Origin of the sequence: Paraburkholderia hiiakae (assembly GCF_904848665.1) — a bacterium.
Lineage (GTDB): Bacteria > Pseudomonadota > Gammaproteobacteria > Burkholderiales > Burkholderiaceae > Paraburkholderia > Paraburkholderia hiiakae.
In genome coordinates this window covers 57,672-288,357 of record NZ_CAJHCQ010000006.1, presented here as the reverse complement: position 1 = coordinate 288,357, position 230,686 = coordinate 57,672, and the positions used below count along the sequence as shown (strand labels likewise).

Annotated in this window: 204 protein-coding genes and 3 pseudogenes (2 of these 207 only partly in view); 93 read left to right on the top strand and 114 right to left on the bottom strand. The window is 62.3% G+C overall.

What is annotated here, in order from left to right; all coding sequences use genetic code 11:
• The 7 genes from JMY28_RS14385 to JMY28_RS14355 all read right to left on the bottom strand — a co-directional run.
• Positions 1-732 carry the start of a xanthine dehydrogenase family protein molybdopterin-binding subunit gene (locus tag JMY28_RS14385; RefSeq protein ID WP_201696682.1) on the bottom strand. The gene continues 1,506 nt to the left of window position 1, outside the view, so 732 of the gene's 2,238 nt are visible here — the first part of the coding sequence; its start codon is at positions 730-732; its stop codon lies off the left edge, out of view.
• A 1-nt stretch (position 733) separates the two neighbouring features.
• Positions 734-1,189, bottom strand: coding sequence for a (2Fe-2S)-binding protein (locus JMY28_RS14380; RefSeq protein ID WP_201696597.1), 456 nt, complete (start codon positions 1,187-1,189; stop codon positions 734-736).
• Positions 1,190-1,360: 171 nt separating this feature from the next.
• Entirely contained in the window at positions 1,361-2,323 is a 963-nt protein-coding gene (locus JMY28_RS14375) for an HlyD family efflux transporter periplasmic adaptor subunit (RefSeq protein WP_201696596.1), read from the bottom strand.
• A gap of 45 nt (positions 2,324-2,368) precedes the next feature.
• On the bottom strand, positions 2,369-2,572 hold the full coding sequence (locus tag JMY28_RS14370; RefSeq protein ID WP_201696595.1) for a DUF1656 domain-containing protein: 204 nt from the start codon (positions 2,570-2,572) through the stop codon (positions 2,369-2,371).
• On the bottom strand, positions 2,556-4,058 hold the full coding sequence (locus JMY28_RS14365; RefSeq protein WP_201696594.1) for an efflux transporter outer membrane subunit: 1,503 nt from the start codon (positions 4,056-4,058) through the stop codon (positions 2,556-2,558). Before JMY28_RS14365 ends, JMY28_RS14370 begins: the two co-directional genes overlap by 17 nt.
• A 3-nt stretch (positions 4,059-4,061) precedes the next feature.
• On the bottom strand, positions 4,062-6,398 hold the full coding sequence (locus JMY28_RS14360; RefSeq protein ID WP_201696593.1) for an FUSC family protein: 2,337 nt from the start codon (positions 6,396-6,398) through the stop codon (positions 4,062-4,064).
• Between the two features lie 204 nt (positions 6,399-6,602).
• Positions 6,603-7,058, bottom strand: a complete 456-nt coding sequence (locus tag JMY28_RS14355; protein WP_201696592.1) for a DUF3331 domain-containing protein — start codon at positions 7,056-7,058, stop codon at positions 6,603-6,605.
• Positions 7,059-7,588: 530 nt separating this feature from the next.
• On the opposite strand from JMY28_RS14355, the gene JMY28_RS14350 reads away from it, so the two are divergent.
• From JMY28_RS14350 to JMY28_RS14335, 4 genes are all read left to right on the top strand, one after another.
• The gene (locus JMY28_RS14350) at positions 7,589-7,960 is read left to right on the top strand and encodes a response regulator transcription factor (RefSeq protein ID WP_201696591.1); all 372 of its coding nucleotides are present in this window, start codon (positions 7,589-7,591) and stop codon (positions 7,958-7,960) included.
• Between the two features lie 296 nt (positions 7,961-8,256).
• On the top strand, positions 8,257-9,651 hold the full coding sequence (locus JMY28_RS14345) for a cytochrome ubiquinol oxidase subunit I (RefSeq protein ID WP_201696590.1): 1,395 nt from the start codon (positions 8,257-8,259) through the stop codon (positions 9,649-9,651).
• A 43-nt stretch (positions 9,652-9,694) separates the two neighbouring features.
• Positions 9,695-10,693: a cytochrome d ubiquinol oxidase subunit II gene (cydB, locus tag JMY28_RS14340; RefSeq protein WP_201696589.1), complete on the top strand. Its 999-nt coding sequence runs from the start codon at positions 9,695-9,697 to the stop codon at positions 10,691-10,693.
• A gap of 14 nt (positions 10,694-10,707) precedes the next feature.
• Positions 10,708-10,848, top strand: a complete 141-nt coding sequence (locus JMY28_RS14335; RefSeq protein WP_201696588.1) for a hypothetical protein — start codon at positions 10,708-10,710, stop codon at positions 10,846-10,848.
• Between the two features lie 26 nt (positions 10,849-10,874).
• Here JMY28_RS14335 and JMY28_RS14330 read toward each other — a convergent pair whose 3' ends face one another.
• Genes JMY28_RS14330 through fdnG form a run of 3 tightly spaced genes read right to left on the bottom strand, consistent with a single transcriptional unit; the run spans position 10,875 to position 15,513 of the window.
• Positions 10,875-11,525, bottom strand: coding sequence for a formate dehydrogenase subunit gamma (locus JMY28_RS14330; RefSeq protein ID WP_201696587.1), 651 nt, complete (start codon positions 11,523-11,525; stop codon positions 10,875-10,877).
• Complete coding sequence (gene fdxH, locus JMY28_RS14325; RefSeq protein WP_201696586.1) at positions 11,512-12,435, bottom strand: formate dehydrogenase subunit beta; 924 nt, start codon at positions 12,433-12,435, stop codon at positions 11,512-11,514. The genes JMY28_RS14330 and fdxH overlap by 14 nt, the downstream gene beginning before the upstream one ends.
• 9 nt (positions 12,436-12,444) lie before the next feature.
• Positions 12,445-15,513, bottom strand: a complete 3,069-nt coding sequence (gene fdnG, locus JMY28_RS14320) for a formate dehydrogenase-N subunit alpha (protein ID WP_201696585.1) — start codon at positions 15,511-15,513, stop codon at positions 12,445-12,447.
• A gap of 318 nt (positions 15,514-15,831) precedes the next feature.
• Between fdnG and JMY28_RS14315 the strand changes: the two genes are divergently transcribed.
• Positions 15,832-16,764, top strand: a complete 933-nt coding sequence (locus JMY28_RS14315) for a helix-turn-helix domain-containing protein (RefSeq protein ID WP_201696584.1) — start codon at positions 15,832-15,834, stop codon at positions 16,762-16,764.
• 45 nt (positions 16,765-16,809) lie between these two features.
• Here the strand turns inward: JMY28_RS14315 and JMY28_RS14310 are convergent, their stop codons facing one another.
• From JMY28_RS14310 to JMY28_RS14290, 5 genes are all read right to left on the bottom strand, one after another.
• Positions 16,810-19,695: an ATP-binding protein gene (locus tag JMY28_RS14310; RefSeq protein ID WP_201696583.1), complete on the bottom strand. Its 2,886-nt coding sequence runs from the start codon at positions 19,693-19,695 to the stop codon at positions 16,810-16,812.
• A gap of 100 nt (positions 19,696-19,795) precedes the next feature.
• Positions 19,796-21,526 (bottom strand): FAD-dependent oxidoreductase, encoded by a 1,731-nt coding sequence (locus JMY28_RS14305; protein WP_236596864.1) that lies wholly within the window; start codon positions 21,524-21,526, stop codon positions 19,796-19,798.
• A gap of 24 nt (positions 21,527-21,550) precedes the next feature.
• Positions 21,551-21,970 carry a GlcG/HbpS family heme-binding protein gene (locus JMY28_RS14300; protein ID WP_201696582.1) on the bottom strand — a complete coding sequence of 140 codons (420 nt, stop codon included), beginning with the start codon at positions 21,968-21,970 and terminating at the stop codon, positions 21,551-21,553.
• Between the two features lie 134 nt (positions 21,971-22,104).
• Positions 22,105-23,568: a mechanosensitive ion channel family protein gene (locus tag JMY28_RS14295; RefSeq protein WP_201696581.1), complete on the bottom strand. Its 1,464-nt coding sequence runs from the start codon at positions 23,566-23,568 to the stop codon at positions 22,105-22,107.
• 14 nt (positions 23,569-23,582) lie between these two features.
• Positions 23,583-24,488, bottom strand: a complete 906-nt coding sequence (locus JMY28_RS14290) for a LysR family transcriptional regulator (protein WP_201696680.1) — start codon at positions 24,486-24,488, stop codon at positions 23,583-23,585.
• Between the two features lie 417 nt (positions 24,489-24,905).
• On the opposite strand from JMY28_RS14290, the pseudogene JMY28_RS14285 reads away from it, so the two are divergent.
• Positions 24,906-25,105 (top strand): annotated as a pseudogene (locus tag JMY28_RS14285) (oxidoreductase); the annotation flags it as partial.
• A gap of 49 nt (positions 25,106-25,154) precedes the next feature.
• On the opposite strand, the gene JMY28_RS14280 reads toward JMY28_RS14285, so the two are convergent.
• Together JMY28_RS14280 and JMY28_RS14275 are read right to left on the bottom strand one after the other, a co-directional pair.
• Entirely contained in the window at positions 25,155-25,454 is a 300-nt protein-coding gene (locus tag JMY28_RS14280; protein ID WP_201696580.1) for a putative quinol monooxygenase, read from the bottom strand.
• Between the two features lie 40 nt (positions 25,455-25,494).
• Positions 25,495-26,277 (bottom strand): enoyl-CoA hydratase/isomerase family protein, encoded by a 783-nt coding sequence (locus JMY28_RS14275; RefSeq protein ID WP_201696579.1) that lies wholly within the window; start codon positions 26,275-26,277, stop codon positions 25,495-25,497.
• A gap of 373 nt (positions 26,278-26,650) precedes the next feature.
• On the opposite strand from JMY28_RS14275, the gene JMY28_RS39335 reads away from it, so the two are divergent.
• Positions 26,651-27,001, top strand: coding sequence for a BON domain-containing protein (locus tag JMY28_RS39335; protein ID WP_201696578.1), 351 nt, complete (start codon positions 26,651-26,653; stop codon positions 26,999-27,001).
• A 376-nt stretch (positions 27,002-27,377) separates the two neighbouring features.
• On the opposite strand, the gene JMY28_RS14265 is transcribed toward JMY28_RS39335, so the two are convergent.
• From JMY28_RS14265 to JMY28_RS14250, 4 genes are all read right to left on the bottom strand, one after another.
• On the bottom strand, positions 27,378-28,130 hold the full coding sequence (locus JMY28_RS14265; protein ID WP_236596862.1) for a response regulator transcription factor: 753 nt from the start codon (positions 28,128-28,130) through the stop codon (positions 27,378-27,380).
• 78 nt (positions 28,131-28,208) lie between these two features.
• Positions 28,209-28,628: an SRPBCC family protein gene (locus JMY28_RS14260; protein WP_201696577.1), complete on the bottom strand. Its 420-nt coding sequence runs from the start codon at positions 28,626-28,628 to the stop codon at positions 28,209-28,211.
• 8 nt (positions 28,629-28,636) lie between these two features.
• Positions 28,637-29,653: an aldo/keto reductase gene (locus JMY28_RS14255; RefSeq protein ID WP_201696576.1), complete on the bottom strand. Its 1,017-nt coding sequence runs from the start codon at positions 29,651-29,653 to the stop codon at positions 28,637-28,639.
• Positions 29,654-29,845: 192 nt separating this feature from the next.
• A complete protein-coding gene (locus JMY28_RS14250) occupies positions 29,846-30,526 on the bottom strand; it encodes a response regulator transcription factor (protein WP_201696679.1) in 681 nt (226 codons plus the stop codon).
• Positions 30,527-30,732: 206 nt separating this feature from the next.
• Here JMY28_RS14250 and JMY28_RS14245 point away from each other — a divergent pair, with 206 nt between their 5' ends.
• Positions 30,733-31,125, top strand: a complete 393-nt coding sequence (locus JMY28_RS14245; protein WP_201696575.1) for a response regulator transcription factor — start codon at positions 30,733-30,735, stop codon at positions 31,123-31,125.
• 23 nt (positions 31,126-31,148) lie between these two features.
• On the opposite strand, the gene JMY28_RS14240 is transcribed toward JMY28_RS14245, so the two are convergent.
• The gene (locus JMY28_RS14240; protein ID WP_201696574.1) at positions 31,149-32,372 is read right to left on the bottom strand and encodes an MFS transporter; all 1,224 of its coding nucleotides are present in this window, start codon (positions 32,370-32,372) and stop codon (positions 31,149-31,151) included.
• Positions 32,373-32,504: 132 nt separating this feature from the next.
• On the opposite strand from JMY28_RS14240, the gene JMY28_RS14235 reads away from it, so the two are divergent.
• Positions 32,505-33,158: a hypothetical protein gene (locus JMY28_RS14235; protein ID WP_201696573.1), complete on the top strand. Its 654-nt coding sequence runs from the start codon at positions 32,505-32,507 to the stop codon at positions 33,156-33,158.
• A 48-nt stretch (positions 33,159-33,206) separates the two neighbouring features.
• On the opposite strand, the gene JMY28_RS14230 is transcribed toward JMY28_RS14235, so the two are convergent.
• Complete coding sequence (locus tag JMY28_RS14230; RefSeq protein ID WP_201696572.1) at positions 33,207-34,001, bottom strand: SDR family NAD(P)-dependent oxidoreductase; 795 nt, start codon at positions 33,999-34,001, stop codon at positions 33,207-33,209.
• Positions 34,002-34,228: 227 nt separating this feature from the next.
• On the opposite strand from JMY28_RS14230, the gene JMY28_RS14225 reads away from it, so the two are divergent.
• Positions 34,229-34,423, top strand: coding sequence for a hypothetical protein (locus tag JMY28_RS14225; RefSeq protein WP_201696571.1), 195 nt, complete (start codon positions 34,229-34,231; stop codon positions 34,421-34,423).
• Positions 34,424-34,497: 74 nt separating this feature from the next.
• Positions 34,498-34,761 (top strand): hypothetical protein, encoded by a 264-nt coding sequence (locus JMY28_RS14220; RefSeq protein WP_201696570.1) that lies wholly within the window; start codon positions 34,498-34,500, stop codon positions 34,759-34,761.
• Here the strand turns inward: JMY28_RS14220 and JMY28_RS38925 are convergent.
• The 10 genes and pseudogenes from JMY28_RS38925 to JMY28_RS14175 form a co-directional block, all read right to left on the bottom strand.
• Positions 34,758-35,588: an ATP-binding protein gene (locus tag JMY28_RS38925; RefSeq protein ID WP_236596861.1), complete on the bottom strand. Its 831-nt coding sequence runs from the start codon at positions 35,586-35,588 to the stop codon at positions 34,758-34,760. The genes JMY28_RS14220 and JMY28_RS38925 overlap by 4 nt on opposite strands.
• A gap of 435 nt (positions 35,589-36,023) precedes the next feature.
• Positions 36,024-36,149: pseudogene (locus JMY28_RS39540) on the bottom strand (winged helix-turn-helix domain-containing protein); the annotation flags it as partial.
• A 494-nt stretch (positions 36,150-36,643) separates the two neighbouring features.
• Positions 36,644-36,970, bottom strand: coding sequence for a Rieske (2Fe-2S) protein (locus JMY28_RS14210; RefSeq protein ID WP_201696568.1), 327 nt, complete (start codon positions 36,968-36,970; stop codon positions 36,644-36,646).
• Positions 36,967-38,994, bottom strand: coding sequence for an AraC family transcriptional regulator N-terminal domain-containing protein (locus JMY28_RS14205; protein WP_201696567.1), 2,028 nt, complete (start codon positions 38,992-38,994; stop codon positions 36,967-36,969). The genes JMY28_RS14210 and JMY28_RS14205 overlap by 4 nt, the downstream gene beginning before the upstream one ends.
• A 75-nt stretch (positions 38,995-39,069) precedes the next feature.
• Entirely contained in the window at positions 39,070-39,357 is a 288-nt protein-coding gene (locus JMY28_RS14200) for an MmoB/DmpM family protein (protein ID WP_201696566.1), read from the bottom strand.
• A gap of 12 nt (positions 39,358-39,369) precedes the next feature.
• Positions 39,370-39,642 carry a toluene-4-monooxygenase system B family protein gene (locus tag JMY28_RS14195; protein ID WP_201696565.1) on the bottom strand — a complete coding sequence of 91 codons (273 nt, stop codon included), beginning with the start codon at positions 39,640-39,642 and terminating at the stop codon, positions 39,370-39,372.
• A 1-nt stretch (position 39,643) separates the two neighbouring features.
• A complete protein-coding gene (locus JMY28_RS14190; protein ID WP_201696564.1) occupies positions 39,644-41,149 on the bottom strand; it encodes a ferritin family protein in 1,506 nt (501 codons plus the stop codon).
• Between the two features lie 47 nt (positions 41,150-41,196).
• Positions 41,197-41,679, bottom strand: coding sequence for a nuclear transport factor 2 family protein (locus JMY28_RS14185; RefSeq protein ID WP_201696563.1), 483 nt, complete (start codon positions 41,677-41,679; stop codon positions 41,197-41,199).
• Between the two features lie 43 nt (positions 41,680-41,722).
• The gene (locus JMY28_RS14180) at positions 41,723-42,157 is read right to left on the bottom strand and encodes an ester cyclase (protein ID WP_201696562.1); all 435 of its coding nucleotides are present in this window, start codon (positions 42,155-42,157) and stop codon (positions 41,723-41,725) included.
• Entirely contained in the window at positions 42,154-43,188 is a 1,035-nt protein-coding gene (locus JMY28_RS14175) for a DJ-1/PfpI family protein (RefSeq protein ID WP_201696561.1), read from the bottom strand. The genes JMY28_RS14180 and JMY28_RS14175 overlap by 4 nt, the downstream gene beginning before the upstream one ends.
• Positions 43,189-43,407: 219 nt before the next feature.
• On the opposite strand from JMY28_RS14175, the gene JMY28_RS14170 reads away from it, so the two are divergent.
• The 5 genes from JMY28_RS14170 (at position 43,408) to JMY28_RS14150 (ending at position 55,547) form a co-directional block, all read left to right on the top strand.
• Positions 43,408-46,329: an ATP-binding protein gene (locus tag JMY28_RS14170; protein WP_201696560.1), complete on the top strand. Its 2,922-nt coding sequence runs from the start codon at positions 43,408-43,410 to the stop codon at positions 46,327-46,329.
• 209 nt (positions 46,330-46,538) lie between these two features.
• A complete protein-coding gene (locus tag JMY28_RS14165; RefSeq protein ID WP_236596859.1) occupies positions 46,539-52,130 on the top strand; it encodes a trifunctional serine/threonine-protein kinase/ATP-binding protein/sensor histidine kinase in 5,592 nt (1,863 codons plus the stop codon).
• Between the two features lie 82 nt (positions 52,131-52,212).
• Complete coding sequence (locus JMY28_RS14160) at positions 52,213-53,007, top strand: glutamate racemase (RefSeq protein ID WP_201696559.1); 795 nt, start codon at positions 52,213-52,215, stop codon at positions 53,005-53,007.
• Positions 53,008-53,133: 126 nt separating this feature from the next.
• On the top strand, positions 53,134-54,573 hold the full coding sequence (locus JMY28_RS14155) for an FAD-dependent oxidoreductase (protein WP_201696558.1): 1,440 nt from the start codon (positions 53,134-53,136) through the stop codon (positions 54,571-54,573).
• 38 nt (positions 54,574-54,611) lie between these two features.
• Positions 54,612-55,547 (top strand): LysR family transcriptional regulator, encoded by a 936-nt coding sequence (locus JMY28_RS14150; protein ID WP_201696557.1) that lies wholly within the window; start codon positions 54,612-54,614, stop codon positions 55,545-55,547.
• Between the two features lie 68 nt (positions 55,548-55,615).
• On the opposite strand, the gene JMY28_RS14145 is transcribed toward JMY28_RS14150, so the two are convergent.
• The 6 genes from JMY28_RS14145 to tcuA are packed head-to-tail and all read right to left on the bottom strand — an operon-like array spanning position 55,616 to position 61,057.
• Positions 55,616-56,551: an electron transfer flavoprotein subunit alpha/FixB family protein gene (locus tag JMY28_RS14145; protein WP_201696556.1), complete on the bottom strand. Its 936-nt coding sequence runs from the start codon at positions 56,549-56,551 to the stop codon at positions 55,616-55,618.
• Positions 56,552-56,565: 14 nt separating this feature from the next.
• Positions 56,566-57,315, bottom strand: coding sequence for an electron transfer flavoprotein subunit beta/FixA family protein (locus JMY28_RS14140; RefSeq protein WP_201696555.1), 750 nt, complete (start codon positions 57,313-57,315; stop codon positions 56,566-56,568).
• Between the two features lie 30 nt (positions 57,316-57,345).
• Complete coding sequence (locus tag JMY28_RS14135; RefSeq protein WP_201696554.1) at positions 57,346-58,158, bottom strand: aspartate/glutamate racemase family protein; 813 nt, start codon at positions 58,156-58,158, stop codon at positions 57,346-57,348.
• Between the two features lie 40 nt (positions 58,159-58,198).
• Entirely contained in the window at positions 58,199-58,780 is a 582-nt protein-coding gene (locus tag JMY28_RS14130; RefSeq protein WP_201696553.1) for an isochorismatase family cysteine hydrolase, read from the bottom strand.
• A 16-nt stretch (positions 58,781-58,796) separates the two neighbouring features.
• Positions 58,797-59,540 carry an SDR family NAD(P)-dependent oxidoreductase gene (locus JMY28_RS14125; protein ID WP_201696552.1) on the bottom strand — a complete coding sequence of 248 codons (744 nt, stop codon included), beginning with the start codon at positions 59,538-59,540 and terminating at the stop codon, positions 58,797-58,799.
• Between the two features lie 32 nt (positions 59,541-59,572).
• Positions 59,573-61,057: an FAD-dependent tricarballylate dehydrogenase TcuA gene (gene tcuA / locus JMY28_RS14120; protein ID WP_201696551.1), complete on the bottom strand. Its 1,485-nt coding sequence runs from the start codon at positions 61,055-61,057 to the stop codon at positions 59,573-59,575.
• Between the two features lie 225 nt (positions 61,058-61,282).
• Here tcuA and JMY28_RS14115 point away from each other — a divergent pair, with 225 nt between their 5' ends.
• Positions 61,283-62,617 (top strand): MFS transporter, encoded by a 1,335-nt coding sequence (locus JMY28_RS14115; protein WP_201696550.1) that lies wholly within the window; start codon positions 61,283-61,285, stop codon positions 62,615-62,617.
• Here the strand turns inward: JMY28_RS14115 and JMY28_RS14110 are convergent.
• A complete protein-coding gene (locus tag JMY28_RS14110) occupies positions 62,614-63,603 on the bottom strand; it encodes an aldo/keto reductase (protein WP_201696549.1) in 990 nt (329 codons plus the stop codon). The two genes, JMY28_RS14115 and JMY28_RS14110, sit on opposite strands and share 4 nt — an antisense overlap.
• Before the next feature lie 288 nt (positions 63,604-63,891).
• On the opposite strand from JMY28_RS14110, the gene JMY28_RS14105 reads away from it, so the two are divergent.
• The 6 genes from JMY28_RS14105 to JMY28_RS14080 all read left to right on the top strand — a co-directional run bounded on the left by JMY28_RS14105 (position 63,892) and on the right by JMY28_RS14080 (position 70,495).
• Positions 63,892-64,755 (top strand): LysR family transcriptional regulator, encoded by an 864-nt coding sequence (locus JMY28_RS14105; protein ID WP_236596858.1) that lies wholly within the window; start codon positions 63,892-63,894, stop codon positions 64,753-64,755.
• A 283-nt stretch (positions 64,756-65,038) separates the two neighbouring features.
• The gene (locus tag JMY28_RS14100) at positions 65,039-66,358 is read left to right on the top strand and encodes an MFS transporter (protein WP_236596857.1); all 1,320 of its coding nucleotides are present in this window, start codon (positions 65,039-65,041) and stop codon (positions 66,356-66,358) included.
• A 33-nt stretch (positions 66,359-66,391) separates the two neighbouring features.
• A complete protein-coding gene (locus JMY28_RS14095) occupies positions 66,392-67,144 on the top strand; it encodes a maleate cis-trans isomerase family protein (RefSeq protein WP_201696547.1) in 753 nt (250 codons plus the stop codon).
• Between the two features lie 81 nt (positions 67,145-67,225).
• Positions 67,226-68,176 (top strand): D-2-hydroxyacid dehydrogenase family protein, encoded by a 951-nt coding sequence (locus tag JMY28_RS14090; RefSeq protein ID WP_201696546.1) that lies wholly within the window; start codon positions 67,226-67,228, stop codon positions 68,174-68,176.
• A gap of 876 nt (positions 68,177-69,052) precedes the next feature.
• Positions 69,053-69,463: a hypothetical protein gene (locus tag JMY28_RS38915; protein WP_236596856.1), complete on the top strand. Its 411-nt coding sequence runs from the start codon at positions 69,053-69,055 to the stop codon at positions 69,461-69,463.
• A gap of 81 nt (positions 69,464-69,544) precedes the next feature.
• Entirely contained in the window at positions 69,545-70,495 is a 951-nt protein-coding gene (locus JMY28_RS14080; RefSeq protein ID WP_201696676.1) for a D-2-hydroxyacid dehydrogenase family protein, read from the top strand.
• 229 nt (positions 70,496-70,724) lie between these two features.
• On the opposite strand, the gene JMY28_RS14075 is transcribed toward JMY28_RS14080, so the two are convergent.
• Positions 70,725-71,768 (bottom strand): LacI family DNA-binding transcriptional regulator, encoded by a 1,044-nt coding sequence (locus JMY28_RS14075; RefSeq protein WP_201696545.1) that lies wholly within the window; start codon positions 71,766-71,768, stop codon positions 70,725-70,727.
• Between the two features lie 218 nt (positions 71,769-71,986).
• On the opposite strand from JMY28_RS14075, the gene JMY28_RS14070 reads away from it, so the two are divergent.
• From JMY28_RS14070 to JMY28_RS14050, 5 genes are all read left to right on the top strand, one after another.
• Entirely contained in the window at positions 71,987-73,138 is a 1,152-nt protein-coding gene (locus tag JMY28_RS14070) for an ABC transporter ATP-binding protein (protein WP_201696544.1), read from the top strand.
• A 20-nt stretch (positions 73,139-73,158) separates the two neighbouring features.
• Positions 73,159-74,394: an ABC transporter substrate-binding protein gene (locus JMY28_RS14065; RefSeq protein WP_201696543.1), complete on the top strand. Its 1,236-nt coding sequence runs from the start codon at positions 73,159-73,161 to the stop codon at positions 74,392-74,394.
• A gap of 16 nt (positions 74,395-74,410) precedes the next feature.
• Positions 74,411-75,358, top strand: coding sequence for a carbohydrate ABC transporter permease (locus JMY28_RS14060; RefSeq protein ID WP_201696542.1), 948 nt, complete (start codon positions 74,411-74,413; stop codon positions 75,356-75,358).
• A gap of 14 nt (positions 75,359-75,372) precedes the next feature.
• Positions 75,373-76,224 carry a carbohydrate ABC transporter permease gene (locus tag JMY28_RS14055; RefSeq protein ID WP_201696541.1) on the top strand — a complete coding sequence of 284 codons (852 nt, stop codon included), beginning with the start codon at positions 75,373-75,375 and terminating at the stop codon, positions 76,222-76,224.
• Positions 76,225-76,308: 84 nt separating this feature from the next.
• Positions 76,309-78,318, top strand: a complete 2,010-nt coding sequence (locus tag JMY28_RS14050) for a beta-galactosidase (protein WP_201696540.1) — start codon at positions 76,309-76,311, stop codon at positions 78,316-78,318.
• A gap of 86 nt (positions 78,319-78,404) precedes the next feature.
• Here the strand turns inward: JMY28_RS14050 and JMY28_RS14045 are convergent, their stop codons facing one another.
• The 3 genes from JMY28_RS14045 to JMY28_RS14035 form a co-directional block, all read right to left on the bottom strand.
• Positions 78,405-79,817 carry an MmgE/PrpD family protein gene (locus tag JMY28_RS14045; protein WP_201696539.1) on the bottom strand — a complete coding sequence of 471 codons (1,413 nt, stop codon included), beginning with the start codon at positions 79,815-79,817 and terminating at the stop codon, positions 78,405-78,407.
• Positions 79,818-80,009: 192 nt separating this feature from the next.
• Positions 80,010-80,624: a hypothetical protein gene (locus tag JMY28_RS14040; RefSeq protein ID WP_201696538.1), complete on the bottom strand. Its 615-nt coding sequence runs from the start codon at positions 80,622-80,624 to the stop codon at positions 80,010-80,012.
• Positions 80,625-80,718: 94 nt separating this feature from the next.
• Positions 80,719-81,024: a putative quinol monooxygenase gene (locus JMY28_RS14035; protein WP_201696537.1), complete on the bottom strand. Its 306-nt coding sequence runs from the start codon at positions 81,022-81,024 to the stop codon at positions 80,719-80,721.
• Positions 81,025-81,133: 109 nt separating this feature from the next.
• On the opposite strand from JMY28_RS14035, the gene JMY28_RS14030 reads away from it, so the two are divergent.
• From JMY28_RS14030 to JMY28_RS14015, 4 genes are all read left to right on the top strand, one after another.
• Positions 81,134-82,093 (top strand): GlxA family transcriptional regulator, encoded by a 960-nt coding sequence (locus tag JMY28_RS14030; protein WP_201696536.1) that lies wholly within the window; start codon positions 81,134-81,136, stop codon positions 82,091-82,093.
• A gap of 34 nt (positions 82,094-82,127) precedes the next feature.
• Positions 82,128-82,937 (top strand): helix-turn-helix transcriptional regulator, encoded by an 810-nt coding sequence (locus tag JMY28_RS14025; RefSeq protein ID WP_201696535.1) that lies wholly within the window; start codon positions 82,128-82,130, stop codon positions 82,935-82,937.
• A gap of 109 nt (positions 82,938-83,046) precedes the next feature.
• Positions 83,047-84,084, top strand: coding sequence for a threonine aldolase family protein (locus JMY28_RS14020; protein WP_201696534.1), 1,038 nt, complete (start codon positions 83,047-83,049; stop codon positions 84,082-84,084).
• 180 nt (positions 84,085-84,264) lie between these two features.
• Positions 84,265-85,305, top strand: a complete 1,041-nt coding sequence (locus JMY28_RS14015; protein ID WP_201696533.1) for an AraC family transcriptional regulator — start codon at positions 84,265-84,267, stop codon at positions 85,303-85,305.
• A 37-nt stretch (positions 85,306-85,342) separates the two neighbouring features.
• Here the strand turns inward: JMY28_RS14015 and JMY28_RS14010 are convergent, their stop codons facing one another.
• From JMY28_RS14010 to JMY28_RS13975, 8 genes are all read right to left on the bottom strand, one after another.
• Positions 85,343-86,467: a porin gene (locus tag JMY28_RS14010; protein WP_201696532.1), complete on the bottom strand. Its 1,125-nt coding sequence runs from the start codon at positions 86,465-86,467 to the stop codon at positions 85,343-85,345.
• 157 nt (positions 86,468-86,624) lie between these two features.
• Positions 86,625-87,959, bottom strand: a complete 1,335-nt coding sequence (locus JMY28_RS14005; RefSeq protein ID WP_201696531.1) for an MFS transporter — start codon at positions 87,957-87,959, stop codon at positions 86,625-86,627.
• 109 nt (positions 87,960-88,068) lie between these two features.
• A complete protein-coding gene (locus tag JMY28_RS14000) occupies positions 88,069-88,821 on the bottom strand; it encodes a carboxymuconolactone decarboxylase family protein (protein ID WP_201696530.1) in 753 nt (250 codons plus the stop codon).
• A 27-nt stretch (positions 88,822-88,848) separates the two neighbouring features.
• Positions 88,849-89,670 carry an SDR family NAD(P)-dependent oxidoreductase gene (locus JMY28_RS13995; RefSeq protein WP_201696529.1) on the bottom strand — a complete coding sequence of 274 codons (822 nt, stop codon included), beginning with the start codon at positions 89,668-89,670 and terminating at the stop codon, positions 88,849-88,851.
• Positions 89,671-89,712: 42 nt separating this feature from the next.
• Positions 89,713-90,768, bottom strand: coding sequence for a BKACE family enzyme (locus JMY28_RS13990; RefSeq protein WP_201696528.1), 1,056 nt, complete (start codon positions 90,766-90,768; stop codon positions 89,713-89,715).
• Between the two features lie 333 nt (positions 90,769-91,101).
• On the bottom strand, positions 91,102-92,865 hold the full coding sequence (locus JMY28_RS13985) for a SulP family inorganic anion transporter (protein WP_201696527.1): 1,764 nt from the start codon (positions 92,863-92,865) through the stop codon (positions 91,102-91,104).
• A gap of 181 nt (positions 92,866-93,046) precedes the next feature.
• A complete protein-coding gene (locus JMY28_RS13980) occupies positions 93,047-94,042 on the bottom strand; it encodes a 2-hydroxyacid dehydrogenase (RefSeq protein WP_201696526.1) in 996 nt (331 codons plus the stop codon).
• Positions 94,043-94,095: 53 nt separating this feature from the next.
• Entirely contained in the window at positions 94,096-95,688 is a 1,593-nt protein-coding gene (locus JMY28_RS13975) for an aspartate:alanine exchanger family transporter (RefSeq protein ID WP_201696525.1), read from the bottom strand.
• Between the two features lie 692 nt (positions 95,689-96,380).
• Here JMY28_RS13975 and JMY28_RS13970 point away from each other — a divergent pair.
• Complete coding sequence (locus tag JMY28_RS13970; RefSeq protein WP_201696524.1) at positions 96,381-97,025, top strand: hypothetical protein; 645 nt, start codon at positions 96,381-96,383, stop codon at positions 97,023-97,025.
• Positions 97,026-97,145: 120 nt separating this feature from the next.
• Here the strand turns inward: JMY28_RS13970 and JMY28_RS13965 are convergent, their stop codons facing one another.
• From JMY28_RS13965 to JMY28_RS13945, 5 genes are all read right to left on the bottom strand, one after another.
• On the bottom strand, positions 97,146-98,237 hold the full coding sequence (locus tag JMY28_RS13965; RefSeq protein ID WP_201696523.1) for an enolase C-terminal domain-like protein: 1,092 nt from the start codon (positions 98,235-98,237) through the stop codon (positions 97,146-97,148).
• Positions 98,238-98,298: 61 nt separating this feature from the next.
• The gene (locus JMY28_RS13960; protein WP_201696522.1) at positions 98,299-99,111 is read right to left on the bottom strand and encodes an HpcH/HpaI aldolase family protein; all 813 of its coding nucleotides are present in this window, start codon (positions 99,109-99,111) and stop codon (positions 98,299-98,301) included.
• A gap of 50 nt (positions 99,112-99,161) precedes the next feature.
• Positions 99,162-100,151: a 2-hydroxyacid dehydrogenase gene (locus tag JMY28_RS13955; protein ID WP_201696521.1), complete on the bottom strand. Its 990-nt coding sequence runs from the start codon at positions 100,149-100,151 to the stop codon at positions 99,162-99,164.
• A gap of 327 nt (positions 100,152-100,478) precedes the next feature.
• Complete coding sequence (locus JMY28_RS13950; protein ID WP_201696520.1) at positions 100,479-101,366, bottom strand: alpha/beta fold hydrolase; 888 nt, start codon at positions 101,364-101,366, stop codon at positions 100,479-100,481.
• 219 nt (positions 101,367-101,585) lie between these two features.
• Positions 101,586-102,341, bottom strand: coding sequence for a class II aldolase/adducin family protein (locus JMY28_RS13945; protein WP_201696519.1), 756 nt, complete (start codon positions 102,339-102,341; stop codon positions 101,586-101,588).
• Between the two features lie 161 nt (positions 102,342-102,502).
• Between JMY28_RS13945 and JMY28_RS13940 the strand changes: the two genes are divergently transcribed.
• Entirely contained in the window at positions 102,503-103,192 is a 690-nt protein-coding gene (locus tag JMY28_RS13940) for a Crp/Fnr family transcriptional regulator (protein WP_201696518.1), read from the top strand.
• Between the two features lie 38 nt (positions 103,193-103,230).
• On the opposite strand, the gene JMY28_RS13935 is transcribed toward JMY28_RS13940, so the two are convergent.
• The 3 genes from JMY28_RS13935 to JMY28_RS13925 all read right to left on the bottom strand — a co-directional run bounded on the left by JMY28_RS13935 (position 103,231) and on the right by JMY28_RS13925 (position 106,964).
• Positions 103,231-104,538: an MFS transporter gene (locus JMY28_RS13935; protein WP_201696517.1), complete on the bottom strand. Its 1,308-nt coding sequence runs from the start codon at positions 104,536-104,538 to the stop codon at positions 103,231-103,233.
• A gap of 336 nt (positions 104,539-104,874) precedes the next feature.
• Positions 104,875-106,254: an ATP-binding protein gene (locus tag JMY28_RS13930; RefSeq protein ID WP_201696516.1), complete on the bottom strand. Its 1,380-nt coding sequence runs from the start codon at positions 106,252-106,254 to the stop codon at positions 104,875-104,877.
• Positions 106,251-106,964, bottom strand: a complete 714-nt coding sequence (locus JMY28_RS13925) for a response regulator (RefSeq protein ID WP_328809401.1) — start codon at positions 106,962-106,964, stop codon at positions 106,251-106,253. Before JMY28_RS13925 ends, JMY28_RS13930 begins: the two co-directional genes overlap by 4 nt.
• 333 nt (positions 106,965-107,297) lie before the next feature.
• Here JMY28_RS13925 and JMY28_RS13920 point away from each other — a divergent pair, with 333 nt between their 5' ends.
• The 4 genes from JMY28_RS13920 (at position 107,298) to JMY28_RS13905 (ending at position 110,614) form a co-directional block, all read left to right on the top strand.
• Positions 107,298-108,140, top strand: coding sequence for a MipA/OmpV family protein (locus tag JMY28_RS13920; protein WP_201696514.1), 843 nt, complete (start codon positions 107,298-107,300; stop codon positions 108,138-108,140).
• A 137-nt stretch (positions 108,141-108,277) separates the two neighbouring features.
• Positions 108,278-109,378, top strand: a complete 1,101-nt coding sequence (locus tag JMY28_RS13915) for a DMT family transporter (RefSeq protein WP_201696513.1) — start codon at positions 108,278-108,280, stop codon at positions 109,376-109,378.
• 113 nt (positions 109,379-109,491) lie between these two features.
• On the top strand, positions 109,492-109,884 hold the full coding sequence (locus JMY28_RS13910) for an SRPBCC family protein (protein WP_201696512.1): 393 nt from the start codon (positions 109,492-109,494) through the stop codon (positions 109,882-109,884).
• Between the two features lie 205 nt (positions 109,885-110,089).
• A complete protein-coding gene (locus JMY28_RS13905; protein ID WP_201696511.1) occupies positions 110,090-110,614 on the top strand; it encodes a hypothetical protein in 525 nt (174 codons plus the stop codon).
• Between the two features lie 147 nt (positions 110,615-110,761).
• Here the strand turns inward: JMY28_RS13905 and JMY28_RS39535 are convergent, their stop codons facing one another.
• Entirely contained in the window at positions 110,762-110,926 is a 165-nt protein-coding gene (locus JMY28_RS39535) for a hypothetical protein (protein ID WP_407945502.1), read from the bottom strand.
• Between the two features lie 384 nt (positions 110,927-111,310).
• On the opposite strand from JMY28_RS39535, the gene JMY28_RS13895 reads away from it, so the two are divergent.
• The 4 genes from JMY28_RS13895 (at position 111,311) to JMY28_RS13880 (ending at position 113,642) form a co-directional block, all read left to right on the top strand.
• A complete protein-coding gene (locus JMY28_RS13895) occupies positions 111,311-111,943 on the top strand; it encodes a TetR/AcrR family transcriptional regulator (protein WP_201696510.1) in 633 nt (210 codons plus the stop codon).
• A 61-nt stretch (positions 111,944-112,004) separates the two neighbouring features.
• Entirely contained in the window at positions 112,005-112,742 is a 738-nt protein-coding gene (locus tag JMY28_RS13890) for a Pr6Pr family membrane protein (protein WP_201696509.1), read from the top strand.
• A 23-nt stretch (positions 112,743-112,765) separates the two neighbouring features.
• Positions 112,766-113,275, top strand: a complete 510-nt coding sequence (locus JMY28_RS13885; RefSeq protein ID WP_201696508.1) for a DUF1697 domain-containing protein — start codon at positions 112,766-112,768, stop codon at positions 113,273-113,275.
• A 61-nt stretch (positions 113,276-113,336) separates the two neighbouring features.
• The gene (locus JMY28_RS13880; RefSeq protein WP_201696507.1) at positions 113,337-113,642 is read left to right on the top strand and encodes an NIPSNAP family protein; all 306 of its coding nucleotides are present in this window, start codon (positions 113,337-113,339) and stop codon (positions 113,640-113,642) included.
• A gap of 24 nt (positions 113,643-113,666) precedes the next feature.
• Here the strand turns inward: JMY28_RS13880 and JMY28_RS13875 are convergent, their stop codons facing one another.
• The 4 genes from JMY28_RS13875 to JMY28_RS13860 are packed head-to-tail and all read right to left on the bottom strand — an operon-like array spanning position 113,667 to position 118,789.
• Entirely contained in the window at positions 113,667-114,959 is a 1,293-nt protein-coding gene (locus JMY28_RS13875) for an MFS transporter (protein WP_201696506.1), read from the bottom strand.
• A gap of 17 nt (positions 114,960-114,976) precedes the next feature.
• Complete coding sequence (locus JMY28_RS13870; protein ID WP_201696674.1) at positions 114,977-115,528, bottom strand: GAF domain-containing protein; 552 nt, start codon at positions 115,526-115,528, stop codon at positions 114,977-114,979.
• Between the two features lie 30 nt (positions 115,529-115,558).
• Positions 115,559-116,971, bottom strand: a complete 1,413-nt coding sequence (locus JMY28_RS13865) for an MFS transporter (protein WP_201696505.1) — start codon at positions 116,969-116,971, stop codon at positions 115,559-115,561.
• Between the two features lie 33 nt (positions 116,972-117,004).
• Entirely contained in the window at positions 117,005-118,789 is a 1,785-nt protein-coding gene (locus JMY28_RS13860; protein WP_201696504.1) for a gamma-glutamyltransferase family protein, read from the bottom strand.
• Between the two features lie 226 nt (positions 118,790-119,015).
• Between JMY28_RS13860 and JMY28_RS13855 the strand changes: the two genes are divergently transcribed.
• Positions 119,016-119,666, top strand: a complete 651-nt coding sequence (locus JMY28_RS13855) for a FadR/GntR family transcriptional regulator (protein ID WP_201696503.1) — start codon at positions 119,016-119,018, stop codon at positions 119,664-119,666.
• A gap of 27 nt (positions 119,667-119,693) precedes the next feature.
• Here the strand turns inward: JMY28_RS13855 and JMY28_RS13850 are convergent, their stop codons facing one another.
• On the bottom strand, positions 119,694-120,218 hold the full coding sequence (locus JMY28_RS13850; RefSeq protein ID WP_201696502.1) for a GlcG/HbpS family heme-binding protein: 525 nt from the start codon (positions 120,216-120,218) through the stop codon (positions 119,694-119,696).
• 96 nt (positions 120,219-120,314) lie between these two features.
• Positions 120,315-121,511 carry an NnrS family protein gene (locus tag JMY28_RS13845; protein WP_236596854.1) on the bottom strand — a complete coding sequence of 399 codons (1,197 nt, stop codon included), beginning with the start codon at positions 121,509-121,511 and terminating at the stop codon, positions 120,315-120,317.
• Between the two features lie 754 nt (positions 121,512-122,265).
• On the opposite strand from JMY28_RS13845, the gene JMY28_RS13840 reads away from it, so the two are divergent.
• The 6 genes from JMY28_RS13840 to JMY28_RS13815 all read left to right on the top strand — a co-directional run bounded on the left by JMY28_RS13840 (position 122,266) and on the right by JMY28_RS13815 (position 126,969).
• Entirely contained in the window at positions 122,266-123,399 is a 1,134-nt protein-coding gene (locus JMY28_RS13840) for a branched-chain amino acid ABC transporter substrate-binding protein (RefSeq protein WP_201696500.1), read from the top strand.
• 208 nt (positions 123,400-123,607) lie between these two features.
• Positions 123,608-124,501, top strand: a complete 894-nt coding sequence (locus JMY28_RS13835; protein WP_201696499.1) for a hypothetical protein — start codon at positions 123,608-123,610, stop codon at positions 124,499-124,501.
• A 388-nt stretch (positions 124,502-124,889) separates the two neighbouring features.
• Positions 124,890-125,075: a hypothetical protein gene (locus JMY28_RS13830; protein WP_201696498.1), complete on the top strand. Its 186-nt coding sequence runs from the start codon at positions 124,890-124,892 to the stop codon at positions 125,073-125,075.
• A gap of 59 nt (positions 125,076-125,134) precedes the next feature.
• A complete protein-coding gene (locus JMY28_RS13825; RefSeq protein WP_201696497.1) occupies positions 125,135-125,317 on the top strand; it encodes a DUF6726 family protein in 183 nt (60 codons plus the stop codon).
• Between the two features lie 14 nt (positions 125,318-125,331).
• Entirely contained in the window at positions 125,332-126,153 is an 822-nt protein-coding gene (locus tag JMY28_RS13820; RefSeq protein WP_236596853.1) for a hypothetical protein, read from the top strand.
• Between the two features lie 165 nt (positions 126,154-126,318).
• Entirely contained in the window at positions 126,319-126,969 is a 651-nt protein-coding gene (locus JMY28_RS13815) for a flagellar basal body L-ring protein FlgH (protein ID WP_201696496.1), read from the top strand.
• A gap of 81 nt (positions 126,970-127,050) precedes the next feature.
• On the opposite strand, the gene JMY28_RS13810 is transcribed toward JMY28_RS13815, so the two are convergent.
• Both JMY28_RS13810 and JMY28_RS13805 read right to left on the bottom strand, forming a co-directional pair.
• Positions 127,051-127,866, bottom strand: coding sequence for a response regulator (locus tag JMY28_RS13810; protein WP_201696495.1), 816 nt, complete (start codon positions 127,864-127,866; stop codon positions 127,051-127,053).
• Positions 127,867-127,951: 85 nt separating this feature from the next.
• Complete coding sequence (locus JMY28_RS13805; RefSeq protein ID WP_407945501.1) at positions 127,952-128,536, bottom strand: hypothetical protein; 585 nt, start codon at positions 128,534-128,536, stop codon at positions 127,952-127,954.
• A 455-nt stretch (positions 128,537-128,991) separates the two neighbouring features.
• Between JMY28_RS13805 and JMY28_RS13800 the strand changes: the two genes are divergently transcribed.
• The 3 genes from JMY28_RS13800 to JMY28_RS13790 all read left to right on the top strand — a co-directional run bounded on the left by JMY28_RS13800 (position 128,992) and on the right by JMY28_RS13790 (position 132,100).
• Positions 128,992-129,915, top strand: coding sequence for a lysozyme inhibitor LprI family protein (locus tag JMY28_RS13800; RefSeq protein ID WP_201696494.1), 924 nt, complete (start codon positions 128,992-128,994; stop codon positions 129,913-129,915).
• 78 nt (positions 129,916-129,993) lie between these two features.
• Positions 129,994-130,785, top strand: coding sequence for a response regulator (locus JMY28_RS13795; protein ID WP_201696493.1), 792 nt, complete (start codon positions 129,994-129,996; stop codon positions 130,783-130,785).
• Positions 130,786-130,789: 4 nt separating this feature from the next.
• Positions 130,790-132,100 (top strand): ATP-binding protein, encoded by a 1,311-nt coding sequence (locus JMY28_RS13790; protein WP_201696492.1) that lies wholly within the window; start codon positions 130,790-130,792, stop codon positions 132,098-132,100.
• A 50-nt stretch (positions 132,101-132,150) separates the two neighbouring features.
• On the opposite strand, the gene JMY28_RS13785 is transcribed toward JMY28_RS13790, so the two are convergent.
• Positions 132,151-133,083: a tyrosine-protein phosphatase gene (locus JMY28_RS13785; RefSeq protein ID WP_201696491.1), complete on the bottom strand. Its 933-nt coding sequence runs from the start codon at positions 133,081-133,083 to the stop codon at positions 132,151-132,153.
• A gap of 427 nt (positions 133,084-133,510) precedes the next feature.
• Here JMY28_RS13785 and flhC point away from each other — a divergent pair, with 427 nt between their 5' ends.
• The gene (gene flhC, locus JMY28_RS13780) at positions 133,511-134,221 is read left to right on the top strand and encodes a flagellar transcriptional regulator FlhC (protein WP_201696490.1); all 711 of its coding nucleotides are present in this window, start codon (positions 133,511-133,513) and stop codon (positions 134,219-134,221) included.
• Between the two features lie 18 nt (positions 134,222-134,239).
• Here the strand turns inward: flhC and JMY28_RS13775 are convergent, their stop codons facing one another.
• Positions 134,240-134,650 (bottom strand): hypothetical protein, encoded by a 411-nt coding sequence (locus JMY28_RS13775; protein ID WP_201696489.1) that lies wholly within the window; start codon positions 134,648-134,650, stop codon positions 134,240-134,242.
• Between the two features lie 153 nt (positions 134,651-134,803).
• On the opposite strand from JMY28_RS13775, the gene JMY28_RS13770 reads away from it, so the two are divergent.
• The 5 genes from JMY28_RS13770 to JMY28_RS13750 all read left to right on the top strand — a co-directional run bounded on the left by JMY28_RS13770 (position 134,804) and on the right by JMY28_RS13750 (position 139,543).
• The gene (locus tag JMY28_RS13770; RefSeq protein ID WP_201696488.1) at positions 134,804-135,277 is read left to right on the top strand and encodes a hypothetical protein; all 474 of its coding nucleotides are present in this window, start codon (positions 134,804-134,806) and stop codon (positions 135,275-135,277) included.
• A 119-nt stretch (positions 135,278-135,396) separates the two neighbouring features.
• Entirely contained in the window at positions 135,397-136,356 is a 960-nt protein-coding gene (locus JMY28_RS13765; protein ID WP_201696487.1) for an alpha/beta hydrolase, read from the top strand.
• Between the two features lie 172 nt (positions 136,357-136,528).
• A complete protein-coding gene (locus JMY28_RS13760) occupies positions 136,529-137,500 on the top strand; it encodes an FmdB family zinc ribbon protein (protein WP_201696486.1) in 972 nt (323 codons plus the stop codon).
• A 115-nt stretch (positions 137,501-137,615) separates the two neighbouring features.
• Positions 137,616-138,299, top strand: a complete 684-nt coding sequence (locus JMY28_RS13755; protein WP_201696485.1) for a TetR/AcrR family transcriptional regulator — start codon at positions 137,616-137,618, stop codon at positions 138,297-138,299.
• Complete coding sequence (locus tag JMY28_RS13750; RefSeq protein WP_201696484.1) at positions 138,296-139,543, top strand: glycosyltransferase; 1,248 nt, start codon at positions 138,296-138,298, stop codon at positions 139,541-139,543. Before JMY28_RS13755 ends, JMY28_RS13750 begins: the two co-directional genes overlap by 4 nt.
• Positions 139,544-139,545: 2 nt before the next feature.
• On the opposite strand, the gene ubiM is transcribed toward JMY28_RS13750, so the two are convergent.
• The 3 genes from ubiM to JMY28_RS13735 form a co-directional block, all read right to left on the bottom strand.
• Positions 139,546-140,742 (bottom strand): 5-demethoxyubiquinol-8 5-hydroxylase UbiM, encoded by a 1,197-nt coding sequence (ubiM, locus tag JMY28_RS13745; protein WP_201696483.1) that lies wholly within the window; start codon positions 140,740-140,742, stop codon positions 139,546-139,548.
• A 23-nt stretch (positions 140,743-140,765) separates the two neighbouring features.
• Positions 140,766-141,197, bottom strand: coding sequence for a hemerythrin domain-containing protein (locus JMY28_RS13740; RefSeq protein WP_201696482.1), 432 nt, complete (start codon positions 141,195-141,197; stop codon positions 140,766-140,768).
• A 275-nt stretch (positions 141,198-141,472) separates the two neighbouring features.
• Positions 141,473-141,682, bottom strand: a complete 210-nt coding sequence (locus JMY28_RS13735) for a hypothetical protein (RefSeq protein ID WP_201696481.1) — start codon at positions 141,680-141,682, stop codon at positions 141,473-141,475.
• Between the two features lie 199 nt (positions 141,683-141,881).
• On the opposite strand from JMY28_RS13735, the gene JMY28_RS13730 reads away from it, so the two are divergent.
• The 3 genes from JMY28_RS13730 (at position 141,882) to JMY28_RS13720 (ending at position 144,359) form a co-directional block, all read left to right on the top strand.
• On the top strand, positions 141,882-142,913 hold the full coding sequence (locus tag JMY28_RS13730) for a D-cysteine desulfhydrase family protein (RefSeq protein ID WP_201696480.1): 1,032 nt from the start codon (positions 141,882-141,884) through the stop codon (positions 142,911-142,913).
• 25 nt (positions 142,914-142,938) lie between these two features.
• Positions 142,939-143,325 (top strand): SgcJ/EcaC family oxidoreductase, encoded by a 387-nt coding sequence (locus JMY28_RS13725; protein ID WP_201696479.1) that lies wholly within the window; start codon positions 142,939-142,941, stop codon positions 143,323-143,325.
• 179 nt (positions 143,326-143,504) lie between these two features.
• Positions 143,505-144,359 carry an alpha/beta fold hydrolase gene (locus tag JMY28_RS13720; RefSeq protein ID WP_201696478.1) on the top strand — a complete coding sequence of 285 codons (855 nt, stop codon included), beginning with the start codon at positions 143,505-143,507 and terminating at the stop codon, positions 144,357-144,359.
• 4 nt (positions 144,360-144,363) lie between these two features.
• Here the strand turns inward: JMY28_RS13720 and JMY28_RS13715 are convergent, their stop codons facing one another.
• The 7 genes from JMY28_RS13715 to JMY28_RS13685 form a co-directional block, all read right to left on the bottom strand.
• On the bottom strand, positions 144,364-145,839 hold the full coding sequence (locus tag JMY28_RS13715; RefSeq protein ID WP_201696477.1) for a cytochrome P450: 1,476 nt from the start codon (positions 145,837-145,839) through the stop codon (positions 144,364-144,366).
• A gap of 21 nt (positions 145,840-145,860) precedes the next feature.
• Positions 145,861-146,571, bottom strand: a complete 711-nt coding sequence (locus JMY28_RS13710) for a YceH family protein (protein ID WP_201696476.1) — start codon at positions 146,569-146,571, stop codon at positions 145,861-145,863.
• Positions 146,572-146,675: 104 nt separating this feature from the next.
• Positions 146,676-149,468, bottom strand: a complete 2,793-nt coding sequence (locus tag JMY28_RS13705; RefSeq protein WP_201696475.1) for an Hsp70 family protein — start codon at positions 149,466-149,468, stop codon at positions 146,676-146,678.
• A 5-nt stretch (positions 149,469-149,473) separates the two neighbouring features.
• A complete protein-coding gene (locus JMY28_RS13700; RefSeq protein ID WP_201696474.1) occupies positions 149,474-151,318 on the bottom strand; it encodes an Hsp70 family protein in 1,845 nt (614 codons plus the stop codon).
• Positions 151,315-151,905 (bottom strand): DUF2760 domain-containing protein, encoded by a 591-nt coding sequence (locus JMY28_RS13695; RefSeq protein WP_201696473.1) that lies wholly within the window; start codon positions 151,903-151,905, stop codon positions 151,315-151,317. Before JMY28_RS13695 ends, JMY28_RS13700 begins: the two co-directional genes overlap by 4 nt.
• 414 nt (positions 151,906-152,319) lie before the next feature.
• On the bottom strand, positions 152,320-152,829 hold the full coding sequence (locus JMY28_RS13690) for a DUF1269 domain-containing protein (RefSeq protein WP_201696472.1): 510 nt from the start codon (positions 152,827-152,829) through the stop codon (positions 152,320-152,322).
• Positions 152,830-152,944: 115 nt separating this feature from the next.
• Positions 152,945-154,870 carry a potassium transporter Kup gene (locus JMY28_RS13685; RefSeq protein ID WP_201696471.1) on the bottom strand — a complete coding sequence of 642 codons (1,926 nt, stop codon included), beginning with the start codon at positions 154,868-154,870 and terminating at the stop codon, positions 152,945-152,947.
• A gap of 262 nt (positions 154,871-155,132) precedes the next feature.
• Here JMY28_RS13685 and JMY28_RS13680 point away from each other — a divergent pair, with 262 nt between their 5' ends.
• Positions 155,133-156,242, top strand: a complete 1,110-nt coding sequence (locus JMY28_RS13680; protein WP_201696470.1) for a purine-nucleoside phosphorylase — start codon at positions 155,133-155,135, stop codon at positions 156,240-156,242.
• Positions 156,243-156,618: 376 nt separating this feature from the next.
• Positions 156,619-157,923, top strand: coding sequence for a flavin-dependent monooxygenase QhpG (qhpG, locus tag JMY28_RS13675; RefSeq protein ID WP_201696469.1), 1,305 nt, complete (start codon positions 156,619-156,621; stop codon positions 157,921-157,923).
• Between the two features lie 48 nt (positions 157,924-157,971).
• Here qhpG and JMY28_RS38910 read toward each other — a convergent pair whose 3' ends face one another.
• A complete protein-coding gene (locus tag JMY28_RS38910; protein ID WP_236596851.1) occupies positions 157,972-158,193 on the bottom strand; it encodes a type 2 periplasmic-binding domain-containing protein in 222 nt (73 codons plus the stop codon).
• On the opposite strand from JMY28_RS38910, the gene JMY28_RS13670 reads away from it, so the two are divergent.
• The 3 genes from JMY28_RS13670 (at position 158,186) to JMY28_RS13660 (ending at position 161,116) form a co-directional block, all read left to right on the top strand.
• Positions 158,186-158,698: a UbiX family flavin prenyltransferase gene (locus JMY28_RS13670; RefSeq protein ID WP_328809399.1), complete on the top strand. Its 513-nt coding sequence runs from the start codon at positions 158,186-158,188 to the stop codon at positions 158,696-158,698. The genes JMY28_RS38910 and JMY28_RS13670 overlap by 8 nt on opposite strands.
• 82 nt (positions 158,699-158,780) lie before the next feature.
• A complete protein-coding gene (locus JMY28_RS13665; protein WP_201696467.1) occupies positions 158,781-159,950 on the top strand; it encodes a GGDEF domain-containing protein in 1,170 nt (389 codons plus the stop codon).
• Between the two features lie 134 nt (positions 159,951-160,084).
• Positions 160,085-161,116, top strand: a complete 1,032-nt coding sequence (locus tag JMY28_RS13660; RefSeq protein ID WP_201696466.1) for an SGNH/GDSL hydrolase family protein — start codon at positions 160,085-160,087, stop codon at positions 161,114-161,116.
• Positions 161,117-161,186: 70 nt separating this feature from the next.
• Here JMY28_RS13660 and JMY28_RS13655 read toward each other — a convergent pair whose 3' ends face one another.
• Positions 161,187-162,365: a citrate synthase family protein gene (locus JMY28_RS13655; RefSeq protein ID WP_201696465.1), complete on the bottom strand. Its 1,179-nt coding sequence runs from the start codon at positions 162,363-162,365 to the stop codon at positions 161,187-161,189.
• Between the two features lie 163 nt (positions 162,366-162,528).
• Between JMY28_RS13655 and JMY28_RS13650 the strand changes: the two genes are divergently transcribed.
• Together JMY28_RS13650 and JMY28_RS13645 are read left to right on the top strand one after the other, a co-directional pair.
• On the top strand, positions 162,529-163,884 hold the full coding sequence (locus tag JMY28_RS13650) for an MFS transporter (RefSeq protein WP_201696464.1): 1,356 nt from the start codon (positions 162,529-162,531) through the stop codon (positions 163,882-163,884).
• A gap of 57 nt (positions 163,885-163,941) precedes the next feature.
• On the top strand, positions 163,942-164,919 hold the full coding sequence (locus JMY28_RS13645; protein WP_201696463.1) for a 2-hydroxyacid dehydrogenase: 978 nt from the start codon (positions 163,942-163,944) through the stop codon (positions 164,917-164,919).
• Between the two features lie 27 nt (positions 164,920-164,946).
• On the opposite strand, the gene JMY28_RS13640 is transcribed toward JMY28_RS13645, so the two are convergent.
• The 4 genes from JMY28_RS13640 to araD all read right to left on the bottom strand — a co-directional run bounded on the left by JMY28_RS13640 (position 164,947) and on the right by araD (position 170,011).
• Entirely contained in the window at positions 164,947-166,017 is a 1,071-nt protein-coding gene (locus tag JMY28_RS13640; protein ID WP_201696462.1) for a LacI family DNA-binding transcriptional regulator, read from the bottom strand.
• 55 nt (positions 166,018-166,072) lie between these two features.
• Positions 166,073-167,356 (bottom strand): MFS transporter, encoded by a 1,284-nt coding sequence (locus JMY28_RS13635; protein ID WP_407945507.1) that lies wholly within the window; start codon positions 167,354-167,356, stop codon positions 166,073-166,075.
• Positions 167,357-167,473: 117 nt separating this feature from the next.
• Positions 167,474-168,223, bottom strand: coding sequence for a ribonuclease activity regulator RraA (locus JMY28_RS13630; RefSeq protein WP_201696460.1), 750 nt, complete (start codon positions 168,221-168,223; stop codon positions 167,474-167,476).
• 27 nt (positions 168,224-168,250) lie between these two features.
• A complete protein-coding gene (araD, locus tag JMY28_RS13625; protein WP_201696459.1) occupies positions 168,251-170,011 on the bottom strand; it encodes an L-arabinonate dehydratase in 1,761 nt (586 codons plus the stop codon).
• A 350-nt stretch (positions 170,012-170,361) separates the two neighbouring features.
• Between araD and JMY28_RS13620 the strand changes: the two are divergent.
• The 3 genes and pseudogenes from JMY28_RS13620 to JMY28_RS13610 all read left to right on the top strand — a co-directional run.
• Positions 170,362-172,599: pseudogene (locus JMY28_RS13620) on the top strand (type VI secretion system Vgr family protein); the annotation flags it as partial.
• Positions 172,600-173,884: 1,285 nt separating this feature from the next.
• Positions 173,885-175,282, top strand: coding sequence for a hypothetical protein (locus JMY28_RS13615; RefSeq protein WP_201696458.1), 1,398 nt, complete (start codon positions 173,885-173,887; stop codon positions 175,280-175,282).
• A gap of 141 nt (positions 175,283-175,423) precedes the next feature.
• The gene (locus JMY28_RS13610; RefSeq protein ID WP_201696457.1) at positions 175,424-176,086 is read left to right on the top strand and encodes a gamma-glutamylcyclotransferase; all 663 of its coding nucleotides are present in this window, start codon (positions 175,424-175,426) and stop codon (positions 176,084-176,086) included.
• Here the strand turns inward: JMY28_RS13610 and JMY28_RS13605 are convergent.
• On the bottom strand, positions 176,083-176,733 hold the full coding sequence (locus tag JMY28_RS13605; protein WP_201696456.1) for a LysE family translocator: 651 nt from the start codon (positions 176,731-176,733) through the stop codon (positions 176,083-176,085). The two genes, JMY28_RS13610 and JMY28_RS13605, sit on opposite strands and share 4 nt — an antisense overlap.
• 114 nt (positions 176,734-176,847) lie before the next feature.
• Here JMY28_RS13605 and JMY28_RS13600 point away from each other — a divergent pair, with 114 nt between their 5' ends.
• A complete protein-coding gene (locus JMY28_RS13600; RefSeq protein WP_201696671.1) occupies positions 176,848-177,306 on the top strand; it encodes an Lrp/AsnC family transcriptional regulator in 459 nt (152 codons plus the stop codon).
• Between the two features lie 18 nt (positions 177,307-177,324).
• Here the strand turns inward: JMY28_RS13600 and JMY28_RS13595 are convergent, their stop codons facing one another.
• On the bottom strand, positions 177,325-178,626 hold the full coding sequence (locus JMY28_RS13595; protein WP_201696455.1) for an aspartate aminotransferase family protein: 1,302 nt from the start codon (positions 178,624-178,626) through the stop codon (positions 177,325-177,327).
• A 77-nt stretch (positions 178,627-178,703) separates the two neighbouring features.
• On the opposite strand from JMY28_RS13595, the gene JMY28_RS13590 reads away from it, so the two are divergent.
• Both JMY28_RS13590 and JMY28_RS13585 read left to right on the top strand, forming a co-directional pair.
• Positions 178,704-179,612: a LysR family transcriptional regulator gene (locus JMY28_RS13590; RefSeq protein WP_201696454.1), complete on the top strand. Its 909-nt coding sequence runs from the start codon at positions 178,704-178,706 to the stop codon at positions 179,610-179,612.
• Positions 179,613-179,746: 134 nt separating this feature from the next.
• On the top strand, positions 179,747-180,121 hold the full coding sequence (locus JMY28_RS13585) for a hypothetical protein (protein ID WP_236596850.1): 375 nt from the start codon (positions 179,747-179,749) through the stop codon (positions 180,119-180,121).
• Between the two features lie 14 nt (positions 180,122-180,135).
• Here JMY28_RS13585 and JMY28_RS13580 read toward each other — a convergent pair whose 3' ends face one another.
• The 4 genes from JMY28_RS13580 to JMY28_RS13565 all read right to left on the bottom strand — a co-directional run bounded on the left by JMY28_RS13580 (position 180,136) and on the right by JMY28_RS13565 (position 184,032).
• Positions 180,136-180,480, bottom strand: a complete 345-nt coding sequence (locus JMY28_RS13580) for a hypothetical protein (RefSeq protein WP_201696453.1) — start codon at positions 180,478-180,480, stop codon at positions 180,136-180,138.
• 153 nt (positions 180,481-180,633) lie between these two features.
• Positions 180,634-181,536 (bottom strand): alpha/beta fold hydrolase, encoded by a 903-nt coding sequence (locus JMY28_RS13575; RefSeq protein ID WP_201696452.1) that lies wholly within the window; start codon positions 181,534-181,536, stop codon positions 180,634-180,636.
• A gap of 108 nt (positions 181,537-181,644) precedes the next feature.
• Positions 181,645-182,904, bottom strand: a complete 1,260-nt coding sequence (locus JMY28_RS13570; RefSeq protein WP_407945506.1) for an MFS transporter — start codon at positions 182,902-182,904, stop codon at positions 181,645-181,647.
• 93 nt (positions 182,905-182,997) lie between these two features.
• On the bottom strand, positions 182,998-184,032 hold the full coding sequence (locus JMY28_RS13565) for an ABC transporter substrate-binding protein (RefSeq protein ID WP_201696669.1): 1,035 nt from the start codon (positions 184,030-184,032) through the stop codon (positions 182,998-183,000).
• A 159-nt stretch (positions 184,033-184,191) separates the two neighbouring features.
• Between JMY28_RS13565 and JMY28_RS13560 the strand changes: the two genes are divergently transcribed.
• Both JMY28_RS13560 and JMY28_RS13555 read left to right on the top strand, forming a co-directional pair.
• Complete coding sequence (locus tag JMY28_RS13560) at positions 184,192-184,857, top strand: response regulator transcription factor (RefSeq protein WP_201696450.1); 666 nt, start codon at positions 184,192-184,194, stop codon at positions 184,855-184,857.
• Positions 184,844-186,262: a sensor histidine kinase gene (locus tag JMY28_RS13555; protein ID WP_201696449.1), complete on the top strand. Its 1,419-nt coding sequence runs from the start codon at positions 184,844-184,846 to the stop codon at positions 186,260-186,262. Before JMY28_RS13560 ends, JMY28_RS13555 begins: the two co-directional genes overlap by 14 nt.
• Here JMY28_RS13555 and JMY28_RS13550 read toward each other — a convergent pair.
• Positions 186,249-187,025 (bottom strand): TIM barrel protein, encoded by a 777-nt coding sequence (locus JMY28_RS13550; RefSeq protein ID WP_201696448.1) that lies wholly within the window; start codon positions 187,023-187,025, stop codon positions 186,249-186,251. The two genes, JMY28_RS13555 and JMY28_RS13550, sit on opposite strands and share 14 nt — an antisense overlap.
• 211 nt (positions 187,026-187,236) lie before the next feature.
• Here JMY28_RS13550 and JMY28_RS13545 point away from each other — a divergent pair, with 211 nt between their 5' ends.
• Positions 187,237-188,886, top strand: coding sequence for an extracellular solute-binding protein (locus JMY28_RS13545; protein ID WP_201696447.1), 1,650 nt, complete (start codon positions 187,237-187,239; stop codon positions 188,884-188,886).
• Here JMY28_RS13545 and JMY28_RS13540 read toward each other — a convergent pair.
• The 6 genes from JMY28_RS13540 to JMY28_RS13515 form a co-directional block, all read right to left on the bottom strand.
• Positions 188,875-190,065 (bottom strand): sugar transporter, encoded by a 1,191-nt coding sequence (locus tag JMY28_RS13540; protein ID WP_201696446.1) that lies wholly within the window; start codon positions 190,063-190,065, stop codon positions 188,875-188,877. The two genes, JMY28_RS13545 and JMY28_RS13540, sit on opposite strands and share 12 nt — an antisense overlap.
• A 115-nt stretch (positions 190,066-190,180) precedes the next feature.
• Positions 190,181-191,203 (bottom strand): Gfo/Idh/MocA family oxidoreductase, encoded by a 1,023-nt coding sequence (locus JMY28_RS13535; protein WP_201696445.1) that lies wholly within the window; start codon positions 191,201-191,203, stop codon positions 190,181-190,183.
• Positions 191,204-191,346: 143 nt separating this feature from the next.
• Positions 191,347-192,669 carry an MFS transporter gene (locus JMY28_RS13530; RefSeq protein ID WP_201696444.1) on the bottom strand — a complete coding sequence of 441 codons (1,323 nt, stop codon included), beginning with the start codon at positions 192,667-192,669 and terminating at the stop codon, positions 191,347-191,349.
• Positions 192,670-192,741: 72 nt separating this feature from the next.
• Positions 192,742-193,380 carry a 3-isopropylmalate dehydratase small subunit gene (gene leuD / locus JMY28_RS13525; protein ID WP_201696443.1) on the bottom strand — a complete coding sequence of 213 codons (639 nt, stop codon included), beginning with the start codon at positions 193,378-193,380 and terminating at the stop codon, positions 192,742-192,744.
• A complete protein-coding gene (leuC, locus tag JMY28_RS13520; protein ID WP_201696442.1) occupies positions 193,373-194,791 on the bottom strand; it encodes a 3-isopropylmalate dehydratase large subunit in 1,419 nt (472 codons plus the stop codon). The genes leuD and leuC overlap by 8 nt, the downstream gene beginning before the upstream one ends.
• Positions 194,792-194,826: 35 nt before the next feature.
• The gene (locus JMY28_RS13515) at positions 194,827-195,705 is read right to left on the bottom strand and encodes an alpha/beta fold hydrolase (RefSeq protein WP_201696441.1); all 879 of its coding nucleotides are present in this window, start codon (positions 195,703-195,705) and stop codon (positions 194,827-194,829) included.
• Positions 195,706-195,822: 117 nt separating this feature from the next.
• On the opposite strand from JMY28_RS13515, the gene JMY28_RS13510 reads away from it, so the two are divergent.
• Both JMY28_RS13510 and JMY28_RS13505 read left to right on the top strand, forming a co-directional pair.
• Positions 195,823-196,731 carry a LysR family transcriptional regulator gene (locus JMY28_RS13510; protein ID WP_201696440.1) on the top strand — a complete coding sequence of 303 codons (909 nt, stop codon included), beginning with the start codon at positions 195,823-195,825 and terminating at the stop codon, positions 196,729-196,731.
• Between the two features lie 260 nt (positions 196,732-196,991).
• Complete coding sequence (locus JMY28_RS13505; protein ID WP_201696439.1) at positions 196,992-197,816, top strand: alpha/beta fold hydrolase; 825 nt, start codon at positions 196,992-196,994, stop codon at positions 197,814-197,816.
• Positions 197,817-197,847: 31 nt separating this feature from the next.
• Here JMY28_RS13505 and JMY28_RS13500 read toward each other — a convergent pair whose 3' ends face one another.
• Both JMY28_RS13500 and JMY28_RS13495 read right to left on the bottom strand, forming a co-directional pair.
• On the bottom strand, positions 197,848-198,096 hold the full coding sequence (locus JMY28_RS13500; RefSeq protein WP_201696438.1) for a hypothetical protein: 249 nt from the start codon (positions 198,094-198,096) through the stop codon (positions 197,848-197,850).
• A gap of 60 nt (positions 198,097-198,156) precedes the next feature.
• On the bottom strand, positions 198,157-198,573 hold the full coding sequence (locus JMY28_RS13495; protein ID WP_201696437.1) for a MarR family winged helix-turn-helix transcriptional regulator: 417 nt from the start codon (positions 198,571-198,573) through the stop codon (positions 198,157-198,159).
• Positions 198,574-199,005: 432 nt separating this feature from the next.
• Here JMY28_RS13495 and JMY28_RS13490 point away from each other — a divergent pair, with 432 nt between their 5' ends.
• Positions 199,006-201,249, top strand: coding sequence for an NADP-dependent isocitrate dehydrogenase (locus JMY28_RS13490; protein WP_201696436.1), 2,244 nt, complete (start codon positions 199,006-199,008; stop codon positions 201,247-201,249).
• Positions 201,250-201,385: 136 nt separating this feature from the next.
• Here the strand turns inward: JMY28_RS13490 and ilvD are convergent, their stop codons facing one another.
• Positions 201,386-203,245: a dihydroxy-acid dehydratase gene (gene ilvD / locus JMY28_RS13485; protein WP_201696435.1), complete on the bottom strand. Its 1,860-nt coding sequence runs from the start codon at positions 203,243-203,245 to the stop codon at positions 201,386-201,388.
• A gap of 611 nt (positions 203,246-203,856) precedes the next feature.
• On the opposite strand from ilvD, the gene JMY28_RS13480 reads away from it, so the two are divergent.
• A complete protein-coding gene (locus JMY28_RS13480) occupies positions 203,857-205,245 on the top strand; it encodes an alkaline phosphatase family protein (RefSeq protein WP_201696434.1) in 1,389 nt (462 codons plus the stop codon).
• Positions 205,246-205,310: 65 nt separating this feature from the next.
• Here JMY28_RS13480 and cynR read toward each other — a convergent pair whose 3' ends face one another.
• Positions 205,311-206,207, bottom strand: a complete 897-nt coding sequence (gene cynR / locus JMY28_RS13475; RefSeq protein WP_236596849.1) for a transcriptional regulator CynR — start codon at positions 206,205-206,207, stop codon at positions 205,311-205,313.
• 182 nt (positions 206,208-206,389) lie between these two features.
• Here cynR and JMY28_RS13470 point away from each other — a divergent pair, with 182 nt between their 5' ends.
• The gene (locus JMY28_RS13470; protein ID WP_201696432.1) at positions 206,390-206,692 is read left to right on the top strand and encodes a hypothetical protein; all 303 of its coding nucleotides are present in this window, start codon (positions 206,390-206,392) and stop codon (positions 206,690-206,692) included.
• Here JMY28_RS13470 and JMY28_RS13465 read toward each other — a convergent pair.
• The 3 genes from JMY28_RS13465 to nirB form a co-directional block, all read right to left on the bottom strand.
• Positions 206,646-210,851, bottom strand: a complete 4,206-nt coding sequence (locus JMY28_RS13465; RefSeq protein ID WP_201696431.1) for a bifunctional nitrate reductase/sulfite reductase flavoprotein subunit alpha — start codon at positions 210,849-210,851, stop codon at positions 206,646-206,648. The two genes, JMY28_RS13470 and JMY28_RS13465, sit on opposite strands and share 47 nt — an antisense overlap.
• Before the next feature lie 72 nt (positions 210,852-210,923).
• A complete protein-coding gene (gene nirD / locus JMY28_RS13460; protein ID WP_201696430.1) occupies positions 210,924-211,271 on the bottom strand; it encodes a nitrite reductase small subunit NirD in 348 nt (115 codons plus the stop codon).
• Positions 211,272-211,300: 29 nt separating this feature from the next.
• Positions 211,301-213,877: a nitrite reductase large subunit NirB gene (gene nirB, locus JMY28_RS13455; RefSeq protein WP_201696668.1), complete on the bottom strand. Its 2,577-nt coding sequence runs from the start codon at positions 213,875-213,877 to the stop codon at positions 211,301-211,303.
• Between the two features lie 618 nt (positions 213,878-214,495).
• Between nirB and cobA the strand changes: the two genes are divergently transcribed.
• Complete coding sequence (cobA, locus tag JMY28_RS13450; RefSeq protein ID WP_201696429.1) at positions 214,496-215,293, top strand: uroporphyrinogen-III C-methyltransferase; 798 nt, start codon at positions 214,496-214,498, stop codon at positions 215,291-215,293.
• 151 nt (positions 215,294-215,444) lie between these two features.
• Here cobA and JMY28_RS13445 read toward each other — a convergent pair whose 3' ends face one another.
• Together JMY28_RS13445 and JMY28_RS38905 are read right to left on the bottom strand one after the other, a co-directional pair.
• Positions 215,445-216,839 carry an MFS transporter gene (locus JMY28_RS13445; protein ID WP_201696428.1) on the bottom strand — a complete coding sequence of 465 codons (1,395 nt, stop codon included), beginning with the start codon at positions 216,837-216,839 and terminating at the stop codon, positions 215,445-215,447.
• A gap of 23 nt (positions 216,840-216,862) precedes the next feature.
• Complete coding sequence (locus JMY28_RS38905) at positions 216,863-217,396, bottom strand: hypothetical protein (RefSeq protein WP_236596848.1); 534 nt, start codon at positions 217,394-217,396, stop codon at positions 216,863-216,865.
• Positions 217,397-217,752: 356 nt separating this feature from the next.
• On the opposite strand from JMY28_RS38905, the gene JMY28_RS13435 reads away from it, so the two are divergent.
• The 7 genes from JMY28_RS13435 (at position 217,753) to JMY28_RS13405 (ending at position 224,768) form a co-directional block, all read left to right on the top strand.
• Complete coding sequence (locus JMY28_RS13435; RefSeq protein WP_236596847.1) at positions 217,753-218,124, top strand: hypothetical protein; 372 nt, start codon at positions 217,753-217,755, stop codon at positions 218,122-218,124.
• 336 nt (positions 218,125-218,460) lie between these two features.
• Entirely contained in the window at positions 218,461-219,567 is a 1,107-nt protein-coding gene (locus tag JMY28_RS13430) for an AI-2E family transporter (protein ID WP_201696427.1), read from the top strand.
• 61 nt (positions 219,568-219,628) lie between these two features.
• Positions 219,629-221,158 (top strand): TolC family protein, encoded by a 1,530-nt coding sequence (locus JMY28_RS13425; protein ID WP_268960636.1) that lies wholly within the window; start codon positions 219,629-219,631, stop codon positions 221,156-221,158.
• Complete coding sequence (locus tag JMY28_RS13420; protein WP_201696425.1) at positions 221,155-222,276, top strand: HlyD family secretion protein; 1,122 nt, start codon at positions 221,155-221,157, stop codon at positions 222,274-222,276. The genes JMY28_RS13425 and JMY28_RS13420 overlap by 4 nt, the downstream gene beginning before the upstream one ends.
• A 9-nt stretch (positions 222,277-222,285) precedes the next feature.
• Positions 222,286-223,326 (top strand): DUF2955 domain-containing protein, encoded by a 1,041-nt coding sequence (locus JMY28_RS13415; RefSeq protein ID WP_201696424.1) that lies wholly within the window; start codon positions 222,286-222,288, stop codon positions 223,324-223,326.
• A complete protein-coding gene (locus JMY28_RS13410) occupies positions 223,323-223,703 on the top strand; it encodes a potassium channel family protein (RefSeq protein ID WP_236596846.1) in 381 nt (126 codons plus the stop codon). Before JMY28_RS13415 ends, JMY28_RS13410 begins: the two co-directional genes overlap by 4 nt.
• Before the next feature lie 132 nt (positions 223,704-223,835).
• Complete coding sequence (locus JMY28_RS13405) at positions 223,836-224,768, top strand: hypothetical protein (RefSeq protein ID WP_201696665.1); 933 nt, start codon at positions 223,836-223,838, stop codon at positions 224,766-224,768.
• A 31-nt stretch (positions 224,769-224,799) separates the two neighbouring features.
• On the opposite strand, the gene JMY28_RS13400 is transcribed toward JMY28_RS13405, so the two are convergent.
• On the bottom strand, positions 224,800-225,576 hold the full coding sequence (locus tag JMY28_RS13400; RefSeq protein WP_201696423.1) for an NAD(P)H-dependent oxidoreductase: 777 nt from the start codon (positions 225,574-225,576) through the stop codon (positions 224,800-224,802).
• Positions 225,577-225,660: 84 nt separating this feature from the next.
• Here JMY28_RS13400 and JMY28_RS13395 point away from each other — a divergent pair, with 84 nt between their 5' ends.
• From JMY28_RS13395 to JMY28_RS13385, 3 genes are all read left to right on the top strand, one after another.
• A complete protein-coding gene (locus JMY28_RS13395; RefSeq protein ID WP_201696422.1) occupies positions 225,661-226,557 on the top strand; it encodes a LysR family transcriptional regulator in 897 nt (298 codons plus the stop codon).
• Between the two features lie 167 nt (positions 226,558-226,724).
• Positions 226,725-226,901, top strand: coding sequence for a helix-turn-helix domain-containing protein (locus JMY28_RS13390; RefSeq protein WP_201696421.1), 177 nt, complete (start codon positions 226,725-226,727; stop codon positions 226,899-226,901).
• A 214-nt stretch (positions 226,902-227,115) separates the two neighbouring features.
• Positions 227,116-227,496 carry a cupin domain-containing protein gene (locus JMY28_RS13385; RefSeq protein ID WP_201696420.1) on the top strand — a complete coding sequence of 127 codons (381 nt, stop codon included), beginning with the start codon at positions 227,116-227,118 and terminating at the stop codon, positions 227,494-227,496.
• Positions 227,497-227,663: 167 nt separating this feature from the next.
• Here JMY28_RS13385 and JMY28_RS13380 read toward each other — a convergent pair whose 3' ends face one another.
• The 4 genes from JMY28_RS13380 to JMY28_RS13370 form a co-directional block, all read right to left on the bottom strand.
• On the bottom strand, positions 227,664-228,710 hold the full coding sequence (locus JMY28_RS13380) for a DUF1254 domain-containing protein (RefSeq protein ID WP_236596845.1): 1,047 nt from the start codon (positions 228,708-228,710) through the stop codon (positions 227,664-227,666).
• Positions 228,711-228,939: 229 nt separating this feature from the next.
• On the bottom strand, positions 228,940-229,071 hold the full coding sequence (locus JMY28_RS39330) for a hypothetical protein (protein WP_268960635.1): 132 nt from the start codon (positions 229,069-229,071) through the stop codon (positions 228,940-228,942).
• A 31-nt stretch (positions 229,072-229,102) separates the two neighbouring features.
• Positions 229,103-229,672: a hypothetical protein gene (locus JMY28_RS13375; RefSeq protein ID WP_201696418.1), complete on the bottom strand. Its 570-nt coding sequence runs from the start codon at positions 229,670-229,672 to the stop codon at positions 229,103-229,105.
• A 513-nt stretch (positions 229,673-230,185) separates the two neighbouring features.
• Positions 230,186-230,686, bottom strand: partial view of a YadA-like family protein gene (locus JMY28_RS13370; RefSeq protein ID WP_201696417.1) — the 3' portion only. Its footprint extends 2,316 nt past the window's final position; only the last 501 of its 2,817 coding nucleotides appear in the window; its start codon lies beyond the right edge, outside the window; the stop codon is at positions 230,186-230,188.

The window sequence follows — 230,686 nt, the reverse complement described above, 5'->3', positions numbered from 1 at the left end:
GAACATTGCGCTGCCGTCCACTTTCTCCGGCGAATCGAGCCGCTTCGCCATCGTGCCGATAATTTTGAAGTCCTTAGGATCCTTCAGAGCGACATCGCTCGGCACGGGCAGCCTGGCGGCCGCCTCCGTGAGCTGCCCGTATTCCAGCGTGCGCTGCGTGGCCGCGTGGACGACCTGCCCGTTCTGCGCACGACACGTCGCCGGATCGACCTGCCACTGCTGCGCGGCGGCGTTGATTAGCAGCGCCCGGGCTGCGGCCCCGGCGCGCCGCATCGGCTCCCAGGCATAGCGGATCGAGGTCGATCCGCCCGTGAGCTGACCGCCTAGCAACGGATCGAAGAACAGCTTTTCGTTGGGCGGCGCGTGGTCGATCGTGATGCTGTCGAGCGGCACTTCCAGCTCTTCGGCAATCAGCATAGGGATCGAAGTGTAGACGCCCTGTCCCATTTCGACCTTCGGGACAATGAGCGTCACCTTGCCGGATGTGTCGATCTGCACGAACGCGTTCGGCGCCAACACACCGTTCTGCGCTGTCTCCACGCCGTCGCCGCCGATCACGGTCTTGCGTACGTCGCCTTCGCTGCGCGCGGGCAGACTAAACCCGAGAATCAGCCCGCCACCCGCCAGCGCCGCCACGCTCGCGCTGAATTTCAGAAAGGACCGCCGTGTGAGGCCGGATGGATCGTCGTCTCGCGGCCTGCCGTTCTGCGCGTCAAGGAGTCCCTGCGACACGTCACGCCTCCTTGACCGCGAGTTTGATTGCCGCGCGAATCCGGTTATAGGTTCCGCATCGGCAGATGTTCCCCGCCATCGCCGCATCGATATCCGCGTCACTCGGGTTGGCGTTTTGCGCGAGCAGCGACGCTGCCTGCATCACCTGTCCTGACTGGCAATATCCGCACTGCACGACATCGATCTGACGCCATGCGGCCTGAATCCGTCTGCCCGCAGGTGTTTCGCCCACTGCCTCGATGGTCGTGATCTTCCGCTCGCCGACCGCCCCGACTGGAAACACACACGAGCGCACGGCAACGCCGTCGACATGAACGGTGCACGCGCCGCACTGCGCAATCCCACAGCCGAACTTCGTGCCCGTGAGTCCAACGAGGTCGCGCAACACCCAAAGCACTGGCATGTCCGGTGGCGCGTCCACCGAATGTTGTTGTCCGTTGACTTCGAGCGTAACCATCAGACCTCCTGCCTATTGACGCGTGACGACTTGCGTCCGATGCGACGGAATCCAGCATAGCCGCCCCGACCACGATCGTCTTTTTCAAAACCACGAAATTTGTCCGCTCGCCGCGAAGCCGGAAAGCCTCGCGCAAGAGCCGCCGACGATGTCAAAGCCGCGCGTCTTCCCTCATCCGGCAGGCGTTGTCTGGCTGAGCGTGACTGTGCACGTCATGCCCATCGCGAGATGAACGCCGCGCGGTACGTTATCCAGGCGAATGCGCACCGGCACTCTTTGGGCAAGGCGAATCCACGTGAAGACGGGGTCGACGTTTGCCAGCAGTTCGCTCTGCCCCGTTGGATTGTCGCGATCCACAATGCCGCTCGCGATGCTGTCCACGTGGCCCTCGATATTCACCTTCGCGCCAAGCAGCCGGACCACCGCGCGGTCACCCACACGCACGCCCTGGATCTTCGTTTCCTCGAAATAGCCATACACCCAGAACGAGTGGGAATCGATCATGGCCATGCGCGCGACACCCGCTGTAGCAAAATCGCCGGGGAACAGATTCAGATTCGTGATGTAGCCGTCCACCGGCGCTCGCACGCGACTTCGCTCCAGATCGAGCCGCGCGGTTTCGCGATGCACGAGCGCCGCCTTCAGACTTGCCTCGGCGGCTGCGTATGCGGCACGCGCCGCATCGAGCGTGGATTGCGACTGCTGCGACTGCCATGCGTAGTCCGAGCGTATCTCCTCCGATACGACATCGGCGGAAAGCTTCTCGCGCCGCGCCGCTTGATCTTTTCGCATCTTCAGCTCGTATTGGCTAGCATCGGAAAGGGACTGCGATTGAACCAGTTGCGCCTGCGCACGCGCGACGTCCGCATCTGCCTGCTGCAACGCATAGACGAAGCGGTCAGGGTCCAGCACATAAAGCACGTCGCCTTTGTGAACCCATTCGTTGTCCTTCACCCGAACCTCTTTCACGATTCCCGACACGTCCGTGGACAGATTGATGACGTTCGCCCGCACGCGCCCGTCGCGGGTCCAGGGCGAATACATGTATCGATCCCAGATCGCATGCATGAGCACGAGCGCAACCACGACCACGACTAGCGTCGTTGCGAATCGTATGAGATACGGCCTGTTCATCTATCGCCTCGTTGTCATGCGATTGCCCCAGGGTAACGCGGTTCGTCACGCTTTCTGGACGAGCAGCGACGCACCGCAAAACAGCACCACGAACAGTGCAACCCGGAATAGCCCCGGATGCCAGGCAAACTGGTAAACGCCGATCTTCGCCAGGAACATGTCCAGCGCCACGAACACCACGGCGCTCCCCAATAGAACGAGCAGGAGGATGGGCGCAAAGAATCCAAATATGTCAATTTCCACGGGCATCGCTCTCACCTGCCTTCTCGCCAACGGGCACCGCGTTGATCTGCGCGCCCCCGCCTAAATCCTTCATCAGCAATACCCATGAATCGACGCGTTGCGCGTGTATCAAGGCAACGTCGCGCTCTTGCTGAAGCATGACCTTTTGCGCGACCAGCACGTCGAGATACTCGGTGATGCCGCCTCGATAACCACTTATCGCGATGTCGTAAGCGCGCCTGGAAGATTGCCACGCGGAATCGGCCGTTTTTTGCTGAAAGTCGAGCGACTGTAACGATGTCACGTCCTGAGCGACGCTCTGCATCGCGGACAAGACCGTGTCGTTGTACTTGAAGACTGCATCGTCGTATTCGGCGGTGGCTACGCCAAAGTTGCCGCGCCGGCGGCCTGCGTCGAATATCGGCAATGACGCGGCAATGCCGACACTGTGTCCCACTGCATCGCTATTGATGAAATTGAAGAATCCTCCGAACGGCGTCAAGGAAGCGAGCGAGGCGCTGGCAACGAGATCGATATCCGGGTAAAAATCAGCGTGCGCCGCGGCGACTTTTTTCGCGGCTTCCTCGGCGCGCCATCGTTGGGCGACGACATCCGCGCGATGTCCGATAAGCTCCGCCGGCAGCGCCGAAGGCAATGCCGTGGCGACATTGTCCGGCAGCGACGGCGCCTTCAGTTGCTCGCCGAAACCCGGCCCCTCGCCCACGAGATACGCGATCTGCAATCGCGCGAGCGCGATCTCATTCTGGGTCCGGGCAATGTCGGTTCGACCGGCTTCATACTGCGTTTTTGCCTGACTCGCATCGAGCTCGCCACTAATACCGGCTGCGCGCCGCCTGAGCGCAATTTCCATGTTGCGCGACTCTTCCTCATTGATCGATCGAAAGACCGCGAGGAGCACCTCCTGAAGCGCGAAGCGCGCGTAGGTGCGAGCAACGGCGACTTCCAGTTCGACCTTGGCGAACTGCGCGTCTGCCACTGCGGCCTGCACATGACTCAGGGCGCCTTGCTCGATGGCGCGATTTTTTCCCCAAAAGTCGAGATCGTAGGTCAGCGAAACGGCCGCGGAATTGTTCCATACCGTCGTGCCGCCGGGCGGCGACGGCGTGGCATAGCGCGGGAAACGCGTACGCGCGAATTCCCCTGATCCCTCGACGTCGGGCAGTTCGTCCGCGTGTGCCACGCGCGCTTGCCATACGGCGGCAGTCACTCTCGACCTCACAATCGCAAGCGTCGGGCTTCCCTTCACGGCGCGCTTCATCAGCATGTCTAGCTGCGGGTCTTGCCACGCAAGCCACCAGTCGGTCGCGGGCCAGTTCGCGTCGCTCGCTGCGGCGCGCATCGCGCTGCTCACGTCCACGCCGGCGGGGTCGATGAACGAGGCCTCGGGTTTGATGCCTGCGCCGTCGATGCAGCCGGCGAGAACCATCAGCGCGAGCAACGACGCAACGGTCGGGCCGAGCGCACGAGGAGCGGACCCAGCGAATGCATTCATGGCTCAGTCCGTCTTGACGGCGTCGAGCCGGGGCAGTTGGTCGGTCAGTGCCGCCCACGTCGAGTAGAGCCGTGCGCGCATCTTCAATATCGCGCGGCATGTTTCCGATGCGGGGTCGCCGGGCGGTCCCGACAATACACTCAACGCCCGCCCTATCGCCACGAGCGCCGCTTCGACCGAATCGGCATTCGCGTGTTGCGCCAATCGCTCCATCGCACTGAGCCACTCACCTTGCGCTTCACTCCAGCCCTCCGGTAACGCCGTTGATTGTGTGAATTCGAGGCTGCGAACCTGCATTAACGTATTCACGACCCATAGCTGATCGAAGGCCCAACTCGTGGCGCTTTCCAACTGGTCCGGCGTGACGTGAGGCACCGTCGAAATATGCACGATCAGATCACGCATCGCGATGCCCACCTGCACCGTGTCATTCGAATCGACGCTTTCATGCGCTGCGCGCTGCACGATCGAGCGAATGCGCTCGGCGTACCGTCCCGCCATCCACTGTCCTTCGCGAGAGATCACGAGCGAAAACGCCGCCGCGGAGACACCGATGCCGATGAGCAAACCCAACCCCCGGTCGAGAAGAAACGATGGGTTGTACACGGCCGGGTTTGTCGGCGTGAGCACGTAGCAGAAGTAGATATTGAAGCCCGCCCCGAAGACCGCGACGCGTGGAAACGTATTGACGTAACTCCCCATGAACAGCAGCACGCCCAGACACAGCGCGAACAGCGTAACGCTGCCCAACACCGGCATCAGAAAGAAGTTCACCATAAAGCCCACGATCCACGCAATCAGGCATCCGACGAACACTTGCCAGCTCGCAGTGGCAGGCGTCGGACTCAATGAAAAGAATCCGCTGGTAATGCCTGCGGCCACGACCGCGCTGTAACCGTCATCCCAACCCGAGAGTACCCACGCGATCCCGACCACCCCCACCGCCGTCGCCGCACGTAATCCGGCTATCGCCGCCGTGACGGCGCTCGTATGAATGGGGACGCTGCGCAGAAATGCGACCGCTTCGGCGACGGGCTGCGTCAACCGGATCCTCGGCGGATCGAGCAGCATTTTGCAGGTGCCGCAGAACAGGCGCAGCGCAACGATTGCCGAGAACGCTTCAGCTGCGATCATCGCAACAGGCTGATAGTCGGATTCGCTTTCGTCCTGGTTACCGCTTGTCTGGCGATCCAGATAGAGAAGGAGCGACGCTTCCAGATCGCGCAGCCTGCCAATCATGCGCTCCATTCCATTGCCGGTTTCCAGACAAACCGCGCTCTCTTGCGCAGTCAAATTCGCTACGCGCCTGAATATTTCTTCCGCCGTCGCTCGCAGTTTTACGCTCGCGTTCGCCGTGATCCGTCTTGCGCGATAAAGGGAGAAGATGCGCGTAACGACGCCGAGAAAGGTCTGGTCCAGCTCCATTAGCCCGTCGTTGCGCAAGCGCATTTCTGGTTCTTCAAATACGGCCGCCGTACGCAGTCCCTCCATCGACACACTTTCGCGTATCAGTTTGAGGTAGGTTTGCGCAGTCTCATACGTGGCCTCACCGCGAGCCGCACCGCTCAGTGAAGTCAGCACCAGCGTCAACGCATTCGCGCGCCATTTCGTGAGCGCGGGCACGACCCGCTGTGGAAAGATCAGCGCACTAACCAGACTGCCGCTAGCCACGCCGATCAGCACCTCGCTAATCGTGTAGATAATGTTGTTCGTCACATCGTAGGGCGCCGACCATTCCGGCACGGTCGTAATACAGGCGGCGTACCCGGACAGGACGAAGCCGTACGATTGATAGTTCTTATAGTACGAGGACCCGGCGACAAAAAGTCCCACCCATAGTGAAAGCCCCGCGAGGAATAACTCCGGCTCCTGGGCGAACAGGCTGATCAGTATCAGCCCAGCCAGGCAACCGCAACAGATACCGAGGGTTCGGTAGAAGGCTCGCGCGATGACCATGCCGCTCTGTTGATGGAACATCACGATTACGGCCGACACCATCGACGTGCCAGGCGAGCGCAGTTCCAGCCGCATGCAGATGAGCATGCTCACGACCACCGCCAGCGCAGCCTTGAACGCGTGAAGAACACGCGGCAACTCGTCGCCGTACACGTCTGCGAATTCCTTGCGCAATCCCTGCCAGATCGTACTCATGTGCGCTAGACCTCGCCCATCCATCGCTCGCCATACGATCCCTCTACCCCTCTCCGCACGAACGTTGGGAATCGTTCTGGCATTTATATTAGCGCCATCGGATGACCGCCTCTTTCGTGAAATAACGAGGAATATCCTGGAGCAACGGTGGATTGTGATGACGGTTAGAAAAATGGCGCTATTCGACAACCGAAAATTGAATATTCACGCCGATTCAACTCGAGCAAGCAATTCTCTTTTCAGCGCGATGTCGTTTTTCAGGCCTGGCAGCCGAGGCGCGCCTCGCGCAGAGAAACGCCGCAACGTAGTCTGGCTTGCGCGGCGCGGGTAGCGGCGAAGCGCAAGCGCCGGCGACCCTCGGAGCCAGCCGTTCGTGCAACGAATCCGCTTGCGTCAGGGTCGCACGCAAGCGTCGGTGCGCGGCTCTTCCTGGCCTTCGCCCGGCTGAACGCTGCGCGGATAACAGGCTTCTACGGCCGAGGCAAGAATCATCGCGGCGACATTGCGCGGGGCCGGACGCGTTGGGCGCGGGCGGTAGATTTCGTCGCCGGGCGCGATCGACTTTCCGCTCATTGCGCAACGGCCGCTCACACGTGAATGCGCTGCCACCCAGAGCTGCTCCCGATAGCAGCACCTGGTCGGATCCCGCCAGTCGAGCGTCAACGAATGCGCGCTTGGGCGATCGATGACGCGCACGAACGGGCTCCAGTCTGCGACATCGGCTTCCGTGCGGTTTCTGCGCGTCGCTAGAGGGATGGGCTTCTCGTCAGCGGCCGCCGAAGCCTCGGGGATGGACAGCAAACCTATCGTGCGAACCCACGCATCGACCCTGTGTGTATCGGTCAACATCGACGCCTCCTTCTATCTGCAATCAATGGCTGCCTCAGGCGACTGACTTGCGCGCTCCGCTCGCGGAGCCCGTTTTGCGTGGAATCAAGGTATCCCCGATCGGCTCGACGGCACAGCCCTACAAAGGGTTGTTCCGTACGTATGAAATCTCCGCGATCCTATACCTTCGTTTAATGCGCATTCGCCGATACCGATCGAAGGATTCGCTTACTTGAAATTGGTTTCGGACTGGAAATCAAACCTATTCTCGCCACCATTGAATGAGCGCTTGTTCTTTTACGTTGCAGTGGGAGTACACTTTGTTGCGGCGCAAAGTTTTGCAGGGGCGAGGAACGCTGCTTGCGTTCAACGGTGCACCGTGTGTTTGAAACCGTCGAGTTAACAGAATGAAAGAAATCCTCGGGGCTTCGAGCACTTTTATACCTTGGTATGGTTACCCTCCCCCCTACGCCGGACTATCCTGCAATGAGAAAGTCTAACAACCTGAAGGGCTTCCGCAGCCTGTCTGCGCAGTCTGTCCGAGGAATCGCGTGACTCCAGTCGCTCTTGTCTCCGTAGTCGAGGACGACGAGTCGGTCCGGGAATCAATCGAGAGTCTCATTCGAGCCTTCGGATGGGAAGTCTTGACTTTCGACTCAGCCGACGCGTTCCTCCGTTCAGGCGCCGTCCACAGAACGCGGTGCCTCATCTCTGACGTCACCATGCCAGGTATGTCCGGCCTGGAAATGCACGCGCTACTGCTCTCGCAGGGGAGCGCGCCGCCGACGATCTTCATTACCGCATACCCCAACGCGCAGGACGGTTCCATCGCGCGCGCCAACGGCGCGCTCGCCTATCTCGAGAAGCCCGTCGACTCGAGCGTCATTCTTGAAAAGGTACGCCAGGCGATCGGTAAGGCGTGACTACCGCCGTCGTTCCGATCTTTCGTCTTTGGACTGCGTGGCGACTACATAAAAATAGCCGCATTGGGTTGCGATCTTCCTTCCATGGATAACGCGGCGTGTAGAGCGATTTTCCAGTTGCGGCTGCACTCGATGTCTTTTCCGATTTTTTCTCATCCCTATACGACGGTATAGGTCAGTGATACTGCGCCTCGCAATTCGCATACCGCAGTAGTGTTTCCAACGCTCGCCCCACGCGCTAGTGTGCTCGTGTTGGAGCGGCTGCGGTCCGCTCATCTCGTCAAAGGGTGGTCACGATGGATGCCAAAGCGCTCGATCTGTCACGGCTTCAGTTTGCCTTTACCGTCTCTGTCCACATCGTTTTTCCCGCGCTGAGCATTGGTCTCGCGAGTTTCCTCGCGGTCCTCGAAGCTTGCTATCTGAAGACCGGAAAGCTGCATTACAAGACATTGTCGATGTACTGGTCGAAGATCTTCGCGATCGGCTTTGGCATGGGCGTGGTTTCAGGCGTCGTCATGGCGTATCAATTCGGCACGAACTGGTCTGGATTCTCGCGTTTCGCAGGTCCGATTACCGGGCCGCTTCTGACCTACGAGGTGATGACCGCGTTCTTTCTCGAAGCCGGCTTCCTCGGGATCATGTTGTTCGGCTGGGAAAAGGTCGGCGCAAAACCGCACTTTGCCGCCACGCTGCTCGTCGCAATCGGCACGCTCATCTCCACGTTCTGGATTCTTGCGTCGAATAGCTGGATGCAAACGCCGCAGGGGTTCAGGATCGAGAATGGCCATGTCGTTCCCGTGGACTGGCTAGCCGTCATTTTCAATCCGTCGTTTCCGTATCGCCTCGCGCACATGACAATGGCGGCGTTTATCGTCGCCGCATGGGTCGTTGCCGCGACGGGCGGTTGGCATCTTCTGCACGGACGGCGCGATCCGCAAGTCAAAACCATGTATTCGATGGCGCTTTGGCTCCTCCTGTTCCTCGCCCCCATTCAAGCCTTTGTTGGCGACCAGCATGGGCTGAACACGCGGCGCTATCAGCCCGCGAAGATTGCCGCAATAGAAGGGCTCTGGGAGACGGAAAAGGGCGGCACGGCGCTGAATCTGATCGGCTTTCCCGATATGGATGCCGAAACAACACGCTACGCGATCCAGATCCCTCACCTCGGCAGCCTGATTCTCACTCATAGCTGGGACGGTGAAATTCGCGGACTGAAGGAATTCCCCAAAGAGGACCGGCCGTATTCGCCCCTGATCTTCTGGACATTTCGAATCATGGCGGGGCTTGGTGTATTGATGATTCTGACTGCATTGCTGGGCGCGCTCCTGCGGCGAGGCGGCAAACTCTTCGAGTTTCGTGCCTACCAGTGGCTAACCGTTCTCATGGGGCCGATGGGTATCGTCTCCCTCATCGCGGGCTGGATCACCACCGAAGCAGGTCGGCAGCCGTGGGTCGTGTACGGCGTGCTGCGAACCCGAGACGCCGTCTCGCCTTTGACTTCGCAAAGCGCGGGCGTGTCCCTCCTGGTTTTCTTCATGGTCTATCTGCTCGTCTTCGGCACGGGCATCTATTACATTCTTAAGCTCATTTACGATGGCCCGCCATCGGAAAGCGAAGCCACTGAGTCGGTAAAGCCCGTTCAGCGCCCCGAAGCCGGCGGCCGCCGCCCCCTCGCCGCGGCGACCGAATAGTGCTCTCCCAAGAGCCTCGCGTGCAATTCTTCAGGAGTCCGCCATGGATGTCACTGTCGTATGGGCAACCATCATCGCCATTGGTCTCTTCATGTATATCGTGCTCGACGGGTTCGATCTGGGCGTTGGGATGATTTTCCCATTTTTCCCATCGGACACCACGCGCGACATGTTGATGCACAGTATCGCTCCTGTCTGGGATGGCAATGAAACCTGGCTGGTACTCGGCGGGGCAGCGTTGTTCGCCGCATTCCCCATGGTGTACGCCGTCGCGCTATCGGGGCTTTACTTGCCTGTCGTCTTCATGCTCGTCTGTTTGATCTTTCGCGGTGTCTCGTTCGAGTTGCGAGGCAAAGCCAATCGCACCAAAAATCTTTGGAATCTCGCCTTTATTTGCGGCTCCGCGGGCGCTGCTTTCTTTCAGGGCGTGATTCTCGGCGCCTATCTTAAAGGCATTCCCGTAAAGGATGGTGTTTTCGCCGGAGATCCGTTCTTTTGGGTGACTCCGTTCGGTTTCTTCACCGGCATGGGCCTCATGGTCACCTATGCGCTTCAAGGCGCCACGTACCTCGTGATGAAGACCGAAGGCGAGCTGCAAGAGACGCTCTATACGATCGTCTGGCCCATGACACTCGCCCTGCTTGGATTCATCGTCGCCGTGAGCGTCTGGACACCGCTGAGTGATGCCGAAGTCGCTGCGCGATGGTTCAGTTCGGCGTTCCGCTACAGACTCTACCCGGTCCCGATCCTGGTCGCCGTAACGATCGTCGCGATGTACCGCGCAGTCAGGCGGCGCGCCGAAGTCGCGCCCTTCGTGCTTTGCAACATTCTGGTCCTGCTCGGCTACATTGGGCTGCTCATCAGCATCTGGCCGTATGCCATACCCACTTCCGTTACGTTGTGGGAAGCGGCATCGCCGAGATCAAGTCAACTCTTTGCGCTCGTTGGCGCAGTGATCATCATCCCCATCATTCTCGTGTACACCACTGCGGGCTATTGGGTCTTTCGCGGCAAGGTCCAGCAAGGTAGCCAGTATCATTGAGGGAGGCTGCAACCATGTCCGATTCCCCGCACGAAGAGCAGCCGACGCTAGGCAAACGTATGACCTGGTTCGCCATACTCTGGTTGCTCGGCTTCGTGGCCACCGTTCTGCTGGCCATGCCATTTCATTTTCTCGTGGTGGCGCTGCAGCGATGATGCCCGTCGATCGAATACGCTTTGAGTCACTCCAGATCCTGCGACTTGATGATTGAGCGAAACCAGCGCGGGTGGTGCTTTCTGGCCCACCCCGGCGTAACGTAGCCATGAAGCATCGCACCCAGCGTGCCGTCGATCCATATTCCCGCGTAGATGTGCACCATGATCGCCAGAATCAGAACGAAGGCCACCAGAGCGTGAACCAATGCTGCAAAGCGGATGACGTCGATGGGAAAGTATGCGGAGAAATAGCGGCGCCACAAAACGATACCGGACAGAAGAAGCGTGATCATGCATGGCAATAGCGTCCAGAACAGCATCTTCTGGCCGCCATTGTATCGTCCGGCCTCCGGAAGCCCCTCCTCCTGATTCTGGAGAATATTCGCGATGCGCAAGAGCCATTGAATGTCACTGAACTGGATCAGGTTGTGATGCCAGTAGCGTATGGCGAGGCCGGAGAAAGCGCAGAACATCACGAGGCCGATGAACGGATGCAGGATTCTCATCCACTGGCCGCCGCCAAACAGCGCTGAAATCCAGAACAGCGCTGGGTGAAAGAGCGCGAGGCCCGACAACGCGAGCAGCACAAAGCTGATCGCCGTGATCCAATGAATGGTGCGCGCGTTGGCGTTATAGCGCTCGATGCGCAGATCGCGCACGGGACTATCGTTGCTCATCTTTCGGCTCCTTGCTGGCTTCTATTTCGGCGCGCGCAGCTTCTTCATCGGACTCGTGGACTCTGTTTGGTCCGATCCGGATGTAGTGCAAGAACGTCGTCACAGCGGTAAGAAGCAGCACCGCCAGCGCCAGCGGCTTGGCAATGCCTTTCCAGACCATGACGAGCGGATTGATGCGCGGCCGGTCCGGAAGCCCGTGATAAAGAGAAGGCTGGTCCGCGTGATGCAGCACATACATGACGTGAGTCCCACCAACCGCAGCCGGATCGTAGAGTCCGGCGTTCTCGAACCCTCTTTGCTTCAGGTCCGAAATTCGGTCGGCCGCCTGCGCCTTCATGTCTTCTTTGGTCCCAAACATGATTGCGCCGGTCGGGCACGTCTTGGCGCACGCAGGTTCCTGCCCCACGGCCACACGATCCGAGCAGAGTGTGCATTTATACATGCGATGATCGGATTTGGAGAGCCTCGGTATATTGAAGGGACAGCCCGCTATGCAGTAACCGCAGCCAATACAATTTTCTTCGTGAAAATCGACGATGCCGTTCGTGTACTGCACGATAGCGCCCGGCGACGGGCAGGCCTTGAGGCAGCCGGGGTCGGCACAGTGCATGCACCCATCCTTGCGGATGAGCCATTCCAGATCGCCTTTAGGGTTCACATATTCCGTGAAGCGCATGACAGTCCACGAATGTTCCGATAGGTCGCGTGGATTGTCATAGACCCCGACGTTATCGCCAATTTCATCCCTCAGGTCGTTCCACTCCATGCATGCCGTCTGACATGCCTTGCATCCTATGCACTTCGAAACGTCGATGAGCTTCGCCACCGTGCCGGTCACGGGACTGCGGTCGCCGGGTGGCGGCACGGTCGTGGCGGATAGCCGCTTGATATCGAGTGACTGAAGAGACACGTTCGCACCTCACACTTTTTCGACCTTGACGAGGAAGGACTTGAATTCCGGCGTCTGCGTGTTGGCGTCGCCGACCGATGGCGTGAGCGTATTGGCTAGATAGCCGGGCTTCGCAAGGCCTTTGTAGCCCCAATGAAGGGGCACGCCCACCGTATGCACCGTTCTTCCGTCGACCCTGAGCGGCTGGATGCGTTTCGTAACCAGGGCGATTGCGATGATGTGCCCACGCCGTGAAGACACCCTCACGGTGTCTCCCGAAACGATCCGCAATTCATTGGCAAGCTCATCGCCGATTTCCACGAATTGCTCGGGCTGAATGATGGCATTCAGGCGGGCATGTTTCGTCCAGAAGTGGAAGTGTTCGGTTAGCCGATACGTCGTGGCTGTATAGGGAAATTCCGCCGCCGTGCCAAAATCCTTCCGGTCCCTCGCGAAAACGCGCGCGACAGGGTTGTTCGTGACCTCGGGATGATCCGGGTGAAGGGGATTGAAGCCGAGCGGCGTCTCGAAGGGTTCGTAGTGTTCCGGGAATGGCCCTTCGTTCATCCTTGCTCGCGCGAAGAAGCGCGCCACGCCTTCGGGGTTCATGATGAAGGGCCCCATTCCCAGCGACGGCGCCTCGTCTTTTTCGTAGTCGATCACATCCGCCCCGCTCCATTGCTTGCCATCCCATTTCACGATGGCGCGGCTGGGATCGAATGGCTGGCCATTCAGGTCGCACGATGCGCGGTTATAGAGAATGCGTCGATTGTCGGGCCATGCCCATGCCCAGCCGAGCGACTGCCCGATATTCGTGGGGTCGCTATTGTCGCGGCGGGCCATCATGTTTCCCGCTTCCGTCCATGCGCCGCAGAAGACCCAGCATCCGCTCGCCGTGCTTCCATCGTCGCGAAGCTGCGAGAAGCCCGCCAATTGCTGCCCGGCTCTCACTGCGAGCTTGCCGGGACTACGTGGATCTTCAAGATCGGAAAGCGCCGACCCGTTGTACTCTTTGGCCAGTTCCTCGGGTGTCGGGCTTGCGGGGTTCGCATAGGGCCAGTTGAGCTTGAGTATCGGCTCGGACCAGGCTCCGCCTTCACTGCGATACCGCTCGCGCAAACGCAGGAATAGGTTCGACATGATCTCGGCGTCGCCGAGTGCATCTCCCGGCGGCTCGGCACCTTTCCAATGCCACTGCAGGACGCGCGAAGAACTGACGACCGAGCCGTTCTCTTCGGCGAAGCATGTCGTCGGCAACCGGAAGACCTCCGTCTGGATCTTCGACGAATCGGCCTTGTGATAGTCGCCGAAATCCTTCCAGAACTCGGAAGTTTCCGTGGCGAGCGGGTCCATGATGACGAGCCACTTGAGCTTGCATAGTCCCTCGAAAACCTTGGCCTTGTTAGGGGCCGAGGCAATCATGTTGAAACCCTGGCAGACATAGCCCGTCATCTTCCCCTGGCTCATCGACTCGACGTTTTGAATCAGGTCGTAGGTCTTGTCGGGCTTCGGCAGATAGTCATATGCCCAGTTGTTTTCTTTCGTCGCTGTATCGCCCCACCAGGATTTCATCATGCTGACGAAAAAGGCCCGGTAGTTCTGGTAGTAGCTCAATTGATTGGGACGCAGCGGCTTGAGCGCGTGGTGCTGGATATAGGCCTCGTAGTCCTGCTCGTTCTCCCACGGCAGTTCCATATAACCGGGCAGCATCTCACTCAGCAGCCCGAGATCCGTCAATCCCTGAATATTGGAATGACCGCGCAATGCGTTAACGCCGCCGCCGGAAATGCCGATGTTGCCCAGCAGCAGTTGCACCATGGCGCCGGTCCGAATGATCTGCGATCCAATAGAGTGATGGGTCCATCCAAGCGCGTAGAGAACCGTGCCGGCGCGATTGGGCACAGCGGTGCTGGCGAGTATCTCGCATACGTGCAGGAACTTCTCCCGCGGCGTCCCGCATATCTTTTCCACCATCTCCGGCGTGTAACGGGAGAAGTGGTTCTTCATTAGCTGGTAGACACATCTGGGATGCGATAAGGTCTCGTCGGCCTTCACGTAGCCTGTTTCATCGAACTCGTATTCCCACGTGCTCCGGTCGTATGCTCGTTTCGCGGCGTCATAGCCGGAATAAAGCCCGTTTTCGAATGCGAAGTCCTCTCGCACGATGAAGCTGAAATCGGTGTAGTGCTTTACGTACTCGTGCTGAATCTGGTTGGTAGTCAGCAGATAGTTGATGACGCCGCCAAGAAACGCGATATCGGTTCCCGTCCTGATCGGCGCATAGTAATCCGCTACCGAAGCGGTCCGCGTATAGCGCGGATCGACCACGACAAGGCGTGCGCCTCGATGCGCCTTGGCCTCGACGACCCATTTGAACCCGCACGGGTGCGCCTCGGCTGCATTGCCGCCCATTACCAAAATCACATCGGCATTTCTGATATCCACCCAATGGTTCGTCATTGAACCGCGGCCAAACGTCGGGGCAAGACCTGCCACCGTCGGGCCGTGTCAGACACGCGCCTGATTGTCGAATGCAAGCATCCCGAGGCTGCGCACGACCTTGTGGGTAAGATAGCCCGCTTCATTGCTGGCAGCGGAAGCCGCAAGAAATCCAGTCGTGACCCAACGGTTGACGAGCTTGCCTTCGTCGCTTCGCTGAATGAAATTCGCGTCGCGATCCGCTTTAATGAGCTCCGCTATACGGTCGAATGCGTCGTTCCATGAGATGGGTACCCATTTGTCGGAGCCGGGGGCGCGGTATTCCGGGAACTTGAGCCGGGCGTCGCTATGGATGATGTCGAGCAGGCTCGCGCCCTTGGGGCATAGCGTGCCTCGATTCACCGGATGGTCCGGGTCGCCTTCAATATGGATGATGCTGGCTTTGGCGTTCTTCGCGTTGTCGCCGAGGGCATACATCAATATTCCGCAGCCCACCGAGCAATAGGTGCAGGTGTTTCTGACCTCGGTGGTTCGCATGAGCTTGTACTGGCGAACTTCCGCCAAGGCGGTGGCGGGCGAGAATCCCATGAGCGCGAGGCTCGAACTCGCCAATGTGGTTGCAGAAAGCTTGAGGAACTGGCGGCGGGTCAGGCTATCCATGGATGCTCCCCGAAAATCTTCTCTTAGCCGCGTAACGTCGTGGCACGGATCATTGTTGCCGATACCCGCGCGCACGTATTTCCGGAACGCACGCTTTATTTTCTTCGCTACGTTCCTATACCTTCGTTTAGTACCAGGGAGGTTCCACTGCAGCGGGCCATACCCCCGTAGACTACCGGCGCGGTCGTCAGCGCGATATCTTGAAGTCAGGCTCCTGCTGCGTACTGCGTGCGTGGAGCCTGTCTGCGAAGGCCGGGCACGCGAGTGTCCTCCAGCCTGCGCGACTTGCACGAACGATCGGACACTGGGGATAGATTCATGAACGCGCCACTTATCGTCGGTCAATATGTCAATTCAGCCCGTTCGGGCGAAGCCGTTTCGTGCGAACCGGAGCGCCCGTTCGACCGCCCCGAGGTTTTGCGCTGGACGAGCGGAACACCGAAGGCATGGGGCACCCGCATTGACAGCAGTTGCATTCTCGTCGCGCTTTGCCTGAATCAATCGCTCCTGACGCTCGCGATCAACGGAATCGCGTTTCACGATGGCGTCGTAGATCGCGGCGCGGCGCTCGTAATACCGGCCAGCTCCGAAGTCGACGCGCGTTTCGCCACGCCAAGCGACTTCCTCCATGTTCACGTGCCGGCGCACTGGCTCACGGAGTGGCTCGACAACGACGCGGCGTGCGATATCGATGCTGTTCTGTCCGAGCCCGAACATCTGCGGGACCCGGTTGTTTTCAAGCTGACCGGCACGCTCTTGCGCGCCATGCACGGCAAATCTTCCACGAGCTCGATTTACGCGGATAGCATTACGCTGTCGATCCTCGCGCGCCTGCTGGAAATCATGGTGGCGCGCGCCGCGGTCAAACCCGCGCGCGCGCCCTCGGTTTCCCCGCTCGAAGCATGGCGGGTGAAGATGGCGATCGATTTCATCGACCAGCGTATCGACCAGAGCATGACATCGGCCGAACTGGGCGCGGCGGTGGGTCTTTCGCCCATGCATTTCGCGGCGCGCTTTCGCGCGGCGACGGGCACGACGCCTCATACGTTCATCCTGCGCAGACGCATAGAGCACGCGCAGACGCTTCTCGCAACCACGAAGTCAACCGTTGCCGATATTGCATTCAGCGTCGGCTTTCGAACGCAAGCGCACTTCACCACGGTCTTTCGACGCCACGTCGACGATACGCCGCACCGCTGGCGCGGCAAGCACGGCACGACGGCGCGATTGGGCGCGCACAGTGTCGCATAATGCCCGGCACCGGCTTCAGCCAAAACCGCGCCACGAGGAATAGCGCTACACGTGCGTTTTGCGCAAGCAGTCGAGTTGCGCTTTCGCCGCTTTCAGGTCCGCGGTGTCGAAGCCCTCGGTGAACTGCTCATACACGGAAACGAGAAGTGCCTGCGCGTGGTCCGTTTTTCCAAGCCTGTGGCTCAGGCGAGCTATACTCGTCGCCGCGCGCAGCGCCCAGGAAAGCGCGCCTTGCTGGCCAGCAAGTTCGATTGCCTGCTGATAAAGTCGATCGGATGAACCCAGCAAATCCAGCGCGTCAGTCTCTTCGAGTATTTCGCCCTTGATACGCAACAGTTCCGGCAGGCACCACAACTCACCGTGCGCATACGCCCAATCCAGCGCGCCCTCGATCGCCGCGCGCGCCTCGGCGCTACGGCCAAACGCAAGCAGACCTCGCGCGTAGACGCCCGCGAACCTTGAATAGCGCAGCCCCACACGTTCGCGATGCAACTGCTCCAGCGCGGCACGGAGTATGGGAAGCCCCGCCGGAACTCCTTGTTCGATGAGCAGCTCACCATGCAGACAGCGTGTGATCGCATCGAAAATGACGAGACCGTGTTTTGCCAGATTCTCCTGCAGGATCTTGAGCGTGGCTTCGGCCATGGCAAGATCGCCGGTGTGAATCGCGAGCGGCACCGAGCCAAGCGCCAGCACATAGCCGAGTGTCAATGGGTGAGCGCTGGCTAGCGCGTTGCTTCTCGCTTCGTGTTCGGTTTGCAGCGCGCGCTCGGGAAAGCCCTGAAGCCATAACACATTGGACAAAATGGTGCGGGAACCGCTACGCCAGTCGACGTGAATTGGCGAGAGTTGCGGCCGCTGAAGCGGCGCGACCTGGCGACTCAACACACGCTCGAGATGCTCGCGGGTTTCGGCCTGCTTGCCCATGTGATGCCACGCGAACGCAGCAAGCCTGTCCCCATCGGAAAGCGCAACGGCGTTGCCCGATGACGCCGCGACTGCACGGAACTTGTGCAACAGTTCGTCGGCTGCGCGATATTTGCCCTCATAAACCACGGCGCAACAGGCCGCGAACAAGGCACGGAGCTGATACTCCTTATCGTCCAACGTTTGCGCGATGGCCAATGCCGTCGACCACGCGATGTCCACCTCGGGAATCATTCCGCAGGTGTACATGGTCGCTGAGGCGAGCGCTGTATGAAGCTTCATCCGATAAGGGTCGAGCGCGTGTGAGCCGGGATCGATCGTGAACAATGCCTGCTGAACACGAATACGGCATTCCTCCAGCGAGGAAAGACGCAGCCACACTGGAATGGTCGACACCGTGAGCGCGACGCCAAGCGCGCTGTCGCCGCGCGCGGAGAACGCCCAATCCAGCGCGGCGCGCACGTCGTCTATCACACGTAGATGTACGTCCGCCCAGCGCTCGTCGGGCGGCGCGTTCCATTGATCCTCGGCACGCGCGTACAGGTCGCGAAAGTGCTCCGCGTGGCGACACGCCACGATGTCCACTTCACCCGCTTCGGCGAGCTTGCGCCGCGCATAATCGCGCGTCGAATCGAGCAGCCGGTAATGCACGGTTTCGCCGCGAACATCCGCCGTGACCATCGATTTCGCCACGAGGCTCGCCATCGCGTCGATGACATTGCAGCCGGAAATGTCGTCTGCCTTCGCCACGGCGTCGACCGCGCGCAGCACGAAGCTGCCTGCGAACACGCTCACGCGGCGCAGTACGATGCGTTCGCATTCGGGCAGCAGTTGATGACTCCAGTCCAGCATCGCCGCGAGCGTACGGTGGCGCTCGGGGGCCGTGCGCCGTCCCTGTCCGAGTGCGCAAAAGCGGTCATTGAGCAGGTCCAGCAACTCGTGAACGCCGAATGCATCGAGGCGCGTTGCCGCCAGTTCGATGGCGAGCGCAATGCCGTCGAGCCGCCGGCAGATTTCGGCCACCACGGGTGCATCGTCATCGTTGAGTTTGAAGTCGCCGCGCCGTGCCGTCGCACGTTCCACGAACAACTGCACTGCCGGAAAGCGCAGGGCGTCGCTAGCTGTCAGTCCCGTCGTGTGAGCGGGGGTGGCGAGCGGCTCGAGGCGATACACGTGCTCGCCGGCCGCCGCCAGTGGCTCCCGGCTGGTCGCCAACACGAGTATCTGGGGCGAAGCGCAGACGATGCGCTCGGCAATCGCACTCGCGGCTTCGATGACGTGCTCGCAACTGTCGAGCACAACGAGTTGCGGGCGTTCGCGCAGCGAAAAATAGCTCGCCAGCGCCGACGCGACGTCGTTCGAATGGACCGCCAGCCCCAACGTGGCCGCGATGGCATTTGGGACGAGACGTGCGTCGGTGATCGTGGACAAATCAATGAACCAGATCTCGCGCTGCTCCTCTTCGAGCATTCGACGCGCCACGGCGAGCGCCACCGTCGTCTTGCCGATACCGCCCGGACCCGTAATCGTCACCAGCCGGGTATGGAACAGGGGTTCGCGCAGCGATGCAATGTCCGCAGCCCGCCCGAGCGGACGCACCAGCGCGAAAGGAACGTTGTGGCGACGCCCCGGCCACCTGCCGCCATGCATGTCGTCCGGCGCCGGCGCGACACGCTCCACTTGCGCGACGAAGCGATAGCCGCGGCCAACCACGGTGGCGAGATAGCGTTGATCCAGCGGACCTTCGCCCAGCACCTTTCGCAAAGCGGTGATCTGCACCTTGAGGTTGCTTTCTTCAACCACGATGTTCGGCCAGGCCCGCGCCATCAATTCCTGTTTGGTGACGAGTTCGCCCGATCGCTCGACGAGCGCGACCAGAATCTCCAGGGCACGGTTGCCCACGCGCACAGCTGTGCCGCCATTGAACAACATGCGCTGCGCGGGTATGAGCTGGAAAGGGCCGAACAGAAAGGCTTCGCCCACGGCGTCCGGTTGAGTGGCCACAACGCTTCACCTTGGATTGACCCTGGAGCAGTCAATATACCTAATGTGGCGTCGCGACGAGTTGGCCATCCAATTTGCCAGGATAAACACTACAATTTGATTACACTGCACGCCGTTCGGCTTCGAGTGCCTCCTTCAAGCGCAGCCGCCGCCCGGGGAGTACGGCATGAATTTGCGCCACCACGCCTGCCCCTTCGCCAACCGCGGCGGATACGCGCTTGGTCGATCCATAGCGAACGTCGCCGATTGCAAACACGCCGCTCACACTCGTCTCGAGCGTCTGGCAGCCTTCGTCGCGACCGCCGTGCGCAACGGCACCGGTCAGCACGAAGCCTTTGGCATCCGTTTCAATACGGCAGTCGTCAAGCCATTGAGTATTCGGCTCGGCGCCGGTAAAGAGGAAAAGATGCCGAACGCTGAACGAAAGATCACCAAGCGGGCCCTGGCAATTGACCTGGGCGAGGCCGCTCTCGTCATCGGTGAGCGACTTCACTTCGGTGTCGGTATAGAGCGTCACGTTGGCCAATTGACCAATCCGGTCGATCAAATACTGCGACATGTGCACATTGAGACTGTGTTCACGCGTGATCAAATGGACGTGTCGCGCGTAGGACGCGAGATACACGACGCCTTGCCCCGAAGAATTTCCGCCCCCAACGACCACGACGTCCAGGCCTTGACACAGCTTCGCCTCGACCGGCGACGACCCAAAGAATACGCCCCGCCCTGTCATGCGCTCGAGACCGTCGATATCCGGTCTCACGTAGACTGCTCCACAGGCAACGACTACCGTGTGCGAAACGACACGCTTGCCGGTATCGAGTTCCACGGCGAGCGGCAGGCAATCGCAACAAAGCGATTTCACGCTTGTCGGAATCGAAATATGAACGCCGAACTTCTGGACCTGCATGAAGGCGCGTCCGGTCAACGCCTCTCCGGAGATGCCAGCGGGAAAGCCCAGATAATTTTCGATCCGCGCGCTCGTGCCTGCCTGTCCGCCTGGCCCCCAACTGTCGAACATGGCCACCGACAGCCCCTCGGACGCCGCGTACACGGCGGCGGCGAGCCCTGCAGGCCCAGCCCCCACGATGAGAACATCGTAGATATGCGACGCGTCGAAGTCGGGCAGCCAGCCAAGACGCGCTGCCAGCTGGCTTTCGTTCGGTGCGCGAAGTATCGAGCCATCCGGGCATACGACAATGGGCAATTCGGCCTCGGTTGCGGAAAAGCGCTGAAGTAGCGATATGGTGTCGGGGTCCTCGCGTGCGTCGATCAGTGAATACGGGTACGAATTGCGTCTGAGCAGGTCCTGCAGTGCAATCACACGCGCATCGGCGGAGTCGCCGATCAGCACCGGGCCGCTGCCGCACTCGATCAACCCCACGCGCCTCAGAATGAACGCGCGCATGATCTTCTCGCCCAGCTCGGCCTCCATCACCAGCAGCCGGAGCAGCGCCGCGGATTGAATCACGATCGCAGCCGCATCTTCGACGACGATGCCGTCGCCAAGACAGGCATGGTCGAATAGTTGCGCGATTTCCCCCATGAACTGCCTTGCACGGTACTCGAAGGTCCTGTGCACGCGTCCCATCGCATCGCGACGGATTACGTTCACCTGCCCCTCCAGCAGAACGATGAGACCTGGCGCGGGATGACCCATGGAGAACATCAGTTCACCGGCCTTCCAGCGCATTTCCTTTCCGAATGCGCGCACTCTCGCGATTTCGCGCTCGCGCAGCAAAGGAAACATCTGCTCCTGCGGGCTCGAGAACACCGAGATCGGAGCGTCTACTTCACCGGGGCGCGTCGCTTTCAGATAGTCTTTTTCCACACATGCCTCCTCTCGCGCCAGCCCTTAGAAGTCGAGCGCGGCGAGCGCTGCCTCGGCAACGTCGATATCCTGCTCGACGGTCCCCGCACTGGCTCCCACCGCGCCGATGACATCGCCGTTGAACACAACGGGAATTCCGCCGCCGAAAATCACGACTTTCCCGGCGTTGGTTTCCTGAATGCCGAACAGAGGCTTGCCCGACTGGGCGAGTGTCGCCAGTTCGGCGGTCGCCTTGTTGAAGATTCGCGCGGTGGTAGCCTTGTCGATCGCCAGATCGATGCTGCCGATCAGCGCACCGTCTTGTCGAACGAAAGCAATCAGATGCCCGCCCGCATCCACTACCGCTACGTTGTACGGCACACCGAGACTCGTAGCCCTCGCCTGCGCCGCGCAGACCATCTTCTTCGCGTCTTCCAGCGTAAGGCTCTCCCAGATTCTTGGCATATCTCCCTCGCTTCTTCGGACCGTGTCATGCGACGCACTGCTAACCATAATCAAACCGGCTGTTTCCTGCCGGAGCCCATGCGCGTTTGAAAAACGTTCGAACGGACAATGCCGATTCGATTGAATGGCCCCGCTTAGAGAGTCAGGTCGTGAAGCTCGCGGACCCTGTCGATCAGCCATTGAAAGAACGATTCTTCCGACCTCACTGCGGATTTTGCCGTGCCCATCTTGTCCAGCGTATGCTGCCGACGGGACACCTCTGCGCACATCGAATGCACGATTTCGGGGTTGCTCTTGAATAAGGGTGTCAACGCATCCTTCTTTACGCTGTAGAGCACGCTATTCGTGAGCGCGGAGATCGTCACGCGCGCGGGTATTCCTGCAAGCAAGCCGTCTTCACCGCACGTTTCGCCCGGACCGAGCCGCGCGACTTCGATCTGTTCCTCCCCCTTGCTGGCGACTGTCGACAACACGCCCGAATCGACGATCATCAGCAAGTCGGAAACGGTGCCTGGTGTGATCAGGACCTCGCCGGCTTCATACGCATGGCAGGTGAGCGCTTGTGCAAGCCGCGCGAGATCATCGGGCGGCAACGCGCCGAAGAGTTGAACGCGGCGCAGCACGCCGATCCGGCGGTCGCGCAAGTCCACCGCCAGGTCGCGTGCGCGAGGCTCGCCAGGCGCACGGAGTTCGATTCCTGCCGCCGCGAGGTGGCGGTAGCACAAATCGTAGAGTTCGTTGGCCACGGCGGACTTCTTGCCCATATCGTCGACGAAGGCGATCACCTCATACGACATCGACTGCACGCACGCGCCCTTCACGAGCACGGATGGCGCGGGGTCGGCCAGCACCGCGCGCGTACCCTTGAGCGCGAGTCCGAGCGCATCGAGTACGACGCCCGGTCGCGCCTCGGGCGTGATTTCCAGCGTGATGGTCAGGCCGTGCAGCGCCGCGGGGCGGCTGCTATTGGTAATCTTCGCTTTCGCGGCCACGGCGTTGGGCACGATGATCACATCGCCCTGCCCGGTCAGCAGATGCGTGGCCCGCCAGTTCATCTCCAGCACCTTGCCTTCCACGCCGTCGATGGAGACCCAGTTGCCGACCTCGTAGGGCTCCGTCGTATTGATCACGATGCCCGCAAAGACATCGCTCAGTGTGCTCTGGATCGCGAGGCCGACTACGATCGCAAGCGCGCCGGAGGTGGCAACGAGTCCGCGTACCGGCAACTCCAGCACGAACGCCAGCGAGGCGACAACGGCGGCAAGAAACGTCACGGCGCTGAAGACATCTTCGAAGAGCCGTTGGCGACGCCACATCTTTGGCAGGAACAGGGTGTCGAGCACCAGGCTCAGCAGGCGCGCGCCGGTCAGCCACCAGATGATCTCGAGCACCGCACCCGCCACATGCAAGCCGCGCGAGGCATCGAATGGCGCTTCGGAGAAAGGGCTCAGCCCCGCATCGAACAGCAGTGCGCTAAACACCGCATAAATGCCCAGTCGCGTGAGCAAACGCGCCACTTCATTGGACGGAACCGCGCAGCGCCACACCACGACGTCGGTGGCTACCAGTGCAAAACCGAAGATCAGCGGATGGTCCACACGGAATCCAGATGTCAGTCGAGCGGAATAAGCGTGTTCTTCAAGCGTGACTGAATAAAGTCCAGAAAGCATTGAATGCGGATGGAAAGCGTCAAGCCCCGATAGAATACGGCGTGGACGGGCTGCAGTTCGCGGTTCAGCAATTCCGGCATCAGTTTCACGAGACGCCCGGCAGCAATGTCCCGAGCCGTCATGAAGTTGGCGAGGCAGGCGACGCCCTGGCCCGCAAGCGCCAGCAGGCGTATCGTCTCGCCGCTGGATGCGCTCAAGCTGGGGCGCACCTGTACGCGCCTGCCTTGAACGTCATGGACGGGCCACGCGTTCTGGCATTCAGACTCGGTGAATCCAAGTAGCGAATGGCCTGCGAGGTCCGCAACGCCAGTGGGCCTGCCATGATGCGCGATATATTCGGGACTGGCGACCACCTGCATTTGCATCGCACCCAATGGCCGGGCGCGCAGCGTCGAATCACTCAACGCGCCTGCCCGGATTGCGATATCGGTGCTCTGCGCAAGCAGATCGATATTGAGTTCGCTCGTATTGAGCTGCAGTTCGATGCCTGGATAAAGACCACGAAATTCCCCAATATGCGGGACGATCGCGTGCAGCATGAAAGCCGACGCAGCGTTGATGCGCAGCCTTCCTACCGGTGCCCGCAGCCGCCATGTGAGCCGCTCCTCGAGGTCTTCCATCCGATGCAGAATTTCTCTTGCATGGTCGAGATAGAACGCGCCCTCGTCGGTCAGATGCATACGGCGCGTCGTTCGATTGAGCAGCGTCGCGCCCACTTTCTCTTCCAGCTTCGATAACGAACGGCTGACCGCAGACGCGGCAAGGCCAAGACTTTGCGACGTCGCCGTTATCGAGCCCGATTCGACAACGCTGACGAAGACCGTAAGATCCTCAGAAGTGGCTTTCATTGGGAGACGTTGCTGAGCGTGCTGCAACTTGTCGAACCCCTTGCGCGGCAAGGACATCTGTTATTGCAGACAGACGTCCCGATAATCGACCGTGCGCCGATAAACATTTCGGCCAAGCCACGGGACGAAGGTAAATTCCATATACGCATCGCTGCAAACGATGATCCAGTTGTGTAAAGTCACCTGCTCGGACTGATGCATTTTCACTAACTCCAGAAAATCCGCCGCGCGAGTCACTTGAAGGAATCTCTCGCGACGATTTCAGGGTAGTCGTCCGCTTCGGGCAAGTCCACGCTACCATGGCATACGGAGTTGCCTCCTCTCAGTGCGGGCACTATACGTTCGTATGGGAAGGGTCGTGGAGCGCGGCGGCCGATATGAACCAAGGTCGCCCCCGCTCTGTCGAAAATCGGTTTCTCGCCGCTTTCCAGGCGTCGCGACAGTGAGTTTGGCGGTTCGCTCGAAAACCGAGTGAGATTTCCGATTGAAGTATTCGATGCGGTTCGCGAGGCGTAGCAGACAATAGGCCGGTCACGGTCCGCATTTCGAGTACCGATCGGGTCGAGGGTGGATGGAACATCGAAGCGACCATTGCGTCGGCGATGCCACGCCGCGGCCGCGCGCTTCAGAGACCTTTTTGAAAGCAGGTAAGCGCAGGCGACGTGTTCACCCGCCTGCTTCGAGGGCAGCCAACACCTTGACCTCGGGCGGGGCCACGAGCCAGCTCGCAACCTTGGCCCGATAGTCCTGATAGTGCGCGCTACCACGGTGGGCATCCATTGCTGCAGGACCGTCGTAGGTCTCGAACAAATGGAAGCTGGCTGGCCCTTCCGAAATCCGGTAAAGGTCATAGCGCAGGTTGCCAGGCTCCTGGCGCGACGCGCTCACCATCTTGAGCAGCTCGGCCTCTACATCGCTCACATGCTCAGGCTTGGGGACAATACTTGCAAAGACGCTGATATTCATTTGCTCCCCCAACGATGATTGCGCAAGGTAGCCAGGTCGGTCACTTCTCGCCGAGCGCTTCCAGGTGTCGCCGGTAGTCATCCGGATTGTGCAGCCTGCCGTTGACATGGCCTTCCATCTCTATGCCGATCGACAAGGACGTGTCCTCCATGTCGTTGAGCAGCCGCTTTGCCGCGCGCTGAGCCGCCGGCGAGAACGCGAGGAGCTCACCCACCATCTCGTCGGTCGCGCTTTCCAGATCGCTATCGGGCACGAACTCGGTCGCAATGCCCCAATCGTAGGCCTGGGGCCCGGGAATCTGCCGCGAACGCATCACAATGTCCTTGGTTCGGCCCGTTCCGACCATTTTCTGCAGCCGCGCCGAGCCGCCCGATCCGGGCAGCTGGCCATGCCGCCGCTCTGACAACGCATAGAGCGTCGTTTCCGTCGCCAGGCGGAAATCACACGCCAACGACAACTCGAAGCCCACTCCAAAACAGTAGCCGCGATTTGCCGCGATCACGGGCTTGCCACAGCGCGCGGGCGCAGACACGCTCCAGGCCAGCCGGGAAACGCGCTCCGCCGAGGATTCCACCAGCCCGCTGATATCGCCGCCCCCTGAAAAGTGTTCGCCCGCCGAGCGAATCACGATCACGCGAACTCGGCGGTCTTCGTCCAGCGCCTCGAACACGACGCGCAACTGCTCGCGTTGCTCCAGGGTCACGAGATTGAGCGGCGGGCGGTCCAGCACAATGTCGGCACGCGAACTCGATTCCTTGAATTCCACGCGAAAGCCGTCAAGTTTGCTGAGCAAGACTTGTGCTGGATGAACGATCTGGATCATTAATCTGCCTCTCCCGCCTGCGTGTCGAATAGTTTGAATACCCAGCCACGTCGCGACTGCAAGGTGAGTCTTCCAGGTCGAAGGATCGTAACCGCCTGGTGAACACCAAACGATCAACTAAACTCCGAGAGTCAAGTCCAATATGCCACTCGCGCACATGAACAGGAAGTTAAAAGTGGTAAAGCGTCGTAGTGCCCTGGTCAAACAAACCCGGTATTCGCGCCTGGACCCTATTTTCCAGCTATGGCCGATTAAAATCCGGTGCGATTCAGAAAGACATGGGGAACGAAATGGGCTGAAAATGCACTCGAGGGCGACGTGAATACGCCATTCACAGCAAGGGAAAAACCTCTTTCCTCCAAGGAGTACAGCGATGTTCTTACGCACACTTTTGCCCATCGTGGCATTGACGGTGACCTCCGCTTTCGCTATCGCCCCGTCATTTGCTCAAACCGACACGTCGGCGGCCACATCGGCAACCCCCAGTAAAAAGGAGATTCGGGCGCAGAATCGCAAGCTCGAATCCCAGGTGAGACACGCACTCACCAAGACCAAGGATCTCGACGCCGCGGGTATCACGGTCGTCGCCCGCGGTGGAAAGATCACGCTGGACGGAACCGTGCCAGACGAGGATCAGATCGCGCTTGCCGGCACCAGCGCCGCCGGTGTCGCGGGCGTGTCGAGTGTGACCAACAACGTGCGCATGCGCGAGGCCGGGCACTAAGGTCACGGGCATCACTCGCGCCGCGCGCGGCGTGAATTCGCCCGCAGGTTGAATGGGCGGCCGAAAGGTTCATATTGCCGTACGCGCCGCCCAATCTGCGTACAAAGGGGAATGGATCAGGCTCGAATCATGAAGATCACGTTCGCTGTTTCGGCATTGCTCGCGGCAATATCGGTCACTGTTACTGCGACATCCACGTGGGCAAGCGGTTACGGACCCGCACCGTTTTATCGGCCGGATCCCAACACGTGCGCACTGCGCTGCTGGCACGATCGGCATGCGGCAAGCGAGCGCACGCCCAGAAAGGACACGAACGCGACAGAATCAGTCCGATTCCCGCCAGGCGATGAGACGCTGCGCGCGCCGGTCGCCCCCGTCAATTAGCGTTGAGCAAATCGTGTACCGTACCGTCGACAATGCCGAGTATTTCGGCCTTCGAGAGAAATTCACTGAGGGTCTTGGTCCCAAGCCGCCGCATGCCTTCGCCGCGGTAGATCTTCACGGTGATCTCAGTAATGCCCAATTCGTCGGCAATTTCGCGATTCGACGCACCGCAGGCAACGAAATGCATGACTTGCCGCTGCCGCGGCGTCAATTCGAGCCAGCGGCTCCGGATGTCCTGCGCCGCGGCAACATCCGCCATGCGTCTTCGATCGAGGTCGACAGCCTCCGCGATCGCTTCGAGCAGGTCCTGGTCGCGAACCGGTTTGGTGAGGAAATTCACCGCCCCGGCCTTCATGGCCTTCACCGTCATCACGATATCGCCGTGACCAGTAATGAAAATGATGGGGTGCGCAATGCCTCGCTGCGAAAGCGCGCGCTGCACCATCAGTCCGCTCGCGCCGCGAAGACGCACGTCCAGCACGATGCACGCGGGGCTGCGAATGGTTCCGCCTTCGAACGCGTCGATCAACGCCTCGCCGCGCGAGAACGCGCTCGCCTTCATTCCCACCGACCTTAGCAACTGCTCCAATGACTCCCTGACATCGTCGTCGTCGTCGACGAGGAAGACGGTCGGCGCCTCACCGCTGAGGGTAACGGCATGCTTGTCGTTCACGGACGTGCCCCAAAGGATTCGACACAACCAATATACACCTGTGCTATCGCTGCCAGGCAATGCGACACGCACTGTTAATTCAGCGACGTCCGAATGATCTGGAATCGCGCATATCTATATGACGAAACGCATTTGGAAAACGTCTTAGCATCAGATCAGATTTGCCAGTTTCGCGTCGAGCGCACCAAGCCCGGTTTCATAGATTTTCTTGAAGAGGCTGGCCGCTTCCTGTGCAGTTACACCAACCGGCGTGAACTTTCCAGACCATTCGACACGGCACGCCGTTGCGCCCGTGTCCACTACGCTCAGCGTCGCGACATAATCGACTACGGGGAACGGCGCACTCAAGATTGCGTAGCTGTAGTTGCGCGCGCCTTCGTCGAACGACAGCAGCCGCTCGACGATCGCGTCGCCATTGGGATTCGCGAGGTGGCGCACGCGGCCGCCATCGGTCAATTCACTTTTCGGAATATAGGGCAACCAATCGGGTAAGGAACCGAATCCGCCGATCAAATCCCAGACCGTCGAGGCGGGCAGCGGGACATCGAGACTCGCGGAGGCTTCCGCCATGACGCCCCCTATTCGTTGTCTATGGGTAATGGGGCCAACGGCGACACCAGCGCCTCTTCGCGCATTGCCCGCCAGAACTCAGCCGGTATGGGCGCTTTCAATGCGGCGACGTCCTCCGCGATACGCTCGGGCTTGCTCGCGCCCGGAATGACCGCGGCCGTGGCCGGGTGCGCGAGAACGAACTGCAAGGCCGCGGCCTTGATCGGGATTTCATAGCGTTGCGCAAGCGCTCGAATGCGCGCTACCCGTGCGAGAATTTCCGGTGATGCCTTCTGATATTCGAAGTGCGCACCACCCGCCAGCACGCCCGAGCTGTACGGCCCGCCAACAACGATATCGACCCCTTTCGCAAGCGCCGCCGGCATCAAACGCTGCAGCGCGACTTCGTGATCGAGGAGCGAATAGCGGCCCGCGAGCAGCATGCCGTTGGGCTTCGCCTCTTCGAGACCCAGCGTCAGTTCGATCGGCTCGACGCGATTCACGCCGAGCCCCCAGCCCTTGATTACGCCCTCGTCGAGTAGCTTCGACAAGGCGCGAAATGCCCCGGTGCGGGCCAATTCGTACTCTTTGAGCCACGCGTCGCCGTGAAAGTCCTGGGCGATATCATGGACCCACACGAAATCGATGCGATCGACCTTAAGCCGCTTCATACTGTCTTCAAGCGATTTCAAGGTGCCGCTCTCGGAGTAGTCGTAGCGAATCTTGTTCGGCCGACCAAACTCGAACAGACCGCCTTTCTCGCCGAAGTCGCGATTGCCGGTTTCGACTTCATCGAGAATGAGCCGCCCAACCTTGGTGCTGAGAACATAGTCATCGCGTTTGTACTTCGACAGCACTTCACCAAGTCGAAGCTCCGCGAGTCCAGCGCCATAGAACGGCGCGGTGTCGAAATAGCGCACGCCCTGCTGCCACGCCGAGTCGACGGTCTGCAGCGCTTCGTCCTCGGGAATATTGCGAAACATGTTTCCAAGAGGAGCGGTGCCAAAACCCAATGTACCGTTCAGCAAACTGGTTCGAATACTCATGTGTTCTCCCGTATGCGTCAACGCCGCGAGGCAGTCTGGATCGTCGTTTTAACGATACCGCGGCGTTGATCGCGCGACCAGCCATACAAGCGGTCGCCGCGCGGCATGGAAAACACTGCTGCCTAATACTTTGGTTTAGGGTCGGCGGACGACAATCGCGTTTGCAAATGCGATTGACGAACAGATACCGTGCTATGAACGACGGCGCGCTGGCGTGCGAGGTTCAACGCCCACCATCTGCGCCTGGCGGACGAGATCGACAACCGAATGAATGCCCAGCTTGCGCATGACCTGCCCGCGATGCAGTTTGACGGTAATTTCGCTGACATGCATTTCCTCAGCGATTTGTTTGTTCAGCAGGCCAGCGAGCACGAATTCCAATACTTCGTGCTCCTTCGGTGTCAGCGCTTCGAAGCGCTGGCGCAGTTCGGCGAGCGCGGAGTCCGACGACAGGCGCGCCGCGTCGCGCACGAGTGCTTCCGCTACGGCGTCGAGCATGTCCTGCTCGCGAAACGGTTTCGTGAAAAAATCCACTGCGCCCGCTTTCATCGCTTTGACCGACATTTCGACGTCGGCGTACCCGGAAATAAAAAGAATGGGGATATGCGGCGCGATTTTCACGACCGAGCGCTGGAACGCAAGCCCATTTTCTCCCTGCAATCTCACGTCCAGAATCAGGCAGCTTGGAATGTCTTCGCGTACGAAGTTCACAAACGCGTGCGGGGAATCGAACAGTTCTACCCGATGTCCGACCGATCGAAGCAGGCCACCTAGCGCCGACCTCATCTCCTCGTCGTCGTCGATGACATAGACAACGGACGGCCCAGCCGTACCGCTGCTAACCGATGTAGTCGAACAGGCCATGATTGTCATCCGGCTTCCTTTAGGCGTCGCGAGCCGCTCCGTTCGTATGAAACCGATTAAGGTTGACGACTCCTGCCCGGATTTCATTGTAGCAGCGCCATCACCGTCAATCGCCCGCACAACGCTGCGGCATTATACGAACGTATGGTTATAGAAAGTATTTTGTTTGGCTAATCTAGGGAAGACCTTTTCAGTTTTCCCGTTAGGTGGTTCGTGTGACTTCTGTCGCCCTTGTTTCGATAGTCGAAGACGACGAATCCATGCGGATGGCAACGGCTAGCGTCATCCGGTCGATGGGCTGGAACGTCCTGACGTTCGAATCTGCTGCGGCGTTTCTGGGCTCGGGCGTCATTGGGCAAACGCATTGCCTCATCAGCGACGTCACCATGCCGGGCATGTCGGGCATAGAAATGCTTGCGCATCTCGTGTCGAACGGCTGTGCCCCGCCAACCATCTTCCTGACCGGCTTTCCCACTGCACACGATGAAGCGCTGGCGCGCGCCAATGGCGCACTGGCTTACCTGACCAAGCCCGCGGATTTCAATGTCATGCAGAGAAGCGTTCAACGTGCGCTCGATAAAACGGGAGCTTCAAACGCAGGTCAATGAGGCATTCGTACTGCGTTCGCCACTCACGTGCTCCGGGGAGCAAGAGAAAGCGTGACGACGAAAACCAGTAGCCCCGCGAGCGTCAGCGCAAATCCCGCCCAAACGGCAGAAAGCAGGCCCAGGCCCGCGCCGATCGTCATGCCTCCGGCCCAGGCGCCGAGCGCGTTGGCGACGTTCAGCGCCGCGAGGTTCATGGCCCCCATCAGGGTCGCGGCCTCGGGCGCGAGACGCGTCAACCGGACCTGGATGGTCGGAATGGCGCCCATCATCGTCGCGCCTACGCCAAAGAGCGACAGCATCAGCACCCACACGGAAGACCCGAACAGCCCAAGCAGCGCCAATACGGCCAGCGCGGAACCAAAGCCCAATATCAGGCCCAGTGCGTCGTGCGTGTCGGCAATGCGCCCACCCGCGGCATTGCCGACGGTCATGCCGATGCCAAAGAGCGCCAGAGCAAGCGGAATTGCCGACGCATTCAACGATGCAACCTCAGTGACGAACGGTCCAATAAACGTATAGACAGCAAAAATGCTGCCGACGCCAAGCCCCGCGACGGTCATCATGATCCAGACCGACGGCTTGCGCAGCGCGGCAAGCTCCTGCCGCAGCGGCCCGCCATCCAACGCTTCGTTCACCGGCAACCACGCCCATAGCGCGGCGAGCGCCAGCATGGCAAGCATGCCAACGGCAACGTACGTTTCGCGCCAGCCGAGCGTCTGGCCGAGGAACGTCGCAAGCGGCGAGCCGAAGATCGTCGCTATTGTCAGGCCGCCCATTACGAATGCAAACGCTTTGCCCGATGCGCCCGGCCCGACAATATATGAGGCAACAAACGCGCCTGCGCCAAAGTACGCGCCTTGCGGCAGCCCGCTGATGAACCGGCCAACGGCGAGCGTAGCGATATGGGTCGCCGCTGCCGAGAGCAGATTGCCGACAACGAACATCGCCATCAGGATCAGCAAGAGCGTGCGCCGGTTCAGCCGCGCCGCCACCAGCGTCATCACCGGTGCGCCGATGACCACGCCAACCGCATATGCCGTGACCGCGTGGGTTGCCCTGGGAATGCTGATACCGAGGTCGGACGCAAAGAGTTGCAGAATGCCCATGCTCGCGAACTCGGAGGTGCCGATACAGAAGCTTCCGAGCGACAGGGCAAATAGCGTACGGCCGCGCTTGCTTGCCTCCGACGCCTGTGTGCAGTGGATTTCAACGGCCTCGCACTCCGCCGCATACGCTTTCTCATGCATGGCAAATCTCCCACGGCCGTTCGCAGGCGTTCTGCCGCTTCCTTGCTCCGTTCGCGTCGCGGTACTCGGAGAAGCTTAGAGAAGGCGCGGGTAAAACGACAGTAAATTTCGGTTAAAAAAAGTTGCGCGTTGATGAGCCAGCCGCTCCGGTCTGCTCGCCGACCGTTTTACCGCGCAATTTCCCCGTTCATCGTGAAAGAACCCTTCCCGTGCCGCCTCCATACTGAACTCGCGCAGTCGCCGCGAAGTTGCCGTCAAGTTGCCGTCAGGAAAAAAGTCGATCGAGTTCTCCCGGAAGTGGTCGAGGTCATCATGAAAGCCGAAGAAAGTTATTTTGCGCAGGCCGAATTTCCGCGTACGCCTGCCGATATCGATGCGAGCGATAGCGCTGCGTCCGCACCTGTTTGCCTGGGTGCGATATCGAAAGTGTCGATTGTCATGGTCTGGCTATGGGCGCTCTTCGAAACCCACTGGGAACTTGCCGGGGAAACAGAGATCCTCGCGATCGTGGCGGTCCTCGTCGCCAAGCTGATCTTGACCGCCATCGTGATCGGCACATTGCGGCGCGTCCACTTCGCGCTCGCCGTGTTTTCGTTTTGCTGTGTCGTAAGCATCGTCGTCATCGCACTGGCGCTCCCACGCATGTACTCGCTCTCACCCTGGTTCTTTTGTCTGTCACTGGTTGAAACCGTCCTCAAGACCGCAGTGGTGGTTTCGCTGGCATTCGATTACTTCGGCTCGGACGCCACTGCAGAGGAAACGGAGCAGACCTGGCGGATGAGATAGAACGATCGGGACAAGAACCGCGTTGCGGGCATTGCCCGTCACGTTGCTTTAGCTTATCGAGTCGACGATTCCACCTTCCACTCTCAGTGCCGCGCCCGTCGTTGCCGATGCCTGCGGTGAGCAGACATAGACCACCATATTCGCCACTTCTTCAGTCGTCGTGGCCCGGCGGATGATCGACGAACCACGCGTCTTGACCACGAAATCGTTGAGCACTTGTTCCGATGTCTTGCCCTCGGCTTTTGCCGTCGCTGAGACCATCTCGAGCGCGCCCTCCGAGAGCGTGGGTCCGGGCAGCACCGAATTCACAGTCACGCCACTATTTGCCGCGAACTTCGCGACACCGCGCGAAATGCTCAATTGCGCCGTTTTCGTAAAGCCGTAGGCAAGCATGTCGGGAGGAATCGCCACGCCCGATTCAGAGGAAATGAACACGATTCTCCCCCACCGCCGCTTCATCATCCCCGCGAGATACGCGCGGGTCATTCGCACACCTGACATGACATTGACCTGAAAATAGCGCTCCCAATCCGCATCGGCCGTACTCAAGATATCACCGGGACCGAAAAAGCCCATGTTATTCACGAGAATGTCGGTTTCGGGCGCCTCTTTGACAACCGCTTCGACACCGGAAAGTGTGCCGAGGTCGCATGCAATACCGAGCACATCCGCATTCGGCACGCGGGATTTGATGCGCTCGATTGCGCTGTCGACCGCATCCTGTTTGCGTCCGTTCACGATCGTCCGTGCGCCGCATTCAGCCAGACCGCTCGCGATAGCGAGCCCGATCCCGGAACTGGATCCCGTAACCACCGCTGTCTTTCCCGTCAGTTCAATTTTCATCACGACCTCCACGAAATGGTGACGCCCGAGCAGCTCACAATGCATGCGAACCACGTGGTCGATATTAAGACACGTCATCCGTTTTGTCAGAGAGGGGGGAATCGGATTCGGGCAAAGTCGCAATTTTCCGCGTCTTTATGAAAGCCATCACGGGTAGGCGATGCGAATATGCCCGTGTGCAAACGCGTTTTACCGTTCTGTGATTCTTGCCATTCAAGGAGGCGATCATGAAACTCATGAAAGCGACCATTCTTTTTGCCGTATTGGTTCCTGCGCTCTCGCAGGCGCAAACCAGTACATCGACAAACGATGCGACGCAAAGCGGGACTTCAGGCGCACAGCAAAACCAGATGGGAAGAACACAAGGCAATAGCGAGTGCGTGGGTCCGCACAGCTTCTGCAATATCTTTGCAGGAAGCTAAGGGCTTCGTGCATTGACGCAAGACGGCTTCGTTCACACTGCAGGTACAACGGCATGGATTTACGCATTCTCACGATGGTCCTCGTCGAGCTGGGCCTGTTGCCCGCATGCGCGCTCGCGCAACAGACGCCAGGTCCGTGTACGCGAGCCGAAGTGCTGCAGCATCTTTATGATCTGGAAAGCGAGGGATTTTGGCCGACTCAAGCGTCGAACCTTCGCTTTCCGCTCAACATCGAGGCGGCCGAGGCGCGGCTGGCGGCACGGCAAGCCAGGCAGACCCAACAAGGCGATGATCCGCCTCCCCCTTCGGTCGCAGGCCAGTCTCATTGCTTTCGCTAACTATTCGCACGCCATTTGTTCGATGGATGCGCGCCGGCCGGTGCGTGGGACCGGGCGAGCAAGCCGGGAAGCTGTTCAGCGTAGCGCTGCGTGATCGCCTCGAGTTCGCCGTCCTCGGCGAGCTTCTGTAGCGCATAGGCGCGCGTGGTATGGAGCAAGCGATATTGCGTGACCGCGCCGCTCACGTCGGCTGCAAGCAGGGACTTTTCGACAAGTTGCGCAACGCCGCCGATCACATCGCCTAGATTGATCTCATTGTCTTGCGCCAAAGCGCTCGCCGCCTCGAGCGTAAATGGACTGCAGAACAAGGAAAGGCGCCGCAAGATCGTACGCTCGACTCTTGGCAAAGGTGCGTAGCTCCATTCAAGCGCGGCGCCCAGCGATCGATGGCGCGCGAGCGTTGTTCGCCGGCTTTGATTCAATAGCTGCCGCTTGTCTTCCAATAGCGAAGAGAGTCCACTCATCCCCAAGGCGTCGAACCGCGTCGCGATCAGTTCGATCGCTAAAGGGAGGCCATCCAGGCTCCGGCATATCTCCGCAACGATGGGGGCGTCGTCGTCGCTTAGCGCGAAGCCCAGAGGGCCCGCCGCGGCACGAGCGACGAACAGTTGGACCGCGGAAAACGAAAGCGCCTCGGCCGCCGTCAGTCCGGCGCTTTCCGGCGGGCTGCGCAACGGCGCAAGGCGATGCAGATATTCGCCGCTCGCGCGCAGCGATTGACGGCTGGTCGCCAGAATGGTGACATTCGGCGCGCCTCGCATCACCTGTTCCGCAAAGAGTGCCGCCTCGTCGATCACGTGTTCGCAGGTGTCGAGCACGATCAGCATCTCGCGCTCGCGCAAGTGCGCCACGATAGCGGACAACTTGTCTGAACCGCGAACCGCCAGTCCGAGCGCGGAGCCAACGGCAGCATGGAAAGCACGCGGATCCGCCACGGCACCGAGATCGACAAAAGCAACGCTGCGCGCATGGCCCGCGAGCGCGCCTTGCGCCGCGCACAGCGCCACGGTCGTCTTGCCGATGCCGCCCGCGCCGACTACGGTCACGAGGCGCTGCCACGACAATGCTTCGCGCAGCCGTTCGACTGCATCGGCGCGGCCAATCGTGTTGGCCGCCATCGCCTGAAAGCGACAGACGGGCTGCACAGCCACGCTTGCGCGCGCAGCCGGCCCTTTCTGCTCGCGGTATTCAACCGGTGCCACGAAGCTATAACCGCGGCCATTGATCGTGACCAGATACCGATGGCCACGCTGACCGTCACCAAGCACCCGGCGCAGCGCCGCGATATGGACCTTGAGGTTGCTCCCGTCGACGACGGCATCCGGCCACGCCCGCGCCATCAATTCATCCTTGCTGACCAGTTCTCCCGCGTTCTCGACAAGCACCATAAGAAGAATTAGCGCCCGGCTGCCTATGCGCACTGGCGCCCCATCTTCGAGCAGCAGTCGCTGCGCGGGAATCAGCCGGAACGGTCCGAAGCAAAAGGCACCGTCAACGCCCCTGATGTCCTTTGCGCCAGGCAAACGCGCTGAATCCTCTGCACGCGGTTTCATCGCAGGAATCCGCCTGACATTGCTCGACATCGCATATCGCCTCCTGATTCGCAAGCGCCCACGCCAGCAGACCGCCTCGACAACGTGTTGCCGACTGCTTCGGCTTGCTTTCATTGAAGGCACCACTGACTTGCTCGTACAGGACGCGAAGCTGCGTTTGCAGGAATGCACGCGAATCTCGCAGGATTCGCCGCCGTTGCGGCCGAACGCCCGCAACGGGGACCAACGGGGGAAATATCGCGTAGCGAAGTGCAGGATTCTGCAAAGGAGCGGCAAACGCGTGAGCGCCGGGAATCTGGCCCTGCATTTGCACTGCTGGACCTGGAAACTTACGTCTGATGCTGGGCGACCTTGATGCGCCCGTTCACGATCTGCACACGATGCTGGACCAATTGCTGCCCGGTTGGATTGATCCCGCGGCCGCTATGTGCGCAAAACTCCCAGCGGTGATTCGGGCACACGATCACGCCGTTGGCGAATTCGCCGTCGCTCAGGCGACCGCCCTTATGCGGGCACCGGTTCTCATACGCGTGAATCACGCCATCGATATTGATCATCAACAGCGGCCCGAGCACGGACTCCACCGCGATCATCTCGCCAATCCACAGGTCGTCCGAGTCCATGACGTCGAGCCAGGCCAGGTCCGCTGTCATCATGGCCTCGTCTCTGTCGTTTCCATGACATTGAGCGTGGGCTTTCCGCGAAACTGATTCGCGTACTGGCTGGGCGCCTCGCCAAAATAACTGGTGAATGCCTTCACGAAATGCGACGGACTGGCATAACCTGTGCGCGCGGCGGCCTCGGCCACGCCCCAACCTTCGCGGATCATCAGTACGCGCGCGCGCTCCAGTCTCAGTTGCTTGAGAAAGTGATACGGCGAGACGCCGATGATTTCCTTGAACGAGTGCGCGAGCGTGGAAGTGCTTGCGCCGACCTCCCGGGCGATTTCGTCGATGGTGATCGACCGCTTGAATTCCGACTGCATGTAGCGAATTGCCGCGAACACCTTGCGCGACGATTTCCCATATAGCGCGGCGGTAACGAGCCGTGGCGCCTGCTCCTGGCGCAACAGCCGGAACACGATCTCCCGCAGAAATAGCGGCCCGAGCAGGCGGCGCTCGCTGTCGTCGTCCAGCGTCTTTAGAAAGCGTATGACCGCGTCGCGCAAGTCGCCGTCGAATTTCGACACGTATGCTTCGGTTTCCTCTTCATCGGCAGCGCCTTGCGCCTCGAGACCCGGCAGGCTTTCGATCAGCACCTCGGCAACTGCCGCCGCCGGAATTTGCAGGATCATCGAAAGGAATGGGCAGGCGGGCGAGCCCTCGAGTATCTCCGCCTGCAAACGCGTCGCGCGGTTGATCAAAAAATAGTTCGAAGGGTCGAAGAAGTATCTACGCCCGTTGATGGTGACGCGTTTGCGCCCCTGCACGACGATGCAGAACGCCAGCGAACCCGTCTGGTCCCAGTGCGGCGCCACTGGACTTTCGAACCGGTAGAACGTGAGACCAGTCCAGTGGCACGGATTGGCGCCAGGCGCCACGGCATACTTCTCGAACAAGGTGACGAGCGGGTCGCTGAGCAGAGGCGCCACATACTGCGGCGAGGTCGTCGTTTGCCTCGGGCTTTTCGGCGCGTTCACGCTTTTATCGAGGTCCTCGGATATGCCCGCCGCTTCGAGCGAAGCGGCAATGGCATTGCGGGCCGCTTCGAGCGTCGCGAGTTCTTCCTGCCCCGGCGACGACACGCTGGTGAGCAACGTGGCGAGTCCGCCAGCCGCATCCTCGGCGCGGGCGCGCCACTTCTTGACCCATCGCACGAAGCTGCTGGCATTGTCCGGGTTGCGTTCAATCGCAAAGCGCGCCAGCGCGCAACTCCAGCGCGCCGCGCGCGCGGAGTCTCTGGCGAGGTTCGTGAGCAGCAGCCACGTCAGGTCGTCACGGTTCTTGCGCGCGACATTCGCCACCTGACCCAGCAGTATCTCATCGAGCGCGGGCCGCAACACGAGGTTCACGGCGGTCAGACACTCGGCCCAATCGTAGGCGATCAGCGCAGTCTCCAGCGCCTTTCGTGCGGGCTGCCATCCAAGGTCCGCCTCCCAGATCCGCCGCGCCTCGACGAGCACATGCGAGTCTGGGCGCGCTAGCTGCAACTGACGCGTGCGGTACGCGATCAGCGAGCCGCGCCGCAACAGGTCGGCCGCCGAGAACGCTGCGCAATTCGTGATGTACGACGAAGGCGCAATCGTACCCAGGTACGCCTGCGTCATCTGCAATCCGTGAATGGGGTAGCGCGTGGGAATCAGTAAATGCGCCAGCGTGTCGAGCCAGCGCGCCGTGATGTCGCGATCGTGCCCGGTGCGCTCGTACTGGTCGAGCACGCCTTTCATGACGCTTTCCTGTTCGTCTTGCGCGGTCACGTACTTGCGGTACGTCATTTCGTCCGGATCGCGAAACTCATTCCACTGCTCAACCTGCACCGGCGACTTGTCGCGATACGTCAAATACCACATGTTGGCCGGCGTGGTGGGATTGAGTTCGAACGCAGCCGTACGACGCTTGCGCAGCGTGTAATTGACCTCATGCGTGACGATTTCGTATTCGCTCGGCATACGGCGAATCTCGCCGAACACACTCCATGTGCGCAACGGCTTCGCTTTCGCGCGCGAGGCGGAATCGTCCATTATCAGCGTCCCTTCCTTGATGTTCGGTCGTCAGGTCGTTCAGCGGTTCGGCGTTCATGCGCCATGCCTGCGCCGTTAAACGGTGTACCGCCAGATCACCTCGTCCGACGTCGTCTCGATGCGGCCGGCAAATGACGCGAGCATCTGCTCCAACTCCCGCATCTGGTACGGCCTTCCCACCTGACGCTCGATCGACTCCCGGCTCACGCGCAGATACCCTTCCGCCTGCACCCTGATGTATGCGCCGCGGTCGATCAGCTCGATTTCGCGCTCCGGGTTGTCCTCCACGATCGCGCGCACCACGGCGTCCACGTCATCGACCATGCGCAGCACCGGTCCCACCAGGTTCGCCGTGGCTGCCATGGTTCGTTCCGCCTACTCCGCGTAGCGGACAGTCAGGCATTGCAGCGCCTCGATGCCGGCGCCCGTGACTGTCTCGTTCATCGGTAGCGCCACGCCGTTGAAATAGACGACCATGGGCGCGTCGCGTCGCGGCACCCGCACACCGACCGAATGCTCGGCGACCTTTTGCGCGACCTCGGCGATCGTGTCGGTATCCTGAACGAAAATGAGCTGGGTGACGATGTCGCCGATAAACAATGCATTGATCGGCAAGGTCGTCGGCGGCGCAGTACGAGTCGCGTTCATATCAGGCCTGGCGTGCGGTTTTATCGGCGCCGTACGAGCGCGCCCACGAATAATTCTTCGCGTCTTTGCCCATGACCTCGGGCGTCAGGCCCATGTAGTCGAGGACCCCGTTCAGCGTTTGTGGCTGCACTTCCCCACCAAGTAGCCGCTCGACGACAGTCTTCTGATGAATGGTGTCCTTGTCCTCCCACCAGATCTGCCGGCACGGCTTCGAACAGAAATGGTAGGTGTAGCCGTTGTGTTCGAGCGGGTAACTGCGCACCGGGTATCGCTCGTTATTCGGTGCGCCCGCCGTGCCGATTGGCAAATGGCAGCAATTGCATAACCAGGGAAGCGTCTTCGGCAGCGTTTTCTCTTCCTGCCCGCTATTAATGTTTGCGATGATCGTGTCCCAGCCCGGTCCGAACTCCTTTTCCCAGCGCGGGTATTTCTCGCACAGCCATGCCCGCTCGTCTTCGCTCACACCGCCCTGCGGCTTCCACCACACTGTGGGACGCCAAAACCAGATTCCCATCTGCAGCGAGTGGTGCCAATGGTCGAGCCCGTCGATGAATTCCTGCCAGAACCAGGGCCGTTTCAAGCCGTATTCCTGCAAGGTACGTTGATACTGGTTCACGACCCACTCTTCCATGAATTCTTTGTATGACAATTTCCTGTGTTCGAGCGGCGTGTAGTAATCCATGCAAATTCCGCTGATGACCGCGAATAGCCGCGCGCTGATCCAGAACGTCTTGTCGATCAGCCACTGCGCCCGCTTGGGGTCGTGACGCATCAGGATTTCAACGGTCGGATGTCCCTGTTGCGCGTGGCGGGCCTCGTCTGTTTGAACGGACGAAATCATGTTGGCGAAATTGATGTCGGCCGAGCTGAGTGCGTCCGCCGCGAGTCCGATGAATTGAACGTTCGTGAAGGCCGTCTCGAACGTAAAGGGCAATTGAATGGCAATATCCACCGCGCTCGGATTCACCATCATGCCGTCGAACGCGGCGCGGCCGGCCACGGCCACCCATTCGTCGGTGTGATAGGCCTTGAGCGCCCAATCGAATTGCTGGTCCCGGCTGACGAATTCGTGCGCGAACAGCAAGTCCAGTTGTGCGTGCCGGATTTCATCGAGTGCGCCGAACATCGCCATCTGTCGCCACGAAGGCGCCAGACCAAAGCGCGCCATACGCAATTCGGCAAGCACAGCAAGATATTCGATCAACGAGACCGCGCCGTAATGAAGCTTCGAGACCGATTTCCAGCCCTCGTCGAGTTGCTCGAAGATCGACGAACGGCGCAATGCCGACTTGACCGCATAGGCCGAGGCTTCCTTTTCGCGCTGCGTCGCGACGTACTCCGGATACGTGACCTTGTACGGCTCGTCCCACTGCTTCCAGGCGTCGATCGGCACCTTTCCGGTACCCGATAACCATTCAGGAAAAACCGCGTCCTGGTCGACATACGAGAGCGTCCACTCCACGTCGCGGTAAACGTCATACCAGTCTTCACGTCTGAGTGAAGTCATCGAAATCTCCCGTGCCCTTTGCTGCTGAAGCGCCTCGCCGGAAGGCATCAGTCACATTCGAGCCGTCCGAGTTGCCGGTACCAGTCGGCCGTATCCCAGTACGCGACGATGTCGTCGATCAGTCCTTCACGGTTGACGTGAAAGAGAAAGAGATGCACCAGATCGTAGTGCTTGCCGCTATTCGCAATCGTGCCGAACGCTTTGGTCTGGGTTCCCGAAATCGTCACTTCCACGGCGACATTGCCCTCATCGTCGTTGCCGATCCACTGCACGTTGTTGGTAAGGTCCGGAAAGGCGTCGATCAGCGAAGACCACCATGTTTTGCCGACACCGCGTACCTTGCCATCGCCGCGCACCACACGTTGCCTGCGCATGACCTCGGCCGGCACGTAGCGGAAGTTCGCGTTGTCCACGCACGCGTCGACCATCCCTTCCACGTCCTGGCGCCGATACGCGTCGAAGAATCGGAGCACGGCGCGGTTCGCCCGTTCTCCGGTTGTAATGGCGCGGTTTTCCGGGACTTCGAGCATCACGGTCTCCTTGCCTGTTTCGACGAAGCGTTACGAAGGCGCATCACGTCGTGATCGTTACACGGTCGAGACGGCGTACCGCCAGCCGCCGGTATAACTGGTTCTGACACCAGAAGAGCTTGACGTGCTCGATGCGGTCGCCGCGCGTATGCAGCAGCCATGCTTCGTCGAGGTCGATATGCTTCTCCTGATTGATCACACCGAGAAACTCGCCCGCCTGCGTGCCGTCGAAGGTCGTCTCGACGGCGACGACATCGTCGTGTGTGGCAAACACGCGCCGCGTGCTTAGCGTCAGGTCGGGGAACGCGGAAAACCAGTTCTCGAAGAATCGGCGGCCTTCTGCATGAACGGGGCCATCGAGCCCGAGTGGGACGATGTGAATGACGCTATGCGGGGAACAGGTCGTGAGCGCGCCATCCAGATCATGCCGGGCGAGGCATGTAATGAACGTCTGTGCCACTTCAAGCGCGGTGTTCATGCTGCGCTCCCTTGCAGGACACCCAGTTTGCGTAACACCGCGTCCGCACAGGCTTCATCGGACATCTGGTTCTGCGCGGTCAGCAGATGACGGTCAACGACGACATGCGACACCCACGGCGGCGCCTCGTCGTACACCACGCCCCGGTTTTTCAGTTCGCTTTCGAGAAACCACGGGGGTCGTTGCCGCCCCACAATCGCCTCGTCCTCCTCTTCATTGCTGAATGCCGCTACGCGATAGCCGTCGAATAACCAGCCGCCATCGGGACCGTTGCCGACCGAAAGCAAAGCGGAAGGCCCATGACAGAGCAATGCGATCAGACAGCGCCGCGAGTGCGCAAGACGCAGCACGCGCTCGACATCGCGGTTGTCGGCCAGATCGACGATCGCGGCGTGTCCGCCGGGAATGAACACCGCATCGAAAGAGAGAATCTCTTCGTCGGAGAGACTGCCAAGGTCATTGGGTGCGTTCAGCGCGCGATCGTTTTCCAGCGAATACGCGCAGGTCTGCGCAAGTTGTTCGCTATCGTGCCTGACCGAATCGGCCAGGACTTGCGCGCGTGCGGGCGGCACGATCGCACTGATTTTCGGCCTCGCGGCGAGCGCTTCGAGAAAACCGATATCGTGTTTCCAGCTCTCCTTGGCCGCCGCTTCGACGTTGGTGCGAGCGAGTCCGTGTTCGACATTCGCAAACGTCAATGCCTCGTACACGCGACGCGATGCGATCAGGTCTAGCTCCGTAAAGTGATGCAGCGTGAAGCGGATGCCTTCCGGATCGTCGGCGAACGAGCGGACGATTCCCGCGAGAAAGTCCCTGTCCGTATCGGGATAATGAAAGCGCGGCTCGAGGCTGAACGGGTCGGCAATTCCCGCACGGCCATCTACCGTGTAGATTCGCACGTCCACACCGGCAGCACGAAACCGCCGCAGCGGCGTGTAGACCTCGTCGGCCCAATAACCGGTGGGGAGCGTTCCGCCGCCTTCGAGCGGAAGTTCGCGTGCACTGGAAACGATCATCAGGATGCGCCGCATTTTTCCTCCTTAGCGACTGATTTATAGTCGTTAAGGAATCATCCCGCAACGAACTCGCTTGAAATGCCCATTCCTGCAACGCGCGAAGCACAATTCCAAAGGGCGACGTTGTTCGTAACGTATGAAAAAACCAATCCTGCAAGCGTGCACTCGGGTAATTGGCATGATTCAATGGCTGTCCCGCGGTACAGACACTGCGGTCATTTTCGGAGCTCAAGCATGCCTGGATCCCCGTGCGACGACATTCCGGCTGTCGCTGTGCCGCCAGTCGAAGCGCCGAGCGTGGCTTACGTATTCGGATCGTTTCGGCTGATTCCGTCGCAGAAGACGCTGTTCGATGGCGGCACGCGAGTGCCGATTGGCGGCCGGGCACTCGAGTTGCTGACCGCGCTCGTCGAGCGTCGTGGGCAACTCATCACCAAGAAGGAGCTCATGGCGCGTGTATGGCCGCGCAGCGTGGTGGAGGAAGGCAATCTCAAGGTCAATATGGCGGCATTGCGCAAAGTCCTGGGAGAAGGACCGCAGGACCAGCGCTTTGTCGCGACGGTGGTGGGCCGGGGCTATCAATTCGTCGCGCCCGTCGTGCGCGCAGCGCCCTCAGAAGCCGTGTCGGCGCCGCCGACACCGACCCGGACATCAAACAACATCCCCGCAGCGTTGGTTCGACCGATCGGGCGGCGCGCGACGATCCGCGATCTTTCGCAGCGGCTCTCACGCGAGCGAATGCTGACTGTCGCCGGCCCCGGAGGAATCGGCAAGACGACCGTCGCACTGGCAGTCGCATACGAATGGGCCGAGGCGGGAGAACAGGACGTCTGGCTCGTGAATCTGTCGCAGCTATCCGACGCGAGATTCGTGCCTCACGCCGTCGCCAGCGCAATCGGTCTGGTCGTACATTCGGACGACATACTGCGAGCGTTGGAAAATCACTTCCGGCTGCGCCATCGCCCACAACTCATCGTGCTTGACAGTTGCGAGCAGGTGATCGAGGCCGCGGCGATCATCGCAGAGCATATGATCGCGGCGGCACCGCAATTGCGTGTGCTTGCAACCAGCCGCGAGCCGCTGCAAGCTGTGGGCGAACACATCTTCCGGCTCGACCCGCTCGAAATCCCGCCCGAATCGGCATCGACGCGCATAACGGCGGACGCCGCGCTCCAATATTCGGCTGTCGAGCTATTCGTCGAGCGCGCGAGTGCCGCGCGCGGCGAATTCTCCCCATCCGATGAAGAAGCGAGCGTCATTGCGCAAATCTGCCGGCGGCTTGATGGCATCGCGTTGGCCATCGAGCTTGCGGCAACGCGTCTGGATGCGTTCGGCGTTGGTGAATTGCTCACCTTGCTCGACGACCGGTTCTCCGCGCTCGCGCATGGTCGGCGCACGGCGCCAGAGAGACAACGAACGCTCCTGGCCACGCTCGACTGGAGTCATCAGTTGCTACCCGACACCGAGCGCGTGGTGCTACGCCGGCTGGGAGTATTTTCAGGCGTGTTTTCGCTCGCATCCGCAGTTGCCATTGTCGGAGACGACAACATGGAAAACGCGAATGTGATCGATGCCATTGGAAGCCTGGTGGCGAAGTCGATGCTGTCGGCAAACGTCGGCAGCGATGCCGTGCGATATCGTCTGCTGGACACGACCCGCGATTACGCGAGACGCAAACTTGCGGATGCGGGTGAACTGGACATGATCAGCCGTCGCCACGCCGAGTATTTTCACGCGATGTACACGCGCGTGGAAGACTACTGGAACAGGCCACCCGATTCGCGATGGCTTGCCAACCACATCGTGACGATTGACGACGTACGAGCGGCACTGAAGTGGGCATTTTCCGTGCGCGGAGACACAGCGCTAGGCATTTCGCTTACCGTTACGGCGATTCCCGCGTGGATCCGGTTTTCCTCACTCGAGGAGTGCCGAAGTCGCATTGAGCAGGCGCTGCATCAGATCGATCCCCACTCCTGTGCGCTCGAAATTCCGCGCATGAAACTGCTTACGGCGCTTGCCGCCTCGGGACTCTATACGCGCGGCATGGTAACGGAAGTCGACGCTGCATGTACCGCCGCGCTGGCCATTGCGGAAAAGCTCGATGATAAGGAATACCAACTTCGCTCGTTATTCGTAGCGTGTTGCGGTTTAGTGTATTCCGGAAAACATCGCGCCGCGGACGAACTGCTGAAGAAGTTCCGCGACATTGCGGACTCGACACACAATGAAACGGCAATATCGGAGGGCAGCCGGCTCACCGCGTTTGCCTGGCATCACATGGGCAGGCAAGCCGAGGCTCACCGGTTACTCGAACGCGTGCTCGAATGGTACGACTCGCCGCGCCATCGCTCTCAACTCTCCGACAACCACGTAAAGGGCCGCGAGGGAACACGGTCCTTGATAGCCAGTATTCTGTGGGCACTGGGATTTCCCGAGCGCGCGCTCGGCGAGGCGCGCAAAGCGCTGAACGATGCGCAAGAAAGCGGCCACACGCTGACGGTTGGCTACGTGCTGGTGTTCGCCTTCATTCCACTTTCGCTCCATGCAGGCGATCTCGCTTCGGCTGAAGAAGCCATGACGACCTTGCAGGACAGTGTGGCCAAACACGGACTCGTTCTTTTCGAGGCCATGGCGCGAGGCCTTCACGGTGCGTTGCTGCTCGAACAGAAGAACCCGGCAGGCTTGCCGATTCTCGCCAGTGCATTAGCGCAACTCGAGCGCGAGCATATCGGCATGCGCTATTCCATGTTTGCCGGAATGTACGCCCGAGGCCTGCTTCAGTTTGGACGTCATGCACAAGCGCTGGCGACGGTCGAGGATGCACTCGAATGGTCAAAGGCGCACGACGAGCTCTGGTGCCTGGCGGAACTGGTGCGTATCAAGGGGGATATTCTCGCCACCTCCGACCCGTTCGATTCGCATGCAGTGTGCGAAACGCTCTATCTGCAAGCCGTCGAAATCGCACGGCAGCAAGGCACGCTGTTCCTGGAACTCCGTGCGGCGAAGAGCCTTGCGTCTCTCATGCGCAAGCAAGGAAAAATGGAGGCGTCGGAGTCCGTGCTTTCAGCGGTCTACGGCAAATTCAGCGAAGGGTTCGAGATTGTCGATATGAAAGAAGCGCAAGTGCTGCTTGAGAGCCGTAGCACGAAATAAGCCTCCCCACGCGGCCACGCTGCTGTCAGTGACGCACTGATTGCAGTCTGCAGATTTCGTAGGCGACCGAATGGCGTTGGTCACGATAAAGGGACGCACCGTCGGCCTGTGAGGGCGAGTGTTCGCGGTGCCATGCACGACCTGAAATTGGCTTAGGCAGTCGCTTGCGCGCAAAATCAGGCCCACAAGCGAGTACGCAGCGAGATGTCATGGACGATATCGATCTCAACGGATACGAGCTAAGGTGGCTGCGCGACGATGAAGACTTCTCGTTGTATCGCGCGAAGCCCCCCGGCTCCTCCGTCTCAGTGTTGATGCTCGTCGCGGCACGCCCAGCGGCCAGAAGCCTCTCGCGCCTCAAGCACGAATATGCATTGGCGCCAGTTCTTGATTCCCGCTGGGCAGCCCGACCGCTGGCGCTCGGCCGCCATAACGACCTGCCGGCGCTCGTCCTCGACGATGCTGGTTGCGAGCCCCTGGATCGCGCCATGGGCCGTCCACTGGAACTCACGCACTTTCTGCATCTTGCGGTCAACCTCGCGATCGCGGTCGGCCAGATTCACCAGCGTGGGCTCGTCCATAAAGATATCAAGCCGGCAAATGTGCTCGTCCACAGCGACAGCAGCGTGCGCCTGACCGGCTTCGGCATTGCATCCCAGCTGCCACAGGAGCGCCAGGCGCCCGCGCCGCCGGAAATTATCGCGGGTACGTTTGCTTACATGGCGCCAGAGCAAACGGGCCGGATGAACCGGTCGATCGACGCCCGAAGCGATCTTTATTCGCTTGGCGTAACGCTGTATGAAATGCTCACCGGAACGCTGCCTTTCGCGGCTTCGGATCCCATGGAATGGATCCATTGCCATATTGCCCGGAAGCCGCCGCCACCGGGCGGGCGCGTCGGCGGAATTCCAGCGCCGATCGAGCGTATCGTGCTGAAACTCCTCACCAAAAACGCCGAGGACCGCTACCAGACGGCGGCAGGCGTCGAAGCCGACCTTCAGAGATGTCTCGATGAATGGGAGAAGTACCACCGGATAGAACCATTTTCAACAGGTGAGCACGACGCGTCCGATCGACTGCTGATCCCCGAACGACTCTACGGACGCGAGGCACAGATCAAAGCGCTTATTGAGGCATTTGATCGAGTCATAGCTAGCGGCGCGACGGAAATGGTCCTCATTTCCGGGTATGCCGGCATTGGCAAGTCTTCGGTCGTCAACGAGTTGCACAAGGTGCTGGTCCCGCCGCGCGGTCTTTTCGCAACCGGCAAGGTCGATCAATACAAGCGTGATATTCCCTACTCGACGCTGGCTGCCGCCTTTCAATCTCTCGTTCACGAACTCCTGGGCAAAAGCGAAGAGGAGATTGACCGCTGGCGACGCCGGCTCATGGAAGCCGTGGGCTCCAATGGCGAGCTGATAGTAAACCTCATCCCGGAACTGTCTCTCATCATTGGCGAGCAACCACCCGTCCCCACTCTCCTGCCTCGGGAGGCGCAGAGTCGTTTTCAGTTCGTATTCCGCCGATTCCTCGGCGTATTCGCGCGGCCGGAACATCCCCTTGCCTTATTCGTCGACGATCTGCAATGGCTGGATGTAGCGACGCTCGATCTGATCGCGCATGTCGCGACGCATCCAGAAGTGCGGTACCTGCTGCTGGTTGGTGCGTATCGCGACAACGAGGTCGGTCCCGCGCATCCGCTCATGCGAACGCTCGAAATGATCCGCCGGGCAGGCGTCCACCCCGCGACAACGGTGCTTGCTCCTCTCACACCTCACAACATCGGAAGGCTGGTAGCCGATTCGCTTCGCTGTGACCTCGCGACTGCTCAGCCACTGGCGCATCTGGTCCATCAAAAGACGGACGGCAATCCATTCTTCGCGATTCAGTTTCTCAAGGCACTCACTGAGGAGCAACTGCTCGCGTTCGACCGCGGCGCGGCCAAATGGATCTGGGACCTGCCCCGCATCTGTAACAAGGGCATTACCGAAAACGTGGTCGATCTCGTGGCGGAAAAGCTGAGCCATCAGTCCGCCGCGACCCAGAATGCGTTAAAGCAACTTGCCTGCCTGGGGAACATTGCCGAAGTTTCCACACTCACTCAGATTCAAGGCGAATCTGAGGACAAGATCCACGCGCAATTGTGGGAAGCCGTGAAAGCGGGGCTCGTGTTCCGTACGGAGAGCGCCTATAAGTTCACCCACGACCGCGTGCACGAAGCAGCCTACGCGTTGCTCCCCGAGGGCGATCGCGCCGCCGAGCACCTCCGGATTGGCAGATTGATCGCATCGCAGACGCCACACGAATTGCTCGACGAAGGCATCTTTGACATCGTGAACCATCTCAATCGCGGCGTCGCGCTCATTACGACGCAGGACGAACGCGATCAGGTGGTCGAGTTGAACGTTACGGCGGGCAAGCGCGCCAAACATACAACCGCTTATTCCGCCGCTCGCGGCCACTTCGCACAAGCCACTGCGCTGCTATCGACCGATGCGTGGACGCAACGATACCGGGAGACGCTCGACCTCTATCTCGAACTCTCCGAGTGCGAATATCTGGTCGGAAGCTTTGCCGAGGCGGACGCTCTCTTCGAGATAATCCTGAGCCAGGCACGCAGCAAGCTCGATCGAGCCAAGGTCTACAGTTTGCGGATGAAGCTGTACCAGGTGGCGAGTAAATACTCCGAAGGGTTCGCCGTAGCACTCGGGGCGCTCCGGGAACTCGGCCTGCCCCTTCCCGAGACCGAAGCGGAGATTCAGATCGCAGTCGAGGCAGAGTTGCGCGCTGTCCCGAACAATCTGGCAGGACGCTCCACGGTCCAGTTGCTCGACGCACCGATGGCAGCGGATCCAGCGATGCAGGCGATCATCAACCTGCTCAGCGAGGCCATTCCTTGTGTGTATATGGGGCAACCGGCCTTTTATCCGCTCGTCACCCTGAAGGCCGTTAACCTTTCGTTGTTGCACGGAAATACGGACCAGTCGAGTTTTGCGTATGGCGTCTATTCCGTCATGCTGGTTTCGGTGCACGGCGACATCGCATCCGCATTTCAGTTTTCCGAAATGTCACTGCAGCTGAACGAAAAAATCGGCAATGCTCGCCTTCGAGGAACGTTGCTTCACCTGCACGGGGACCACATCAATTTCTGGCGGCATCACTTCGCGACGGGCCTGCCGATTCTTGAGCGAGCCTTTGAAGCTTGCCTTGAAGTGGGCGACTTCGTTTACGGCGGTTTCCTCGCATTCGAGACTATTTGGCATTTAATAGAAAAGGGAGATTCGCTCGGCGACGTGCTGGCACGATCAGTGAAATATGCAGCATTCGCCCGGCAGAGTCATAACGATGCGGTCTTCGAGACGATACGGCTCGAACAGCAATTTATCGCCGGCCTGCAGGGCCAGTCAACGAACCCGCTCGGCATGGGCGATAGTGCGTTCGATGAAGCGGCCAGCTTTGCCACGATCGTCAAGGCGACGTTCGGCTGCGGCGTAGCCTTCTATCACATCATGAAGCAAATACTCGCGTATTTGCGGGGCGATTATGCGGAAGCGCTGGACTGCGCCGCGCGAGTCGAGCCGATGCTTCCCGCTGCTACGATGAGCCTGCCGATCGAGGCGACCTATCACTTCTATCATGCGCTTACCCTAACGGCAGTCTATCCAACGGCATCGCCGGCTCAACAGCGCGCATACCGGCAGATACTTGAGGTAAAACTCAAGAAGTTCGAGCTTTGGAGCGGCAGTTGCCCCGAAAATTTTCGCAACCGGGAAGCGCTCGTTCTGGCGGAGGTCGCGCGCATCGAGGGCCGTAACGCCGACGCAGTGTCTCTCTATGAGGAGGCCATACGATCTAGTCGCGAGAACGGTTTCATCCAGAATCAGGCGCTCGCCAATGAGCTTGCCGCGCGCTCCTATGCGCAGCGCGGTTTCGCGACGATCGCGAACAACTATCTTCGCGAAGCCCGGTCTTGCTACGCGCGCTGGGGCGCTCACGGCAAAGTCCGTCAACTGGATGAGACCCACACGCAACTGTCTCAGGAAACGTCGCCTCGCTCTGAAAGCACCATCACGACTTCAATCGAACACCTGGAACTTGGTACGGTCACCAGAATGTCGCAAGCCGTATTCAGTGAAACCGGCCTGGACAAATTGATTCACACACTGATGGTTCTTGCGCTGGAGCACGCGGGCGCGGACCGGGGCGCACTGATCCTGCCTCGGGCCGACGAGCTATGGATCGAGGCCGAAGCGACAACAAAGCGTGAATCGGTTGAGATTCGAATGCCCCACACGCAGATAGTGCCCGCGGAACTCCCCGAGTCCATCCTGCGATACGTCATTCGAACCGAAGACAATCTTCTCCTGGACGACGCCAGGCATTCCAGTCCGTTCTCGGGCGATGAGTACCTCCGGCGTGAAGCGTGCCGATCGGTGCTCTGCCTGCCCTTGATCAAACAGGCAAAGCTGATTGGTGTCCTGTACCTCGAAAACACGCTGACACCGCACGTCTTCACGCCGGCACGAATCGCCGTACTCAGACTTTTGGCGTCACAAGCTGCAATTTCATTGGAGAACGCGCGGCTGTACGCGGAACTCCAGCGCAGCGAGCATCGCTACCGTCATCTTTTCAGCGAAGTACCCGTTGGGCTATGGCAAACTGGGGCGCAAGCGTTGATCGCCTTGCTGTCCGAGTTGCGCTTACACGGAGTGGAAAATCTGGCGGCCTACATCGATGACCATCCCGAATGGCTTGCGCGCGCGAGTGAGAGTCTTGTACTCGAAGATGTCAATCATCACGCAGTGCAAATGTTCGGTGCGCGCGACCGACACGAGTTGCTCGGTCCGCTGACATGGATCTGGCGAGAGAGCCCCGCCACATTCCGACGTGCACTGATCAGCCGGTATAACGGCGAAATTTTTTTCCAGGAAGTGACCAAACTGCCGACCCTGGACGGGCGGACAATCGATGTACTGCTTACCATTGCACGTCCCAGGCGAAACGAGGATCTGGGCATCGCAGTGATCAGTCTGGTCGATATGACTGAGCGTATTCGCGCACATGAAATGCTGCAGCGGGTGCAGGCGGACTTTGCTCACGCCGCCCGCATTTCGATGCTCGGCGAACTGACTGCGTCGATCGCTCACGAATTGAAGCAGCCGCTGGCCTCTATCTCCCTCAATGGCGAAGCGGCGCTACGCTGGCTGGATCGGCCGGTACCCGACATGCTGGAGGCCCGCGCAGCCACCACACGTAGCATCGCAGCAACCCGGCGCGCTGCGGACATTATTGGTCGAATTCGCGCGATGGCGGTTCGGCGCGGGCCCGAGCGCACGCTGGTGTCGCTCGATGAAATTATCGACGGGGCGCTGATATTTTTGCGCCACGAAATACAGTCGCAGCACGTCACGGTGACGCGCGAGGTTGCTGCCGGAACGCCGCAACTGCTCGCTGACCGCGTCCAGTTGCAGCAAGTGATCGTGAACCTCGCGGTCAATGCCATACAGGCAATGGAGCATTCGCAAAGCGAACGGCGTGAGATCACCATCCGGGTCTTTACGCAAGATGTCGGCACCGTGTCTTGCGCAGTCGAGGACAGTGGTCCGGGCATCGCTCCCGGATATCTGGGCAGCCTGTTCGAAAGCTTCTTTACGACCAAGAACACCGGGATGGGTATGGGCTTGCCCATATGCCGATCCATCATCGAGGCACATGGCGGCCACATATCGGCAAGCAATGCGTCCGCTCATGGGGGTGCCAGTTTCTCCTTTATACTCCCCGTGGCCTCAGCCATTGCCTGAGCGTGCCGCTTCCGAACCGGCCCTTTCTCGCCGGATATCGGACTTCAAAAATACGCGGTAACTCAATCGAACGACATAATCGATGCAATTCAATCTTCACAAACCTATTGGCGTCTTCGACGCGGGAATTGGCAGTTACGCGATCGTTGAGGTTATCCGGCGCTGTTTTCCGCAGCAGGATATCTTGTACTTGGCAGACCGCGCCAGCTTTCCTTACGGCGCCAAATCGCACAGCGAACTCGCGGATTGCGTCAGTGCCGCGATCGAGACATTGGCCCGGTTTGGCGCAGCCGCTGTGGTACTCGCCTCGAATGCACCGTCGGTGATGGTACTCGATGAAGTTGAGAAGACACAGTCCGTCCCGGTCCTAGGCATCTATCCGCCCGTTGCGCAGGCGCTCGGCGTGTCTCGCTCAGGCGTCGTTGCGGTACTGGGGGTGCAATCGCTTGTTCAAAGCCACGAGATTCAAGCCTATATTGCACGAGAAAGCGGCGGCCGACGTGTCGAGGTGGTCAACGGCTCGCCACTCGTCCAACGTGTCGAGGATGGCACTTTTCTGTCCGACCCGTCGGGCACGCAGCGCGAGGTGAATGATTTCATCGATCGCCTCCGCAGTGAACTGCCCGGGCTGGACACCTGCACGCTCTCATCGACTCACTTGCCCTGGCTGTTGCCTTTCTTTGAGCGCGCCGCGCCGGACATGGTCTTTCTTGATCCTGCCAATGCGCTGGTGCCTCGTCTGAGCCCGCATACCACGTCTGGGAGCGGCACCACGGTTTGCATCGCCACGCAGTCGGAACAATTTCCTCTTGCTGGGCTTCGGGATATGTTCGAACTGCTCGGCGTGGAAATCGTTCCGCATCTCGTAGAGCAGTAAAGACAAGCGCTCCGCATCCCACGCATTATTCGTCTTTATCGAAAGCGGCATTCGATGCAGGACGCTATTCCCGCTCCCGCGCGCCCAGTATTCTGCGTTCATGTCTTCACCAGCGAGAACGCGATCATGGACGAAAATTTTGACGTGGTGGTAGCAGGTTGTGGGGTGGCGGGGCTTTCGGCGGCCGTGAGCGCGGCGCAGCGCGGCTTGAACGTTTGCGTGCTCGAGCGCGCGACACGCATGCATCGTGGTGGCCAGAGCCGTTATACGGAGGCCTATCTCCGCATGAAATCGCTCGACGAAGTTTCCGACGACTTCGAAGATCACCTCGGGGAAAACGCGAGCCGCTACGCGGACCCTGACCTGATGGCCGAAATGGCGCTCGACCGTTCATCATGGTCGCAAACCACTGCGTCGCTGGCACTCGCGGACGCTGACGTACTCTCCACGTTCGCGGCTCTCGTGCCGCGATCCGTGCAGTGGCTTCGCGACATGGGCGTGCGCTTCGACTTCCTGCCCACGCAGTTCCTCACGCGTTCTCAACCGCGCTTGTTGCCGGTAGGCGGCGGCGAGGCAATGATCGAGACGCTGGCCGCGCAGGCAGAAGCCCTCGGCGTCACCTTCCATTACGAGTGCACGGCGCGCGACCTCATCATCGATACTCATGGATCAGTCGTTGGGCTCACGGCGTGGAAGCGTGGCGCTGGACGTCGTCGCTACGCCGGCGCCGTCGTACTCGCGAGTGGCGGCTTCGAGGGCAATCCCGAGATGCTTGCGCAGTATCTCGGCCCACGCTCGGTCTACTTGCGTCCGGTATGCAAGGGAGGCTACTTCAACAAAGGCGAAGGCATCGCGATGGCACTGCGCGCCGGCGCCGCGCCGAGCGGCGAGTTCGGCAGCTACCACGCTGAGCCGGTCGATCCGCGCTCGGGGGTTTCGGAACCGTCCATTTTCGTGTTTCCGTACGGCATTCTCGTCAACCGACGTGGCCAGCGGTTCACCGACGAGGCCCCCGGCACGGTCGATGCCTGGTATGAACGTGTCACACGCCGTATTTACGAGCAGGATGAGGGGATCGCCTATGTGATCCTCGATCAGCGCGTAAAGGACATTCCGAACTATCGCCTGGCAATCCGAACCGATCAGCCCGCCATTGAAGCACCGACGCTCGAGGCGCTGGCAATGCAGCTCGGTATACCGGGCGCTGCGCTTGCGGCTACGGTAACCGCCTATAACGCCGCTTGCCTCGAAGGCCACTACGATCCGCTCGTCGCCGACGGTCTCGCCACGCATGGCGTCGAACCCCGCAAATCGAACTGGGCGTTGCCGCTCGACCGTGCCCCGTTCTTCGCTTATCCGATTATCTCCGCGAACGTATTTACGTTCGGCGGCCTGAAAGTGGACGCTGCCGCCCGCGTATTGAATACGGACGGCGCGCCGATCTCGGGCCTCTATGCCGCGGGAGAGACGATTGGCATGTACTACGGCAACTACACGGGCGCGACCTCGGTGCTCAAGGGCCTGGTTTTTGGCAAGCTGGCCGGCGAAACGATCGCCTCGCGTTGACGGCGATTCGCCCTGTATCGATGAGCTAACGAGGTAGCATGGACAGACTTTGGGCCATGGAAGTGTTCGTGCGCGTGAGCGAACGCGGCAGTTTCTCGCGCGCCGCCGAATCGCTGGACCTTGCAAACGCAACCGTGACGTCCTGCGTGCGCAATCTCGAGAAGCATCTGGGCGTCACGCTTTTGCAGCGCAACACCCGGCATTTGCGTCTCACCAACGCCGGCGAGCGCTTCTACCTGCGCTGCAAGACGCTGCTGGAGGGCGTACTTGCCGCAGAGGAAGAAGCCGCGCAAGCGCACGCGCAAGTGCGCGGCTCGCTCACCGTGGAGGCGCCCATTGCCATCGGGCACGCGCTGCTGCTGCCGGCGCTGCCCTCATTTCTTGCGCGCTACCCTGCGCTCTCCGTCAACGTCAACCTGACTAATCAGCCGCATGCGCTGATCGCCCGAGGTATTGATCTGGCCATTCGCATCGACGCCGTCGAGGATACGGAACTGGTAGCACGACCACTTTATTCCGCGAGCTATGTTGTCTGCGGACGCCCCCATGTCGTCGATTCCGTTCGCGAGGCGTCTCCGGCCGATCTCGATCCCGCGCAATGCCTGGGACTGCTTCCTGAAGGCCGACCGACGCCCCAACCATGGCTGTTCTCACGCGAAGGTGACGAGATCATCGTATCGCCGGAAGGCAGATTGTCGCTCAACAGCTCCGATGCACTCGTGAACGCGGCGTGCGCGGGACTGGGTCTCGTCTGCGTGCTCGATGTTTTCGTGCGCCGGGAACTCTCGGACGACACCCTCGTCCGTGCGTTCGACGCCTGGAACCACGGCGGGCGCGTGTTTCATCTCGTGTCAGCAAAATCGAGCTTCGTCTCGCCGAAACTCAAGGTATTCAGCGACTTCATGCTGGAAGTGGTCGGACCGCAATGCCGTCCCGATCATCGCGAGCGCGTTGCGGTACAGCGCGGTCGCTGAGTGAAAGCGTAAAAAAGGCGCCTGACTGAAGGCGCCTTTTGGCATTGATGACGCGTGGCAGCCTGGTGTCAGGGTAGCGCGGCGGCGAGTTCCGGAACGGCTGTGAACAGGTCGCCCACGAGGCCGTAATCGGCCACGCTGAAAATCGGTGCTTCTTCGTCCTTGTTGATTGCGACGATCACCTTCGAGTCCTTCATGCCGGCCAGATGCTGGATCGCGCCCGAGATGCCGACAGCCACATACAGTTGCGGTGCGACAATCTTGCCGGTCTGGCCGACCTGGTAGTCGTTCGGCACGTAGCCAGCATCGACTGCTGCACGCGAGGCGCCGAGCGCTGCATTGAACTTGTCGGCTAGCGGCTCCAGAACCTTCGTGTAGTTCTCGCCGCTGCCCAGACCCCGACCACCCGAGACGATGATCTTCGCGCTCGTGAGTTCCGGGCGGTCGAGCTTCGTGACTTCACGGCTCACGAACTGCGTGAGGCCGCTATCGGCTGCTGCTTCAATCTTCTCCACTAGCGCACTGCCGCCTTCTGCTGCAACGGCATCGAATGCCGTCGTGCGGACCGTGATGACCTTGACGGGATCTTGAGACTGAACCGTCGCGATGACGTTGCCCGCATAGATCGGACGCTCGAACGTGTCCGGCGCATCCACAGCGGTGATGTCGCTGATCTGCGCAACATCGAGCTTCGCGGCGATGCGCGGCGTAACGTTCTTCCCCGCTGCCGTGGCCGGAGCGAGGATGTGCGAGTAGTTCTTCGCGATCGCAATTACCGTCGCTTCGACGTTCTCTGCAAGACCCTGCTCGAGTTGCGGCGCGTCGGCGAGCAGCACCTTTGCAACGCCGGCGATCTTCGCGGCTGCATCCGCTGCGGCCTGGGCGTTGTGGCCCGCGACCAGCACGTGCACGTCGCCGCCAATCTTTTGTGCTGCTGCGACGGTGTTCAGCGTCGCAGCCTTGATCGAGTGATTGTCGTGTTCAGCAATAACCAGATTCGTCATTTTCGTCTCGCTCCTTACAGCACCTTGGCTTCGGTCTTCAGCTTCTCGGCCAGCGTCTTCACGTCCGGCACCTTCACGCCGGCCGTTCGCTTCGGCGGCTCGAAAACCTTCAGCGTCTTCAGACGCGGCGCGACGTCAACGCCGAGGTCTTCCGGCTTGAGCGTCTCCAGCGGCTTCTTCTTCGCCTTCATGATGTTCGGCAGCGTGACGTAGCGCGGCTCGTTCAGGCGCAAGTCCGTCGTGACCACTGCGGGCAGCGGCAGCAACAGTGTTTGGCCGCCACCATCCACTTCGCGCGACACGGTAGCCTTGCCGTCCGCCACCACAACCTTTGAAGCAAACGTGGCCTGCGGCAATCCAGCCAGCGCGGCGAGCATCTGGCCGGTCTGGTTCGAGTCGTCGTCGATGGCCTGTTTGCCGAGAATGACCAAAGAAGGTTGCTCTTTATCGACGAGTGCCTTCAAAAGCTTCGCGACAGCCAAAGGCTGCAAGTCAACCGCGGACTCCACGAGCACCGCGCGATCCGCGCCGATCGCAAGCGCCGTGCGCAACGTTTCCTGTGCCTGCGAAACGCCACACGAAACTGCGATCACCTCAGTCGCCACGCCCGCCTCCTTTAACCGCACCGCTTCCTCCACAGCGATTTCATCGAACGGATTCATCGAAAACTTCACGTTAGCGACATCGACGCCCGTTCCATCGGATTTCACACCTACCTTTACGTTGGCGTCCACCACGCGCTTCACTGCAACCAGAATCTTCAATCCGCGTCTCCCTTTATTACACAGGCCATGTCAGCTCGACGGCAAACTATCGAGCCCGTAAAAAGCCAGCACTTCCCGCAGGCGCGCCTTTTCCGGCCGGCCCGAAAAATAGCCACGCCGACAGGCTCCAGATCCGCCTGCGCGACGCAGATCGACGAGCGCTTCCGCGTCCTTGACCCAGGCCGCGAGCGAATCGACGATCGGCACGCCATCGACTTCGCGCACGCCGTTGCGTGCGAGCAGCACGTTCAACGGCGCTTCGCCCGCAATGATGACTTCGGCCCCATGCTGGATGAGTCGGCGCGCGCTTGCCCGGAAGATTTCGATCAGCCGTGTCGGGTCGTCGAACGCTTCGAGCACATCGGCAAACCGGAAGCCGACGTAGCGTGCACCCGCAAACCGCTCTGCAAGCCCGTGCCGCCGCGCGTTCTCCGCCACCAGCTCAGCAAGCTCGCTGATGAATACCAGCACGCCAAAGCGGCGCCCGAGCTGGCAAGCGCGCAGCATCGCCGATTCGCCGTAGCCGACCACCGGGATGTCGAGCGCCGCGCGCGTCTCGCGCAACGCGGGCTCAGGCAGTGTGCTGATGGCGTACGCGTCGAAACCTTCGCTCTCTGCACGCACGCCCGCCGCCAGGAACTGCAATCCATGCAGATATTGCAGCGTTGCGTACTTGATATCGTCGCCGGGATAGTGGCTGCGATACGTGCCGGGTGCCATACCGTGCAAGACGATCTCGGTGTCGGGCCGCGCGATCACGCGAAAGTGTGCGTTGAGCGCGTCGTTGTAGGCGCCAAGGTCGGAAAGCACGGTGAAACTCTGATGCCAGATGCGAATACCCATGATGTCGTTTCCATACAGCGTAAATAATGAGCGCGCGGGTCTAGCCGAACGCAATGCTCTCCGAGGTTTCGACGCGACAAAAGCGCCGGATGCTTTCGATCGAGTTCTGATGCTCCTGCGCCGAATACGCGGCGCAGCAATCCTCGAGTACGACGATCTCGTAGTCACGGTCATGCGCATCGCGCACCGTCGCCTGTACGACGGCCTGTGTCGAAACCCCCGAACAGACGATCCGCGTGACGCCCTGCGCGCGTAACTGCGCTTCGAGCGTCGTCGAATAGAACGGACTCACGCGATGCTTGACGATCTGCAGATCGGCATCGCGCACGGGTAGCCCGGAATGAATGTCCGTGCCCCACGTCCCTAGCTGAAAGAGGCCCGCCTTGGGCGCCCCCGAAAACACGGGAGAGTTCGGCGGACACTCCTGATAGTGCGCGCTGAATCCCACGCGCACGAAACCAACGAGCGCGCTCGCCGCACGCGCTCGCTCGAGCGCGTGTGCCGTGCGGGTGATGATGTCGCGCTGGCGAACCTGCTCGCCGAGCGGGCTTGCCCCATTTGCGCCGTCCGCATGGACGAGATCGTTTTGCATATCGAGCACGAGATAGACCGTCTTGCTCACAGCGTGTTTCTCCTCGTTAATCACAGTACACTCCACCGTTAATGTCGAAAATCTCGCCCGTCACGAAACCATTGTCGGGCGCGCAAAGAAAGAGCACGGCACGCGCCACGTCGTCGGGCTGCCCCATCCGTCCTGCCGGAATCAAGGTGCGCAGCGCTTCAGGAAACGCTGTGGTCATCGCGGTGGCGATCGGGCCAGGCGCGACGGCGTTGACCGTCACGCCGTGCGCCGCAAGCTCTTTCGCAAGAAAGAGCGTGAGCATGTGGACACCCGCCTTCGATACGCCATACGCCACATTGGCCGCGCGCGTCTGCTCGCAGACATCGAGCCATGGCCGTGCGTTCCCCGCGTTCTTTCCCACCACGGAGCCGATGTTGACGATGCGGCCAAAGCCATTCGCCTTCATGGGTTCCATCGCGGCCTGGCAGGCGAGAAACACCGCTTTCAGATTGATGTCGAGAACCCGATCCCATTCGCGCTCGTCCAGCGTGGCGGCACTGCCGAACGACACCACGCCCGCGGCATTCACAAGGATGTCGAGCGTGCCATGGCGCTCGGCAATCGCCGCCACGAGCCGCCTGATTTCGCCGCTCGCGCTCACATCGAGAGCGACCTGCACCACGCCCTCGCGCGCTTCGCGCTGGCGATCCATCACCCGGTCGGCGCTTATCACGTGCGCGCCCGCCAGCGCGAGCCTTTCGACGACAGCCGCGCCGATCGACCCGCTGCCGCCCGTCACCAGCGCGACTTTGCCCTTCAACGCATGTTCCATCCGTGCCCCCTGAGCCTTGGCTAGTCGCTTTCGCCAGATACCGCTCGCGCGGCATGTGCACCCGCCGCACGACCGATCACCGAGCCTGCCGTAAGTCCAATACCGCCCGCATACTTCACGTAATAAAGCCCTCCCACCATCTCGCCTGCGGCGTAGAGCGCGGGCAGCGGTGCGTCGTTCTCGTCGAGCACCTGGCCGTGAACGTTGACCTTCACGCCGCCATACGTGAAGGTGATGCCGCAGGTCACGGCGTAGGCGACAAACGGCGCGGTATCGAGCGCGAGCGCCCAGTTCGATTTCGGCGGCTCGATGCCCTTCGTCGCGCGGGCATCCAGTACGGCAGGATTGAACGCGACGCTGTCGTCAATCGCGGCGTTGAACGTACGGACGGTCTCGAGAAACGCCGTCGTGTCGATACCGTCGAGTTTGGCGGCGAGCGCCTCGAGTGAATCGGCGGTGATGCGCGTGGTGTGCTTCACGCGATATTCGTCGGGCAAGAGATCGACTGTCTTCGCATCGAAAATCTGCCATGCGACACCGCCTGGTTGAGCAAGCGCGCGCGCGCCCATGCCCGAGTAGGTGTAGTTGCGAAAATCGCGGCCTTCGTCGACGAAACGCCGCCCTTCGGCGTTCACGACGATCCCGAGCGTGAAGTAATTTTTCTGCTGGTTGAGTAACGCGATATCGCCGAACGGCGGCGCATTGAGGTCGTAAAAGACAGCGTGACAACCGCTCCAGTTGCCATGGGCGACCGCTCCCGCGCGCAACGCCATGTCGATGCCGTCGCCGGTGTTGTAGCGCGAGCCTCGCACGCGTGCGAGGTCCCAGTTCGGGCCGAGGTATTGGGCGCGCCATGCAAGGTTGGCGTGAAAGCCGCCGGTGGCGAGCACGACGGCCGCCGCGCGCAGGCGTTGCTCGCCGTCCCTTGTGCGCACGTTGACGATCCAGCCATCTGCGTCGCGCGCAAGGTCTGTCGCGCGCGATTCGTACTGAACCTGCACCCCAGCGGCTTCGACACGCTCGAAGAGCGTCTGGACCAGTGCATAGCCGCCTCCCGACACCTCGACGGTCAGGCCGCCCCAGAACCTGTGCTTCCCGTCGATGCGAAAGGACTGACGTCCATAGATGGGCGCAAACCGCACGCCGTTTGCGCGCAGCCACTTCATCGTCGCCAGACTCTCGTCGACGACGTGCTCCAGCACGTTGCTGTCCGCCCGATAGCCGCTCATCGAAACCGCTTCATCGAAGAACTGCGTCGCGGGATAGGTACCGAAGTCCGTACTGTCCAGTTCGGCCGCCTGCAAGTCGGGCAGGATTTCGAGCAGATCGTTCACGCCTTCATAGGCCACGCGGAACGCGCCGCCGGTAAACGCCGAATTCCCGCCGCGCTGCGCATGGGGCGCCCTTTCCAGCAGCGTGACGCGCGCGCCGGCCTGACGCGCCGACAACGCCGCGCACAGCGCCGCATTGCCACCCCCTATCACCACCACGTCACATGCTTCCATGTTCACCTCCTCCAGTGTTGGTGAGGATGATTGCGCACGTTGGCGCTCGACGTACACGCATAGGCAGTGAAAGGCCTTTTAGAAAATCCTGGTGAGTTCGGGCGCGCTCTTTATTCGAAATTCTCGAATGCCGTATTCGATGTGTGCCCGTCGCGGGCATGTCGACTCGCACATACAGTGGCTGCGTGACATCGACATAGCGACATAGCAAATGGAGGGGACACCATGTACGACAAACAAAAGGCCAAGACCGCGGGCAAAGTGGCGATCGGCACGGCAACCGAGTGGTACGACTATTTCCTGTACGGAACGGCGTCTGCGCTGGTGTTCGAGAAGCTCTTCTTTCCGAACTTCTCGCAAATGGCCGGCTCGATGGCCGTGTTCGCCGTCTTCGGCGTCACGCTCATCGTGCGGCCGCTAGGTGCGGCGATATTCGGTCATTTCGGCGACCGGTTGGGGCGCAAGAGCATGCTCGCGGTATCCATCCTCGTGATGGGCATCGGCACATTCCTGATCGGCCTGCTGCCTACCTGGCGTTCGATTGGCGTCGCGGCGCCGATTACGCTCGTGTTTTTGCGCCTGCTGCAGGGCTTCGCGGTGGGGGGCGAATACGGCGGCGCGACAACGATGGCTGTGGAATATGCGCCCGAGAACCGGAGAGGGCTCTACGCCGCCATTCCGCAAATGGGCAACCCGCTAGGCATGCTGCTCGGCACGACATCGCTGTATCTGTTCGCGCAGTTGCCGCAAGCGCAGTTTCTCGCGTGGGGGTGGCGCCTGCCGTTCCTGCTGAGCGCTGTCATGGTCGCCATCGGCCTCTATATCCGGCTCAATATCGCAGAGACGCCTGCGTTCAAACGCGCCCACAGCGCGCAACACGTATCGCGCGCCCCTCTCGTGACGTTGTGGAGAAATTACCGCCGCACACTGCTGCTCGTCATTCTCGCGCCAGCGGCGCTGAACGTTGGCTTTTACATTTATTCGACGTGGTCGCTTTCGTATCTGACCCACGACGTCGGGGTTCCCATTCGCGTGCCGCTTGTCGCGGTCATGGCCGCAGCGGCGCTCAACGTGTTCGCCCAGCCATTGTTCGGGCTCCTATCGGACCGTTACGGCAGGAAACCGGTGTATGCAGCGGGAGCGTTGTGGCTCGGCGCCGTCGCGTATCCGTTCTTCTGGCTGCTGCAAACGGGCTCCCCGGCGCTCATCACACTCGCGATGATTCTTGCCATCACGATCGGTCACGGCGCGACCTATAGCGTACAGGCCAGCTTCTTTTCCGAGGCATTCGATACGACGGTACGTTACAGCGGCTTATCCGTCGCCTACCATCTTTCGGCAGCGCTCTTTTCGGGCCCGGCGACTTTTCTGGCCGCGGCGCTCGTCGCATGGACGCACAGCACGGTTGCCATCTCGGCGTCGATCGTCGTGTCGGCCCTCGTGTCGCTCATCGCGATCGCCGGGCTCAAGGAAACGAGGCACCAGCCGCTGCCCGATTCGCCTGAGCACGCCGAGCCGGCGGCCGTAGCGGGCACTGCGGAACCCGAGGCGCAGCGTTAGCCGTCAACGTGTTGCTGCAAATGGGCCGGATAACGCTCACCCACGATCTTGACGGCGGAAATCGCGGCATGGATGGTTGCGAGTTCGTCGTCGCTGAGCGAAATCGCCTGCGCACCGATGTTCTCGCCGAGCCGCGAGAGCTTGGTGGTGCCCGGAATCGGTACGATCCACGGCTGTTGCGCAAGCAGCCACGCGAGCGCAATCTGCGCTCGCGTCGCGCCTTTCGCGGCGGCAATCGTGCCGAGCAGTTCGACGAGCCCGGCATTGGCCTTGCGGTTCTCTTGCGAAAAGCGCGGAAGACCGTTGCGAAAATCGCCTGCGCCAAACTGCGTCTGGGCGTCGATCGCGCCGCCAAGGAAGCCACGGCCGAGCGGACTATATGGTACGAACCCAATACCCAGTTCTTCGAGCACCTGAAAAACCTTGGATTCGGGCTCACGCCACCACAGCGAATATTCGCTTTGCAACGCCGTCACGGGCTGTACCGCATGCGCGCGACGAATCGACTGCTCGCCGGCTTCCGAGAGGCCAAAGTGCTTGACCTTTCCTTCCGCGATCAGATCCCTTACGGTCCCGGCAACGTCCTCGATCGGCACATCGGGATCCACACGATGCTGATAAAACAGATCGATTCGATCGGTTGCGAGGCGCTTGAGCGATGCATGGGCCACCGCACGAATATTTTCCGGGCGGCTATCGAGCGCCCGGTTTGCTCCCCCGTCCTTGAAACCAAAGCCGAATTTGCTTGCGAGCACAACCTGATCGCGAAACGGCGCGACCGCTTCACCAACGAGACGCTCGTTGGTGAATGGACCGTAGATCTCCGCTGTGTCGAAAAACGTGATGCCCTTTTCGAACGCCTTGCGGATCAGTTGAATTCCCACCGCTTTATCCACGGGAGGATCGTAGATGGAACTCAGGCCCATGCAGCCCAGGCCAATTGCGGACACGTTCAGACCGCTTTTTCCCAGCTGGCGTGATTTCATACGATTTCCCTTTCGATGGAGTCGAGCCTACGAACACAATGAGCATTTCACTCGCGCCGAAGTATAGAAGCGCGGCGCCCCGTCGAAAAGCCGCACAATGCGAATGCGTCATGCAACGAATTCGGATAATGCCGGGCGCCGCCGATGCCGACCGGACTTCCGGGATACAGTGTCGATGCGAGCCTTTTAGGGCATCGCGGCGGCGAGGGTATGAGCAACCGGCCAGCGCGCGCGGGACACACGGTTGGTTGCAGGTAGGGTGTGGCATTGAAGCTGGATCCACTTTCCTTGAAATTGTTCGTGCGGGTCGTCGAGACAGGCACGATCGCGAGCGTGGCCACGCGCGAGCACATCGCGCCGGCGGCGGTGAGCCGACGTCTTAGCGAACTCGAGCACGCACTCGGCGCGCAACTGCTCGTGCGGACCAACAAAGGCATGACGCCAACCGCGGCTGGCGCCAATCTCGCCGTACTGGCGCGCGATCTGCTGGACAGTCTCGACGACATCGCCGTGCGCATGGCGGAATATTCAGACGGTCGTCGCGGACTCGTGCGTGTGCTCGTGAATATTTCCGCCGTATCGACATTCCTGCCGCCCATCATCCGATCCTTTACCGCGACACATCCCGGTGTGAATCTCCAGTTGCAGGAGCGTGAGAGCCTTGCCATCACCGAGGGTGTCGCGGCAAACGTGGCGGACATCGGCATCTTCACGAGTCTGCCGTACAGCGCTGATATCGAGGTCTATCCTTTCCGCACTGACCGGTTGAAGGTGCTGGTCCCGGACGATCATGCGCTGGCAGTCCACCCGTCCGTGACGTTCGCCGACACGCTGGATTACGAGCATGTCGTGCTGCGCAGCGGAACACATTTGCGATTGCAGATGCTAACGGCTGCGGGGCGACTGGGAAAATCACTGCGCTCGCGCGTCGAGGTGGCGTCCTATGACGCGCTCTGCCGGATGGTCGAATGCGGCGTCGGGATAGGGATCCTGCCTGCAGGCATTGCCGAAAACTATCGGCTCTCCGGTGCGCGCGCACTGGATCTGGATGAGCCTTGGGCGGACCGCGAACTGTCGATCTGCGTGCGCCGCCTCGATGCACTGTCACCCTCCGCACGTCTCTTCTTCGACCATCTGCGTGCGGACGTTTGAACGGTCCACATGCCTTCGCAATTTGCGGTGATGGGGTCGCAACCCTGTCGATGTGCGTGAGCCGTCCACCGCCGCCGCTCCTGCCTCCGTGCGCTTGAATCTGCCCGGGCCGCCATCGCATTTCGCGATGACGGGCTCGCAAATGGTCGATGTACATGCGCCAACGCGACTTCTACGCTACACGGACTGATTCCTTGTCCTTCGACGAGGAATCGCATCGACAACAGGCCCGGCCGCCGCGTGGAACACCCGCACATGGACTGGGCAGTCCCGGAGCGAGACAGTGACGATCAATGGTGCGGTAGAAGCAGTGCATAGCCCGGCGGAGGCCACAGCGGTGCCCACGTCGAGATTTCTCCGTTACTCGACGCTTGGCGGAGCGTGGGGTGCGTGGTTGTTCGACGCCGTCGACGCAGCGATTTTCAGCTTCGTCATCCTCTCTGTCTCACACACGTTCTCAGCATCGCTCTCAAGCGTGGTATCGACCGCAGCGTGGTTTTTGCTGGCGACGGGCATTGGCGGCTTCCTGCTCGGCAACCTCTCCGACCGGGTTGGACGAAAGACGACCCTGCTTATCTCGGTGCTGACCTACGCGACCGGCACGTTGCTGTGCGGCTTCGCCCGCGATGTGCCGGAACTCGGACTTTGCCGCTTCGTAGTAGGGATTGGCGTGGGCGGGCTGTGGTCGGCCGCCGTCGCGCTCGTCGGTGAAGTGTGGCCGGCGTCAGGTCGCGCACGTGCGATGGCGCTGATGCAGACGGGGTGGTCCGGTGGCAGTCTGCTGGCTGCCATTTTCGCGTGGACCCTGCTCGATCCGTCTGACCCGGGTTCGTGGAGGCGCCTCTTCATCGTCGCCGCGATTCCGGCGTATGCCGTCGCGCTCGTGATCTTCGCCTTCGTCAAGGAATCGCCGGTCTGGCTTGCGAATCGGCACTTCCTGCGCGCGAACGCCAACAGAAGTGGCCTGTTGCAGATCTTCCAGCCGGGACTGCTCAAGACGACGCTGCTTGCGCTTTCCGTTTCGATCCTTGGCATGTACGGCTACTGGATCATCATGACCTTTACGCCAGCCTACCTGCAAAGCGTACTGAACGTCCGCATAGACCAGGCGCCAGTATTCCTCGTATGGACTGGAGTCGGCGCGACGGCGGGCTATCTGCTGTTCGGCGTGCTCGCCGAACGGATCGGGCGACGCCGGGCCTTTGCGCTTTTCTTCGGCGGCATCGCCGTGGCCATTCCGCTTTTCGCCTGCGGCGCACGCGCCATCCCCTTGCACGACGGGAAACTCGCCTGGACCGCCGCCAACATCACGATGCTCGGAGGGCTGTCTGCCTTGCTCGGCTTCTTTACTGGGTACTTCAGCGGCTTTGGCGCCTGGTATGCCGAGCTTTTCCCGACCAGCCTGCGTTCGACTGCGGCGGGATTCTGTTTCAACTTCGGCCGCGTTGGCGCTATCGCAGGCATCAAGCTGGTTCCCGCGCTGGCGCCGGTGATCGGCTTTACGCAGACCTATTGTCTCGCCTCTCTAACCTATATCTGTGCCGCCATTCTCGTCTTCGCGCTCAAAGAGACGCGCGGCGCGGAACTGACGAGCGGCAACTGACCTGCCCCATTCTTTCATCCACTGGATTTCAACATGACGAATTACCGTATCGGCCAGATCGTGCCGAGTTCCAATACGACGATGGAAACGGAAATTCCTGCGATGCTCAACGCACGACAGGCACTGTTTCCCGACGACCGTTTCACTTTCCATTCGGCTCGGATGCGGATGATGCACGTGACGCCTGAGGAATTGAAGAAAATGGACGTACAGAGCGACCGCTGCGCGCAGGAACTCAGCGACGCTCGTTGCGACGTGCTGGCTTATGCCTGTCTCGTGGCGATCATGTGCCAGGGACCCGGATATCACAGGCTGTCGGAGAAGCGCCTCGGCCAGGTGACCGAGGACAACCACGCACGCACGCCGATCGTCAGTTCCGCCGGCGCCCTGTGCGAAGGCATCAAGGCCATGGGATTCCGCAAGGTCGCGATCCTCACGCCGTACATGAAGCCGCTCACCCAGCAGGTCGCGAACTACATCGAGAGCGAAGACATCGAAGTCACGGATTCGCTCAGCCTCGAAGTGTCCGATAATCTTGAAGTCGGCCGTCTCGATCCCATGAATCTGCTCGAACACGTCAAGCGCCTCGACGTGAGTGCAGCGGATGCCGTGGTCCTGTCGGCCTGTGTGCAGATGCCGTCCCTGCCCGCGATCCAGCCGGTCGAGGACATGCTGGGCAAGCCGGTCCTCTCCGCATCGGTCGCGACGGTCTATCGGATTCTCAAGACGCTCGGCCTTCGGGCTCAGGCGCCAAATGCAGGGCACTTGCTGTCCGGCCAGTTTTAATTTTGACAAAGCCGCCGCAGGGTTGCTTTCGATTGAAGCGGTCCTGCGGGCAGGCCTTCCCCGGCACTTCTGGAGGAACACATGTCCAGCCCGTCCCCTATCCGAATTGGCATTCTCGACGACTACCAGAACGTCGCGCTCGACGTGGCCGACTGGTCTCCACTGAAGGGCCGTGCGGAGATCACCGTTTTCAACGACCATGTGGCGGAAACCGCGCAGATCATTGCACGCCTGAAGCCCTTTGACGTGCTCTGCGTCATGCGCGAACGAACGCCACTGACGCGCGCGATCATCGAGCAACTTCCCAATCTCAAGCTGATTGCCTCGACGGGCCCGGCCAACGCATCGATCGACACCGACGCGGCCGCCGAGCGCGGCATAAAGATCGCCCACACCGGATACTCCTCAACACCGACCATCGAAATGGCCTGGGCTTTGATCCTGGCAATGGCCCGCAACATTCCGGTGGAGAACCAGTCGTTGCGCGAAGGCGGCTGGCAGCGCGCGCTTGGCACGCAACTGGCTGGCAAGACGCTCGGCCTTCTGGGGCTTGGCCACATCGGGTCGGCGGTTGGCGTGATCGGCCGTGCGTTCAGGATGAATGTCATCGCATGGAGCCAGAACCTGACGGTCGAGCGCGCGGAGTCCAAAGGTGTCCAGCGGGTGGACAAGGACACGCTGTTTGCAACGTCCGACATACTTTCGATCCACGTTCGGCTGAGCGACCGGACGCTAGGGCTGGTCGGCGCGGCAGAGCTTGCAAAGATGAAGTCGACGAGCCGCATCGTCAATACGTCGCGCGGGCCGATTATCGATACCGCAGCACTGATTGGCGCGCTGAAAAGCGGGCAGATCGCGGGAGCGGCAATCGACGTCTACGATACTGAGCCGCTCGATCCGACCCACCCGTTGCGCACATTGGACAACGTGCTTGCCACCCCTCATATCGGTTATGTGACGCGTGAGATGTACGAGACGTTCTATGGCGATTCGGTACGAAACATCACCGGTTGGCTCGACCAGAATCCGTAGCCAGCTCCACTGGGCGCAAAAGGCGCCTGCGATCGCAGGCGCCTAACGTCTGCATCGCCGTGGCAGTCCAGAGCATTCCGCCAGCTGAAGTAAGTAATGTACCTTTCAACGAGACTACGGACTTAACTGGTGACTGCTCATTCAAACTAGTTCCAGGATCAGGCACAAAAGAGGAAGAATCGGCACTTATCTTCTGCCCAAGTTAAAGATTAATGGTTCCCCGACCAGGAACTATAAAACTTTAAATCTGGAGTTAGCTGCTTCCCCATGTTACGTGAGGCCAGCAGCTTACCGCTCGAGTCCCAATTGTTCGCACCTCGCTATCACCCAACGCCTGACAAATTCACGACTTTCCGGGTTCAGTTCCTTCACTATCATCGAGATCTCGAGTCCGTCGTCTGAAGCACGATTAGTTGTGACACGGACCAAATCATCAAGTGCAATATAAAAGCATCTGCCAGCTAAATGAGTGGCAATGTCAAAGCACACGCGTCTGCCGGCAGACCGCGAGCAACGCCCGCGACTGCTGACCGCGCCAACCGCCTGGCGATACAGATTGCGACCCGCCAGATCGCCGGCTTGCATAAAAGCGAGAACCGCGCCCGTGCTGCCGCGAACGCTACCTGGGCGTCTCGCTCGAAGCAGTAAAGCGTCCAATCAAAATCCCGACGTACGCAAAACCCGAGCTTCAGTGGGACACGCGCATCTCCGCGCTCGCGAGCCGTTTCGACTCAAGTGCTTTTTTCGATTACGGCAACGAAAATCCTAAGAGACTCGATATCTGGTTTCATCGATTTTTTTCCTGAAACGTCGCGGTGTGACGCATTTCGCCTCAATCCAGTATGTTCATGTCCATCGCGGTTGACGATGTCTGCCTTGAAGAGCACGAACTCTTCGCTGACCTTGGCAAATGCCATGATGAACACGCGCAGCCAATGTGCAGGTGGATTGCGCGATCCTTTGAAGCTGGTCGACGATGTCCGCCGCCTGAATACGGATGGTGCGGAATGCCGTCGCTGCCAGCGATTCAACGCATTGAAGACACGCTTGGAATTCGAACGGTCTCAACGGCGGTTTGCACCGCCCGTGGGGTGCTTGTTCGCCTCAAGCTTGAACCTGTCGTCCCTCAAGCGGGTGCGCTGCTTTCGGGCGCGTGATTGGCGCCGATTTATCACCGTTTCGGCACTCGAGTCCGCAGTTGTGACGTTCATTCTTGAAGGCGAGCGTTTCCGGGAAGATGATTATCTTTCCACGAATGCAGGGCACTTGCTGTCCGGCCAGTTTTAATGTCTGACGAAACCGCCGCGGGGTTGCGTTCGATTGAAGCGGTCCTGCCGGCAGGCCTCCCCCGTTTTTCTGGAGGAACCCATGTCTAGCCCGTCCCCTATCCGAATTGGCATTCTCGACGACTACCAGAACGTCGCGCTCGACGCGGCCGACTGGTCCCCACTGAAGGGCCGTGCGCAGATCACCGTTTTCAACGACCACGTGGCGGAAGACGCGCAGATCATTGAACGCCTGAAGCCATTTGATGTGTTATGTGTGATGCGCGAAAGAACGCCACTGACGCGCGCGATCATCGAGCAACTTCCCAATCTCAAGCTGATTGCCTCGACGGGCCCGGTCAATGCGTCAATCGACACCGACGCGGCCGCTGAGCGCGGCATCAAGGTCGCGCACACCGGATACTCGTCCACACCGACCATCGAAATGGCCTGGGCTTTGATCCTGGCGATGGCCCGCAATATTCCGGGGGAAAACCGGTCGTTGCGCGAAGGGGGTTGGCAGCGCACCCTTGGAACGCAACTGGCTGGCAAGACGCTCGGCATTCTGGGGCTTGGCCACATCGGGTCGGCGGTCGGCGTGATTGGCCGTGCATTCAGGATGAACGTGATTGCATGGAGCCAGAACCTGACCGTTGAGCGCGCCGAGTCGAAAGGCGTACAGCGGGTGGACAAGGACACGCTGTTTGCAACGTCCGACATACTTTCGATCCACCTTCGGCTGAGCGATCGGACGCGAGATCTGGTCGGCGCGGCAGAGCTTGCGAAAATGAAGTCGACGAGCCGTATCGTCAATACGTCGCGCGGACCGATTGTCGATACCACGGCACTGATTGCCGCGCTCAAGAGCGGGCAGATCGCGGGCGCGGCAGTCGACGTCTACGATACCGAGCCGCTCGATCCGAACCACCCGTTGCGCACACTGGACAACGTGCTTGCCACCCCGCATATCGGTTATGTGACGCGTGAGTTGTACGAGACGTTCTATGGCGATTCGGTACGCAACATCGTAGATTGGCTCGACCAGAACCCATAGCCAGCTCCACTGGGCTCAAATCCACTGATCGTTATGCACTGTGCGCTCGCTAGGCCCGCCATTGCCCGTTGGCCAAGCTTTTCCCACTAGCGCTTGCGCGTTGCATTGCCCTTGCTTCGGCGCGAATCGAAAGCTATATGTTTCACTCTCGACGCCGAGTCCTTCCGGTTGGCGCGCGCCCGTCGTGGCACATTCGACAAAGGCTGGCGTGCGCGAGCACTCCGGCCGATCACACGTCCGAAGGCGCCGCCGTCGAGCCTCGAACAATGAGCCTGGGTGCCGAAGTGCGAATTACCGCCGTCTGAGAGGCTCGTCCATTCATGAGATCGACAAGCAGTCCAATCCCTTTTTCCGCCAACTCAGTGGTCGGGATAGCCACGGTCGTCAAACCGGGCCGCGATTGTCTCGCCGGTACGATGTCCGTGATACTGACGACCGAGAGGTCTCCTGGAACTGAGTACCCTAGATCTGATGCCGCATTCAACACGCCGAGAGCGGGAAGGTCGTTAGATACGAATATCGCCGTCAAATCCGGGCGGGAGGTTAGCAAGTCCGTCGCTGCCTGATAACCGTCATCAAACGAGTCCTCCGTGAATCGCTCGTCGGCCGCGAGCCGACGAATTCTGGCTTCCCGGATGACCTCCTGGTAGCCGGCAAAGCGGGCTCGATGGATGCCGTTCTTCGGGCTACCAATGATCGCCCCGATGCGCCGATGTCCCAAGTCGATCAGGTGTTCCACGGCAAGTCTCGCGGCGCCTTTGGAATCGAAGGTTACGCACGGAATTCCTGGCGGCTCATCAGGAAGCTCCCACACCGATATGACAACGGGGACGCCTCGCTTCTGTAGCGCTTTCAGTTCCTCGACTGGCAACTCTCCGTAGTTCGCGACCAGAACCCCGTCCGATAGCGAACCCGCGACCTGTTGCAGAAAGCTCGTGCCGCGATCTGGCTCGTGATCGGTGTTGCACACAAGCAGATGGCGTTCATGCTTGAGCGCCGCCAGGTTCGCTGCAAGCGTGAACTCCGGATAGAAGGGGTTCGTGATGCAGCTAAGCATCAACGCGAGCGTTGGAGCCTTTCGCTCGACGAGCGCCCGTGCTGTCAAATTCGGGCGATAGCCTTGTCTCTCGACGGCCTCGAGCACGCGCAGTCGCGTTTCCTCTCCTACTCGTCCCCGACCACGCAGCACATTCGAGACTGTCATGACCGAGACGCCGGCGTCTTCTGCCACGTCTCTGATCGTGACTGTCGGAGTGAATTGCTTACTGCTCATGGTGGGCCTTTCGAATCGGGAGGAAAAGGATGCGTGTCGCAACATTCAATCGATGCAGCGGGCAGTTGTCAACTCGCCCCCCGGTGGAAGACCTATTGCGCGCGCCAAAAAACCGGCGTAGAGTCCGTTCAAACGATCAATGCGGTTACCTCCAGACAGGCCTCACGGCCTTTTTTTGCAATCGGATGATGTAACGTTAAACCAAGCTGGACGGAGACATGGCGGCCATCACACTGAAAGGCGTGACGAAGGCGTATGGAGATCACGCGCCCGTACTACATGGAATCGACCTGGACATTGGGGAGAACGAGTTCTGTGTCTTCCTTGGCCCATCGGGATGCGGCAAGTCAACGCTGCTACGCATCATTGCGGGCCTTGAAGACGCCACCTCGGGCGATGTCGAGATTGGTGGTCGCCTCGTGAATGCCATACCCCCGGCCAAACGCGGGGTGGCGATGGTCTTCCAAAGCTACGCCCTGTTTCCCCATATGACGGTTGAGGAAAATATGGGGTTTGGATTAAAACTATCGGGCCTACCCGCCGACCAGGTGGCGGCCAAAGTTCGAACAGCGGCGAAGACGCTGCAACTCGACGCGCTGCTGAAGCGCAAGCCCGCAGCGCTGTCTGGAGGGCAACGCCAGCGCGTTGCCATCGGTCGGGCCATTGTGCGCGAGCCCGGCGTGTTCTTGTTCGATGAACCACTTTCGAACCTCGATGCCATGCTGCGTAGCCAGACGAGAGTCGAGATTGCAAAGCTTCATCGCAAATTCGCACAGTCCAGCACCGTTTATGTGACTCACGATCAGGTCGAGGCGATGACGCTTGGCGACAAGATCGTCTTGTTGCGCACAGGCGCCGATGCCGAACAGTTCGGGAGCATTGCGCAAGTCGGCTCGCCGCTCGACCTGTACCACCGCCCGAACAGCCGGTTCGTTGCCGAGTTCATTGGCAGCCCCAAGATGAATTTCCTCGGCGCAACGATCAAATCGTTGGGCCGCGACGGCGTCATCGTAAGGCTAGAGAAGACCAACGAGGACGTTCTGGTCAGAGTCGATGGATCGTCGCTGCAAACTGGACAGGCTGTTCAACTGGGAATACGCCCCGAGCACTTCGACGATGTCATCAGAGGCAACTTGATTGCACACAATGACGAAGACGCAGTACAGACGCTCCAACGCGAGGTCACCCTTGTCGAGCGACTCGGCGAACATAGCTATCTTCACCTCGACGATCTCGCCGGAGCGACAATCGTCGTAAAGCAGCCGGGCGACGTGGCATATCAACCCGGCACGCAAGTCACGATCCGGTTCAATTCCAACGCTTGTCATCTATTCACCGCCGACGGCAGCGCGCTACCGAAGCTTCACTAGAACAATCTACGGAGACATCTATGAAACGAACCATTGCGCTCTCAATTCTGAGTGCCGCTCTTTCAGTTGCGACGGTCGCTAGCGCCGGCACGCTCCAGTTGAACATTGCGTTCAAGGGAGCGGAGACACGCGCCGTCTGGGAAACCTTGATCAAAGAGTTTGAACAGGCCAACCCGGGCGTGACCACCAAAGTCGCCTTCGTCGAAGAAGAGACATACAAGGTCCAATTACCCGCCTGGCTTACGTCGGTCGCACCGGATGGAATCAACTGGCACGAGGGCGAGCGCATGGCGTACTACGCAAAGCGCGGCCTGCTCGAAGACCTTTCGGCGGACTGGAAGAAGAACGACTGGAACGCGCAGTTCGCCTCCTTGAAGACGGCTTCGTCCTATGACGGCAAGCAATACGCAATGCCGACGCAGTACTTTGCCTGGGGCCTCTACTATCGGAAGGACCTGTTCGAGAAAGCCGGCGTCAAAGGCGAGCCAAAAAACTGGCAAGAGTTTCTCGACGATTGCAAAAAGTTGAAAGCGGCCGGTATTGCACCGATTGCTGTCGGCGGTCGCGATTCGTGGACGCTTGCAGCGTGGTTCGACTATCTCGATCTGCGCATGAACGGCTACGACTTCCACATGAAACTGATGAACGGCGAGATTCCATACACGGACACGCGTGTGAAGAACGTGTATCTCGCGTGGAAGACACTCATCGACAACAAGTATTTCATCGACAATCCGCTTTCATACAGCCTGGATTCCGTGCAGCCGCTGTACATCCAGGGGCAAGCGGCGATGATGCTCATGGGCACTTTCCTGTCGCCTGGTTTGCCCCCGGCGACGAAGGTGCAAACAGGCTTCTTCAAATTCCCGATCGTAGACCCAAAGGTGACGCCTGCCGAAGATGGCTCTGCGGAATGTCTGAACATCCCCATGCGAGCGGCGAACAAGGCTGATGCGCGGAAGTTCCTTGCGTTCATGGGCCAGCCGGACAACGACGCCACCCTCGCAAAAGGCGTCGGTACACTGCCTGCCAACAACAAGGCAGCGATGCCCGACGATCCGATTGCCAGGATCGGCTTCCAGATCTTGTCGGAGACCAAAGGCGGCGTGGCCCAGTTTTACGACCGCGATATGACCAAGGAAATGGCCGACGAAGGCATGAAGGGCATGCAGCGCTTCATCAGCGATCCTTCGAAGCTCGACGACATCCTTGCCGACCTCGAAAAGACACGCAAGCGCGTCTACAGCAAGTCCTGATCACGCGAGAGTTCAGATGGCCACAGCCGAAACGAGAAAGTCGGTGAGTCACGGCTCGCCCGCAGATCAGCCCCGCCGCATCGGCCGCTCATCAGCGGCCCGGCTGTCGGCACCGCTTGCCAGTAAGCGTAAGCGAGCGGCTTTGCTGTTCTTGCTGCCAGCGTGCACGATGTTCTGCATCTACGTGATCTATCCGATCCTCAGCAGCGTCGTGCTCAGTCTGTACAACTGGGACGGAATGAGCGACAAAGTGTTCGTCGGACTCGCGAACTATAACGAGTTGCTTCATACGGATACGTTTTATGTCGCGCTGAAAAACAATGTCTTGTGGCTCGTGTTGTTCCTGCTGGCTCCGCCAATCGGGTTGGCGTTTGCGCTCTATCTCAACCAGAGTGTGACAGGCATGCGACTGATCAAGTCGCTGTTCTTTTCGCCATTCGTGCTATCCGGCGTCGTCGTCGGTCTCGTCTTTAGCTGGTTTTACGATCCCGCGTTTGGTCTGTTAAGGCTCATCGTCGGGCACGGCATCCCGGTATTGGGAGATGAGCACTACGCCACGTTCGGCGTGATTGCCGCCGCGCTCTGGCCGCAGATTCCGTTTTGCATGTTGCTCTACCTCACCAACCTCACAAGCATCAATCCAGAAATCATCGAGGCGGGACGGATGGAGGGGGCAACGGGCTGGGCATTGCTCTGGCACGTTGTGCTGCCTCAACTGCGGCCCGCGACCTTCCTCTCGGTCGTGTTGACCATCATTGGCGCACTCCGAAGCTTCGATTTGATCGCGGTGATGACAGGTGGAGGCCCGTTCGACAGTTCAACGGTGCTGGCCTATTTCATGTACGACCAGGCCATCAAGTACTTCAGATACGGCTATTCGGCGGCGATTGCGGTCGTGTTGTTTCTAATCATGCTGGTCTTCATTGTGTACCAGTTGCGCCGGCTCCTTCACACCGACCGATAACAGGGGAATCGCCCATGTATCCAACTCCCGTAAGCCGATGGAGCCCGATGGGACGCAAGGTCTACAAGACCTCACTACCCATCGCCCTGTTGATCTGGCTACTTCCCCTGATTGCCGTGTTTGTGACTTCGGTTCGTTCTACCGATGATCTGACTAACGGCAACTATTGGGGGTGGCCCGAAAGGTTCGCGCTGGTGGAGAACTATCGCACGGTACTGTTCAGTTCACCGATGCTCCACTACTTTCTGAACAGTTGTCTTATCACGGTGCCCTCAGTGATTGGATCTATCGCGCTGGCCGCCATGGCAGGATTTGCGCTGGCGACATATCCGTTCAAGGGCAACAACAGCATCCTGGGTATCTTTGTGGCGGGTAACTTTGTTCCGATCCAGGTGCTGATGATCCCCGTGCGACAACTGACACTTCAGCTTGGCCTGTTCAACACGCTCGAAGGACTCATCCTGTTCCACATCTCGTTCCAGACCGGCTTCTGCACCTTGTTCTTGCGGAACTTCATCAAAGCGCTTCCTTACGAGCTTGTTGAAGCGGCGCGGATCGAAGGTGCCAGCGAATGGCAGTTGTTTTATCGAATTATCCTGCCGCTGATCGCGCCGGCCCTGGCAGCGCTTGCCATTCTCGTGTTCACGTTTGTGTGGAATGACTATTTCTGGGCGCTCTGCCTGACACAGGGCGACGACGCCGCGCCGATCACGGTCGGTGTTGCTGCGCTCAAAGGACAGTGGACGACCGCGTGGAATCTCGTATCGGCGGGCTCGCTCCTCGCCGCTCTCCCGTCCGTCGTCATCTTCTTCGCGATGCAAAAGCACTTCATTGCCGGATTGACGTTCGGCGCCACGAAGGGCTGAGCAAATACCCATCGTTCGTCAAATGCGGGCTTCGGTCTCGCAGGGCGCAGTGTGCGCCTGACAATTGAAAAGAGGAATCTCTCCATGAAAGTCGGTGTCGACTACTATCCCGAGCATTGGGACGTTGCGCTCTGGGAACAAGACGCGCGGCAGATGCGGGAAGCCGGTATCACCATTGTTCGGCTGGCTGAGTTCGCATGGTCGCGACTTGAGCCGACCGAAGGCAAGTTCGAGTTTGAATGGCTTGACCAGGCGATTGGCGTTTTGGCACGACACGGAATCCATGTGGTGATTGGCACGCCGACTGCAACCCCTCCCGTGTGGCTCACCCACAACTACCCGGACGTTCTGCCCGTCGATAACAAAGGCAACGCGATATTCGCAGGCGTACGACTGCATCGTTGCTACAACAGTCCGTCGCTACGCAAGTTCGGCGAGCGCATCATCGAGCAGATCACGCGACATTATGCGACAAACCCGGCGGTTATCGGCTGGCAAACCGATAATGAACTTGCTGCGAACGATTGCCACTGCAAGAGCTGCACACGGTCTTTCCGTGGGTGGCTTCAGCAAAAATACGGGTCGCTGGAAACACTCAATCGCGAATGGGGCACTGTCGTATGGAGCGGCGAATACAGCGATTGGGACCAGGTGAAGACGCCCCTTGGCGGGTCGCCGCACCTCAACCCTTCCTTCTTGCTCGACTTTCGGCGATTCTCGTCAGATGCCGTCGCAGACTTCAATCGCTTCCAGGCTGCGTTGATCAGAAAGAACAGTCCCGGCAAGTTCGTGACCCATAATCTGTGGGGATATCCTGTCACGGGCGACTACTACGACATGTTCGACAGCATGGACTTCGCATCTGTCGACTACTACCCGGCAACCGACCTCCTCGATGACTCAAAGTCCAGGATGTACCACGGAGCGTTGACGCTCGACCTGACGCGTGGCGTAAAGCGCAAGAATTTCTGGGTGATGGAGCAGTTGAGCGGCACGCCGGGGTGTTGGTACCCGATGTCGCGCACGCCTTTCCCCGGAATGATTCGTGCCTACGCATGGCAAAGCGTTTCGCGCGGTGCGGACGCGATCGTGCAATTTCGTTGGCGCTCAGCGCGTATCGGCGCGGAGCAATTCTGGCACGGCCTGTTGGACCATCATGGACAGCCCGGTCGTCGCTTCGAAGAGTTCGTTCAATTTAGCCAGGAAGCGCAAAAGCTTACGCCGCTGCTCGAGGGCACAACGCTCAAGCACGACGTGGCCATGCTTTTCTCACACGAACAGCTCAACGCCTTCCAGATCCAGCCGCAGGCTGATGGATTCGACTATCTGGGCAACTTCAAGCGCCTTCATGCTGCTTTGCTGAAAATGGGTGTCGGCGCGGACGTCATCAACTGGCGAGATGATTTTCAAGGATACAAGCTCGTCGTTGCGCCGATGCTGTACTTGATTGACGAGACGATTGCTGCGACGCTCAAGCGGTACGTTGACAATGGCGGAACGCTCGTACTGACCACACGCTCCGGCGTCAAGAATTTGAACAACATCTGCCTGCCGGATCGGCTTCCGAATTTGCTAACAGACCTCGCCGGCGTGTACGTCAATGAATACGATCCCGTGGGCAAGGACATCCAGACGCTGAGTCTCGACAGCGGCGAGGAACTGTCCAGCGGTCAATGGTGTGACATTCTGACTCCTGTCACGGCGGAATCCATCGCGACGTACTCGAGCGAGTATTTTGCAGACGAGTCCGCAATCACGCGAAATGCGCACAGAAAGGGAGTGGTGTACTACATCGGCACAGTCCTCGATGAGACGGCAAGTCAGATACTGATGCGGCGCATCGCGAGCGATGCGGGTGTCGAGTGCGAGTTCGAGCTTCCCGACGGGGTGGAAGTCGCGGTAAGAAGCTCAGAGGAAAGGCGAATACTTTTTGTGCTGAATCTCTCAAAGGAGTCGAAAGAGATTTCGCTACCGCTTCGCGACTACGTGAGCGCACTTTCCGATCGCCGTCTGCCTGCTGGCACGATCAAACTTGGACCCGGCTCTGTGGAAATTCTTGTCGAAGAGAATGCCACTGCTGCGTCTGCTGCCTAGCGTGGTGCGAACATTGGCATTCACCCCCACTGAAGGTCGATGCGCGAACTATAGGGCCATTCGTCTCTCCTGAGCTCCTTGACTAACTATTGAATTCCCGGATGACGGACCGGGAACTGCGCTTCAGGACTCACTTCGGTGAGCAACTGCATCAATTCCGCGACCGAATGTTCGTCCAGGGTCGAAACCAGATCGATAAGCTGGCCCCGCAGCGCTTCGTCAGCATATTGCTCGCTCAACCAATGGAATTTTTCGACCGTACGCAGCCACGAGAATGGGTTGTCGAGCCCGCCTTCAAAACCCGCATGTTCCTTGCTGATCACGCGGCCATCGCAGCACGTAATTGTCACGCGCGTATTCAGAGCAAGCGGGTATTGCGCGCTAAAAGTCGCATCGGGCCGCACGGTCACCTTGCGCAACAGTGTCTGCGCATCCGCCGCGCACACACGTTCAGGCTCCAGCTGTGCCGGTCCGACCTGATCGTCGAGCAGCGCCGCCGCGATCAGATACTTCAGGTTGTAGTCGGCCTGCTCCTTCGTTTGCGGATGATCCTTGTCGCCGAAGCCACCGCCGCCAGCGATGTCATAGCCAGTCTGGAAGATGTCGCAAAGCACTTCGCTTACGTCCTCGCCGCGTATGCCATGCTCGCGCTTCAGGGCGAGCGTTGCTTCGAGCACCGGCTGCCCGTGTATCAGCGAGCAGTATTTCTTCATCACCGTCTGATGGACGACTTCGAGCCTCGGGTCCTCCCAGTTCACCTCGAGTGACTGATCGAACATCCGCTCGAGTCCGTTCGGTCCTTCGAAAAGACGCAGTGGTCCCGTGAAGCCGCGCTTCGCCAGCGACGCCGCATAGACGGCGCGCATACCCGTAATGCCGGGAGAGAAACCCTTCCATTGGGACACCGGCTCGGAGTGCACGCAGGAAAGCGAAATGTTGTCGACAGTTGCAATGGTGATGGCGTGGGCAATCTGCTCCTCGTTCAGGCCGAAGAGCTTGGCCGCGGCCGCCGCAGACGAAATGGCGAGCTGGATGGCGTGGTTGAAGCCCTTCGCCATGACAGGCACGATGGCCGTGATGCGGCAGCCGATTTCGTAGGCCACCGCGAGAGCGAGCATGAAGTCCTCGCCGCTTGCCTGCGCATGTTGCGCCGCCGCGAGTATCGCGCCGAAGTTGTCACTAGGGTGGCAGAGGCCGCCCGGCGACATATAGCTGTCCAGAAGATCGACATAGCGTACGAGACCGGAGTTATACAGCGCGGCCTGGTCCGGCGACGTCGAACCCCCGCCAATCAGCGAACACGAGCCGCTACCGCCGCCGTATTCGCTGAACTGCTCACGCAGCGCCTTAAAGGGCTTGCCGGGCAGCGCGGCAATTGCACAGCCGAGGCTGTCGAGAATGTTGCGTTTGAACACCTCGCGCGTGCGCGGCGTAAGGCGGCTGGCTTGCGCATCGTAGGCGAACCTGCCGATGCGCTCGGCGATAGTGGGTGTGCTCATGGGAGGGACTGCCTTTTGGGGGAAGCGAGGTCTCAATTTCGCACCTCCGCACCGCGCAATCAAGCGAAGAGATGGCAAGGGGTATCTGCAAACCAGATAGCGGGGCCCACCTAGCTACGGAATCGCGTGTGCACCCGCCGCTAATCGTGCGGATCGCCGCCATAAGCGGCCACCGTGGACCCGCACCGTGCGTCAGAATTGAGGCGCAAGCCCGTCCTTTTCGACGAACAGCACGTGCGCGTCATAGACGCCGCTCGCACCGGGTGTCACTACGACGAACACCTTCTTCCCTGCCGTTAGATCCGATCTGCTTGCCGGAACCGGTGTCACGACGGGCACGTTTTCCGGTACCGTCACTGTGCTGTTGCCGCCCTTGTATGACAGGTTCAATTGACGTCCGCTGCTGCCGGTGACAACCGACACCACGTTTGCATTCGTCATCGTGCTGCTGGGACCGAAGTCATAAGCGAAGTGCCCTTCAGCCGTACCGCGCGCCGCCGCTGGGAAAACGATCATCGAAGTGGCCGTCAACTTCCCATCGCTGCCCGTAATCGCCGGCGTCCCCACGTAAGTCCCGACTTTCGCGTCGGAAAGCCTGGCCGGCTTGAGGGCCGACACACCGACGTCCGGCTTGACATCGATCGATACGGTGTCGCCGCTCTTCCGGTGTACGGTCAGCGTTTCACCGCTGAAGGACACGATATCGCCGCGAATCCGCTCGGGTTTGACGTCAGGCGTTTGCGCAAAAGACACGCTCGCAAACGCAACGGCAGCGAACAAAACACCTGGTTTGAAATGAATCGACACGAGTGACTCCATCTACGTAATGACAATTGAATCGCGACGCCAAGATGGCCCAAGACAGGCGTCACGATTTGCGCACTGCCGAGGCGCGCACGACTCAGGGCACCTGATTCTTCATGGCCAGGACGTCGATCGGCTCGATCGACGGGGGGCTTGCCAGCATCTCGTCAGCGTGCGCCATCAGGGCGCCGGCCATACTGCCGTGCAGGTGTGCCTCGCGATCCTCTTCACTCGCAAAGGCATCGAAGACGCCGAACGTCGTGGGCGACAATTTGAGGGCGAACCAGATCGGCGTGGTCGTCTCCCGATTGGTCATTTCAAGGCCGGCGGCAAGGAAGTCAGCAACGGCTTGCTCCTTTCCCGGTTTGGCTTCAAGTCGAACAAAAAAAGCGTGCTTGATCACCTTTGTTCTCCAGTGTTCGCGTGAAGGGTTCATGCGGTGAGTGACACTGTACAAACAGAGTACGAAGGCGAATACTGTCTTAATCGACAGTTTTGGTATCGATCCTGCCATGCGAATTTTCGTCCTTGCACTTGACGGCGTGTTCGACACAGGCCTAACCACAGTGCTCGACAGCCTGACGATGGCCAACAGCCTCGGAGACGCGACGGGGATGGCCGCGACGGGCTTCGACATCACCTTGGTAGGGATGCGGTCTCAAGTGCGCACAGAGCTTGGCCTGCAGGTGCCCGTCCGCGATATGAGCAGCGCTCCTGCGCCGGATTGGGTCGTCTTGCCAGCGCTCAATCGCATGACGGGCGAGACGCTCGTGCCAGTGCTCGGCCGCGACGACGTGGTCGATGCACTAGCCGCTTTGCGTTCGTGGCGAAGCGGCGGCGCCCGCGTTGCAGCCGCGTGTACGGGTACGTTCGTGCTGGCCGAAAGCGGCTTGCTCGACGGTGGCGAAGCCACGACCACCTGGTGGCTCTCTCCGCTGTTCCGGCAGCGTTACCCGCACGTACACCTGGATGCGCATCGGCTTGTGGTTCCCAGCGGCGCGGCGCTAACGGCAGGGGCAGCCTTGAGCCACCTCGACCTCGCACTTTGGCTGATCCGTAACAACAGTCCCGAGCTGGCGGCGCTCGTGGCCAAATACCTCGTATTCGATACGCGGCTGTCTCAGTCTGCCTATGCGATCTCCGATCACCTCTCCCATTCTGACCCGCTCGTCGAGCGGTTCGACCGCTGGGTGCGTGAACACCTCGGCACCGCAATCTCGCTCGACGCAGCCGCCGATGCGTTGGCGACCAGTCCACGGACGTTGTCGCGTCGTCTGAATGCGGTGCTCGGTAAAACGCCTGTCGAGTACATTCAGGATCTCCGGATCGAGTGCGCCGTCCACCTGCTCAGAACGAGCAAGCTCACCGTCGACCGGATTGCCGAACAGGTCGGATACGCGGATGGTCACACTTTACGGACGTTGCTGCGGCGGCGCATAGGTAAAGGCGTCCGTGAATTGCGGGCGTCGTGAGTCGTCCGTGTCAGCGGCAAACCGGAGGCAAGTCATGCCCGAAGAGGTCCAGTACACTCACCCAAGCGACATTCCCGGATTGACGCTCAGCACGGCCCGGTTTGCTGAGTTTCGATTCGAGCCCCACTATCATCTCGACTGCCATATCGCACTGGTCGCCAGCGGCGTGCAGCGTCAATCGTCTCGCGGTGAATCGCTTTTGCTCACGCGGGGCGCCATTCAACTCATGCCGCAGGGGGAAGTCCATGACGGCATCGCCGGCGCGGATGAGTCATACACCCTGCAAACGTTTCGCCTCTCGCCCGCATTGCTCGATGGGCTCGGTGAGGAAATCACGGGGAAGCACTATTTTCCCTCGCAAGCCGCTGTGGTACTGCAAGATAGCCGCCTCGCAGACCAGTTACTCAACATACACGCAACCTTACGACAGCGACCGACCGACGGCATGCTGAACGAAACCTACGTTCTGGAATTGCTGGAATCGCTGTTCGCACGTATGAAACAACCCGCCCCGCAGACGATCACGGGAAATCTGTCCTCTCAGCAACTGCGCATCGTCAGGGACTTTGTGGAAGCCCGCATTTCCGACAAGATCGTACTGGAAGATCTATCCCTTCTTATTGGGCTCGACCGGTTTCGCTTCCTGAAGTTGTTCAAGAGGACGATCGGCATGACTCCCCACGCGTGGCTACTGCGCTTGCGGCTGGAGAAGGCGGTAGCGCTTATCAACGCGAACAGGAGCATGTCGATCACTGAAATTGCGCATGCGGTTGGGTTCTTCGATCAGAGTCATTTCACGCGCGCATTCCGCCAGGCCTACGGCGTGACGCCAGCCCGCTTCTGATGGCTGAGCGGCAATTTTTTACAAGGAGATTGGCAAGCCGATCGGTACCCTGCTGGTTTCAGGCCTCGCCCCCTTCCCCGGCGACCTTTATCCAGGGCAAAAGCACCGAATGACGACTTTCAGCTTTCTCGACGATTACAGCGAAGGCGCGCATCCCGACATCCTCAGCGCACTCACGGAATCGAACTACGTCCAACAAGCGCCTTACGGCGAAGATACCTACTCGATCGACGCTACGAATCGGATCAAGGCCCGTCTGGGAGCCCAATTCAACGGTGCGATTCATTACGTTGCAAGCGGGACGATGGCGAACATCGTTTCGATATCTAGCTGCCTGCGTCCCCATGAGGCCGTCATCGCGGTGAGCTCCGGGCATATCGTGATGCGCGAAGCCGGGGCGATTGAGGCAACGGGCCATAAGCTCATCACCGTTCCCGCCGTTGATGGAAAACTCACGCCAGAGAACATCGAAGTCGCGCTTTCCAGCAACGCTCATTTTCCGCACATGGCGAAGCCTCGGCTCATTTATATCTCTAACGCAACCGAAACAGGCACTGTCTATACCCTCGCGGAACTGAGGGAAATTTCAGCGCTCGCTAAACAACGCGGGTTAATCTTGTTTCTCGACGGCGCGCGTTTGGCCGCGGCATTGGCTTCAGGTAAGAACGATGCGACACTGGCCGATATCGCCGCCCTCGTCGATATTTTCTGGATCGGCGGCACCAAGGTGGGGGCGTTACTCGGTGAAGCCATTGTTGTTTGCAATCCGGCCTTGAAAGACAATTTTGCATTTCATGTGAAGCAGCGCGGCGGGATGTTGGCAAAAGGTCGGTTGCTGGGCATCCAGTTTCAGGCGCTATTCGGCGTCAAGCATCTATTCCTGGAAAATGCGAAACACGCCAATGCGATGGCGGCAAAGCTCGCCGCCGGAATCGTGGGGCGCGGCTATGTGCTAGACGCGGAAACGGCCACGAATCAGGTGTTTCCAATTCTCCCGGATTCCGTCATTTCCGCATTGAAGGCGTACTTCGCTTTTTACGTGTGGGCAAAGTCAGACAATGATCGTTCAGTGATTCGTCTCGTCACGTCCTGGGCCACAGATGAACGGCAAATCGATGCATTTTTGGCCCGGCTCGACCACGTTTGAACGCACGCAAATCATTGACTGTCCGCAACCAGCGCCGCAGGAATCCGATGTCCCTACTCTGACCGGGTGCCGTGAAGAAACTGCGGACTGCTCGCCTGAGTCGCAGGATAGAATAATCAGTACCCACTATCCCTTATCCTCGGAGCCTTGGTCACCGCCAGGCGACGAGAGACCGAATCAATGCGGACCCCGACAGCGGAAAAATCTATCCCGATCGGCGCGCTCAACTCGCTGCCGGCGGTCATGCGCGAGCACGGCACCGACCCGTGGCAACTGCTCGAATCGTTCGGTGTGAACCGGGAGGCGATGGCGTCGCCGCTCAATCCGCTGTCCACCGTGACACATGGCCGGATTCTCGAAGCGGCGGCGAAGAAGATCGGCTGCGAACATCTCGGCCTGTTGCTCGGGCAGAAGGCAGCGCTCGGCAACATCGGGCCACTGCGCTTTCTCGTGCTCAACGCACCCACGGTGCGCGAAGCCGTGGAAAACCTCATCGAGTTCTGCGGCGTGTGGTATCGCGGGCTGCATGTACGCATGATCGAAGAGGACGGCTATGCGTGTATCTCGCTGTCGGTCGACAGTGGCATTCCGGGCGCGAAGCATCTGCTCACTGCGTACCTTGCCGCGAACATCCGCATTCTCGAATTGATTCTCGGCCGCTCGTGGCATCCGACCCTGGTGAGAATTGCGTACCGTAAGCCGAAGTCGAGTGCGCTCTATGAACGCTATTTCCAGGCTCCGGTCTGGTTCGGTCAGTCGCAATACGAGGTGCTGTTCCCGCAGGGGCTGCTCGATCAGACGAGGAAGAGTCACGATCAGGAACTCGGTCGCTTCCTGCGTCAGCATATGACCGAGTTGCGCTCGCGGCAGGCCGACGATTTCAGTTCGCGCGTGCGTCACGTCATCGAAACGCTCTTGCCGGACGGCTGCACCTCGACGAAGGTCGCCGAATTCTTCGCCATCCATCGCTTCACGCTTTATCGCCGTCTCGATGAGCAGGGAACGAGCTACGAGGCCTTGATCGAGGACGTGAGGCGCAATCTCGCGGATCAGTTGCTCGCGCAAACCGACCTGCCGATCGCCGATGTCGCGATGCGGCTGGGCTACGATAGCCAGGGCAACTTCACGCGCGCATTCAAACGCTGGCACGGCGAGACGCCGAGCAGTTGGCGCAAGCGGCCACGCGCGGCAGTTACACAAACGCCGCGCGACGACCGGTGAATGTCCTCGCGCGGCGCAGTGGCGTCCTGTCGACCGATCAGAAGTTGTGACGCATGCCCATCATGACGGCCGTAGTGCCGTTGCCGGGCGCGACGGGCTGACCGTAGGTGATGGTCTGCGTCATGTCGCCGTGATTGTTGACCCAGCCCACCTGCGCATAGACCAACGTCTGCTTCGAAAGGCTGTATTCGGCACCGGCGGCCACTTCGAGCGAGTTGTTCGTCGAGTGGTTCTTGTCCGTGATGTAGTAAGCACCGCTCGTGATCCGGAAAGCGGGCGTGAACCGATAGCCGAGGCCCAGCGAATAGAGGTCGAGATCGACCATGTTGCGATGGGCGGGATTGGACCCATTGCTGTACGAGCCGGAAATCGAGAAGTCGTGGATCGTATAGAGCGCGCCAAAATACCAATAGCGGTTGTTGTTCAATCCCGTTGGCACGGAGTTGGCGCCCGGATTGGTGTCGTGCCCGTTGTAGTAGACGGCGGCGAGCCTGAGCCCGTAGCCCGAATACTTCAGCACCGCGGACTCGCGCGTGTTGCCCTGCAACTGCCCGGCAACGCCACCCGGCGCATATTCCAGCTCGGCCGTGACGCCGCGGAATGCGGGCGAACGATAGACGAGCGCATTGGAATCGTAGAGCGCGCCAATCGGGCCGTTCGTGCTGGTGCCAGGCCACCCCGCCGCCGTGTTCAGGCCGAGCCAAGCGCCGAGAATGCTGCCGAAATACTGCGACGCGCGAACATCCGTTTCCGCCATCGCGTAGATCATCGGCACGATCTGGCGGCCCGCCGTAATCGAGCCGAACGGTCCGCTCACGCCCACGCTCGCGATCTGGTTGAAGAAGCCCGGCACGCCCGCCGTGTCCGAGAGCCCCAGTTTGCCGGTGCCGGAATCGAATACGCCCTGAAGCTTGAAGTTGACCTTGTAGCCTCCGCCGATATCCTCGACGCCCTGCATGCCCCAGATGCTCGAATAAATGCCCGCGTCCTTGTAACGCCAGATCGCGCCTTGATTCTTCGCCGCTGGACTGAACGAGGCCGCCGACGTGCTCTGGTAAAGCAGTCCCCCATCGATCGCGCCATACAACGTGACCGACGACTGGGCATGTGCTGCGGCTGTGCACGTCGCTGCCGTCATCGCGATCATCAACTGCTTTTTCATGTTGTCTCCTTTGTTATGGTGATGCCACTGCGGTTGAACCGGTGATCCCTATCGTTCGGCATTTCGCGTCGGCTTTCTGCGGCGCAGCAGTGCCCCTGCACCCGACGAGGGCGCACGGAGTCATCGCTGAGGAGTTGGGGACGCGGTGTGCGAAGACCTACGTTCGGCGCTCGCGCAGTGCGCGGGCCGGGATGCCAGCCAGCACGACGACTGCGCCAACGGTCAACATCGCGCCGATGAGGTCGAATGCGAAGTAAAGGCTGCCCGTGGACACGCGGATTGCGCCCACGGCCATCGGGCTCAGTAGCGCCGCAAGCGAGCCCACGCTGCTCACGAGCGCGATCCCGGCCGCCGCCGCCCGGGTGCTGAAATACGCGGGCGGAATGGTCCAGAAGACGGGAACCGCCGCGAGGCACGCCCCGGCGCCAATCGCCATGCAGATCATCGACAGCACGAGATGCGCGCTCAGCAGATGCATGAGGAGAAAGCCGAGCGCCGCCGTGAACATCGTCGCCGCGAGGTGCCAGCGGCGTTCCAGCCAGCGATCGGAGCTGCGGCCGATCAGGTACATTGCGAGCGCGCCGATCACATAAGGCGCACTCGATACCAGCCCGATGCGATGCATGTCGTGCACGCCCGCCCCCTGTAGCAGCGACGGCATCCAGTACGCCACGGTGTTGGTGCCTGAGTAGATCGTGAAGAACACAATGCCCGGCAGCCACGCGCGAACATCGCGAATCACCGTGCGCAGCGAGGTGTCTTGCGGCGCACCGTGCGCTTCGTCGTTACGCAAATTGGCGATCACGATGGCCTTTTGGCGCTCGCTGAGCCACTTCACGTGAGCGGGCTGATCGTCGAGCCAGAACCAGGCGAACGCGCCCAGCAGGACGGCAGGGATGCCTTCGATGAGAAAGAGCGCCTGCCAGCCCTTGAACGTGTGCCAGCCGTCGAGCGCCGTCATGATGATGCCCGCGATCGGCCCGCTCACCATGCCCGCGACAAAGCCCGCCAGGAAGAAGATGGACGTGACCAGGCCTCGCTTCCAGGAGGGAAACCAGTAGGTCAGGTAGAGAATCACGCCCGGAAAGAATCCCGCCTCGGCCACGCCGAGCGCGAAGCGCGATACGTAAAGCTGCGTCGGTGTGGAAACGAGGCAGGTCAGCATCGTGACGAGGCCCCACAGGACCATGATGCGCGTGAGCGTGGCGCGCGCGCCGACACGCTGCATGTACAGGTTGCCCGGAATCTCGAACAGGATGTAGCCCACGAAGAAGGCCGTGGTGCCGATCGCGTAGGCGGCATCGCCGAGGCCGAGATCCTGCGCCATGCGCAGCTTTGCGAACGAGATGTTGATGCGGTCGATTGAGTTGACCGCATAAGCGAGGAATAGAAAGGGCAACAGGCGCCACGCGATCTTGCGATACGCCTGCCGCGCTTCTTGCGCCGAGGCCGACTCGTTCTCGGCTTCGGCCTCGATGGCCGCTTGACTCATGATTTCTCCAACGACAGCAATGGGGCGACGGCAATGCGCCGCGAGAATTGAGGTCCCGCACGCACGTTCTTGCCGACGTGTCGCGCGGAATGCACGGCCTCTTCAAAAATCAGCGCTTTGCGTGCGCGTGCTCGGAGCATTCGGCGTCGAGCAACGGCACGGCAAGCTCGCAGGCTTCGATGCCCTGCAGACTCACGATCTTCAGCACTTCGAGAATCTGCCTGCGCGTGGCACCCAGTTCCAGTGCGGCCTTGATGTGCCGCTGCGTACCGTGCGAATAGAGATGCGTGATCGCCGCGTCGCCCGCAATACAGAGAAACTCGATCCACAGCGGCGGAAGAATGTTGTCGCGCCAGAGCCCGAGGCCCATCGCCAGAAACTTCTCCAGATACTGCGGGTCCCAACGGTAGATCGTTTCCCAGAGCGGGTTGAACATGCCGCTCTCGCGTACCTGGTCGCACACTGGCGTGTAGGCGAGCGGCGCGGGCTCGTCGGGCAAACCCGCATGGGCCAGTTCTTCTTCGAGAATCGGCACGCCGAGCGCGCAGGCATGGATGCCCACCACGCTCGCGAGCTTGAACACCTCAAGGATTTGCGCGCGAGTCGCGCCAAGCTTCAATGCCGCACGCACATGCCTGCGCACACCGGGTGCATACAGATGCGTGGCCGTGACGTCGATGTTCAGCCGGATCAACGCAACGAGCTTCGGGTCCAGCACATCGTTCGTCTGCGTGTCCTCGCTCAATGCCATGAACGATTCGATCCATGCGGGGTCCCACTGCGCGAGTGGATCGAGCGCCGCATCGGCGAGGCTCGCCGCACGCATCGCATCGTAGTGAGGGGTGCCTTGTGACTTTTCCATAACGTGTCGAGAAGAGTGATGACGGGTTCAGATCACCGAGCCGCCATTGGGGCTGATGACCTGACCGACCAGATAGTGTTCGCCCGCGAGATACACGACGGTGGACGCGTACTCCTCGACTGTGCCGAAGCGGCCCAGCGGGCAGTTCTGCCACAGCCGGTTGCGGCCGTCCTCGCCTATCCTGTCGAGATACTCGTTGAAGGCCGGCGTGGCGACGCCGCCGGGCGCCATGGCGTTCACGAAAATGTTGGCGCCCGCGACTTCGAACGCCACCGAGCGCGTGAAGGCGATCACCGCGCCCTTTGTCGCGCAGTAGTGCGGACTATGGGCGCTGCGTGTCGACAAGCCGGCAATCGAAGCGATGTTGACGATCTTGCCTTCGCGTTGCGGCTCCATCAGCTTCAACGCCTCGCGTGTGCAATAGAACACGCCGTGCACGTTGACGCCCCAGTAGCGATGCCACTCCTCATCGCTGATCTCGCTCGTGAAGCCCAGCGACTGGCGCGGCATGGGCGTCTGCATATAGGCGTACAGTTTGTTGCGGCGCTCGGTGTCGATCGGTCGATTCGGCGTGAGCGCGGCATTGTTGACGAGAATGTTCAAGGTGCCGAAGCGCGCGACGATCTGCGCGAAGAGCTTGGTCACTTCCTCGCTCGACGACACATCGCATCGCACTGCCAGGCACTGCGCGCCGCGCGCTGTGACCGCCGCGCGGGCCGCGTCCAGTGCGTGCTCATCGATATCGCACACGACGACGTGGGCGCCTTCTGCCGCAAGGGCCACCGCACACGCGAGCCCGAGACCGGGGCCCACGCCCGTCACCAGGGCCACCTTGTTCCGTAATTTCATGCTCATACTTTCAACCCCATAACGATCAACACGCGAAGGCGCTCAGGCGTGGCCCGGCACGGTGAAGCCACGCTGCTCCGGCTTGCGGTTGGGCGCCATGCCGAGTGCCGCGATGGTTTCGTCGGCGCTGTCGTACCGCTCGCCGATGCGGTAGATGCGCTTCGCGTCCGCGCCGGTCGCGATGTCACGGCCCAGCTCGCGCGCAAGCCGCACGGTCTGCTGGATCTGCTGCACCGACGTCATGCGCTCGCCCTTGCGGCCCCACAGGTTGTCTTCGATGCCCACGCGAACGTGCAGCCCCATCGCGATGGCGATGGCATTCATCGGCAGCACGGCACGCATGGCACTCTCGATGGTGAGTACCGCGCCATCGGGCGTGCGGCGCGCGAATTCGATCAGGTCGGCCGGATGCAGCCCTGCCGCGCCGCCGCCGATCGCGACGTAGTTCAGGATCAGCGGACCGGTGTACAGGCCGCGACGAATCAGCCGTTCGACGCTTTCGAGCTGGTGTACGTGCCCAAGCATGAAATGCGGCTGGATGCCCGAGCGCTGAAGGCGGCGAAGATGCTCGATGAAAAACGACGGCTTCGCGTCGACCACCATTTCGGAGTACGCATTGAAATACTCCGGCTTTTCGAGGATCGTGCCGGCGACGTCGTCGGCGCTCAGCAACTCGCAGATGTTCATCTGGCTGGAGTTGATCGTGATGGTGACCTGGTCGGGTTTCGGATCGAGCTCCGCGAGCATGTGGCGCGTATCGTAGTCGAGCCACTGCGCTTGCTGTCCCTCACCTTCGGGTGCGAAAGAGATCGACCCGCCAACCTGCAACACCATATCGGGTACCGCGTCGCGCAGCAGACCCAGCATTTCGTTGAACTTCGACAGCCGCTTCGAGCCCTTGCCGTCTTCCTCGCGCACATGGACATGAAGCACGGTGGCACCAGCGTTGTAGCAGTCCACGGCCTTCTGGATCTGCGCGTCCATGCTGACGGGAATATCGTCCGAATCGCTCGGGAGCCATTGCGGGCCATACGGGGCCACCTGGATCACGAGTTTTTCCTGGTTTTCCGGGAAAAGGCTGTCGTCAAGAAAGTTCATTGGGTGTCTCCAACGTGAGTGATGGTTCTTCGCGCAGGGGCGAATCCGTTGGAAACACTTTAAGGACTATGGCTTTTCTGGATTTCTCATTTTGTCACCGACATTTATCATTTCGTCACTCATGGGGTCAGGCTTAACCCTTGACGAGCGGGCCGACACGTCCGCGCCAAGAGAAACACTGCCAAATGAAGCGCTATCGGGCGCGATGAAGACTACGGGCATGCGATCTCACGCGCACGCTCGCGCTCGAGGTCTGCCAAGGTAGTCACGTCGGATCATGCGCAATGGCTGCCTGGCTTCGGGTCGGACTTGATCCGCCGCACGTGAATCAAGTCATTTTTTCGCAACCGGGTCCGCCGCCGCGACCTTCAAGTCGAGTTCGTGCGTATACGTCCCGATCACGTCATCCACCGAAACTCCGCGGCCGATATCGCCGACCTGCTGCTCCAGTCCTTCCGCGCGCAGCATGTCGCGCACGCTGCCATGAGCGGCAACGATCCGCAAGATCGCTCCCGTCCCGGCGAGGTCCGTATGCAGGGTGGCCAGCATCCGCGCTCCCGCAATGTCAACCGCCGGAGCATTGGACAGATCAACTATCACCAGCTTGACCGGGCACGTTGCCGACCGGATTGTCTCCCGTACCGTCGCTCGCACATGGTCCGTGTTGAAGTACACCAGCGAAGCTTCGACTCGGAACATGAGTACACCCGGTATCGCCTCATTGTCGGGATGACGCTCGATGTCCGAATAGTGATGCGTTCCTGGAATGCGTCCGAGCACCGCCACGTGCGGATGCGCGGCGCGCCGGATCAGCAATAGCATCGACGCGAGGACCGCGAAGATCACCCCTTTGAGAATGCCCAGCAGCAGTACGGCAATGAAGGCGACCATCGACACCATGAATTCGTAACGGCTGACGTTCCAGACGTGGCGCAACTCGCGAACGTCAATCAGGCCCTTGACCGCCACCAGCACGATGGCCGCCAGTACGACGTTGGGCAGGTTGGTCAGCAGTCCTGTGAGAAACATCAGGCACAGGCCGATAGCAATTGACGCGAACACCAGCGCGAGCGGGGTCTTTGCGCCAGCCTTGTCATTGACGGAGGACTGTGACAAACCGCCCGCCACCGGGTACCCGTGAAAGACGCCCACGGCGAGATTCGCCGCGCCGAGCGCCAATAACTCCTGGCGAGGATCGATTTCATAGCCGTGCTTCTGCGCGATAGCGCGTGCCGCCGATACGCTTTCCACGTACGACAACAGCAGACAGGCGAACGCAAGTGGAACGATGCCATCGACGTCCCGGACCCTGAGCGAAGGCAAATGAAATTCGGGCAGACCGCGGGGCAAAGCGCCGACGACCGTGAATCCCATCACGCCCAGTGGTGTCGCCGACAGCAGCACGATGGAGAGTGCCACCACGAACAAGGCGACCGGGCGCCCCGGCAAGTATTTTTCGCCGAGCAGCAGCAGGGCCAGCGCGCCAAGCCCGAACGCAAGCACGACAAGATGGGTGCCAGGAAGTTGCCCAACCAGAATCGCGACACGTTCATAAAACTGCTCTCCGCCGCCTTTGACACCAAACAGCTTCGGCAATTGAGTCAGTGCGATCGTCAGCGCCGCTCCGGCCTTGAAACCAAGCAGTATCGTTTCGCTGATGAAGTTGACGAGCGAACTTAGCCGCAGGATCCATCCCAGCAGGCACATGGCTGCAATCAGTATCGCCGTCAATGCGGCAATGGACGCGAACCGCTCAGGATCGCCGCCGGCCATGTCCACGACCGTCACGCCGACGAGCATTGAGATTGCCGATGTGGGTCCAATCGCCAATTGGCGCGACGAACCGAACAGCGCGTAGAAAATTCCACCCACCAGATAGCCGTAAATGCCGTATTGAGCCGGTAATCCCGCGAGCGTCGCATAGGCTAGCGAAACTGGAATTCCATAGGCGGCAAGCGTCACCCCGGCCACGAGATCGGATGAAAGCCATCGCAGCCTGTAGTTCGTCAACCATTGAACCGGCACCAATATCGCGCGCCAACCTCTGGCGGGCGCCGCCGCGCCGGCGCTTACGGCAGGAACGCGCTCTTCGGACATCGCACCCTCCTTCCCGACGATTGGTCCGACATGGCCTGGCTGGGCTCCGCATGCGAGGTGCGAGAGCCTTCGCTCGTCGGACACATGCTCTCAGCCGCCCATTCAGTACATATGGCGGCGGCCGTGCGATTTCACGCAATGGCGCCCCAAGTGTTCCCGCACAGCCTTGCGCACGCCGCGCTCAGCCGACGCGGATTTCGTTCGTCAACGGCTGACCCGTCTCGAACTCCGTGATGCTGCGCAGCGTCGTTTCACAAATCGTCGACACGGCCTCACGCGTGAGGAACGCCTGATGCCCCGTTACGATGACGTTCGGAAAGGTCATCAGTCGCTGTAACACGTCGTCGTCGACGATCGTGCCGGATAGATCGCGGAAGAAAACATCCGCCTCCTGCTCGTAGACGTCGATCGCCAGTCCGCCCAGTTGCCCGCTCCTGAGTGCTTCGATCACCGCTTCCGTGTCGACCAGTCCGCCACGGCTCGTGTTGATCAGCAGCGCGCCCGGCTTTGCGCGGGCCAGCATGTCAACGCCGATGACATGGTAAGTCTGCGGCGTCAACGGACAATGCAGCGAGACGATGTCCGCATTCGCGCCAATTTCCCCCACATCTGCGTAACGAGCGCCCAGTGCCTCGAATTCCGGTGTCGGGAACGCGTCGTAGCCGATCACATTGCAGCCGAATCCCACCATGATGCGCGCGAACACACGGCCGATCTTGCCCGTGCCGATCACCGCGACGGTCTTGCCACTCAGATCGAAGCCCATCAAGCCGTCGAGCGTGAAATTGAAATCGCGCGTGCGGTTATAAGCGCGATGCACTTTGCGGTTTATCGCCATCAGCAACGCGACCGCGTGCTCGGCGACCGAATTGGGTGAGTAGTCGACCACGCGCACCACCTTGATGCCGAGATCTGCTGCAGCCTGCAGATCGACATTATTGAAGCCGGTGCAGCGCAACGCGACAAGTTGCGTGCCTCCATGCGCCAGCACTTCGAGCACCGAGGCGTCTGCCTTGTCGTTGACGAAGATACAGACTCCGCGATGACCGGTGGCAAGCCCGGCGGTGTCCGCATTGAGCGGGTCATCCAGATACCTGAGCCGATGAGCGTGATCCGCGTTGGCCGCATCGAGGAACTGACGATCGTAGGGCTTGGCGCTGAATACAGCAATTTCCATCAGTTGTCTCCCGGGCAAAGACTCGCGCGCGGACTCGCTGAATCCGTCGCTGGCTATCCGCCGCTCAATACTACGGCAATCTGCACGAACAGAATTTTCACGATTGTCATCGAGGGAAAGATCATCGCGTAGCCGACGTCCGGGCGGTCCGTCGGCGCAACGCGATTGGCGAACGCGAGAATCGCCGGGTTCCCGGTGGCTCCGCAGATCACCCCCACCGCCATGTCGAACGGCAACCGGAAAATCCAGAGGCAGCACACTGCTGTGATGATCACTAGCGCGAGCAGAATCACTGCCCCGTAGAGCAGAAAGGAGGCTCCGGTCGTGCCGACCGTCGCGAAGAATTTCGGCCCGGACGCAATGCCCACCTGTGCGAGAAAGATTGTCAGCCCGAAATTGCGCAATACCAGATTCGCAGTGAGCGGCATCGTCCATACGAGCGGCCCGAAGCGCCGCTGCCGGCCGAGGCAAAGCGCAACAAGCAGCAATGCGGCCAGCCCGAGCGTCATGCGGCCGACACCGGGAATCGGCAACGGAATCACGCCGGCAATCAGACCGAGCGCCGCACCGATGCCGATCGAGATGAAACTCAGTTCGGCGGTGCCCTTGATCGAGTCGCCGAAGTACGCACGCATCGTCTTCAGGTGGCCACGATTGACCAGCAAGCCGACCCGGTCGCCGAATTCGAGGATCAGTTCCTGGCGCGGCATCATGTCTGCGTCGCCCCGGCGCACGTGCGCGACCGAGCACACCACCCCGTCGGGAAAATGGAGGTCGCGCAGCGCACGCCCGACCACCAGCCGGCTCGACGCGAACACGCGCAGATAGTCCAGATCCTCGCGATGGCTCGTCATCCGCCCCGGCTGCAACTCCCCGCACAACGATATCGCTTCGCGCAACAACGCCGGATTCGTCGCGGTCGCGAGCAGCACATCGTCCGGCTGCAGAACGAGATCGTCAGCGGGTTGCTGGTTGTGGTGGGCTCGGCGCACTGCCGCAATGGCGACACCGTCCGGCAGACGCTTGACGAGGTCGGACAGTGTCAGGCCGATGAACACCGGATTCCTGAGCGCGATCTCAGCGGTCTCCATCAGCTTGGGAGGCGGCCGCTCGATATTTGGCTTCAGCAGTGCGCTTAGTGCGTACAGAAAGAGGATCGGCCCGGCAACGCCGAACGGATACGAGACGCTATAGCCTACCGTGGCCCCATCGCTTTTCATCGCGGCCATTGCCGCTTGCAGGCTCGCCGTGCTGGTACCGGAGCCGGCGAACATGCCCAGCGATTGATCGAGCCCCACCCCGAACAGCGGAACCAGAGCGATCGATACGAAGCCCGCGCCGATCACACCCAATGCGGCAGCGGCGTTCGCCTTGAGTCCGTCGGCGCTGGTCAAGCCCTTGAAAAACTGCTCGCCGTACTGGATGCCGATTCCATAAAGAAACAACAACAGGCCAAGCGTGCCGAGCAGTGCAGGCGGAGCCGATTTAGGCGCCCATCCACCAATCGCGAGACCCACGAACAGCACGGCGCCGGAGCCGAGCGACACCCCTTTAATACTGAGTTCGCCAACCAGATAGCCTAGCGCCACTGTCACGAAGAGCGTGAGCAACGGCTGGGTCTCAAGCAACGTCCTGAACACGTCCATGGCTGCCATCCCTGTTGACCAGCCTGCATCCGTCCACCTGCTTGCGCTCACCAGGTTGTGCCCCGGGGTCCGCCTCGCAGTTCTTCAAAAGCTCCGCCGGGTAGACCACTGTCAGCTGACACGAGGCGTCGAAACTGCACCTGAGTGCCCAATGACCCCAATACAATCTAGGCGATAGAACAAAAGGCGACAATGTATCTCTGATCCAATACCACGACGGCACCCGCCGTCGGATCCGGCTTGTCCTGCACAACGGCGGTACCCAGCCTGCATCAAAGTCCCGTTCCCCGGCCCATTGCGGGGTCAACCGCCGCTACGGCGAACTACCGATATCGGCGACATGAAGTCATTCGGACGCCGAATGGCGCCGTCCGCTCCTGGCACGAGAACCGTCGTTCCACCGAAGTGCGAGGCCGCGAGTGTGCCCCGCGTGCGCGACATCTGTGACCTACCGAACATGGCAAGACGAAAGGCGCACCTGCACGCGATCGCAGTAGCAATCTCGATACTGGAGCTAATTACGATGGCGCAGGAATGGGGGGACCGCCCGCGTCAACGTTGCCGCCCAAGCTATTAGAATGTGAATGGCGCAGAATACAATCTTGAGCACATTCAAGCGCGTGAAACGACGTTGCGCCGAGTCCGGTCGGTAGGGGCTGGCGTGAACGACAAACTTGCTGCAGAGAGACAAAATGAAAAAGGGACGAGCGAAACTTACCCGGCATGATGCTGAGCGCCTTTTCGAGGGATTGCCCGCAGGAAAAGCGAGCGTATCGAGTCGGCCCGTGAACCCATTTGAGGCAGAGGCGTTCGACGTGGTCAAGCGCGTCGATGACGAAACCAAGCTCTGGAAGGACAGCCTCATTACTCTTCCGAAGGCGATCGAATTGCCTGCTTGTTACGAGTCGGTGGCTCGCATGCGCGAGGCGATAGAGCGGGCGTGGCGCGTGAAATGGGTGAGGGAAGGTAAAAACGAAGTTGTCACCGAGTTCCCTGAAGGATGGACGGCCGTTCGCCCGAAAAGCGGACCCATCGAGGTGCGGGATCCCTCCGGCGTTGTTCGCGCCTTATACGGGTGGGCCGAAGATGCTGAGCTCAGGATCCTCCCAAGATACCTGGTCGAGTCGCAGGCGAACAGTTCAAGCGGACTAGGCAGCTTGCTGGTCCGCGATCGCGGGAACGGTCAGATCCTTGAGAGGTCATCGATCTGGTCCGCTCAAACAGGTGTCAACCATCCAGATTGGAAGAGGCTGTCACAGTGGCTCACCCTACGCTATCCAGAACACCGCGACCCGCTTCGATACTGGGAAGATTGTGAGGACAACATCCAGAAATGAGCTGGTTTTTTGGCTGCTCTATGACATTCAGAATGTCGCCTCCACTCTGCCACCGGACAGTTGACGGTGAAAGCGAATGGTCCTTTACCGGCCTGGGCACCGGCAAAGAAGTTGAATTTCCTACACCCTCGCCTTAGCGACGGCCGCTTCGTCCCAGACGAGACCCACCCCCGGGCAGTCCGGCGCGGTGACAGTTCCGTTGACGACCTTCGGTGGCTCCGCCAGTATCCCGCCAGCGACATCGAGGAATTCGAGCCAGTGACGCGTGGGCGTGACGGTCAGCAGATGCGCGCTCGCCTCCACGAAGCAATGGCTCGAGAAGTTCTTGCTGGTGACCTGAGCCAGAGCCGCGGCCCGCAACCAGCCGGTAACGCCGCCGATCATCTGCACGTCGCACATGACATAGTCGCTGGCATCGGCACGCAGTGCTCGTTCCATATCGAAAACGCCCGAGAAATTCTCCCCGATCTGGAGCGGCGTTTTCAATTCGGCGGCGATCCTGGCAAAGCCTGCGAAGTCGTCGCAGCGGATCGGCTCCTCGATCCAGGCAAGGCCTTCGCTCTCCAGCGCATGGCCGCGACGCAACGCTTCGGCTGTCGTGAGGCTCTGGTTGTAATCAACCATCAGCTCAACGTCCGGCGCGGCCTCACGGAACGCACGTACTGCGGCGAGGTCCTCCGCGAATGTTGGCCAGCCGATCTTGAACTTGATGGCGTTAAAACCAGCCGAGAGCGACTTTTCGGCTTCTTCCGCCGCGCCCGAGGCGCGGATCATGCCAAGGCTGTTATAAGCCTTGAGCGGCTGCGGGCGTCCGCCGATCAGCGTCGCGAGAGGTAGATTCGCGGCGATGGCAAGCGCATCCCAAAGCGCGACATCGAGGCCGGAAATCGCCGTGTTGGCAAGCCCGTGTGAACCGCCGATCAGCGTAAAGCGCGAGCGCATTTCCTCGTGACGCTCGACCGGCACCACCTTCTGCCCAACCAGCGTCGCACCAAGATCGAGAACCAATGTCTCCATGGCTTTCAGCGCTACGGGACTGTTGGCCATCAGATACGCGCGGCCGGTGATGCCCTCTTCGGTGTGGAGATCGATCAGCACCAGGGGTGCTTTGGGAAACGAGCCTGCCGGGGTAACGAGCGGCGTTTTTAGCGGTGCCAGGACGGCACGCGCCTGCACCTCGCGAACAGTGAGGCCCGTCGGCAAGTTGAACATGGAATCCTTTCCTTTCATGTGTGCTGTTTGTGCATCGGCAATGACGATGACGTGGCGAAGCTTACTTTCGGGCGGCAGCCAGATCGCTGCGGGCGGCGTGCGACAACGCTGCCAGGTCCACGGTTGTCGAAATCATGTTGAATCCCTGGGCTGCGCGTTGCGCGAAAAGGCTCGCAGACGAGAGCACAGCTGCGCCGATCCCGGCCTTCTTCGCAGCGCCGACGATCGTCGCCACCGCATGATCGAATGCCGCTTCGCCATCGTTGTCACGCGGAGGCAGACCAAGCGCAACCGACATGTCATACGGCCCGAGGAAAAGCGCACCGACGCCAGGCGTAGTAGCGATTGCCTCGACATTGGCCAAAGCATCCTCTGTCTCGATCATCGGGATCACGAGCACGCGGCTATTCGCTTCGCGGAAGTACGACTCACCGTCGCGCAAGCCCACCCGCATGGGTCCGAAACTGCGGCGACCGTCTGGCGGATAGAGGCACGCATCCACAGCCGCTCGCGCGTCGGCGGCCGTCCGGATCATTGGGATGATCACGCCGTCGGCACCGGCGTCGAGGACGCGGCCGATGATGCCTGGCTCGTTCCATGGCACGCGCACAATCGACTGACATGGCGTCGCATCGATTGCCCGGATCATCTCCAAGGCAGTGGAGTAATCCATGCAACCATGCTGCATGTCGATGCACACCCAATCGAAGCCCGCTCGCGCCATGGCTTCCGCGCTCAATGCGCTCGGTATGCCGCACCATCCGCCCACGGCCGCACGGCCCTGCGCCCAGATAGATCGCAGGGATGGCCGCGCTTGAGCGCCGCCCTTCGTCTCAGCAACGCTGACATTCGAGTACGACATCATGGTCTCCATCAGTTTTCAATCGTCTTTGAAAGCCGTCCAGGCGAGGCGCGCTGCTCAATTCACGAGCGCGCCTTGCCAAGCACGCCGGGGTTGATCGGATTCGGCGGACGCCCCGCCTGTGGGCCTTCGCCGAGACCAGCGATCAGATTGTCGGCAGCCAGGTTCGCCATCGCGCGGCGCGTCGCTTCAGTCGCACTCGCGATATGCGGCGTCAACACGACGTTCGGCACCGTGAGAAGGTCCGGATGCACGCGCGGCTCACCCTCGAACACGTCAAGGCCAGCCGCGCCGATACGCCTCGTGCGCAGCGCTTCAGCGAGCGCCGTGTCGTCGACGATGCCGCCGCGCGCGATGTTGGTGAGTGTCGCGGTCGGCTTCATCTGCGCGAGCTCAGCGGCTCCGATCGTGTGACGGCTCTCGGGCGTGTACGGCAGGACGAGAACGACGTGGTCCGCGCAGCGCAGCAACTGTTCCTTCGACGCATACTCCGCATTCAGTTCCGCTTCGATCTGCGGCGCCACGCGCGTACGGTTGTGGTAGACGACGCGCATGTTGAAGCCGCGCGCGCGGCGGGCGAGCGCCTGCCCGATGCGGCCCATGCCGACAATGCCGAGCGTCGAGCCTTGAATATCGGTACCGAGAAAGGCGTCGTACTGAAACTTCTGCCACTTGCCGGCGCGCAGCCAGTGTTCTGACTCGGTCACGCGGCGCGCCGCGGCCATCATCAGCGCCCAGCCGAAGTCGGCCACCGATTCGTTCAGTACGTCCGGCGTGTTGGTACCGAGGACATTGACCGCGTTGAACGCGGCGATGTCGAAGTTGTTGAAACCAACCGCCATGTTCGACACGACGCGCAAGCGCGGCGCAGCCGCGAGCACTGCAGCGGTAATGGGATCGCCCGCTGTCATTGCGCCGTCCTTGTCTAGCAGGCGCTGGACCAGTTCGTCGCCGGTGAGTACGTTGCCCTCGTTCCAGTCGACTTCGAAATATTGTTTGAGTCGGTCGATCACTTCCGGAAAGGTCGGACCGGCTACCAGAATCTTCTGCATGCTCTACCTCCACACCGTGCGCAGCGCGCAATTAAACGAAACTCCAAACCCACAGCACCCCGACACATCGTTCCTTTGGTCTTCGGTCTCCCGTTGGCCATGGCGGTAACGGCGCGATGTGTATGTGACGACGAACCAGTCAGTGATGCCCTCGGCGCTACTTTTCAATTCGTACGTCAAGCGTAACGTTTGCCCTGAACCACAACTGCAAGGAACCTTCCAAACCTGGTTTTTTCGGGTATCGCTGCCGTTGACCTGGGAACCGGGGGCGCGCCAGTACGACTTAGGTCATTTGAAATCGCGCTGCATGCGGTGGTCGACGCAGATTCACAAACACACGGTTGCCAACCGGTCGCGGAACTCAAAGTAAGCGGTGGTCACAGCGGTCGGCGTCTGAACTTGCGGGTAGTGTCCGACACCGGGCAATTCCGTGACGTCGGAACGAGGCACCAGTTCGCGATAGCGCTCGACCATGTGGCTCCCGGAGATGGGGTCTACAGGGCCGACGATCAGCTTGAGCGGAATCTCCGCTGTCTGAAGCGCGCCTACCCATCTTTCGCGATGCTCGATGCGATCCGGGATGTAATTGATGAGTTTGTGCATGATTCGCTCGCCGTGCCGTTCACGCAACAGATCCCACATGGCGTCGAGCGTTTCGGCATCTGGCGGATATTGCTTCCCGAATACCGCGCTCATGTTTGCAGACAGTTTTCTTTTGGTCGTCAGCAAAGACACAAGTGGCCCAATTGGGGAGAGCAGGAGCGACTGAAAACGCACGCGTCTGTGCGTTTCAGGGAAAAGGCCGCCGTTGAGGAAGCAGGCACTTCGGAGTTTCGGTCGATCGGCGCGTTCAATATCCCGGGCTACCATTTCCTGTGCCACCGAGTCGCCGTAGTCGTGAGCCAGAATGTGGTATTCGCCGACGCCACGCATTGCCAGGAATTGATCGTAAAGATCGGCCTGATCGAGGATCGAGTATGTGTAATCACGCGGCTTGTCCGAATAACCAAAACCGATCATGTCGAGCGTGAGCAATCTATAACGCCCGAGCAGATCCGGCCAGACGTGCAGCCAGTCCCATGAAGCCGTTGGAAAGCCATGGATTAAAAGTAGAACGGGGGCATCTGCTCGCCCTTCCTCGCGCCAGAAGATATTGTGGCCACGGTAGGTAAAGTAATTTCCCCGGGCTTTCCATGCGTCTGTGCTTTGTGTCATGTCTCGCTCCTCCGGCGGGCAAGCTCGATGGGTTTGCCTTGATAAATTTGGACTACAAATCGTTGTACCGGCCATCCGCAAAGCGATGCGCGATCACGAGCATCGGGTGCGGCGTTTCAACGCGCGCATCGGGTTACATTTCAGGGCGCGGATTCATCGACGGCGAGAAAGGGAGAGCGCGCTCTCCCGAAAGATTCGCGTTCGTCCAGGACCACATCCCTATGAACGATAACTGTCGTCAATACGGTCGAGTTTGCGAATCATCGCTGGCCACACAAAAGAGCCGCCGACTCCGTCCGTCTGAACGTCCTTGGCCGACGCCGCTGTGGCGAGAATATCCGGGTCTACGAGCGTGAGCTCTCCTCCCGCCTGCGCTGACAACTGGATCTGGCACGCAGTCTCGAAGATGTACATGCTGAGGAATGCATCGGCAATGGTCTTTCCGACGGTCAGCAGGCCATGGTTCCTGAGCATCAGATAGTTGGCATGGCCGAGGTCGTCCTGCAGGCGCGGCTTTTCGTCATCTCGAAGCGCTACGCCTTCGTAATCGTGGTAGCCGAGCGAATCGAGCACGAAAGTCGATTGCTGGGAAATCGGCAACAGGCCGTTTTTTTGCGCGCTGACGGCGACACCCGCGCGGGTATGTGTGTGCAATACGCACTGCACGTCCTCACGCGCAGCATGAATCGCGCTATGGATCACAAAGCCTGCGCGATTTACCTGGAACTCCGAGTTCGAGAGTCGCTCGCCTTCTGTATTGACCATGATGAGCGACGATGCGGTTACCTCTTCGAACAATAGCCCATACGGATTGATCAGGAACCGATGGTCGGGACCAGGCATTCGCGCGCTGATGTGAGTAAAGATCAGATCGCTCCAGCCATGAAGTGCCACGAGGCGATAACATGCTGCGAGGTCACAGCGGAGCTGCCACTCGTCAGCACTGACGGTATTTTTCAGCGACGGGATTCGCATGATGTCTCCCTGAAATTGTAGAGGTTGGGTCAGGAAACGTTGACGGGTGCAACGTGGTTGCTTTGGCCGTCAACTTGACCACAGAATACAAAAACGCCTATCTTCAGACCGCAAGATATCTTCCACTTTTCGCGTCTCTTCCGGCCCAATCGGGTTTTCAAATGGCTTTCACCGCACAGGCATCTGACGAGATGCGCGCGAGTCCCTGGTACGGCTCGCTGGCTCGGGACACGCAGCAGGCTCTTCTCGAGGGTTGCTGGATCGTTCAGCTCAAGTCTGGGGAATACCTGTTCCGGCGAGGAGATCGGCGTAACGGGTTCTATGGCGTCAACAACGGACGCCTGAAGGCTTCTACACTCAGGGAAAACGGCAAAGAAGCCATTCTTGCCATTATTGAAGCAGGTAACTGGTTCGGCCAGATGTCGATGATCAGTGGCGCTCCCCACGCGCACGATGTCGTCGCCCTTGAGAACGCAACCGTCCTCGCGGCCAGGCCACAGGCATTCGAAACGCTGATGAACGATGCGGCTTTTGCCAAGGCCATTGCGCAGCTCCAGTCCATCCACACAAGCTGGCTCTATCGAATCATCGATGACTCTGCCGCCTATTCCACCCGCGCGCGTATCGCAAGGAGACTGGTTCTGCTGGCTTCCGGCGACATGAGCATGGCCGGCGCGCGCGAGGAGATCGCGCTATCTCAGGAAATGCTGGCGATGATGCTGGATATCACTCGCCAGACTCTCGCTATCGAATTGAAGGCTATGGTTGCCAAAGGCGCGATTTCCCTTCATTACGGCCGCATACAAATACTTTCAAGAGAGGCCTTGCTGAAGCTCCGGGAAGATGACTGATCAATGGCCCCAGCGCGATCAGGTGTGCATTCCCTGCCTTATTCTCCCGGGTCAGTTTTCATGCGAAGCATGACAACGCTGGCCACGAGGAGAAGCAACGAGCAGGAATAGAGCCCAGCATTGAGGCTTCCTGTCGAAGTCTTGATCAGGCCAATTGCGTACGGACAGATGATTCCAGAAACGGCGCCCAGGCTAGTAACGATCGCGATACCGACGGCCATTGATTCCCTGCGAAGCACCGAAGTCGCCACTGCCCAGAAGACTGGGAACGACGAAATCACTGCGGCCAACGCGACGGAAATAAGTGCGACGGAGGTCCACAGTAATCCTTGCGTCCAGTTGCAGAGTGAGAGAGTCACGGCGCAAAGCAGCACCGCACACGCGAAGTGCCAGCGCCGCTCCCGGGTCCTGTCGGAGTGGCGGCTGTACCAGATCATCGCCACCACGCCACATGCGTAGGGAATGAGGGAGAGCAAACCGATTCGTTGCAGGCCCACTGCGCCCGCCCGTTCGATCATCGATGGCATCCAGAAGCTCAGAGCATAGGCGGCGCAACTCATGGCGAAATAGAGCGCTGCAAGTCTGAGGACAGACATATCGCGAAACACCTCGCGGACACGAGCGGTCTCCGGCGGCACGCCGGGTGATTTTTCTGCGAGATCTCGCGCAATTGCATCTTTCTCCTCGACAGAAAGCCATCTGGCGGCGGATGGCTGATCGACGAGCAAAAGATAAGTGGCGATGCCCAAAAATATCGTCGGCAAGCCTTCGAGCAGAAACATCCATTGCCATCCTCGCAAGCCGTGAATGCCATTCATGTTTTGCAGCAAGTAGCCCGAAACCGGACCGGAAATCAATCCCGCCGCAACCGTGGCGGCCATAAAGAAAGCAACAATGCGAGCCCGCCGATCAGCCGGAAACCAGAGCGTCAGATAAAACAGAATCCCGGGAAAGAAGCCCGCTTCGAACACGCCAAGGAAGAACCTCGCCACATAGAATTCAAGCGGATTCGCGACGAACATGGTGCCCATTGAAACGACACCCCAGCACAGCATGATGCGAAGCATCGTTTTACGCGCTCCGACTTTCTTCAGAAGCACGTTACTGGGCACCTCAAAGAGCACGTACCCCACAAAGAACATGCTCGCGCCCAACCCATATACGGCGTCCGAAAAATGCAGATCGAACCGCATCTGCAGTTGGGCATAACCAATGTTGATTCGATCGAGGTAGGCAAGCAGATAACAAAAGAAAAGTAACGGAACGACTTTTCGCGTTACCTTTAGATAAGTTCTTTCGAGATCCGTCGAGGAACTCGCGCACTGAAATGCGGTAATGTCTGACATTCTGGAGTCCGTCGCTAAATGTGAGACCATGCACAGCGAGCACGCTGTATCGCATTCACGCAGCGCGCCCGGTCCATCTGGCCGAGAAGGGGATTCGATTGCATATCGCCCCGAATACAGGAAGGTCTTGAAACGCACCGCTCAAATGGCCACTGGGCTTCGTGGCCCAGACATCACTCCTTTTCCATTGAGTAATGGCAAGGGTAGTGGGTGCCTTGCAGCGCAACTGCAAGATAATTTGCAATCTCGGGTTTATCCGGAATAGCGGGGAGCAACCGGGGCGTTGGCACGGCGTGCCCGGCATCGACGGCGCAATAGGACCGCTATCCGGACTTGCTATGTTTTTTGAGTTCTGGCAATTTCCCGCGCCTTCGAGGCCGCAGGAAGCGTCACACACACGGTCAGCCCTCCGCCCTGTCGGTTCCTGAGGACGATATCTCCCGCATGGGCTCGAACGACCGCCAGCGCTGATGTCAGGCCGAGTCCCATCCCACCCGTAGAACGGTTCCGGGATTGCTCAACCCTAAAGAACGGACTGAATACCTTTTCGAGCGCTTCAGAAGGGATGCCAGGGCCCCGATCACTGACTGTGAGCGTTGCCCCTGCCGAATTGCAGGTGAGCTCCAGATCGGCGCCTCCGCCCCATTTCACGGCATTGTCGACGAGATTCATGCACGCTCGCCTTAACGAGAATGGTCGTCCGTTCAACGCGAACCGCTCCGGACCGGCGTATCGGACCACTGCTCCCTGGTCGCTATAGTCGTCTGCGATCGTGCGAAGCAGACCAGCGAAGTCAAACGCCGTCGCCTCCTCGTCCTTGTAGTCGTCCCGAAAAAAAGACAGCGCGGAGTCCGCCATCGCCTGCAAATCATCGACGTCACGAAAAAGACGAACCCGCTGTTCTTCATCGTCGATGAACTCTCCGCGCAGACGGATTTTAGTGAGCGGTGTTCGCAGATCGTGTGAAATGGCTGCCAACATCAGCGTGCGGTCATCAACGAATTTTCTGAGTTGCGCCTGAAGCGAGTTGAACGCCGCTATCGCTGCACGCAATTCCTTTGGACCCGCTTCGCGCACGGCTCCGGCTCGCGGATCGCCCCCTCTCTGGCGAAGCTCTTCGGCGAATTGCCTGATCGGTCGCGCCAGAAAGTAGGTGGCAAGCATCGATGCCGCGAGAATCAACAACGCGACGGACGCCAGCGTTGTCACTAGCCGGGCGGGGAGTAGATCCCCCCATCGTCGGTGGTTGGCGATGAACAGCACCCAGCTGTTGTCGCGAAGTTGCACCGCCATGAAATAGGCGTTTGGATGCGCAACCCGATCAAACTTTATCCCATTGGAAAGCGGATCGGCCGCGGTAAAAATCACAGTACGTCGATCGAGTCCGTTGTCCCGAAACCCAGCCATTGTTCCCGGATCCGGGGCATGAAGTTTGGCGGTCACTAACTGTTGAGCGACCGATGTCCCGGGTGGATACCAAAACACCTTGTCCGCGATCGTGATTGTGTCTGCCAGATTCTGGCGGTTGCCAGCCGGAGCCGCTTCAATCATTCGAATGGCATCGTCGGCCCGAACCAGCTCAGCTCTCTCAGCGCTCGACGGGCCTGCAAAGCGGTCAAAGAGCGCGCTGAATGCGAGCACGCTCATGATCGCCGCGCCAACGGTGAGCGCTATTCGCCATGCGATCGTGTCTGGCACACCCAGCCGGATATTCATCCGCGGCGAACCTGTGGCGCAAACATATATCCTCCGCCCCGGACAGTTCGAATGACGGATTCGACATCGGTGTCCGTGTCGAGCTTGCGGCGAAGGCGCGCGACCTGAACATCAATACTCCTGTCATAGACTTCGTAGGCTGAGCCACGAGCCAGGTCGAGTAATTGATCGCGGGTCAGCACCCGTTGCGGATGCTCTGCAAATACAAGCAAAAGATCGAACTCGTTACTCGAAAGTATCGTCAGCGTATTGTCCGCCGATCTAAGTTCGCGTTTAGCGATGTCGAGCCGCCATCCGGCAAACGAGAGTACGGGTCTTGTCGTCGTGCTCCTTGCCACAGGGTCCGTTTGCGTGGTTCTTCGCAAAACCGCTTTCACCCGCGCCAGAAGTTCTCTGGCATCGAACGGCTTTACCAAATAATCGTCTGCGCCAATCTCGAGCCCCACGACCCGGTCGACATGGTCTGCGACCGCGGTGAGCATGATGACAGGGATTTTCGATGTCGCGCGTAACTGCCGGCAAAGGCTGAAACCGTCCTCTCCCGGCAGCATGACATCCAGGATGACAAGATCAATCTGCTGGAGATCGAGCGTGGCGAACAGGCTTTCTCCATCGGTCGCAACGCTGACTTCGTGGCCGTGTTTGCGAAAAAAACCCGTCAGTAAGGACCTGATGTCCTCTTCGTCATCAACCACGAGGATGTGCGGCATATAAGTCATTTCCAAATGCTAACCTGGACGAAGGGCCGCTTGATTGCAGCCGCCCATCGCGAATATTACAGCGCGGACACATTGTTTCCGCGCCGAAACAAACGGCACATCATACCGTCGATTCTCCTGCGTAACCTGAGGGTCCTCGATTGGACGTTCACCAGCGCAAAATTCGCCCCTTCTTACATTGAAGTCGATCTCTCTCCCCCGAAACACGAGCGTGATTCGCCGGCAATGACCACGGCTCTTCAGACGGAGAAACGTCATACGAAGGGCGCTTCCGAATATGCACGCTTGACGTCCTGCTATTCAGCGCAGCCTTAGGAGAATCACATGCTCTTCACGAAGCGCCCCATTTGCATGGGACGTTTGGTCGCTTTGACGGCAATCTTTTGCACTTGCCCCGTCTTCGCGCAGACCAGCACAACGCCCGCCGCGGTATCGTCGACGGCTACGGAGGTACCCGACGACGGTTGGCGGTACTCCCTTGGTCTCGGCGTGTTCGCAACGCCCAAATATCAAGGCGCAAGCGCAACCCGCTTTCAGCCCGCACCGATCGTGGGCGTTGGCTATGGTCGTTTTTTCTTTGGATCTGTCGCAGACGCCAACGTGCCTTTCGGACTCGGCGCATATCTCTACCGAGACAGCCATTTCCGGTTAGGTGTTGCGCTCTCTTACGACCTCGTGAAGCCACGGGAAGCGTCCGATGACGATCATCTCCGCGGTTTGCCTGATATCGATCGTACGGCGCACGCGACGCTATTTGCGAGCTACAACCTCGATTGGCTATCGGTCGTCGGCGCTGTCTCTCAAGACGTTGCGGGCAAGCATGAAGGAACGACGGCTTCGTTGGACCTGCTGGGCAAATACAGTCCAATCACCGGGTTGACGTTGACAGCCGGGCCAGGCGTAACCTGGGGTAGCGCTCAATACAATCAAACGTTTTTTGGCGTCAATGCCGAGGACAGTGTCCGGGCTGGCCTGCCCGCCTATACGCCGGGCTCGGGCATCGCGGCAGCGCGTGTGACCGCGGGTACCAGTTACGTGCTGAACAAGCACTGGAATCTTGGCGCGCGAGTCGTCGCATCGAGGTTGCCGGGCGCCGTAGGCAACAGCCCGGTTGTGGAGAAAAAGACGCAGATGACCTACGGCATCATCGCAAATTATGCGTTTTAATCCGCTGATCGAATGGTCCGTTCGCGGCCATCCAAACTGGATCGCGTGTTCTCATCGCATTTGAAGCGCAGCCCGCTTGCGCGCCCATCGCACTTCTTCTACGCTCTTTTCTTTGTCTTTCCCGTTTCGAGCCTGCGATGAAGTCCCATCGGCATACCATCTTTACGACGTTACTCGCGGCCGCTCTGTTCGGCATCACCACGCCGCTCGCCAAGGCGCTACTCGGCAGCGTGTCGCCATTCATGCTCGCGGGGCTCTTCTATCTCGGCAGCGGTTCGGGGCTCGCGTTCGTACTGCTGTTACGCCGACTTTCAACGCACCGCGGCGATTCACCCGCCGCGCATGAGCCCGCACACGACCCGTTGCGTCTGGCCGAGTTGCCATGGCTCGCCGGCGCGATCGCCGCAGGCGGCGTGGCAGCTCCCGCCCTGCTCATGCTGGGCCTGAACACCACACCCGCCGCCACGAGCGCTCTGCTGCTGAACCTGGAAGGCGTGCTGACGGCGCTCATCGCATGGGTCTGTTTTCGCGAAAACTTCGATGCGCAGATCGCGCTAGGCATGCTGGCGATCGTGGCGGGCGGTGTGCTGCTCTCCTGGCCCGGCACGCATGCCGGCGCGGTGTCCGGCGTTGCGTCGGGCATCGCGCCCGGCGCGCTGCTCGTTGCGCTCGCGTGCCTGTGCTGGGCCATCGACAACAACCTCACCCGCAAGGTCTCGACCAATGACGCGATGGTCGTGGCCTGCACCAAGGGGCTCGTGGCCGGGCCGGTGAATATCGGCATTGCGCTCGCCGCGGGCGCACACTGGCCCGCCTGGCAGGCTGCCGGCGGCGCCATGGCCGTGGGGTTCGCAGGCTATGGCGTAAGCCTCGTGCTCTTCGTCGTCTCGCTGCGCCATCTCGGCACGGCGCGCACCGGCGCCTACTTCTCCGTGGCACCGCTCTTCGGCGTAGCGCTTTCATTGCTGTTGTGGCCGGAGCGCCCGGCGCTCGCTTTCTGGCTCGCGCTCGCGCTGATGGCGTTTGGCGTGTGGCTGCACGTGCGCGAGCGGCATGACCACACGCACACGCACGAGCCGCTCGAACACACCCACGCTCACCGGCACGACGAACACCATCAGCATGAGCACGATTTCGCGTGGGACGGCTCTGAGCCGCACACGCATGCGCACCGCCACGCACCGATCACGCATAGCCACGCGCACTACCCCGATGTGCACCATCGGCACGCGCATTGACGGCGAGACAGTAGCAGCCGCTTCCTTCGCAAACGACGTCAAGATTTCCCAGGACCGCCGCGCTTTGCGCGCGCACGATGCACTCGTCATACAAAACGAAGGAGGCAAACGCAATGGCTACCGTGTACCGGGACATCCCCGTTGAAGCCGCGGCGCAAGACGTATGGGCCGCGCTGCGCGATCCCGCTAACGTCGCGCACGTATTCGCCGGCGTGCTGACCGAGGCGCGCATGGAAAACGACCTTCGATGGGTCACGTTCGCCGACGGGACCGTGATCGAGGAACGCGTGATCGGCGTCGACGATGCGCACATGCGCCTCGCCTACACCGTGAGCGGCGGACGATTCGAGCATCATCACGCGACGCTCCAGGTGATGCAGGATTCGCCCCAACGTTGCCGCTTAGTCTGGATCAGCGACTTCAAGCCCGACGAGCGGATCCAGATGGTCGAGCCGCTCACGGATGCGGGTTGCGCGGCACTCAAACGCAATCTCGCCCGGCGATAAGCGCGGCCGCCGCGCTTCGTCGTCGCGGCCATGTCACGCGGCGCTTGGGGTTTTGCGCCGCGCGCCCTGAAGACGGATGTCATTCATGCCAATGGGTGGGCTCTTTAGCGGACGCGCGTGCCAAATTCGAGCGCGGTGGCCGGGCGGGGCAGTTAGTTGCACAAATGACGCTTCGCCAAGCGACTGGGAGAGCGATCCGGGCGCTATGCGGCGGCAAAACGGACTGTGCGTCGGCGCCCATACCGGCACGCCATTTGCGGTCAGAATAGTGCCAGATGACTCGACAATGGGAGCCGCAATGGGGGCAGGTAAATTAACGTTGGCCGTGCAATGCATCGCCGTTTGCGCAGGCCTTGCGGGAACACCGGCGTCACGCGCCGCAGGCACCTTCGACGGCAATTGGACCGTGACGCTCACGTGCCCAAAGGGTGCCGCCGGTACATCCGGCTACCGATATCAATTTCCAGCCGAAATCCAGGAAAACGTCCTGCACGGTGAGCATGGCGAAAGAGATGCGGGTGGCTGGCTCACGCTGGACGGCAAGCTCGAACCCGACGGGTCGGCCACGCTCGTCGCCCAAGGTCTGAGCCCATCATCGCCCCACGCGATCGGGCACGCCAACACCAAAGCGCCCTATTCGTACGAGGTCAGCGCACAGTTCGACGCGACTTCAGGCAGCGGCTCGCGCACAACGGCGCGCAAATGCGACCTTGTGTTCGTCAAGGAATAACTGGCGAGGATGGCTGGCGGCCTGTTCAAACTGGCGCCAGAAAAGAAAAAGCCCGCTTGAGAGAGCGGGCTGAATCCATATCAGGAGGAGACATGGAGGAGACGGTTTAAGTATAGGGTTTTCCCCTAAGCTGTGCAACTGTTTTTTTCACGATTTTGCTTCGGCGTGCTTTTCCCTCTGAACTGCCCCGAAATGAAACGCAAGAAAAAGCCCCATGACGAGCGCTCCCGCCACCACCGCCAAGAGGTCTTCGCGCGTTGCAGGCTGCTGAAGCGGGTGCATGCCAAGCGCCAACGCGATCACGATATTCACGAAGCCCCAAACCACGTTCACGACGGGCGAAGAGTCGCCCCGCCCTCGCGGACGTGCGAAGGGCGTGGGAAAAGGCAGCCCCTGCAGGCCGGAAGCCAGATGCGGGATCGCGTTGCAAACGAACGCACCAGCGAAAAAGAACCACACGTACGGCATGTCGTAACCTCGAACGTACAAACAGGAAGGGGCAGCATCGGGGCGGTCGTCGCGACGAAATGCGAGGATATCCTCGCAAATAATAGTAGAGAATCGCCTCGCATAAGTCAATCCACCCCGGATCGGCGGGCGTGCGCCTGCGCTTCTTGACGGCTCTCCATCAGCAAGACTCCCGCATGCTAATATGCGAGGAATTATCATCAAATCCTCGCATTCCAGGATATCGTCATGACGCCCTCCACGCCCGTGGCGCAACCCGCGCGCCCCAACGAACCCAAACGCGAAAGGGGCCGCCAGCGTGTGGCCGCGATCATGGACGCCGCTGTCGCCGTTTTCACCGAGAAGGGTTACGACGCCGCCACCATGACCGAAATCGCGGCGCGCTCGTCGACTGCGACCGGCTCGCTGTACCGCTTCTTCCCGACCAAGGAGGCGCTGGCCGAGGCGCTGTTGCTGCGCTACGCACAGCAGGCAAAGAACGGACTCGCCGAACTCGAGCAACAGGTTCCGGAGATAACACTCGAGGCCGTAGCCGATGCGCTCGTCGATTTCGTGCTGCTGTTGCAGTCGCAACGCAGCTTTGCCGTTGCACTCGTCGACGCCCGCAGTGGCAGCGACGACCATCGCAAGCGCTTTCGCGAAGCGATGCGCAGCGGCGTGGCCGGCATCCTGAGCCGCGCGATCGCGGATCTCAAGCCGGCCAGGGCAAAAGTCATGGCGATCGTGCTGATCCACATGCTCAAGGGCGTCACCAGCATCGCCAACGAAGAACCCTCGGCGCGCGCCGTGCTGATGGCCGAACTTCGCGATCTCGTGCGCCTGTATCTCGTTTCGGCTTCGCAGCGCGCTGGCGGCAAATAGCCTGCCGACGAAGGAAATACGACGTCAGGCGCGCATGATCTTTGTGCGCTACCATCGCTGCATGCCCGAACAACCCCTACCCGCAGCTACCGTGCCGCTGACCGCCACGGCGCAGCCTCAAAGCCCCTACGCCACCGCATTCGCGGGTGCGATCGCGCTCTTCGCGTGGGGCGCGCTCGCCGCGCAAACCGACATTACGATTCAGCGCATGGTGCCGCGCGGCTTCGAGACGTTCGAGGCCATCGGCCGGCTTTCGGCCTACCTGACCAATCTCACGGTGTTGCTCGTCGCGCTTACCTATACCTGCATTGCGTTGCGCCTGCGCACGTGGCCGTCACGCTTCTTCAGTGCGCCGGGCACAGTGAGCGCGGTAACGGTGTACATCGTCTTCGTTGGTATTGCTTACAATTTATTGCTTCGTCATCTCTGGACACCACACGGCTATCGCGCGCTGCTCAACGAGAGCCTGCATAGCCTGATTCCACTGCTGTGCGCGGCGTATTGGCTGCTGTTCGTGCCGCGCTTCCCCCTTCGTGCTCGCGATCGCCTCGCCTGGCTCGTCTATCCGTTGGGCTATCTCGCCTTCACCCTCTGGCGCGGCAGCGAGACGGACTTCTATCCCTATCCGTTCATCGACGTCGGGCAGCTCGGCTATGCGCACGTGCTCGTCAACAGCGCCTTGCTGCTCGCGGCCTTCATGGTGCTGATGGCGGTCTTCGTGACGATCAACGCGAGAAGGCGCTCCGCCGTCGTGGAAGGCAACCGGCCCGGCGCATCGGACTTGCGGCGCCCTGACTAACTCGCCGTTTTTCGATCAAACCCATGCCTGTCTATATCGCCCTTCTACGCGCCGTGAATGTCGGCGGAACCGGCAAGCTCCCCATGCCCGAACTTCGCGACATGTGCGAAGCGCTCGGCTTCACGCACGTGCGCACGTATATTGCGAGCGGCAACGTGGTATTCGAGAGCCGGCTGGCCGAAGCATCGGTGAAAAAGAAGCTCGAGCAGAGCCTGGAGGCTTATGCCGGCAAGCCCCTTGGCGTAGTGGTGCGTACCGCCACCGAATTGGCTGCGGTACAGCAAGGCAATCCTTTTCCCGCTGCCGCGCCTGATCGCACTGTCGCCATCTTTCTCGACACGCCGCCGCCCGCGGACGCACTCGACAATGTGAGCGGCCAGGACGCGGAAGAATTCCGCCTGGGTGCCCGCGAGATCTATGTGTTTTACAAGGACGGTATCGGGCGCTCGAAGCTCAAAATCGCTGCGGCGAAGGCTGGAACGTCGCGCAACATGAATACCGTGGCAAAGCTTCTGGAGATGGCGCAAGCGTGACCGCCACTTGAATCGCGCTGCACGCTGCAACATCGCTCCTCAACAACCCAAAGAAAAGCCCATGATTACCTGCTACCTGCGTTACGTCATCGATCCCTACCAGCTCGAAGAATTCGAAACGTACGCCAAAATGTGGATTCCGCTCGTCGAAAAGTTCGGCGGCAAGCATCACGGCTATTTCCTGCCTTCCGAAGGCGCCAACAATATCGCGCTCGCGCTCTTTTCGTTTCCAGGTCTCGCGGCCTATGAAACGTACCGCGCCGATTCGATGAAAGACGCCGAGTGCCAGGCCGCATTTCGCTATGCCGCAGATACGCGTTGTATCGTGAGTTACGAGCGGAGTTTTTTCAGGCCAGTGTTGTCGTAGCCGGCATCGCACAAGCGCTACGCGTCACCCCCTGCCCGTCGCCGTGGCCAAAGCACCCTGCTGCGTTTGCGGATTCGCCAGCACCGGATCGCCCGCGCTCGTATCGTGCAGGCGATCCGGAATGAACAGCGCCATCACGCCGCTCAGGAAAAACACCGCGCCGACCATAAGAAAGCCCATGCCGATCGAAAACTGCGTGGCGATATAGCCGATCACGACAGGCGCCGCGCCCGAACAAAAGCGCCCCACGTTATACGAGCCGCCAACAGCCGTGCCGCGAACGCGCGTTTCGAAGCTCTCCGACATGAACGTGCCAATCGTGCCCAACGGGACGCCATACAGAAAGCCGAACACGAGCATCAGCCACGCAATGTTTTCGCGAGTGTGGAAAAGCACGATGACGGGCAGAAAGACGGCCGCGCCGATACAGCCCAGCACATACACCCCACGTCGGCTCCAGCGGTCGCCCAGCCAGCCCGCCACAATCTTGCCGATGAACGCAACGACCCACGTCGCGGTCATGTACCCCGTCATCGAGCCGAATTTGATGTGCAATTCGCTCTCCAGATACGTGGGCAACCAGTTGTTCAGGCCGTAGAACCCGGAAAGCGCAAACACGGAAGCGAGCGACCAGAAGATGAACATCCTGCGCGCCTGGCGGTCCGCGAAAATCAATGCGTAGCGGTTGTCGTGCCAGCGGCGGCCGCTCGGGCGAGCTGCGGCCTCGCTCATGCGCCAGCTCGGCGGCTCGGGCACGAAGAAGTGAATCGCCACCGCGAGCACCACGGGAGCCGCCGCCACATAAAACAACATGCGCCAGCCATGGTGCGGCAGGATCCAGGTGCTGAGCGCAATCACGGTGATATAGCCTGCCGAAATCGCCGTTTGCAGTACGCCAAGTATCAGAGAGCGCCGCGCCATGGGTACGTATTCGGCCACGAGCGTGCTCACCAGCACCATGCAGCCAATACCCATCGAGCTGATGAAGCGCACGACCGCGAATTCGAGGAAGCTATGCGTGAGACCGAGCAGGCCCGCGCCCACCGAGAACAGCATCATCGCCCAAACCACGACGCGCACACGCCCGAACGAGTCACTCGCCCAGCCGCCAAGAATGCCGCCAATCGCCATGCCAAGGAGCGTCAGGCTACCGAGCGCGCCCGCCTCGACGTTGGTCAACCCAAATTCGTTCTTGATGCGCGTGAGCGTGAGGCCGTACATCATGACGTCGGCGCCGTCCACCAGCAGCGCGAGGTAGCCGAGCGCGAAGACGAGCAGCCAGCGGTTGGCGCTTCCTGCGGATTTCGTTATTGTCATCAACAAAGGTCCTGCAATCAGGGGCTTGAATGAGTTGCAAAAGACATGCCGTGCGCGACAAGCGCGGGCGCGAGAAACGCGCCGAGCAGCAGGCCCTTATCTTCATGTTGCGACGTGTACCAGCCTTCCACATGCGTGAGGTTCATCGTCCCGACACAACGGCCGTTGTAGGCAACCGGTATGTTGAGAATCGAGCCGAGCCCCATCGCCGTCATCACCGCGTGATCATCGAAGGCGTCGCGCAGGCCTTGCGGCGTCGTGGCGCGAAACGGTTCGAGGTCCGAAAGAATGCGTTGCGCCCACGGCGTGCCGCTTTTCTTCTTGCGTCCGCCCGCTGGGTAGACGTCCGGCATGTTCGTAAACACGCGCTCCACCTCCTGGTTCCCGGCGTCATAGGCCATGATCGTGAATAGCCGAAAGCCGATGGCTTCGGCGGCGACGGCACACACCTCGCGGAAAATCGCATCCGGTTGCCCGGGCTGGCGGATCACTCGCGAAAGACGCGCAAGATCGGCGATTTCGCGCTGCAGCGCATAGGGTTCATTCACGAGGGAAAGGGGCGTTTGCATGGGACGTTTGAGAGTAAGCATGGCGCGCGCTCAGCCTCGCAGCCCGTCGCGGGCAAGCGGCTTGTGCGCATCGAAGGCCGCCGGCATGCCACTCGCTTCAATGTCTTCGAGCGAGCGATTGCGGGTTTCGATGCCGAGGAAGAACACGACACAAGCGCCCGCCAGCAGCACGGCGGTCGTCATGGCGAACACGCCGAAAAAGCCGAATGCCGGATATACGAGCCCGACCAGAATGGGCGCGCTCACCGAGCCGATACGGCCGAACGACGACGAAGAGCCAGTGCCGGTCGTACGCACGGCCGTAGGGAAAACTTCTGGCGTATAGGCATAGACACCTGCAAAAGCGCCATTCATGAAGAACGAGAGGCACACGCCCGCCACGGTGATCTGCACGCCCGTATGCGAGAAAGCCAGCGCAATCGCGGCGAGACCGCCGAGCGTCATGTAAGAGGCCACGACGCCTTTGCGGCCGATACGCTCATTGAGCCATGCCGCAGAGAAATAGCCGGGAATCTGCGCACCGTAGATGGCAATCGAATAGCCGAAGCTCTTCGTGAGCGTCAATCCTTCCTTGACGAGCAGGCTCGGAATCCACGAGAAGAACGAGTAGTACGCGAAGGCGACGGAGAACCACATCAGCCAGCTCACCGCCGTCGTGCCCACGAGCCGGCGCGAGAACAGCGTCAGCACGTTCTGCAACGCACTGCCGCCGCCCTGCGCCGCGGCGGGAATCGCGCCTGTCGAGCCAGGCGGCGCCAGCGCAATCCCCTCTTGCTCGTAGCGCGACTCGATGGCCCGCACGATGCTGTCGGCCTCGGCGGAGCGTCCACGGCTTTCGAGCCAGCGCGGCGACTCGGGCAGCGTTCTGCGCCACCAGAGCAGCATCACCACCGGCAGCGAGGTCAGCACGGCGAGATAGCGCCAGCCGTCCGGGAAATTCCGCACGACGGTGTAGCCGAGAATCGACGAACTTAGATATCCGAACGACATGAAGCCGACGAGCGCGCCACAGAACATGCCGCGATAGCGACGCGGCACGAATTCCGCAAGGAACGGTGCGATCACGACCGTTTCCGCGCCCGAGCCGAAACCCGCGAGCATGCGCAGCGAGAAAAACGTGTGCCAGTCGTGGGCGGTTGCGCTTGCCATGGATGCCGCGCAATAGATCGCCAGCGCGCTCATCATGATGCGGCGGCGGCCAATCACGTCGGCCAGCACGCCGGAAAGGAACGCACCGAAGAAGTAGCCGATATACGTGCTGCTGGCGACAAGTCCCGTTTGCGCGCTCGTCAAATGCCAGAGCTTGCTCACGACCGGCAGCAGAAAGGCAAGCGACGACGAGTCCAGCCCGTCGAACATATAGCCGAGCCCGCCGATCAGCAGCAGTCTGCGATGGAAGCCCGCGAGCGGCAGTCTTTCGAGTCGGGCAGCGACATTGGACATGGTGGGTCGGTTCCGGTTGAGCGTGGCGCGTGTTCAGCGGCCGATCGCATAAGCCTGCATCTGACGCGGCGTGGCCGCGCCGCGCATGAGGCCATTGCGGATGCCCACCGCGCATACGCGCCCGAGCCCCCACGGCTCGGCCACCGTTAGGTCGTGGCCGCGCGAGCGCAACCCGGCGAGCGTGGCTTCGGGAAAACGCGCCTCGGCCGACATCTTGCCGAGCTGCATCGAGCGCGGATAGAACGAGCCCGGGAAATGCGCGGTCTGGAACGAAGGCGCGTCCACGGCGGCCTGCAGGTTCATGCCCGCATGCACGTGACGCAAAAACAGCTGCATCGACCACTGATCCTGCTGATCGCCGCCCGGCGTGCCGAACGCGGCATACGGCTTGCCCTCGCGCGTGACGAGCGTGGGCGACAGCGTCGTGCGTGGGCGCCGGCCCGGCCCGAGCGACGAAGGCAGGCCCTCTTCCATCCAGAACATCTGCGCGCGCGTGGTGACGTTGAAGCCAAGGCCGGGCACCGCGGGCGACGCCTGCAGCCACCCGCCCGATGGCGTGGCCGACACCATGTTGCCCCAGCGATCGACCACGTCGAGATGCACGGTGTCGCCGCGCAATTCGGGCAGCGGCGCGAAAGTCGGCTCGCCCTGGCCGAACCCACCGGGCTGCTGCCGCCCCGCGTTCGCAAGAATGCGCGCCGCGCGTGCTTCGCTGTCGAGCAACGGGCCAGGACGGAATTCGAACGAGGCCTTATGGGGATCGACAAGACGGCGGCGCTCGTCGTTGTAGGCGTCGCTCAGTAGCGTCTGCATCGGAACGTCCGCAAAGCGCGGATCGCCGTAAAACACGTCGCGGTCGGCAAATGCGAGCTTCGACGTTTCGATGACCGTGTGCACGAAATCCGGACCGAACGGGTCCATCGCATCCAGATCGAAGCCCTTGAGCAGCGCGAGCTGCTGCAGGAACATCGGCCCCTGGCCCCACGGTCCTGTCTTGTGCACGCGCAGGCCCGCGTAGTCGTACGAGAGCGCTTCCTCGTAAGTGGGCTCCCAGCGCGCGAGGTCGTCTGCGTTGAGCAGGCCGCGATTACGGCGGCCCGAGGTGTCGAGCACGTCGGTCGAGCGGAAATACTGGTCGATCGCGTCGGCCACGAAGCCGCGGTAGAACGCTGAACGCGCGAGTTCGCACTGCTCGGCGCGGTCACTTTTCGCGCTGGCCTCGCGCAGGATGCGACGGTACGTGGCCGCAATGGCGGGATTCGCGAACAGCGCGTTCGGTGCGGGGGCGTCGCCGTTGCGCAGCCATTGCTCAGCGGAGGTCGTCCATTCGCTGAGAAAAAAGTCCTTGATCGCGAGAATCGACGCGCACATGCGCGGCAGCACCGGATAGCCGTTCTCCGCATAGCCGATCGCGTAGCTCAGCACGTCTTCCAGCGGCAGTTGCCCGTAGTCGCGCAGCATGGTCATCCATGCGCCGAACGCGCCCGGCACGACGGCGGGCAGCAGACCGGTACCCGGCACGACTTCGAGCCCGAGCGCGCGCATGCGCTCGATCGTCATGGTCGCGGGTGTCACACCCTGGCCGCACAACACGCGCACGCGGTCTTCTCGCGCGCTGAAGAACACGACCGGCAGCTCGCCGCCGGGACCGTTGAGATGTGGCTCGACGATCTGCAGCACGAAGCCCGCTGCAGCGGCCGCGTCGAAAGCGTTACCGCCCTTCTCGAGCACCGCCATCGCCGACGCACTGGCGAGCCAATGCGTGGACGCCACCATCCCGAAGGTCCCGATCAGCTCGGGACGCGTTGTGAACGACATCTTCGACTCCCTGTGTGAAAGGTTCGATTTGCGGTCGAACCATTAAAAATTGGTTCCAAAACCTTTCACAATCAGCTTACGAAGGAAGATTTTTGGCCGCACCCGGTGTTAACCCTGAAATTCCACCGAGAAACCCGGGTTGGCGTCAATCCCTGAGACCTCGCGGTTTGCGCGCAGCTGCCCGCCTGCTAGAATCAAACCAATTCATATTGGTTCATATTCCACCATGGAAAGGTCCGCGCTCGACAGCCTGCTTGCCTACATTGCTCAACACCGGCTGAAGGACGGCGACGCGTTGCCACCCGAGCGCAAGCTCGCCGAGGACCTGGGCGTGAGCCGCCGGGAACTGCGCGCGGCGCTGGCCTCCCTGGAGGCGTCGGGCCGAATCTGGCGCGGCGTGGGGCGCGGCACCTACCTGGGGGCGCGGCCGCTGAAGTTCGCGCCCACGCTGCACAGCCTGCGCTCGCGTACGAGCCCGGCCGACATCGCGGAGATGCGCCTCATGTTCGAACCGGCGTTAGCCGGTCTTGCCGCGGCGAAGGCCACACCCGAGGATCTGAACGAACTGGAGAAGTGCGCAAAAAGAAACGCGACGGCGAAAAGCGATGAGGAGTGGCAGCTATGGGATCAGCGCTTTCACCTGCTGATCGCACAGGCCTCGCGCAATCCCGCGATCATTGCCCTTATGGAAGTGATCAACGGCATGCGGGTCCAGCCGACCCAGCGTGAAAAGACCACGGACCAGGCCACGCGCCATCATTTCGCGCAGCAGCACCAGTCCATCGTCGATGCGATTCTCGCCCGCGACGGCGAAACCGCCGCGCGCTGCATGCGCGAGCATCTGCTGAAAGTGCAGGGATACGGCCAGCCACATTGACTGCGCAAATGCCAACGGTTCGCGCGCTCACTTCACTGTGGAAGCCGCGGCCTTGCACGTTACGGCGTCCTGATCACCTGTTCCACCGCTGCAGCCGATCGCACCGATCACCTTGCCGTCCTCGACTAACGGAAAGCCACCGGGCGAAGCCACGAGCCCCGGCTCGAGCGTAGCAACGTAGGCATGACCGCTCTCGAACTGGTTATAGAAAACACGCGTCTCACGGCGAAAGCGCGCGGAGGTGCGCGCCTTGTTCTGCGAAACCTCGACGGAGGCGTATTGCGCGCCATCCATGCGCTCGAAAGCGACGAGATCGCCATGCGGGTCGACCACGGCAATGTTCATCTTCCAGTCGTGCTTGCGCGCCTCGGCTTCAGCGAGCGCAAGCAGATGCTTCGCTGCATCGAGCCCGATAGGCGAACCGTAAGGAATATCGTAAGGCATGCGCTCGGGCACGGCAGCCGCCGGCGGCATGGAAGCTGACGTTTGAGCCTGCACGGAGGTTACAAAGACAAGACAGGCTGCGCCTGCGATCTGAACAGAGTGATGCATGGCACCCTCCTTCATCGGCGGGCCCAAGGCGTTACGCGCGTTCAGCCCTCGCCAGCCAACATACTCGCGCAATACGCTGTGTGCAAGGCCGATGCATCAGCCCTCCTTACCATCGGCACGCGGCGCGATGAGCCAGCCGGCGTAGCGGTAGCAATATGTCGCGAACGCAACGACCCAGCACGCACCTGAAGCCTCGATCCAGAACGTGAGCCACTGCGGCGCGAGCCAGGGTCCCACCACGCGAAGCAACGCTGCGATCACGAGCAACACATAGCAGGCGATATCGAACCTGCCCGCCACCAGCTTGCGGCCCGTATGTCCGCGCGCCGTGCGCGTGATCATCGCCACGATCGCGCAGGCGATAGCGCCCACCGTGAATGCGTGAATGGCGAGCGTATGCGCGACTAAGCCCAATGCGGCGAGCGCAAGCATCACGAAGCCGATGGGTATCCACGCATAGGCGATGTGCAGGATGGCCAGGATCGGCCGGTTGCCGACCCGCCACGAACGCCAACCCCAGATCCGCACGCCGTGTGCACACGCCGCCGCAAGCGCGGCTAGCGCAACGAGCACGCCGGAGCCGAGCGCCGCGTCGAGCACGAACGCCAGCGCGCTGAGCGGCAGCACCGCGCGCTCGACCACATTCCAGCGCCGGGCCGTGTACCCGGGCACGGCGTTAGCCGTGAACGACGCAATGATGCGCCCACCGATGATCGTGATGAACAGCACCAGCATGCCCACGGCGAGGTAGGCGCTGCGCAGCGCCCAATCCGCGCGACCGGCCAGCATCGAAAGATGGAACGCTACGTTCAGCGCGGCGAGCATGCCGAGCGCGACCGGCAAAAAGATGTTGTGGCTGTTCTTTGCGCCGATGAGCACGCGCAGCAACACGAACGCGCACGCGGGGAGAAAGAGGCTATCCACCACGGCGGCGACGCCAGGCGTTGCGTAGGCAACGGTGACACGCCCCGCGAGCCACAGCAACCATAGCGCCGCCAGCGACTTGCCCTGAGCAGGCGTGACTGACGTCCACGCGCGCACGGCGGTCAGCAAAAAACCAGCCACGATCGCTGCGCCGAAACCGAAAATCATCTCGTGCGCGTGCCAGAACATGCCTGGCAGGTACGAACTGAGACCCGGCAACGGATGGCCGGCATACGCGGCCATCCAAGCCAGCAGCGCCGCGCCGCCAAATAGCGCACCGCCAAGATAGAACGGCCGGAATCCGAGCGCCCACAGCGCGAAACCACTGCGAGCCGCGGGGGTGGGCTCTTCGATTCGAAAGACGCTCATGATCGCCCTCGCCAATACATTCATTTTCAATGAATCTTATATGGACTGACTGAGAAATGCCGCCGAAAAACTGAAAACGCGATGTAATGCCGCAGTTCCGAAGGCTGGGCTCTCCCGGAGCAACACGCCGCGCGTACATGCGTGTTTATACGTTAGCAAAGGTCTACCTTGTTGAGTCATTCCGTAGCCAAACGGGAATCACTCATCCGAGAGTTTAAAAAGCACCGGCTCTCATTAAATTAGGATGCCAAATCAATTGAATATCGATCGGTGGTGCCTCCGACAATCGCGCGGCCGCCGACACGAATCTCGAGTTTCATCTCGCCATATCGTGGCGCGCGAAGCCGACGCGGCACCGGCTGCCGTGGCACGCCTGCTCAAACAGTCGCGCGACCGGATTCTGCGCGATACGATCGCGCCTTGATGGCCATTGGCGCGAGCGAGCGTGCTGTGCTCGCATTGTGCTGATCGCACCATCCACCGCTACGCACGGCTTGCGCGACGGCGCTACCCGTGCGCACCCTGGTCGGCGCTCCCTGCCGGCCACTATGCAGAAATCGTCACGAGTCGGACCCCAATCGACCAAGACGCGCCTATTTTCGCTACCTAGACTGCAATCGCCGATCTCGCCACGCTTCGCGCGCGCAAACACGAAGCTCACAGGCGCGTTCGCAACAACTCAAGATCGCACTCGCCGGCACTGAAGCACGCAATGTCCGGCATTGCCCAACTTGCACCTGAGGGGAAGTGAAAAGTGAAATTGAAGGTAACGCACTCCGCACTTGTAGTCGCCTGGGCATTTTCATGCGCCGCCGCACACGCCGATGTCGTCAAGATTGGCTTTGCCGCGCCGCTCACGGGCGCACAGTCGAACTATGGCACTGACATGCAAAAAGGCGTGCAACTGGCCATCAACGATTTCAACGCCACGCATCCCACCATCGGTGGCAAGCCCATATCGTTCGAACTCGACTCGCAGGACGACCAGGCTGACCCGCACACGGGAACGGTGGTGGCGCAACGCCTGATCGACGATGGCGTAAGCGGCGTCATCGGCCACTTCAACTCGGGCACCAGCATCCCCGCATCCGATCTATACAACCGCGCCGGCCTGCCGCAGATTTCGATGGCGACCTCGCCGGTGTATACGGCGCGCGGCTACAAGACGACGTTTCGTCTGTTGACGAGCGACGCGCAAGCTGGCCGCATTGTCGGCTCCTATGTGGTGAAAACGCTGCACTACAAGCGCATTGCGATCATCGATGACCGCACTGCCTACGGTCAGGGCATCGCCGACGAGTTCGCGAAGGCAGTCGAGGCAGCCGGCGGCACCGTGGTGAAACGCGACTACACGAACGACAAGGCACTGGACTTCTCTGCAATCCTGACAAATCTGAAGGGTATCAACCCGGATGCGGTGTTCTATGGCGGCGGCGACGCGCAATCGTCGCCGATGATCCGCAAGATGCGCCAGCTTGGCATCAAGGCGGCGTTCGTGACCGGCGAAATGTCGCGCTCCCCCACCTTCCTGAAGATCGGCGGCAGCGCGGCCGAAGGCGCGATCGTGTACATGGGCGGACTGCCGAAGGAGAAAATGCCCGGCTTCGCCAGCTACGCTACGCGTTACAAGGCGCGCTTTGGCGAAGACCCCATTACGTACTCACCGTACTCGTACGACGGCACGATGGCGCTTCTCACCGCGATGAAGGACGCGAACTCCACCGATCCGAAGGTCTACGGCCCGTATCTCGACAAGCTCTCGATCAAGGGCGTATCGGCTGCGACGATTTCGTATGATTCGACCGGCGACCTCAAGGACGCGCCCGTGACCATCTACAAGGTCCAGCATGGCGATTTCAAGCCGGTCGACACGATCGCCGGCAATTGATGTCTTCGCGGGTCCATGAAGGACCCGCTGAATCCGCACTGGTTGGTGCCGGCCACCAGTGCGGATTGCCTCCAGTGCCAGATCACGCCGATCCACTGACTCGCGACCCCGATACGACGCCGCCGTATTCCCGCAATCGGGCATGGCTGTTGCGCCCACGCTCATACGTGGCGATACCGCCGCATGTCGAAAGCGAAGGGAGACAGTCATGAGGCAAACCGTATTGGGCGTCTACGACAGCTATGGGAGCGCACGTTCCGCGCAAAAAGCACTAGGCGACGCAGGCGTTGCGCAAGCCGATATCGCCATTTACTCGATGTCGGTCGAGGCCCCTCTGGAAAAAGGGCCGCGTGTCTATGCGCCTGGCGCGAGCGAGGCGGGGCAACATACACCGGTATTCGATCAACTCGAACGCTTGTTCGCGCGGCTCTTCACGCACGGCGCGTATCCCCCGGAGACCGAGGATTACCGGGAGTTCATTCGCCGCGGTGGATCGGTCGTCAGTGCGGACGTTTCGGAAATGCAGGTGAATCTGGCGCGCGAAGTGATGCGAAGCGCGGGCGCAGCGGACATCGAGGAACGTAGCAGTGCCTGGCACGACGCTTCGTCGCACGCGCCATCGGGCCACGCTCGCGCGCCCGGAAATTCGCACGAGACCTCGCCCGAGGCGGCGGCGCAAACACGGCACGCGACATACGCTTCGGCAGTGCCGACCGTGGTCAGTGGCATGCAGCAGGTCACAACGCGCGCGGCAACGGCGCCCGAAACGACCGCGAGCGCGGCCAGAGCGCAGCAGACATCGACAAGAGGCCTGGTGGGCGATCCTGTCATGGGCACCCCGATCGACGACGCTTCGTACGAGACGGAAATCCGCCAGGAATACGACGCAAACTACGCGAACTCCGGCATGTCCTACGAAGAATATTGCGCAGCCTACGAGCACGGCACAACGCTCGGGCAAGACGAACGGTATCGTGCACACGACTGGCAAGGGGTTGAGTCGAGTGCTCGCGAGGACTGGGAGTCGCGCTACCCGGAAAACGGCTGGGAAAGATTCAAGGCTGCCGTTCGCAACGGTTGGGAGCGCATGAAGGGCGTTTGAGACAGTCTGCTTCCACCTGCCTTTACCTTCCCAGGCTGCTGACCTAAGCAGCCTGGGAACGCGCGCATTCGATTCACCCTCTTCCCCTCCCGATACGGCGCACGCAAATCGCGCTTGAGGATCGTCTTCCGATCCCGTCCAGATCATGGCGCCATTCACGGCCCCCGCCGTGTTGCCGCCATTCAACCTTGCACATTCGTATATCCCTGGAAGGACTCGTAAGCGATTGGCCAAAGGCCACGCTGATTCTTGCTTCATGCAAGCGCTCTGGAAGCGAAGATTTGCCTCGCCGCTCGCCGATTACCCCCCGATCGGCGTAAGGCGGGGCGCGCTTCCCCCTTCTCGGCGCGCCCCTTCTTTTTGTTCCATTGCGCCAAGGAGGCCCATCATGACCAGCCCTATCGGTTCGAGCAGTATCGCGCACACGTCCTCGTTGACGTCGTCGGGCGAAAACCGCAGCACCAAGAACTCCAGCACGGGAAGCACCGCCGGCAACCCCTTTCCGCAGCAGGAAACCGTGCATCCGACCGCGCCGGTCGGTCCGCTCGGCCACAACATCAACACCTCGGCATGACCACTTCGCCGTCACGGGACACGCCAACGCAGCGCTCGCCCAGGTACCTGACACCACGGTTGTCAACGCATCTGGGGCGCGCCGCGTCGGCCATTGCCCTCGCCTGCCTCGCCCTGCCGCTCGACGGTTGTGCCGTGGTGGCCTTTCCATGCCGGGTGGCATCGGCCACGCTCAAGATCGTGCCGTTGGTCGGCCACCCGGCAGCCGTGCCGTTCGACGCGTGCGCGGCGGCGGTCGACTGATCGAGGTCCAGCCGATGAAACGGGCGCCATTGATCGCTTTCGTTTTGAGCGCGGCATACCTGGCCGCGCCGCTCTCGCCCGCGCATGCGGACACGCATTTCGAAGGGCGCGTGCAAACGTACGTCGCGCCGAAGGCCCCCGCCTCGTCGGAATCGACGATCGCACCGAACACGGCGAGCGCAGTGAACAGCGCGAGCGCGGCAAAACCGCCGGCGCCGCCCGCGAAAAAGCGGCGGCCGGCGTCCGTTGCATCGGCTACCCGAGCGCGCATTCCGGCGCCGGACGACTCGCCGTTCGCGTTTCGCGGTATTGCGCTCGGCGCGCCGCTGAGCGCACTGAGGCAAACGGACATGGTGCGCGCGACGCCGCACGAGAGCGAACTGCTTTGCGAAACCGACATCGCGGGCAGCGACATCGGCATGATGGCCAAGAGCTACACGAGCCTCACTGTGGCTTGCCGGTGGGCGCACCACACGGCGCAAGGCTGGACGCCTTCGCGGGCCGTTGTGGACGGCGTGCCCGCGGTCGACCATATCCTGCGCTTTGCGCACGCCTCGGCCGGCGACCCGCTGCGTCTTTATGAAATGTCGTTCGTCGTGGATTCGACAACGGCCTTCGACCTGCGCGACCTGCTCGCCTCGCGCTACGGCGCACCGCGTGTGCTCGGCGCGCCTTCGCTGCCGCTGCTCGTGTGGGAGAACGCCTCGAGCACGATCACCATCTGCCTGTTGCCCGACAGCCAACGCGCGACGCTCACATATCTGCTCAAGGCCGCGACGCTGCGCACCAAAGGCAGCGAGAAGACGCTCAAGCTCAGCCAGTTCGACGAAGGCTGAAACGGAGCGCGCCAACCGGTCGCCCGGACGAACTCAACGAATCCGCCGAATTCGCTACATCTGATGAATCACCCTCGCACCCGCTCCTCCGCCATGTCATTCATTCAATCGGAATCCTCAATTTCGAGTGCATGCCGCACGACTCGCTCGAGAGTTCTGCCGTACATGTTGCTGTGCGCATCGCTCGCCACGGTGGTGGCTGGTTGCGCAACGCCGGAGTCGATCGTCAATACGCCCATGACGCCGCCGCTCGCGGAACCGCTGCTGAACGTCAACACAAGCGGTGCGATCTATCAGTCGGGCACCGCCATCTCGCTGTACGAAACACCGCGTGCGCAGCGAATCGGCGACGTGCTCACGATCAGGCTTTCTGAAACCTATAGCGGCAACGACGTCGCGAGCGCCGCCGCCAAGCGCGACAGCAACATCACGGCCACGGCCGCCGACCAGTCGACCGGCGCGGCGGCACGGCTCGCGCGCCTGTTCAATATCGGCTCGGCTTCGACCTCGTTCAACGGGAGCGGCAATCACTCGCTTTCGAGCGATATGACCGGCACGCTGGCCGTCACGGTCATCAGCAAGACGCCTACGGGCAATCTGGTGGTCTCGGGGGAGAAGATCATTGCGATGAGCGGTGAGCATCAACGCCTGCGGCTTTCCGGGATCGTCAATCCGAATGACGTGGAAGCCGATAATTTCGTTGAGTCGGGGAAGATCGCCAACGCGCGGATCGAGCAGGTTGGGCGCGGGTTGCTCAACGATGCGACGACCGTCGGGTGGTTGCAGCGGATGTTTCTTAGCGTACTTACGTTTTGAGCTTTCTTGTGATTCCCAGCCGCTTTGGCCTTTCCTTGTATTCAAGGAAAGGCCAACGGCGTTAAACCGGGCGTAAAACGCTCAGTCTTCCTCATTATCAGGCATTTCACCTTCAAACTCATCGGCGTATTCAGCCCCAGCTTCATCCGCATGCTCACGAGCATGTTCACCAAAGCGCTCAGCAAAGCCAACTTCACCGTCAGGCACGAACACATAACCGTGCCCCCACACCGTCTGAAGATAGCGCGGCTCAGACGGATCGGTTTCGATCAGCCGGCGCAAGCGCCAAATCGCCACGTCGAGACTGCGATTCCGATACCGCCCTGCCTCCCCATACACGATTTCGATAATGCGCTCGCGCGAAAGAATCGTCATCGAGTGGTTGACGAACAGCTTGAGGAACGCGAATTCGCTAGAGCGCAGCGGCATGCGGACTTCATCGCGATACAACTCCCGCGAACGGAAATCGAGTTCAAAAGGGCCGAAGCGAAACGATTCGCGGCTCTCCGGCGCGCCCGTGAGATTTGCAATGCTGCGCCGGCGCATGACCGATCGAATGCGCGCCACCAGCTCGCCCGGATCGAACGGTTTGCCCACGTAGTCGTCGGCGCCGAATTCCAGGCCCAGCACACGGTCGATCACTTCATTGCGCGCGGTGAGCATGATGACCGGCAGGTCATCGCCGCTTTCGCGCAAGGCGCGCAGCGCGCTGATGCCATCCACTTCCGGCATCATGATATCGAGCACGACAACCTGTGGCCGCTCGGAGCGCAGCCGCTCCTGCATCGCACGCACGGAAGGCAGTGTCGTGACAGTAAAGCCACGCATCTGCAGATATTCGGCCGTGACGTCGCGCACGACCGGATCGTCGTCGACGAGAAAGATATTGTTTGCCATGCGTAAATCGTAAGGGACGAGAACGAGCCGGTACAGGCCCGCAGCCTTACCAATCCTTTCCCGCGCGTCGCGCGGGGCACCAGGCTTACTGGTCGCTCGAAGCGGACTGGAACGAATTTGCCAATTGCGTCTGGTCGACCACCATGCTGTCCACCAGCCCTTTGAGCTTCACCGTCGCACTCGAATAGCGGTCGGTACCGAGGCCGCGCACTTCGTAACGCGCCGTAACGGCAATATGGTTGTGCATGAAAATCGTCAGATTGATCGTCGAAAGATAGGCCCGGCTTTCGTCGCTGAACGTTGGCTTGCCGAATTCGATCGATGCGTTATACACGAGACGTCCTTCGCAACTCACCGGCTCGGTTCCGGCGCCGTAGACGTCGGAAGTCACGCCGCGCTGCGCGAGCACGAGCTGCAGCGATGGCACGAAGTCTCCCGACGTGACCATGGGATTGTTCTCGATGCAGATCGAGCTGAGATTGACCGGCCGGCCCGTCACGAATTTGGGCGAGGAGTAATTCGACGCGACCGCGTAACCCGCCTGAATCATGGAGCCGGTCGCATCGGCCGCGGTGATGAGCGTCCATGCGCAGCCGTTGAGCGCGAGCGCGGCGGCGCATGCGGCGCCGAGTTTCACCGTGCGCGCGCTCGCACGGCTGACGGTTGACACGATTTCATGTGGCATGGGAGCGGATACCCGATGCGTTGAAGGGCTGCGCGGAACATGACACGCTCCGGCAGGACTCGCCACGCATGATCGGTGTAAAGCGATGCGCGCGATGGCCGGGACATCGGTCAATGTTGAATGCCACTTTCCACTTCTTCAAAATCCTCCCGCTCGGTAAGGACTTGAACACCCACGTTGCACGCCTTCTCCATGCAGTGGCGCGCGCTACAAATAGTCAACGCCGTTCGGCGATTACCGCGCGCGGCGGCGCTTGTAATGTTTCGTAAGCGCTCCTGCATTCTCCCCGCTGAATGGGACATTGCGGATTCATCGCCGCGCTATCGTTCTCACTGCAGTTCTCACTGCGGTTCCCACTGCGGCGCCTCGCGCCTTTGCGACGCCGGACGAACCACACGCTGCTCCCGTCTTTCTCTTATTTCAACATCATCATGCCTGCCATGAACCGAGAACCGAAAATCCGTCGCGCCCCCCTCTTCAAGCGCGGCCTGAATGCTGCTGCAATCGCGCTGTTCGCGTCGCTCGCTGGCTCGCCGTTCGCGCACGCTGCGAGTTTTCACTGCCCGCGCAACGCGTCGGCGTCCGAGCGCCTCGTGTGCAACGATCCGACGCTCTCCACGCTCGACGACAAACTGGCCGCGCTCTATCGCAGCGCGTTCGACACGACCACCGACACGACCGCGCTCGAAGCCGACCGCGTGAGCCAGTGGCAATGGCGACAGCACAACTGCAAGGACAAGGCGTGCGTGACGGACTGGTACGACCGCCGTATCGCCGAACTCGAAGGCGATCTCAAGCATGGCAAACAGGCTGCCGTCCGGCGCGTGAAGGAAGGCGTCGTGGACCAGCAGCTCGCCCCTTCCGCACAGGACGCCGTGCTCGAAATGCACGGCATCGCGCCCGCGCCGAAGGACGATAACGCAGCGGCCGCACCCTCTGCGAGCAACGCGAAAAGTGTGAAGAGCGCGAGCGCGAAGGTCGCGTCCGCCGAAGCCAATGCGCCGCTTCATCTGCAAAAGATGCCGAGCGGCGTGGCCGCCGACGCACGCCAGACGCGTCTCGCGCAAGCGCACGCCCATCGCCTGCCGCCCAAGGATGCCGCACCGGCCGGCGACGTCTCCGCGATGACCGCGAAAATGGCCGGCGCGAACTCGGCATTCGCGAAAGCAGCAGGCATGGCTTCCATCGAGGCGACGATCGCTCAGCCCGCGAGCCCCGCGGCCAACGACGCAGCAGCAAAGCCGGCGGACCAGGCGAGCGCACAGCAGAGCGTAAGCGCGCTCAACTGCGCATCCGTTGCATCGGCGCAACCCGCGCACGCCACGCAAGCGTCCATCGAGCAAGGCACCGTCGCCCTGAAGTAAGGGGCCATGTAAGCTGCGGCAAGAAATCTGCGGTCGCGCGCTGTTCTGCCGGTTGTCGATATCAAATAAAATACGACGATGAGTCCACACGTTCTCATCGTCGACGACGATCCGGTCGTGCGCGATCTCCTCTCCGGTTTCCTTCGAGCCAACGGTTTCGAAGCCTCGGTCCTCCACGACGGCACGCATCTCGGCGCACGACTGGAGCGCGAGCGGCCATCGGTCGTCGTGCTCGACGTCATGATGCCCCGCACCGACGGCTTGCGCGCCCTCGCCGCCCTGCGCGCGCAAGGCGACGACATTCCGGTGATCTTCGCCTCCGCGCGCGGCGAGGTCGGCGACCGCATTGCCGGTCTTGCGCTGGGCGCTGACGACTATGTCGCGAAGCCTTTCGATCCCCAGGAATTGCTGCTGCGTATCCAGACCGTGCTGCGCAGGCGCGGCAACGGTCCCGCGAGCGCACCCGTGGCGCGCGAGCGTTACCGATTTGGCGCTTTCGAGCTCGATTTCATGGCGCGCACGCTCGAACGCGACGGCAAGCGCGTGACGCTGCGCAGCAGTGAGTTCGTGCTCCTGAAGATTTTCACGGAGCATCCCTATCGCGTGCTCTCACGCGTGCTGATTCACGATCTGCTGCACGCAGACGGCCTGGCATTTCACGAACGCAGCCTCGACGTACCGGTCTGGCGATTGCGCCGCGTGATCGAAGACAATCCTGCGCAGCCGCGCTACGTGCAGACCCTGCGCGGCAAGGGCTATGTGTTCGTGCCGCAGAGCGGGGTCGGCATCGAAGGCGACATCGAGGGCCCCACTGCGAATCTCACTGCGAATCTCACCGCAGACGACAGCGGCCACCGCACGAACGCGTAATTGCATGAACAATCCGTTGAATACGCTGTTCGGGCGCATGGCGCTGATGTCCGCGCTCTTGCTGTTCGCCATTCAGGCATGCTGGTTCATCGTGTTCGCACCACAGCCGCGCCGCCACGAAGTGGAAGGCTTCGAGCGCGGTCTGCTGCTCATGCTGCATGCCGCGACAAGCGCGGCGCCCGGCACGGCGACGAGCGCGGCAACCCGTGCGCCTCCCAACGAAATGGACCTCGCGCCGGCCCTGCGCGTGCATCTCGTGCCCACCTGGAACATGCCCGCCGACGTGCGGCTCGAAGTCCCGAAGCACGAGCCGCTCGCCGACTTGCGCAAGCAACTCCTGCGCGACCTGCCGCCCGGCACCGAGATTCTCGCCGACCTGCGCCATCGCGAAGCCCTGTGGGTGCGCTTCGCGGGTCAGGCCACGTGGATCGTCGCGCCGGTCGATCTGCCGCCGCCGCGCAATCTGCTGCCGCTGTTCGGTTCGATGCTCGCCATCTCGCTGCTTCTCGCGCTGCTCGCCATGTGGCAAATGCAGCGACCGCTTTCGCTGGTGGCCCAAGCGGCGCGTGCGTTCGGCACCGGCCATCGTCCCGCGCCTGTCAAACAGCACGGGCCACGCGAATTGCGCGAGCTGATCGGCTCGTTCAACGGCATGATGAAGCAGCTCAACGAGGCCGACGACGATCAGGCCGTCATGCTCGCGGGCGTCGCGCACGATCTCAAGTCGCCGCTCACGCGCCTGAAGCTGCGTGCGAGCATGATGGGCTCGGAGCGCGAGCGCGAACAGCTCATACGCGAAGTCGATTCGCTGAACGATATCGTCCAGCAGTTTCTGGAATTCGCGCGGCAGCGGCCCGAATCGGGCCCCGAGGTGGAAGTCGATGCGCTGCTGCGCGAGCAATTCTTTTCCGATGCCGGCGACGACGATGCGCTGTTCAGGCTCGATCTGCGCGCAGGCTCGGCGTTTCGGCTGCCGCGCACGCTGCTCGACCGGCTCGTGTCAAATCTCGTCGACAATGCGCTCGAACATGGTGTGCCGCCGGTGGAAATCGCCACGCGTCGTGAGGGCGCGCAGTGGATTGTCGAAGTGCGCGATCACGGCCCCGGCATTCCCCCCGAGCGCGTGGCCGCGGCGCTCAAACCCTTCGTACGCCTTGACGAAGCGCGCGGTGGCGAGGGCCATTGCGGGCTCGGGCTCGCCATCGTGACGCGCCTCACGCGCAATCAGGGGGGCCGCTGCGAGTTGTCCAATCACCCCGCAGGCGGGCTACGCGTGCGTATCGCGCTACCGGCCGACGCAAGGGCCGCTGCGTAAGTCCTTCACTGCCCTCTGATTGCCCGTCGACGCTTCGCTGCGCACGCCGCTCAGACCACGAGCCGGCCGCGCAGACGATCCACCGTTCCCGAAGCAAGGCCAAGCCCCACGGTGAGATAGCGGTTGAGGTCCCCGTAGCTTCCCTGCAGAGCGTCGAACGCGGCCTGCAGATAGCTGGGCTGCACGGGGGGCGCCAGATTGACCGAATCGACGCCCGTCGAGCGCCACGCATCGGTCAGCATGAAATCTTTCACGATGATTTCGAGCGGCACGTTTGCGATCAGCAGCAACAGCGCGCACGCCCAACCCACTACGTCCACGCCGGTCCCACCCGTGATCAGCAGCGGCCCCGGCGCATCCGCGATATGTTCGAGCAGCGCGCCGTAGATCGAACATTGCATGCGGCCTGTCACGAGCGTGCGCCAATGCGTTTGCATCGCCGCATCCAGTTCGCCGGCCTGCATGCCCGCGAACGACGGCGGCTCGAGCGTACCCAGCACATTGAGCGCGAGGTAAGCGCCCGTGCTGGGCGTCATGTCGGGCGCCGCGTCGATTTCCGCAGGCGTGCGCAGATCGTAGACGTTGGAGATCGCCATGCGTTCCAGCGTCGCCGCGTCGGCTGCACTCGGCGTGAGCGCGTCCGAGCGGTAAATCAAGGCGCGGCGCACATGCGCGCCGTCGCTCGTCGAGTAGCCGGGCGCGGCGCCCCCCAGATCGCGAAAGTTCGCTACAGAACCGATGACGGGCGTCGGCGCATCCTGCGCGCCGTCGCCTCCCGTGTATTCGCCGCCACACGCACTCAGCAACGTGCTGGCGCAACCGCTCAGCGCCAGCAAGCTCACCGTGCCCTTGAGCAGCGCGCGGCGCGGCGGGTTGGCGAGCGCGGCGCCGCCACTGCGGTTGAGCTTGCCGTTCGCGGCCACAGGCAAACGCTTACGCGCCTGCGCGAACGAAGAAGTGTAGGCGGAGAAAGACAAATTCATCGGTTGGCAGCTTATGTAGGGAACCCGCAGTTCGAGCGGGCCGCTGCAACGTCGCGCGTCGCATGCGTTCGGAAAGGGCGCAGTTTACCGGCAGATAAGCCTGAAAGGGTAAAAGCGCAAAACGCCGTAATAATTCTTCCCGATTCACAGTGCATTGCGCACCGCTATTCTCCGCCGGTTTTCATTTATATTCTTACCGGACCTTTCCATTTACACACAACAGGTAATTCCAATGATAATGCGCGGCTATATCGCATTTCAACCTATTCCTGAATATCGGCTGCGCAGCGCATTTTCTTTATAGATCCTCCGAGTCCTTTCCAAATATTATTCTTGACGCTCTTTGTCGCGCTTTTATAATCGCCCGTGAATTCAGGCATTCGCCTGGCCATCGTGGCAGTCATGCTGCCCCTGGGAGTACCACGTCATGTACAAAGGCAGTGTGACCGAGGAAGCGCGCGAAGTATTGCGCGCAATCGAGCTGATCCAGTTGGGCGCACGCATGCCTGTGCTGGAAAAAGAACTGACCCTGTCGCGCAATCGTTTGATCAGGCTTTATCGGGAACTCAAGAACGCTTCGCCGCCCAAGGGTATGCTGCCGTTTTCGGCGGACTGGTATTTCACGTGGCTGCCGAACATTCACGCGTCGCTCTTCTACAACATCTACCTGTTCCTTACCGAGAGAGCGAAATGCAGCAGGCTCGATGCACTCACGCGTGCGTATCGCCTTTATCTCGAACACTGCGAGAGCGCCGAAACTGAACGCGTGCTGAGCTTTACGCGGGCGTGGACGCTGCTGCGCTTTTTCGAAGGCGGCCTGCTCACGCTGTCGAGCTGCACCGTATGTTCTGGCCGTTTCGTGCGCCACGTGCGCGACGCGCACAAGCCCACAGCCTGTTGCATTTGCGTGCCGCCCGCGCGCGCGGGCATGACGCGCGCCGCACGCGCGAACCGCAATCCGGAAACTGACGCTGCAGCCTCCACCTGCGCCACGCGAGGCCGCGCCGCAGTGGCATTGGGCGAGCTCTCGGGCGCCATGCGCGAAACCATGCGCGACACACTCGCCGAAGTCACGCGAGCCCTCGACCCGAAGCGTTCCGCGAACCGCTTGCGCCTCGTCGCCTCAGTGCCCGTTTAAGTAACTCACGTCACATCTTCATTCGCGCTCCGCATCCACCTGCAGAGCGCGAATATCGCACGCGCAAATCCGGCAGATTGCTTTGTAATCCTGATGATTGTGCTGGTTCTGGCGGAGTTCGCATTGCTGCGCCGCAAGCTCGATGGCATGTGCGTGCGCCGCCTGCCAGATCTCCCAGGCGATCTGCGCGCCGCTTTGCGCGTAATCGTCGTTTTTATCGCGCCCTAGCGCATCGGGCAGGCGCGTGTGGATTTGCAGATAGTGCGTGCGATAAAGCGCCTCGAAAACCTCGCGGCGTGACGGGCGCTTCAAGCTCGCCTCTTCGCGAACGTTACGGGACTTGTGAGGCGCAAAGACTTCATCCACATTCGGCGTCGAGGCGTACTTCTTCTTGCGGGTGGGGAGGGTCCCGCGGTCGTCGCGCGACAATAGGCGCACGACGTTACGGATACCGATATTGTCTCAGGGCGCGCAGAAGAATTGGCCGCGGAATATCGCGAATTTTTCTGCGTTATTCGTGAGTCGTCTCGGCACCCGGACCTGCGATTATTGTGGGCATAAGAAAGTCGAAAGGAGTCGACCATGCAAATCGGGGCGGCGACACAGTTCGCCAACAGCAGCGCCAATACGAGCACACTTCGTGCGGGCGCGGCTTCAGACCAGGCAGAACCGGACGACACGCAGTCGAGCGACGGTTCGACGAACGTCGCATCGTCCACATCGCAGGACGACGCCGTGCAGATTTCGCCGCAAGGCTATGCTGCCGCATCGACGGACGATATCGCGGACAGCGACGATGCCGCGACCGATGCGACCGATGCGACCGATGCGAGCGATACGAGCGATACGGCCGACACGACCGATACCAGCGACGCGGCCGACACGAGCGACGCAACTTCTACGTCGGCCAACGCGCAGCCCGTGAAATCGCTCGTTTATGGTGCGCTAGGGCTCGAGCGTCCCGACGCGCCCGCCGACCCGAACCACACCTATACGCTTGGGCGCTGGATCGCAGCGGGCATTACGCTGGGCGGCATCATTTCCCTGTTCATCTGAGCACTCTGCGTGTCAACCTGGGGCGCATAATGTTTCGGATAACAGAGGACATGGGTGACAAGTCGGCTATCATCACCGCCGGCAAAACAATAAACCCATAACGTACACGAGGTCCGCCCGTGGCTCTCAGCGCCTCAGCCGTTCTGATCGCCGCCATCGCTGCTGCCGCCGTTGCGCTCGTCAAAGGCGGCCCCAGGCAACCGGCGCCGCTCGAGTCGATCAACGCGCCGTTCAAGGAAGTGGACTTCTCAGACCTTCCTGCATTGCGCCGTTATACCGCGCGAGACGGCGCGTCACTCGCCTGGCGCACCTACCTGCCGCATGCGGGCGCACCGCTTGGCTGTGTCGTGCTCATCCATGGATCGTCGGCGAGCAGCGCGAGCCTCCACCCGCTCGCGCGCCACTTCGCCGCCGCGGGCTATGCGGCCTGCGTGCCCGACGTCCGCGGCCATGGCGAATCGGGCCGCAAGGGGACGATCGACTACATCGGTCAGTTGGAAGACGACCTCGAAGATCTGCTCGCAGCGTTGCCGGGCGACCTTGCCGCGCTGTCGAAAACGCTGATCGGCTTCTCGGCGGGCGGCGGCTTTGCGCTGCGCTTTGCGGGCAGCACACGTCAACATCTGTTCGACCGTTACGTGCTGCTCGCGCCCTTCCTGCATCACAAGGCACGCACCACGCGCGACGAGGTCGGCGGCTGGGTGTCGGTCGGCATGCCGCGCCTCGCCGTGCTCGCCATGCTGAACGGCCTGCGCATCCGCGCCTTCAATCATCTGCCGACGATCGCCTATGCGCTGGCGCCTGAGGTCCGCGACCAACTCACGCCGCAGTATTCGTTCAATCTGATGCAGAATTTCCGCCCGCACGCCGACTATCGCGCGGACATACGCGGCGTGCGGCGACCCCTGCACGTGCTGGCCGGCGCCGACGACGAGGTCTTTCACGCCCGCGAATACGCGGCGGCGTTCGAGGAAGCCGGCGCACACGTGCCGGTCACGCTCGTGCCCGGCGTGGGGCACATCGGCTTGACGCTGGATGCCCCTGCAATCGCCACCATCGTCGGCTGCGTGAAGCAATAAGGCAGGCGCGACTCGCCGGAGCATCGCCTGTCCGTATCCGCCAGACTGGCGGAATCCGCCGATTGATCTTCGCGGCGAAGTGGCCCATATTCATAACGGTGCGCAAATCAGGCACCGATTTTGCGGCGATTTTTCGGCAATTCGTCAATCGAAGCGAAAACGCGTTTTTCCCATGCTCAACGCCCCAGGTCACGGCGATTCTGGTCCGTCGGAGTGCCCCTACTGCGGGACCAGGTTCAATGCACCGCTCGCACTGTGCCCCCAATGCGGAGCGAATCAACTGGCTGCTGCCGCCCGCATCGCAGAGGCGAGCGAAGGCGCACCGGGCGAACGCGCGCACGGCGTTACCGAGCGTCTGCGCGCGAACTTCGGCACACTTCCGGGCAGCCTTGGCGGCAATCGGGGCTACGACGGCGAATATCCATCGATCGACGAGGAACACATTGCCGAGCGCTCGCGGCTGCCGCGCTTTGCATGGGCGGGTCTCGGCGTCCTTGCGGTCGCGTTCGCCGGTTATGCGTTCCTGCATCGCAGCGATTGGGAGCCGAAACTCGGCGCACAGGTGGTCATGGGGTCCGTGATCGGCTCGAAGGGCACACCGGGCACACTCGCCGCGCTGACCAGCCGGCCGCCGGCCGGGCCGCCGCGTACGAATGCGGCTCAGCACAAGGTCGCCCAGCAGAATGCACCTGCCGTCGAACGCGCGCCCGCCTCGCCACGCTATGTGAGCGCGCACCCCGAAGTCGCGAGAGATCTGGCCAGCGCACGCGCGAGCCTCGACAAGAACACCCTTTGGCCCGCTCGCAGGTCGCTCATGAATGCGCTCGCCGTCGAACCCGGCAACCCCGACGCGCAGCGGATGCAAGCCGACCTCGTCGCGCGCGAGCAGCAGCGCGACGCGTTGATCGGCCAGGCGCGGCAATGCGCGCACGCGCGCCAATGGGCTTGTGTGCGGCAAGATGCGGGACATGCCGTGAATGTCGATGCATCGAGCCGCGAAGCGAGGCACCTGCTTGCGCTTGCCAGCGCCGAGCGACGGCCGGGCGCAGGAAAGCGTAACGGCTGGCCCTGGCCATGGGAAAGCCAGTATGCGCAGACAGGCGACACCCATTCTCATCAGGCCCCCCTCTTCTGGCATCACTGATTCCTGACGGCCGGCCTTCCCGCTGATCGATCCTGGGCAGGCAACGCTTGCGGATGATTCGTGAACGATGAATAATATTGAACGTCGTTCAATATTTTCGCGCGCATTCATCCGCATGTCCACGCCCACTTCCGCTCCCCCAGGCCGCCGCGACCGCAAACGCCTGCAGACCCTGGAACACCTCGCGCGCACCGCTGCCGCGCTATTCGAAGCTCACGGTTACGAACCCGTGACCATGGAGCAGATCGCCGCCGCCGCGGACGTGGCCAAGGGCACGCTGTACAACCATTTCCCGGTGAAAGAGGCGGTGCTCGCCCATTGGCTGCACCTCGAACTGGCGGCGAATCTCGCGGCGCTGCACGCCAGGCTCGAAAGCACACCGGGCTTCGCCGCTGGCGCACGGCTCGTGCTCGATCATTCCGCGAGCTGGTGCGAGGCGCATCCGGACTACCTCCCGCCTTATCTGCGCTTTCGCTTTCTCGGCATCGGCACGGAGCCAGCGCCGTCGCGAGACAGCGAGCAACTGAGCGATATCGCCGATACCTTTGCCTGGCTCGTCCGGCGCGCGCAGGTGCAGGGCGAACTGCGCGACGATCTCGACCCGGCGCGGCTTGCGCTCTCGTTCCACCACCTCTACCTCGGCGCCATGCTGCGCTGGCTCGCCGAACCGCGCCTGAAGCTGCGCAAGGAATTTGCCGCAGCGGTCGATTTGTTCCTGCACGGCGCCGCCCTTCCCGCACAAGCCGCCCGGAAAACACCAACGAACGCAGCGCCGAAATCGAGGAAAAAGGCCTCATGAAGCTACTCATCGCGACGTATGGCACCGAGGGCGATGCGCGCCCGTTCGCCGCGCTGTGCCGCGGCTTGATAGACGCCGGGCACGAAGCGCGCCTGCTCGCCGATGCCGCCACGCTTGGCAGCGCTCACGCACTCGGCGTGCCGGCCACCGCGCTGGCTGGTGATATTCGCGGCATGCTACGCCCGGACCACGCCATCGCCGGCGTCGTCGCGAAAGGCGGCGGCTTCAACGAGACTGCACGCGCGCTCGCGAAAATCGCCAACGACAACGCGCAGTCGTGGATGCGCACCATCGTCGAGGCAGGCGAGGGTTGCGATGCCATTCTGGTTGCGGGGCTGGCCGCGTTCGTGGGGCTTTCCGCGGCGGAATATCTGGGCGCGAAAGGCATCGGCTCGGGCATGATCCCGCTCACGCCGACGGCCGCCTTCCCCTCGGCGTTTCTGCCGCCCAGATGGGTGCCGCGCATGCTCAACCGGGCGAGCCACGGCCTTGTGAATGGCATGCTCTGGAAGGCGTTCCGCGACAAGACCAACGCCGCGCGCGCGATGTTCGGCCTGCCACCGCGCACGGCGGTATGGAAGGACCACCCGATGCTTTATGGTGTCTCGCCAAGCCTGCTGTCCGCGCCCGCCGACTGGCCCGCCAACGCGCATCTATGCGGACAGTGGCTAGCGCCGAGCCCCGCCTGGACGCCGCCGCCCGACTTGGCGCACTTCCTCGCTGCAGGCGAAGCGCCCGTCTACATCGGCTTTGGCAGCATGACGGGCTTCGACAATGCGCGGTTACTGGCCGCCCTGATCGAAGCCATGCGGGGCCGGCGCGCGCTCTTCTACCCAGGCTGGAGCGGCATCGATCCGAAGGCGCTTCCTGAAAACTTCTTCGTTGTCGGCGACACGCCGCACGACTGGCTGCTCCCGCGCACCGCCGCCGTCATTCATCACGGCGGCTCCGGTACTTCGCACTCCGCAACACGTGCAGGCGTGCCTTCCATCGTGACGCCGTTCGCGGGCGACCAGTTCTTCTGGGCGGAGCGCCTGCGCCAGGCGGGCGTCGCGCCGGCGGCCGTCGATGGGCGCAAGCCCAGCGCCAAAGCGTTCGCGAGCGCACTCGACTTTGCCGCCGGCGAAACGGTGCGAAGCCGGGCCCGCGCGCTCGGCGAAACGATGCGTGCGGAAAACGGCGTGGCGAATGCGGTGGCCACCCTCGAGCGCATCGTTGCGCTCGATGTTCGCGAGGGAGTCTGAAGCTAGCCGGTCAGCGAGGCCGCAATCGCCTTCCTGAATGGCATCAGCCGTGAAGCGGCGCGTAGCATGATGTCGCGCGCCAGTTTTGCGGGTGCGGTGTTGTTCGTATAGACGTCGGTGATGAAGCGGGTCGCGAGATAGAGCGGCCTGGTCGCGCGGCGGTGCTGGATTTCGTAGCGTTGCAAGACCGAGAGGGCCCCGATGTCGAAGCCGCTCTTCTTCGCCTCGATAATTCGGTTACCTAATGTTTCCACGCCGAGCAGACCGAAATTGAAGCCATGCGCGGTCACCGGATGCATGCCGACCGCGGCGTCGCCCACGGCCGCGAAGCGTTTCCCGACGAAGCGCTGTGGATAGACGGCAACGAGCGGATAGACATGCCGCGTGCTTGCCAGCTTCATCGCGCCTAGCCTGTGCATGAAACGTTGCTCGATATGCCTCGCGAATTCGTCGGGCTGGAGCGCAGCGATCTCGTTGACCTGGCCCACGGGCAGCGTGAGCACGACCGACGACTGATGCGCGTTAGTCGAGCGCTCCGCGTTCATGGGGAGCAACGCGAGCGTTTGACCGTACCCGAACCATTCCCACGCGGCGTGCTCGTGCGGCGCTTCGTGCGTCATGCGGCAAACCAGCATCGCCTTGCCGAAATCGTGCATGTTGGCGGCAATACCCATCATCTTGCGCGTGGACGAGAAGCGGCTGTCCGCTGCGACGATCAACTTCGCCGGGAGCGTCTCGCCGCTCTCCAATGTCACGCTCGCCAGATCCTCGCCGGCTTTCACGCCGCTGACCTTTTGCCCCGCGAGCAGCGTCACGTCTGCGTGCTCTGCCGCGCTTTGCCGCAACGCCTCATAGGCAGCCTTGCGAATCAGGTGATTGGACACCAGCCAGCCCAGCTCCGTGTGTCCGCTCAGTTCGTGCCCGATCTCAAGCGCCCCCGGCGAGGGACCGTTGAACACCTTGGCGCTGCAAAGCGGAGCACGCGCGTGCGGGTCGATACGATCCCAAAGCCCGAACTTGCGCATCAAGCGCACCGACTTCTGGGTCAGCGCGATCTCGCGCCCGTCGAACTGCGGCTCGCTGATGTCGGCGAGACACTGCTGCTCGACCATGACGATGTTGAGGCCAAGACCACTGAGCAAGCGCGCGAGACATAGCCCCACCGGCCCGGCGCCCACAATGACGATATCTGCTTGCATGAGTCGAACGATTTGAATATGACTTAAACGGCCTGATCGATCTTCGCGATGTCGCGTTCGCGCAGGGCTTCGACCATGAGCGCGTCCATCGACTTCACGTGCCACGTGAACCATTCGCGCAGTTCACCCACCAGTTGCCGCCCCGTGTCGAAGCGCCCCTCGTCGGTAACTCGCCTGCGCACTTCGCCGGCCACGTTCAGCACGTGCCGATGCTGGCTCGCATGGCAATGGCGCGGACCGAAGTTCATTTCCTCCATCCACGTTTCTTCCTGCGCGAAATGCTGCTTCGTGTGCGCCGCCCACGCGTCGAACGCGCCGCCCCATGTTTCGTCCGTCGCGCGAGCGAGCGCGTCGAGCAACGCGATGAACTCGGCATGGATCGTGTCAGTCATGGGTTCGCCGAGTTGCAGATCGGGCGCAAGCGTTGGCGTGGGGCGCGGCGCGTGTGAGGTCATGAAGGAAAGTGGCGGCATCCGGCAGCGGTCTGAAACGCCCTCTCGGGCAAATTTTCAAGTTACCGGTGCGCACGGGATTGCGCGCTGATTTTTAGCAAATGGCGCACGATCGGTCACTGAGGCCGATGGACGCGGCCACAGCGCATGCAAGCGAAGCGATCAGACGAAAGGAAACGTTGATTCCGGCGCGGCGCGGGTAGCGCGTGCCGCAAACATGGAAGGATGCGAGGAGGAGTACCGCGGACGCAAAAACACGATGCCGCGCGGCGCGCGGCTCAAACCAGCTCGACGAGATTGACCAGGGCGCGGTCGCCGTCGGATTGTGCTTCGTTTTCGGCGCGGAACGTCTTCTCGCTGTAAGCGATGACTTTGAACCCGCCGCCAGCCGAACGCTCGACGGTGATACCCCAGTGCCAGCCGCCTTCCTGTTCGAATACGTGCAGCCTCGGACTCGATGGTTGGCTCGGCGATTGAAAAATATTCATGTGAAGCCTCCCGCGATGGGAATATCGTCTCGGACGATTGTCTGGATAGGAATTAGTTTAAAAACCTCCTTGCTGCGACGCAATACGGAATTACATGGACGTGAGAACCCTGGGGCGTTGCGCATGATTCGAGAATTACCCTGGTTATGATTCGACGCGTGCGACCGCGAATGCGGCGGTCCCTAACTACGAGACAGCGATGACTACCGTAACGAATGCCGTGTCCCCGTACCCACTCGATCTTTCGCGGCATGCTCGCCGCGCACTGCTGGAAGGACCCACGCCGATCCAGCCATTGCCGCGGCTAAGCCAGGAACTTGGGGGCGTGAATGTCTATGTCAAGCGCGACGATTTGACCGGCCTGGGCGGCGGCGGCAGCAAGCTGCGCAAGCTCGAGTTTCTGGTGGGCGAAGCACTGGCCGCGGGCGCGGACACCATCGTCACCGTGGGCGCGCGCCAGTCGAACCATGCGCGCTTGACGGCGGCTGCGGCGGCGCAAGTGGGCATGCAGTGCGAACTCGTGCTCACGCGGGCCGTGCCGCGCGACGACTTCGAGTATCTGGAGAACGGCAACGTCCTGCTCGACGACCTGCTCGGCGCTCGTGTGCACGATCTGCCCGGCACGGCCAATGCACTGGAGTTCGCGCAGGCGCGCGCCGACGAGTTGCGCGCCCAGGGCCGCAAGGTCTATGTCTGCCCGCTGGGCGGATCGAGCCCGGTGGGCTGTCTGGGCTATGCGGCATGCGCCGCCGAAATCATGACGCAGGCACACGCACAGGGACTGAGCTTCGCGCGCATCGTCGTGCCCAACGGCAGCGGCGGCATGCATGCGGGGCTCGCCGCCGGTTTGGCGGCGCTGGGCATCGACCCGAGCCTCGTGCTTGCGTACAACGTCTTGGCGAAGGCAGAGCAAGCGCATGCCACCACGCTCGAGAAGGCCTGCGCGACGCTTGAACTGATCGATCCGGCGCGGCGCATCGACGGCGCATCGATCGTGATCGACGCAGCCCAACTCGGCGACGGATACGGCATTCCGACCGACGCAATGTGCGAGGCCGTGCGCCTCATGGCTTCGAAAGAAGGTCTGCTGCTCGACCCGGTGTACGGCGGCAAGGCGTTCGCCGGTCTCGTGCAAGCCGCGCGTTCGGGACGCCTTGCACGCGGTGAGAACGTTCTCTTCATCATGACCGGCGGCTTGCCGGGCCTGTTCGCTTATCGCAGCGCGTTTTGAGGCGCAAACAACCAGGGAGGCCACGATGACCGATGACGAACGCGCAATTCGCGAGCTGGTGCAGACGTGGATGCAAGCCAGCCGCGCAGGCGACACGGCCAAAGTGCTAAGCCTGATGGCCGACGACGTGGTGTTCACGGTGCCCGGCCAGGAGCCGTTCGGCAAAGCCGAGTTCTCCGCGGCTTCCCAAGCGCAGCAAGACATGCGCATAGAAGGCACGGCCGAGATCGTTGAACTTCACGTACTGGGGGACTGGGCCTTTCTGCGCAATCGCATCGACATTTCCATCACGCCGCCGGGCGCGACCCAGCCGATGCGGCGGGCAGGCTACACGCTCACGCTGGTGCGCAAGGATGCGAGCGGGCGCTGGCTGCTAGCGCGCGACGCCAATCTTGTGGCTCCGAAGCCGTAAATCCGCTTGCGCGCGCCTGATTGCTTTCATCACTGAAAGACAATAACCCCGCCCGACAAGGCTCGCCGCGTTGCGCCCCTTTTTCGAATCAGAAAACCTTATCGATTCCTTCAGTTTATTGAGTTTCCCTTAATTGTGCGCTTGCGGCAAAGTGACGCTCATACGCTTGGAGCCACTCCTTGAACCAACGCATCGATCCCTCCCTACTTGCTGCGCCCGACCTGTCGTACGCCACGTTGCACTCGGGCATTGCCCTGCCGTTCCTCGAGCGCGGCGACGGCGAGCCGCTGCTGTTCGTCCACGGATCGCTCTGTGATTACCGCTACTGGATGCCGCAGCTGGACGGTCTGTCGGAGCATTTCCGCTGCATCGCCCCGAGCCTGAGCCACTATTGGCCCGCGGCCGACGCCTGCATCCAGGCCGATTTCGGCTGGGAGAGCCACGTCACCGAGCTGGCCGATTTCATCGCCGCGCTCGGCCTCGAATCGGTGCACCTCGTGGGTCACTCGCGCGGCGGCTGCGTAGCGTGGCATCTCGCGCGCCGCTATCCGCGCCTCGTGCGCACGTTGGTTCTGGCCGACCCGGGCGGCCCGCTCTCGCGAGTGGACAACGACGAAGCCGCGCTGCCTCCCGCCACCAACACGCTGCGCACGCGCGCCGCCGACCTCATCCATGCCGGCGAAGTCGAAGCGGGGCTCGAGTTGTTCGTCGACTCCGTGAGCGTGCCGGGCGCCTGGAAGAAGGGCTCGGCTGCGTTTCGCCAGATGGCCATCGCCAACGCCACGACGCTGCCCAAGCAGTTGCAGGACCCGCTGCCGCCCTATGCGCCGCGCGCCGCCGGCGAGATCAAGTGCCGCACGCTGCTCATCGACGGCCAGCGCAGTCCGCTCATGTTCCGTAACAACGTCGAAGCGCTCGACGAGTGGATCGCGTTCGCGCGACGCGTCACGATCAAGGGCGCCACGCACGGCATGAACGGCACGCACCCCGACCTCTTCAACACGCACGTGCATACCTTCATCACGCAGGGTTGAGACGTCAGTCACGGCCCGGTTGATACCTCGTTTGTGCTCGAGGCGACTCAACCGTTGGCCGCAATTCCAGCCGCACCGGCATGCGGTTCGGCACCATCGCGAACGCCGTGATTTCGTCGATCGTCGAAGGATCGACGGCAAGCCTCACCTTGAAGCGATTCATCAGCGTGGAAAGCACGAGGCGCATTTCCATGGCGGCGAGATGCCGCCCCGGACACACACGCGGCCCCGCGCCAAACTGCACCCATGCGCGCGGATCGTGCACGTGCGCATCGACGCCCGCATGGCCGCGCAGCCATCGGTCGGGATCGAAGCGCTCGGGCTGTGAGTAGTGGCGCGCGTCGAGCATGGGCGGCCGGGTGAGAAAGAACATCTTCGAACCGGCGGGCAGCGCAACGTCGCCCACCTCCACATTCTCGACAGGCTCGAACGCCATGATCGCGGCCACGGGGCGAAAGCGCAGCGTTTCGCTGCACACGGCTTCGAACAGGTCGAGGTCCTTCACGAGGCCGTACTCCGGACACACAACGCGAGCACCCAGCACCGCGCGCGCTTCATTGGCGAGGCGCTGCTGCAGCGGTTCGTCGGCGCTTAGATAGTAGAGCGACCACGCCAGCGCGTTGGCCGTGGTGTCCTCGCCCGCCAGCAACAGCGTGAGCACGTTGGCGGCGATGATGTCGTCGGTCACGTCGGAGCCCGGCTCATCTCGGAGCGCAAGCATCGCTTCGAGCAGATGGCGCGGCGCATCGGAAGGCTCGTCGCGCATGCGCTCGCGCGAGCGCGCCATCATCCCGCGTATCGTCCGATGCACTTCGGCCAACGCCCGGTCCGTACGGCGGTCGCGCGGCAAACGCACGTAGCGCCAGTACGGAAACGGCGCGTTCACGCGATGCATGAGCGTCGGGAAAATCTGCGCGAGATGCTCCTGAATCACACCCCGCTCCTGTACGAGCGTGCGCGGGTCCTCGCCGAACGCGAGCGCGCTCGTCACGTCCACCGTGTAGCGCTTGAGGTCGTCGGTCATTTCGACCACGTCGCCGCGCTCGGCCGCGCGCTGCCAACGGTCGTAGAGACGCGCCGTGATGGTTTGCAGCGTGGGATAGAAGCCGCGGATGTGCGGGACGGAGAGCGCCTGCATGACGAGCCGGCGCTGCGGCTCCCACGCTGCGCCCTCGGCCGAGAACACCCCGTTGCAGCCGATCTCGGCAAGTACAGGTTCGAGCGACGCGTAACGCCGGTAGCGGTGCGGACGCTCGCGCATCACGCTCTGGCTCAGCTCCGCGTCGCTCCATACCGTGACGGGCATGCCGCAGATCTGGAAGCGATACGGCGTGCCGAGTTCCTGCGCCCATCGTTCGAGCACGCGATGCAGCTTAGGCGCATCCAACTGATGGAGGTTGCCGAGGAGCGGCAAGCCGCGCGGGCACGGCAGGTCGCGCACCTGGCGAAGGCGCCGGGCGGAGGATGCGGCGGCGTCCATTTAGCGGCGAGGAGACGGCGCTCAGTCGAGCGACATCCCCAGTTCGGCGGCCATGCGTGTGACGAGCGCTTGCAGGCGCGCGACTTCGTCGGCGAGACGCTGCTGCTCGGCGCGTACCGCCTCGAAGTCCGCGAGCGAGACGCTCTCACCGGCTTCGTCGCGAGCACCGGGTGCGATGCTCCCCGCGGCGACAAAACTCGCCATGTTCACTTCGCCGCACAGCAAATGCATCCAGCGGCTTTCGCGCTCGCCCGGCGCGCGCGGCAGCTTCACCACGAGCGGCGGCTCGCGCTCGGCCAGTTCTTCCAGGAAACCTTCGACCGACGACACATCGGCGAACCCGTGCAGGCGCGACGAGTTCAGGCGCAATTCCGCCGCCGTCTGCGCGCCGCGCAGCAGCAGGACGGTCAAGAGCGCCACGGCCTGGCTCGGCACGCCGAGCACGCGGTTCAGGTTGTGCTCGAAGCGCGGCACGCGGCTGCTGCTGCCTTCGAACACCAGGCTCAGCAGCTTGAGGTCTTCGATGGCGGCCAGCACGTCGGCTTCGCTCACGTTCATGACCGGCGTGCGCGCGGTCTTCTGGTTGCAGCCGAGCGTGAGCGCGTTGAGCGAGAGCGGATAGGTGTCGGGCACCGTGTGCTGCTTTTCGACCAGCACGCCGACGATACGCGCCTCGATCGGCGAGAGCGCGCGCAAGGCGCGCGGCGAGGAAGCATCGGCAGGAGAATTCATGGGCAGATCAGTCCGCTGGGGTACAGGTTGGAATCAGGCGTTCGATCATACGCGCGCCGGGCTCCGCGCAGAAGGCGGGTGTCTCGCCCGCAATCAGCCTGGAATCAGCCCGCGATCAGCTTCAACCCCGCCGGCAGCGCCTCGCCGAATACCCGGCCCGTGTCCGCCGTATCGAGCGCCACGACTTCGCGCACCATCGTCACCCACGTAGGCGGCGCGTTCGCCGACTCCATGCGGCGCACCACCGTCTCGCGCAGTTCGGGCGGCAGGTCGCGCGAGCGGTCGCCCGTCATGCGCGCGATCTGCGCGGCTGCGAACATCGCCGGTTCGATCTTTTTCCAGTCGAGCGCCAGGATCGCATCGAGCCAAAGCGCTGCGGTTTGCGGCGGCACCACGCCGTGCGCGCTGCCGTAGAACGGCTGGCGCGCGCCGATGCGGCCGACCGCCCACCACGTCTGATGATTCTCCGAAGGCTTCTGCAGCCGCTGCAGCAGCCGCTCGCCGATCTCGATCTTGCGCTCGGCCGCGATCTGCTCGAGCGATGCGTAGAGGCGGATCATGTCCGCATGTGCGAGCTTCGCGGGGTCGAACGGCAGCTTGTGGCGCTTCGCGCCGGCTGCTGCTTCGAGGTAGGTCATCGCCTCCAGCACCTCGTTCTGCTGCGCCTCGTTCAGACCGCCCGCCGCGCGCCGCCAGAGCGTCCACCACTCCGACCACACCTGGCCTTCGTTGACGAACTGGATGCCGTCGTCGAAGAGCGTCCAGAGCTGTTCGACGCGCCATTCGTCCAGCGGATAGCCGAAGCCCGGCCGCAAGCTGAAGCCGGCCAGGTTCAACCACAGGCGTTCATGATCGGCGGAGCGCCGGCGCTTGCCCGCGCGCTCCCAGAGCACGCCGAACAGCTCGCGCAGGAGCGGGCCGTCCCAGTTCTGGCGCGGCCCGAGCCGCTCTTCGAGATGCGCGCGCAGGCGCTTCACTTCCTTCGCGTCGACCTTGACGGAGCGCGCGCCGAACACGCGTTCGATCGCTTCGATGGCGTCGTCGAGGCCCGCGTGACGTGACTCGCCGTTCGCCGCCGCGCCGCCCTCGTGCTCGGCGCGGCGCAGCGCGATTTCGAGCAGCCAGCGTTGCGAGGCGTCGTCGGTGGCGATGCAGTGCATCTCCAGCGTGCCGACTTCGGTCAGCGCGGTCGTGAGTTTGACGGGGCGCTCGCGCGCCGTCTTCGCATCGGCGCCCACCGGCACGACCGTCGCGAGCGGCGGCAGGCGCACGAAGTCGCCCGCTGCCAGATCGGCCAATTCGCCGGGCTGCCATGCGGTGTCGGCCACTGTCGATGCGAGGTGGAACTGCACCGGCTGGCCAAGTTGCAACGCGAACGTCCGGTCGTCCAGACGCAGCTCGTGACCTTCTTCCGTGCCGCGCGGGAGAACGCACACGCCGCGCGGTGCGGCATCGGCTCCAGCGCCTTCGTCTAGCACGAGAAAGTAACTGCGCGGCGAGCCGCCGCCAATGCGCGGCGCGTGACCCGCGCGCGCGAGCGCATAAGCGACCGCGCCGCGCGCGACGGCCACGTCGGGTTGATCGTTTTGCAGCACGTTGAGCGGCTCGCCGCGCCAGGCGCCGAGCGTATCGGCCAGACGCTGCGCGAGCGAGCGAGCGCGGAACACGCCACCGTTGAGCAGCAGCGCGTCGGGCATGGGCAGCGCCGTTTCCGGTTCAGCGGCAGCGCCAGAAGAACCCAGCGCCTCGCGCGACTGCGCGGCAAAGCGCTGCAAAAACGCCGCGATATGGCGCGTGATGGCCGGATCGGCGGCATAGGGCAAGCCGAACTCGACGATCGCCGCGCGCGAGCGGCGCGGCATCTCACTGGCTGCGCCCATCGGAAAGAAGCCGTCCACCACGATCTGCGCGACTTCCTCGCGGCCAAGCTGCGTGGTGCGCGCGCCGCCCACGAGACGCGCACCCGCGCCGAGCAGCGTAATCGGCACCGATTCGGGCGCGCTGGGCTCGAGCAGTTGCTCCTTCGCGACACGGCAGCGCTCCACGAGCTGCGAGAGGCTCGCTGCGCTCAACCGCGTTTGCGCGTTCGCGAGCCGACTCTCGGCCAGATGCGCAAGCGCGAGATCCATGTTGTCGCCGCCCAGCATCAGATGATTGCCCACGCCGATGCGCGTGAGCTGCGGCTCGCCGTTCTCGAACTGCACCTTGATGAGCGTGAGGTCGGTCGTGCCGCCGCCCACGTCACACACCAGCACGAGGCGCGACGCGCCCAGCTCCGCGTCGAGCGTCGCGCGATGGTGGTACAGCCAGTCGTAAAACGCGGCTTGCGGTTCTTCGAGCAGGCGCAGCGCGGGCAGCTTCGCGAGCCGCGCCGCTTCGAGCGTGAGCGCGCGCGCGCCGTCGTCGAAAGAGGCGGGCACGGTCAGCACCACGTCCTGATCTTCGAGCGGCGCATGCGGGAAACGATGGTTCCACGCGGCGCGCACGTGCGCGAGATAGCTCGCGCTCGCGCTCACCGGCGAAACCTTGGCGACGTCGTCCGGCGCGCCCCACGGCAGGATGGGCGCGAGGCGGTCCACCGCCGCGTGCGAGAGCCAGCTCTTGGCGCTCGCCACGAGCCGGCCGGGCACCTGCGCGCCGAGCGTGCGCGCGAGGCGGCCGATGACGGCGTCATCGCCGGGCGAAGGCGCGCTCCACGGCAGCCGCAAATCCCCCGCCGCAAGCTCGCCTGCCGCCGGGTGATAACGCGCGGAAGGCAGCAACTTCTGCGCACCCACTTCGCCGAGGCCGGTGAGCTGCTCGACGTCGAACACGCGGATAGCGTCGCCGCCTGCCTCCACGTACGCCACGACGGTATTGCTCGTCCCCAGGTCGATGCCGACGACGTATTGCTTCATCGGGCTCAGTCGCCTGCTCCGCCACGCACGTCGAACTCGACCTTCCAGCGCTCGTTCGTGCCGCTCGGCATGGCTTCGAGTTCCAGCGTGCCCGCTTCCGTCACGCGCGCGTGCAGCTTCACGGGCACGACTTCGCCGGGCGTGCGGCCTTCGGTCGGCAGCGTGGCCTGGATTTCCTCCAGTTCCTGCAATTCTTCGGGCGACCAGTAGTCGAGCATCGTGCCGACCTGATCCTGACGCCGCACCGAAGAGCCGAAGAAACGGAAGTGCACCGGCTCGCCCACCACGAGGCCGAACTCCTGCGGCGGCAGCGCCGCCTCCGTGCCCTCTTCCATGCCGAAAGGCGCGACACAGAGCGCCGAAACCGGCGGCTCGAGGCCCGGCACGGCCGGCATGGCCGATTCGACCGCCACGTAGTACGCGCGCGCCGTGCCGCCGCGAATGCGCACGCCCTTGCCGCGCTTCACGTAGCCGTAATAGGCTGCGCCGCGCGCCACCGCGAGGTCGAGATCCGCGCCGCCGAGCAGACGCGCGGGCGCGGCGCCCTCAGCCGCCAGCCAGCCGTTGACGATATCGAGCACGCGTTGCGAGAGCAGCGGCGACTTGAAAACGCCGCCGTTGAAGAGAACCGCGGTGGGATGCAGGAAAGTCGCGCCTGCGGGCGGTGCGCCAAAGCCTTCGAGTTCCGCGAGTGCCTGCACCTGGCGGCCGAGGAAGGCCGCGAGATGGCGCGTGACGCCCGCGTCCTGCGCATACGGCAGGCCAAGCTGCGTGAGACCCACGCGCGTGCGCGCGGCGGGGCGCGCCGCGGCGTCCACCTGCGGGAAGAAGCCTTCGAGGATGATCTGGGTGAGTTCGGTGCGCGTGAGTTCCGTGCGGATCGACCCGCCGATGAGCTTCGAGCCGCGGCTCGGCACGACGATCGGCACCGTATCGACGGAGGCGTCGCTCAGCAGCGCTTCCTTCGCCGAGCGGCACGCGTAGGTCAGCGCGCGCAGTTGCCACGGGTCGGCTTGTGTGCCCTGAGCCGCGAGCTTGCGCGCGACCACATGCGCGAGCGCGAGGTCCATGTTGTCGCCGCCGAGCAGAATGTGCTCGCCCACGGCCACGCGGTGCAGTTCGAGATTGCCTTCGCGCTCGACCACGGCGATCAGCGAAAGGTCGGTCGTGCCGCCGCCCACGTCCACCACGAGGATGATGTCGCCGACCCTCACTTCCTTGCGCCATGCGCCGCCGCTCTTCTGGATCCAGCTATAGAGGGCCGCCTGCGGCTCTTCCAGCAGCGTCATGTTCGCGTAGCCCGCCGCCTGCGCCGCTTCGGCCGTCAGTTCGCGCGCGGCGGGGTCGAACGAGGCCGGAATCGTAACGGTGATCTCCTGCTCGCCGAACGGCGCCTTGGGGTGCGCGTGGTCCCACGCCTCGCGCAGGTGCGTGAGATAACGCACCGAGCTTTCGAGCGGCGAAACGCGCGTGACTTCAGGCGGTGCATCGTTGGGCAGAATGGCCGCGCGGCGATCCACGCCAGGGTGACACAACCAGCTCTTCGCGCTCGAAACGAGGCGGATCGGCGTGCCCGCGCCGCGGCTGCGCGCAAGCTCGCCCACGGCGTACTCGCGTGTGGTGGTCCACGGCAACGTGAGGTCGCCGGGCGTCAGCTCGCCCGCGTGCGGCAAATAGAGAAACGAAGGCAGCAGGTCAGGCGATTCCAGGGTGCCCGGCGCTGTGAGCTGGGTCACGTTCAGCACGCCCTGCTGGGTCTTTTCGCCATCGCTGGCGGTGAGGTCGACGTAGGACAGCGCGCAATGCGTCGTGCCGAGGTCGACGCCAATCGAATATCGCGGATCGCTCACAGTTCCACCTCCGCCGGCGCGATGATGCGCGCGTCGTGCGTCTTGACGAGTTGCGGCAGTTTGACTTCCTCGACGCGCCAGCCGCGATGCGTGAGGCTGCCGCTGAACGGCGCCTCGCCGACCACATTGCCGGTGAGTCGCACGGCGGCGGCGTCGAAGCCGGCCGGCAGCGTCACACGCGAGCCTTCGGACTCGCTGCGCACCGGGCGGATGGCGAAGTGGTCACGCAGCGTGGCGCGGCAGCCTTCGTGGACGATGCGGGCGGCGGCGCCGATATCCGCATCGGCGTAACCGGCAATGTCTTCCTCGACGAAATCGACAAAGCGCGCGTTGCGCTGAAGCAGGCCGAGCAGTTGCAACGCGGCGTCGGGCGTGGCTTCCTTGATGACGGTCGGCGCGGGTGCGGGTGCCGGCGCCGGCTTCGCGACCGGAGCCGCTGCGGGTGCAGGCGCGGCGGCGGCGGGTGCAAGTCCGCCCTCACGCAGACGGCGCACGTTGGCGGCAAGCTCGCCGTCGCCGAGGATCGCGAAGAACGATCCCAGCGCGACCGAAAGGCGGCCGAAGAAAGACAGATTCGATTCGGGCATGTAGACGACTCCAATATCGCTTGAGGGCTCGCGGCAAGGCGAGCCGACCTGCCGGGCTCGCAAACGAGGCCCGATCGATGCCTGGAAGGAGGCGGCCGGCAGGGGAAACTCGAGCCCGGTGCGGGCTCAAAACCCGTATTTTGCCTTGTCGCGGGCGCAAGCCGGTCAAAATGCGGGATTTGGCGGGGGAATGGCGTGCCCGGCGCGGGGCGCGGAGCTTTGATGACGGGGGGGCGCTGGGCGGCGCGGCGGGCTATGCGCGCGGGCGGCGCGGCGCAATCCCGGCTGTCAGAAGTTGAACGTTGCCACCCTCAAATGGCGCGTCAGGGTCGAGAAATGGGGCACGACGACTGGCGTGTGCGCGCGCCAAGGCAAGCACCGCCACCACGCTTCGCTTGAAAGCCCCCAGCGCATTCAGGGAAAGATCGGCGACGTCGGCTCCGCGCCTTCCACATCGGCGCGCGGCACATGCTGGGCGATGCTCTCCTCGATCTCCGCTTCGCGCGAGCCGGGCACGTCGGCCATGACCAGCAACTGGCCGTGCTCGATAGGATCGCTGAAGCGCGTAAGCCGCGTGTTCGGTTCGTCCACGCCGATCATGCCGGCCGCCCACGCGCCGAATACCGCGCCTGCCAGGGTCAGCGCGACGACCACCCCGCCCGTGATGTCGAAGTTCGCGGGCGGAAACATCAGCGCCACAAGGCCGACGATTGCACCGGTCGCAGCGCCGAACATCACGCCGCGCTCCAGTGCATGCACGACGTCACTGCGCTGCAGCAGCGAGGCCTCGGGCAAGCGTTCGAGCCCCACGCTGTGATTGGCGAGCACGTGGATATGACGCCACGTGATGCGCGCACGCAGCAGATCGTCGACGATCGCCTGCGCCGTGGTGGTGTCGGGAGCGAGGAAATAGAGGCGTCTCATGGTGGCCCTCCTTCGGTCACGCGGCTACGCGCTTGCGGCCTGCTCGCTGCCCCATGACTACGATGCGATTCCGATCATCCTACGCCTGAGTTTCTGTCAGCGCGACAGCCTGATGCTAGATCTCGACGCGCGCGCCGACCTCGATCACGCGATTGGCCGGCAGCTTGAAGAACGCTGCGATATTCCCGACGTTGTGCAGCATCACCGCGAAAAGACGCTCACGCCAGATCGCCATGCCATGGCCGCGCTTCGGCACCACTACGGCGCGGCTCAGGAACCACGACGTTTCGTCGAGATCGAACGTCAACTCCGCCGACTTGTAAGCGGCGAGTGTGCATGGCAAATCGACCTCGTCCTTGAATCCGTAACTGACGACAACGTAATAGCAGCCCGGGCAGAGCAATTCGACCTTCACGCGTTCGCTTTCGGCTACCCACGGCACGTCTTTTGTCACCACGCTCAGGAATACTACGCGTTCGTGCAGCACCCGGTTGTGCCGCAGATTGTTGACGAGCGCATGCGGTACGGTGTTTGCATTCGGCGTGAGGAAGATCGCGGTGCCGCCCACGCGCACGGGATTGCTCTCCAGCAGCGTCGCAAGATAGGGCTTGAGAGGCTTCTTGCCGGCGCGCACGCGCGCCTCGGCCGCCATCATTTCCCAGCCCTTTCCCCAAGTCGCCATGACTGTGAACATCAGTCCGCCGATCACGAGCGGGAACCAGCCGCCGTCCACGATCTTGAGCAGGTTGGCCGAGAAGAAGACGGCATCGATCACGAAGAAGAACGCCGTGGCGAGCAGGCACAGCACCCAGTTGTAATGCCACGCGTAACGCACGACGAAGAACGTGAGGAACGTCGTAATGAGCATCGTGCCGGTCACGGCGATGCCATAAGCGGAGCCGAGCGCGGTGGACGAACGGAACCCCACCACCGCCGCCACCACGGAGACGAGCAGGATCCAGTTGATGCCGGGCACGTAGATCTGCCCCATCTCGCGCTCCGAGGTATGCACGATAGTCATGCGCGGCAGGAAGGAGAGTTGCATGGCCTGCATCGCCATCGAATAGGTACCCGAAATAACGGCCTGCGAGGCAATGACGGTGGCGACGGTGGCGAGCACGATCATCGGCACGATGGACCACTGCGGGAAGAGCCGGTAGAACGGGTTTTGCACCGCGCCGGGGTTCGCCAGCAGCAGCGCGCCCTGGCCGAGATAATTGAGCGCGAGCGCGGGAAACACAATGCCGAACCACGTGAGGCGAATAGGCTGTTTGCCGAAGTGGCCCATGTCGGCATAGAGCGCCTCGGCGCCCGTGAGCGAGAGCACGACCGCGCCCAGCGCGACAAAGGCGAGCCAGCGGTGATGCAGGCAGAACGCGAAACCTTCGCGCGGATCGAGCGCGAACAGCACGGCCGGCGCTGAGGCAATGTTGGTCACGCCCGCCACGCCGATCACGACGAACCAGAGCACCATCACCGGCCCGAACACAGCGCCGATGCCTCCCGTGCCATGCTTTTGCGTGAGGAACAGCACGATGAGCGCCGCAAGCGTCACCGGAATCACATAGGTCTTGAGCGCGGGCTCGGCCACCTCGAGGCCTTCCACCGCGCTCAGCACCGAGATGGCCGGCGTGATCACGCTGTCGCCAAAGAAGAGCGCCGCGCCCATCACGCCGATCACGAGTAGCGTGTTACGCAGATGCGGCCGCGACGCGACCGAGGAAGCCGCGAGCGCGAGCAGCGCCATGATGCCGCCCTCGCCGTGATTGTTCGCGCGCAGGATGAGCGCGACGTACTTGAGCGAGACGACGATCATGAGCGACCAGAAGATCAGCGAGACGATGCCTACGATATTGAAAGCATTGACCGCGAGGCCGTTGGCGGGATCGAACACAGTAGCGAGCGTGTAGAGCGGGCTCGTACCGATGTCGCCGTAGACCACGCCGAGCGCGGCGAGAGCGAGCGCGGGAAGCGCCGGGCGATGCGGGCCGGAGTCGCCAAGGCGCCCGTGCGCGTGCGCCGCGGATGCGGATTGTCCCATGTCTCCCTCCTCGTGGCTGCCGCATGCGGGCCGGGGGCCGCGCGGCCTTGTCGCTTTGTATTGGCGAGGCTGCCCCTGTTGGGCGCGCTAGTCGAAGTATAGGAACTTCGGCCAGAAATGCGCTTCGCGTGGCACGCACCGGTTACCGCGCCGCGCGTGGCGCCGTGCTTTCGCAAAACTGTCATAGTCGAGCGTATTTTCCTGACCATTCGCCCGATCGATCGTGCCGCCCGGTACGCGTACAACCACAAGGACTTGCACAATGCGAACCCGCTTCACGTTCCTCTGCGCCGCGCTGTCGCTCGCTGCCTGCGCGTCGCAGCCCCCTTCCACACATCAGGACGCCGGAGCGCTTTCTGCGCAACCCGCGGCCTTCGCGCAGGGCGGCGCCATCGCGCACGGCCGTGCGGTGAAAGTCATGATCGTGGCGATGTTCGCGCCCGAAGCGAAGACATGGCTCGAGCGTCTCGGTCCCTGGGAGTCCGTGACGATCGCGGGCCTCTCGCCCGATTACCCCAACGTGCAATGCAATGCCGACGACGTCTGCGTGATGACGACCGGTATGGGCCACGCAAACGCCGCCGCCTCGACCATGGCCCTCGCCTTCGCGCCTCAGTTCGATCTGCGCAAGACCTACTTCCTCATCGCGGGCATTGCGGGTGTGAACCCCGAGCACGGCACGATCGGCTCGGCGGCCTGGTCGGACTGGCTCGTCGATTTCGGCCTGCAGTGGGAGATCGACGGCGATGGCCGCCCGCGCGGCTGGCGCACCGGGTATTTGGGCATCAATACGAAAAGTCCCAACGAGAAGCCAGCGCTCGACTACCGCACCGAGGTGTTCCGCGTGAACCCGAGACTTACCGAAGCTGCCTGGGCGATCTCGCACGACGTGACGCTCGCCGATAACGCGCAGGCCCAGGCCGCGCGCGCGAAATATGCTTACGCGCCCGCCAACCGACCGCCCACGGTGATCCGTTGCGATTCGGTCGCCGACGACACCTGGTGGTCGGGCAAGGCGCTCGGCGCGAGGGCAAGCGCGTTCACGCGCCAGCTGACTGGCGGACAAGGCGTGTACTGCATGACGCAGCAGGAGGACAACGCCACGTTCGAAGCACTCAGCCGCGCGGCGCATGCGCAACGTGTGGACCTCGATCGCGTGGCCGTGCTGCGCGCGGGCTCGGACTTCGATCGTCCGTATGCGGGCGAATCGAATGCGGCGAATCTGCTGAACTATGCAAGCCAGGGCGGCTTCGCACCTGCGTTGGAAAACCTCTATCGCGCGGGCCATCCGCTCGTTCAGACCATCGTCGCGCATTGGAGCGAATGGCAGGATGGCGTTCCTTCGAGCGCCTCTTCAAGCGCGCCTCGTTAACGGCGTCACGCCCTGTCCCCGCTTTGCCGCGTTACATCGAGGAATCCTTGTGAGGAATACAGACGATCGATGCATGCCCCTACCCGGTACGCATTGCCAATTCGCACAGCAATTACAGCGCACGACCGTTCATACGCATTGCGCATGGGAATGCGGGATTTCCTTTACTGAAATCCTCCTTTGACCGGATAGCTTTATCACGGCATCTATGCCAGATTAGGTCTCACTCATTTCGAGCGCAGCGCAGGGGTCGCGAAGCGATGCGCCATGATTCCACGGGGGACAGCATGGACGGTTACTTCGCTCCCCTTCATGCCGCCACGCCCATCATGTTCGCGAATGTGCCCGCGTGTGGTCATTCGCGAGCGAGTGCGTCATGAGTGCCGCCAGCATCGTCGTGCTCGGCGCGGGGCCAGCGGGCGCGGCCGTTGCGCGCGCGCTCGCCGGGCTCGGTTATCACGTGCAGGTGGTGAGCGACTGGCGCCGCTTCGACGCTGCCGAAACCTTATCGGCACGCGTGATCGAAGCGCTGCGCCGCGCGGGCCTGCATCGCGCGGCGAGTTGCGGCGAGGGACCCTGCGTGCGCACCACGCTCTGGAACGGCGCGCTGCAAACGCTCGACGCCGAATTTCTCGTCGATCGGCGCGTGTTCGATGCGGCTTTGCGCGAGGACCTGTGCAGCGCGAACGTAGACGTGATCGAGGCGAATGTGCGCTCGCTGCAGTCCACTTCCGCGGGTCACGACCTCATGATCGAAACCGCCGACGGACCGCTCACTTTGCGCGCGGACTTTCTTGTCGAAGCCCGCGGCCGCCTCGCACCGCTATTGCGCGACGCCACGCGCGGCCCGCAAACCGTGAGCCTGCTGAACGTATGGCAGGGCCGCGCGGGCGCGGCCGCCACTGCAGTGGAAAGCCTGCCAGCCGGCTGGGCATGGATGGCGCGACTAGGCGACGGTCGCTGCTACTGGCAATTGACGCTCGACGTCACGAACCCTGAACTGCCGCAGCGCGATGAACTGCTCGCGTTCTGCGAGCGCATGCGGCACTCCCCGCTTGCCAGCGACTTCTTCGCAGGTGACGCCGCGAATGACGCGCGCCTGTCTGCGCGCAGCAGCACCGCCACGCTGTGCGGCCGTACTGGCGGCTACAACTGGCTGCGCGTGGGCGACGCCGCCATGGCCGTCGATCCGCTCGCGGGCAATGGCGTGTTCCAGTCGCTCACCACCGCATTGCAGGCGCCGGCGGTGATCCACACGCTGCTCGCGCGGCCCGAGCGCGCGCCCCTCGCGCTGCGCTTTCACCAGCAGCGCATCGAGCACTTGTTCATGCGCTTCGCGCGCACCGGGCGCGATGTGTATGCGCTCGAACAGCGCTGGACCACGCAGCCCTTCTGGCAAACGCGTGGCGCGTGGCCCGACGACCGGCCTGCTCACGTAAGCGCCGATTTCAACGAGTTGAACGTGGGACGCGCGCCCGTGATCGATGGCGGCATGATTGCAGAAGCGGACGTGGTCGCGAGCCCGGACCAGCCGCTCGGCATCTGGCATCTCTGCGACGCTGCGCTCGCGCCCGTGGTCGAAGCGCTGCGGCGTGAGCCCGCTGAGCAGGTGCTCAAGTCACTCGATGCGGATCAGGCGCGGATGATCCGGCACTGGCTTGCCATGCAGGACTATCCTTAGTCGCGACTTTCGCATGTTCCATCGCACTACTGATCGCCTGCGACCGCCTCACCCGCGCTCCTGCCCGGCCGTTTCCAGGAGCGCCCGTGTCCCCGCCGACCGGTCATACGCGCGCGTGGCGATCACCACTTCGCTATCTCCATTCGCCATTGCGAGCGGCTTGAACACCGCGCCTTCCAGACCAAAGCGCGCGAGCGTGAGCGGCACGACGCCAACGCCAAGCCCCGCCGCCGCGAAGCTCATCACGCCCACGGAATCCGTCGTGCGCAAGACCCTCGCCGGCTCGAACCCGGCCTCCAGACACATCACGCGCGAATACGAGTCGGGCCTCTCGCGCGAAGCCGTGCATGCGCTCGCCGACCATGTTCACCCGATCGCCGATGTGGGCGCGTCCATTGCGTCGGGGTCGTTCCGCACGCTCGGTATGCTCGTCGTGCCGTGCTCGATGCGCACCGTGGGCGAAATCGCCTCGGGCGTCACGAGCACGCTGCTCACGCGCGCCGCCGACGTGGTGCTCAAGGAACGCCTGCCACTCGTGCTGATGGTCCGGGAAGCGCCGCTGAACCTGATCCACTTGCGCAACATGACGACGGTGACCGAGGCCGGCGCAGTGGTGCTCCCGCCGGTGCCCGCGTTCTACGCGAAGCCCGCGAGCCTGCAGGCCATGGTCGATCACTCGGTGAGCCGCGCGCTCGATCAGTTCGGGCTCGATACAGAACGCATAGCGGCGTGGCGCGACGCGTGCAGCCGTCGTGGACACGCCGCGCATAATTAGGGAACGTGCATCGCAGTATTAAGTTTCGGCGTAAAATGCGCCGTTCGCCGCGATGGACCGGCGGAGAAGCCTCACGCCAGCGATGCACGTCGATCTACTTACCATCTACTTTCTCCTGATCGGGACCCTGCTAGCCAGTTCCCTGATCACGCTCTGGGAGCACCGAACGCATCCCGCGCGCAGCAAGGCCTTGCGAATTCTGGCCGCGGGATACGCCACCCTCGCAACCGGGTGCGCCGCGGTACTCGTGCGCGCCGACCTGCCGGGCGTATGGGGTGCTGCGCTGAGCAACCTCATCATCATGACCGGCTATCTGCTGGTCTTGCACGGCGTCGCGACGCTGAACGGCCGGCAATACCGGGCAGGCTCGATCGCCCTGCTCGCGCTGATCGCGCTGACATGGGCCACATGGGGCGCACGGCATCCAGCCGACATGTGGTACTACGCGAGCGCGCTTCCCATTGCGCTGGTAAGCGCCATGACCTCGCGCGAGCTATTACGCGGCGACGGCATGAAAGGGGTGCAATCGCGCCACGTCGCGACGTTCGTAACGGGATTCCATGCGCTTTTTTACCTGTTCAGGACGTTTGTGCTCCCCGTGCTAGGGAGCCGCTATGGGGACGGCTTCGTCGCGCTCGCCAGCAAGATCACGATGTATGAAGGCGTGCTGTATTCGGTCATTCTGCCCATGTCCTTGCTCAAGCTGATTCGCGAGGAAACCCACGGGCAGCTTTTGCGCGAATCCCAAACGGATTACCTGACCCGCCTTGGCAACCGCCGCTGGTTCTTCGAAGAAGGCGAGCGCGTGATGAACGAGGTCCGCTCGCGTGCGCCCGCGGCGCGCCAGCCGCTTTCGCTCCTCGCCTTCGATCTCGACCACTTCAAGACCATCAACGACCGCTACGGCCACAAGACCGGCGACGACGTCCTCAGGGCGTTCGCGGACATTGCCCGCAGCGCCATGGGACCCGACGCGATCCTCGCCCGCATAGGCGGTGAAGAGTTCGCCGCCCTCCTGCCGGGCCATGACCGCTTGCGCGCCAAAGCGGTGGGCGAAGCGATCGCCAGGCGTTTCGCTCAAACCGTGACGCACAAGATCGAGGGCGTCGACATACGCGCTACGGTGAGCATTGGCCTTGCGCAGCATGGTCACGAGGCGTCCACGCTCTCCGACCTGCTGGCCGCTGCCGACGCCGCGCTCTACAGCGCGAAATCGCTGGGCGGCAACCGGCTCGAAATGCTGCTTCTCTAGCGCCCGCAGCCAGGTTAGCCCCAAGTCAGCTCGACGTTGGTAATTTGTAAGCTGCGCGCATCCTTTTTGCTAGCCCACTTAAACCCGCCCTATCCGGTCGGGGGCGCAACCGCGTCGAGCGGTAAGGGGGCACAATGGCAACGATCGATTCCCGGATTCGGGTGGCAATTTCCGCCGGACTCATTTTCCTGCTCGCGGCTTGTGGCGGCGGTGGCGGCGGCGGAGGAGGCAGCGGCTCGAGCACCGGCACGAGCACGCCGGCGGGCGGCGTCAAGCTGCAAGTCGTCTCATTCGGCGACAGTCTTTCCGACGTCGGAACCTACGCGCCGATCGCGGGCGCCGTGGGCGGCGGGCGGTTCACGACGAACCCCGGCCAGGTCTGGTCCCAGGATGTCGCGCAATATTATGGCGACACCCTGAACGCTGCCTACACGGTCAGTATCGATCACAAGCTGAGCGCGCAAGGCGGCTTCGGCTACGCTGAGGGCGGCTCGACGGTCGCCACGCCGGCCGACCAGTACGACTTCCTTTCGGACGTGATCGGCAACATCGAAATGCCGGTCAATCAGCAGGTTTCGAGCTACCTCTCCGCGCATGGCAGCTTCAACTCCGGTCAGCTCGTCCTGGTCTGGGCAGGCGCGAACGACGTGCTGCGCGCGGGCAATCCGCCCACCGCCAATACCGTCGTGCAGACTGCCGCCACGACGCTTGCGCAGATCGTCGGGCAGATCGTGCAGGCCGGCGCCACGCATGTCGTGGTGATCAACGTGCCGAACATCGGTCTCTCGCCCAAGGGCATTTCCTCTGCCGACGGCGGCGCGAATCTGACCCAGCTATCGCAGCTCTTCAACTCGACATTGAATGGCGCGTTGCAGGCCGATGGTTTGCAAGGCAAGGTCGTCGAAGTCGATGCATACACCTGGATCACGCAGCTCGTCGCGAACTTCCAGGCGAGCGGATTTACCGTGTCCAACACGGCCCAGGCGTGCGATCCTTCGAAAACGCCGGACGACACCTCGTTGCTCTGCTCACCGGCCACCTACGTCTCGGCCAATGCCGATCAGACCTATATGTTCGCCGACGACCTACACCCGACCACGCATACGCATACGCTCTTCGCGCAGTACGTCGAGCAGCAGATCGCGGCGAGCGGTCTGGGCCATTGAGTGCTGGATTCGTGCGACCGCGCCGGGCACGGGCGCGGTCGCACGCATGAACGGCGGCAGTTTTCTTCCGTCAAGACTCCTGATGATCTCCGGCGCTGGCGCCAGCAGGTCCGATATAGTTGGCCCGCGGCCGCAGCAGCGTGCCGCTGGTCATCTGCTCGATGGCGTGCGCCATCCAGCCCACGCTGCGGCCGATGGCGAATATCGCGAACACCGCGTCTTCCGGCAAGCGGCAATAGCTGGCAAGCGCGGTGAGCGCGATGTCGATCGTCGGCGCGAGACCGCGCGACGCGTGAACGTAGTCGATCAGCGCGCGCACTTCGCCCGGTGCTTCGAATGCCGCGAGCAGGTCCGCCGCGCGCGGGTCGCCTTGCGGGTAAAGCTCGTGACCGAAGCCCGGCAGCGGCCCGTTCGACTTCACCCAGCGCTCGGCCGCCGCCGCGACACCCATCTCGCGCACATTGCCGAGTAGCGCCTGCACGCGCAATGCGGCGTCGCCGTGCAAGGGCCCGGCGAACGCGGCCAGGCCCGCTAGCATGCACGAGCCGAGCGACGCACCCGTCGAGGCGGCCACACGTGCTGCAAACGCCGACGTCGTCAGCTCCTGGTCCGCCAGCAACGCGAGCGCACGCCGCAGCAAGTCCGCCTGTGCTTCGCACTGCCACGCACGCGCGAGACGCAAATGCAGCGCGCCGCTTTCACCGAAGGCGCCGATATTGCCCGGCCCGACGAAGGCGCTCGCGAAGCGGCCCACGAGGCACGCCGCTTCCTCGTTCAACCGGGCGACAACGAGCGCGCCGCTCGAACGCGGTTGCGCCGCAGCGAGCGCGATCGACGCATAGACCCGCGCGCGCGGCGGCGCGCCTTCGGGAACGCTCACGTCGTCGCGGAAGGCGGGAAAGACCGGCGCAGCGTCCGTCTCCCATAGACACTGCGCGACCTCTTCGAGCGTCGCCCGGTTCGCGAACGCGAGCGCATCGTGCCCGCGGTAGTAAAGCCGGCCCCGCGCGATCGTGGAAATACGCGTGTTGATGATGGGCTCGCCCCATGCCATCGTGCTCGCCGCGATGTTCTTGTGAGCGCGGCCCAGATCGCGTTTCTTCCTGAGCGCCGCCACATCCGAGCCGCGGTACAGCTTGCGGCTTGTGTGCTCCGGGTCCCACCGGACCTCGATGCGCCCGCGGCTCACGTACGCATACAACGTCTGCTTGCGCACGCCCAGCGCGTGACAGGCCTCCTCCTGTGTCATCCAGTTTTCCACTCGTTTTCCAGGTTGATTCACTCAATCAAGGTTGACGCGTACTGGCGGGATGCGTCAAATACAGTCAATCTGACCCGCGCATCCAGACGTAGCTCACGGGTACGGATCGACAATGATAACCGCGCCATAGAGCCCGACACTGGAGACACCGATGTCCACGCAGAGGCCCGTCAGCTACGACGCCACTGAAGTCACAAGCGCCACGCGCACGCGATTCACGATTCTGGCCGCCATCCTGCTGCTCGCGACCGTCGCTTACGCAGACCGCGCGATCCTCTCGATTGCCGGACCCGGCATAGCAAAAGAATTCGGGCTCAACCCTATCCAGCTCGGCTACGTGCTCTCGGCGTTCAGCTGGGCCTATGTGATCGGGCAGATCCCCGGCGGCCTGCTGCTCGACCGCGTCGGCACGAAAGTCATGTACGCCGCCACGCTGATCTTGTGGTCGCTCGCGACGATACTCGTCGGCTTCGTGGGCAAGGTCACGACCGATCTGTCGATGGCGCTGGGCCTGTTGTTCGCCTTGCGCTTCGCACTGGGGCTCATCGAGGCGCCGAGCTTCCCCGCCAACAGCCGCGTGACGGTCATGTGGTTCCCGAAGGAAGAGCGCGGCTTCGCGACGTCGTTGTTTGCGTCCGCATCGTATTTCGCGGTGGCGATCTTCTCGCCGTTCGCGGGCTGGCTCACCGGCAAGTTCGGCTGGCCCGCGCCGTTCTTCGCGCTCGGTCTGATCGGCATTGCCTGCGCCGGCATCTGGGCGCGCGTAATGCACGAGCCGCGCAAGCACCCGCGCATTTCGCCAGCCGAACTCGACCGACTCGTCGCGGGCGGCGCGATGATCGACATCGACTCGAAGCTCGAGCGTCTGTCTCGCCCCGCGGTGTCCGCAAAGGTGCTGCGCATGCTGCTCACCAACCGCATGCTCTGGTGCTCGTATATCGGCCAATATTGCGTCATTGCGCTGAGCTATTTCTTCATCACGTGGTTTCCGATCTACCTCGTGCAGGCGCGCGGGATGAACGTCATGCAGGCCGGTCTCGCGACGATGCTGCCGGCTATCGCGGGCTTTGTCGGCGGCATTGCGGGCGGCGCGATTTCGGACTCGCTGATCCGGCATGGCTGGAGCGTTTCGTGGGCGCGCAAGACGCCCTATATCGTCGGCATGGCGGTGGGCTGCTGCATCGTGTTCTCGGCGTTCACCGAGAGCAACACCGTGATCGTCCTGCTGATGACGCTCGCTTTCTTCGGCAAGGGCGCCGCGGCCGGCGCGGGCACCTGGGCCATCGCCTGCGATACCGCGCCGCGCGAAGCCGTGGGCCTTGCCGGCGCGATTTTCAATTGCATCGGCAATATTGGCGGTATCGTCACGCCTATCGTGTTCGGCTATATCGTGCAGGCAACGGGCGGCTACACGGCAGGTCTTTATTTTGTCGCGGCACACTGTGTGGTCGCGGCGCTGGTTTATCTCGTGTTCATGGGCCGCATCGAGCGCGTGAAAGTCAACTGACAGGTCGCGAAGCGCGCGACCACGCATCAAAACGACGCAAGGATTCATCGATTCATCATGGCAAAACCCATCATTCTCAACGCAGCAGAATTGCCGGAACGCACCCAGGCGGAACTCGCGTCCCTCTTCACGATGCTCGATCTGCCGAAGGCGCCGGACGAAGCCGCTGCGTTTCTCGCGCAGCACGGCGCGTCCATTCGCGGCGTCGCACTGCGCAAGACGAAAATCGACGCGGCGTTTCTCGACGCCCTGCCCGCGCTGGAAATCATTGCCAGCTATAGCGCCGGCCTCGACAACCTCGACGTGAAAAGCGCGCAGGCGCGCGGCATCCGCATCGAGAACGCGTCGCACGTGCTGGCCGAAGATGTCGCGAACACCGCTATGGGCCTGGCGCTCGCGCTCACGCGCGACATCGTGCAGGCAGACGCCTATGTCCGCTCCGGCAAATGGCCCGTGCAGGGCGCAATGCCGCTAGGCCGCTCGATTTCGCGCATGAAGGTCGGCATTGTCGGGCTCGGCATGATCGGCGCGGCAATCGCGAAACGGTTGAAGGCGTTCGGCTCGCAAGTCGCGTACTACGGGCCGAACCGCAAGAGCGTCGATCTGCCGTACTACGACGACGTCACGCGTCTCGCGGCCGATAGCGACATGCTGATCCTCACCTGTCCGCTCACGCCGCAAACGCATCATCTGGTGAATGCGGCCGTGATCGACGCGCTCGGCCCGCAAGGCTTCCTCATCAACATTGCGCGCGGCCCGGTGGTGGATGAAGAAGCGCTGATCGCGGCACTCGATGAGCAACGTATCGCAGGCGCGGCGCTCGACGTGTTCGAGCACGAACCCGACGTGCCGCAAGCGCTGATCGACAACCCGCGCGTCGTGCTCACGCCGCATATTGGTTCGGCGACCGAAGAAACGCGCACGGGCATGGCCGATAACGTGGTCGATATGTTGGCGAGCCACTTTGGCATTGCCAGTCCGCGCAGCGCGCCTGTCCAGACACAGGAAATCGTGAGAACCGCAGCAGCAGCCTGAGCTGGCGTGACTGTTAGCGGGAAAAACTCAAGCCGATTCGCGCGTCACGATCGTGAACCCCACGTCGAGCGCGCGAGGCTCGGCCACGCTGGTTTCGCCGCTCAGGCGGTCCAGCAGGAAGCGCGCGGCGTTCACGCCAATGCGTGTGCCCTCCACGCGCACCGTCGTTAGCTGGGGCGTGGTTTCGGTGGCGAACTCCAGATCGCCGAAGCCGCAAATCGCCAGTTGCGAGGGCACCTGCACGCCCATCTGGCGCGCGGCACCGAGCGCGCCGATCGCGAGCAAATCCGAGCCGCAGAACACGGCGTCGATATCCCGGGCGCGCGCGAGCAGTTGCGGCAGCGCGCGCTTGCCATGCGCGACCGAACTCGGCGGCGCGACCTGTTCCTCGGGCACGTCCTCGATGCCTTCCTGCGCGAGCCGTTCGCGAAAACCCGCGCGCCGCGCGAGCGCGCGCGCGTCGTTGGCCGAGATGAGCGCGGGACGGCGCGCGCCGCGCGCGAGAAAATGCCCGGCCACCGCCACGCCGATCTGGTAGTGCGAAAAGCCCACCAGCATGTCGATTGGCGTATCGGTCATGTCCCACGTTTCGACGACGGGAATGCCAACGTTCTTCAGACGCCCGCGCAACGATTCGGTATGCGCCACGCCCGTGAGCAGCACGCCTTCGGGGCGGCGGCTCAATACCGTATCGAGCAGGCTCTCCTCGTTCGACGCGCTATAGCCGCTCAACGCGAGCAGCACCTCGTAGCCCGCGCGTGACATCGTCTCGCTGAACACCTGAATCGTTTCCGAAAACAGCGAGTGCGAAACCGTCGGCACGATGGCCGCGACGAGGCGCGAGCGCGCCGACGACAACCCGCCCGCGAGCCGGTTGGGCACATAGCCCAGTTTCTGCACGACCTGACGCACGCGCTCCAGCGTTTCCGGCGCGACCGACTCCGGGTTGTTGAACACGCGCGAAACCGTAATGGGCGAGACGCCCGCTTGCGCGGCGACGTCGGTGATGCGCAGGCCCTTGGGGCCGCCGCGCGTGCGCTTCGCGCGCACGGTGGCGTCCGCGTGTTCGATGCTCGGAGCGGGTTTGATGGTCGACATGAACGTGAACGGGTGTGGGCAATGCGCGGCTATTGTAGCGAATGCGCCTCGTGGCCTAACGTGCGTTGTTCGGCAAGGGCGCGCCGTCAACGGTCTGCGGCATACGATTTCCGCGGCGCAAGATCATGGCGGTGACGATCGCGAAGACCACCATGCACGCGGCGGGCACGAGCATGGGCATGCGCGTGCTGCCCGTTGCCTGCTTCACGAAGGGCACGAGATTCTGCGCAATGAAACCGCCGATATTGCCGAGCGAATTGATCGCGGCAATGCCCGCCGCGGCGCGCGCACCGTAAAGGAATTTGGGCGGAAGCGTCCAGAAGCACGGAATCAGCAGATACATGCACGGCGCGCCAAGACACAGCGCAGCGAAGCGCAGCGCGTGGCCCGGCAGAAACACCGACGAAACGAAGAACACGATGCCGAGCAGCGACGACACCAGCATCGCGACCATCGCATGATTACTCGCGCGCAGCCGCGAAGGGAGCGTGGCGAGCACGATAGTCGCCAGCAGCCAGGGAATGATGTTGAGCAGCCCGTTCGTGGTGTTGCTCACGCCGAATCCCTTGACGAGCGTAGGTAGCCAGTAGCTCACGCCGTACACGGAGATCGACAGCATCATGTAGTAGAACGCCATGCCGAGCACGCGCCGCTCCGTGAGCACGCTAAGCACCGAGCCGTGGCGCTCCCGGCCCCGCGCGGCCGCGCTCTCGCTCGAGAGCGTGTGCGTGAGCCAGCGCTTCTCGCCTTCGGAGAGGAACGTCGCGTGCTGCGGCGCCTTCGGCAGCAGGTAGAGCACGACAATCGTCAGCAGTACCGATGGAATGCCGGTGACCACGAACACGAGCTGCCAGCCTTGCAGGCCGAACAGGCCGCCTTTGTCGAGCAGCCAGCCGCAAATCGGCGCGCCGATCATGTTGCCGAGGCTGCTGCCCACCGTGAAGTAACCGAGCATGCGCACGCGGTGGCGCTGCGGAAACCACAGTGTGAGGTAATAGATCACGCCGGGATAGAGCCCGGCTTCGGAGGCGCCCAGCAAAAAGCGCAGGATATAGAACATCGTGGCGTTGCGCGTGAAGGCGAGCAGAATCGTCACCACGCCCCAGGTGAACATGATGCGCGCCATCCAGCGCGGCGCGCCGTACTTGTGGAGCAGCACATTGCTCGGCACCTCGAACAGCAGATAGCCGATGAAGAACAGCGACGCGCCAAGCCCGTATGCGACTTCCGAAAGCCCGAGGCTGCCGAGCATCTGCAGCTTCGCGAAGGCGATGTTGGAGCGGTCGATATACGCGACCAGGTAGAGCACGCCGAGCAGCGGCATTAGCCGCCAGCCCATGCGGTTGATCAGACGCGGCTCGTCGATCGCTGCGGTGGCATCGTTCACGTTGTCTCCTGAGCCCGCATCACGCGCAGGCCTCTGTTTTTAGGTGTCGTCCTGCTTACTGCATGCGGCCTATTTTGCCTGCTGCTCGCACCATACGCGATACGCCGCCAGCGTTTCCTCGTTCGGCGGATACGTGCCGCGCAGCGCAAGACCCGACTCGATGCGCTCGGTGATGAACGCTTCGAGCCGCTCCTGCTCGATGGCGTCGCACGCGACTTCCTCGGCCATTTCGTGCGGCACGATCACCACGCCGTCGGCATCGCCCACGACGATGTCACCCGGATAAACGGGCACGCCGCCGCACGCGATCGGCACGTTCAGGTCCACGGCATGATGCTTCGCGAGATTGAGCGGCGCGCTCGCGCCCGCGCACCAGATACGCAAGCCGAGCGCCGCGATCGTGCCGCTGTCGCGCACGGGGCCGTCCGAGACCATGCCCGCCACGCCGCGTTTGGCCAGGCGCAACGCGAGAATCGAGCCCACAGATGCCACCGTGCGGTCACCGCGGCAGTCCTGCACGAGCACGCTGCCCGCAGGCGCCGTTTCCACGGCCTTGCGCTGCGGATGATCCGGGTTCTGGAATATGCCCACGTGGTCAATATCCTCGCGCGCCGGGATATTGCGCAGCGTGAACGCAGGACCGACGAGATTCGGTGTGCCCGGCTCAGGCTTCACGAGCGGCGCCACGCCCTGCAAAAACACGTTGCGCAGGCCGCGCTTGAAGAGTTGGGTCGTAAGGGTGGCGGTGCTCACGTGACGCAGTTGTTCGAGCGCGGCGTCGCTGACTGTCGAGGTCGATGCGGGGTTCGGTGCGGTCATGATCGGTGATGTCTTCGATGGTGGAGATTAGTGAATTTCAGGTTCGGCGCCGTGGGCTTCGCAGGGCGTGGCGGCTGGCGTTTCGAGGAAATCGAAATCGCAGCCCTTGTTCGCCTGCGTCACGTGCAGCTGATGCATCACGCCGAAGCCGCGCTCGAACGGCCGCTTCGGCGGCGTCCACGCCGCTTTGCGTCGGCCAAGTTCCGCGTCGCTCACATGCAGATGCAGGCGGCGCGCCTCGACGTCGAGTTCGATGATGTCGCCGTCTTTCACGAGCGCGAGCGGGCCGCCCACAAACGATTCGGGCGCGACGTGCAGCACGCATGCGCCGTAGCTCGTGCCGCTCATGCGCGCGTCGGAAATGCGCAGCATGTCGCGCACGCCAAGCTTGAGCAGCTTCTGCGGAATGGGCAGCTGCCCCCATTCAGGCATGCCGGGCGCACCGACCGGGCCCGCGTGCTGCAGCACGATCACGGAGTCGGCGGTGACATCGAGATCGTCGCTGTCGATACGTGCCGCCATGTCGTTGTAGTCGCGGAACACGACGGCGGGGCCGCGGTGCCTGAGCAGATGCGCCTCCATCGCCGCGGGCTTGATGACCGCGCCGTCTGGCGCGAGATTGCCCGTGAGCACGGCGAGGCCGTCGCGCGCGACGAGCGGATTGCTGCGCGTGCGGATCACGTCGTCGTTGAAGATCTCCGCGCCGGCAATGTTTTCGCCGAGCGTCTTGCCGTTCACCGTCATCTGCGTGCCGTCGATCAGGTCGCCGAGTTCCACGAGCAGCGCACGCAGGCCGCCCGCGTAATAGAAGTCCTCCATCAGATACTGTCCGGCCGGGCGGATATTGCCGAGCACGGGCGTCACGCGCGCGAGTTCGTCGAAGCGCGCGGTGGTCAGATCGATGCCCGCGCGGCGCGCCACGGCCACGAGATGCACGATCGCGTTGGTCGAACCCGACATCGCGAGCACGGTGGTCACGGCATTGTCGAAGGCTTTCGCGGTGAGGATGTCCGAGGGCTTCTGGTCGGTCCACACCATCTCGACGATGCGCTGCCCGGTGAGCGACGCGTACTGCGCGTGACGCGAGTCCGCCGCGGGAATCGACGAAAAACCCGGCAGCGTGAGGCCGAGCGCCTCGGTCGCGCTAGTCATCGTCGAGGCCGTGCCCATCGTCATGCAGTGGCCCGGCGAGCGCGCAATGCCGCTCTCGATGCCCTTCCACTCGTCTTCGGTGATCTTGCCCGCGCGCAGCTCCGCCCAGTACTTCCACGTGTCCGAGCCGCTGCCGAGCGTGCGGCCATTCCAGTTGCCGCGCAGCATCGGCCCGGCGGGCAGATAGATAGCAGGCAGGTTCATGCTGATCGCGCCCATCAGGAGACCCGGCGTGGTCTTGTCGCAGCCGCCCATGAGCACGCAGCCATCGAACGGGTACGACTTGAGCAGTTCCTCCGTCTCCATGGCGAGGAAGTTGCGATAAAGCATGGTGGTGGGCTTCTGGAACGGCTCGGCCAACGTCATCACGGGCATCTCGACCGGAAAGCCGCCCGCCTGCCAGATGCCGCGCTTCACTTCCTCCACGCGTTGCTTGAAGTGGGTATGGCACGAGTTGATCTCGCTCCACGTGTTCACCACGGCGATCACGGGCTTGCCCATGTAATCGGACGAGTGATAGCCCATCTGCGCGGTGCGCGAGCGGTGGCCGAACGAGCGGAGGTCGTTGACGCCGTACCAGCGGTAGCTGCGCAGGTCTTCGGGCTTCTTGCGGACTTGGGACAAGGTGTTCTCCATGATAACGCTACCATTTCGACGGAGAAAAAGAGCCGTCGAAGGCCGGCGTTCGACAAGGCGGCCGGTGAGGAAGTGTCGGCAATGGTAGCGTTATCATCGGCGATCGGATCCTGGGTGAAATACCGATGTGATGCATTCAGGGCGTCTTTCGTGATGCGCCGCTTATCGGTTGCGCCCCTTTTCGGACATATCCGATACCCCCACCAGCAGGTCTACCTGACGATATCTCACACAAGATAATTTTATCCCGTCACTGCGCATAGTCGTGTGGCCGGACGGACGCTTTTTATCTACGTCGTGAGGGCTTGAACATGTTGGGTAAGCGCGAATCCAGCGCAGGGGGGCAGCCTATGGCGAACCTGCAAGGCGCACTGAACGCCATATCTGGTCGGCAGGCGTATCGCTTCGACGTACCCGGAACTCGAAGTGCGGCCGCGCTCTCAGTCGTTTCGTTCGAAGCGAAAGAACAGATGGGTGCACCTACCGAGGTGCGCATTGTGCTGAACCATCCGCTACAGCTTCCACGTACGGACTATTTGAACCTCGATGCCGTCTTCAGCATCGTGGCGGACGATGGAATTACACGGAAAATCAGTGGTTTTATCGAACGCTTTTCCATCATCAAGACTACGAACGATCACGTAGATTACGAAATGGTGCTGAAGTCGCACTTCGCGCGTCTCGCGGCGGTGACGCGCCGGAAAATCTTCCAGCACGCAAGCACGCCGGACATTATCGCGGCGATTTTGCGCAGTCATGGACTGAGGGAGCACCAGTTTTCGTTCAGGTTGCGCGGCCAGTACCCGAAGCACCTGTTCCGCATGCAGCACCAGATAACTGATCTGGCCTATGTTCAGACGCTGATGCAGAAAGCGGGAATCTACTGCTTCATCCAGGAAACGGAATATGGCGATCAGGTGGTCTTTGGCGACGATATCGACCATTACATCTACGACCCGCAACTGGTCGTGCCGTACCGCGAGACTGGGGGACTCGAAGCGGGCGGCGTCGAAGCGGTGACAGCGCTAGAAACCCATAGCATGACCGTGCCGCAGTCTTTCATTGTCGCGGATTACAACCCTGAGCAGGCATGGGAGCGGTTCAAGGACGAAGCGAACGTCGCGCCACAGGACCCGACAACCTACGGGCGGCCCTATATCTATGGCACGCACCACCTGGACCAGGCGGGCGCGAAGTGGGAAGCGCAGTTACGGCATGAGTCGGCCATCGCCTGGCAGGTTGTGTACGAAGGCGAAAGTAATGTGCTGGCGTTGCAGCCGGGACGCGTGCTCGAAACGGATATCGTCCTGCCCGATGGGCCGAAAGGCCAGCTGATTGTCGAGGTCACGCACAGCGGCGCGCGCGACGCGTCCTATACGAACAGCTACAAGGCAATTCCTGCCGACCGGCGGTTTCGCCTCAAGCTTGAACCTGAAACCTGGGCCAAGGTGACCGGCACCCTTTCGGCCCGCGTCACAAGCCCGGACGCCTACACCTACGCGTACATCACGAAAAACGGCCACTATACCGTTCGCTTCGACGCGGACTTCGAGACGTGGCCTGGCGGTGGCGAAAGCGTACCGCTACGCCTGGCGAAACCGTTCGCCGGCAAGCTGCAAACCGGTATGCACTTCCCGGCGCTGGATGATGCCGAGGCCGTGATTACCTGCCGTGACGGCGACCCGGACAAGCCAGAGATTGTTGCATTCCACCATCACAGCCAGGCGCGCGACCTCATCACGAACGACCGCCGATGGCTCTCGCGCAACGTGATCCGCACGCAGAAGAACAACAAGATTCGCTTTGAGGACTGGGCGGGCCAGGAAGGCGTCAAGGTGAGCACGGAGCACTCGGGCAAGTCGCAACTGAATCTCGGCTATCTGGTGAACAACAAGCTGGAGTACAGGGGCGAAGGCTATGAGCTTCGCACCTCCGGCTATGGAGTTAGCCGCGCGGGTAAGGGCCTGTACATTACGGCCTACGACCGCCCTGGCGCTAGCGGCAAGCAACTCGATATGCAGGAGCCACTCGCGCAGCTCGAAAGCGCATTGGAACTCGCAAGAGCACTTGCAGCGTCCGCCAGTAGCGCGAAGGCCGAGCCTGCCGACACCAACGCGCAGGCGCAGATGAAAGAGGACTTCGACGGCCTGAAAAAGCCGGGGTTGCTGATGAGCACGCCCGCCTCTGCGGGCATCGTTGCGGGCGGTGGCGTCCAACTTTCGGCGCAGGACAGCATTTCGACCGTGGCCGGGAAAAATGCGGACTGGAGCGTACTGAAGCGCTGGACCGTCGCCGCGGGCGAAAATATTTCGCTGTTCGCGCAGAAGTTCGGCATCAAGATTTTTGCGGCCAAAGGTCCGGTCGAGATTCAGGCGCAACACGGCCCCATTTCGTTCACTGCGAACACGGACATAAACGTAGCGAGTGTCAACGGCGCGGTTTATATGCGAGCCGAAAAGGAACTGATACTCGAATCCGGCGGCGCATTTATTCATTTCAAGGACGGTAGCATCACGCTAGGCGGTCCCGGCGATCTGTTCATCAAGACGATTACAGTCCAGAAAAAGCAGTCCGCACAGATGCACCTGGTGATGCCACCGGTCGTAACTCAAGCCGCGCCATTCGTGACGAGCTGTAAGGCATGGCGCGCAACGACCACGCTAGCGAGCCGGACCTCACTGACGCCCGATGCATCACAGTGGGCGGCATCGGGCAATCAGACGAACAGGGTTGCGCCCGCTGCGCCGGTTGCAGGGCAATCAGCGTTGCTGCAAATACCCGAAGCAAGCACGCCAGTTCAGACGAACTTGCGTGATTCGCCAGAAGCGGATCAAGATTCGGCGCATGAGCGGAAGTTGCCGACAGGCAACGACCCAACCACGCCGATTGCACTCGAAAAGCCCGTATGGTGTGATGCGTCGCCCCGCGATATCGCAAAGGAGTGCAAAGACGAAACGGAGATGGAGACGTACCAGGGCCTATATACCGACAAGTCACAGATGGGCTTTCTCGTCGGCTACAAGTTCCCGACCGCCTTCGGGCTGGCCTACGACAGCCAGCACAGAGCCCTCGTGGCAACGGTACGGATCAGGATTGTGCCTGTTGATCTGTTTAAGGCCGACGCAACCGGCCGAGAATTGCTCGGGCCAGACGGCGAAAAGCAGAAGGTTCCCTATGACCACGATGTACATGGCCGATATGGCGTAACCGTTGATGCGCCAATCGCGGGCGGTTATGTGGTGCGTTACCGAAACGGGACTGGCACAACATTCGACGTGCCGACACGTAAGCGACATGTCGAAAGCGTGTTGAACGGGCACGCCAGCGTGCTAATTCTGGATGGTTGCTCGAAAAAGGCAGCTTGCGGATGCCGCATCACAGTGAGCTTCCGAGTCGAATTTCTGGTTGGTGTCAACGACGCCAATCTGGGTAACCAAAACATAATCCACAAAACGATCTTCCTGTTCCCCGAGGTAGCACGTGCCGACGCTGGTGCATGGGGCGAGGTCAACGGCTCGTTCACCAAGGGTGATTACGATCATCCAGGCAAATTCGCTCCGCTAGCGGAACAGAACGTTATCGCTCACGAATGCGGACACCTGTTCAACTTCCCAGACGAGTACTGGGAATGGGGAGGATGGGTACATAAACGGTATGTCGAGGCTGGTCAGCTCGATTTCGAAGCGGGCAAGCGCTTCGAAGGGCAGCAGGTCTGGCAGATCCGCTCCGAAAACAATGTCATGGGCTATGGAGCGACGAAGGAAATCCCGGGTCCTGCTGGTGCGCCTCCAAGTGCTTCGGTGCAACCGTATTACCTTGAATATGTACGACGACACTTCTCGGTAATGACGAACAAGCAATGGAGAATCGGCTATGAGGCTGGATAACTCATCGTCTGGAATGCGCTCTGTTGCCATGTGTTTTGCAAGATTCATTTTTATTCTTTGTGGAGTGGTCGCCGTGTCGAATCGTTCTTTAGCTGCGGATAACAGCAACATCAATACCGGTGGCTCTGGTGAAGGATTCGCAATTGTTGGCCTGAACGGACACGAATCGGGATCAAATAGCGTATGGGTATGGTTGTCGGGAAGTATTCGCATCGGCCGGTCCGACACAGTCAACAACTCCGGTTTGTCCGGCGTGGGTATCTTTGATGCCGCGCTTTCCCCGGACGATCTGAAGCTCGTTCGGCAAATACATCGTCAACTTTGCGAAGCAGTCACTGCGGGGCCAAAGAACGAGATGCCTCCAATCGTCCCACCGACGATCTACGTTGTCGAGTGTGCCAGGGGCGGGAAACTTGTGAAGTATGAAGGCCGCACGTTTGAGCTGACTAGTACGTTGAACAGTGAGTTAGTGGACTTCTTCATGAGGACTCGAGACTCCTATCTGCCGCGCAGTCGGGCGGTTGTCCGGCTTGATGTCGAGGTCGCAAATGTCGAGAGGGTAAGAGAAAAATTCATGGTATCGATCCGCTTCGTCAATGGTGGAGAATGTCCGATTCAGATGGAGACGCCGGATAAGTGGGCATACGAAATGGGTTATCAGCTCGGCTTCGGCGGCGAGAACGAGAAAGATCAGACTGGATGGGGAGGCGGAAATCTCGCCGGCCTGCCTTTGGTCAACAAGTCGGAGTTTCCGGGTGACGCGGTTGTGATTCCCGCGCGCGGCAGCGTGACCTTCAAGTTTCTGACTCAACCGAAGAATAAGTTCGGGCACGGCATCTATGGATTCAATGCCTCAGTGAATGCCTACGTTTCGGCTGGTGAGACAGTACCAGGCTTAGGTAGAGTCGTCTTCCACTCGGATTACAGCAAGCCCACACGAATCGTGTTCGATCGCGACTATCCATCGGCGCCCGATGAATGGAGTGATTACGAGGCACGCCATCGGGCGCAAATGTCATCGCTGCCTGTCCGGCCCGGAGCGGTCATCGCCGAAGCCGGTTATTACCGCGCTGTCGCGGCCGGCGGCGAGCGCGGCCGGTTCGTAGCAGGCTTGATGAGAGGCGAGAAAGCCCCGGTACTTGACCGCCCATTTGAGCGTTGGGAATGGGACGCCGACCTGGCGCTACCTGCGAACTGCAAGGCCGGCGAACCCTGCCCCCGGGAAGGGCGTTGGGTACCCCGAACCATAAAGATGGATTCGGGGGACAGGCGCGTGACGCATCCCGAATTCGAGCGCTATATGCGTACAGGCGAGATCGCACCGAACCTTGGCAGTCTGGGCGGGATTGAGCCGTATCACTACTGGCAATGGCTCGGAGTATAGGCGCTGCGATGTCTGGCCAGAGGCCAATTGCCGCAGCGATTGTCGCCGCCCGGTGAACACAGCATCGCGTTCGAACCACTTTATCCAGACTAACGGCGACCGCATACTTGCTCTCGTAGATTCCACGACCACGCCGACCCCATGTTAAACAGAGATGCGATTCGCTCGGGTGCCTTTCTCGAGAGTTTCAACTTCCTCCCGCCGGGACTTCTCTGGACGCAAGCCCGGATTGACCAGTCGCTCGCCGAGACGTTGGCGAAGCGCCCGGCCGAGGCAGACGTCTGGGTGTTCGCGTACGGCTCGCTCATGTGGAATCCGCTCTCCCGCTTCGATGCGCGGGTGAGCGCCACCCTCCACGGTTGGCACCGGAGCTTTTGCATTCGCCTCGTCGCCGGGCGCGCCACGCCGCAGCGCCCGGGCCGCATGCTCGCGCTGGAGCCCGGAGGCCATACGGAAGGCGTGGCGTTGCGGCTCGCTGCCGCCACGCTCGATGAAGAGTTACGCATCCTCTGGACACGCGAGATGCTCACAGGCGCCTACACGCCGGCCTGGACCACCTTGACGCTCGCCACCGGCGAGACACGGCATGCCCTCGCGTTTGTGGCGAACGAGTGCCCGCAGCAATATGAGGCCGATTCGACTCCCGCGACGATTGCGCGCCAGATCGCCCAGGCGCAGGGTCCGCTCGGCACCAACGCCGAATACGTGTTCAGACTCCGGCAGGCACTCGCGGATTGCGCGCTCACCGATACCTACATTGAGGAAGTGGCGCAGGCACTCGCACGTTTCGAAACGAAGGATTAAACGAGTTGCCCCAGGCCGGTGACTACCTGAATCACACCAAACGCGGCAATCGCAACGGCAGAGAACAGGGAGATGCCGCGCGTGAACGCTACAGGCAGCTTCGTCCGCAGTGCCGCCGTGACACCGCTGAGGATTAGCCACCACACCGCAGAACCCGCGAATACGCCCGTCACCATGGGCGCCACGATGGGCCACCCCATCGCTGCAGGTGCTCCCTGCCCCACATTCAACGGCCCGAGCGCAGCAAAGGCTGCGATGAACGACAGTATGGTCAGAGGGTTCGAGAGCGTGAGCGCGAACGTCGTGAGGAAGTCACGCGAGACAGGTGCGCGCGTAGTCTCCTGTACGGCGGCCGCAGGGGCAGGCATGGCGGGCGCCTCCCGCGCGATCGTCCACGCCATCCACACCAGAAATGCGCCGCCAGCCGCCTTCAAAACCACGGTGAACATCGGCAGCGCCGTGACGATACCCGCCACGCCGAGCGCGCCGAGCAGGCCATAAACGGCATCGGCGCAGGCCGCCCCGATGCCAGTGGCAAAGCCCGAGCGGAAACCTCGGCTCAGGCTGCGCTGGATGCACAGCATGCCGATGGCGCCGACAGGTGCGGCGATGCAAAAGCCCAACGCCACCGCTTTGACGAACAGCATTTCCCTCTCCCCGCAATTGATGATCTATGGGGGATTATCGTAGACCGCGAAGATTATCCGCAGAAGCCATGATTTAAGGGAAAATCGGCATTTCACCTTAAACATTTCGCCATGATGGACGATCTGGACTGGAAAATACTGGCGCTGCTGCAGGAAAGCGGCCGCATGACCTATACCGAACTTGCGCGCCACGTGCATCTCTCGGTGCCGGCGGTCACGGAACGCGTGAGACGCCTCGAAGATGCCGGTGTGATCGAAGGCTACACAGCGCGCGTGAATCCGGCCGCCGCCGGCTATCCCATCTCCGCCCTGATCGGCATTACGGTGCCCCAGTCCGCGAAAGCGAAGTTTCTCAAGCTGCTCGCCACCATTGCCGAGGTGCTCGAATGCCATCACGTCACTGGCGCGGACTCCTACGTGATTCGCCTCGTGGCAACGAGCGTGGCCGATCTGGAGCGCCTGATCCAACGCATCAACCTTTACGGCGAGACGCGCACGTCCATCGTCATGTCCACGCCGCTCGCCGCGCGTGCGCTCGCGCGGCCTCAAAACGGGTCGCGCGGCAAGGCCTAGCCGCGACGACCCAGGCACTCAAAGCGAACGCTCGATCGCCTGCCCCAGCAGTTCCACGCCGAGATCGATCTCCTGCTCGCTCACGGTCAGCGGCGGCGCGATGCGGAACACGCCGCCCATGCCCGGCAACTGCACGATGTTCATGCTGAGCCCGAGCTTCATGCACTCACGCGTGATCTTCGCGCCGAGGCCGTCGGCGGGCGCCTTCGTGCGGCGGTCCTTGACGACCTCCAGACCGAGCAGCAGGCCGCGCCCCCGAATGTCGCCGATGCATTCGAAGCGCTCCATCAGGTCCAGCAGTCCGCGCCTCAACCGATCGCCCATGATGTTTGCGCGCGCAACGAGTCCGTCGCGCGCCACCACGTCCAGCACCCGCAGGCCGACCGCGGCGGGAAGCGGATCGGACACATGGGTCGTGTAGAACAGGAAGCCCCGTTCGTGCGCCGCTTCTTCGATCTGCGCGGACGTCACCACGGCGGCAAGCGGCAAACCCGCGCCCAGCGTCTTGGAGAGCGTGAGGATGTCGGGCGTCACACCGTCGTGCTCGCACGCGAACATCGTGCCGGTACGGCCAACGCCTGTTTGCGCTTCGTCGAGGATCAACAGCATGCCGCGCTCTTCGCACTTGCGCTTGAGCGCCGCCATATAGCCCGGCGGCAGTTCGATGATGCCGCCCGAACTCAGGATCGGCTCCGCGATAAAGGCCGCGAGATTGCCGCTCGACTGGCGATCGATGAGATCGAACGCGTAGTCGAGTTCCGCGAGGTAGTCGTATTGCCCGTTGCGCTCGAAGCGCGGCCGGTACATGAACGGCGCGGGAATCGCGTACGAGCCCACCGCTGCGGGACCCACGCCCTTGCGTCCCGCGCTATAGGTGGCCGAGGCCGCGCCGCCTGTCATGCCGTGCCACGACTGCGCAAAGCCCACGATTTCGAATTTGCCCGTGACGAGCTTCGCCATGCGGATAGCGGCCTCGTTCGACTCCGCGCCGGTGCTCAGCAGCAGCGCCCGGTCGAGCCCAGCGGGCGTGACATCGGCGAGGCGCGTCGCCAGTTCGACCACGGGCCGCGAAAGCATGCCGCTGAACAGGTGGTCCAGTTTGCCCGCGTATTCATTGATGACCGAGACGATCTCGGGGTGGCTGTGGCCCAGCACTGCGCTCATCTGCCCCGAGGTGAAATCGAGAATCGGGCGGTCGTCCGCGTCGTAGACGAAGCTGCCCTGGGCGCGCTCGATGATCATCGGCTCGAACGTGCCGCCATAGCGGATCAGGTGTTGCCGCGCGTTGCGCCAAAACTGCTCGTCGTCGTTCCTGGACACAGGCTTCTCCTTTGCGGGTGGCAGGTTTTTCTTGCAGTCTAGTCGGCGCTCTGGTTTTATAGAATCGAATAGTTCTAATGCAAGCTAGAAGAGAGGCTAATATCGTGAGCCGCCCGCTCGAAATCGATCTGCTGCGATCGTTCGCGGTCATTGCCGAGATGCGTTCGCTAAGCCGCGCGGCCGAACGCGTTGGCCGCACCCAGTCGGCGCTGAGCCAGCAGATCAAGCGGCTCGAGGAGATCGTCGATCAGCCGCTGTTTCAGCGCACCGGGCGCGGCGTCGCGCTGACGAATCCCGGCGAGCGCCTGCTGGTCCACGCCCAGCGCATGCTCCGCCTGCACGACGAGGCGATGGCCGATCTGTGCGGCACGGGCTTGTCGGGTACCGTACGCTTTGGCTGCCCGGACGACTATGCCGCCGTGTTCCTCCCCTCTTTGCTGCGACAGTTTTCGAGCCAGCATCCTCATGCGCTCGTGGAAGTCGTATGCGTTCCCACGCCGCGCCTTCTCGAACAACTCGACAAGCGAGCGGTCGACCTCGCCATGGTGTCGCTGCCTTTGACCGCCACTGAGCTTGCCAACGCCCGCGGCACGGACGACGAGATCATTCGCCGCGAGCAACTGGTCTGGATCGGCTCGCCCGAACTCGACGCCGCCCACTTCGATCCGCTGCCGCTCGCACTCTCCGATCCCGACACGCTCGACCATATCGCGGCCTGCGAGGCGTTGGAGCGCGCGGGCAGAGCCTACCGCGTCGCGTATGCGAGCAGCAGCCTCGCCGGGCTCACCGCACTCGTGCGTTCGGGCCAGGCCTTCGCCGTCATGACGCAAACGGCCGTTCCGCCGGATCTGGCCATTCTCAACGGCGACCCCGCGCTGCCGCCCTTGCCGGCCGTTGGGATCACGATACAGTTCGGGCGCAAGCGGCCCTCGCTCCTCACGGTGGCATTTGCAGAGCACATTCGGCTCACGCTGCCGCTGCTGTGAACGCCCAGCGGCGAGCGAGGCGAGGCGAAGCCGCGCCTCAAGGCGTGTGTGTTTGGCCACGCACGAGCGTGACGCTGGTACGCATCGCAACTTTCACCCACAATCGCAGCCTGTCTCGCGCACCATTTCCACCCATGCCGAAAAGCCGAAAAACAATCGCCACGCTGCTATACATCGCACTCGCCGCGGGCAGCGTCGCAGCGGAACCCGCACAAAAGCCGCCGGGGCCCGTGATGATGGTCCATTTCGATTACTACCCGAGAGACCGCACCCAGATTCATGCGCTCGAGCAGCGACTGGCAAGCGCCATCAAGCGCGCGAATGCCGGCGAACTCGGCGAAACCGAAATTCATATCGACGGCAACGACGGCTATCTCTACATGTACGGGCCCGACCCAGACCGGCTGTATCGCGTCACGAGCCCAATTCTGAAGTCATCCAGATTGACCGAGCACTCCGAAGTCACGAAGTGGTACGGGCCCCGCAGGGAAACGTTCGTGATTCGCTGAGGCATGCACGCGCCTCAAGTTTTGGGGTGGCACTCGAAGCGAATAACGGAGGCCTGCTGCTGCAGCGCCTCGATACCTTCGGTGTGCTCCATGCCGAGGCTCGTTTGCATCCCGCGGCTCTCGCAGTAGTCGTTGGCTTCGCTCACCGCGCGTCTGTGGGCGCGCGCCCAGGCGAGGCGTCCGCCCGTTGCGGACGCCGAAACGACGAACGTGCCCTGCTTGTCCGCCGCGGTGACGTTGCCGGCCGACGCGCATCCCGCCAGCACCGCACAGGCGGCGGCAAGCGATACGGCGACCTTGGGCCAGGACCGGCTTGCCAAGCCTGCAAGACTGGCGGTCCCTTTGAAAATCTGCTGCATGAATCCCTCTCACGATCGAGCGTCTCAATACGCTCGCATGGGGCAGGATTTTAGGGTCGCCCTATCGAAAGTCTATGCCAATAGAATGAATTCACTGTTACTGCCAGCATGACAATCGCGGGTCCTTTCTGGCCCTATGTACGGGGGAGCCGGCTAAGCCAGGTGTTTCGCGAGGAACGCGTGCATCAGTGCCGCGATTTCGTCGACTTTTTCGTCGAGCGCGAAATGGCCCGCATCGAGCAAATGCACCTCGGCATCGGGCAGGTCGCGCTGATAAGCGGCCCCCGCCGCCGCGACGAATGAACTGTCGTAGCGGCCCCACATAACAAGCGCGATGGGTCGGTGCGTGCGCAACCATTCCTGCCACGCAGGGTAAGCGGCAACATTGGTGCGGTAGTCGTAAAGCAGCGCGGCCTGGATCTCGGCCTGACCCGGTAGATTGAGAAACGCGAACTCGTCGGTCCACGTATCCGGGTTATAGCGCTCGGGGTTCGGGCTGTCGCCGGCATGGCGAAACCGTGTGCCTTCGAACGAGACGAACGCCTCGAACACTTCGGGCTTCGCCGCCGGGTTGGCCCAATACTCCTTGATCGCCGCCCACTTGCGCCCGAGGCTTTCCTCGTGAGCGTTCGCGTTCTGAATCATGAGCGTTTGCAAACGTTCAGGATGTGCGAGCATGATCCGAAAACCCACCGGACCGCCGTAGTCCTGCAGATAGAAGCTGTAGCGGTCAATGCCGAGTTGCTCGAGCAAGCCGTTGATGGATTCCGCGAGATGGTCGAACGTATAGGCGAACTGCGCGGGCGGCGGCGCGTCGCTGTGCCCGAAGCCCGGATAGTCCGGCGCGATCAGGTGATAGCGCGTGGCGAGCAGCGGGATGAGCGTGTCGAACATCCGCGAAGACGAGGGAAAGCCGTGGAGCAGCACGATGGTTGGCGCGTCCACCGGCCCCGCTTCGCGATAGAAAATGCCGACGCCGTTCACCGCGGCGCGGCGATACGTGATCGTCCCTGAATACGAAAGACCCGGCGATGCCTGCGTGCTCTCTTGGCTCATGTTCGACTCCGCTCGATGGGGTCGCGGCGATATCCAACCGAAGCGGCATGATCGCGCACCCGTGCCACCACCGTCAAACCAGGCTCAAACCAGGGTCACAAGCCAGGTTCAGGCCGGCACGCCCTCCATGGCGCGCCCGGAACGTCCCCACGCCACCACGACGCCGAGACCGAGCACCGCGAGGCACACGATCGGCACGATCATCGGTCCGAATGCGGTTCCCGTGAGCTTGCCGGCGAGCGGCATGAGGTTCTGGCCAAAGAAGCCGCCGAGATTGCCGATCGAGTTGATGGCCGCAACGCTCGCCGCCGCCCGTGCGCCGGTGAAGTAGCGCGGCGGCATCGACCAGAAGCACGGGTACAGCAGCGGGATGCACGCGCCGCCGAACACGAGCGCGATAAAGCGCAGCGGCGTGGAAGGCAGCAGCAGACTCAACAGGAAGCCCAGCGTGCCAAGCGCCGCGACGATCGCCATGGCCCGCAGAATGCTTTTCGCGCGGCGCAGCTTCGACGGCAGCCACAGCAGCAACAAGACCGCCAGCGCCCACGGCAGCATGCTCAACAGACCGTTCACGCTGCTCGACACGCCAAACGACTTCACGAGCGTGGGCAGCCAGTAGGTCACGCCATAGAGCGACGTCGACATCAGCATATAGGTCGCAGCGAACAGCATCACGCGCGGATCGAGCAGCGCCTTCCAGGGCTGCGCGTGTTCGGCGTGCTCGGGCTTCTCGCGCTCGTGCGCGGCCGCCACGATCTGCTTTTCGCGCTCGTTCAGAAAGCGCGCTTCCTGATACGACGCCGGCAGCAGCCTGAACACGGCAATGCCGACCAGCACGGCGGGCAGGCCCGTGGCGATGAACACCCACTGCCAGCCGGCCAGGCCCCATAAGCCGTTGAGACTCAGCAGCCAGCCGCCCACGAGCGAGCCCACCATGTTCGCGAGCGCACTGCCCAGCGTAAAGATGCCCAGCACGCGCGCGCGGTAGCTCTGCGGAAACCACAGCGTGAGGTAATAGATCACGCCCGGATAGAAGCCGGCTTCGGCCACGCCCAGCGCGAGGCGCAGGCCGCAGAACACCTTCATCGACGTCGTGAAGCCCATCAGCACCGTAATCACGCCCCAGGTGAGCATGATGCGCGCGAGCCACACGCGCGCGCCGAAGCGATGCAACGCGAGCGTGCTAGGCACTTCGAACAGCAGATAGCCGATGAAGAACAGCGACGACGCAAGACCGAACGCCGCTTCGGTCATGTTGAGGCTGTGCACCATCTGCAGCTTCGCGAAGCCGACGTTCTGCCGGTCGATGAAGGAGATCAGAAACATCACGACGAGGATCGGCATCAGGCGGCGCGCGATCTTCGACATGACGTCCCGTTCTTCGGCGGACTGTTGATCGATGGTTGAATCTGGATTCACTATGTTCTCCTGCGTTTATTTGTCTGTTGCCTGTGCCTGCGTCTAAGACGGACGGAAGTCCTCGAGCATCGCCGCGAACATGTCGTTCCATGTGCGCGGTTTCGCCTTGATCGTGCCCACCATATACAGAAAGTCTACGTACTCCATCAACTGCTCGGGCCAGACCGAAAAGCGCGACTCCGGCGCGGCGAGCGTCTGCACCACGTGCTCGCGCGACGCGCCGAAGCCCGACGAATCGACATAGATCTGCGCCGCGGCCGTTTTGTCCTGCGCGATCATTCGGTTCGCCTCGTCGAGCGCGTGAAGGAACGCTCGTGCGAGCGCCGGTTCGGTGTCAACGAGGCGCTTGGGCGCGAACACCACGTCGAGCGTGAGCGGCCCGAGCACGTCAACGGAATCGACCACGCGGTGAATGCCCGGCTGCTGCAATTCGAGCGTCGAGAATGGCGGCGACGCGAAATGCGCGGTAATGCCGCCCTCGCGCCGGATCAGCGACTGCATGGCCTGCGGATGCGGCATGCCCACGGTGATCGAATCGAGCTGCGCGAAGTGCTGCGCTCCGAGCAGCTTGCTCGCCACCATCTGCAGCACGACGGCCGAAAGCGAGGTGCGAATGCCCGGCACCGCAATGCGGTCGGCGCTCGTGAAATCGCGCAGCGTCGCGATCTGAGGCCGGTTCGTGTTGAGCGAGAGCGCCGTGGCCGAAAGACCGCTGATGCCGATCACCTCGACGTTCGGTATGCCGCGCGCCCGCGCCCACAGTTCGATAAAGCCGGGCGCGCCCACGGCGGCGAAGTCGAGCGTGCCGGCCATCATGGCGTCGTCGACGGAATTGCCGCCGTCGAGCCTCACCCATTGCACGCTCACGTCCGCGAGCCCCAGGCGGACCGCATGGCGCTCGAAGAGCCGCGCCTTCTCCATGACGAGCAGCGGCAGATACAGCAGGCCGTAGCCCTTCGAAATGCGCACCGTGCGCGGCGTGGCCCGGACCCAGGCAGGCGCGAGCCCCGCGGCCAGGGCGGCCGCGCCAAGCCCGGCCGCAACGAGTGCGCGCCTGCGCGGCGACTCCACGCGCATCTTGCCGTCTCCGGTGGTTCGTGTCGTAATCACGACGCTGCATCTTCCATGGTTCGCGAGATTACCGGGCGAGTCTGAGAAAATGCTGAGAAAACACACTTGGCAGACCTCGGGAAAACCCGCAATCGCACCCATGAAGATTACGGCAGGGACGGCATCATGCGCATTCTGGTGGTAGAGGACGACGCGGAAATCGGCGCGGCGGTCCGCAGCCGCCTCACGCGCCTCGGTCACGCAGTGGACCTCGAAGCGAACGGCGCCACGGCGAACAGCCTGCTCGGCGTCGAGCGCTTCGACCTGGTCGTGCTCGACGTGATGCTTCCCGCCATGGACGGCTTCGCGATCCTGCGCAACCTGCGCGCGGCGGGCTCCACCACGCCGGTCCTGCTCCTCACCGCGCGCTCGGCCATCGACGACCGCGTGAGCGGCCTGGGCCTCGGCGCCGACGACTACCTCGTCAAGCCATTCGACTATCGCGAACTCGAAGCCCGCGTGCAGGCGCTCCTGCGCCGCAACAGCGGGCACGCGAACGATGTCGTCCGGCTCGGCGGTCTCGCAATCGATCGCAGCAGCCGGCTTGCCGAACTCGACGGCAAACCGCTTTCGCTCTCGCGTCAGGAATTCGCGCTGCTCGAAATTCTCGCCAGCCGTCCGCAACGCATCTTCCCGAAAGAGGAACTGCTGAACCAGCTGTTCAGCTACGGCAACGAACCGACCGCAAACGCGGTCGAACAATACGTCACGCGCTTGCGCAAGAAACTGCAAGGCAGCTCGGTCGAAATTCGCACGGCGCGTGGCATGGGATATCAAATTGCCGCGCTTTGACTGGTTCCCGAAAACGCTGCTCGGCCGCACGCTGCTCTTCGTCGCACTCGTGGTGGCGTCGGGCGCGGCGGCGCTCGCGGGCATCGCGCGCTATTACGCGGGCGTCGCTTCCGAGCGCGCCTACGATCAACTGCTTGCGGGCGCAACCATCCAGGTCGCCGAAAACCTCTATGTGCAGGGCGGCGTGCTCGCCCTCAATCCACCGGTGGCCGCGCTCTCCACGCTCTCGCGCTATGACGTCGTCTACTACAAGGTGGTCGATGCGCGTGGTCTCGTCGTAGCGGGTTATGGCGACCTTCCCGGTCCGGCCAACACGATGAGTGCGCGCCAGGGTCCGACATTCGCGAATGGGCGGTATCAAGGTGAGCGCGTGCGCACGGCAACCATCGGGCGCTACATGTCGGACGCGCGGCCGCCCGGCTGGGCCCTCGTCACAGTCGCGCAAACCACGCACGCGCGCCAGCAACTCACGAACGACATGAGCTTCAAGGTCTGGACGCTCATTCTGCTGATGAGCGTGCTCGCCATTGGTGCGAGCGGCCTCGCGATCCGGCGCGGCCTGCGCCCGCTCGCGCAGATCGGGCAAATCATCGCCGCGCGCGATCCGGCCGACCTGCGGCCTGTGGCGCACGACACGCCGAGCGAGATCAACGCGCTGATCGGCGCCATCAACGGACTGATCGGGCGCCTCGCGGAACGCATGACGGCCATGCAGCGCTTTATCGCCGACGCCGCGCACCAGATGCGCACGCCGATCGCGCGGCTCGACGCGCAAATCGAATTGCTCAGCACCGAGTCCGATCCCGCGCGCCACGCTGCACGGCTCGAAGCGTTGCGGGCCACCTGCTCGGACGTGGGCCGGCTCACGGGCCAGTTGCTCAATCACGCGATGGTGATTCATCGCACCGAAATGGTCCCGTTGCAGCGCGTGGATCTGGCGAAGCTCGCCCGGGAAGTGCTCGGCCGCACCATTCCGCTCGCCGACGAGCGCGACGTGAAGGTCGCGTTCGAAAGCAGCGCGCCGCAAGTGTGGATCGCGGGCGACCCCGTGAGCCTGCAGGAAGCGCTGTCGAATGTGCTGCACAACGCGCTGCTGCACGGCAAGGCGGACGACATCGTCGTCACCGTGAACGCCACGCAGGAAGCCGTGACGCTGACCGTGACCGACAACGGCGGCGGCATTGCGCGCGAACACTGGGACGCCGCGCTGCGCCCGTTCGAGCGCATCGGCCAGGAAGGCGCGGAGCGCACTACAGGCTCAGGCCTCGGGCTCGCCATCGTACAAGCGGTGATGAAGGCGCACGGCGGCCGCGTGAACTTTGCGTTTCCCGCCGAGGGCGGGTTTGCCGTGGTGCTGACGTTTCCTCCCGCAGACGGCGAGACGCCGCCCGCTACGCCAGTGTGAACGCCTCGCGAAAGCGCCGCAGCGCGAGTTCTGCGTCCCCGCTCGCCCAGGCTTCCAGGCCGATCGTGCCGCGATAGTCGAGCGCGGCAAGCGCGCGTGCGATCGCGGGATAGTGAATTTCGCCGGTGCCGGGCTCCTTGCGCCCCGGCACATCGGCTACCTGAATCTCGCCAATGAATGGCGCGGCACGGCGCACGAGTTCGATCAGATTGCCCTCGCCGATCTGCGCGTGATAGAGATCGAGATTCAGGCGCAGATGCGGATTATCGACGGCCTTGATGAGCGCCAGCGTGTCGGCGGCGCGCGCAAACGGCACGCCCGGATGATCGACCTCGGTGTTGAGGTTTTCCAGGCAGAACACCACGTCGTGCCGCGCGCCCAGATCGGCAATGCGCGCAAGCGTCTTCTGCGCGGCCAGCCACATTTCGCCGGTCACGACCGGCACCGGCGTAACGGGCAAACCGTTGGCATCGAGCCCGGTGCCGTGCAGGTTCAGGCGCGGGCACGCAAGGCGCTTCGCGACTTCGATCGATTGCTCCGCCGTGCGAAGGAGCGCGTCGGCGCCGCTTTCGGTGATCAGGTCGCCTTCGATATAACCCGTCATCGACGAAAACTTCGCGCCGCTGTGCGCCAGCGCGCCGATATCGTGCCGGGTCCAGTCCCATATCTCGACCTCGAAGCCCAGTTCGCTGATACGCCGAACGCGCTCGATCATGGGCAAGTCGCGAAAGACCATCTCTGCGCACACTGCGAGAGTAAACATTTGTATTCCTTATTAAATCGGAAGATTTCAGCCGGGCGGCTGGCTGGCTCGTGCGGTCTCCACGCGGCCAGCAGTGAAATAGTAGTCCGGCTTCGCGCCGCCGCCGCGCTCCCGAAATGTTCAGACTGGCTATACGGTTATAAATCAGCAACTTGCGAAGCCGCTCTGCTAGACTCGCCATGGGTCCATCCACGAGCAGGAGCGCCGAAACATGCATGCTCGCGACCGCTATGCGGCGATCACCGTCATCGACAAGCTTTCCGGCATCTTACGCGGCGAGTTCGGCGACGCCGCACACGAAAGCTGGCCGATCCTCAGTACGGTGCTGCAAAACTTTCTGGGCAAGCGTCAAACGACGATCACGTCGCTCGCCGACAGTTCGGGCATGCCGCGCACCACCGCGCGGCGCATCATCTTCGCGCTCAAGGCGCAAGGGCTCGTTCAGTTCAAGCCTATTTCGGCCGGACACAGCCGCGAACACGTGCTGCCCTCCGAGCGGCTTCTCGCGCATCTGGACAGCATCACCGGGCAAACGATCAAGCTGCTCATGGACGCCGTGGACCCGCGCGCGGTCGACCGTTTCGACACTGCGGGCCTCGCTGCGCCCGCCGAGATCGCGTGGCCGCGCCCAGCGGCGGCGGGCTTCAACGGGAACATCGAACTCACGCTGCTCGCCTACGCCGATCCCGTCTTCGACATTCTCAAGCACAACCGCACCGATATCGAACGCTTCCTCGGCATGCGCGTGCAGATCTCGACCTACACGCAGGACGCGTATCGCGCGGTGCTCGAAGCCACGCTCGCCGATCCGTCACGCGCGAACGCGAATGGGCCGGTGGTCGTCGCCGTTCCCTTCCCGTGGCTCGCCGAGTCGAGCAGCCGCGGCCAGTTGCTCGACCTGCAGGCGCTTGCTGCAGGCAGCGCCGTGTCCGGCGCCGACTTCTACGACGCCGTCTGGCAGGCCGGATGGAGCGGCGGACAGCTCCACGGCATTCCCATTCAGCCGACCGTCGATTTCCTTTGGTATCGCAAGGATCTCTTCGATGCCGAAGGGCTGCAGCCGCCACGGACCTTCGAAGAGGTGATCCGCTGCGCGAGTCTGCTGCACCGGCCGAGCCGGGGCCGGTTCGGCATTACGTGGACCGCCGCACCCGGCCTGCCGCTCGCGGAGATGTTCCTGCAGATTCTCGGCGCGCAAGGTGGCGTTCTAATGAGCGGCAACGCGCTCGAACTGGACGCGGCGACATGCAAGCACGTCGTTGCGTACTTGCGCGCGCTCATTCCTTATTCGCCGGGCAACCTGCGCGCCAACCATTGGGCGCGCAGTGTACAGATCTTCGGCAGCGGCAATGCAGCCATGTGCTACCACTGGTCGAACCGCTTTGGCACGCTGGACGGCCACAAGCTGCTCGAGATCGGCGCGAGCATCGGTTTGCTCGAACATCCCACCATGCATGCGGACATGACGCCGCTCTCTCCGCTCGGCGGCGCGCTGCTTGCGATACCCTCGGCTTGCAGCGGCGAGGCGGTGAGGCTCGCGTGGCAAGCCGTCGAAACGCTTGGTTCTCCTGAGATGATGAAGTACTTCGTGCTGCACGGCGCGGCAGGCAACGCCCGCTTTTCGGTCGCGGAGGACCGCTACGTGCTGCAACGCAATCGCGTCATCGGCGTCATGGATCAGCTCATGAGTACGCATCGCGTCGCCGCGTTTCCGTCGCCTGCGGTTCCCGCTTATCACGCGCTAGTCGAATTGCTGAGCACGCATCTCGAAGCCCTGCTTTTCGACGCGCACGCCGATATCGAGGCAGGCGTCGCGCAGCTTCGCAGCGCCATCGCCGCAAGCGGCGCGTCAATGCGCTGAAGGATGTGCCCGCGCATACATGCGCAACGCCAGCCAGCACACCGCTGCCCCAAGGCCGCCCACCACTCCGCCGAACGAGCCGACCCACGACACGCCGAAGCCGTTGGCAATATGGTTGCCAAGCAGCGCGCCCGCGCCGATCCCCACGTTATAGAGGCCGGAATAGATCGAGACCGCGAGGTCCGCGGCTTCGGGCGCGAGCTTGAGCACCCATGCCTGCATGGCAAGACCGAAGGAAACGATCGCGCCGCCCCACACCAGCGTATGAACGGACAACGTGACGATACTCAACGCCGCGGGAAACAGCACGAGCAGGCACACGCACACAGCGACCACGGCCACTTGCAGGAATTGCGCCGGATCGCGCGGATAAAGGCGATTGAAGCAAACGGCCGCGGGAATGCCCGCACTGCCGAACAGGATGAGGATATAGGTGATGCGTTGACTGCTTTCGTGGCCCACGGCGTGGATGAAGGGCTCGATATACGTGTATGACGTGAACTGCGCGGTCACGACGAGTATCGTGAGCAGATAGAGCGAGGCCAGCATCGGCTTTCTGAATAGCACGGGCACGCTGCTGAACGAGCCCGTTTGCTGGCTTGGCAACGCGGGCAGCATCACCCGCAACATCAGCAGCGCAACCGCCGCCGCGCCCGCAATGACGAAGAAAGTCTGCCGCCAGCCCAGCGTCTCGCCAATCACGCGCCCAAGCGGAATGCCTGCCACCATGGCGATCGACGAGCCCATGCCGAGCATGGCGAGCGCGCGGCTCTTGTTGCCCGGCGGCGCGAGCCTCACCACCAGCGAGACGGAGATCGACCAGAATATCGCGTGCGCAAACGCAATACCGATCCGGCCAACCATCAGCACGGTAAAGTTCCACGCCACGCCAGTCACGATGTGGCTGACGATAAAGAGCGCGAATAGGCAGGTCAGCAGTTTGCGGCGTTCGACGTTGCGTGTGAGCAGCATCAAAGGCAGCGACGCCACGGCCACTGTCCACGCGTAGATCGTCAGCATGAGCCCCACGTCGGTCGGCTTCATGTGGAGGCTGTCGCCAATGGCGCTCAACAGCGCAACGGGCACGAATTCGGTCGTGTTGAATATAAAGGCCGAAAGCGCCAATACGAGCACGCCCCACCAGGTGTGCCCGGAAGAGACCGGTTCAGGCGTCGACATACGAAAGATGCGGGAATCGATAAAGGGCGATTATCGCGTATCGCGCGTTTTGGGCTGTCCGACCCGTACAGTGACTCTTCTGGCCCTCGCCGCAAGCAGCGCGGGCCGGGCCCACTCATTTCAAGGCGACAGGTGCCTTCTTCGCGACCGATTCGATGCAGGCCAGTGCGATCGCGAGCGCGCGGCGCGCGTCTTCGCCGCCCGGCCCCGCCACCGCCTCGCGCTCGCGCACGGCATTCACGAAAGACGCGAGTTGCGCGGTGTAGCCCGCTACGAAATGGTCCGTGTCGCGGCGCCAGGTATCTTGCGAGACGCCAATGCCGTCGAACAACGTCATGCTGGAGCGCCGCACGTCGCCCATCGTCACCATGCCGCCCGGGCCGAACACTTCGCCGCGAATGTCGTAGCCGTAGAGCGCCGAGAAGTTCGCCTCCGCCACGGCAATCGAGCCGTTGTCGAATCGAATCGTCACGACCGCCGTGTCCAGAAAGCCTTTCTCTTTGGCGTCGGGGCGCACGAGCGCGTCGGCCGCCGCATAGACCTCCACGGCGCGCGTGCCGGCGTTGAGCCATAGCAGCGTGTCGAAATCGTGGATCAGCGTTTCATAGAAAATGGTCCCGAGTGGAATGCGCTCGGGATCGCCGCCGAACGGGCCAGGATCGCGCGTGAGCGAACGCAACAGTTGCGGTGCGCCGATCTTGCCCGCCTCGACTGCCGCGTGGCCTTCCGCGAACGCCTGGTCCCAGCGACGGTTGAAGCCCACCTGAAGCGGCACTTCGGCCGCGCGTGCTGCGGCGATCGCGCGGTCGGCCTCTTCCAGCGTCAGCGCCATGGGCTTTTCGCAGAAGACCGCCTTACCGGCTTCGGCGGCCTGCACGACGAGGTTTGTATGAAAACGCGCGGGTGTCGCAATGATCACAGCGTCCAGTTCCGGCTGCGCAAGCAGTTGCGCAACGTCCGTGTACGCATGATCGACGTCGAGTTGGGCCGCGAGCCTCGCGGCCGCGCCAGGCGCCGGATCGGCAATGGCGACCAGGTTCGCGTCGACGAGGCGGCGTGCGACCGTCTCCGCATGGAAGGAGCCGATGCGCCCTGCGCCGATCAGGCCGATGTTGACGGGTCTCTTGCGTGAAGCCATGTTAGTGATCCTATCTATCCAGATTATTTGGCTCTTGACTCTTGGCGCCTGACCCACATCGGTCAGGCGGTAGATCGATCATAGGACCGGCACAACACGAGAGACGCAACCGGAAGTATCCGGATCGGCTATATCTTTTTAAATCATTGGCTTACGCTAACTTCCGCGCGCCGGGCGCGCAGCCCGAACGCATACGCGAGCGCGGCCGAAACGAGCAGCGTGGCGCTGACGAAATACAGCCCCAGTGAATAGTCGCCGCTCAGGTCGCGCAACCGGCCAATCACCATCGGGCCGATCGTGCCGCCTATGAGGCTGCCCATCGCGTTGATGATCGCAATGCCCGCAGCGGCAGCGGAGCCCGAGAGAAACTGCGTGGGCATGCTCCAGAGCGGCGGCTTCGCCGCGTTGATGCCGAAGTTCGCGATCGAGAGCCCGATGATCAGCACAATGGCGCTGGTGGCGTGTCCGGACACCAGCATGCCAATACCGGCCGCGAGACACGCGATCGCAACGTGCAGGCGGCGCTCGTTCGTGCGGTCCGAATTGCGCGCCCAGAGCACCATCGTCACCACCGCGAACAGATTCGGAATCGCGTTCACGACACCCAGTTCGAAGTAGCTGAAGCCGAACCGGTGGATGATCATCGGCGCCCAGATGCCGATGGCGTAAAGCCCCGTCGAAGTGCCCGCATAGACGAGCGCGAGCAGCAGCACGCGCGGGTCCTTCACTGCGCCCCACACGCTCGACTTGCTCTGCGCCGCCTTCGCTTCGCGTTCGCGCAGCATTTCGCCGCTCAGCCACTGCCGCTCGGCGGGCGCGAGCCACTGCGCGTCCTCGGGCCGATCAGTCAGATAGAAGTACGAAATGATGCCGAGCAGCACAGTCGGCGCGCCTTCGACGAGGAAAAGCCACTGCCAGCCGTGCAGATGCGCCACGCCCTCCAGGTTCATGAGCGCCCCGGAGATGGGCGAGCCGATCATGTTCGACAGCGGCGCGGCGGTCATGAACATCGCCGTGACGAATGCACGATGGCGCGCGGGAAACCAGAAGCTCAGGTAGAGAATGATGCCGGGAAAGAAGCCGGCTTCGGCGAGACCGAGCACGAAGCGCAGCGTATAGAAGCTGTACGGCCCGGTGACGAACGCCGTGGCCGCGGAAAGCAGCCCCCAGACAACCATCAGCAGTGCGATCCATCTGCGGGCGCCCACGCGCTGCAACGCAAGGTTGGACGGCATACCGGCCGCGATATAGCCCACGAAGAAAATTCCCGCACCCACGCCGAACATGGCTTGCGTGAGCCCGATGTCGTGATTCATCGTGAGCCCCGCGAAGCCGACGTTCACGCGGTTCAAAAAGCTCAGGAAATACAGGACGATGATGAACGGCGTGATGCGCCGTGACACCTTGCGCACGACGCTGGGCTCCAGCGCGGCGGCGTCCTGCGGATGGACTGCGGCAATGTTCATGGGTTGTCTCCGTATGGGCGCACTTGCCGCCTGGCGGTTAGTGCGCCCCTGTATCTGGTTATGAATGAGGTACTAACCGCGCTGCTGCTGCGCCGGTAAATCGATGCGGCACCACGGCTGCGCTGCCCAATGTTTCGCCTCGAACGCGTCGATCGCTTCCTGTTGGCGCAGTGTCATGCCGACCATGTCGAGCCCGTCCACAAGCATCTGCTTCTGGCGCGGCGGCATCGAGAACGCATAGCGCTGTCCCGAAGGCGCGATCACGACTTCGTTGTCGACATCGATCGATACGTGCTTGTCGTCGCCGCTCGCGATCTCAGCGACCAGCGCCTCGACCTGCTCCGGCGGCAGCGTAACGAGGAGCAGCCGGTTGTTCGTCGAATTGAAGTAGAAGATCTCGCCATAACCCGGCGCGATCACAGCTTCGAAACCCGCCTGCTGCAGGCCCCACACGGCGTGTTCGCGGCTCGATCCGCAGCCAAAGTTCGAGCCCCCGATCAGCACCTTCGCGCCGCGATATTCAGGGCGATTCAGCACGAAAGCCTCACGCGCGCGGCCATCGGCATCGAAACGCAAGTCGTACAGCAGCCCGCGCGCGAGCCCCGATTTGTCGATGCCGAGCAGAAACTGCTTGGGCATGATCTGATCGGTATCGAGGTTGTTGACGGGCAGCGGTGCGGCAATGCCCGAGATCATGAACGGCTTAGTCATGTGCAAGCTCCTTGCGAATGTCGACGATGCGGCCCGCAAGCGCGGCGGCAGCAGCCATCGCGGGGCTCATCAAATGCGTTTTGCTGTCGCGCCCCTGGCGCCCTTCGAAATTGCGGTTCGTCGTCGAGGCGCAGCGCTCGCCCGGCGCGAGCACGTCGTCGTTCATCGCGAGGCACATGGAGCAGCCCGGCTGACGCCACTCGAACCCCGCGTCGATCAGCGTCTGCGCAATGCCTTCGCGCTCGGCCTGGTCGCGCACCATGCCCGAACCCGGCACGACCATCGCACGCACCGTCGGGGCCACCTTGCGGCCGCGCACGACCTGGGCGACGGCGCGCAGATCCTCGATGCGCGCGTTCGTGCACGAGCCGATGAACACGCGGTCGATCGGCGTGCCCTCGATCGGCGCCCCTTCGGCGAGACCGATGTAATCGAGCGCCTTGTGCAGCGTCGCGGCGTCGAGTCCCGCGCCTTCGGCTACTTTGGGAATGCGGCCGTCCACCGGCAACGCCTGATCCGGGCTCGTGCCCCATGTCACGTAAGGCGCGACGCGCGCGGCGTCGAAGCGATGCTCGATATCAAAATGCGCGTCGTCATCGGAGCGCAGTTGCGACCACGCATTGCACGCGGCATCGAGTGTCTTTGCATCGAGATCGCGGACCTTGCTGGCCACGTAGTCGAGCGTCGTGCGGTCGGGCGCGATCAGCGCGGCGCGCGCGCCCGCCTCCACGGTCATGTTGCACAAGGTCATGCGCGCCTCGGCGGAGAGCCCGTCGATCGCTTCGCCCGCATATTCCACGGCGTAGCCGCGTGCGCCCTGCGCGCCGATCTTCGCAATGATGTGCAGCACGAGATCCTTCGACGTCGTACCCGGCGGCAGCGCGCCGTCCACGACGATGCGCATGTCCTTCGCGACGCGGTACACGAGCGTCTGCGTCGCCAATACGTGTTCGACTTCCGAGGTTCCGATGCCGAAACCAAGCGCGCCCAGTGCGCCATAGGTCGTCGTGTGGCTGTCGCCGCACAGCACGACCATGCCGGGACGAATCAGACCGATCTCGGGCGCGACCACATGCTCGATGCCCTGCATGGGGTCGTGGATATCGAACAGATGAATGCCCTGCTCCACGCAGTTGCGCGTGAAGTTCGTGGCCTGCTTCGCGGCATCGACGATCTCGATCGTGCGCGCGGCCACGGGCACCGGCTTGCTGGGAATCACGTGATCGACCACGCCCATCTGCTGGCGCGGGCGGCGCACGCGCAAGCCCTTCTCATGCAAGCCCGCGAACGCTTGCGGGCTCGTGTACTCGTTCATGATGTGCAGATCGGCGTAGAGCAGAACGTGCTCGGCGTCGATGATCGATACGGTGTGCGAATCAACCAGTTTCCGGTAAAACGTTTGTGAGGACATGACGAAGCCCGACTAAAAAATGACGAACGAACGAATCAGCGCTGAAGAAACGGCAGCACGCGTTCGAGGAGCAACTGCGGCGTTTCTTCTGCGATGTAGTGGCCGCACGGCAGCGCCTCGCCGCTTACGCTCGCGTTCCAGCTACGCCACTCCGCGAGCGGATCGAAGCACTGGCCAACCGCGCCCTGCGCCCCCCACAACGCGAGGAACGGACACTCGATGCGCTTGCCCGCCGCCAGATCCGCGCGGTCGTGTTCGAGGTCGATCGTGATCGACGCCCGATAGTCCTCGCAGATTCCATGTGCGGTCGCAGGGTCGCTAAGGCAGCGCAAATACTCCGCGTAGGCCTCGGGCGTGAATGGCGCGAGGCCCGCACTGCGCGCGCCCATGGTCTGCTTCAGATACAGATCGGGGTCGGCGCGTATCAGCGTTTCCGGAAACGGCGCCGGGCGCACGAGAAAGAACCAGTGCCAGTAAGCGCGCGCGAACTCGAACGACGTCTGCTCGTACATCGCGACGGTTGGCGCGACGTCGAGCGTAACGAGTTGCGTGACCGCGTCTGGATGATCGATCGCCATGCGGGCGGCGACGCGGCCGCCCCGGTCGTGGCCCATGACCGCGAACGACGTGAAGCCGAGGCCGCGCATGAGCGCAACCTGATCGAGCGCCATGCGGCGCTTCGAGTAGTTGGCGTGGTCGAGCGTGCCCTGCGGCTTGCCGCTGTCACCGTAGCCGCGCAGGTCGGCGGCGACGACCGTGAAGTGTTGCGCAAGCGTGGGCGCCACCTTATGCCAGATGGCGTGCGTTTGCGGATGGCCGTGCAGGAGCAGCAGCGCGGGGCCACGTCCGCCCTTGATTGCGTGAATGCGAACGCCTTCGATGTCTGCCGACGCGTTGATGAAACCTTCGAACATGCTTGTCTCCCGAGGTTGCATGCAGTCTAATTGATGCCTTGAGCGATTGGGTTTCCACAAAAGCAATCCGGTCGTAACTTTCAGGAACGAATCACGCACGACAACGGGAGCAGCGCGATGGACGCGTTTTCCGATCTGAATCTCTTTGCGCTCGTGGCGCGCAACCGCAACCTGGCGGCCGCGGCGCGCGAACTGGGCGTCACGCCCCCCGCTGTGAGCAAGCGTCTCGCGCAACTGGAGCAGCGCCTTGGCGTGCGGCTCGTGAACCGCACCACACGGCGCCTTGCGCTCACGCCGGAAGGCGAGCTCTATCTCGCGAACGGCTCGCGCATCCTCGACGAACTCTCGGAGCTGGAACAACTCGTTACGCGCAGCCGCGGCGAACCGGCCGGGCTGCTGCGCGTGAACGCGTCGTTCGGTTTTGGCCGCGCGCACGTCGCGCCCGCGGTGTCCGCTTACGTCGAGCGGTTTCCCTCGATGAAAATTCAGCTGCAATTGACGGAGCGGCCGCTCAGCCTGCAAGAAGAGGGCTTCGATCTCGGCATCCGCTTCGGCGAGGTGCCCGACGCGCGCATCAACGCACGTCTGCTGCTGAAGAACCGTCGCATCGTGTGTGCGTCACCGGCGTATTTGAAGCGGCATGGCAAGCCATCGGCGCCGCACGATCTGACGCGCCACGCGTGCATCGTGCTGCGCGAAAACGACTCGGCATACGGCACCTGGCATTTTTCGCGGGGCAAGCGCGCGGAAACCGTGAAGGTCGACGGCGCGCTCTCCAGCAACGACGGCAGCACCGTACTGCGCTGGGCGCTCGACGGACGCGGCATCGTCGTGCGCTCGCAGTGGGAGATCGGCGAGCACATCGCGCGTGGCGAACTCGTGCCGCTGCTTGCCGAATGGGCGCTGCCGAACGCCGATATTCACGCGATCTATCTCGAGCGCAACAAGCTCTCGGCGAAGCTGCGCAGTTTCGTCGAGTTTCTCGGCGAATATCTGCGCGATGCGCTCGGCGAGGACACGGCGTAGCCACGCGCCGTGGCGCCGAAGCTCGGCAAACATCTGCGATGCAGGGCCGCGCACCCTCGCGTCATCGATCAGGTGTTCTCTCTATACTGCTTTGCGTGCCTTCCGCCTCTTTCCATGACGCGCAGGTTCCGGCACGTTCCACCCGCTTGGCCCACCCCTGGACGCCGTCCCAAACCGCCGCGCGAAGTTCGATTGCGCGGGCATGCGCGTCGGCGTCTGTCTGCTTCGTGATGCCGTAGTTAGAAACTGGAGAGTTTCCAATGAGCACCTTCACCACCCGCGATGGCACGTCGATCTATTACAAGGATTGGGGCAGCGGCCGGCCCGTCGTTTTCTCCCACGGCTGGCCGCTCACGGCCGACGCCTGGGACGCCCAAATGCTCTTTCTCGTGCAAAACGGCTTTCGCACGATCGCGCACGACCGCCGCGGCCACGGCCGCTCCGATCAGCCCGCAAAAGGCAACGACATGGACACCTGGGCCGACGACCTCGCCGACCTGCTCGACAAGCTCGACGTGAAGGACGCCACGCTCGTTGGCCACTCCACCGGCGGCGGCGAAGTCGCGCGCTATATCGGCCGCCACGGCACGGAGCGCGTGTCGGGCGCGGTGCTGATCGGCGCGGTGCCGCCCATCATGATCAAGAGCGAGAAGAATCCGGGCGGCCTGCCCAAAGATGTGTTCGACGGCATCCGCAAGGGCGTGATCGACGACCGTTCGCAGTTCTTCAAGGACCTGGCCGTCCCGTTCTACGGTTACAACCGCAGCGGCGCGAAGGTATCGCAGGGCGTGATCGAGTCGTTCTGGCAACAGGGCATGTGGGGCGGCATCCTCGCGCTGCATGACTGCGTGCACGAGTTCTCCGAAGTCGATTACACGGAAGACCTCAAGAAGTTCGACGTGCCCACGCTGGTCCTGCACGGCGACGACGACCAGATCGTGCCGATCGACGACGCGGGCAAGCTCTCCGCGAAAATCGTGAAGGACGCCACGCTCAAGATCTACCCGGGCGGCCCGCACGGTATGTGCACGACGATGGCCGATCAGGTCAACGCCGATCTGCTCGCGTTCCTCAATCGCAAGTAACAAGGTGCGCGGCGTGCGCGCTTAGCGTGCTTCAACGCGCGCACGCCGTGAGCGCCTCGACGTATTGCGCCTGCCACGCCGGGTCTTGCGCGAACGCCGCGAGATCCGCGTGCAGATCGTTGGCATAGGCCGCCATGCACGCGCGGTTGTTCGCCTCCACGGCACGCGGCATCACGACGATCGCCGCAATCACGCCGCCCACCGCCAGCGCGGCGATCGCCACGCCAATCGCCCAGCGCCAAGCTTCTTCCCCCGTCCCTTTTAGCGCCGCTTCGTTCATCGTTCTTCTCCTTATTGATTAGCAAGACAATCATTGGATGTTCAAAAAGGCGCGAACGCCTTACGCGAGTCCTTTGCGTATCTTGCGCATGCCGGTGACCGCCGACTCGAACAGGTCCGAGCCCACTTGCGCACGCAAGCGGCGCGCGACTTCGGCGCTCGCACCGTTGATCGGGCCGTCGAGCGCCGCGCCGCTCGCCGTGGGAAAGAGTCCCCATTCGCGGCCGTCGGCCTCGCCCTGGCGGCGCTCGAGCAGGTCCTTCTCGCACAGGTTGTCCACGAGACGCGTAGCCGTGGGCCGCGCAATGCCGAGCGTTTGCGCGACATCGCTCGCAAGGCACCCGGGTTTCGCCAGCACGACGCGCAGCACGAAACCTTGCGCGGGCGTGAGGCCGAACGGCGCGTAAGCGGCGCTCCACTCGCGCTCGACGAGCCGCGCGAGCGCCGACGAATTGAAGTAAAGGCAGTGATCGAACATGAGGCAATCAGACCACGAATTGATTAGCAAGGCAACCGTTATCATGAGCTTCAGCGAGCCTTACCGAGCAAAATTCTTATATAAGACTCCCCGATTCACTTCTGTTTTCACAAGGGTCTTTACCAGCTTGACACATTATCAAGGGTACGATCAACAAAACCTCAGAGCGGCGATCGAATCATCGGTATCAGCCTGCAAAGCCTTATGCAACGGGGTTTCAGCGCGGAAACGTTTTCAGCGCGCGGCCGGCCGATCAAGGCAAACGCGCTGATTTTCTGGTCAATTAACATTGCGCAACTGCTTTCCACGATATGAAATACATGCACGGTTGGCCCCCGGCCCGCTGCAAATTCAGGCAAAATCCAGGTGTTTCGCCGACTGCGCGCAGCCGGTGGTGTTACCACCCCGTTTTTGAACCCCGCCAAGAAGCCGATGAGTACCCAGCAACCCACCATCATCTATACCCTGACCGATGAAGCGCCGCTGCTCGCCACCAGCGCGTTTCTGCCGATCATCCGCACCTTCGCTGCGCCGGCCGGCGTGAACGTCGAGACCAGCGATATCTCCGTTGCGGGCCGTATCCTCGGCGAGTTCCCGGAATTCCTCACGGAAGAACAGCGCGTGCCTGACAATCTGGCCGAACTGGGCCGTCTCACGCAGCTGCCGGAAACGAACATCATCAAGCTGCCGAACATTAGCGCATCGGTGCCGCAGCTCGTCGCCGCGATCAAGGAACTCCAGGGCAAGGGCTACAAAGTCCCTGACTTCCCCGAAGATCCGAAGACGGACGAAGAAAAGGCGATCCAGAAGCGTTATTCGAAGTGCCTCGGCTCGGCCGTGAACCCGGTGCTGCGCGAAGGCAACTCGGACCGCCGCGCACCGCTCGCGGTGAAGAACTACGCCAAGAAGCACCCGCACAGCATGGGCGAGTGGAGCATGGCTTCGCGCACCCACGTCGCGCACATGAAGCACGGCGACTTCTATCACGGCGAAAAGTCGATCACGAACGACAAGGATCGTGAAGTCCGCATGGAGCTCGTCACGAAGAGTGGCGAAACCATCGTGCTCAAGCCGAAGGTCAAGCTGCAAGCCGGCGAAATCGTCGACAGCATGTTCATGAGCAAGAATGCGCTGCTGGCCTTCTACGAAGACCAGATGGAAGACGCGCGCAAGACCGGCGTCATGCTCTCGCTGCACGTGAAGGCGACCATGATGAAGGTCTCGCACCCCATCGTGTTCGGCCACGCCGTGCGCACGTTCTACAAGGACGCGTTCGCGAAGCACGCCAAGCTCTTCGAACAGCTCGGCGTGAACGTCAACAACGGCCTCGTCGATCTCTACACGAAGATCGAAACGCTGCCGGAATCGCAGCGCGAAGAAGTGATTCGCGACATGCACGCGTGCCACGAGCACCGTCCGGCGCTCGCCATGGTCGACTCGGCCAAGGGCATCTCGAACCTGCACGCACCGAACGACGTGATCGTGGACGCTTCGATGCCGGCCATGATCCGCGCAGGCGGCAAGATGTGGGGCGCCGACGGCCGTCCGGCCGACACGAAGTGCCTGATTCCGGAAAGCACGTTCGCGCGCATCTACCAGGAAATCATCAACTTCTGCAAGACCAACGGCGCATTCGACCCGCGCACGATGGGCACGGTGCCGAACGTCGGCCTCATGGCGCAGAAGGCTGAAGAGTACGGTTCGCACGACAAGACGTTCGAGATCGCGCAGGACGGCACGGCACGCATCGTCGACAACACCACGGGCGAAGTGCTCGAAGCGCTCACGCAGCCAGTCGAGCAAGGCGACATCTGGCGCATGTGCCTCGTGAAGGACGCGCCGATCCGCGACTGGGTCAAGCTCGCTGTCACGCGCGCGAAGAACTCGGGCACGCCGGCCGTGTTCTGGCTCGACCCGTACCGTCCGCACGAAAACGAAGTGATCAAGAAGGTCGAGACGTACCTGAAGGATTACGACACGAACGGCCTCGACATCCAGATCATGTCGCAAGTCCGTGCGATGCGTTACACGCTCGAGCGCGTGATCCGCGGCCTGGACACGATCTCGGTCACCGGCAACATCCTGCGCGACTACCTGACCGACCTGTTCCCGATCATGGAACTGGGCACCAGCGCGAAGATGCTGTCGATCGTTCCGCTGATGGCCGGTGGCGGCATGTACGAAACGGGCGCGGGTGGTTCGGCGCCGAAGCACGTGCAGCAGCTGGTTCAGGAAGACCACCTGCGCTGGGACTCGCTCGGCGAATTCCTCGCGCTGGCCGTCTCGCTGGAAGACCTCGGCATCAAGACGAACAACGCGCGCGCCAAGCTGCTCGCGAAGACGCTCGACGCCGCCACCGGCAAGCTGCTCGACAACAACAAGGGCCCGTCGCCGAAGACCGGCGAGCTGGACAACCGCGGCAGCCAGTTCTACCTCTCGATGTACTGGGCGCAAGAGCTGGCCGCACAGAAGGACGACGCGGAACTCGCCGCTCGCTTCGCGCCGCTCGCGAAAACGCTGGCAGAAAGCGAGCAGAAGATCGTGAGCGAGCTGGCCGCCGTTCAGGGCAAGCCGGTCGACATCGGCGGCTACTACAAGCCGGACTTCGCGAAACTCGCTGAAGTCATGCGCCCGAGCGCGACGTTCAACGCCGCACTCGCATCCGCTGCGAAGTAAGTGATGGAACCCTCCCCTGCGCTTGCGCGGGGGACGTTCCACCAAATGAATCGAGCCTCCCGATCACTCGGGAGGCTCGATTTTTTTTGCCCTTCTTCTGCAAGGCGAGCCACGCGGCCCGCCTCGCACTCATGGCTTAGTCGTCGAGCAGCGAGAGGTCGCGCACGGCGCCCTTGTCTGCCGACATCACAAGCTTCGCGTACGCCTTCAACGCCGCCGACACTTTGCGCGGACGCGCCTTCACCGGCTTCCAGCCGCGGGCGTTCTGCTCTTCACGGCGGCGTGCGAGTTCCTCGTCCGAGACCAGCACGTTGATCGTGCGGTTCGGAATGTCGATGCGGATCTTGTCGCCGTCGCGCACGAGGCCGATCGCGCCGCCCGCTGCCGCTTCCGGCGAGCAGTGGCCGATCGAGAGGCCCGAGGTGCCGCCAGAGAAACGGCCGTCGGTCAGCAGCGCGCACGCCTTGCCGAGGCCCTTCGACTTGATGTAGCTCGTCGGGTAGAGCATTTCCTGCATGCCGGGGCCGCCCTTCGGACCTTCATAACGCACGATCACCACGTCGCCGGCCTTGACCTTGTCGGCGAGGATGTTTTCCACCGCCTCGTCCTGCGACTCGGTCACGTGCGCCGTACCTTCGAACACGAGGATGCTGTCGTCCACGCCGGCCGTCTTCACGACGCAGCCGTCGAGCGCGATGTTGCCCGTCAGCACGGCAAGGCCGCCTTCCTTCGAGAACGCGTGCTCATACGAGCGAATGCAGCCTTCGGCACGATCCGAGTCGAGGCTCGGCCAGCGGGTGTTCTGGCTGAACGCGACCTGGCTGGGCACGCCAGCCGGACCGGCCATGTAGAACGTCTTGACCGCTTCGTCCTGCGTGCGCTTGATATCCCATTGTTCGAGCGCGTCGCCGAGCGTCGGCGTGTGCACGGTCGGCACATCGGTGTGCAGCTTGCCCGCGCGCTCCAGCTCGCCGAGGATCGCCATGATGCCGCCAGCGCGGTGCACGTCTTCGATGTGGTACTTGTTCGTGTTCGGCGCGACCTTGCACAGCTGCGGCACGACGCGCGAAAGGCGGTCGATGTCGGTCATGCCGAAGTCGATGCCGGCTTCCTGCGCAATGGCCAGCAAGTGAAGGATCGTGTTGGTCGAGCCACCCATGGCGATGTCGAGCGTCATGGCGTTTTCGAACGCCTTGAAACCCACCGAGCGCGGCAGCACGCGCTCGTCTTCCTGCTCGTAGTATTGGCGCGCGAGTTCGACGATGCGGCGGCCGGCGCGCTTGAAGAGCTGTTCGCGGTCCGCGTGCGTGGCGACCACGGTGCCGTTACCCGGCAGCGACAGGCCCAGCGCCTCGGTCAGGCAGTTCATGGAGTTGGCCGTGAACATGCCCGAGCACGAACCGCACGTCGGGCAGGCCGAGCGCTCGACTTCGGCCACTTCGGCGTCGGAGTACTTGCTATCCGCCGCGATCACCATGGCGTCGATCAGGTCGAGCTTCTTGACTTCGATGGCCTTGGTGACGGGGTTCGCCAGGCGCGTCTTGCCCGCTTCCATCGGGCCGCCCGAGACGAAGATCACGGGAATGTTCAGGCGCATGGCGGCCATGAGCATGCCCGGGGTGATCTTGTCGCAGTTCGAGATGCAGACCATGGCGTCGGCACAGTGCGCGTTGACCATGTATTCCACCGAATCCGCGATGATGTCGCGGCTCGGCAGCGAATACAGCATGCCGTCGTGGCCCATGGCGATGCCGTCATCGACAGCGATCGTGTTGAATTCCTTGGCCACGCCGCCCGCGGCTTCGATTTCGCGCGCAACGAGCTGGCCAAGGTCTTTCAGGTGCACATGGCCAGGAACGAACTGGGTGAACGAGTTGACGACCGCGATAATCGGCTTGGCGAAGTCTTCGTCTTTCATGCCGGTGGCGCGCCAGAGGGAGCGCGCACCTGCCATGTTGCGGCCGGCGGTGGAGGTTTTGGAACGGTATGCGGGCATTGTGGCTGTAGAAGAAAAATCGCAGAAAGGAAGCGGGCCACGGGAATAAAGGCCCCACGCACGCCCTTGCGAACAACCTCTTGAGCTGCGCTCTGGGCAAACTCTGCAATTATCCCACAGGCCTCGGCGTCGCGCTGTCCACGGCGGTTTCGACGGTTTTCATGGCCGCTTCATACGCGCCTTGCATGCCCCGGCCGTCGCACATTATTGACGGCAGATGTCGCGTGAATTCTGGCGGCGTATCGTTCCCGTACAGCGTCTTGTAGACGCACAAACGCAAGCACCTCGGGGAGCGATATGAATCATTGGCATCATGCGCGGCGACGCGCGACTCTGGCAGTCACAGGCCTCGCGCTTGGGCTCGTTGCGACGGGCGCGGGAGTGCACCTCTGGCTGCGCGCACTGGCAAGCGCCGGAGATCAGTCGGCGGCGGTCGCCGCGATTCTGCTGGGCGTTTTTCTGGCGATCTGCGCAGGGCATGAAATCTGGCGCGTGAGGATGCGCTAGGGGCGCGTAGGGCATCACCAGGTGCCTCCCAGGGTTCCCGAACCTTGCCGAAATCGCATGGCTGCACCAATACTCTGCGTCAGACCCGCGTGACGGAGAGGACCATGTCGATGCAGAACATCAAGCACGTCGTTGTTGTGATGTTCGAAAACCGCTCGTTCGATACGATGCTCGGCGGCCTGTACACGAACGGCAGCAGTCCTGCGCATTTCCTGCCCGCCGCCAGCGCTGAGCATCCATTCGACGGCCTGAAGGCGGGTCTTGGCAATCCGACGAAAGCGGGCGGCACCATCCTCGTGACCACACCGGCCTCCACCGCCACGCTGCCCGACCCCGATCCGCAGGAAACGTTCGCGAACGTACGCGTTCAATTGCTCGGCAGCGCGGCAGGCGCCGCGCCCATGTCGGGATTCGTGCAAGACTACGAAACGACCGCGACGACAGACGCAAGCCAGGTCATGCAGTGCCACAGCCCGGATCAGTTGAAGGTGCTTTCCACGCTCGCGCGCGAGTACGCCGTCTCGGACGCCTGGTTCGCCTCCGTGCCGAGCCAGACCTGGCCGAACCGTGCGTTCGCCCACGCGGGTACGTCGAACGGCCACGTCGACAACGGCACCCCGCCCGATCCGTTCGAGTGGCAGGTTCGCACCATCTTCAACGTGCTGGGCGACACGGGCGCGAGTTGGGCCGTGTACAGCGCCGCGCTCGTCGCGCCGTCGCTCACGCTCACGATGTTCCCAACGCTATGGGATGCTAAATATAAGCCGAACTTCCAGCGCTTCAGCGCTTTCGTCTCGGACTGCCAGAACAACACGCTGCCGCAGTATTCGTTCATCGAGCCGCGCTTTTTGCTCGACCCCAACGACCAGCACCCGCCGCATGACGTCTATGCGGGCGAAAGCTTTCTCTACGACATCTGGCACGCACTGAGCACGTCGCCCGCGTGGCTCGAAACACTGCTCGTGATCACTTACGACGAGCACGGTGGCACCTACGACCACGTGTTGCCACCTGCCAACGCCGTAGCGCCCGATGCCGCGAGCAACCCGGGCGACGAGAACTTCGGCTTCGACAGCTTTGGCGTGCGCGTGCCGGCCGTGGTCGTCTCGCCCTGGATCGCGCCGGGCACCGTGTTCCGCTCGTCCGGCGCTACGCCCTACGACCACACGTCGATCCTCGCCACCCTGCGCGACTGGCTCGACATCGCACCGACCGACATGCTCGCGAGCAAGCGTGTGGCGGCGGCCCCCACGCTCGCACCGTTGCTCACGCTCGACACGCCGCGCACCGAGCTGCCGGCAATCGCCGCGCCGCCTGCCTCCGGCTTCATCGCAACCAATCTCGCCCGGCCGCTCAACGATCTGCAAAAGAGCCTCGTGAGCGGCACGGCGCGACGCTCCGGTCTCGACCCGGCGGCTACGCTCGGGTCGATGTCGACCCGCCAGCATGCGGTGGACTTTTTCCACAACCTGCTTTCGTCACCTGAAGCCTGAGCAAGCTCGAGCAACCGTTTGAGCAACCGCTTGAGCAACCATGAGGGCGCGCGGCCGCCTTAGCCTTAGCCTTTGCCCAGCCCCTCCTGCGCGATCAGGCCGAGCACCACGTCGGAGAATGCGTTCGCGGCGAGCGTGATCGACGCATGCCGCCGCCTGAGCAACGCGACGGTACGCTGCGGCAACACCGGCGTCACGGGCAGTGCGACGAGCCCGCGATGCTCGCGCAGCACGGCCGAAGGCAGCAGCGTGGCCAGCGTACCGTCCTTCACGAGCTTGAGCACCGTGCCTACGGAGTTGGCCTCCAGCATCACGCGCGGAATCAACTGGTGCGCGCGGAAATAAGCATCGGCGAAGCGGCGCACCACGAAGTCAGGGCTCAGTAGCGCAAGCGGCATCGCCGCGAGCTGGTCCGCCGTCACCTCGGCGCGGCGTCGCGCGAGCGGATGACGCGTGGCCACGAGCAGCGCCATGTGCTCGGCAAAGAGCGGACGCACTTCGATTTCATCGGAGCGCACATCCGTGAAGCCAATGCCGAGATCGAGTTCGTCACGCTCGAGTCCCCCTTCGATGTCTTCCAGCGGCAGCTCGCTCACTTCGAGCACGATGGCCGGGTGCGCTTCGCGAAAGCCGCACAACGCGGGGCCAATCAGATATTCCGCAAAAGTGGGCGTATAGGCGAGCCGCAACAGGCCGCGCGTGAGGTCGCGCACTTCGTGCAGCGCGCGCTTGCCCGCGTCCAGATGCGCTAGCGCCTGGCGCGCATGCTCGATGTACACGCGGCCGAATTCGGTGAGACTGATGGCGCGGCCGCTGCGGTCGAACAGCGCGCCGCCGAGATCGTTTTCAAGCTGGCGGATCTGTTGTGAGAGCGCCGGCTGCGAAACGTGCAGCACTTCGGCTGCGCGCGTGAAATTCTTCAACTCCGCCACGGTGAGCACGTAGCGTATCGAGCGAAGCATCAAGATGGCTGCCTCCCGAATGTCTCCGGATTTGTTTCATAAGGCGCGCTTATCGTGACGATCCGAATATCGTCTTGGACGTGGGCGCGCGCCGTGCGCAAAATGGTTTGCGATGGCGGCGATGCGGTGCGCACTGAGCGCGGCATCGCCCGCCGGGCACCATTCTACCGGGGAGCAAACGGATGTTCGAGTCGATCTCGCTGAGCGTCGTGGCCGTGTTCGCAGGCTCGTGCCTGACGTTCCTCGCGGCCATCCTGCTGCCCGAGCCCGTTGCGGCCAAGGGCGGACGCGGCGGCCTTTATGCCGGGCTCGGCGATGAAGATGAAAGTTTCGAGACCTCGGGCCATGCGCGCACGCGCCGCTCGCGCGCGCTGCAAACATGGAGGGCAGGCGGCCAGCCGGTGAAGCGCCTGCACGAAGCAGCCGCGCCGCGCTCCTTCAATAGACGTCGCGCACGTAGCGCTTGTCCCGTCCGAGCGCACTGACGTAGTCGTGTGCGGCCTCCGCGCTTATGCCGCCGTGGCCGGACACCACTTCCCTCAGCGCTGCGTCCACGTCCTTCGCCATGCGGCTCGCGTCGCCGCACACGTAGAGGTGCGCCCCTTCCTGTAGCCACGCCCATAGCTGCGCGCCTTGCTCCCGCATGCGGTCCTGCACGTAGACCTTCTCGCTCTGGTCGCGCGAAAACGCGAGGTCGAGCCGCTCGAGGTGGCCGTCCTTACGCATCTGCTCCATTTCATCGCGGTAGTAGAAGTCGGTTGCCGCGTGCTGCTCGCCGAAGAAGAGCCAGTTGCGCCCCGTATCGCCGCGTGCTTGCCGCTCGTGCAGGAAGGCGCGAAATGGCGCGACTCCGGTGCCGGGGCCAACCATGATCATCGGCGTGTCGCCACTACGCGGCGGCCGGAAATGCGTGCTCTTCTGCACGAACACGGGCACGCTGCCCTCGTGCGCGCGATCGGCGAGGAAGGTCGAAGCGACGCCTTTGCGCTCGCGGCGGCCGTTGTTGTAGCGCAGCGCCGAAACGGTCAGATGCACCTCGCCTGCGTGCGCCTTCGGGCTCGACGAAATCGAATAGAGCCGCGGCTGCAAGCGCTTGAGCATGCCGAGCAGTTCGGAGGCCGAAAGGTCGACGGGGTATTCGTGCAACACGTCGGCGAGCTGCTGGCCCCAAAGCCAGTTGCGCAGATCGCCCTTGCGCGTGTCGTCCAGCAGTTCAGCGAGACCGCGCGAGCGCGTGCGCGATGCGATGAAGGCAAGCGCGTCCGGACTGGGCCGGGCGATCTCGTAGTGCTTGCCAAGCGCTTCGCCAAGGCGCATCTCGCCTTGGCCGCTCACCGCAACCGGCGTCTCGGCGGCGAGGTGCGTGAGCCCGAGCAATTCACCGACGAGCGCGGGGCAGTTGGTGGGCCACACGCCCAACGCGTCGCCCGCCTCGTAGTCGAGACCCGCCTCGCCCGTCGCCAGCGAGAAGTAGCGCGTGTCCTTCGTCGCGCCCTTCGTGTTCAGGCGCACGTTCTCCAGGAGCCGCGAGGCGGCCGGGCGCGCCCTGGTCGCGGCACAGCCGGGGAGCACCTCGGGGATCGACCCGCCGGCGGGCACCGCGTGCAGCGCCGCGTCCTCCTCCTTGATGCGCGCGACGATGCGTTCGAGCCACCCATCGGCCGCCGCCCGGAAGTCGCTATCGCAATCCACGCGCTCCATGAGGCGCTTCGCGCCCAACGCTTCGAGCCGCGCGTCGAGCTTGCGGCCGTGCCCGCAGAACGCGTCGTAGTTGCGGTCGCCGAAGGCGAGCACCGAGAAGCGCAGCGAAGCGAGACGCGTCGCAGTGTCCGATGCAAGCCCACTCCAGAAGGCCTCGCCGTTGTCGGGTGCATCGCCGTCGCCGAACGTGCTCGTCATCAGGAGTACGTACTGTACCTTTTCGAGGGATGCGAGCGTGTAGTCCGCCATGCAAGCCGTGCGGATTTCGAAGCCCGATTCCATCAGCTGCGTCGCGTAGCGCTCGACGAGCGATTCGACGTTGCCCGTCTGCGAGGCCCAGAGCAACAGGACCTTCGGGCGCGTGTGAGCGATGCGCACGCCATGCGGCTTTTCCTCGGGCGTGGTCGACGTGATGGACGTGCTAGGCGCGCCCAGCACAGCCGCGCGCGCGCCATGGCCGGTCTCGGTGCGGCTAAAAAGGCCCGCCAGCAGCCCGTCGATCCATACGCGCGTGCCCGCGGAAAACGGCGCGTGCGCGGGCAGCAGGGGCACGCCAACGGGCTCGCCCGCTTTCAGCGAGCGCAGGCCGCCGACAAAGCCCGCAAGATACTGACGCTCCGCGTCGCCAAGTTGCGGCGCGGCGACGTCGTCGAGACCGAGTAGCGTCGAAAAGGCATCGATACGGGACATGTCGTGTTCCTGAGACGGGTTGACGTCTTGCGACGCGCTTGCATGAAACTCGGCAGAGGCGGCATCCGGGGTGCGTGTGGTCTCGCGCGGTGCGGATTCCGGACCGACGCGCGAGAGCGCGACTGCGCAGAACTTCAATTCGGGCTGCCGGGAAATGGGGTCGATCGCATCGCTCGTGACCGCGTTCACGCAAAGCTCCTCGCCGTACACGTCGTTCCAGTGCATCGGCGCGAAGCAGTTGCCGGGACGCACGCGCTCGGTCACCACGGCGGGCAGCACCACCCGCCCGCGGCGCGAGCGCACTTCCACGCGATCCTTCGCCACGATGCCGAGCGCTGCAGCGTCCTCGGGATGAATTTCGACGGAAGGCCCCGGGTTGAGCTTGTTGAGCATCGGCACCTTGCCGGTCTTCGTCATGGTGTGCCACTGGTGCTGGAGCCGGCCCGTGTTGAACACAACGGGGAACGTCCCATCGGGCAGTTCTGCAGGCGCCACGTGCGGACGGCCGAAGAACACGCCCTTGCCGTGCGGCGTGGCGAAAGCGATGCGAGGGCGCGTGCCATCCGCGTTTTCCTTGAGCGTCTGGCTCACGCCGTCGTTCACATAGCGCAGCGGATTGCGATCGCTCGTGGCATCCGGTGCGATGGGCCATTGCAGCGGTGTTTCGCGCAGCTTCGCGTGGCTCGCGCCACGCAGGTCGTAGCCCGTCTTGGGGTTCGTAAACCGCACGATTTCGTCGAATACTTCGGCGGCGCTTTCGTAGCTGAACGCCTCTGCGAAACCCATCTCACAGGCCACGCGCGCGATGATCTGCCAGTCGGGCAGCGCTTCGCCCGGCGGTTCAACGGCCTGCTGCATGAGCGTCATGTTGCGCTCGGAGTTGATCATCACGCCCTCGGCTTCGGCCCAGAGCGCGCCGGGCAGCAGCACGTCGGCGTACTGATTCGTTTCGGTGTCCAGAAAAGTGTCCTGGGCGATCACCAGCTCGGCGGCCTTCAGACCCGCCACCACGGTTTGCCGGTTCGCGACGCTCGCGACTGGGTTCGTGCAAATGATCCAGCATGCCTTGATCTCGCCAGCGGCCATGCGCGAGAACATGTCGATGGTGCCGCCGCCCACCTTCGCGGGCAGCGTGCCGGGCGCGACGCCCCACGCGGCTTCCACGAACGCGCGGTCGTCTTCCGCGAGCACCGTGCGCTGGCCCGGCAGGCCCGGTCCCATGTAGCCCATCTCGCGTCCGCCCATCGCGTTCGGCTGGCCGGTGAGCGAAAACGGCCCGCTGCCCGGCCGGCAGATCTTCCCCGTCGCAAGATGCAGGTTGCAGATCGCATTCGTGCTCCAGGTGCCGTGCGTGCTCTGGTTCAGGCCCATCGTCCAGCAGCTCATCCACTCGGGCGCAACGCCAATCATCTGTGCGGCGCGGAGAATGTCGTCAACGGCCAGGCCCGTGATTTCAGCGACCTTTTCCGGCGTGTAGTCTTCGAGAAAGGCGGGCATCGCATCCCAACCTTCGGTGTACTGTGCAATGAAGTCCGCGTCCGTTTGGCCGTTCTTATGCAGCAGATGAAGCAGGCCATTGAGTAGCGCGAGATCGGTGCCCGGCGCGATCTGCAGAAAGAGCGAAGCCTTATCCGCGGTCGCCGTGCGGCGCGGGTCCACCACAATGAGCTTCGCGCCCGCCTTCACGCGGTCCATCATGCGCAGGAACAGGATTGGATGGCAGTCCGCCATGTTCGCGCCGATCACGAAAAACAGGTCGGCTTTGTCGAAGTCCTGGTACGAGCCCGGCGGGCCGTCCGCGCCAAGGGATAGCTTGTAGCCGCTGCCCGCGCTCGCCATGCACAGACGCGAATTCGACTCGATGTTATTGGTGCGCACGAAGCCCTTAGCGAGCTTGTTCACGAGATACTGCGCCTCGATCGACATTTGCCCGGAGACGTAGAACGAGAGAGCGTCGGGACCGTGTGTGTCGAGCGTCGAGCGCAGGCGGCGCGCCGTATCTGCGATCGCTTGTGCGAGCGGCAGCGGCACCGGGTCCTCGTCGCGCGCGTGGCGCACGAAGGCGCGCTCGAGCCGCCCCGACTTGCGCAGCGCCACGTGCGCCGACGAACCCTTCGTGCAGAGGCGGCCGAAGTTGGTCGGATGCTCGGCGTCGCCGGAGATCTTCGCGACCTGACCGTCCTCGACGTGCAGGATCATCCCGCAGCCTACGCCGCAGTACGGGCAAACGCTTTTTACGCTCTCGCTGCTCATGCGGTCGATCGATCTCAGCTGGTAACAGATTCAGGGCGCGCGGCGCTACGTGCTCGCCGCGCCTTCGTCATGTCAGGCTGCAACCCAGACCTGACCGTTTTCCACGCGCGCGGGAAACGCGTCGACCGAATGCTGCGGTGCTTCGATGCATTCGCCGGTGGAGAGATCGAAGTGATGCTTGTAAATGGGCGAGGCCACCACGATACGCTCACCAAAGCTGCCCACGAGCCCGCGTGAAAGCACCGCTGCATGCGAGTTCGGATCGTAGTTGCCGATGGCGTACACGCGCGTGCCGCCGTCGTCGACATGGAACACGGCGACCTGCTCGCCCTTCACGAGTGCGCACACGCCGGTGTTCGGCACGATATCGCTGAGCGTGCAGACGGGAACCCAGTTGCCTTGACTATGTTCGTTGCTCATTTCGTACTCCTCGGTTCGATGAAGGGGAATCAGACGGTTTCGACGACTACGGGAATCCCGGCCAGCGCATCATGTCGCTTGAAATGCGGCGCTGCTTGCGGAGCTTGCGTGCGCTCCTGCGGCGTAGCCGGCCGGATCTGGCCGCGCTCTTCAATGAAAGTGACGTGCTGGTCGCCCGCGTCGCTATTGACGAAGTGCCGGAAGCGGCGACGCGTTTCAGGATCGGTCACGGCCTTCTTCCATTCGCATTCGTAGGTGTCCACCACGAGCTGCATTTCCGCTTCGAGTTCGGCGCCAAGGCCCAGCTTGTCGTGCACGACCACGTCGATCAGATACTCAAGGCCGCCTTCGAGGTTATCGCGCCACACGCTTGTGCGCTGCAGGCGGTCGGCCGTGCGCACGTAGAACATGAGGAAGCGGTCGACGTAGCGCACCAGCGTGGCCTGATCGAGATCGGAAGCGAGCAGTTCTGCATGGCGCGGCTTCATGCCGCCGTTGCCGCACACGTAGAGGTTCCAGCCCTTCTCGGTTGCGATGATGCCGATATCCTTGCCTTGCGCCTCCGCGCATTCACGCGTGCAGCCCGACACGCCAAACTTGATCTTGTGCGGCGCGCGCAGGCCTTTATAGCGGTTCTCGAGTTCGATCGCGAAGCCCACCGAGTCGCCCACGCCGTAGCGGCACCACGTCGAGCCCACGCACGACTTCACCGTCCGCAAGGCCTTGCCGTAGGCGTGCCCCGATTCGAAGCCCGCTGCGATCAGTTCTTCCCAGACAAAAGGCAACTGCTCGACGCGCGCGCCAAAGAGGTCCACGCGCTGGCCGCCCGTGATTTTCGTGTAGAGGCCGTACTTCTTCGCCACCTGTCCCACAGCGATCAAACCTTCGGGTGTGACCTCGCCGCCCGGCATGCGCGGCACCACGGAATACGTGCCGTCACGCTGAATGTTGGCGAGGTAGTAGTCGTTCGAGTCCTGCAGGCTCGCGTGCTCCTTCTTCAGCACGAATTCATTCCAGCACGACGCGAGAACGCCGCCCACGGCCGGCTTGCAGATATCGCAGCCGAGTCCGTTGCCATGTTTCGCGAGCAGTTCGCCGAAGGTCTTGATGCCTTCCACGCGCACGATGTGATAAAGCTCCTGGCGCGAATAACGGAAGTGCTCGCACAGGTGATTGTTGACGGCGAGACCCTGACGTTTCATCTCCGACTTCATGATCTGCGTGACGAGCGGCACGCAGCCACCGCACGACGTGCCGGCATTGCACGCGCCCTTCACGGCGGCGATGGTCGTCGCGCCGTCGCGCACGGCCGCGCATATTTCGGCCTTCGAAACGTTGTTGCACGAGCAGATCTGCGCGGCTTCGGGTAGCGCTTCCACGCCGAGCGCAGGCTTGGCCCGGCCGTCGGCCTGCGGCAGGATCATGAATTCGGGCGACTCGGGTAGCTCGATGCCGTTGAGCATCATCTGCAGCAACGTGCCGTATTCGCTCGCGTCGCCCACCATCACCGCGCCGAGCAACTTCTTGCCGCAATCGGACACCACGATCTTCTTGTAGACCTGGCGGCGCTCGTCGGCGTAACGGTACGAGCGGCTGCCGGGCGTCTTGCCGTGGGCGTCGCCAATGCTCGCCACGTCGACGCCCATCAGCTTGAGCTTGGTGCTCATGTCGGCGCCCGCGAAGTGCGAAGCAACGCCTGCCAGCGTCCTGGCTGCGATGCGCGCCATATCGTAGCCGGGGGCGACGAGCCCGAAGATCTGGCCTTGCCACAGCGCGCATTCGCCGATGGCGTAGATGTTCGCGTCGCTCGTGCGGCAGTGGTCGTCGATCACGATGCCGCCGCGCGCGCCGATATCGAGGCCGCAGGCGCGGGCGATGTCGTCGCGCGGACGAATGCCGGCCGAGAACACGATCATGTCGGCGTCGAGGTGCGTGCCGTCGGCGAACTGCATGCGGTTGGCGGCCGTTTCACCATCCACGATCGCCAGGGTGTTCTTCTGCGTATGAACGCTCACGCCGAGTTCTTCGATCTTGCCGCGCAGCATGCGGCCGCCGTCGTCGTCCACCTGCACCGCCATCAGGCGCGGCGCAAATTCCACTACGTGCGTATCGAGGCCCAGGTCGCGCAGGGCTTTCGCGCATTCGAGGCCGAGCAGGCCACCGCCCACCACCACGCCCGACTTCGCGTGCGCGCCGCGCGTCTGCATCGCTTCCAGATCGGCAATGGTTCGGTAGACGAAGCAATCGGCGCGGTCGTTGCCCGGGATGGGCGGCACGAACGCCGAGGAACCGGTGGCCAGCACGAGCTTGTCGTACGCAAGCGTCTCGCCGTTGGACGCCATAATTGTGCGCGCCTCGCGATCGATCGACACCGCCTTTGCATTGAGCACGAGGCGCACGTTCTCGCGATCGAAGAAGCCGGGCGCCACGAGCGAGAGATCGTCCGCCGACTTGCCCGCGAAGAATTCGGAGAGGTGCACGCGGTCGTAAGCGGGACGCGGCTCTTCGCAGAGCACGGTCACGCGCGCGTTGGGCGCGCCGTCCGCAAGGATGCATTCGAGGAATTTGTGGCCCACCATGCCATGGCCGACGACGACGATCTCCATCGCGGCCGAGCTGTTCACTTCGTTCGTTGCTTGCACCATGAGCCTCTGCCAATAAAAAAGGCGTCCCGCGATTCCAGCTTCTCGCGAAGCCGGATTCGGGGGACGCCGTTGCCCTGAATACGAAACCCTTGTGCGCCGCGCTGCTGCTTGCGGCCGAATCCCCATTGATTCGCTATGGCACTTGCTGCGAAGCAATACGCAAGCACTGTGCCAATTTGCGCGCATCCGGCGCAACGCCCCGCCTGGCGGACTTCGGCGACTGACGTTCGGCACTTCCGGTACTGCGCCGGCGCGTGCATCGTGATGCAGGCCGGCACAAGATTGGTGCCGTGCAGCACATTCGCTGTGCGCCATGGGCGTGCGGGTTGCGGCGTTGTCAATCGGGAGGCGTCCCGCTAGCGCGGGGGCGGTGCGAGTGCGCGCAAGCTGGTCTGGAACTTGCGTGAATCCGAACGTCCGGCAATGTCGCCGGGCGATGCAACCAGGTGTCGCGCGCTGCGCGCACCTCGATTCGAGCTAACCGGACAATGGCGTCCCCTCGTCGCAAGCGGCGAGCGGACGCCATTTGTTTTTTGCCGTTCCCAACATGGGGGCGCGCAATACGAAAGGAAGACGACGATGACGACGGGCAACGAAGGCAAGGTCACGCTGGTGAGCGCAGGTCCGGGCGATCTCGACCTCCTCACCCTGAAGGCTGCGAAGGTGCTCGCGAGCGCCGACGTCGTGCTGCTCGACGATCTCGCGAACCCGGAAATCGGTACGCTCGCGCCGCAGGCTCACGTGATCCGTGTGGGCAAGCGAGGCGGCTGCCGCTCCACGCCGCAAGCTTTCATCGAGCGCTTGATGCAGCGATACGCGCGCCGGGGCCTGCACGTGGTGCGCGTGAAAGGCGGTGACGCACTGCTGTTTGGCCGCGCAGGGGAAGAGCTCGCGGCATTACGTAAGGCGGGCGTGACGGTGGAGATCGTGAACGGCGTGTCTTCGGCGTTCGCGGCGGCGGCGGGCCTGGGCGTCTCGCTCACGCACCGCGATCGTAGCCCGGGTGTGATCTTCGTGACGGCGCATCTGCGCGACCACAGCGAGCCTGACTGGCAGGCACTCGCCGCGACGGGCATGACACTCGCCATCTATATGGGTATGAGCCGGATCGAATCGCTGTGCGCGACCCTCGTCAACGCACTCTCCACGGCGACGCCCGCAGCCGTCGCGCAGTGGGCGGGGAGCCCGAACGAGCGCCGCGTAACGGGCACGCTCGGCACGATCGCGGCTCACGCTCGCGCGGCGGGCCTTGGCAGCCCCGCCATCATTCTCGTGGGCAACGCGATTGGCGAGGCGGCTTCGTTCGCAGCTTCAACTGCGTCGTTCGGCATGCACTCGCACGATATGCCAATCGAAGCGCAACGACTAAGCGCGTAAGCGTGTCGTGAGCCTCTTCATTGCTTCGCGCCGGCACCTCGGAGTTCGACGAACTCAGGAAAGCGCATTACCTGCTGGAAAGCAACCGCGCCGTCGGCAAGATCGTCGTGCGGTTATCGCGGCCCGTCACTCAGGCGCGGGCCGCTATGCCTTAATGGCTTGCGCTCGCTTGAGCACCCTGCACGACAGTCGGCGCCATCGCATGCTCTTGCGGCAGCGCCCATTCGAGCCAGCGTGCGCGGTGAAGCACCACCAGACCGAACGCGGCCGCGGCGATCACGCCGAACGTCGCGAAGCCCATCTGGTAGCTGCCGGTGCTTTCTTTAGCAATGCCCATGATGACAGGCAGATAGAAACCGCCGATGCCACCTGCCGCGCCGATGATGCCCGACATCAGCCCGGTACGGCCCTGCCAGCGGCGCGGAACAAGCTGGAACGTCGCGCCGTTGCCAAGTCCGAAACACACGTAGGTGAAGGCAAGCAGCGCAATGCCAGCGGCGAACGGCGGCATCCACAGCGCGAAGGCAAAGTCGCACACCGAGATCGCGGCCAGCAGTACCACGAGCGCACGCACGCCCGAAATGCGATCGGCGATCAGGCCACCGAGCGGGCGCACCATCGCGCCGGTCAGCGCGAGCAGCGACATCACCACCCCGGCTTCGAGTTTGGGTACCTGGTAGAGCGAAATAAGCAGCGTCGAGATATAGGACGACATGCCGACAAAGCCGCCAAACGTGATGCTGTACACGAGCATCACGACCCACGTGTCGCCTTCGGTCAGCACCGCGCGATAGTGTCGCGGCAGCACGGCAATGGCGAGCAGCGCGCCGAACACCGGCAGCAGCAGCACACCGGTCTTGCCCGCGCCGAACACGCCAGCGTGCACGGCGAGCACGAGCGCGATCAGGCCGGCGAGCGTAATACCGAACGAGCGAAGTGCCTGCAGCGCGCTGCCGGACTTCTTGCCGAGGTCGCGGGCCCAAAAGGTCACGGCCGTCGCGGCGAGCGCGAGCAGCGGCAGCGCCGCGCCCGTGGCGCGCGCCCAGCCATAGTGGCTCGCGAGACCCGGAAAGAGGAAGCCGTCGAGCACGGCGCCAATATTGCCGGCCGCGGCGAGGCCCAGCACGAGGCCCTGCACCTTCGGCGGATAGTTGCTGCCCGCCATCGGCAGCGCCACGGCGAAACTCGCGCCGCCTACGCCGAGCAGCACGCCAAGCACGAGCAGCAAGGTATAGGACGGCGTGCCCGGCATCATCAACAGCACGGCAGCGGGGATGGCGGAGAGCGCAATGCCCATCAGCGCGACACGGCGGCCATCGTAGGCTTGATACAGATTGCCGAGCGTCACGCGCAAAATCGCCGCGCCGAGCACGGGCACCGCCACGAGCAGGCCCAGTTCGGCCGGCGTCATCGCAATGTCCTTCTGGATGAAAGGCGCGAGAGGGCCGAACATCACCCACACCGTGAAGCCGGTGTCGAAGTACAGGAAGCACGCGATCAGCGCGCGCCAGTTACCGCTCTTGAGCGAACTTACCAGGTCTTTCACGAGGTTCTCCCCAATAGTGGATTTCAACCCGCAACGCGGGCATGCATCCGTTGATTTCGGAATCCAGAATGTCTTTCGGACGCGCTGTCACGCGCTTCGGGCTTGCCGACTACGCGCTGAACGAGCCGGTCCATTTCGCCTAACACGTGCGCCAGCTCCGCCGTGATCACCGCGAATTCGCGGCCGAACTGGCCGGCGCGTGCGGCCGCCCCCCGTGCATTGAGCGCGACGATATTTGCGCGCAGGGAAATGGCGGCGAGTTCATCGACAATCGCGGCCTGGCGCTTCGACGCCACCGCTTCCACGCTGCGCAATTCGTCCTGGTACGCCGAGAGCATGCGCTGGCGCCCGGCCAGATTGATAAGCTCGCCGACGATTTCCGCAGAGATGCCAGGTGTCGTTTCCCGCATGTTCATCTTTAGTAGTGCAAATTGTGTCAACAAGGATTCGCCAGACCAGGGCGCTCTGAGCGAAGCACATAAAAAAAGCGTCCCGAAGGGCACCTGCCACGCACGCTGTGCCGTGGAGTGCCGCTTCGGGACGCCGTTGCCCCGCATGATCGAATGATCCCGCGTACGGCGGGACGATGATGCAATTCATTGGAGCCGTCATTGGCCCCGGCAGTGACAAAGCAATACGTGTGCCACCTACTAAGCAAGCGTTGTGCGCACACCCGCGCAATGCCCGGCTGACGCGGCTTTCACCGTTCAGGCGGCCCACATGACCCGAGTGGCCCAGACGAGCGGAGCGCCACCAATCGTGTGCTTCAGATGACTGCTGCTGGTGCACTGCAGCGAAGCCCCGCACCATCGCCGGGCACCGTTTTGCCCTTCGCCGCGACCGCACTAAGTTGTAAACATGGATCGGAGGCCACGCTCGCGCGCCTACACAAAACCGCCTTGGGAGGTGCGTCATGAAACCAACCGCAGTCGCCCTCGCGGCGGGCGCATGGGTAGCCGGCACCCTTGGCGGCCTCCCGATCTCGTCTGCGGCAGCCGCCTCGAACGAAGCGACGATCGACATCGTCGCCGGCACTTACGGCAGCAACTGTGGCGCGCCACGCGGGAATGTCACGCGCGATCTCGCCGAGCATTGCGACGGTTTGCGAACCTGCAGCTATCCGGTGTCGGTCATCGCCGCGCAATCAGGCGGCTGTCACAATGACTATCTCGCCGAGTGGCGCTGCGGCGGCCATGAATTCCACAACGCCGTGCTGGCTGCCGGTGCGGGCAAAGGCGATCGACTCATTCTCAGTTGCGTGCCGTCGAGTGGTCCGGGACATTGAGGCATGCGAACAAGAATCAGAATCGCGCCCCGTGCACGACGTCATTTTCAGCGCACTGCTAACCAGGTTCCCCGCCGACACAAACGGGGTTCGCACGTTCGTTGTCCCCTTTCATCGCGTGTAATAGACTCAATTCGACGGCTCGTTCCGCACCACTCACAGGTGACTGCAAACATCGTGCAGTTTCCCTCCCAGTCACGGGGTCATGCTGGGAACGAACGCAACGTCGGCGGACAGTTTCTCGTACTACCTGGGGTTCTGGCGGCCCTCGCCGGAACACGAAAGGAGCCACGGCGCGTCTGAGTGACGCGTCAGGCCATCGAGGAGAGACAGACCATGCTGCTGCCCACTACATCAACGCCAAAGGCGCAGTCCCGGGATCTACTCGATGTCCTGATCCGCGCCGCGCTCATTGCCGTCCTGGCGATGTTTTGCTTTCGCATCTTCGCTCCGTTCCTCGACCTCATGGTCTGGTCCGTGATTCTCGCGGTCACGCTTTATCCGCTGCAAATGAAGCTGCAGCGCAGTTTCGCTCACAAGGATGGCGTCATCGCGTCGCTCATCATTCTCGTGGCGTTCGGCGTGATCCTCGCGCCAACCTGGCTGCTCGGCGTCGCCGTGGCCGATTCGATCGAGCATGCGATGAGCGTCGCCAAGAGCGGGACGTTTCATATTCCGCCTCCCGCCGACTCGATCGCTCACTGGCCAATCGTCGGCCAGCGCGTATACGACTTCTGGATGCAGGCGTCGACCGACCTCACAGGTCTCGTGCAGCGGTTCGCGCCGCAACTGAAGACGGCCGGTCTCGCGCTCCTCGGCACGCTCACCGGCCTCGGTGCCGCGCTGCTGGTTTTCTTCGTATCCCTGATCATTGCAGGAATTCTCATGGCGCATGGCGACAAGGGCCATCGCAGCACGGTGTTGATCGCTTCTCGCATTTCCGGCCCGGAGAACGGCGTGCAGATCGCCGAGCTTTGCACGGCCACGATTCGCGCGGTCGCTCAGGGCGTGGTGGGCATCGCGTTCATCCAGATGGTGCTGATCGGCGTTGGCTTCATCGTGATGGGCGTTCCCGGCGCGGGCCTGCTCGCGCTCGCCGTGCTGCTGATCGGCATCATGCAGTTGCCCGCCACGCTCATCACCGTGCCCGTCATTATCTTCGTGATCATGACGCAGGGCGTGAGCACGGCGACTATCGTCTTCTCCGTCTACGAGTTCGTTGCAGGTCTCGCCGACAACGTGCTCAAGCCGCTGCTGCTCGGCCGCGGCGTGGCAGTGCCGATGCCCGTGGTGCTGATCGGCGCGATTGGCGGCATGGTCACGGGCGGCGTGATCGGTCTGTTCATCGGCCCGGTGATGCTCGCCGTTGGCTATCAACTGTTCTGGCGCTGGGTGAAAGACCAGCCTCAACCCGAACGCGCACGAGAAGAACAGCAGGCTTGAGCCGCGAGGCCGCCCTGTGTCCCTCTGCGAGCGCCCTCACTGGCTCCCGCTTGGTGCCTGCTTGAGCTCGCTACTGAGCGCGTGCATGCACGTGGGCCCCGACTTTCAGCCGCAACACGAGAGCTGGAGCGAACACTGGAGCAGCGCGTCGATCGATCAGGTCACCGTGATCGCTGCGCGACCTAACGAGCCGCCCGACGCGCGGCAATGGTGGCACGTATTCGGCGACGAAAATCTCGAACAGCTGGTGGCCGCTGCCGATGCGGGCAACGGCGACCTGAAGATCGCGGCATTGCGTGTGATCGAGGCGCGCGCCCAGCTAGGTATCGCGCTCGCGGGACGTTACCCGCAGGTGCAGCAGGCCAACGCCGACGTGCTGGCCTCGGCGCGAAAACGCCACGATGGTTTCGACCCACGTTCGGGCGCGTACTTTCAGTATGGTCTCGGTTTTAGCATTGGCTGGGAACTGGACTTCTGGGGCCGCTTCAGCCGCGCGATCGAATCGGCCGACGCCTCATTCTTCGCCGCCCAGGACAACCGCGAGGACGCGCTCGTGCTCATTCACGCGCAAGTCGCGGACACCTATTTCGCGCTGCGCACGACCGAAGCGCGCCTGCGTATTGCGCGCGCAAACGCACAGCTGCAAAAGCGCAGCTACGACATCACGCAAAAGCTCTTCAAGAGCGGCGAAACCGACGAGCTCGATCTCCAGCAAGCGAAAACACAATATCTCGGCACGCTGAGCACCATTCCCGTATTCGAGAGCCAGATCGAGGTTGCGCGTCACGCGCTCTGCGTGCTGCTTGGGCGGCCGCCCGGCCCGCTGCCGGAACTCGACGTACAGCCGGCCAAAGCGGGCTTCGTCCCGCTCATCGACCGTGCCGTGCTTCAGGATGTGCCCGCGAGACTTTTACTGCGTCGCCCGGACGTGCGTGCAGCGGAGCAACAGATGGCCGCGCAATCGGCGCTGATTGGCGTGGCGAAAGCCGATCTGTACCCATCGATTTCACTGGTCGGCTCGCTCGTGTGGAGCGCCAGCTCGCTTGCCGGTGCGCCGAACACGCTTGCCGTGGTGGGCGGCCCGAGCATCACATGGAACCTGTTCGATCACGGCCGCATTACGAACAACGTGCGCGTGCAGGACGCGCGCCTGCAGCAGCTGATCGTCGCCTATCAGGAAACGGTGCGCGAAGCGGCGCGCGAGGCTGACGACGCCGCTACGGCGCTCAGCGCGGCACTGCAGCGCGATACGATCCTGCACGACGCGCAAGGTGCGGCGCAGCGCTCGCTCACGCTCGCCAACACGATCTACCGCGAAGGGTACTCGGACTTCCAGCGCGTGCTCGACGCGCAGCGCGCACTCTCCGCGCAGCAGGACGCGTTCGTCGTTAATCGCGGCGACGCCGTGAGCGGCCTGATCGCGCTGTACAAGGCCGTGGACGGCGGCTGGGATCTGCAGCAACCGCTCATCGATCCCGCCACGCGCGCGCAAATGCAGCGACGCACGGACTGGGGCGACCTGCTCGACGAACCGGCATCGCCTTCTGCCGCGCAGCGTCCTGGCAATCAACCGGAAGGGCCGACACGATGAGCAGCGCGTCCGGACCTCCGAGCACACCCCAGGCGCCGCCGCCGGCTTCCGACTCGTCCGGCAAAGCGATCAAGTGGGTCGTAGTCCTGATCGCTATCAGCTTGCTCTGGTACCTGCTTGCCGATCGCTTCACGCCCTATACGCAGCAGGCGCGTGTGACGGCCTACGTTGTGCCCGTTGCGGCCGAAGTGTCGGGACACGTCACGCGCGTGCTCGTACACAACAACCAGGAGGTCAACGCGGGCGACGTGCTGTTCGAAATCGACAACGCGCAATATCGCATTGCCACCGACCGCGCGCGCGCCGACCTCGAATCCACGCGTCGGCAGATCGGCGCGAGCACCGCCGGTATCGATTCGGCGCAAGCCTCACTGCGCGCGGCGCTCGCCAACGAGGTCAAGGCACGCCAGGATAGCGACCGGCTGGAGCGGCTGTATCGCGAAGACGAGGGCACGGTCTCGCTGCGGCGGCTCGAAGTGGCGCGCGCCACGCACGAGCAGGCGCAAAGCCAGGTCGAAAGCGCCCGGGCCGAAATCGAACGCGCACGCGAGCAGCAAGGCGGCAACGAAGCGGAGAACGCGCAGTTGCGCAGCGCGGCTGGCGCGCTCGAAAAGGCCGAACTCGATCTCGCCAATACGCGCATTCGCGCGCGCTCCGCGGGCGTGATCACCGACCTGCGCACCGAAGTCGGCCAGTTCGCGGCGGCGGGTAATCCGGTGATGACACTCATCGCCATTCACGATGTCTGGGTCAGCGCGGACATGACGGAGAATAATCTGGGCCATCTTCATGCGGGCACGCCTGTCGCCATCGCGCTCGACGCGCTGCCGGGCGAAGTGTTCGCGGGACGCATCCGCAGCATCGGCTATGGCGTGAGCGTCGGCCAAAGCACGCCGCCCGGCACCCTGCCCACCGTGCAGAACAGCCGCGACTGGCTGCGGCCCGCGCAACGCTTTCCCGTGATCGTCGAGTTCGACGATGACGAGCGCGCACGGCTGCGCAACGTTCGTGTGGGCGGCCAGGCCGAAGTGATGGCGTTTCCGGGTACAGGCAACCCGCTCAATCCGCTCGGCCGCGTGTTCCTGCGCGTGATGAGCTGGCTCTCCTACGTCTACTAAACGGCCCCTATGCAAACGAGCCCATCGCTTCCCGGCCGCCGCGCGCTACGCCTGGCCACAGGCACGGCGCTCACGCTTGCCATCAGCTTCGCGCTCGACTTTCCGATTCCAGTGATCGCACCGGTCCTCGCCGTCTTTCTGCTGGCCACTCAGAACCGGTCGCTTTCGTTCAAGGCGGCGCTCGCACTCGCGCTGGTCGTTGCGCTCACAACGGGCAGCGGCCTGTTGCTCGTTCCCGTGCTGCGCTATTACCCGTTCGCCGGTGTGCTGCTCGTCGGCCTTTGCCTCTTCCTTGCGTTTCGGGCCGGCCTGCGCGGCGGCAACAATCTCGTGGCGACGTTCCTCGCGGCGGGCCTCACGATGATTTCCGCGGCAGGCGTGGCCGACCAGCAACTGGCCGCCACGGTGGTCGGCGCGCTCGTAAAAGGACTGCTACTCGCCGTGCTCGTTTCGATCTTCACCCACGCTCTGTTTCCCGAGACCGGACCTGCAGGCGCCAAACCCGCCGCGCGCGTCATGCCGCAGGAGACGGCATCGCGGATCGCCTTGCAGGCCGCGCTCGTGGTCATGCCCGCCTGGTTGCTGGCGATGAACGACCCCGCGAGCTACATGCCGATCATCATGAAGTCCGTGAGCCTCGGCAGGCAAAGCTGCACCACCTCGGCGCGCGGCGCGGCGCGTGAGTTGCTCGGCTCCACGGCGCTCGGCGGGCTGCTCGCCGTCGCGTTCTGGTTTGCGCTCAGGCTCTTTGTGAATATCGGGATGTTCTATCTGTGGATGCTGCTGTTCGGCTTGCTCGTGGCGCGCAAGCTGTATCGCATCCGCCCCACGCGCTACTCGCCCGGCTTCTGGCTGAACAGCCTCGTCACCATGATCATTCTGCTGGGTCAGTCTGTCCAGGACAGCGTGGCTGGCAAGGACGTTTACCGTGCATTCGCCGTGCGCATGGCGCTCTTTCTCGCCGTCACCGCTTACGCGTGCCTGATGCTGCAAATATTCGAGCGGTTCGCGCAGCGTGGCTCAGCATCGCTTGAGAGGAATACGCCATGAACAATGCGCCCAAAAGCGCAGACCATGCCCCGAGGGCGCGAGAAATCCTGCTGGAATCGGGCAAGACCATCTGGTACATGCGTCTGCTTCTCGGTGGGCTGCTATTGATATTCGTTATCCTGACGATTTGCATGTTCTATTTCGGCGGCGCGGTGGAGACGCTGAACCGCACCCCTTCTTCAATGGGCGAGACCGTGTACTTCTGCGCGATCACGGCGCTGACCATCGGCTATGGCGACGTGGTGCCGACCACCGGGTTCGGCCGCATCGACGCGGTGCTGCTCGGACTGATCGGCCTCGTGTTTACCGGATTGATCGTTGCCGCCGCCGTGCGCGGGGTGCAGGAGGCCTCACGTCAGGCGCGCCATCGGGCGTGAGCCGGCTTAAGCAAACTCAAGCAGGTGTATTCAGACCCAATCGGGCATCGGGACCCGGCAGGATCGAACATGACGAACACCAACGTCCGTTGGCCGCAACTGTGCATCACGCTAGTGAAATCTGGCGCGGCGATGCTCGCGGCCGTGCTGCCCTTGCAGACGCACGCGCAGAGCGTACCGGATCAACTGACGAACCGCACGGTGATAGGCGGCAACATCAAGCAACATGCGGATGCCGTGCTGTCCATCATGACCTACACCACGGTTCCGGATGTCACCACCAGTTCGCTTTCGATCAATAACGGCGCCACCGGCAACCCAGGCTTTGGCCAGACACAGCTAGGCGGGGGCTTCACGCTTAGCCGGACGTTCCCCTTGTACATGGAAGGTACGCTCGCTTATAGCCGCTACGACCCGACGTTCATCGCGACGGACGGCGCAGAGCAGCGCGCGCTGCCCACGCGGTGGAATACCTTCAGCGGCACGGTGGGGCTTGGCTGGGACTTCCGCATCACCAACGAGCTCGTGTTTCGCCCGATAATAAACGGCACGATTGGACGTGTTTCCAGCGATCTGAGAGTCGGACAAACGTTGTTCAACCATGTCACGGACAGCAATCTCCAGTTCCTCAACAACGGCTATCTGGACGCGTACGGCTACGGCGGCTCGCTCATGCTCGACTATGAGCACTACCGCGAGAACTACGAAATCGACGCGGAGTTACGCGCGACCGATATTTACCTGCGCAGCTTCGGCGGCAGTGCGCAAGCGGTTCAGGGCTCGGCCCTGGCGCAGCAAGTGAGCCTCTGGACGCGCTGGCGCGCGCCAACGGGCTGGCACGCGCTGGACAAGCCAGTGCGTTACGTGCTGGAGTTCGCCTACTCGCATTACTTTGGCGACAGCGCCGGGGTACTCGGCTTCAACGAGCTTACGTCGCTGGGCGTGGGTCTCGAACTCGACAGCAGCACGTATCCCATCATCATCACCCGTACGCGGGCAATGGTGCGCTATGTGTTTGGCCACAACGTGCACGGTGTTTCGTTTGGCCTGGCAGTCAGCTTTTAGGATGTCGAATGATGTGGGGGACCGCATCATCTTATGCTACGTGCGCCGCAAACCCCGTGCGCTCCGGCGCGACGTCTTCACGCAACGTGAGCGCCGGAATTTCATACGCACCGCCGTTCTGTGTGCGAAACGCGATGGGCGCGGTGTGCGCCAGTGCATCGAGGCGCGCGCCGAGTGCGTCGCGCGTTTTCGCGTAGCGCGCCTCGTCCATGCGGCCCGTGCGATACACGAGAAACGGCGGCAGCACGTCGTAGCCCGGGTAATAGAGTACGCCATGATGAATCGGGAAGAGGATGTCGTCGATCGGCCCGTTCACGCCACGCGGCCCGTAGTGCGACGCCCAACCGCCCATCGTCACGACGAGCATCGCGCGTTTTCCGGCGAGCGTGCCCTCGCCGTAGCGGTTTCCCCAGCGCACATCTGAGTGCTCACCCACGCCATAGGCGAAGCCGTACGCGAAAACACGCTCCACCCAGCCCTTGAGGATGGCAGGCATGGAGAACCACCAGAGCGGAAACTGCAGGATGAGCGTATCGGCCCACACAAGCTTGGCCTGCTCCCGCGCGATGTCCCCCGCCTGGAGGCCGTTCTCGAAAGCGTGTTTCGAATCAAGCGACGGATGAAAAGGCGCGTCGCCGGGGCGCTCGACGCTGTCCTGCGCGTCGAGCGTCGCTTTCCAGTCCATCGCGTAGAGGTCCGACACCTGAACGGCGTGACCCGCCGCCTCAAGACGCTGGACGGTGAAGTCCCTGAGCGCGCCGTTGAGCGACTTCGGTTCAGGGTGGGCATAGACAAGCAGGATATTCATAGCAAGGGTTCCGCGGTCTGGCACGTACCCAGCTTAGTTCCGTGCCTGCTATAGTGGAAATGAATAACGGAAATACCAGCCATTATGTCTGTTAATTTACGCAGCCTCGATCTCAACCTCCTCGTCACGCTCGACGTGCTGCTCGCCGAGCACAACGTCACGCGCGCAGCGCAACGCCTGAACTTCTCACAACCCTCGGTCAGCGTGCATCTCGCGAAGCTGCGAGAGATACTGGGCGACCCGCTGCTGCTGCCCGGCCCGCGCGGCATGCAGCCCACGGCGCGCGCGCTCGCGTTGCGCGAGCCACTACGCGAGGCGCTCGAATCGGTCGAGCGCGCGATTGCACCCGAGAGCCCGTTCGATCCAGCCGACGCCAGCGATACCTGGCGCGTCGCCGCGAGCGACTATGGTGAGTCCACCATCGCGTTGCCAGCCCTGCGTGGCTTGCGCGAAGCCGCGCCGCATACGCGCCTGGCCGTAGTGGAACTCGCACCTGCGCGCGTCGCGAAGCAGGCGGCGCAGGGCGAAATCGATCTGGCGTTCCATACCACCAGCGATGCACCTGAGAACCTGCGCCGGCGCGTGCTCTTCTCCGAGCGCTACGTGCTTGCGGGCCGCGCTGACCATCCGCGCCTCAAACGCCGTCCGAGCGCCCGGCAGTTTTGCGCACTGGAGCACGTTATCGTCTCGCCCGATGGCGGCGGATTTCGCGGCATCACCGACGAAGCGCTGTCACAAGCCGGACTCACGCGGCGCGTCGTGCTCTCCGTCCCGCACTTTCTTTTCGTCATTTCCGTACTCGAACGCAGCGACCTCGTGGCAATGCTGCCGTGGCGGCTCGTGCGCGAACGGGCGGCACTGCGCGTGGTCGAGCCGCCCATCGAGGTGCCCGGCTACGAAATGTGCATGCTCTGGCACGAACGCTCGCACCGCGACCCCGCGCACCGCTGGCTACGCGAGCAGATCGCCCGCGCCGTGTAGCACCTGGCTGTGCCTGCGGGTATGGCGCGCCTGTGCCACAATCCTCGTGGCGCGCGCCGGCCCTCGGCCACATTGCGCCGCACCAGAACAACCACCATGAATCCGATCGATCCCCAGCGCCGCGCCGACTGGCTGCTGCGCGCCGACCCCGTTGCGACGCGCGCACGATGATGCTGCGTGGCATGCCGCTCGCCGACGTTGCGGCCTGCGCGGGGTTCTCGGACCAGGCCCACATGACGCGCCATTTCACGAAGACCTTCGGCATTGCGCCGGCGCGCTGGTTGCGGATCGCGGGCGGCGCATCGGAGCGCGTCGTCACGATCGTTCAAGACAGGCGTCGCTAAGGGGCGTAGTCTCAAACGCGAGCAAAACGCTATCCGCGCAGTGAGCGTTTCTGCTGACACCCTACGGTCGGCCACGCCGGCCCTCATTGAACTGCGCGCCCGCATTTAGCCATTGCAGCAAGACGGAGCGGTTGGATTTCGCTCTTTTGTATTTTGATTGGGCAAGCCCGTAACGTGGGCGCGTCAGTATTCGAGTGTGGAGAGGTCTGCAGCTATGAGTCCATTTGCCGAATCGTTTGATCTCGAAGCCGCGTTCGGCGACGTGTCCGAATACTGGTCGCCGAAAGTTGTCGCGCAGGTCAATGATCAATACGTGAAGGTCGCGAAAGTGCGCGGCCAACTCGTGTGGCACGACCATGCGCACGAGGACGAACTATTCTTCGTCGTGCGCGGCCATCTGAAGATCGAATACGAAGGCGGGCATGTTGTCGATTTGCCCGCAGGTTCGATGCACGTGGTGCCGCGCGGCACGCTGCACAACCCGGTAGCCGACGACGAATGCTGGATCGTGCTGATCGAGCCCGTGCAGACGAAGCACACAGGCGACGTTGAGTCGCCGTTGACGAGGACGATCGAGCAGCAGTTGCGTCGATAACGCCCCTTGTCACGGGCACGGCACCCGCTTTCCCCTCAGCCGCTGGACCGCGCCGGGAAGGCACTGAATTATGAAACGCCAACTGAACGGTTCCAGCAATCTATTGCATCAACCGGTTGAATCCGCCGTCTGAGAGGAGTCGTTCAACCACAAAAGCGGGAGTTTCGTTACTGTGCTGCTTGAGCGACCTCATGAGCTTCAGGAAACTTCCAGCGACCGTTCAATACCGCTGCGTTCGGTCGGTACAGGCGCACCATGTAGTTCCAGTTGGGAGGCGTGACCAGACAGTTGGGCACGCTCCCATCGCAACCGCCAAATTGCACCGTTACAGCGCCATCAGCGTCCCGCTTCGCCAAAACGCTGCTGACCGTGTACGCACCCTGCGCGTTCGGCTCAAAAAAGCCCTTCTCGTTATAGACGCTAATCGACCAGAAACCCTTCACCGGCACGTTCGCAACTTTCAGCCGATAAACCGTGTTGCCGTCGTTGCGCGGTGGCACGACGTTGAGGTAGACCGCGTCCTTGTCCGGGTTACCGCCCCAGGCCATGGCCGCGCCAATCAGATGCCGTACGGGCGAGACCGTGCCAGGCATGCCAAACGCGCCATTCAGATCGCCGAGCGAGGATCCCAGCTTGAGGAGCGCATCATGCACGCTCTGCTGCGAGGCCCGGTCCCAGTCCGGCACCTCGAAGCTGCCCTTCGCCGCCTGCCGCCACGTGATACCGTCCTGCAACGCATGGGCAGCCTGCATGTCAGCGGGGTCGCGAACATCGGTGAGCGTTCGTACACCGATCAGGAGGTAACGCGTGCCGACCGCCTTGCGCGTGAACGTGTAAGGCCCGTTCCCGTACGCCACCAGCGGAACATTCTCGTCCTCGTTGATGGCGACAATCGAGCGAAGGCGCTTGCCTGCGTCCGGCAATGTGATGGTTACAGCGCCAGCGTCGAGATCGAACACGCCAGCGGAATACAGGGTATCGCGATTCGGCCGTATGACGGCCTGCCGCTCGACGGGCATCAAGTCGCGATAGTGAAGGAGCGTGCCGAAGCCGCCGTGTTTTGCGAGTGCCGAAAAGTACATGTCAGTTTCGGCACGCACGAAGTTGTCTACTGTTACCGGTACGGCGCCTGGACTGGCGGCTGTCTGTGCAGCGACCGGCAGCCCCGCCGTTGCAAGGGCTACCGCGAGCGAAAGCCTGAAACGGCGCAACAAGCGAACCTTCGACTTCATGCCTCCTCCTGTCTTTTCTTCAATGTCGAGACCCAGTTGGTCCGGTTGACGATCTTATAGGTGGGGAGGTGGCGGCGCCCCTCTCGTTTTGGGGTGGGGTACTGACGCAACGGCTGGAAGCCAGCGCGAGCGGTCGTCGCCCAGGCGACCTCTCGTCAGGCCGCTATATCGGGTCGATTTCCGTCAGTCTCTTGTCGTTCCGCACATCCGGTCAGGCGATGCGCTGCGGCTCTGTTGCAGCAGGCGTTCCGCGATGCATCGCGTCGACAATATCGGGGGCGAATAATACGCCGCGCGCTTCGACAATGAAGGCCGCCGCTACAGCCGTGGTGACGGTCGCCATGACGGCCGTCCGGTCCCGTGAGAGGGGATGCTTAACCGCGAGCCTCGCTCACCGCGTACGTCGATACGAATACGAGTCGTACGGTGTCGCCCGGGCGCACGTGCTGCATGTCCACGCCCTTTGCAACCTCGACCGTCACGGGCTGGTACGGGCCGCGCAGTTTGAGCCGGCGGTCCTTCAGGTTGACGTCCTGGACCGTCGCCTCGACTTCGACCTGGTGCGCGACTTCGTAGCCGCGCGTCTGCGCAACGAGAACGCCGGTATCGACACGCTTGCGAATCCCGTTCGACGACCCATTCAGCTTCTGCACGTCGACTGCCACCGCATCCCTGTATTGCATGTCGATCTGGTCACCCGCGGCCACGAGCATGCCGGGCTGCTGCGACGTGACGAGCGGCATCTGCACCAGGTTGCCCATTGGGCCCAGAACCATCATGGTGTTCCCGGCGCGATCGACCGAGAGAACCTCTGCGCGAATCGTAATGGCGGGGGACTGCGCAACGATCTCGCGGGTCGAAGCGCTCAGTGCGTCGTGAGCGCCAGCGGTTGCCGCAACGGTCATGCCGATCAACATTGCGGCTGCAAGAGTGGAAATCTTCATTTTGAACTCCTAAAAGTGATTCGATGAAATGCCTGCACATTCCGGCGTGGCGCGATTCGCCGCCCCGGCCAGTGAAACGCATCAGTTGGCGGCAGGCGCCTCGCAGCTAAACGTGATCTCGCGCTTGTCTGCTTCGGGATTCGATCCGGCAGTTGCAGGCTGGATAGAAGACAACTCGCGTACATTCTGGTCACCGCATAGCTTCTCTGCCTGTTTCATACACGTCTTGCTGCTTTCGAATAGTCCCTGGCATTGCACTCGGTAGATTTGCGCGCCACCCTGCAACTTGATGGTGTCGGTGTTGTGCGTCGGACCCGACGCTGTCGAGCAACCCGCGGCCATCGTCATGCACGCGGCGACAAGAAGGATTCGGATGTTCATCATTTTCTCGCTAACATTGTGTGGTGCCGGGGCCATGCCGCGGCATCTTCGATCGTTTGGTAACCGTTGCCCGGCGTGCTCGTTATCCGCCTTGCGCGAATACGAACCGGAGCACTGCGCTCAAACACCTGCCTACCACTGATACGACGCACCTACACCCACCGTGGTGCCGCCAGAACTCAACCCCGCGCCCACGCGCACCTTCACGTTCTGCTTTACGCGCGCGGTGACGCCGAGCGCCGTGGCCTGGTATCCCTTGTAGTTCGCCGTTCCAATTCCGACCGCGATCGTCTTGCCGAGATCGACATCGGGAATCATCGAAAGCGCGGTTGCTGCGGCTACGCCGGAATAAGCATTGCGTGCAACGTCGTTGATCGTCGATCGCATGCCGCCGATTTGCTGGTCCGTGTACTGCTGCGACTGTGTGGATGCCGCGTTGAGTTGATTCAGGTTCACAGCGTCGGTGCCTTGCGTGCCCGCGGCGACGTTAGTAATCTGCCGCTCGCTGCCGACATCGCCGACCGACACCGTGTTCGCGCGATTCGCGACCGAGCCCGCTCCGAGCGCGACCGAATTGTCCGCGTTGGCCGTAGCATTCGCGCCCATCGCCGTGGAGTGCGCCCCCCTGGCGTT

Bases quoted from the DNA above. Each gene is read 5' to 3' on its own strand.
- JMY28_RS14380 (WP_201696597.1), bottom strand. From the start codon at position 1,189: ATGGTTACGCTCGAAGTCAACGGACAACAACATTCGGTGGACGCGCCA.
- JMY28_RS14375 (WP_201696596.1), bottom strand. From the start codon at position 2,323: ATGAACAGGCCGTATCTCATACGATTCGCAACGACGCTAGTCGTGGTC.
- JMY28_RS14370 (WP_201696595.1), bottom strand. From the start codon at position 2,572: ATGCCCGTGGAAATTGACATATTTGGATTCTTTGCGCCCATCCTCCTG.
- JMY28_RS14365 (WP_201696594.1), bottom strand. From the start codon at position 4,058: ATGAATGCATTCGCTGGGTCCGCTCCTCGTGCGCTCGGCCCGACCGTT.
- JMY28_RS14355 (WP_201696592.1), bottom strand. From the start codon at position 7,058: ATGTTGACCGATACACACAGGGTCGATGCGTGGGTTCGCACGATAGGT.
- JMY28_RS14345 (WP_201696590.1), top strand. From the start codon at position 8,257: ATGGATGCCAAAGCGCTCGATCTGTCACGGCTTCAGTTTGCCTTTACC.
- cydB (WP_201696589.1), top strand. From the start codon at position 9,695: ATGGATGTCACTGTCGTATGGGCAACCATCATCGCCATTGGTCTCTTC.
- JMY28_RS14335 (WP_201696588.1), top strand. From the start codon at position 10,708: ATGTCCGATTCCCCGCACGAAGAGCAGCCGACGCTAGGCAAACGTATG.
- JMY28_RS14330 (WP_201696587.1), bottom strand. From the start codon at position 11,525: ATGAGCAACGATAGTCCCGTGCGCGATCTGCGCATCGAGCGCTATAAC.
- JMY28_RS14315 (WP_201696584.1), top strand. From the start codon at position 15,832: ATGAACGCGCCACTTATCGTCGGTCAATATGTCAATTCAGCCCGTTCG.
- JMY28_RS14300 (WP_201696582.1), bottom strand. From the start codon at position 21,970: ATGCCAAGAATCTGGGAGAGCCTTACGCTGGAAGACGCGAAGAAGATG.
- JMY28_RS14290 (WP_201696680.1), bottom strand. From the start codon at position 24,488: ATGAAAGCCACTTCTGAGGATCTTACGGTCTTCGTCAGCGTTGTCGAA.
- JMY28_RS14280 (WP_201696580.1), bottom strand. From the start codon at position 25,454: ATGAATATCAGCGTCTTTGCAAGTATTGTCCCCAAGCCTGAGCATGTG.
- JMY28_RS14275 (WP_201696579.1), bottom strand. From the start codon at position 26,277: ATGATCCAGATCGTTCATCCAGCACAAGTCTTGCTCAGCAAACTTGAC.
- JMY28_RS39335 (WP_201696578.1), top strand. From the start codon at position 26,651: ATGTTCTTACGCACACTTTTGCCCATCGTGGCATTGACGGTGACCTCC.
- JMY28_RS14260 (WP_201696577.1), bottom strand. From the start codon at position 28,628: ATGGCGGAAGCCTCCGCGAGTCTCGATGTCCCGCTGCCCGCCTCGACG.
- JMY28_RS14255 (WP_201696576.1), bottom strand. From the start codon at position 29,653: ATGAGTATTCGAACCAGTTTGCTGAACGGTACATTGGGTTTTGGCACC.
- JMY28_RS14250 (WP_201696679.1), bottom strand. From the start codon at position 30,526: ATGACAATCATGGCCTGTTCGACTACATCGGTTAGCAGCGGTACGGCT.
- JMY28_RS14240 (WP_201696574.1), bottom strand. From the start codon at position 32,372: ATGCATGAGAAAGCGTATGCGGCGGAGTGCGAGGCCGTTGAAATCCAC.
- JMY28_RS14235 (WP_201696573.1), top strand. From the start codon at position 32,505: ATGAGCCAGCCGCTCCGGTCTGCTCGCCGACCGTTTTACCGCGCAATT.
- JMY28_RS14230 (WP_201696572.1), bottom strand. From the start codon at position 34,001: ATGAAAATTGAACTGACGGGAAAGACAGCGGTGGTTACGGGATCCAGT.
- JMY28_RS14225 (WP_201696571.1), top strand. From the start codon at position 34,229: ATGAAACTCATGAAAGCGACCATTCTTTTTGCCGTATTGGTTCCTGCG.
- JMY28_RS14220 (WP_201696570.1), top strand. From the start codon at position 34,498: ATGGTCCTCGTCGAGCTGGGCCTGTTGCCCGCATGCGCGCTCGCGCAA.
- JMY28_RS38925 (WP_236596861.1), bottom strand. From the start codon at position 35,588: ATGCTGATCGTGCTCGACACCTGCGAACACGTGATCGACGAGGCGGCA.
- JMY28_RS14210 (WP_201696568.1), bottom strand. From the start codon at position 36,970: ATGATGACAGCGGACCTGGCCTGGCTCGACGTCATGGACTCGGACGAC.
- JMY28_RS14205 (WP_201696567.1), bottom strand. From the start codon at position 38,994: ATGGACGATTCCGCCTCGCGCGCGAAAGCGAAGCCGTTGCGCACATGG.
- JMY28_RS14200 (WP_201696566.1), bottom strand. From the start codon at position 39,357: ATGGCAGCCACGGCGAACCTGGTGGGACCGGTGCTGCGCATGGTCGAT.
- JMY28_RS14195 (WP_201696565.1), bottom strand. From the start codon at position 39,642: ATGAACGCGACTCGTACTGCGCCGCCGACGACCTTGCCGATCAATGCA.
- JMY28_RS14190 (WP_201696564.1), bottom strand. From the start codon at position 41,149: ATGACTTCACTCAGACGTGAAGACTGGTATGACGTTTACCGCGACGTG.
- JMY28_RS14185 (WP_201696563.1), bottom strand. From the start codon at position 41,679: ATGCTCGAAGTCCCGGAAAACCGCGCCATTACAACCGGAGAACGGGCG.
- JMY28_RS14180 (WP_201696562.1), bottom strand. From the start codon at position 42,157: ATGAACACCGCGCTTGAAGTGGCACAGACGTTCATTACATGCCTCGCC.
- JMY28_RS14175 (WP_201696561.1), bottom strand. From the start codon at position 43,188: ATGCGGCGCATCCTGATGATCGTTTCCAGTGCACGCGAACTTCCGCTC.
- JMY28_RS14170 (WP_201696560.1), top strand. From the start codon at position 43,408: ATGCCTGGATCCCCGTGCGACGACATTCCGGCTGTCGCTGTGCCGCCA.
- JMY28_RS14165 (WP_236596859.1), top strand. From the start codon at position 46,539: ATGGACGATATCGATCTCAACGGATACGAGCTAAGGTGGCTGCGCGAC.
- JMY28_RS14160 (WP_201696559.1), top strand. From the start codon at position 52,213: ATGCAATTCAATCTTCACAAACCTATTGGCGTCTTCGACGCGGGAATT.
- JMY28_RS14155 (WP_201696558.1), top strand. From the start codon at position 53,134: ATGGACGAAAATTTTGACGTGGTGGTAGCAGGTTGTGGGGTGGCGGGG.
- JMY28_RS14150 (WP_201696557.1), top strand. From the start codon at position 54,612: ATGGACAGACTTTGGGCCATGGAAGTGTTCGTGCGCGTGAGCGAACGC.
- JMY28_RS14145 (WP_201696556.1), bottom strand. From the start codon at position 56,551: ATGACGAATCTGGTTATTGCTGAACACGACAATCACTCGATCAAGGCT.
- JMY28_RS14135 (WP_201696554.1), bottom strand. From the start codon at position 58,158: ATGGGTATTCGCATCTGGCATCAGAGTTTCACCGTGCTTTCCGACCTT.
- tcuA (WP_201696551.1), bottom strand. From the start codon at position 61,057: ATGGAAGCATGTGACGTGGTGGTGATAGGGGGTGGCAATGCGGCGCTG.
- JMY28_RS14115 (WP_201696550.1), top strand. From the start codon at position 61,283: ATGTACGACAAACAAAAGGCCAAGACCGCGGGCAAAGTGGCGATCGGC.
- JMY28_RS14110 (WP_201696549.1), bottom strand. From the start codon at position 63,603: ATGAAATCACGCCAGCTGGGAAAAAGCGGTCTGAACGTGTCCGCAATT.
- JMY28_RS14095 (WP_201696547.1), top strand. From the start codon at position 66,392: ATGACGAATTACCGTATCGGCCAGATCGTGCCGAGTTCCAATACGACG.
- JMY28_RS14090 (WP_201696546.1), top strand. From the start codon at position 67,226: ATGTCCAGCCCGTCCCCTATCCGAATTGGCATTCTCGACGACTACCAG.
- JMY28_RS14080 (WP_201696676.1), top strand. From the start codon at position 69,545: ATGTCTAGCCCGTCCCCTATCCGAATTGGCATTCTCGACGACTACCAG.
- JMY28_RS14075 (WP_201696545.1), bottom strand. From the start codon at position 71,768: ATGAGCAGTAAGCAATTCACTCCGACAGTCACGATCAGAGACGTGGCA.
- JMY28_RS14070 (WP_201696544.1), top strand. From the start codon at position 71,987: ATGGCGGCCATCACACTGAAAGGCGTGACGAAGGCGTATGGAGATCAC.
- JMY28_RS14065 (WP_201696543.1), top strand. From the start codon at position 73,159: ATGAAACGAACCATTGCGCTCTCAATTCTGAGTGCCGCTCTTTCAGTT.
- JMY28_RS14060 (WP_201696542.1), top strand. From the start codon at position 74,411: ATGGCCACAGCCGAAACGAGAAAGTCGGTGAGTCACGGCTCGCCCGCA.
- JMY28_RS14055 (WP_201696541.1), top strand. From the start codon at position 75,373: ATGTATCCAACTCCCGTAAGCCGATGGAGCCCGATGGGACGCAAGGTC.
- JMY28_RS14050 (WP_201696540.1), top strand. From the start codon at position 76,309: ATGAAAGTCGGTGTCGACTACTATCCCGAGCATTGGGACGTTGCGCTC.
- JMY28_RS14045 (WP_201696539.1), bottom strand. From the start codon at position 79,817: ATGAGCACACCCACTATCGCCGAGCGCATCGGCAGGTTCGCCTACGAT.
- JMY28_RS14030 (WP_201696536.1), top strand. From the start codon at position 81,134: ATGCGAATTTTCGTCCTTGCACTTGACGGCGTGTTCGACACAGGCCTA.
- JMY28_RS14025 (WP_201696535.1), top strand. From the start codon at position 82,128: ATGCCCGAAGAGGTCCAGTACACTCACCCAAGCGACATTCCCGGATTG.
- JMY28_RS14020 (WP_201696534.1), top strand. From the start codon at position 83,047: ATGACGACTTTCAGCTTTCTCGACGATTACAGCGAAGGCGCGCATCCC.
- JMY28_RS14015 (WP_201696533.1), top strand. From the start codon at position 84,265: ATGCGGACCCCGACAGCGGAAAAATCTATCCCGATCGGCGCGCTCAAC.
- JMY28_RS14010 (WP_201696532.1), bottom strand. From the start codon at position 86,467: ATGAAAAAGCAGTTGATGATCGCGATGACGGCAGCGACGTGCACAGCC.
- JMY28_RS14005 (WP_201696531.1), bottom strand. From the start codon at position 87,959: ATGAGTCAAGCGGCCATCGAGGCCGAAGCCGAGAACGAGTCGGCCTCG.
- JMY28_RS14000 (WP_201696530.1), bottom strand. From the start codon at position 88,821: ATGGAAAAGTCACAAGGCACCCCTCACTACGATGCGATGCGTGCGGCG.
- JMY28_RS13995 (WP_201696529.1), bottom strand. From the start codon at position 89,670: ATGAAATTACGGAACAAGGTGGCCCTGGTGACGGGCGTGGGCCCCGGT.
- JMY28_RS13990 (WP_201696528.1), bottom strand. From the start codon at position 90,768: ATGAACTTTCTTGACGACAGCCTTTTCCCGGAAAACCAGGAAAAACTC.
- JMY28_RS13985 (WP_201696527.1), bottom strand. From the start codon at position 92,865: ATGTCCGAAGAGCGCGTTCCTGCCGTAAGCGCCGGCGCGGCGGCGCCC.
- JMY28_RS13980 (WP_201696526.1), bottom strand. From the start codon at position 94,042: ATGGAAATTGCTGTATTCAGCGCCAAGCCCTACGATCGTCAGTTCCTC.
- JMY28_RS13975 (WP_201696525.1), bottom strand. From the start codon at position 95,688: ATGGACGTGTTCAGGACGTTGCTTGAGACCCAGCCGTTGCTCACGCTC.
- JMY28_RS13970 (WP_201696524.1), top strand. From the start codon at position 96,381: ATGAAAAAGGGACGAGCGAAACTTACCCGGCATGATGCTGAGCGCCTT.
- JMY28_RS13965 (WP_201696523.1), bottom strand. From the start codon at position 98,237: ATGTTCAACTTGCCGACGGGCCTCACTGTTCGCGAGGTGCAGGCGCGT.
- JMY28_RS13960 (WP_201696522.1), bottom strand. From the start codon at position 99,111: ATGGAGACCATGATGTCGTACTCGAATGTCAGCGTTGCTGAGACGAAG.
- JMY28_RS13955 (WP_201696521.1), bottom strand. From the start codon at position 100,151: ATGCAGAAGATTCTGGTAGCCGGTCCGACCTTTCCGGAAGTGATCGAC.
- JMY28_RS13950 (WP_201696520.1), bottom strand. From the start codon at position 101,366: ATGACACAAAGCACAGACGCATGGAAAGCCCGGGGAAATTACTTTACC.
- JMY28_RS13945 (WP_201696519.1), bottom strand. From the start codon at position 102,341: ATGCGAATCCCGTCGCTGAAAAATACCGTCAGTGCTGACGAGTGGCAG.
- JMY28_RS13940 (WP_201696518.1), top strand. From the start codon at position 102,503: ATGGCTTTCACCGCACAGGCATCTGACGAGATGCGCGCGAGTCCCTGG.
- JMY28_RS13935 (WP_201696517.1), bottom strand. From the start codon at position 104,538: ATGTCAGACATTACCGCATTTCAGTGCGCGAGTTCCTCGACGGATCTC.
- JMY28_RS13930 (WP_201696516.1), bottom strand. From the start codon at position 106,254: ATGAATATCCGGCTGGGTGTGCCAGACACGATCGCATGGCGAATAGCG.
- JMY28_RS13925 (WP_328809401.1), bottom strand. From the start codon at position 106,964: ATGCCGCACATCCTCGTGGTTGATGACGAAGAGGACATCAGGTCCTTA.
- JMY28_RS13920 (WP_201696514.1), top strand. From the start codon at position 107,298: ATGCTCTTCACGAAGCGCCCCATTTGCATGGGACGTTTGGTCGCTTTG.
- JMY28_RS13915 (WP_201696513.1), top strand. From the start codon at position 108,278: ATGAAGTCCCATCGGCATACCATCTTTACGACGTTACTCGCGGCCGCT.
- JMY28_RS13910 (WP_201696512.1), top strand. From the start codon at position 109,492: ATGGCTACCGTGTACCGGGACATCCCCGTTGAAGCCGCGGCGCAAGAC.
- JMY28_RS13905 (WP_201696511.1), top strand. From the start codon at position 110,090: ATGCGGCGGCAAAACGGACTGTGCGTCGGCGCCCATACCGGCACGCCA.
- JMY28_RS13895 (WP_201696510.1), top strand. From the start codon at position 111,311: ATGACGCCCTCCACGCCCGTGGCGCAACCCGCGCGCCCCAACGAACCC.
- JMY28_RS13890 (WP_201696509.1), top strand. From the start codon at position 112,005: ATGCCCGAACAACCCCTACCCGCAGCTACCGTGCCGCTGACCGCCACG.
- JMY28_RS13885 (WP_201696508.1), top strand. From the start codon at position 112,766: ATGCCTGTCTATATCGCCCTTCTACGCGCCGTGAATGTCGGCGGAACC.
- JMY28_RS13880 (WP_201696507.1), top strand. From the start codon at position 113,337: ATGATTACCTGCTACCTGCGTTACGTCATCGATCCCTACCAGCTCGAA.
- JMY28_RS13875 (WP_201696506.1), bottom strand. From the start codon at position 114,959: ATGACAATAACGAAATCCGCAGGAAGCGCCAACCGCTGGCTGCTCGTC.
- JMY28_RS13870 (WP_201696674.1), bottom strand. From the start codon at position 115,528: ATGCAAACGCCCCTTTCCCTCGTGAATGAACCCTATGCGCTGCAGCGC.
- JMY28_RS13865 (WP_201696505.1), bottom strand. From the start codon at position 116,971: ATGTCCAATGTCGCTGCCCGACTCGAAAGACTGCCGCTCGCGGGCTTC.
- JMY28_RS13860 (WP_201696504.1), bottom strand. From the start codon at position 118,789: ATGTCGTTCACAACGCGTCCCGAGCTGATCGGGACCTTCGGGATGGTG.
- JMY28_RS13855 (WP_201696503.1), top strand. From the start codon at position 119,016: ATGGAAAGGTCCGCGCTCGACAGCCTGCTTGCCTACATTGCTCAACAC.
- JMY28_RS13850 (WP_201696502.1), bottom strand. From the start codon at position 120,218: ATGCATCACTCTGTTCAGATCGCAGGCGCAGCCTGTCTTGTCTTTGTA.
- JMY28_RS13845 (WP_236596854.1), bottom strand. From the start codon at position 121,511: ATGAGCGTCTTTCGAATCGAAGAGCCCACCCCCGCGGCTCGCAGTGGT.
- JMY28_RS13835 (WP_201696499.1), top strand. From the start codon at position 123,608: ATGAGGCAAACCGTATTGGGCGTCTACGACAGCTATGGGAGCGCACGT.
- JMY28_RS13830 (WP_201696498.1), top strand. From the start codon at position 124,890: ATGACCAGCCCTATCGGTTCGAGCAGTATCGCGCACACGTCCTCGTTG.
- JMY28_RS13820 (WP_236596853.1), top strand. From the start codon at position 125,332: ATGAAACGGGCGCCATTGATCGCTTTCGTTTTGAGCGCGGCATACCTG.
- JMY28_RS13815 (WP_201696496.1), top strand. From the start codon at position 126,319: ATGTTGCTGTGCGCATCGCTCGCCACGGTGGTGGCTGGTTGCGCAACG.
- JMY28_RS13810 (WP_201696495.1), bottom strand. From the start codon at position 127,866: ATGGCAAACAATATCTTTCTCGTCGACGACGATCCGGTCGTGCGCGAC.
- JMY28_RS13800 (WP_201696494.1), top strand. From the start codon at position 128,992: ATGAACCGAGAACCGAAAATCCGTCGCGCCCCCCTCTTCAAGCGCGGC.
- JMY28_RS13795 (WP_201696493.1), top strand. From the start codon at position 129,994: ATGAGTCCACACGTTCTCATCGTCGACGACGATCCGGTCGTGCGCGAT.
- JMY28_RS13790 (WP_201696492.1), top strand. From the start codon at position 130,790: ATGAACAATCCGTTGAATACGCTGTTCGGGCGCATGGCGCTGATGTCC.
- JMY28_RS13785 (WP_201696491.1), bottom strand. From the start codon at position 133,083: ATGAATTTGTCTTTCTCCGCCTACACTTCTTCGTTCGCGCAGGCGCGT.
- flhC (WP_201696490.1), top strand. From the start codon at position 133,511: ATGTACAAAGGCAGTGTGACCGAGGAAGCGCGCGAAGTATTGCGCGCA.
- JMY28_RS13770 (WP_201696488.1), top strand. From the start codon at position 134,804: ATGCAAATCGGGGCGGCGACACAGTTCGCCAACAGCAGCGCCAATACG.
- JMY28_RS13760 (WP_201696486.1), top strand. From the start codon at position 136,529: ATGCTCAACGCCCCAGGTCACGGCGATTCTGGTCCGTCGGAGTGCCCC.
- JMY28_RS13755 (WP_201696485.1), top strand. From the start codon at position 137,616: ATGTCCACGCCCACTTCCGCTCCCCCAGGCCGCCGCGACCGCAAACGC.
- JMY28_RS13750 (WP_201696484.1), top strand. From the start codon at position 138,296: ATGAAGCTACTCATCGCGACGTATGGCACCGAGGGCGATGCGCGCCCG.
- ubiM (WP_201696483.1), bottom strand. From the start codon at position 140,742: ATGCAAGCAGATATCGTCATTGTGGGCGCCGGGCCGGTGGGGCTATGT.
- JMY28_RS13740 (WP_201696482.1), bottom strand. From the start codon at position 141,197: ATGACCTCACACGCGCCGCGCCCCACGCCAACGCTTGCGCCCGATCTG.
- JMY28_RS13735 (WP_201696481.1), bottom strand. From the start codon at position 141,682: ATGAATATTTTTCAATCGCCGAGCCAACCATCGAGTCCGAGGCTGCAC.
- JMY28_RS13730 (WP_201696480.1), top strand. From the start codon at position 141,882: ATGACTACCGTAACGAATGCCGTGTCCCCGTACCCACTCGATCTTTCG.
- JMY28_RS13725 (WP_201696479.1), top strand. From the start codon at position 142,939: ATGACCGATGACGAACGCGCAATTCGCGAGCTGGTGCAGACGTGGATG.
- JMY28_RS13715 (WP_201696477.1), bottom strand. From the start codon at position 145,839: ATGGACGCCGCCGCATCCTCCGCCCGGCGCCTTCGCCAGGTGCGCGAC.
- JMY28_RS13710 (WP_201696476.1), bottom strand. From the start codon at position 146,571: ATGAATTCTCCTGCCGATGCTTCCTCGCCGCGCGCCTTGCGCGCGCTC.
- JMY28_RS13705 (WP_201696475.1), bottom strand. From the start codon at position 149,468: ATGAAGCAATACGTCGTCGGCATCGACCTGGGGACGAGCAATACCGTC.
- JMY28_RS13695 (WP_201696473.1), bottom strand. From the start codon at position 151,905: ATGCCCGAATCGAATCTGTCTTTCTTCGGCCGCCTTTCGGTCGCGCTG.
- JMY28_RS13690 (WP_201696472.1), bottom strand. From the start codon at position 152,829: ATGAGACGCCTCTATTTCCTCGCTCCCGACACCACCACGGCGCAGGCG.
- JMY28_RS13685 (WP_201696471.1), bottom strand. From the start codon at position 154,870: ATGGGACAATCCGCATCCGCGGCGCACGCGCACGGGCGCCTTGGCGAC.
- JMY28_RS13680 (WP_201696470.1), top strand. From the start codon at position 155,133: ATGCGAACCCGCTTCACGTTCCTCTGCGCCGCGCTGTCGCTCGCTGCC.
- qhpG (WP_201696469.1), top strand. From the start codon at position 156,619: ATGAGTGCCGCCAGCATCGTCGTGCTCGGCGCGGGGCCAGCGGGCGCG.
- JMY28_RS13665 (WP_201696467.1), top strand. From the start codon at position 158,781: ATGCACGTCGATCTACTTACCATCTACTTTCTCCTGATCGGGACCCTG.
- JMY28_RS13660 (WP_201696466.1), top strand. From the start codon at position 160,085: ATGGCAACGATCGATTCCCGGATTCGGGTGGCAATTTCCGCCGGACTC.
- JMY28_RS13655 (WP_201696465.1), bottom strand. From the start codon at position 162,365: ATGACACAGGAGGAGGCCTGTCACGCGCTGGGCGTGCGCAAGCAGACG.
- JMY28_RS13650 (WP_201696464.1), top strand. From the start codon at position 162,529: ATGTCCACGCAGAGGCCCGTCAGCTACGACGCCACTGAAGTCACAAGC.
- JMY28_RS13645 (WP_201696463.1), top strand. From the start codon at position 163,942: ATGGCAAAACCCATCATTCTCAACGCAGCAGAATTGCCGGAACGCACC.
- JMY28_RS13640 (WP_201696462.1), bottom strand. From the start codon at position 166,017: ATGTCGACCATCAAACCCGCTCCGAGCATCGAACACGCGGACGCCACC.
- JMY28_RS13635 (WP_407945507.1), bottom strand. From the start codon at position 167,356: ATGGGCTGGCGGCTAATGCCGCTGCTCGGCGTGCTCTACCTGGTCGCG.
- JMY28_RS13630 (WP_201696460.1), bottom strand. From the start codon at position 168,223: ATGACCGCACCGAACCCCGCATCGACCTCGACAGTCAGCGACGCCGCG.
- araD (WP_201696459.1), bottom strand. From the start codon at position 170,011: ATGGAGAACACCTTGTCCCAAGTCCGCAAGAAGCCCGAAGACCTGCGC.
- JMY28_RS13615 (WP_201696458.1), top strand. From the start codon at position 173,885: ATGAGGCTGGATAACTCATCGTCTGGAATGCGCTCTGTTGCCATGTGT.
- JMY28_RS13610 (WP_201696457.1), top strand. From the start codon at position 175,424: ATGTTAAACAGAGATGCGATTCGCTCGGGTGCCTTTCTCGAGAGTTTC.
- JMY28_RS13605 (WP_201696456.1), bottom strand. From the start codon at position 176,733: ATGCTGTTCGTCAAAGCGGTGGCGTTGGGCTTTTGCATCGCCGCACCT.
- JMY28_RS13600 (WP_201696671.1), top strand. From the start codon at position 176,848: ATGGACGATCTGGACTGGAAAATACTGGCGCTGCTGCAGGAAAGCGGC.
- JMY28_RS13590 (WP_201696454.1), top strand. From the start codon at position 178,704: ATGCAAGCTAGAAGAGAGGCTAATATCGTGAGCCGCCCGCTCGAAATC.
- JMY28_RS13585 (WP_236596850.1), top strand. From the start codon at position 179,747: ATGCCGAAAAGCCGAAAAACAATCGCCACGCTGCTATACATCGCACTC.
- JMY28_RS13580 (WP_201696453.1), bottom strand. From the start codon at position 180,480: ATGCAGCAGATTTTCAAAGGGACCGCCAGTCTTGCAGGCTTGGCAAGC.
- JMY28_RS13575 (WP_201696452.1), bottom strand. From the start codon at position 181,536: ATGAGCCAAGAGAGCACGCAGGCATCGCCGGGTCTTTCGTATTCAGGG.
- JMY28_RS13570 (WP_407945506.1), bottom strand. From the start codon at position 182,904: ATGTCGAAGATCGCGCGCCGCCTGATGCCGATCCTCGTCGTGATGTTT.
- JMY28_RS13565 (WP_201696669.1), bottom strand. From the start codon at position 184,032: ATGCGCGTGGAGTCGCCGCGCAGGCGCGCACTCGTTGCGGCCGGGCTT.
- JMY28_RS13560 (WP_201696450.1), top strand. From the start codon at position 184,192: ATGCGCATTCTGGTGGTAGAGGACGACGCGGAAATCGGCGCGGCGGTC.
- JMY28_RS13550 (WP_201696448.1), bottom strand. From the start codon at position 187,025: ATGTTTACTCTCGCAGTGTGCGCAGAGATGGTCTTTCGCGACTTGCCC.
- JMY28_RS13545 (WP_201696447.1), top strand. From the start codon at position 187,237: ATGCATGCTCGCGACCGCTATGCGGCGATCACCGTCATCGACAAGCTT.
- JMY28_RS13540 (WP_201696446.1), bottom strand. From the start codon at position 190,065: ATGTCGACGCCTGAACCGGTCTCTTCCGGGCACACCTGGTGGGGCGTG.
- JMY28_RS13535 (WP_201696445.1), bottom strand. From the start codon at position 191,203: ATGGCTTCACGCAAGAGACCCGTCAACATCGGCCTGATCGGCGCAGGG.
- JMY28_RS13530 (WP_201696444.1), bottom strand. From the start codon at position 192,669: ATGAACATTGCCGCAGTCCATCCGCAGGACGCCGCCGCGCTGGAGCCC.
- leuD (WP_201696443.1), bottom strand. From the start codon at position 193,380: ATGACTAAGCCGTTCATGATCTCGGGCATTGCCGCACCGCTGCCCGTC.
- leuC (WP_201696442.1), bottom strand. From the start codon at position 194,791: ATGTCCTCACAAACGTTTTACCGGAAACTGGTTGATTCGCACACCGTA.
- JMY28_RS13515 (WP_201696441.1), bottom strand. From the start codon at position 195,705: ATGTTCGAAGGTTTCATCAACGCGTCGGCAGACATCGAAGGCGTTCGC.
- JMY28_RS13510 (WP_201696440.1), top strand. From the start codon at position 195,823: ATGGACGCGTTTTCCGATCTGAATCTCTTTGCGCTCGTGGCGCGCAAC.
- JMY28_RS13505 (WP_201696439.1), top strand. From the start codon at position 196,992: ATGAGCACCTTCACCACCCGCGATGGCACGTCGATCTATTACAAGGAT.
- JMY28_RS13500 (WP_201696438.1), bottom strand. From the start codon at position 198,096: ATGAACGAAGCGGCGCTAAAAGGGACGGGGGAAGAAGCTTGGCGCTGG.
- JMY28_RS13495 (WP_201696437.1), bottom strand. From the start codon at position 198,573: ATGTTCGATCACTGCCTTTACTTCAATTCGTCGGCGCTCGCGCGGCTC.
- JMY28_RS13490 (WP_201696436.1), top strand. From the start codon at position 199,006: ATGAGTACCCAGCAACCCACCATCATCTATACCCTGACCGATGAAGCG.
- ilvD (WP_201696435.1), bottom strand. From the start codon at position 203,245: ATGCCCGCATACCGTTCCAAAACCTCCACCGCCGGCCGCAACATGGCA.
- JMY28_RS13480 (WP_201696434.1), top strand. From the start codon at position 203,857: ATGTCGATGCAGAACATCAAGCACGTCGTTGTTGTGATGTTCGAAAAC.
- cynR (WP_236596849.1), bottom strand. From the start codon at position 206,207: ATGCTTCGCTCGATACGCTACGTGCTCACCGTGGCGGAGTTGAAGAAT.
- JMY28_RS13470 (WP_201696432.1), top strand. From the start codon at position 206,390: ATGTTCGAGTCGATCTCGCTGAGCGTCGTGGCCGTGTTCGCAGGCTCG.
- JMY28_RS13465 (WP_201696431.1), bottom strand. From the start codon at position 210,851: ATGAGCAGCGAGAGCGTAAAAAGCGTTTGCCCGTACTGCGGCGTAGGC.
- nirD (WP_201696430.1), bottom strand. From the start codon at position 211,271: ATGAGCAACGAACATAGTCAAGGCAACTGGGTTCCCGTCTGCACGCTC.
- nirB (WP_201696668.1), bottom strand. From the start codon at position 213,877: ATGGAGATCGTCGTCGTCGGCCATGGCATGGTGGGCCACAAATTCCTC.
- cobA (WP_201696429.1), top strand. From the start codon at position 214,496: ATGACGACGGGCAACGAAGGCAAGGTCACGCTGGTGAGCGCAGGTCCG.
- JMY28_RS38905 (WP_236596848.1), bottom strand. From the start codon at position 217,396: ATGCGGGGCAACGGCGTCCCGAAGCGGCACTCCACGGCACAGCGTGCG.
- JMY28_RS13435 (WP_236596847.1), top strand. From the start codon at position 217,753: ATGAAACCAACCGCAGTCGCCCTCGCGGCGGGCGCATGGGTAGCCGGC.
- JMY28_RS13430 (WP_201696427.1), top strand. From the start codon at position 218,461: ATGCTGCTGCCCACTACATCAACGCCAAAGGCGCAGTCCCGGGATCTA.
- JMY28_RS13420 (WP_201696425.1), top strand. From the start codon at position 221,155: ATGAGCAGCGCGTCCGGACCTCCGAGCACACCCCAGGCGCCGCCGCCG.
- JMY28_RS13415 (WP_201696424.1), top strand. From the start codon at position 222,286: ATGCAAACGAGCCCATCGCTTCCCGGCCGCCGCGCGCTACGCCTGGCC.
- JMY28_RS13410 (WP_236596846.1), top strand. From the start codon at position 223,323: ATGAACAATGCGCCCAAAAGCGCAGACCATGCCCCGAGGGCGCGAGAA.
- JMY28_RS13405 (WP_201696665.1), top strand. From the start codon at position 223,836: ATGCTCGCGGCCGTGCTGCCCTTGCAGACGCACGCGCAGAGCGTACCG.
- JMY28_RS13400 (WP_201696423.1), bottom strand. From the start codon at position 225,576: ATGAATATCCTGCTTGTCTATGCCCACCCTGAACCGAAGTCGCTCAAC.
- JMY28_RS13395 (WP_201696422.1), top strand. From the start codon at position 225,661: ATGTCTGTTAATTTACGCAGCCTCGATCTCAACCTCCTCGTCACGCTC.
- JMY28_RS13390 (WP_201696421.1), top strand. From the start codon at position 226,725: ATGATGCTGCGTGGCATGCCGCTCGCCGACGTTGCGGCCTGCGCGGGG.
- JMY28_RS13385 (WP_201696420.1), top strand. From the start codon at position 227,116: ATGAGTCCATTTGCCGAATCGTTTGATCTCGAAGCCGCGTTCGGCGAC.
- JMY28_RS39330 (WP_268960635.1), bottom strand. From the start codon at position 229,071: ATGGCGACCGTCACCACGGCTGTAGCGGCGGCCTTCATTGTCGAAGCG.
- JMY28_RS13375 (WP_201696418.1), bottom strand. From the start codon at position 229,672: ATGAAGATTTCCACTCTTGCAGCCGCAATGTTGATCGGCATGACCGTT.